The sequence below is a fragment of the Geminocystis herdmanii PCC 6308 genome (assembly GCF_000332235.1).
GTDB lineage: Bacteria > Cyanobacteriota > Cyanobacteriia > Cyanobacteriales > Cyanobacteriaceae > Geminocystis > Geminocystis herdmanii.
Genome location: NZ_CM001775.1, coordinates 2,559,222 through 2,789,907, shown reverse-complemented (window position 1 = coordinate 2,789,907; position 230,686 = coordinate 2,559,222). Strand labels below are relative to the sequence as shown.

The window sequence follows — 230,686 nt, the reverse complement described above, 5'->3', positions numbered from 1 at the left end:
ATGTTGACAATTTGAGCGACTTCTTCGGTGGTTTTGGGTAAGGTAACTAAAGCTGGGCGCTGACGATATTCCGTTAAACCATCACATTCGTAGGTTAAAAGTTCATCTTTGCGCTTGACTACGCCATTTTTACCTAATATTTCCTCTAATTCTTTAATGATAGGTTGCCATTTTTTACTCGTAGAATTTGAAAGCATCATACAATTTTGTTTAATAATAATTATGGGGATTTTTCTTGGAGTTGGATTGTGCCTAAAACAAGATATTTACTTTTGTTTGTAAATACTCATGGAAAATAGATTGTGAATTTTAAAATTAATTAAAATAACTTACATCTTTGTTGCCTCTTGCCTCTTGCCTTTTGCCTTTCAGAAAGTAAACATACAATTAATTTATCTGCTGACTTAGTGAGGGTTTTAACCCTTATTTTCTCAAAAATAGTCAATGTCTATTATTGATCATAGAATAGGTTAAGTACCAAAGCAAAAAATAGATTCTGTATTTTTAAATTAATTAAAAATTTATGCAGTTAACCAGTCAAGAAATTAGTTACTATCGAGATCAATTAGCAGAATGTGAACCTGCTATGATGGCATTAGATATAATTGAAGATGCTGAAGGAGATTTAGAAGATGGTGCAACCTCGATAGCACTTTCTATAGGACAAGCCATCGATCGAGTGGATTGGTTAGACGGTTGGGCGAAACGTTGTCGAGTAGCCATTTGTGAGGAAAGTTTGCGTTCAGATTTACAAGATAATTACATTGAAAATGCAGTGAATTATATCATCGAGAGAAAAATTTGTCCTCCGTTATTGGTAACTCCTGTTATTATTTATGTGATTAAACAAGGAATTGATGAATTTTGTATGCCCCTTTCCTATCTTAAATAATGGAAAAAGGAGAATTGATAATTGATAATGAAAAATAAATAAAAAACTCTCATTTATTACTCCTAACTCTTTTTTCAGACTAATACCTAATACCTAATATCTAATATCTCATTCCTGATTATGATGATTTTTCATGAGGAATTAAATCTCACTATTATTGACTATCAACCCATTTTAATTTTACCCAATACTTCTTTTCTGGATGTGGTAAAAAAAATGACTATGGGATATAAATATTTGATAGTAGTGGATAATTTAATCCCTTTGGGAGTTATTTCTGAACAAACTATTCTCAAAACAGTTACTTTTAATCTTAATACTTATTCTCTCCATGCAAAAGATTTTTGTGAGAGTTTCCCCTCTTATCAAGAAAAACAATTACCTGATATATTTTCGATCGCACAAAATATATATCAGCAAAAATCAATAATTTACGGATGTTTAAATGAACGTAATAAGTTAATAGGAATTATATCAGATCAGAGTCTTTGTCGTCACTTTTATACAGAATCTTTTTATCAAAGTATCTGTATCGCTGAAGTTATTGAACCGAATTTGACAGTAATTACCGAAAATATTAGTTTATTTTCTCTGATTAAAAAAATAAATATCCATCAACATCTACAAGGATTTATTTATCAAGAAGAATCCTTAATTAAAATTATTACCCTTAAAAATATTATTAAATATTTTCTTAATCCACATTGGAAAGAGAAAACCATAAAAGAATTAAAAACCGACGATTTACTAAGTAAAAAACAATCGGAAAAAATAACTTTCATAAGCAATCTATTAGAAACGCAAAATAATATCTTAATTAGTCATAATTTTTCTGATTCTATTATCAATTCCTGCTTAATCAATAATTATTCTGAAGAATATCAAAACCATGAAACTAAATGCTATTTAAAAATATACGATCGACTGAATATAGTCAATGCTCGTCATTTAATTAAAGTATTAACTCCTTCTTGGCAACAAGAATATTTAAGGCAACAACAAAAAGAATTAAACAGCATAAAAACCGCATTTAAAGTAGAAAAAAAACAAGTTGAGCAAGAAAAACTACTATCTCAACTTAGTCAACGCATTCGCAAATCTTTACATTTAGAAGAAATTTTAAACAGCACGGTTAATGAAGTAAGACAGTTTTTAGATTGCGATCGAGTTATCGTTTATCAATTATACCCTGACGGTGACGGAGTTATTATTGCGGAGTCTGTAGTTAATGGGGTAATGTCAATACTTGGTAGAGTAGTACAAGATCACTGTTTTGCCAAAGACTTTATTCAACCCTATCTTAACGGCAGAATCCAAGCAGTAGATAATGTTTTCGAGGCGAATCTTTCTCCTTGTCATCTGGATTTATTGTTAGGGATAGAAATACAAGCCAATTTAGTTGTACCTATTATATTCCATGATCGCTTATGGGGGTTACTTGCCGCCCAAAATTGTCGGCAACCCCGTCAGTGGTTAGAAGATGAATTGGAGTTACTGCAAAAGTTAGCCTCTCAAGTTGCGATCGCCATACAACAATCAGAATACGCTCAAAAAGCCTTACAAGTCGCTCAATATCAAACGGCTATCGCTACTTTAGGCAATACCGCTTTAGTGAGTAATGACTTAGAAACCTTAATGAATACTACCGTTGAAATAGTCAGTGAAACTCTAAAAACAGAATATTGCGATTTATTACAATTACAACCAAATCAAGCCTCTTTTGTGTTAAAAGCAGGAGTAGGTTGGACGAAAGAATGGATAGGATTTGCTCAAATTGGCTCGTCACCTCGTTGGATGCCGGGATACACTTTAAAAGCTATGCACCCGGTTGTAACAGAAGATTTAATGGTAGAAACTCGTTTTAGCCCTTCCCCCATTCTACACAATACGGGAATTATTAGCGCCGTTGCCGTTAATATTGGTGGCAAACAAGACTGTTTCGGCATTATGGGTATTTACAGTAAAACTCCCCGCAAATTTACCCCCGAAGAAATTAACTTTCTCCAAACCGTTGCTAACGTTTTAGCTACTGCCATCGATCGAACTCGATCACAGCGACAATTAGACTACTTTTTTAATCTCTCCCTTGATATGTTTTGTATTGCAGGAGTCGATGGTTCATTTAAACGGGTAAACTCAAGTTTTCTCACCACTTTAGGCTACAATTCAGAGGAGATGATCAATCAAAATATGCTATCCTTTGTTCATCCCAACGATGTAGAAATTACCAAACAAGAATTAGAAAAATTAAGTAATGGTTTTCCCTCCGTTAACTTTGAAAATCGCTGGTTAACTAATGATGGGCAATATAGATGGTTAGCATGGAAAAGTCTCCCCTACGAAGAAGGTATTATTTACGCCACCGCTAGAGATATAACCCTAGCCAAACAAGCGGAATCTCAACTGCGCACCCTCAACGAAGAATTAGAAACCAGAGTCAAAGATAGAACAGAAGAACTAGAACAAACTACCACCCAATTAAGAACATTTGTACAAACTGCTGGGACAATTTTAGTAGTACTTAATCAAGAATATCGCATTGTGGAATGGAACGAAGAAGCAGAAAAAGTTTTTGGTTGGCGTAGAGATTCCGTATTGGGAGAAGACTATTTCTTATTATTCATTCCTCCCCATGATAGAGAATCCTTTAAAGATCAACTTAACTTTACCTTACAACAAGGACAAATTCATCGTAACCTAGAGAATAAAATTTTAACCGCCGAAGGAAACGAAAGAACAATATTATGGAATGTTAACCGTTTTACTGATAATCATGGACAAGGAATTGGTATCATAGCTTGTGGACAAGACATCGAAGAAGTAAGACTTGCCCAACTTAGGTTAAAATTAAGTGAGCAACGTTTTCGTAGCATTTTTCATCAAGCCGCCGTCGGTATCCTTCAAGTTAGTCTCCCCGGCAAACTCGCTTTAGTCAATGATAAATTTAGTCAGTTAATGGGTTATTCCCGTGACGAATTAGTGGATATGGATTTTCATTCCCTGATTCATCCTGACGATGTTTCTCCTACCCTCACAGATTTATCGAGTTTATTAGTGGGAAATAATGCTACTTTTGAACGAGAAATTCGCTTGAGATGTTTTAATGGTGAGTTTTTATGGATTAATCTTACTATGTCTGTGGTGTGGGTGTCTGTCGATCCTTCTTACTTTATCGCTGTAATCAATGATATTAGCGATCGAAAACAAGCGGAAGAATCCCTACAGCAAAGCGAAGCTAGGTTAAATAGTGTTCTTAGTTCTTTACAGGATGTAGTTTGGTCAATGTCTTTACCTGACTTAAATTTGCGATATATTAATCCAGCCTGTCAAATCCTATATGGTTATTCTCCTGCCGATATATTAATGAATCGTGGTATTTTATTAGAGATGGTAGTACCAGAATATCGTCAATTAGTAGAAGATACATGGGCAGATATTATGGAAGACTATCATTTAGGAGTTTTGCAAAACGAATACGGCAAAAATTGGGAATTAGAATATAAAATTGAGTTATCCACGGGAGATACTCGTTGGATTCGAGAACGATCGCACATAGTGTATGATCAATATGCTAGAGCAATTAGTATTGATGGTATTTCCACCGATGTCACCGAAAGGCACGAAGCCGAAGAAAAACTGTTTAAATCCTTACAAGAAAAAGAAATTTTATTAAAAGAAGTCCATCATCGAGTCAAAAACAATCTTTATGTTATCTCAGGATTGCTTAACTTGCAATCTAGTTATATTGAAGACGAAACAGTAAAAAATCTTTTTGAAGATAGCCAAAATCGGATTCAAAGCATGGCAGTTATTCACGAATTATTATACCAATCCGATGACCTTTCCGAGATCAACTTTGCCGAATATATTAACCGTCTCGTGTCAAATCTTTTTCTATCCTACAATCACTATCATACAGGAATCCAACCCGTTACTCATCTTCAAGAATGTTATTTAAGCATTGAAACCGCTATTCCTGCGGGATTATTAATTAATGAATTAGTCACCAATGCCTTTAAACACGCTTTTCCCCAAAGAGAAGGAGAAGTTACCATAAATTTAATCACAAATGAAGAAGAATCGATAAAATTGGAAGTAATAGATAACGGTATCGGATTACCCCCTAATTTAGATTGGGAAAAAAATAACTCCCTTGGATTGCGTCTAGTCAGATTATTAAGTCAACAGTTAGACGCAGAAATCGAAGTCAATGCTAATAATGAGGGTACTTGTTTTATTATTACTTTTACACCCTGAAAAACAATTAAGAATTAAGAATTAAGAATTAAGAATTAAGAATTAAGAATGCAGAATCAAAAACTATTTCCTATTCCCTATTCACTATCAACTATTCACTAATAACATGGAAACCAAACAAGTCAAAATCTTAATAGTTGAAGACGAGTTAATCGCCGCCGAGAGTCTTTCCCTTGACTTAGAAAAACTTGGTTATCAGGTTTGTGGTGTGGTTAATTCTGGAGAAAAAGCCATTGAAAAGGTGAGTAAAACTAATCCAGATTTAATCTTAATGGATATTATGTTAAAGGGAAAAATGGATGGTATTACGGCTGCCCAAGTGATTTATAGTCAACATAAAACTCCCATAATTTATCTTAGTGCCTATGGAGATAATGAGACTCTTTCGAGGGCAAAGTCAACTCCTGTTTATGGTTATTTAGTCAAACCTTATAAGATAGTTGATGTTAGCACTACTATTGCAATGGCATGGGCAAAATATCAAGATGATTTACAAAAAGAAGCTGATTTGTGCGCCGAAAAAAAACTTAATCAGATAAAAACTCAAGCCTTAGCTACTGCTTCCCATGATTTACGCACTCCTTTAACTAATATTCTCGGTTATACTGAATTAATTCGAGATTATGGTGATCAAATTTCCCCTGATAAAAAAGAAAGATACTTTAATTTTATTAAATCTGCTGTATTCAAAATGACAGATTCCCTCGAAGATTTACTGTTGATAAGTAAAGCAGAGGAAGGAAAAATAACCCTTTATCCTCAAAATTTTAATCTGGTAGAATATCTCAGCATTATAGTTGATGAATATAATAATTTAACGGACGATCATGAGATAAAATTAAATAGTAATCAAGAAAATTATACAGTTTATTTAGATCAAAAAATACTCAATCATATTTTAAATAATCTCCTATCCAATGCTATTAAATATTCTCCTGAAGGGGGAAAAGTTACCTTAAATTTACTTTGTGAAAAACACCAATTTGTTTTAGAAATAGAAGACGAAGGTATCGGAATACCAGAAGATTATCAAGCAAAATTATTTACTTTATTTGAGAGAGGAAGTAATGTTGGAAGTATAAAAGGTAATGGTTTAGGACTTTCGATCGTCAAAAAAGCAGTAGAATTACATGGTGGAAAAATAGAAGTTAAAAGTCAAGAAAATGAAGGTACAAAATTTATCGTTACCATCCCCATTTCTTTACAATAAATAAGTTTGTAGTGATGGCTTTAGCCATTTATAAGGGTTAAAACCCTCACTACGAACATTGTTAATTATTTAAGATTATTTTCTCGTCTAAAGTTTTCGATCGAAGTTTTTAATTTTGGAGTAGAATCACCAGTAATTAGACTTAATTTATATTCCTGATTTTCGCTTAAAAATTGGGCATAACTAGACTGTAAATAAGGCTGAAATTGCTGATTATTATTCAAATTAACTTCAAAAAAAGCCAGAGTAAAGGGTACAGCTTGTTCAAACATCTTTTTTTTATAGAAAAATTTTTTTCGCATCATTTTGTAGTAATAGTGAAGCTATTAGTCTATTAAATATTGGAGATGTTTATTGTTCAAATCTTAAATCATTCTTTAAAAAATCACCTTTTCCGAATTTATCGGTTAGTTTTGTGTTATCTTTTATTTTCATCTTTTATAATTATTTTCAAACAGTATTCCATCTTTGCTGATGCTCAAATTAAGTTCTTCTGTGATTGTTGCGGTTAGTTTTTTTTTATTCGGTTGTAATTTTCTACCTTCTTCTGTTTCTGGCAGTGATGAAAATATTTCTTCAGAAACTATTCCTGTTAATACCATTAGCCAAGGTCAAAATTTGCCCATTAGTGCTAAATTACTGATTAATCAGGAAATTATTGAGTTAGAAGTTGCTCAAACTCCCCAACAACAACAGATTGGCTTAATGTATCGGGATTTTATTCCCCCTAATCGTGGAATGTTATTTCCTTTTAATCCTCCTCAAACTGTCAGTTTTTGGATGAAAAATGTTTCTATTCCTCTGGATATGATTTTTGTTTCTGAAGGAGTTATTAAACATATTGTTACCGCACCTCCCTGTAATGTTGATCCTTGTCCTTTATATAATTCAAATGTATCGATCGATCAAGTCATCGAATTAGCAGAAAATAGAACAAAGGAACTAGGAATTAAGGTAGGAGATAAAATTACGATCGAGTTTTTGGAGGGGAAAGAAAAATAAGTAAAAAAAATAGCAAAAATAAACCGAATAGTGTATAATACTTTACTTAATTAAAAGTTTATAGTGACTAAAATCACTGATAAAGCTGAATCGAGCAGTTTCGATCGCCAAGGGTGGAACTTCGTGATCGAGTTTAAGAGTCATTGATAATTTGTACCTATCTCAGTGGAAAATCGCAAGTAATCAATAATCTTTACCCTATCATTAACGTTAGTCAAAATAACCTCATCGATAAATAAAATCAACGCATATCTTTAGGGTTATTTGTTCGTAGAAAAACCCAACCTTAAAAAATTAGGTTTATCTGTATTTTATTTCATAAATCCAAGTACAGTATTTCCCTATTTATAGGTATTTTGTTAGCTAAAAAAAGATTTAACTTAATTATTTGTTAATTCTTAAAGTTAGTTAAAATTTAGGAATAATCTATAACAAATTGTGTGAGAAGTATAACTTTTATTTTTAAAGACTAGCTTTTAGCTATTCTAATTTTTTTTAATAATCATTTTTTTAATTCATTTATTCATCAACATATTTTTATATACTTATATGCCTACTATTACTTATCACCGTTTTGTTAAATTTCTCCAAGAAGAAATCAATTTATCCCAAGAATGTATTGCTATTGCTCAACGTAATGTTGATCATAATTTAGGTTTAATTCCCATGGTTTTATGGCAATATGGTTTAGTTACGATCGAACAATTAGATAAAATTTATGATTGGTTAGAAACTTCTTAAATAATGGAGAATGGAGAATGGAGAATGGAGAATTAAGAATTAAAAACTCCTTACTACTCTCCTCAAAGTAATTTTTTGACAACCCCTTAATTAAGGCACAAAAACTTGTAAAGCATGGGGAATAACTTTAAATTTAGCGGGGGTAATAGTAGTTATTTCGCCATCAGTATTAATGTTATAGGATTTTTTGGTATAAACTTCGATGGTTTTTCCCGCCAGACTTTTTACCCAGTCTAATTGATGATGTCTTCCTTGGGGTAAATGCCAAATTAAGGGAAAAATTTGCCACCAATGATTTAATTCTATGCTATATAAATCTAGTCTTTGATCATCAATAGCCGCATCATTGGCTATAGCCATTCCCCCACCATAATATCTACCATTACCGATGGCAATTTGTACAGTTTTGACAGAAAAACTCTCACCATCAACTTTAATCGTAGCTCGAAAAGGACGAGTAGCACCAATAACTTGTAAAGCGGTAATGCCATAGGCAAAAATTCCCCAACGGCGTTTTATCCCTCTTGATAACTTTTCCGTAATATCAACACTTAAACCCAGACTCGCCACATTAAAAAAATATTTTCCATTAACCCATCCTAGATCGATCGACTTCATTTTTCCAACCCCAATCACATCACAGGCTTCTTTCATCGTTAAAGGAAGATTGAGAGTTCGAGCCAAATCATTCGCCGTGCCTAATGGTAAAATACCCAAAGGTAAATTAGTCTCTACTAAACTATCTACCACTGCATTAAGAGTACCATCTCCCCCTCCGACAATGACGAAATCTATCTGATGTTGATATTCTCTTACCACCATTCCTAATTCGTCAGAGTTTTTAACGGGTTTGATGATTAATTCCATGTCATGGGCATAAAAATATTCTACCGCCAGAGGTAACGACTTTTCCCCTTTTCGGGAGTGACGATTAATCAATAATAATGCTCTTTTACCCATAAGTCTAAGATTTTAAGGAATGTACAATTAGAATGGAGAATTGATAGTTATTGCGAGGCACGAAGGAATCTCTGGGGAATTTCGTAAGAAATCAAATAATCTTTATTGCTATAATATTCTGAAATGCTGAAATTATTGTCAAGAATTAAAGACAATATTAAGATTATATACTTTTATCAGCAAATATCTTCTCCCAGAGGATAATAAAAAATAGACTTAAGTTTAAACATTATTATTATTGCTTTTTTAGAGTTCCCATTCTCCGAATATAGTTTAAAGATCGATCGTTACTAAAACTATCATTATTACCGTTAAATTTTTTTAATGATTAAAAGACAAGAAAATAATAGACGGTGTAATAAGTATTGTCAATACCTAATTTTTTTTCATCACAATAGCAGTAATTTTCTGTCCAGAATCAAGCTAAATATTTGTTACAATTTATCAAAGAAATAATTATGAATTTACAACTAAATTATTCCATTAACTCTCTCAAAGAAGAAGTACGTCAGTTGATTAAAAAAGGATTACTCGGTCGTCAGCAACCCATTTATACCATTTGTAATTTTATTCCTGCCAGAGAATGGCATAAAATAGAAATAGAATTAGAGTTGAATGGTTATCTATTAAGAGATCATCTTATTGATTTAATTCAGCCTGAAAGATGGGATAATAATTAAATATTAACGGCAATTAGTCCTAAATCAATATAGTTTTTGATCATTAATTTTTGTCCTTGTAAAACCGTACTAAAGGAATAAAAATGTTTAATCGTATGATCAGGGATTTTACCTGTTAATTCTAGCTTAAAAAAATTGACTCGCCGACTAGATAAACTATTATTTTTACAAATTTTAACAATAACTTTCTGTTCTTTTTTTGAGGAATAAATTACTTCCCCTCGTATAGAAAAATAATTAGGAGGTAACATATTTTCTGTATCATTAGGTACAAAAACACCTAAAACTTGTAAATGTAGTCGATCGAACTCAGGTACAATATGGGGATACACAACCCAATTTTGCACCTCATTCAAATCCACATGATTTTTCACCGCACTAATTGCCTTACCTAAAATTACTGTCTCAAAAGTAGCATTATCTACCGTAGTCATAATACCTTTGGTCAAGGTATTCTCTAAAGGTTCATATATACCTTGAATCACGCCGATGGCTCTATACTGTAAAGGATGTACAGGAATACCAATGGCACTTTTATCTAAACTATAATCATCATCAAACAAAATATTTTGCGTCACACCAAAGAATTATTACTATTTTATATTTTTATATCTTTAAAGTCTGTCAAGGATTCGATCGAGTCAACCATCAAAAGCATTTCCATTAACGGTATCTTGAATCAACCATACTTTTATGATAGATTATACCAAGAAATTCAATAAATAAATCATCTAGGTTTTACAATACTAATTAGTTGCCCAAAAATCATCTTTTGAGAATATATATTGATTCTTTCATCAAAAAACTTAAAAATGATCGATCGAGTAACGATTGGAATACATACTTAACCCTATAAATAAATCAGCTTTATGGCTACAATAGAAACTAGAACAGAACCAATGGTTCTCAATATGGGACCTCATCATCCCTCTATGCACGGGGTTTTGAGACTAATTGTCACCCTTGATGGTGAAGACGTAGTGGACTGCGAACCCGTCATCGGTTACTTACATCGAGGTATGGAAAAAATTGCCGAAAATCGTACCAACGTCATGTATGTACCCTATGTTAGTCGTTGGGATTATGCCGCAGGGATGTTTAATGAGGCAATTACCGTTAACGCGCCCGAAAAATTAGCCGATATTGAAGTACCGAAACGGGCGCAATATATACGGGTAATCATGCTAGAATTAAACCGCATCGCAAACCATTTACTATGGCTTGGTCCTTTTTTGGCGGATGTGGGCGCTCAAACTCCCTTTTTCTATATCTTCCGTGAAAGAGAGATGATTTATGATTTATGGGAATCCGCTTCGGGGATGCGCCTAATCAACAATAACTATTTCCGTATTGGAGGAGTCGCCGTTGATTTACCTTACGGTTGGGTGGACAAATGTGAAGATTTTTGCGATTATTTCTTACCAAAAGTTGATGAATATGAGAAACTCATCACCAATAACCCTATTTTTCGTAAGCGTATTGAAGGGATAGGTACTATCACCAGAGAACAAGCCATTAACTGGGGTTTATCCGGTCCTATGTTGCGCGGTTCGGGAGTAAAATGGGATTTGCGTAAAGTCGATCGTTATGAATGTTACGATGATTTTGATTGGGATGTGCAGTGGGAAACGGAAGGAGATTGTTTCGCCCGTTATATCATCCGAATTAGGGAGATGCGCGAATCGGTTAAAATCATTCGTCAGGCGTTAAAAGGTTTACCCGGTGGCGCTTATGAAAACTTAGAGGCGAAAAGACTTCAAGAGGGCAAAAAATCTGAATGGAATAACTTTGAGTATCAATACATCGCCAAAAAAGTTGCACCCACCTTCAAAATTCCAGAAGGGGAGCATTATGTGCGTCTTGAAAGTGGAAAAGGTGAATTAGGAGTATTTATTGTTGGTAATAATGATGTCTTCCCTTGGCGTTGGAAAATCCGCGCCCCTGATTTCAATAATTTACAAATCCTCCCCCATTTACTCAAAGGAGTAAAAGTTGCTGATATTATGGCAATTCTAGGTAGTATTGATGTCATTATGGGATCGGTCGATCGATAAATCAGTGAATAGTGAATAGTGAGGAGTTTTTAATTGTTAATAATTAATAATTAATTATTAATTCTCCATTCTCCATTCTCCATTCTCCATTCTCCATTCTCCATTCTCCATTCTCCATTCTCCATTCCTCATTCCTCATTATTAAATATGCAAACTATAGATAAACCTTTACCCACTCTCAATCTCTTTGATGGTACAATTCATCGTCGTAAAACTCGCCCTGTTAAAATAGGTAACATCACCATCGGTGGAAATAATCCCGTAGTGGTGCAATCCATGATTAATGAGGATACCCTCGATGTGTCGGCTTCCGTTGCGGGAATTCGCCGTTTACATGAAATTGGTTGCGAAATTGTTCGAGTCACTGTGCCTAGTTTAGCCCATGCTAAAGCTGTAGGGGAAATTAAGGCGCAGTTAATTAAAACCTATCAAGATGTACCGTTAGTGGCAGATGTCCATCATAATGGTATGAAAATTGCCCTTGAAGTGGCGAAACACGTTGATAAGGTGCGTATTAACCCCGGTTTATACGTCTTTGAAAAACCTAAGCTCGATCGAACTGACTATAGTGACAAAGAATTTGCCGAAATTGGTGATAAAATTAGAGAAACCCTCGAACCGTTAGTTATATCCTTAAGAGATCAAGGTAAAGCTATGCGTATCGGCGTTAATCATGGCTCTTTAGCAGAAAGAATGCTCTTTACTTATGGTGACACTCCCGAAGGTATGGTAGAATCGGCGATCGAATTTATCAAAATCTGTGAATCATTGGATTTTCGTAATCTTATTGTTTCTATGAAAGCCTCCAGAGTGCCTGTAATGTTGTCAGCTTATCGCTTAATGGTAAAACGCATGGACGAATTAGGCATGGATTACCCCTTACACTTAGGCGTTACCGAAGCAGGAGACGGCGAATATGGGCGTATCAAATCCACTGCGGGAATTGGCACATTACTAGCAGAAGGTATCGGCGACACTATCAGAGTATCTTTAACGGAAGCCCCCGAAAAAGAAATCCCCGTTTGTTATAGTATCCTTCAATCTCTAGGATTGCGTAAAACCATGGTGGAATATGTAGCTTGTCCTTCCTGTGGACGTACTTTATTTAACCTTGAAGAAGTTTTACACAAAGTCAGAGAAGCCACAAAACACCTCACAGGTTTAGATATAGCTGTAATGGGTTGTATTGTCAATGGACCGGGTGAAATGGCAGACGCTGATTATGGTTATGTTGGGAAGCAACCCGGCTTTATTTCCTTGTATCGTGGTAAGGAAGAAATCAAAAAAGTTCCAGAAACCGAAGGTGTTGAAGAATTAATCAACTTAATCAAAGCTGACGGTAGATGGGTTGAGCCATAAAAATATTTTATTGTAGATTCATAGTTTTTTTGATGGGGTTAGGTTTTAGGTTTTAGGTGTTAGGTTTTAGGTAAAAAAAATAACAAATCAAGGGTTAAAACCCTTACTACGAACAAATCCACAATCTTTTTTACCAGATGCCTAATAGAATAATTGATATATCTGTCGAGAAAAAGTTATTAAGAAAAAAATATATTCAACAACGATTAAGTATTTCTCCTCATCAATGGCGATCGAACAGTGATAAAATTTGTGACAATATCTTAAACAGTGAGATTTTTCGTCAAGCCAAAGTCGTTTTAAGTTATTTTAGCTTTAAACAAGAACCAGATTTAAGTCTTTTACATCAACACAGTAAGGTTATCTGGGGTTTTCCCCGTTGTGAAGGAAATAATTTAGTGTGGCATCAATGGCAATGGGGTGATAAGTTACAAACTGGAAATTACGGTATTCTTGAACCTTTAGCGGATTCTCCTTTAATTGATACTACCCTTGTGGATTTAATTTTAGTACCTTCGGTACTGCTCGATCGAACTGGTTATCGTTTAGGCTATGGTGGAGGATATTACGATCGAATGTTAGCATCTTCTTCATGGTACAATGTGCCAACTATGGGCATTGTTTTCGATTTTGCCTATATACCTCATTTACCTAGAGAATCTTGGGATAAACCTTTAAAATATATTTATACAGAGCATAGATTAGAAAAAATATCACCTATACCTAACTCCTAACCTAACCCTTCATCATTCTTTACATCCTAAACTGTCTCTGGTGGCAACTCCTGTCACAGAATTTACTCCTGTCGCCCTTTCACACATCAAATTTACTTGATAACGATCGAGTACTGCCCCCGAAAAATCTGCACCTTCTATGTTAGTATCATAAAATCGGGTACGAGTGGCTATAGCATCCACAAAAAGAGCATCTCGTAAGTCTGAAAAGTCAAAAGAAACACGATCGATCAAAGCGCCCGTAAAATTAACACCCCGTAAATCCGCATTGAGTAAAACTCCCTCCGTCATGATACTATTGCTCAAATTGGAATCACGGAAAGAGACATTACGCAGATTAGAAGCCGCAAAAATCGAGCCTGTCAAGTCTCGATGGGAAAAATCCTTCCCTTCTAATTCGGCATGGGTAAAATTCAAGATTTCTGCATTGACAGGTTGAGGAGTTAATAAGATTAAAGCAATACTTAAAATTAACAGTAAAAAGACACAAAATATACGCCAGATTATTGTCAAAAATCGAGTAGAAATCATGGTTTTTTTGATACTATTAGGATTGATAAGTGAGACAGAAATATTAACAATAAAACGGTAAAATGGGTTAATTAAATTAGTCATCATCAACTATTAATAATCTTTTAGATAAATGTTAATTGTAACCAGTATCACAGAATTAGAGAAAGAAAGAGCAAAAATTTTAGCTAATCTTAAGGTTGGTTTTGTTCCCACTATGGGAGCATTACATCTAGGGCATAAAAGTTTAATTAAACAGGCGATGAGAGAAAATGATTATGTGATAGTGAGTATTTTTGTTAATCCCCTACAATTTAGCAAAAATGAAGATTTAGATAAATATCCCCGACAATTAGCCGAAGACAAGACAATTTGCGAAAAATTAGGAGTTAATCTTTTATTTACTCCCTCTCCCCAAGAAATTGTTAATCAAGAAACTACCTTAGTTGTGCCTCCTGCTTCCATGATGTCGGTAATGTGTGGAAAATATCGAGAAGGACATTTTCAAGGAGTAGCAACCATTGTAACAAAATTATTTAACTTAGTTAAGCCTAATATCGCCTATTTTGGGCAAAAAGATGCACAACAGGTAGCAATTATTAGAAAAATGGTTAATGATCTGAATATTCCCGTTAAAATTCGCTCTTGTGCTATTATTCGAGAAGCATCAGGCTTGGCTTTAAGTTCTCGTAATCAGTATTTAACTTTAGAAGAAAAGCAAGAAGCGACTTTATTATTTAAGAGTTTAACTTTAGCAAAACAGGCTTTTTTAGATGGTGAAAAAAACACTAAAAATTTAATCAAAATTATCGAACATCAATTTAAAAATCATCCCCTTTTAACTTTACAATATGCCGAAATAGTCCATCGAAAAACTTTACAACCTTTGACAAAGATCACAGAGTCTGCTTTAATGTCGATCGCAGTATTTTGTGGTCAAACTCGCTTAATCGATAATCTAATTTTAACCGTGAAAAAACCAATTATAGCCATAGATGGACCAGCAGGAGCAGGAAAATCCACCGTTAGCCGTCGTGTAGCGCAGGAATTAGGGTTTATTTACCTTGACACGGGGGCAATGTATCGAGCAATTACTTGGCTAGTCATGAAAAATAATCTCAATATCGATGATGAGAAATTAGTTGAACAATTAGTCAACACCGCCTCGATCGAATTATTACCCAGTGATGACTTAAATATTCCCGTAACAGTGAAAGTGAATAACCAAGACGTAACCAAAGAAATTCGCACTTCTGCCGTTACAGCTAACGTATCCAAGGTTGCAGCTCAAAAAGCCGTTAGGGAAAAAATGGTAAGATTGCAACAAGAATACGGTAAACAAGGAGGAATTGTAGCGGAGGGGAGAGATATTGGCACGAATGTTTTTCCCGAAGCGGAATTTAAAATTTTCTTAACCGCTTCTCCTTTAGCAAGGGCAAAAAGGCGGTTAATTGACTTAGAAAATCAAGGAGAAAATAACATTAATTTACAACAATTAATTGCGGATATTGAACAAAGAGATTATCTTGATAGTACTCGTGATATTGCACCTTTAAAAAAAGCAGAAGATTCGATCGAGCTTATCACCGATAACCTCACGATAGAGGAAGTAATTAACAAGATAATAAGTTACTTAGGGTTTGCTGAATAACTCAGAAACCTATTAAAATCAATGGTTTAGATATAATACATTAAGGAAAAGTGCGCAGTTTTAAGGATTTTTATTCAAAAAATGAGCATTTTTTATATTATTTATAATAAAATACTTTTATAATAATATGTCTGTGCAAAACCTTAAAACCTTGATTTTTGTTAGTTATTCCCTTTTTCCTTTTCCCTCTTCCCTTTTCCCTACCCTCAGCAAAATACTATGAGGCAAACCCTACTTATGTTTTTGTTGTTGGAGAGTATATGTAAATGTGTCAGGCAGTCAGCTTATCTCTCATCTCCTCAAAAAATCAGAGGTGACAAAAAAGCGAAGTAACTCTAAGATAGAATGATCTCAGTTCACGAACAAATAGTCAATTATTATTGTTAAATATTTATGGTATTAACCAGAAAAAAAAATCTAAATATTGTTGATAAATTACCTTTTGGAGATGACATTAAACGTTATTGGGAACTTCTTTCTGTTTTAGTTCCTCAAAGTTTAAATGCTCGTTATCGAGGCTCTTTTTTAGGGGTATATTGGTCTTTATTAAATCCTTTAATTATGACTGGTTTATATACTGCTATTTTTGGTACAACATTTGCTACATATTTCGGTGGTTCGATCGTCAATTATATGTTAGCTGCTTTTACTGGTTTATTAATAATTAATTTTTATAATTCTTCCACCACTCAAGCCCTAAGTAGTGTAGTTGTAAATGGTGATTTACTAAACAAAATTAAGTTACCTGTTCCTGTTTTTCCTCTTTCGATGATTGCGGCAAATATTTTTCAATTTATGGTCGGTTCATTTCCGTTATTAGCGATCGTAACTTTAGTAAAAACCCATAATCCTTTAAATATTTTACTATTATTATTCCCTTTTATTGCCTTAGTTTTAGTGTGTACAGGAGTTGGTTTTTTCGTAAGTGCATTATTCGTATTTTTCCGAGATTTAGGCTACTTTTATGAGATAGCAACTTTTGTTGTCTGGATTACTAGCCCCGTATTTTATCCTGCGGAAATTATCCCGGCTAGAGTGCAACCGATTCTCTATCTTAATCCCTTAGTGCCTATTATTGAGAGTTTAAGAGAAATCAGTTTAAATGGTACTTTACCCGAATTAAGTCATTTGATGAGAGGCTTTTTAAGTGGCATAATTATTTTAACCATAGGATGGTTATTTTTTAAAAAAGTAGAATCATCTTTTATGGATTTACTCTAAAATTATTATTATTTTGTTGATTATATTTTACTTATATTTATTATTATAAAAATGACAATGAATCAAGAGGTTATTAGATTAGATAATGTATCTTTATGGCGTAGAACTCAAGAAGAATTTTCCTATGATTTGAAAAGAACGGTTATTTCTTTTTTACAAGGTAAATATACTAAACCAGCAAAAAAACAGATTTTAAAAGAACTTAATTTTGTAGTTTATCAAGGGGAAAAAATCGGAATTATCGGCTCAAATGGTGCTGGAAAATCGACTTTATTAAAGGTTATTTGTGGTATTTTAGAACCAACTAATGGCATGGTGAGAGTAAGGGGAAATATTGCACCATTAATTGAGTTGGGGGCGGGTTTTAACATGGAAATGTCGGTAAAAGATAATATTATTTTGTATGGGGTTTTATTGGGTTATTCCAAGGAAGAAATGAAGACTCGTACCCAAGAAATTCTCGAATTTGCAGAGTTAGAAGATTATGGAGAAATACCTGTTAAAGCACTATCTTCGGGGATGAAAGCGCGGTTAGGTTTTTCTGTAGCGACAGATGTTGAGCCTGATATTTTGATTCTTGATGAGGTTTTATCCGTAGGGGATGCCCGTTTTACGGTGAAATCTCGTCGCCGTATTGAAAATTTATGGGAGAACAGCAGTACTATTTTGTTTGTTTCTCACAGCTTGGAATATGTACAGGATTTGTGCGATCGAACTATTTGGCTAGATGGAGGTAGAATAGCTTATTATGGCGACACTAAAGAAGCGATTAAACTTTATTTAGACTCTGTCGGAGTAAAAGAGTATATTCGTCCTCCCTCAATGTAATTAGGCGTTACTGAAAAAGTATTTTGGTGAAGGTAGGAGATGAGGAGATTAGGAGTTAAAATTTATGAGTTTTTAATTCTCCATTCTCAATTTTCCATTCTCCATTCCCTATCATCGAATTAATTGTTCGATCGAATCTATAATATTAAGAGGATTAAAAGGCTTAGTCATATAACCATTCGCACCCAAATTGAAGGCTTTTTGACGGTGTAAATCATTATCCCGTGAGGTAAGAATGATAATCGGAAGGTGTTGCCAATTTTGCGATGCCCTTATCATTTGTAAGAACTTGTAACCGTCCACTCCCGGCATCTCCAAATCACAGATAGCAATATTAAATGAAAGGCTGGTAGTTTGTAGAGTATTCCATGCCTCTTTCCCATCACGACACTGGGTGACATTATAACCAACCTGACTTAAAACACGGTTTAAACTGCGTCTAACAGTAACAGAATCATCGATTACCATGACAGAGATTTTTTCTTTGGGGGTATTTATATTTATTTTCTGATTTTGTTTAGTTGTCAGGAGGGGAGTAAGATAATCAGGAATAAGAATTGGTACAAAATTACCATTCCCTAACACCGTGCCTCCACCAATATAGGGAGGAATAACAACAGTATCATCAAAACTTTTAGCAACGAGGGGTTTTTCTTCTACAATGGCATCTACTCTCATGATAATTTTTTCCCCTGCTATGTTTAATAATAAACCGATATAACCTTGGGATATATCCATAGAAACATTAACATTATAAGGCAAGATTTGACATAAGTTATAAACAGGAATTTTTTTCCCCTCCCATAGCATTTTATCATTGTCAATATTTTGATTAGATAAAGATATAATTTTTAAGACATTTTCTGAGGGGATAGCAATAATTTGTTGAGAGAATTTTACTAATAAAAGAGAGATAACATTTAATCCTAAAGGAATTTTTAGTTTAAATTTTGTACCCTTACCAAAATTAGTATTAACTTGAATTGTACCCCTTAACTTTTCAATTTCTGCTTTGACAATATCCATGCCCATTCCTCTCCCTGATAAGTCAGTTACTTGAGAATTTGTCGAAAATCCGGGCGAAAAAATTATCTTTAAAATTTCTTCTTGGGTTAAGTCATTTAAAGAGATATTACTAGGGAATAAACCTAAAGAGGAGGCTTTTTTATATATCTTATTTATATCGATACCTCCCCCATCATCTTCGATGGTTAAAATCACACTATTTCCTTCGATTTTAGCAGTTAATTTAATCGTTGCTGGTAATGTTTTACCTTGTTTTTCTCTTGTTTTAGTAGATTCTATACCATGATCAAAAGCATTTCTGATAAGATGATTAAAAGGTGTCCTCAAAATCTCAATAATATTTTGATCTATTAATATATCTTTTCCTTCAATAATTAATTGTACTGATTTTTGATAACTTTGACTAAGTTTTTCTAAGGGTTTAATAAAACTTCCCGCTAAACTAATAAACGGCACAAGACGCACTTTTCTTAATTCTTGATCTAAAATATTTAAAGACTTTTGCATCTCGATTAAGGTTTCCTGAAATTCTCGATTAACTAAGTTAAAATCTTCCCTTACTTCCTGCACTTGAATAATTAATTCTGTGAGATTTTGTAAAGCAATATGAACTTGATTATATTCATCAAATTCGAGAGAATCAAATTCTTTTGAGTTTTTTTTACTCTCTTGTGAGTTAATATTTAAGAGGTTAGTTTGAGTAATGGTTAATTGATCATACATTGATTCAATTTTTTCTTTGACTGGTGCTAAAGATTTTGTTTTTTTCTTGAGGTTTATTCCAGCTTGGGTTAATTGATTTTCATATAGTTTTAAACTCTCATAATTAGTTAAAAGTTGTCCAACTATATTGCTTAAGTTGGTAATTTTGTCAAGGGAAATTCTTATATTACGACTATTAGTAGAAGATGGTTTTATTTCTTGTGTCTCTACCTTAGAGGTATTTATTTTCTTAGCTTCTATTTTCTTCTTATCCCGATTTTCTTCGGGGATTTCTTTTTTAAAATAACTAGAAAAAACTGGTGTTTTATTCCCTTCTAAAAATTGTTTTTGATGACTTTCGATTTCTTCGATCGAGCTTCTGGTAAAATGTTCGATCGAGTCTTGATTATTTTGCTGTAAATTACGAATAACTGTCGTAAGTTGCACTAACCAATCACAGTTTAAAGCCTGACCTAATAACTGACATTCTTCGAGTAAAATATTGAGACTATTAGTAATATTATCATCAGTAGCTAAAGAGGGATTATCAAGAGTTTCTTTCACCCTATCAATACAAGCAGATAAATCTTGAGTTAAAGCCATAGTGATAAAACTATCATCAGCAAAACCAATATCAATGATTTCATCGTGAGGATTTAAGTTAGCTAAAAACTCATCTAAAATTCCCATTAACTCATCACTATTATCATCAGAAATTGAGCCAGTCTTTTCCAGATTAACTAAATTTTCTAAATCATCAATAGCTAAAGTTAATAACTGAAAAGTTGTCTCAAAATCGCTAATTCTATCCTGCTGTAAAGCCTCAAAAATATCCTCTACTTTATGGGCTAACTTACTAACTACGGGCATTTCTGCCATTCCAGCCCCTCCTTTAATAGAGTGGGCAGCCCTACCTAATTCTTTATATAAAAAAGTTATTTTATCAGATTTTTTACTTACTTGAAAAGACTGCTTTAAGTCATCAATACCCTTAGTTAAAGTTTCTAAATATTCGGGGGCATCTTCTTCTAAAAAACAGATTCTGGCTTCTTCAGCAATAGCGGCTAAACTGACGGCATCTAACATAATGAATAGTTGATAGTGAATAGTGAAAGAAAGAGGGGGAGGAGGGGGAAGAGGGGGGAAGAGGGGGGAGGAGGGGGGAGAGGGGGGAGGAGGGGAAGAGGGGGGAAGAGGGGGAGGAGGGGGAGAGGGGGAGGAGGGGAAGAGGGGAAGGAGTTAATTCCTATTGGTGATTTTTTGGTGGAGGGTGGGTTTAATATATTAAATCCCTACATTATTCTTAATTCTTAATTCTTAATTCTTAATTCTTAATTCTTAATTCCTTATTGGCTGACTTGGAAACGGGAGGCGGATTTCTGCATCTCCATGGCAACGGTTACTAATTCCTGCAATGACTGAGAAACAGTGTTAGATTCTTCGGCAATTTCTTTGGTGACAACGGCAACTTCTTCCATTTTTTTATTCACTTTCTGAGAGATTAATTTTTGATTGATAGTACTTTCTGAAATTGACTGTAAAAGTGTGTCTATTTCGTTACTAATTCCTGATAATTTTTGCAGGGTTTCTTTGGTATTTTGCACTAATTTAGTTCCTGCAACTACTTGAGTAGTGCTTTGCTCCATCATTGTCATCATATCTCCTGTTTCTTCTTGAATTGCCTCGACTAATTGCTCAATTTCTTGGGTAGAAAATGTAACTTGTTCTGCTAGTCTTCGTACCTCGTCAGCTACGACTCGGAAGCCTTGCCCGTTTTCTCCTGCGCGCGCGGCTTCGATGGAGGCGTTAAAGGCTAAAAGGTTGGTTTTTTCGGAGATTCCTGAGATAATATGGACGATTTTGGAGATTTCTTGGGAAGAATCGGCTAATCTTTTCGCTTTTTTGGCGGTATCGGCTACGGTATGGCGAATTTGATAAATGTTGTTAACAGTTTCGTTGATAATTCCTTCTCCTTCTTGGGCGGTAAAACGAGATTTACTGGCAATGACGGCAGCATTTTGCGCGGATTCGCTGATTTGTTCGATCGAACTGGTGATGTCTTGGACAGAAGCTGTGATAATCTGAATAGAGTTGTCTTGCTTGTAGGAATTTTGGGCAAGGTGATTAACGGATTCACGGTTACTGACGGCGGTTTGGTTGAGTTGGTTGGTGGAGATAACCACTTGTTTGACTAATCCTTCTAAACTTCTCATGGTAGCATTAAACGCATCGGCGATCGAACCTACCTCCCCAGATACCACTTCCGCTTGAATACTTAAATTCCCCTTACTGGCTTTTTCAATATCTAATAACAGATTAATTACATTTTCTTGGAGATTTTCCCGTTGTTGTCGTTGAATTTGGGCTTCTTTCTCCCTTTCTTGGGCAATTTCTTCCATTTCCTTAGTATAGGTATCAATTTGTATTGCCATTTCATTGAAAGTTTGAGCTAATTTTCCCACTTCATCTTGAGATGTAACTTTAGCTCGTACATTTCGATCGCCCTTACCAATTTTTTCGGCGGATATTTGCAATTTTTCGATAGGTTGAGTAAGAATTTTACTGAAATAACTAGCTAAAATTAAAGCGACAATAAGACTGAAAAAACCGACAATAATTTGATAAGTAAGACTGCGATTAAAAATTTGTTGTAAGGTAATTTCAGGAGTGCCTCGCACCAAAAAAGCAATATTTTCTCCTTCAAAATCTGGCAAAGGTTTAATCGCTATAGTATGCCATTGATTTTCTATCAACATTCTTCCTGTGATGATGTCATTATTACCTTTTTTTATTTCTTCTAAGATAGTGGTATCAGGTAAGGGAATATTAGTGATAAATTCTTCACTATTGACTGGTTGAAAAATAGAAGTAACCAGATGAAAAGTTTTATCTTTAAACATATAAATAGCCGTATAACCGCCTCCCATAGCCGAGAGAATATCTTGGAATAAAAGACTATTATCATTAACTAATTCTCCTGCCATTAATACCCCTATCATTTGTTGTGATTGAAAATCATTAACAGGAGTTAAACTCAAATTCATTAAGACATTTTCTCCCTCAACTTTTTCGGCAAAACTAGGATTTTCAGCAATGATTTCTTTTTGAGGAATAATCACATTAGTTTCTAATACTTCCCTTGACTTAATGACTCTACTAACTAAGTTTTCGAGAATAAAACTTTGTCCAAATCTGTCTTGATTAGCATTAACAATTATGCGTCCATTTAAGCCGACTAAGGTAGCGTATTCAATACCCCTTGCATCAATTTCATTTTTTAAAATTCCCCTAACTATATTTTTCAAATCAGGCTCAATTTTCCCCTCATTTTTATAACTATTTGCCGTTTCAACTATGCCAATATTATCGGCTTTGCCCCTAAATCCTGATGTAATATTTTCTAGGTTAGCATTATAGTCGATCGAGGTAATATTTAACTCAGAAATTGCTCTTTTTTCTAATTGAGTTTTACCTAAATTATTAGTAATAACTCGCCCGGCAATAACCACCCCAACCGTAGAAACTAGACTAGCAATTAACAAAGCAATAAACTGTTTATAAGCAATAGGTAAATCTTTAAATTGTTGCCATAAATTAATAGTTTGAATAAGGTTAAGTTTTACCTCATTTTGGCTTAACTCTTTCTCCTCTACTTCTTCCGATAGTAAATATTTTTTAGTAATTTCTTCAATGGCTTTATTCGCAGTATCGGTAAAAACTTTATCGGTATCTTGAGCAATAATAGATTGATAAACTTCGATGGCTTCATGGTAGAATTTTTCTTGTTCTAATGCCGTAGCTAAACTCAATTTTGCTGTCAAATCTTGAGGGTTAGCAGTGACATTATTTTGCAAAAATTTAATCTCATCGGAGAAATTAGAGTTAAGGATTTTTTGCTGTAATTGATTCATTGTAGTCATGGTTTTAGGTGTATAAATTAGGATATTAAAACAGACAGAAGGAGGGAGGGGAGAGAGGAAAGAGGGGGAAGAGGGGGAGATTGATAACAATAGCAACAGTATTTCTGAGTTCGATTGTGAAGTACCTAGCGAGTCACAACAGTATTTCTGAGTTCGATCGTGAAGTACCCAGCGAGTCACAGCAGTATTTCTGAGTTCGATCGTGAAGTACCTAGCGAGTCACAACAGTATTTCTGAGTTCGATCGTGCAGTACCTAGCGAGTCACAGCAGTATTTCTAATTTCGATTGTGAAGTACCTAGCGAGTCACAGCAGTATTTCTGAGTTCGATCGTGAAGTACCTAGCGAGTCACAGCAGTATTTCTGAGTTCGATTGTGAAGTACCTAGCGAGTCACAACTATAGTTTAAGATATGGTTTATTATATTAAGGAGGCAAATTATGGCAAAATAAAATCATCTTTATCAATCCTTTTTTATATGAGAGAATATAGTTTAGTAGAAGATATAAATAGTGAGGATTTCGATCGAGCTATGGTAATATATCGATCGAGCTTTCCTGAAAATGAGCGTTTACCAGAAGTAAAATTAGCAGAAAAAATCACTAATCAAGAGTTTAAATTATTGGTAAGTTATGAAGAATCGAAAGTAAGTTTTATGGCAATTTTATGCCCTTTAAAAGAAATAAACTTTAGCTTATTAGGATATATAGCAGTAGCAGAAAACTTGAGAGGTAAAGGCATAGGAGAAGACTTTTTAAAATATTTAGGAAAAGAGTTAAAAGAAAAAGATGAATTTTTGTTATTAGAAGTAGAAAATCCAGAGGTTGGAGACAATCGAGAAATTAAACAAAGACGAATCAACTTTTATCAACGATTGGGTGGACAAATTTTAGATAAAGTAAGATTTTTATTACCTAATTTATGGAATGAAATACCTCCTGAAATGGTATTAATGATTTATCCTTCCTATCATCAAAATTATGTAAAAGGAGAGTTAATTAAAAATTTAATTAACAGAGTTTATGAGCAATTTTATGAAGAATATAACCATCCGAATATCAAACTATTATGTCAAAATATTCCTGATATAGTTAACCTTATTTAATACTCCTTAATTACTTTTGCGTCCTTGTTTCTTTGCGTCTTTGCGCCTTTGCGTGATTTTTTCTTCAAGATTAAGCTAAAGGAAAATTAACTATTAAGACTATTTTGGATATTAGTTAAATTAAGAATAGGGATATTTTGACTATCAGGAATAATATCTTGATAATAATTAGAATTAATCGTTTTATCAGTGAGAGATTTATCAAAATCAGAAAAAGCCTTAATTTCTCCTAGTTTTTGTACGACTAAGCCTAAATTATTATGCCTAATTTTTGTCAGCAAAATAGTGAGGGTATTTAGAGACAAATTTGGTAAAGATTGATGAAATAAGAGATTAGATAATTCTAATATCCAAAGAAAATTACCTCGATGATTAGTTACTCCTAATAAACTATAATTAACTCCCGGAATCGGGCAAATATCGCTATAGTTAATATTCATCACCTCCTGCACTTGATTTAAAGGAATTGCGACTTTTTTTCTGTCAATTAACTCAACAATAAAGTAATCCATAATCTTAACTCAGTAAAGGAATATAAAGATAATAATGAAGGTAGATAATAGGGAATAGGGAATAGTCAAACTTTTGCCTTTTGCCTATCCTCATCAATAAATACAGCAATTTGCCTATAAATAACTTTTGACAGTATTGATTAAATCCGTAGGAGAATAAGGTTTAGTTAAATAAGCATTTCCTCCTTGTCTTAATGCCCAAAATTTGTCAAAATCTTCATCTTTAGTGGAGACAAAAATTATCGGCACAATTTTATAATTCATTGCTTTGCGAATATGACGACACACATCTAAACCACTCATATCTGGCATGACAATATCCATTAAGATTAAGTCTGGTTGCCCATTTTCTTCTAGCCACTGTAAGGCGGATTCGCCGTTATCCCTTAAGGTAACTTCTACTCCCATTGTTTGTAATAAGCCATTAACTAGCTTTTGTTGAGATTTTGAATCATCTACTACTAATATTTTTTTCATGGTTATTTTATGCCTCTTTTTGAATGTTGTCGTTGATGCTTTGGATTAATTCTTGGGGATTGAAGGGTTTACAAATATAACCAACGGCGCCAATCATTTTCGCTTTGACTCGATCGAGCACCCCGTCTCTACCTGTTAACATAAGAATAGGAATATCTTTGAGTAGCTCTGACTGACGCATCATATAAGCCAATTTATAACCGTCAATGTCGGGCATATTAATATCCATGAGAATCAAATCTGGTTTTTGACGAACAAACATACTCATTGCTTTGGCAGGTTCAGTAATACCTACAACTTCAAAACCTCCAGCGATTAAAGTCATTTTGACGATGCGTTGTATGGCTTGGCTATCATCGATACAGGCAATCAAGGGTTTTTCAATCGTGTCGGTGTTGTTATCTTCAGGAGGCTTAACGTTTATCAGATTTAAGTTTACTAAAGGTTGAAAAAGCATCCCTAAATCTAAAACGGTTTCTCCTGAATAAGCTCCGATTTCGTATAAGCTACAGTGATCATCTAAATAGGGTTTTAATTTTTCTAACCGTTGCCATTGAGGCAAATCATCGGCAAAATAAGAGGAAAGGGAATGCCAATCGATGTTATGAAAACGCACAAAAGGAGAACTAATGTTTCCCCTAATTTGCGCCCATCCCCGAATCTGACTTTTTTCCGACTCTACTAGGGATTTAGCGCTTTTGTTGAGAATAAGAGGATTTAATCCTACTATTTTCTCATATTTTACCCTCGCTCTTGGTAAAGCTAAACAACAAATTAGTGCCTCTTGAGTCAGATAAAATAAAATTTCTCTTACTTCATGGGAGTCTAAATGTTTATCTTGCCACTGTTTATAAATAAATTGATAATCGTCTTCTAATTCTTGAGGAATATAAAGGTTATATTGTTTAAAATTTTGAGATAAAAGATAGTTAAGTCTTTCTCTTTTTCTCGATATACTGGTGGCGAAATGAATTTTTCCTTTCCCTAAATATATTATCCATTGTATATCTCGATCGAGAGGATCTTGTACAATTAATTTACCTGATATTTTTTTTACTAATAAACCTTGTAAAACCTTATGAGGTATTGCAACTACTTGTTTATCAACATCAAGTACAGTATTTTTTGTCATGGTGATATTCATAATATTTATACATATTTAAAATAATAGTTACGGTAATCAATCAAAGATTAACCTTCTCTCAATGAGTCTCTTTTGCTCCCAGTTAATCTTTCTTTAACCTTGTCTTAATAAAATCTTAAATAACCAAGAATTTATCTATTTTAAACATAGCAAAATTATTATTTTTTAGTTCGATCGATGTATTCTTAAACACCATAAATAATAAAAATATATTTTGTTTTTGTAGTGATAATTAATATAATAATATTTTTATGATGTTCGATCGATCTCACCTGAGTGAACTATAAAATTATTGGTGCTGTAAAGGTTGCGGAAAGGGTATCGGAAAGGGTTAAAGAATTAACAAAAAATATATCCTAATTGATTTTTTTATCTTCAATTCTTTGATCGAATTATATAATCTTCTGAAAATTACACCTGCAACCTACAACCTGAAATCTGCTCTTATCAAACATTCTTGCATCGAACTTATGTAGTGTCGAGTAGTTCACGCTATTAAGTACTCATGCAAAATAGATTGTGAATTTTAAAATTAATTAAAATAACTTACATCTTTGTTGTCTCTTGCCTTTTGCCTTTTGCCTTTCATAAAGTAAACATACAATTAATTTTGCCTACTCACTTAGCTTTGAGATTGCTTGGTGATTAAGTTTACCGTTGAATTTGAAAGCCTTTTGCTTCTAACTGCTTATATAAACTATCAATCATCAATCGATCGAGAGTTACTGTCGTATCACCTTTAGGAGTATTTTTAGCAAGATAATCTAATCTTTTTTGCGCAAGTTCAGCAATTTTTGCCTTAATTTCCTCTCTTTTGAGCGTCATTTGATCTACAAATTTTCGTATTTCAGGAGCGCTTAAAGAACGTAAATTTTCAGGTAAAGTAGTTTTGTCCACCGTGTTTAAGTCCACATTATTTTCTGTAACGCCATCCACTAAATCCCAACTAGAATTACGATAATTACTTGTTGCTTTAGCTTCACTTCTCCTTAATCCAGCAGAAGGATTAGGGCTAGAAAAAGCATTCATATCTTGTGCTTGTTGCCGTTCTAAACTCACAATTCCTTGACTACCATAGGGGATATAAGTATCATTAAGTTCTTGATTTAATCGAGCAATTTCAGCATCATAAGGAGTAGGAATTACTACCACTTTTTCATCTTGATTCAAATTAAAAAAATTACCTTGCCCTTGATTTGCTCCCATTGCCCAAAGATTGCTTTCTATATTTTCCGCTTCTCCACAGTAAATAGTATTAACAATTATGCCTTTTTGACTAGCTAAATTAACGGCTTTTTTCCAATCCACAGTACCTTGATCAAAAGGTTCATTTCCTGCAATAAAAATAACTCGAAAATCTTGAGAATTATCACTCCATTTTAATTCATTAACTGCCGAATTAATTACCCATCCTGCGTATTCTTGCCCTCCATTAGTTTGAATACTAAATAAATTTTCTGATACTTGATCTAAATCTGTAGAAAGGTCATTTAACATTCTATTAAAGCCTTCGGCTGATGGTAAACTGTTATTGCCATAGTGATAAAGAGACACTTCAAAAACTGGAGTTTTACCATTTTTTGTGACTTTAGAAACTGCATTAATTACTGACCAAATTTGAGTACGAGTTTGTTCAATTAAACCATCCATACTATTACTAGAATCTAGTAAAATTGCTACTTGAATTTTTGGTTGATTATCAGTAACATTATTTCTAATTTGTGCAATATTTTCTGATGGTTTATCTATAATAATTTCGCTATTTTTAATATTAGCTTTGGCATAAATATTATTAGCTATTACAAAACTAAAATAAGCCCCTAATGTGATGAATAAAATATTAAATTTTTTCATGATTTCAATTCCTCTTAGAGAATTTTTGATAACTTAAAAATACAGGTATCTTGCCTGTTCTACGGTGATAAAATTATAGTAGGCTGGGTATTGCCCAACATTTATTGCCTAAAAACGATCGAATTTTCTCCTTCTATCACTCGACCGATGGAACTTGTTTCTATATTATAGTTATGAAAATGATCTTTGACTGTGGTAACGTCATCTTCTGACACAATTACCACAAAACCGACTCCCATATTAAAAGTATTCAACATCGCCTCTTGATCAACATTACCCGTTTTCGCTAACCATTGGAAAATCGGCGGAATAGTCCAACTATCTAATTTTAACTCGATCGAGCGGTTTTGAGGTAAACAACGGGGTAAATTTTCGGGAATGCCTCCCCCCGTGATGTGTGCCATTGCCTTAATTTCTAAACCCGATTGCAACGCCGATAACACGGGTTTGACATAAAGACGAGTGGGAGTTAAACAAATCTCCCCTAAAGTTTCTCCCCCCAATTCTTTGGGTTTATCGTGCCAACTAAAACCATTACTTTCAATAATTTTGCGCACCAGAGAAAAGCCATTACTATGAATACCACTACTAGAAAGTGCGATCGCCACATCTCCGATCTTAACTTTACTACCATCGAGAATTTTACTTTTTTCCACAATGCCCACACAAAAACCTGCTAAATCATACTCTCCTACCTGATAAAACCCCGGCATTTCTGCGGTTTCACCCCCTAACAATGCACAACCGCTTTCTTTACATCCTGAAACGATACCATTGATAACTTCTGCTAATTGATTGCTGTCTAATTTGCCTGTCGCTAAATAATCCAGAAAAAATAAAGGCTCGGCGCCACTGGTTAAAATATCATTTACACACATTGCCACTAAATCAACCCCTACAGTATCGTGACGATTTAATTCATGGGCAATCTTTAACTTAGTGCCGACTCCATCCGTACCTGAAATTAATACAGGCTGTTGATAACCTTCAGGAATTTCAAAACAACCACCAAAGCCACCTAATCCACCTAAAACCCCTTTTCTATAAGTACTTGCCACATTATCGGTGATTTTTTTGACAAACTCTCTACCTGCTTCAACGTCAACTCCTGCCTGTTTATAATCCATATTTTGATAAGTCTCTTTGATAATTTTTTACTATCGATCGAATTGTCTTTGATGAACTGATCAAATTTTCTTATAGGATTTTTTCCTGTAAAATTGATAGCTTCGTTACAAATCATATCATCTTTATCTGCTTTTTTCATCTCCTAAAATCCCTAGCTTACCCTTGTTTTGAGGGGAATAGATTTTTAGTCATTAATAGGTTTTTTCATCAATCTCTCCCCTGATAACCCTAGTATATAGTCAAAAATAGCTCGATCTAACCTTCCTTATTTTGTCGCAATTTCTTTTTTGTCAAAGATTTATTTTTTGGGGATTTTAACCCCCTTTAATTTTTCTGATTTTACAATTTATTAATACAAATATTCTATTTATTCATTAGTTTTTCAAAACATAAATAGTCACTTTACAAAATCATAAACTTATAATTATAACTTTAAATTTTAAAAATAACCACAAAAATAAGGAGATTAAATAATACACTTAATTTTCAATAAGAAATAATAATCCCACGATGAAAAATCCTATGTTAATTTAGTTTAAGCAAACAAGCAAAAATACTTATTTTATTAAATTTTACGAGGAGTAAAGACACCGAAACACCTAACATTAAAGGTTTTTTGTATTCAATTACTAGAAAAATTATGCGTAACAACACTTGGAAAAAGGCTGTCATTTCGGCTTTAACAACTATTTTAGGATTAGGAACTACTGGATTTTTCTTCGCCCCTAATGTCAAAGCTGATTCTCACCAAACTCAAGCTCAAACAGCATTATCATCAGTAAATAACGTCGTTGCCAAAAGTTTTACTGGTAACACACAACAATTTCTCACCGTCAAACTCTATCCCCATCAACACAAAAATAAAAGCGCCGTCACCCTACATTTTCAAAACCTTCCCTTACTAACATTTTTAGATAGTCCAGAACACAGTGCGATCGAACAAGCCACAAAATTAGCACAACGTCTTGATCAATTATCAACCCAAAACATTGACGCAAATACTATTAATGTGTCATGGAATTCTGAGACGAAAGACTACTCTCTCAAGTTCCAACAAGAAGAATTAATCCGTATCAATAATAATGTCATCTTACCCGATGCTACTAGAAACAAAACCCATGACGCTTTACAAGCAACTAATCGCCTTCGTCGCCTCATGGGCAATGCCGAACCTTTAACCCAAGTTCAAGGTAAACAAATTGTTCAAGCTGATAGCAGAATGGACAATTTAGCAGGGGCTGGAGTGAAAAGTCTCCGTAAAGCGGCTCGTGGTATCGCTTCTTGGTATGGACCGGGTTTTCATGGACGCAGAACCGCTAGTGGTGAACGATTTAACCAACACGCTTTAACTGCGGCTCACCGTAGTCTTCCCTTTGGTACAAGAGTTAAAGTTACTAATGTAAGAAATGGTCGTTCTGTAGTAGTTCGCATCAACGATCGAGGACCCCATGTGAGAGGACGTATTATCGACTTATCCGCCGGTGCTGCCCGTGCGATCGGTGTAAAAAGTAGTGGCGTTGCTACTATTTCCATGCAAGTACTTAATTAATGGAGAATTGAAAATTGAGAATGGAGAATTAAAAATTACTATTCACCATTCACTATTGATACAGATGCGAGATTCTAGTATAATTTTGCTGATCTACAAAGTCTGTATCTCTAGTTATGAAAAAAATTATTGAGGGGTTGCATCGGTTTCAGGCGGGTTATTTTGAGAGTCATCGAGATTTATTTGAACAACTCTCTCACGGGCAACACCCCCGTATCTTATTTATTACCTGTTCAGATTCTCGTATTGATCCTAATTTGATCACCCAAGCCAATGTCGGGGAATTATTTGTTATCCGTAACGCAGGAAATATTATCCCCCCCTTTGGGGCAACTAATGGCGGTGAAGGAGCTTCGATCGAATATGCCATTACAGCTTTAGATATAGAACAAGTGATCGTATGTGGACATTCCCATTGTGGGGCGATGAAAGGTTTATTAAAAATGTCGAAATTAGCGGATAAAATGCCCTTAGTCTATGAGTGGCTAAAACAAGCCGAGGCAACCCGTCGCTTAATTATCGATAACTATAGTCATCTGGAAGGGGAAGAATTATTACAAATTACCGTAGCGGAAAATGTTTTAACTCAATTAGAGAACTTAAATACTTATCCTATTGTGCGCAGTCGTTTGCATCAAGGAAGATTATCTCTCCATGGTTGGATTTATGGCATTGAAACAGGAGAAGTTTTAACCTACGATCCCAAAGTTCATGATTTTGTTAACTTGGAAAGTAGAACGGATAATTCTGAATATATTTATAATTTACACCCTAGTTGTTCTGTGGCTAAATCTATGTTTTACGGCATTCCTGATGAGAATGATGACAAAGTTCAACCATCTGAGCCTATACCACAAACTATTAATCCTAATTTACCTCGATCACGAAGTGGCGCTGCTCGATCGAACCGCCTTTCTCCAGAACAAGAGCAAAGAATTTATCGAGGTTCAACATAAGGTATAAAATAGGAATAAATAAGAAAAGCTCTAAAAATTATGGATTTAGACCAACAATTAATAAATTTGATCAATGAAGCTCCTGAATATGGAGTACCTGCCATTATTATGGAACAAGGTGTTATTCCCGTAATTAGTGCCTATGCTCATCAACTAGATTATAGTTCTTATTATTTAAGACAAAATTTGGAAGATAATTTAATTTTAACTATTCTCGGTTCAGATAAAAATCCTGACATAGAGAAAAAAGTTATCTATGCTTTTCCTACCGTAGAAGATGCCGCCGAATTTCCTGACAGTAAAGATAACGATGCTAACTTAGTGGCACAAGAAGTTCCTGTTAGTCAAATATTATTCCAAATGTTCACCATGAAAGGAGTTGATAGCGTTATTTTTGTGGAAAAACCAGAAAACTATCAACAAAGTAAAGAAATTTATTGTGAAAAGTTACAAACTGCCATTCAACAAACCTTAACTAATTTTATTAATGCTAATAGCTCTCAAATTGTTTGACACTTTAGAAAAGATTTTTTAGGGGTTTGTCAGGGTTGAATATTTAGTCAACCCTCTAGGGTTTTTTTAGGGATTTTTTAATCTTTCTTCCAATTCAGATTTATCTTCAATCACCTCAAATAAATTGCCCATATTAGTTAAATCAAACAACATTTTTACTTGATCATTTAAAGACATCAAGAAAAGTCTGCCACTAGCATTGCGAATCATTTTCAAAATTAAGACTAATGCACCTAAACCAGAACTATCCATAAAAGTTACTTTTTTTAAATCAATAAGAACAACATTGACACCCTGACTAATTAACTCACTAATTTGTTGACGAAACTGAGTTGATTTTGTGTTGTCAAAAATACCTTCAGGTCTAAGAACTTTTATTTTAGGTAACATAGTTTGATAAATTACTGAATTTGATCGATATTGTTTATTTTAACTCGATCGAGCTAAATCTTCACTAATTTTTAATTCCCGTAGTACTAACTCCTTGAATGAACTGTTTTTGTCCGATAATGAATAGAAGAATCACAGGAATAGTGGCAATCACCACCGCCGCCATGAGTAAAGACCAATTACTGGTAAACTGTTCTTGAAATGAAGCTAAAGATAGTTGTACTGTCGTTAACTGTGGATTATTAGTAAATACAAGGGGTTTAAATAAATCATTCCACTCGCCGATAAAAGTAAACAAAGACAGAGTAATTACCGCAGGTTTAGCTAAGGGAAAGAGGATATACCAAACTACTTGTAAACGATTTGCCCCATCTAACTCCCCTGCTTGTTCTAATTCAACAGGAATACTCATAAAATATTGACGCATTAAAAAGATACCAAATCCACTCGCCCCCGTTGGTAAAATTAACGCCCAATAAGTATTAATTAAATGTCCCCATTTTAAAACTAAAAAAATCGGAATTACTAATATTTGAAAGGGAATAACTAAAGTAGTTATTATTAATAATAAAACTAAATTTTTTCCCTTAAAATCTAATCTTGCTAGGGCATATCCTGCTAAAGTCGAGGTAATTATTTGTAAAATTGTGACGGCGATCGAAACCAAAGCAGAATTAGAAAAAGCCAATAAAAAATTACCTTGTTGCCATGCACTTTGATAATATTTTAAAGTAAAATTATGCTGTAAAGAATTATCAAAAAAAGATGTATAAATAACAATAAATAAAGGGGATAAAACCAGAATTAACCCGAAAAAAAGGATCAAAAAGCTGAATATTTTAAAAACAGAATTAGAATTGTTCATAAGTTAAAATTCGTTGATAATTTCAGGTTCATTTTGATAGTTTATCATGTGTTCTCTAATCAATTCTATTAACAACTGATTACATAATTGAGCTATTTCTGGATATTGATTAGCGATTGATTCTAAAGGAGTTATAATCGAGTTATCGTTAATATCGATTCCATTTTCTAACATTAGTTCAGTCTCTTGTTTAGCCGATTTGACTAAATTCTCTAGGTTAATTTTGGTGATAATAGTTTGATTCATATTATTTTAATAAACTTGATTGTGATTGCCAATATCAATAAAAATTGCCTTATTTTCTTCTGAAAAACTTACTTTTATCATTATTATTCTAAAGAATTTATTAATTAATTTATATCGAAATAAAACTTTAATTTACCTTCTTTTTCTCTTTTTTGACTAAGTAAATAATTTGTGTAAATTTCCTCTCTTTTTTCTTCTATTAAATAATGTTCAACCAATGATTTAATTTCCTCTTTTTCTTCTGTTGATAGTTTTGTCACCGATTCAACAATTTCACAAAAAGTCATCGATATAACTCCTTAATCATAAATCATAATTATTGTTATGATAGCGTAAACTATCTTTTTTCTCCTCTGTTTAAGTACCCGATTTTGAAAACCTATGAAGTTTAATTTAGAAAAAACCTTAAATAATCTCAATGTTTCTGCTGATTGGATAGGATTAAGACAAGTGACGGAATCCACTACTACTAATATGTTTCGAGATGGAAAACCTCAAAGTAATGGAAGAAAATATACTAATGGGGTGATGGTAGAAGTCATGGTGAATGGGCAATTAGGATATTGTGCTACGAATAGATTAGATCAAGAGAGTATTCAATTAGCCACAGAAATCGCTCAAAAACAGGCAAAAAGTGCTTCTGATTGGGGTATTTTTGCTTTTAATAGGGATATTCGCCCTCCTGCTCAGGGTAGCTATCGATCACTTCGTAGCACTGCTCGATCACTTTTCAGTGGCGCTGCGCGATCGAACTCAAAAAGTGATAACATCTTTAGTAGTAAGGAATTGAATGATTTATTAATTCAAACTTGCCATAGTTTAAAAGTCTCAGAAAAAATAGTCAAAGCTACTGCTGTCGCCCAAATTAGCGAGATTCAACATCATTTTGTCAGTAGTAATGGTGCAAATATTCAACAAGAATTTTCCCTCGTTTCCACCGATTACGAAGCTACAGCTCAATTCGGGAATATTGTGCAAAAACGCACAGATAACGGCATGATGGCGAGATGTTATCAAGGGGGTATGGAAATCTTAAACCCTGATTTGACGTTCGATCGAGCTAAACAAATTGGACAGGAAGCCGTAGAATTATTATATGCTCAGGAATGCCCTGATATGACCACTACTTTAGTTTTAGCACCTGATCAGATGATGCTACAAATCCATGAAAGCATCGGGCATCCTTTAGAAATCGATCGAATTTTGGGGGATGAGCGCAATTATGCAGGAAGTAGTTTTGTGAAATTGTCAGACTTCGGCACTTTAGCCTATGGCTCATCTTTAATGAATATCACCTTTGATCCCACTGTGCAAGGGGAATTAGCTAGTTATGGTTTTGATGATGCTGGATTGAAAGCCGAAAAAGAATACCTCATCAAAGACGGGATTTTATTGAGAGGATTAGGGAGTTTAGAAAGTCAAATTAGAGCAAATGTACTAGGAGTTGCTAATTTTCGATCGAGTTCATGGAATCGCCCTTCCATCGATCGCATGGCTAACTTAAACTTAGAATCGGGACATAGTAGCTTTAATGAGATTATAAGTTCGATCGAGCATGGTGTCTATATGCAGTCTAATCGATCGTGGTCGATCGACGACTACCGCAACAAATTTCAATTTGGTTGTGAATATGCTCGATTAATCGAGAATGGCAAACTAACAAAAACCTTACGCAACCCCAATTATCGAGGCGTAACCCAACATTTTTGGCATAATTTAGCCTTTGTGGGAGACGAAGCCACCAGAGAATGTTATGGTACTCCCTATTGTGGTAAAGGTGAACCTAACCAGTCTATCAGAGTTGGTCATGCTTCCCCCGTCTGTGCCTTCACCAATATTCAAGTTTTCGGCGGAGGTTAACCGAAGTCTAACATTATTTTCTCTTTTTCGTGATGATACCTAACTCAGTTCGATCGTGCAATTCAATTATTATACAGATTAGATCATTAAACTTCTTCAAAAAAGATATTTACTCTTGTTTGTCGTAAGGGTTTTAACCCTTATTTCATTTTTGCTTCTAAAGCATTTTTATTATTAATAGCAAGTTGATCATTAGGCTCTAATTCTATTACTTTATTATAATCAATAATCGCTTTTTCATACTGTTTTAAATTCTCATAAGCAACACCACGATTATTATAAGCATTTGCATAATTAGAGTCTAATTCAATAGCTTTGGTATAGTCTATAATAGCTTTTTCATGCTGTTTTAATTCTCCATAAGCAACACCACGATTATAATAAGCATTGGTATAATTGGAGTCTAATTCAATGATTTTTGTATAGTCTATAATAGCTTTTTCATACTCTTTTAATTGATAATAAGCAAAACCACGATGATAATAAGCATTGGTATAATTTGAGTCTAATTGAATAGCTTTATTATAGTCAATAATAGCTTTTTCATACTGTTTTAGTTCTTGATAAGCATTACCACGATTATAATAAGCATTGGTATGATTTGGATTTAATTCAATAGCTTTGGTATAGTCAATAATAGCTTTTTCATATTCTTTTAATTCTTGATAAGCATTACCACGATTATTATAAGCACCGATATAATTAGGATTTAATTCAATAGCCTTAGTATAGTCAATAATAGCTTTTTGATATTGTTTTAATTCCCGATAAGCATTACCACGATTATAATAAGCTATGGTATAATTAGAGTCTAATTTAATGATTTTTGTATAGTCAATAATAGCTTTTTCATACTCTTTTAATTCCCGATAAGCATTACCACGATTATAATAAGCTATGGTATAATTAGAATTTAATTCAATAGTTTTTGTATAGTTAATAATAGCTTTTTCATATTCTTTTAATTTATAGTAAATAACACCAAGACCATTATAAGATAATATATAATTTAAGTCTAATTGAATAGCGTTATTAAAGTCAATAATGGCTTTTTCATACTCTTTTAATTCAGAGTAAACAAGACCACGATTATGATAAGCATTGGTATAATTAGGAGCTACTTCAATAGCTTTATTATAGTCAAGAATGGCTTTTTCATATTGTTTTAATTCTCGATAAGCATTACCACGATTATAATAAGCATAAGTATGATTAGCATCTAATTCAATAGCTTTATCATAGTCAAGAATGGCTTTTTTATACTGTTTTAAATCAAAATAAGCATTACCTCGTCCATTATAAGCATTTGTATAATTAGCATCTAATTCAATAGTTTTTGTATAGTCAATAATGACTTTTTTATATTGTTTTAATTTATCGTAAGCAACTCCTCGATAATAATAAGCATTAGTATAACTAGGTTCTAATTCAATGACTTTTGTAAAATCAATAATAGCTTTTTCATACTCTTTTAATTTTCCATAATTATAACCACGATTATAATAACTAGACGCATCTTCATTGGATTTAATGGCAGTGTTTGACTGTAGATTATTAATTAAATTTTGAGCAATTAATCTTTGTTTTTCGTCTTTTTTGAGACAATTATTTACTATCTCTTGCCAATTTTTGGGAATAATGTTTAAATCAGGCTCGTGATTAATTACTTCCTGCATTAACGCTAAAGGAGTATCATTTTTAAAGGGCAATTCTCCCGTTAACACTTCATAAATGATAATGCCTAATGACCACATATCCCATGCCGAAGATATTTTTCCCTGATAGGCTTCTGGCGGTGCGTATCCCATCGAACCCATCAACGTAGTAGTTTCAGTGGAATTATTTTGCACACTTCTGACTAAACCAAAGTCGGAGATTTTCCATTTATCTCCTACCCTTAAAATATTTCCGGGTTTTAAATCTCGATGCACAATGACAGGTTTTTGACTGTGTAAATAATCTAATCCGTTGCTTATATCTAATACTAATTGTTTAACTTCTTCTTCCGATAATTTATCCTCTGTTAATTTATCTTCGAGACTATAATCTGCTTTTTCCATCAATAAATAAAGGAAATCAAGGTTATTTAATTGGCACTCTCCGCAGGTATAACAATCGAGTAAATTAGCTTGTTTTAAGGTAGTAGAAAAAATCAATTCATCTAACTGTTTATCAGGGTTATCAGTGATAATTAATTTAACTGCTAATTCCCGAATAAATCTATCTCTTACTACTTCATCGGCTAAATAAACTCCGCCAAATCCTCCTGTACCTAAGAGACTTTTTAGGTAATATTTATTGTCGATATTTTGCCCTTCTAAGATTTTGAATAAGAATTTATTATTCATTTTATCTATATAAAAATACTATTTAATGTGATATAAATTATTTTCTAATGGAGAATGTCTAACAATCTGATTCGGGGGCATCAACGTTAGTAAGAAGGGTTAACACGTCTTGCTGTAAAGCGTATATATTTGGTTCAGGTTCAAAACTCATGATAAATTTTCCATTGTGTGATAATTTCCTTTCTATTTAATTATCAGGGTGACTTTAGAAATTTATGCAAGATCGATCGAGCCATTAGATTAAGAATTATTAAGTCAAATTCTATAGTGTCATTGCGAGGCACGAAGCAATCTCAATAACCTTAATTTTTGGTATAAATGCGTAAGTCTTAAATTAGTAATAACTTTATTGACATTTAACCATCATGAAATTAAAAGATATTGTCAGTCAAATTCATATCCCACTAACAAAAATAACAGGTTACGCACTAAAGCTAAACCACCCTAGCGGTAGAGATAAAGCCTATATGTTTAAAAAGCATTTGGGATATACTCAAGATAATTATGCTTTTCTGATCGAGCAAATAGAAGAAATGGCATTAACCGCTAATGCGATCGAATGTCCATCGAATGAACACGGGAGAATCTTTCAAGTTGACTTACAGATATTCGGTAACTATGAAGGGCAAAAGGAAACCGTTAGAACAGGATGGATAGTAAAACCAGAAAGTAACATAGCTCAATTAACAACCTTATATATTATAGAAAGATGAATAAACCTGAATTATTAGACGTTATTGAATTATTAGTTGATATTCCTAAATTTAGTCTCAGAAAAGGTGAGCAAGGCACAATTATCGAAGACTATCAAGACGGTATTTTTGAAGTAGAATTTGCTAATAAAAAAGGTGAAGCTACTGCTATATGTTCTATTTCTCAAGATAAATTTATTGTGGTATGGAGTTCTAAAACTGAACAATGGTTAACTCCTATTCCTGTTTAATAGGGAGGAGGTTTAATTATCACTGTGACTTCAGGAATTTATGCAAGTTCGATCGAGCTATTATATTAAGAATTGTTAAGTATTAAAAAAAATAAGGGTTGAATATTATTCAACTCCTACAAATAAAAAATATTTTCTCCAGAAGTCTATTTAGTGACAATCGCCTCCACTTGAGCTTTCTGTTCACTTTTATAGACATTAGTAATCGCCCAGCGCAAAGGTTTTCCCTCTTGATTTAATCTTTCCTCGATGTCTTTTTTCAAAGTCAAAGGATGTTCTTTCAAATCAATTTCTGCCGTAATAAAATGAGTCGTCATAATAATTTCTTACAATAATTTAACATTCCATTGTACAGCACTTTATTTTTAAAGGAATAGATTATCATGGAAAAATCGTCAAATTTTTGAACTGATATGCCGTACGAAGAATTAAACTTTTCCAATACCAAACCCGTCTTATCATGGGCAAATCATGAGTTAGGTTTTGAAGAAACTCACATGGCAAAAAATGTAGCTTCTTTACCCTTTGTTTATAAACACGTTGCCCTGATGCCCGATGTACATTTAGGAAAAGGGGCGTTAGTTGGCTCAGTTATCGCTACAAAAGATGCTATAATTCCTGCCGCCGTCGGAGTTGATATTGGTTGTTTTACTGGGGATACCTTAATTCCTTTGGTTGATGGAAAATCTTATCCTATCGGAGAGTTAGCGAAAAAAGGTAGCTCTATTTTTGTCTATTCTTGTACACCAAGTGGAAAAATAGTGGCAACAGAAGCATTAGCTCGATTAACTCGTCATAAAGCACCTTTAGTTAAGGTAATTCTTGATAATGGCGAAGAAATTAAGTGTACTCCTGATCACTTATTTATGACTCGCAATGGTGAATATCAAGAAGCTCAAAATTTATTGCCTGAGACTTCTTTAATGCCTTTTTATTCTAAGCTCGATCGAGATGGTTATACTTTAATTCAACAAAATTATTCAGGCAGATGGCAAAAAGCCCATTGGATTATAGCTCGATCGAAGTTATTAGGGGAAGTACCTAAATTTAAAGATCAAAAAACCATTATTCATCATCAAAATTTTAACAAAAGTGATAATATGCCCCATAATTTAGTTTTTATGGGAGATAAAGATCATTCTAAATATCATCGCTCATTAGTCGAACAAAATAGCCATTGGCAATCGCCAGAATTTGAACAAAAAAGAATTGAAGCATTATCTGCTAAAGCGAAAACTCCTGAAGGTTATGAATATTATGCCGAAAGAGGCAAAAAAAATATTCTCAAATATATGACAGAATCTCCTGAGCATTTTAGAGAATCTGTCAAAGATAATGGAAAAAGAGGTAAAGAATATTTAATCAAATATAATCAGAGTGAAAAAGGTAAAGAAAAAAGTAAAGAAATTGCCAATCGACTTTATACCTGTGAAACCTGTGGCGAAGAAGTAAAAAGTCCGATCGGATTACATAATCATCGTAAAAGTAAACATGGTTATAATCATAAAGTCGTTGCCGTTATACCTTTAAATGAAACTCAAGATGTTTATTGTTTAAGTGTTCCCGAATATCATAATTTTGCCCTAAAAGCAGGGGTTTTTGTTCATAATTGCGGTATGTCTGCAATCAAATTGCCATTCAATGCCGATCAATTAGAAGGGAAGTTAAAAAAAATCCGTTTAGATATTGAGGCAAATATTCCCGTTGGTTTTAACGAAAACAAAGACGCAGAAACCAAAGTAACTAACTGGCAAGGTTGGCAAGGTTTCAAAGATTTACATTTAGGAGTGCAAAGGCTAGAAGGTAAAGCAATTAAGCAACTTGGCTCATTAGGAGGAGGTAATCACTTTATCGAATTGTGCTTAGATACGGAAAATCAGGTGTGGCTGATGTTACACTCAGGCTCTCGCCATATCGGAAATCAATTAGCAGACTGTCATATCAAAACAGGAAAACAATTAGCGAAATTAGCTAATATTAGATTACCTGATCCTGATTTAGCCTATTTTATCGCAGGAACGCCAGAATTTGAGGCTTATTGGCGAGATTTACAATGGGCGCAAAACTACGCGCGTTTTAATCGAGATGTGATGATGAGTCGTTTTAAAGCCATTGTGGAAAAACATTTAAACGGCGGTAAGACAACAAAACCCTTACTAACCGTAAATTGTCATCATAATTACGCCGAAAAAGAGCATCATTTTGGGGAGGATGTCTATGTCACCCGTAAAGGCGCGGTAAGGGCAACCCAAGAAGATTATGGTATCATACCCGGTTCAATGGGAGCAAAATCCTTTATTGTCAAGGGTAAGGGTAATCATGATAGTTTTTGTAGTTGTTCTCATGGTGCTGGTCGTACAATGTCTCGTAGTCAAGCTAAAAAACGCTTTGATGTCCATGATTTGGTGATGCAAACGGAGGGTATCGAATGCCGTAAGGATGCAGGTGTTATTGATGAAATCCCTAGTGCATATAAATCGATCGAGGAGGTAATGAATCAACAAACGGATTTAGTAGAAATAGTGGCAACCCTTAAACAGGTGGTTTGTGTCAAAGGTTAATGTAATATGTCTAAATCCTTGATTTTAATAGCTTTCTGAGTTATTCAGCAAACCCTATTTATCGCCCTAGCTTAAGCACTTCTTAACGCTATAATAGGATCTAATTTAGCCGCTTGTTGTGCAGGTACGACACCAAAAAATAAACCAATACCTCCTGAAACTCCCACCGCTAAAGTGATAGTTGTCATAGAAACGGTGGTAGGTAAAGGTGAAATAATGCCGATAGTGGTTAAAACTCCAACTCCTAACAGTGTACCAAATACTCCTCCCGTAGCTGAAATAATTATGGCTTCGATGAGAAATTGAGATAGTATATTGTTTTCTGTAGCACCGATCGCCTTCCTTAAACCAATTTCTTGAGTCCTTTCACTCACAGAGACTAACATAATATTCATAACACCAATACCGCCTACTAACAAAGAAATAGCTGCGATCGCACCCAACATCATAGTAAGTCCACTGGTGACAGTCCCGACAATACTTAAAATATCCTTTTGAGTTTCTACCCGAAAATCATCTTCTCCGACAATTTTGTGTCTTAAACGCAGTAAATTTTCAATCTGAAATCTGGCGGCAAATATATCTTGAGCATTTCTGGCAGAAATAGAGATAAAACTCAACTCTAAGCCATATTGGGAGGTTTTCCCCACAATTTGATTAGCCATTGTGGTTAGGGGGATATATAAAGTTTCGTCCTGATTTGTGCCTAGAAATGAGCCTTTTGACTCCATAATGCCGATTACTTCAAAAGAAACGTTTTTGATTCTTAAACGCTTTCCTATAGGGTTTTCGTTGGGGAAAAAGTCATCGACAATTTGTGAACCTAATACCACTACTTTATTATTACGTCTCAAATCTAAAGGAGTGATAAACCTTCCTTGAGAAACATCAAAACTACGCACCGTTAAAAATTCAGGAGTTGTGCCAATAATTGAGACATTATTATTTTTACTACCATAACTTACCAAAAGACGAGAGTTAATTTGAGGAGCAACTTCTGTTACTGTCGGCACTTGAGATGCGATGGCTTCTGCATCAGCTAACACTAGGGTATTCGGATTCTCAAAGGAAGTACGGCGAGATTCTCGGCTACCCGGTACAACAAATAACACATTCGCACCTAAAGACTCAAATTGCTCCTCTGCTAATTGTTGCGCAGCTTGACCGATTCCGATCATAGAAATAACGGAAGCGTTACCGATAATAATCCCTAACATGGTTAAGCTACTACGCATTTTATTTGCTAGTAGGGTAGTAATCGCCATTTTGATACTATCGGAAAATTTCATAATGAATAATGAATAAGGGAGACTTTTAATTGTTAATGGTTAATTCCTCTAATACTTCTAATACGATGAGTAGAAGAAAAACGACGAGGTTTTACTTTCTTCATTATTCTAGCGTTTGCCACTGCTTCCACTAAGCCAAAGGCAATAAAATTTGTTAGTAAAGATGATCTACCATAGCTAAGAAAAGGTAGAGGTATTCCTGTAATGGGTGCTAATCCCATTGTCATCCCAATATTAATTACCGTTTGAAAGGCAATCATGGCTAATACTCCCATAGCTAATAATGAACCAAAGTTGTCTCTCGATCGAAGTGCAATCATGACTAAACGCCAACAGATTAACCAATAAATGAGGATAATTACTATACCCCCGATAAAACCGAATTGATCAGCGATCGCACTATAGATGAAATCGGTATGTTGTTCTGGGACAAAATTAAGATGGGTTTGGGTAGCCTCAAGGAAACCATTGCCATACATTTTACCCGAACCAATGGCAATTCTCGACTGTATTAAATGATAACCTCCTCCGAGGGGATCTTTTTCAGGAGTAAGAAATAAAGTTAAGCGATCTTTTTGATAAGGTTTTAATAAATCCCATAAAATATCTCCCAATTTTCCCGCCATATAATTGACAAATAAAGTAACTAATGCCCAAATATGCTTAAAGTTATAGGGTAAAGTAAACCATGCAATCAAAATCATGGCAATCACAAAAATAAACCATATCGGCAACACAATATTAAATAAAAATGCTGATACGAGGGGAGATAAAATCAGTAAAATCCAACCTAAGTTTGCATTAGCCCAATATAGCATTGTTAAGGTAATTGCTCCAAAGACTAAACCAGTACCTAAATCGGGTTGAACCATAATCAATACCCAAGGCAAACCAACTGTAGCGACAACAGGTAACAAACGGGATATTTTCGAGGCATCTTGATAATGCAACAAAGCAGATAAGGAAATAATTAAGCCAACTTTGGCAAATTCTGAAGGTTGAAATTGAAACCCTAGTATATTAATCCAACTTTGCGCTCCATTGACGGTTTGTCCAAAAAAAATAACTGCCACTAAAAGCAGATTTGTAACGCCATAGATTAACCAGTGAAACTTTAGTAATAGTTCATAACGCCATTGAGATAACCCTAGTAAAACCAGACTACCAATGACAACCATGATTAATTGATTTTGCCAATCTGTGCCGTTTTTATAAATTTGAGTACTATAAATTATTAAACTACCAAAACTACTGATGCCAATAACTAAGGTAATGAGAAACCAATCGAGATTTTTTGTTTCATTCACTGGTGTTAAAGATTAATTGTGCATGATTGACCAATAATTTTAACATTCTTCTCCAAAATTATGAGTTGAACTATGTTCGATCGATCTATGATGTGAAAGACGTTGCTGAGGTAAAAATTAAGAAAATCGAATTTATATAAAAGTTAACAGGGAATCTCATTGCCGAAAATAAATACAATGATCATCAATTCTACAACAACGTCTAAAAAAGATTAAGCATTTTTGAATAATTGTTTCATTAAGTTATCTTTCACCATCATCTGACGAAATACCTCAATTAAATATTCTTGTGCTTGTTCTTGACTTAACTTTTTAACTTGATCTTTCAGAACTTCCAACTTAAATTGTTGTTCTAAACTGAGTTTAGTAGGTGTTTCCATTAGTTTGACTCCTCAATCAATTGATTAGATAATATTTAACCTAACATATGGATATTAAAACCGCAACTTTGTCAAGTTATCTGTCTAAATTGTTACTTTTTTTAACATTTGTTCTAAATTTTCGGTAAAGAGGAAAAAATGTACCTCTCAACAATAGTTTTAGACATCAAAAATTTAATTTTTCCTAGAAGCCCATAAAAATTAATTTAGCTCGATCGTTCCCATAATATGTAAATTTAAGTTAAGATTAGTGTTTTAATATTAAAATAATAATAAGCATTTATACTCATGACCACTCAAGTTAAAAACAAAAACTATAATTTAGAACAATTACAAAAAGCCTACCAAGCGGATCAACAACTCAAATATATGAGTTTAGAGGCAGAATTAGAGCTTCTCTTACATCAAATTCAAGTCAACAAATCTACGAATAATTAAGAATGGGGAATTAGGAATTAAAAATGATTAGAAAGGAGAAGAAACCATTGTTAACATTAGGCGTTAATATTGACCATGTAGCCACCATTCGTCAAGCAAGACGTACAGTCGAACCTGATCCCGTAGCGGCGGCTGTATTAGCTGAGTTAGGGGGTGCAGACGGCATTACAACTCATTTACGAGAAGATAGACGACATATTTGCGATCGAGATGTGCGTATTTTACGGGAAACTGTCCGTACTCATCTGAATTTAGAAATGGCAGCCACAGAAGAAATGATTTCGATCGCACTAGAGATAAAACCCGATTATGTTACCCTAGTACCAGAGAAAAGGGAAGAAGTGACAACGGAAGGCGGTATCGATATAGTAAAGAATCTCGACAAATTCACCGCCGTAGTGGATAAACTGCAATCGGCAGATATTCCCGTGAGTTGGTTTATTGATGCTGATGAAAGACAAATTGAGGCAGCAGCGAAAACTCAAGCTAAATTCATCGAATTACATACTGGTAAATATGCCGATGCAGTGAAAGAAGAAACTCGACAACAAGAGTTAATCGCTTTACAAAAAGGCACAAAACAGGCTTTAGAATTGGGCTTAAGGGTAAATGCAGGACACGGTTTAACCTATTGGAATGTTTATCCTGTGGCGTGTATTTCGGGTATGGAGGAGTTGAATATAGGTCATAGTATCATTAGTCGAGCCGTTTTAGTTGGTTTAGAACGAGCTGTCAGAGAAATGAAACAAGCCATGACAAATTAATGGAGAATGGAGAATGAGAAATAAAACCATTTTCAAAAATTTTCACTTTAATTAATATTAGGTTCGGTTCAATATTTGTGGTAAAATTTCACGCAAAGGCGCAAAGACGCAAAGATACAAGGACGCAAAGTTTTATCATAAGTGATTATCCGAACTTGATATAAGGTTGAATATTATGAAGGATACATTTCCCTCCGATAAGCTGACTTCAACTATTTGGGTAGCAAGACATGGACATAGATTTGACTTTGCTTACCCTCAATGGTTTAATACTGCTTTAAGACGTTATGATCCCCCTTTATCAGCATTGGGTAAAATTCAAGCTCAAAAGTTGGGTTTAGAATTGAAAAATGAGTCGATCGAACACATCATTGTATCACCTTTTTTGAGAACGATTCAAACTGGTCATATCATTGCAGAAATTTTGAATTTATCCATCAAATTAGAAGAAGGTTTAGGGGAATGGCATAATCCTGATTGGATGACAGAAAAACCTCTTATTCATCCCCCCGAAGAATTAAGATTATTTTACCCTTTGATTGATTGGGAATTTCGATCGAACTTAACCCCAATTTATCCTGAAACCGAAGTAATAGCCTTAGAAAGAATCAAAAAAATTACGAATATTTTAACAGCACAATTTAAAGGAAATTTATTATTAATAGGACATAGTATAACCGTGAAAGGAGTTGCGAAAGCCTTACTAAATTCCACCCTAGAAACGCCTATTAATTTTTGTTCTTACATAAAGATAGTAAAACCAGATTAGTAAAAATTTTAGAACATTATGATAAGATATAATAGTTACTTATTAAAATAAATTTTGTCCATATTTTAATATATAAATAATTAATGAGAATAAAAAATGACTTTAACTCAAATATTACCAGTAATTAACACTCTAAATAAACAAGAAAAAATTTATTTATTACAGACAATAATTAATCAATTAGCTGAAGAAGAAAATAGTTTATTTCGTGGGAATCAAGAATATCCTATTTATTCACCACTAGATACTTTTTCCGCAGGGGATACTTTATTAAAATTATTGGCAGAAAATAAAGATAATGAGTAACAGTCAAAGATTTTTTTATCAACAGGTTAATCAAACTATTGGAGAAGCTAGTTATCTTCCTTTTTTACCGATTACTTTAATTAATAATAATCAGACTTTACTCGCATCTGGTTTACTAGATACAGGCGCGACTGTTAATGTTTTACCCTATCATTTTGGAGAAAATTTAGGACTAGATTGGGACAGTCAAAAAATATCGATTAATTTAACAGGAAACTTGGCTAATTATGAAGCAAAAGCAGTTCTCTTAAAAGGACAAATCAATAATTTTCCCTCTGTTAAATTAGCTTTTGCGTGGACAAAAGCGGATAATATTTCTATTATTTTAGGACAAGTTAATTTTTTCTTAGAGTTTGATATTTGTTTTTATCGTTCTCAATTATTTTTTGATGTAAAAAAAAATTAAATTAACCTCTTTTAACTTGCTAATTTGTAATTCCTAATTTTTTATTCCTTCGATTAAAGCAGAATAATCCCCATCAGCAAAACCTTTTTTAATAGCAGAAAGTACGATCGAACTTATCCCATCTAAACCTTCTGTATTTAAGCCCAGATTTTGAGAGGAAGCCAAGAATAAATTAATATCTTTTTCGAGGTGTTTTGTGGGAAAATTAGGATTATCATAATTACGATCGAGCATCCGTGACAATTTTTTATCAAAAGTAGGAGCATATAAAGCACTACTACGCAAAATATCCATAAAAATATCGATATTCACCTCTTGTTGTTGTAAAAAGCTCAAACTAAGGGCAAAAGTAGCCGTTAACCCTGCTATCATCTGATTTAAAGCTAATTTCAACGCTGAAGCCTTGCCCACTTCCCCAATTAAGAGAGGATTCGGACTATAATTTTTTAACAACCCTTCCCATTTTGCAAACTGCGAGGAAGTCGCCCCCACCATCACTAATAATTCTCCTGTTTTCGCTTCGGGAATGCTTCCCAACACGGGCGCTTCTAAATATTCTCCCCCTCTGGTTTCCACTTCAACTAATAGTTTTTTACTCTCATCGGGTGCAATTGTACCCATTTGAATAATGGTTTTTCCCGTCAAATCTGCGTCAGAGGAGAAAATCACTTCTTGAATAGCACGAAAATCCGCTAACATCAATATCAAACAATCAGCAAACTCTAGGGCTTCTTGTATATTGGTAGTAACGGGAACACTTACCTCTTTTAAAGGTTCTAATTTTGCAGGAGTTCGATTATAGGCGATAACAGGAATATTCGCTTTTGCTAATCTTAAAGTCATGGGGTTTCCCATTAATCCCATACCCAAAACTGCTATTTTATTCATAGTTTTATTTATTGCCAATTTTAGTTAATTTATTATGTTTTTAAATCAAGTTAAAAATAATTATTGTGCCGATTATAAGTCATTAAAACAGATTAAAAAATCTAAACATATTTTTAGTTTATTTCTAGTAAATATGAGCTTAAATTTATTATTCACTAATCCTTTATTAGCTCAATCAATACCTTTAAAACCCATTGATAATTTACCTGTTAAAATAGTAGATGAACAATTATTTACTAAAGATAAACAAGCCTTAATTAGATCGATCGATCATAGTTTAAAATATCTCAATACAGATAAAGCAAAAACTGTTTATGCCAATTATCCCATACCTGAGTTTAGTCGTGAACGGGTAATCGCTTCTTTAAGACGTTTTCGTCAATTATTGGTTAATTCTACCAGTGCGCAACAGTTACAAAATGCCGTAGAAAAGGAATTTCGGTTTTACCGATCGATCGGTTATGATGGAGAAGGTACAGTATCTTTTACAGGTTATTTTCAGCCAATTTATAAAGCAAGTCGTCAAAAAACAGATATTTATCGCTATCCTCTCTATGTAAAGCCTTCTAACTTCGATTCTTGGCAAAATCCTCACCCTACTAGAAAAGAGATTGAAGGAAAAGACGGGTTAGGCAACAATAGTATTTTACGAGGAAATGAGTTAGTTTGGTTGAGCGATCGACTTCAAGCCTATCTCGTGCAGGTGCAAGGTTCGGCGCAATTACAGTTAACGGATGGTAAAATTATGACTATCGGTTATAATGGGGCAACGGATTATCCCTATGTCAGCTTAGGTAAAGAGTTAATCCAAGACGGCAAAATTCCTGCCGATGAAATGAGTCTTCCCCGTTTGATGTCCTATCTGGAAAACAACCCCGACGAGTTAAACATCTATTTACCCCGTAATAATCGCTTTATCTTCTTTAAAGAAACAGGAGGGCAACCCGCAACGGGTAGTTTAAATGTTCCTGTTACCGATGAACGCTCGATCGCTACAGATAAATCCCTCATGCCTCCGGGGGCGTTAGCATTGATTTATACTCGTATTCCCCAAGTTGATAATAACAACCAAATGATTACTCCCATCGTGAGCCGTTATGTGTTAGATCAAGATACAGGTAGTGCTATTAAAGGTGCTGGTAGAGTCGATATATTTTTTGGCACGGGAGACGTTGCTAAAGCCAAAGCAGGATTAGTGGATTGGACAGGAGATTTATACTATTTATTGTTAAAATAGCCTACATTGTATTTTATTAGTTCAATTCATTGAACGAAAACTGTTAGCTTCGTCAATTTATTGCGAAGTGGGTTAATGGCACAATTCCATTAATTTCCATTAATTAAAAGTTGTTTTTCAGGCTAAAATTAACAAAAACGTGTAATAAATTATATGTCTAATAGATACCTTTCAATGAATTGAACTCAATTTTTCTAAAAAATATCATGATTTTTAATAATAATTGATTTTTTGTAAAAAATGCCTATATTTCTTATCAATGTATATTTAGTCTTGTTATATCAAAATAATTATATAAAAAATTAATGAGTTTTAGACCTAGAAAACAGTTTGGACAACATTGGTTAAAAAATCAACAAGTCCTTGATCAAATTATTATATCAGCACAACTCAATAAGCTCGATCGAGTCTTAGAAATAGGACCGGGTTTAGGGGTGTTAACCGAGAGAATTTTTCCCTATGTGGACAAACTTTTAGCGGTAGAAATCGATCGAGATTTATGTAAAAAATTAGTGGCAAAATATGGCAAAATCGATAATTTTTTATTATTAGAAGGGGATTTTTTAGAGTTAAATTTACCAGAAATGTTACAAAGTTTTCCTAACTTTAATAACTTTAATAAAGTGGTTGCTAATATTCCTTATAATATCACAGGACCTATTATCGAAAAATTACTGGGTAGAATCAGTAAACCTGCAGAAAAACCCTTAGATTCGATCGTACTATTAGTTCAAAAAGAAGTGGGCGATCGACTTGTAGCAACTCCGAATAATAAAGTATATGGAGCATTAACCGTCAAAGTCCAGTATTTAGCAGATTGTGAAATCGTTTGCGATGTACCTGCAAGAGACTTTTATCCTAAGCCAAAAGTTGATTCAGTGGTAGTAAAAATAACCCCTAGAAATGTTGAAAATCCTGCCCATAATCCTAAGTTTTTAGACAGTTTAATTAAACAAGGATTTGCTAGTAGAAGAAAAATGTTAAAAAATAACTTAAAACCAGTTATTGAACCTGAAAAATTAACAGAAATTTTAACAGAATTAGGTATCAATGATCAAGCTAGAGCAGAAAATTTAAGCCTCAGAGAATGGATTAATTTAAGTAACCATTTAGATAAAGTTACCTCATAATTTTTGTGTGTAATTAAGATTATCGGGAGAGGGTTTTAACCCTCACTACAAACCAATAAACTCTTAATTCTTAATTCTTAATTCTTTTACAACTTTTCCTTGAGTAGTAAAAGAAATTCCTTGAGTACTAGCCGTACTAAGCATTATCGCTTCTGCGATCGGACTAAATACTTTTTTATCCGCTACCCATTCAATTAACAAATTAGCACCGATTCCCCCTCTAGTGTCGTTATCGGGGATAAAAAAATTAGTGGAGGCAAGGGGTTTTAAACTCACTGGAGAGGTTAAAAAATTTTCGATTAAATTACCTTCAGTATCATAATATTCGATCGACTTAATAATAATAGAATTTTCTAAATCAGTATTATGAAAAGTAACCGTTATGCCTAAATTATGCAAACGGCGTTGATTAGAATGATAAATATTAGAGTAAATTGGTAAGTAAATTAGTTGTCCTGTAACTGCCTTAAAATCTGAAGGTAGCTCGATCGATTCCGTATTAACAGGAATAATACTATTAGGTTCAACAATGGGAGAATTTGTTTGATTTGTCTCACAACCCAATAGAAAAAGACAGATTAAGAAGAAAGGGAAGAAATATTTTACAACCATTGATTTAACCTGAGTGAACCTTATGTAAAAGGACTTAGTTTTTTTATCTCTACCTTAAAACCATGAAAACGCTATAAATTTGAAAAGGTAAGGTATGATTTTAATTTAAACTCAAGTTCCTATAAAAAAATACCATGAAAAACCGTCAAATAAAACTATTTTTAAGTTTATTAATTAGTCTCAACTGGTTCACTGTCGGATGTACCCTTTTTGGCACAACAGAAGATACCACAAACACACCGAGCAATACTGAGAATAATGCCCCGACTGGTAGTGAAGGCTTAAAATTAGGCTCATTATTCCCTATTACTGGCGATTTATCTTCGATCGGACAGAATATGCCCATTGCCGCTCAATTAGCCGTGGATACCATCAACGCCTGTGGTGGAGTAAATGGACAACCCGTAACTTTAGTTAAAGAAGATGATCAAACCGATCCTGTCGCTGGTACTGCCGCCATGACTAAGTTAGCAGAAGTTGACAAAGTTTCTGGAGTAGTGGGTTCTTTCGCCAGTAGTGTTTCCACCGCCGCCTTAGATGTTGCCGTCAGAAATAACGTCATGATGATCTCTCCGGGTAGCACAAGCCCTATATTTACCGATCGAGCCAAAAAAGGAGAATTTAACGGATTTTGGGCGCGCACAGCCCCTCCCGACACCTATCAAGCCCAAGCCTTAGCCGCCTTAGCAGAAAAAGAAGGCTTTAAAAACGTTTCGACAGTAGTGATTAACAACGATTACGGAGTAGCCTTTGAGGAACAATTCGTTAACGCTTTTACCACCGCAGGAGGTACTATCATCAATAAAGATAAACCAGTGCGCCACGATCCCAAAGCTACAACCCTAGACAGTGAAGCTGGATTAGCTTTTGCCAATCAGCCCGATGCCGTGATGGCGGTATTATACGCAGAAACAGGAAGTTTACTCTTACAAGCAGCCTTTAAACAAGGCTTAATGAATAATACTACCGTTTTGTTGACTGATGGAGTATATTCGGAAGACTTTACCAAACAAGTAGGCAAAACCGCCGACGGTAATTCGATTATTGCAGGGGCATTGGGTACAGTACCGGGAGCGGAAGATGGTAAGGCATTAGAAGAATTTACCGCCCTATGGAAAGAAAAAACAGGAGATAAACCTGTTAGCGCCTTCGTACCTCACACATGGGATGCTACAGTATTGTTGATGTTAGCAGCTCAGGCATCAGGAGAGAATACAGGAGAAGGAATTAAAAATAAAGTTAGGGAAGTGGCAGGAGGAGACGGTACAGAAGTTACCGATGCTTGTCAGGCGATGGAGTTATTGCGTAAAGGAGAGAAAATCAATTATCAGGGTGCAAGTGGTAACGTGGACATTGATGAAAATGGTGACGTTGTGGGAGTTTATGATGTTTGGCGCGTCAAACAAGATGGTAGTTTAGAAGTCATTGATCAGGTTATGCCTCTTGTTAGTAATTAGGAATGAGGAGTTAGGGTGTTAATTGTTCATTGTTCATTATTAATTGTTAATTGTTAATTATTATGTTGATTGGCATTGTTTCCTTAAAAGGTGGCGTAGGAAAAACCACCACAGCAGTACATTTATCGACTTATTTACATACAGATAAACCGACTTTATTAATTGATGCCGATCGAAACCGATCTGCTTTATTATGGGCTAGAGAAGATCATCTTCCCTTTGTGGTGTCATCTCAGGCAGGGGCAACAGCATTTATTGCTAAACACCATCATATCGTAACAGATATGAAAGCAGGACCCGAAAATGAGGAGCTTTTGGAGTTAGCCAAGGGCAATGATTTAATTATCATTCCCACTACTCCTAATCATTTGGATTTGAATGCGACTATTCGAGCGGTGGAAATTTTCAGAGAGAATAATATTAATAATTATAAAATTCTCTTGACAAAAGTTGATTCAAGAACCACGAATAGCAAAACTGCAAAATTGTTTTTAGAGAAAGACAATTTGCCTGTATTTAAAACAGAAATTCCCTTATTAATTGCTTTTGAAAAAGCATCTCAAAATGGAAAAACTGTGAAAGATTATAATGATTCTCGTGCTAAACAAGCATGGAAAAAATATCAGGCTGTAGGCAAAGAAATTTTAAAATAATTGTAGGGTGGGCATTGCCCACCAAAATTTATTACTTGGTATGAGTTCAAAAATGCGATTATTATTAATAGTTCATTGTTACCGAGAAAAAGAATCCGAAATCAGGATAATTTCAGCTCGTAAAGCAACTAAAAAGGAAAGTCAACAGTATAGAAAATAAAATTATGAAACTAGAATATGATCTAACTAAAATGAAAAGTTGTCCTAATCCTTATGCAAAAAAACTGAAGCAACAAGTGAATTAACCTTTGGGAATTGAAGTAATAGAATATTTTGATAAAAAAGCAAAAGAAAAAGAAATTTCTTATGAAGAATTAATTAATTTATACCTTCAATATTGTGTAAATAACAAACGTGAATTATCATTTTAAAACAAGTTAAATAATCACAAAAAACAGGTTAAATAATTAGAACTTACCTATTGACAAATAATTCAAAAAGTATATGGCTAATTTTTAGTCTTTATTTATACACTTTATTGAGGTTTAACTGTGCCTTTAATTATCGCTTATACTTATACAGAACCAGTGATTGAAAAAGTCCCTGATGCTTTTTTTTGGGGTTGTGAAGTCGATCGAGTTTATCAGGATATAGGGGAGAAAAAAGAGTTAAAAAAATTATTCAAAGATTGTCATAAAACACCGCCTAATTATCTCTTAATTCGTAGTTTATCAGAGTTAGGAAATAGTTTAGGAGAAGTGACCCAATTAATTGCTAAAATCGAAGGTTTTAATATTGAAATCATCTCGATCGAAGAAAACTATAATAGCAGTAAATTTAGAATAATTAAAGATAGCAAAACAAGAGAATTATTCGTTAATATTTGTCAAGAAATAGAGCAAAAAATTCAACAGAGAAAGTTGAGAAAAGCCCATGGAAATAACCGTTTAAAAATCTTACCGCCCCCCGGAAAAGCACCCTTCGGATATATCAGAGGTAAAGATGGTTATATTGTGAATCGATCGACTATATTTATAGTCAGAGAGTTTTTCGATCGATTTTTATTATACGGTTCATTAGCGGATAGTGTGAGATATATTGAAGAAAAATTTAACAAAAAAATTGCCTTATCTACTGCCCATTATTGGTTAAAAAATCCCATTTATCGAGGAGATTTAGCCTATAAAAATCAAGAGATAATTCCTGATACCCATACCGCTATTATAACCAGAGAAGAATCAGCTCAGATCGATCGAATTTTAAAAAGTCATCGTTTAGTAAAACCTCGTAGTGCTTCCGCTAATTATGCCTTAGCAGGTTTAGTAAAATGTCAACAATGCTCATCATCTTTAAGAATTAGTCATATTAATAAGAAAAAATATCAAGATAAATATTTATACTTAATACCCAGTCAATGCCCTAGAGAAAATACTTGTAAAGCCCTTAAATATGACCTAATTTTTCAAGAAACTATTAACAAAATTTGTGAACAATTACCCTTATTAACACAAAATTTTCAAGCTCCAAATCCTCAAATTATAAAAAGAGAATTAGAAAAACAAATAGAAGAAAAAGAAAAAATATTATTACAAATAAAGCAATTAGTTAAAGAGAATATTTTAGATAAAGAAACAGGAAATATTAGAAACTATAAAATTTATCAAGAAATAGGTAAAATTAAGCAAAAAATAGCACAATTACCTCCCGATAACCTAACAAAAATTTCTACGGCTTTATCTAATCCTCAATTTTGGACAGATTTATCATCTGCTGAATGTCGTTTTTATCTCCGAGAATTTATCAAAACAATTAAAATTATTCCCATTAATGAACACAATAATAATTGGCAAATAATCCTAGACTTTATTTTCTCTTAGAAATGAAAATGATTCTTCTACAATAGTTATGACAAATTAATAATAAATAACGAATAAAACCTTTGATCTATAATAGTTTTAGTATTTTAAAAATGCAATTGTCATAAATTTATAATTGTATTTTACCTAACAACTCTCCTCATCTCAAGACTTTTTCAGCAAACCCTAATTACTTATTCCTGACTTTTCCTCACACCAAGAATGTTTAATTGAATAGATTTTTTGCCATTCCAGTCATTTTCATTGAGTTTATAGGCTATATCCACAGCAGGGGGTAAGGGATAATATTGATGCCAACGCCAAGCAATGCCTTTTAATTCTAAATTATTTTGCATAAATGTTAGTTGTAAATGTTCTCCTGTTTTGGTTAATTTTTGAGAAGATATTTGAACATTTATACTAGAAAAAATAGGCTCATTATTTTCAATGCCCCAAGGGTATAAACTATCTATTTCTTGTAATAATTTAAAGTTAATATCTTGAAAATTAATTTCCGCATCTATCTTAATTAAAGGCTTTAAATATTCGGGGATTAATGTTTGATGAGCAAATTCTCTTAATCGATCGTGAATTAAAGGCAAATTTTTGGTAGGAAAACTAAAACCTCCTGCCGCTTTATGTCCTCCATATTTCCCTAATAAATCATCACAATTTTGTAAAGCTAAAAACACGTTAAATTCTTCGATTCCTCTGGCTGAACCTCTTATTATATCTGGATTTTCTTCTTCATAAGTACCGATAAAAACAGGAACTCCATATCTTTCTACTAAATGAGAGGCGACTATTCCAATTACTCCATGATGCCAATTTTCTTTAATGACTAATAATACTCGATCTTCTTTCCAATTAATAGGAGTTTCTTCAATTAATTTTATTGCTTCTTGTTCAATATTATTCTGAATAAGTTTCCTTTGCTTATTATTTTGATCACACTGCATTGCTCTTGTGATAGCAATACCCTCATCATCAGTAGTTAACAAGTCTATAACAATTTGTGGATCACCAATACGTCCGATCGCATTAATTCTAGGACCAATTTTAAAGCCTATATCTTCAGCATTTAAGAGCTTTTTTTTACTTTCTATTTCTGCTAAATTACTAAGTTTTTTTATCCCTAAAATATCAGATTTTGGTAATAATTTTAAGCCTCTTTTCAACCAACGGCGATTAACTCCCGTTAAGGGTGCAAGATCGGCGATCGTACCTACGGTATATAATTCTAAAAGAGGTTTTGTCAAACCTTGTAATTTGTTCAAACTTTGGGCGAGGGTGACGGCTAAAACATAGGCAACGCCCACCCCTGCCAACCCATAATATGGGGAAGTTTTAGGTAATAATTTCGGGTTTAAAATAGCATCCGCCGGAGGTAAAATGGGCGGTAAATCATGATGATCTGTGATAATTACTTGTAACCCTAATTCCTTAGCGTGGGCAATGGCATCATAGGCAGAAATACCATTGTCAACAGTCAAAATTAGACTAACTCCCTCCTGTTTAAACTCCTCTACGATGCGCTTATTGATACCGTAGCCGTCTTTCATGCGACTAGGGATAGCATAATCAACATTCGCCCCTAAGTGCCGAAATGCTCTTAATAAAAGGGCTGTGCTAGTCATACCGTCAGCGTCATAGTCGCCACAAATAGCGATTTTTTGCTGAAGCTCGATCGAACTTTGAAGAATGGCAATACTTTTAGGTAAATCGGGAAATTCTGTTAGGGGGGAAGGCAAATCAATAATTTCGGGATTAACATAACCTTGTACCTCATCCAGATTAACCATGCCACGATTAATAATAATTTGAGCTACAACGGGAGATAACCCCAATTTTTCCACTAACTCCTTCGTCAAACTAGGATTTTGGGGATAAAATTTCCAACGCTGACTAGGTAATTTGTATTCTATCATATTTTTAAATGATTATTGTTCGATCGAAATGACAGTCAAGAGTTAGAGGTTATATCAATTTCGGACTTTTTAAGACTTATCAATAAATGGCTAAAACCATTACTAAAAACTTATTTTTATCCGTTTGTAGTAGGGGTTTTAACCCTTCTTTGATTAATTGTTAACAGTTAATTGCTTTTGCCCTTCGATAACTTTCATAGAAATAATTTTGTCATCGGCGGTGAGTTTATCTAAAACCTCTGCTCCTTCGGTAACATAACCAAATACAGCAAATCTTCCATCCATGAGGTTATAACCCGGAGGGGTGACTTCGGTATCGAATTTAAAGAAGAAAAATTGCGATGAACCACCGTTAGGATCACTTGTAGGACGAGCCAAAGCTACCGCTCCATAAGCGTTAAAGGGCAATACGGGTTGAGCTAAGTACATCCCTAAATCTTCTGTTGTTAAGCCGTAAATGGGTTCAGATTCTCCCTGTACTAATATTTCTAAAGGAATCCCTCTGTATTCTTTTGTATTTGGATCAATAAAACCCTCTTCCTCGCCAATGGGATCACCTGTTTGAAGTACATAAAAATCTTCAGCACGAGAGAAAGGTAAACCATCATAGAATTTACGATTAACTAAATCAACGAAGTTACCGCCAGTCACGGGGGCGCTATAACCATCCACCACAATCACCAAGTCACCTTGAGTAGTTTTTACTTCTACTTTAGCTCGTCCTAATAATTGAGGTAGGTTAGCATATTCTTCGGGTACAGTAAAAGGAAAACCCGTTACCATATCTTCTTCTAAGACAGTGATATTGTCTAAGATAGCACTTCTGAGAGCATAAATTTGTTCTCTATCTTCTCTTTCAACTAATTCTTGTATTTTAGAGACATCCTCGGCAATGGCTGTTACCAATTCTTTTGCTTTTGTTTGCAATGGTTCGGGTACACTGGCAATGAGATCATCTTGATGTAATTTTAGCACAAATCCAGCATTTTTAACTCTTTTTGTCACTAAAGCCCATCTTTTTGTTCTTAAATCTTTGCCTATTTTCTCAATATCCCCTTGAATTTCACGGATATATTTATTATCAATAGGTAGAGCATAGCGTAAAATGGCTTCAGGATCGGTTATAGCATCACCTTGAGCTAAGAAAGCATAGGCGTTTTGCATACCGTAAGGATTGAATACGATCGAAATGATAAAAATAGAGATGGTGGTAATAGCAAGTTTTACTATAGATTTCCACTTAGTAAGTTTCATGATTATATAATTTTTTTAAGAATCCTTCACATTCAATTATTTCACAAATTAGGCATATATAGCAGTCCTAAATGATTTGTGTAAAAAAATGGTGTTGAAAGGTTTTAGGTATTAGGAGTTTAGGTATTGGGTTTTATAAAGGTTTCATTGTTTTTTTTAACTACTTAATTAATTTACAATGGTTTAGGATTTCTATAGATTCATATTTGATTATTATCTTCCATTATTTGATTAGTTTAAAGTATAGTTTTAAACTTGAGAAACTTTCAGAAGTGAAGTTAAATTAGGTGCAAAAGATTCTAAATTAAAAGTATGAGGATTCACAAATTTTTTATGAACAAAATGACGATAATTTAAACAAAAATAATCCCATTCTGCCATTTGTACATTAAAAACTTTAATAAAAAACTTAGCTAACAAAATTGATAAAGGAATTTGAAAATAAACTTTTTTCTCGAAATAATTACTAATTTCTTTAATCGCTTGATTTACTTTTAAAGAAGGGTTAGCCAACACCAATTTTTTATCGAAACTTTCATCTAAATTAGTACCATTTTCGACTAAGTAACTGATAACCGTAGCAATATCTTTGCCATGAATAAAATGGAAACTACCATCGGCTTGAAACCAACGAATGAGGTTAATTAATTTAGGTAAATCTTTTAATCCTGCGGATAAATGAGAATAGGGTTTATCGTCGTCTCCACCAAAAACAAGGGTAGGATAAACAGTAATAATTCGATCGAACAATTTTAACTCCGATAGTTTATTATAACATTGATATTTTGTCCTAATATAATCAGTACCAATTTCTCCAGCTTGGGGTAAAAGTTGATTATTTTGGTTCAAAATACTAGCGGTAGAAAAGTAGATTATTTGTTGACAATTATCGGGATTTAAACTGTTAATTAAGTTAATATTTGCTTCCACATTTATTTGATAGGATTCTTCTTCTCCCCCCCAACAAGTAGCGGCTAAAATTGCGATATTCATGGTACTTAATAATTCTTGATAATCGAGAATTTTTACCAAATCTCCTTCAATGATATTGATACCCTGACGATAATTATAATCAAATTTTATTTTGCTAGGGTTTCTGACTAAAAAAAACAATTCATGCTCGGTATTTTTAATTAATGAATCAGCAATATAATGACCAATACAACCACCACCACCTGTAATAAAAATACGCATATTTTGAACTTTATTTATAAAAATTTATTTTAGGGTAAATTGTAATTATTTTAACTTATAAAAGTTTAATTTAGTGTATCATTTAATTCTTTGATACAAAGTTGAATTTTCTCTCTTAAATCAGGCAATTTTTCTGGATTATCTATAATATTCCAAACAGTTTCTAAATCGATCGACCAATAATATGGAGAAAAAAAAGGGGAGATTTAGGAGTTTTATTCATAAAGGAATTGCAGAGGATAAAATTGCTTCTTTAATAGTATGATGTAAAGCTGTTTCATGAACAATATCAACATCACAATTAAGCAATTCTTTTAATGATCTTCGTAAACGAATTATATCAAATAAATCCTGTTCAGGAGTAGGCACAATTAAAAAATCTATGTCACTATTTTCATCATTTTCATCTTTGATAATTGAACCGAATACTCTAATATTATGAGCATGATATTGCTGGGCTAATGCTATAATGCTCGATCGATATTCTCTCAGTTTTTCTAAGTTCATATAATTATAATTAATTCTTCCATTGATTTAACCATCTAATTTGATTGATAAATTCCTCTGAATTTTCTGTGGATAAAAACAAATCTAAGGCTTTAATTAAGCTACTTAAATTCCAACTACTTTGAGCCGCTAAAATAATGCCTTTATGGTTAGGATATTGTTGTGCTAAAACTAAAAAAATCACTAATATTAAAAGTAAATATACATCTACCTTTAGCGGAAGCACCTAATAATTGTTGTTTATCAGAGGCATCAAATGGCATCCAGTCAGTAGGGGTTCTAGTTACATCATGTCCTAGATTAACTAAGGCATTTTGTAAGGCTTTGAGAGAAGTATCGGCATCTAAATGAAGTCGTATTTTAGACATAAGCCAATTCTAATCCCCGTTCTGCGGAAATCATTTGATCAATTTCTGTTTTATTCGTGTGATAGAATTTTAAAGCCTCTTTGATTAATTCTTTGTTTAAATCGTATTCTTTCGCTATTTCACTAATTGATAATTCCCATTGATAATGGGCGATAATAATTGTTTGAATTCTTATAGATGTATTTTTTATTACTGGAAAAACTTTTCCACTAGCCCCTTTAAAATAGGCAATATTAGGAAATTTAGTATTGATTAAAGATTGGCTTAAAATTCCTATTTTTTCTGCAATTGCCCATAAAATAAATTGTTCGATCGATACACCTTGATTTATAGCGTATTTTTCTACTTCTTGCAACAAACTTTTAGGTAAAGTTAAAGATTTTTTGTCCATAAGTTTAAATCCACACATATAATGAATCCCCATCTATTATAATCGATAAAATTACTATTTTTTTTAGATATTTTGTGATTCTGAGACACAAGCAATCTCCATTTTCTTTAATTTTTAGAATTTAAGAAGGTTAAAACTCTTTCAGGATTGAATAATATTGGTGTTTTGGGTTGAATAGTATTCAACCCCTAGGAAGTTTTTAAAATATTCTATCAGTTACATTCTTTCTAAAACAGAAATACCTAATAAAGATAAGCCTTGTTTAAGCACTTTTGCGGTTAAATCTGCTAAGACTAAACGAGATAGTTTTACCTTTTCTTCGGCTTGTAAAATAGGACATTGATCATAAAATTGATTAAATTTTTGACTTAATTCAAACAAGTATAAACAAAGGCGATTAGGTAATAAATCTTTTTCTACTTCTTGCAGAATAAAGTCTAATTGTAAAAGATGTTTTGCTAACACTAATTCGCTATCTTCTGTGAGAATAATATTATCATCAGAAATTAAATTATTTAAGTCAATATTACCTTTTCTACTGATACCTTGTACCCGCACATAGGCATATAAAAGATAGGGTGCTGTATTGCCTTGAAGGGCTAACATTTTATCGAAACTAAATTTATAATCAGTAGTGCGATTTTGGCTTAAATCGGCATATTTTACGGCACTTAAACCGACTATTTTACTTACCTGATTAATGAAGTCTTCACTTTCATTTCTTCCCTCCGTTTCTAAACGATTTTCTAAGTCTTTTTTCGATCGAATTATCGCTTCATCTAACAAATCTTTTAAACGGATGGTTTCGCCCGATCGAGTTTTGATTTTTTTTCCATCTTCTGCTAAAACTAAACCAAAAGGTACATGAACTAAATCCACATTATCAGGAATAAAATTAGCTTTTTTTGCTACTTGAAAAACTTGGGTAAAATGATTAGATTGCCCTGCATCAGTCACATAAATTATGCGAGTTGCTTTATCTTGAGTTACTCGATATTTTAAACCCGCTAAGTCAGTAGTGGCATAGTTATAACCGCCGTCAGTTTTTTGGACAATTAAGGGTAAGGGGTTGCCTTCTTTATTCACAAAACCATCAAGAAATACACATTTTGCCCCTTGATCTTCTGTTAAAATATTGGCAGTTTCTAAGTCTTCAATTACTTGAGGTAAAAAGGGATTATAAAAAGATTCTCCTCTTTCCGTTAATTTAATGTCTAATAACCGATAAATAACTTCAAACTCTTTGCGAGATTGCTCACATAATAATGTCCATGCTTTGATACTTTCAGCATCTTTACTTTGCAGTTTAACTACTTCATTTCTAGCTGTTTCTTGAAATTCTACATCTCGATCGAACTTTAATTTTGCCTGTTTATATAAAGTAACTAAATCTCCTATCTCCACTGCATTAGCAGTAGTTAAAACTTCGGGTTTTTCTAACCGTAAATAAGCAATTAACATCCCGAATTGAGTACCCCAATCTCCCACATGATTTAGTCTTAAAACTTCATGTCCTCTAAACTCTAATATTCTGGCGATACTATCTCCTATAATAGTCGATCGAAGATGACCAACGTGCATTTCTTTGGCAATATTTGGGCTAGAAAAATCAACAATAGTAGTTTGAGGTTTATCGGTTTTCACAACTCCTAAACGCTCATCTTGATAAACTAAATTAATTTGTTGACTGATATATTTAGGTTTAATAGTAATGTTAATAAAACCTGCTCCAGCGATTTGTAAAGGTTCACAAAAATCCGCTATATTATCTATATTAATATTATCAATAATTGTTTGAGCGATCGATCTGGGGGGCTGTTTTAAAGTTTTCCCTAAGGATAAAGCAACGTTACATTGATAATCACCAAATTTTGCATTACTTGCAGGTACAATTAAAGGTTCAATAAAAGTGATATTTTTGCCAAAAGCCTGAGTTAAACCCGTAATAAAAATATTTCTAAGTTTTTCAATCATCAAAAAATAAAATTAATATATACAATAAATATAACGAAATATTTTATCATTAATGGGTAAGAAAACCTTAATTAGACCTGAGTAAATCATAAGAAAAACGAATTTATTTTAAAAATTGTTAATTGCTTCGGCAACGGCTTCCACATTTTCCAGGGATAATTCGGGATAAATGGGCAAACTCAATACTTCTTGGGCTAGTTTCATGGATATAGGATTAGGAATATATTGTCCTTGATACACTGGTAATTGATCTTGGGGAATGGGATAATAAATCATACTGCCAATACCTAAGTTTGCTAAGTATTCCTTCAATTCGTCTCTTTTTCCATTGGTAACTCTCAGGGTATATTGATGAAAAACGTGTCCTTTTGTGATCGTGGGTGTAATAATATTAGGATTATTTGCTAATAGTTGATTATAGGTTTGTGCAATATTTCTTCTCCCTTGATTCCATTGATCTATATACTTTAATTTGATGCGTAAAATACAGGCTTGTAAACTGTCTAAACGGGAGTTATAACCTAATAATTCGTTGTGATAATTTTTCTTTGCACCGTGAAGATGCAACATTTTCGCTAATTCGGCGATCGAATCATTATTGGTGACTATCATACCGCCATCCCCATAAGCACCTAAATTTTTGGTAGGATAAAAGGAATAAGCACCCACATCACCAATACCGCCGACATATTTTCCTGTTAAAGTTTCTCTTTGACAGTCATCACAGGCTTTATTACACTCTGCACAATCCCCATAATACACCGCTCCAAAAGCCTGAGCGCAGTCTTCAATTACTTTTAAGCCATATTCCTGTGCGATCGTCATTATCTGCGTCATCGGTGCAGGTAGTCCGTAAAGGTGAACTGGTATAATAGCCTTAGTTTTATCGGTTATCTTGTCTTTAATAGCGTCAGTGTCAATATTAAAGCTACAAGGATTAATATCAACAAAAATAGGTTTTGCACCCACTAAACTCACGGATTCGGCGGTGGCATAAAATGAAAAAGAGGTTGTGATAACTTCGTCTCCAGCCCCGATATTTAAAGCTCGTAAGGCAATAATTAGAGCATCTGTACCAGAATTGACGGCGATCGAATGTTTTACTCCCAAATACTGAGAAATTTCTTGTTCTAAAAGTTGAACTTCAGGACCTAATACAAATTGAGTTGATTCTAAAACACGATCGATAGCGGTGTCAATTTCTCCTTTTAGTTGTTGATATTGACGCTTTAAATCAAGAACAGGAATTTTCATTTCGAGGTTGCGATGAAGAAGTAACAAAGACTAACCTTTGAGTTTACACTATTTCTTCTCATTCTTATCAGGAATATTAGAAGAATCCGAAGGGGGAGGGGTTTGAGTTTTCTCTGCTTCTAAACCTTGTTTAATAATCTTCAAAACGTCTTGATAGCGTTGATTAGTTGGTTGTAATGCCACTAATTTTTCCGTTAAGGGTAGTGCCGTTGCCAAATTACCTAATTGTAGATTAACTTCCACTAATTTTTCTAAAGCAAAAACGTTATTAGGCTCTTTATCCAATACTAATTGATAACCCTGCATTTCTTTTTCTAACCTTGCCTCTGGCGACAATTCTTCTTGATTTTGGGTGTTAGCAGGAGGTGTGGCAGGTTGAGTCATCATTTTGATTACCCCCGCAATGGAAAACCAAACAAAAGCCCCCCCTGAGATAATAATAAAACCTTTCTTAAAAATGTCTTTTGTACTGAGTTTGGGTTTTGGACTTGTGTTTGTCATAAAAAAGAATTAAGAATTAAGAATTAAGAATTAAGAATTAAGAATTAAGAATTAAGAATGAAAAATTAAGAATTAAGAATGAAAAATTATTCACTACTTGTTACTTCTTACTCATTACTTTTTATTTACAAGGTTGTTTGTATTAACTCTATTTTATAGCCGTCGGGGTCTTCCACAAATGCAATTACTGTTGTACCATGTTTCATAGCGCCCGGTTCTCTAGTTACTTTACCACCTAATAATTTAATTCGATCGCAAGTAGCGTAAATATCATCAACTCCTAAAGCAATATGACCATAACCAGTACCAATATCATAACTATCAGTGTCCCAATTATGGGTTAATTCGATGACGGTGTTATCGGCTTCCTCTCCATAACCCACAAAAGCAAGGGTAAATTTTCCTGTAGGATAGTCTTTTTGACGTAAAAGTTTCATCTCTAAAACATTGCAATAAAAATCAAGGGATTTTTCAAGATTTCCCACCCGCACCATGGTGTGTAAGATACGCATAATAATTGATAATTAATAATTAATCGTAAGGTTTATTTATTAGATAAAAATTATGAATCAGGACAAAACACTTATTTTACATTATTTTCAGGCTCACTGTTATATTTCACTAAGGTTAACTCGGATAATTATGAAAATTGTTTAGGTTTTTTCGGTAAAATGTGGACAATAACCACTCAAAAGATTTATTCCTCAATGACTATCCTCGATGTTCAAAATTTACAAGTAGTTTTCACTGATGATGAAGGAAAGAGTTCGACCGCAGTAGATAAAATTTCTTTTTCCTTACAAAAAGGCGAAATTCTGGGCATTGTGGGAGAGTCAGGTTCAGGAAAATCGGTTACATCCCTTGCTATGATGGGTTTACTTCCTGCTACGGGAAAAATTATTCATGGTGAAATTAACTTTCAAGACAAAGAAGACTCACCGCCGATAAACCTTGTTACTCTTACCTCGAAACAAAAAAGAGATTATCGTGGTGGTAAGATTGCGATGATATTTCAAGAACCCATGAGTTCACTTAATCCTGTTTATAATATCGGTTTTCAGATCACCGAAGCAATACGTTTACATCAAAATATCTCTGAATCCGAGGCAAAACGAAAAGCGATCAACTTGTTACAAGAAGTAAGACTTTTACCTAGTGATAAGGATTTAACCCAAGAATTTTTACAACAAAATCAGGATAAAACCTCTACGGATAAAGATATTGCTATTTATCTTAACAACAAAAAACGATCGATCTTAAAACGCTTTCCCCATGAGATGAGTGGAGGACAACTACAAAGAGTAATGATCGCCATCGCTATTTCTTGTCAACCAAGCATCTTAATTGCGGATGAACCAACTACAGCTCTTGATGTAACTGTTCAAGCTACGATTTTGGAATTATTAAAGGAATTGTGTCGCAGTCGGCAAATGTCCTTAATTTTTATTACCCATGACTTAGCCGTAGTTGCGAATATTGCTGATAGTTTGGCGGTGATGTATCAAGGGAAAATTGTGGAATATGGCAACATCAGGGATATTTTATTTAACCCTCAACAAGCCTATACTCAAGGTTTACTTGCCTGTCGTCCTCGTTTAGAGGAAACTAGAACTTATCTTCCCACCGTTGCCGATTTTATGGGTAATAATCAAGAGACTCCTGCTTTTTCTGCCCCTAATCCCAGAGAAATTAAGCTAAATGAACCTTTATTGAGAGTAAATGAGTTAAAAGTCGGATTTGTCAAAAAAGGCGGTTTACCTTGGCAAAAAGAGTATTTTTGGGCAGTAGATGATGTTAGTTTTCAGTTGTTTGCTGGGGAAACTTTAGGCTTGGTGGGAGAGTCTGGTTGTGGTAAATCTACCCTTGCCCGAACTATTTTAAGGCTTATTCCCACCCACTCTGGTAAAATTGAATTTTTAAATCAAGATTTGACGGCTTTACCTCCCCGTAGTCAACGTTTAAGGCAGTTACGCAAAGAGTTACAAATTGTCTTTCAAAATCCCTATAATTCCCTTAATCCTCGTATCAGTATTGGTAATACGATCGCTGAACCAATGGTAATTCATGCCATGGGTGGTAATGGCACTAAACGCCGAGAAAGGGTAAGATACCTTTTAGATAGAGTCGGTTTAAATCCCAATTGGTTCGATCGATTTCCCCATGAATTATCGGGAGGACAACGTCAGAGAGTATGTATTGCAAGAGCTTTGGCTTTAAATCCGCAACTGATTATTTGTGATGAATCCGTATCTGCCTTAGATGTTTCTATTCAAGCCCAAGTGTTAAATCTTCTCAAAGAGTTACAACAAGAGTTTGGTTTAACCTATATTTTCATCTCCCATGATTTAAGTGTCGTTAAGTTTATGAGCGATCGAATTATGGTGATGAATCGAGGTAAAATCGAAGAAATGTCCACCGCTAAACAAATTATCGACAATCCCCAACGGGAATATACTCGCAAACTGATTGCTTCTATTCCCAAATTTCCCACTGCAGTATAAGGGTTAATGAAATTTTACCTCAGTTCGACAGAAGAAAAATGGTGAAGACGAGACAGGTGGACAAGTGGACAAGTGGACAGGAAGAAAAATTTTCAATATTTGTATATTTTTGAGAGAATTTTATTGATTCATAAGAAATATAATCCCTGTCTGCCTGTCTGCCTGTCTTCCAAGTCAGTTATCACCTTTGTGGGTCATCCTACGGATGTTTTTTTGTTGTCAAATTCAACGGGGGCATTCAACCGACATTAAAGGTAAAATATGGATCAATAAATAATCAAGAATCGTTTATTTTAAATTTTTTATGAATCTAACTCGTATTTTTGCCATCGCAACTAATGGTTTTCGGGAAGTAATTAGAGATCGTATTCTATATGTACTTGGTTTTTTTGTTCTCTTACTTGTCCTTGCTTCTCGTATTTTACCTCCCATTGCCGTCAGTGCTGACGAAAAAATTTTTTTAGATTTAGGTATTGGTGCTATAAGTTTATTAGGTGCGATCGTCGCAATTTTTGTTGGTACAGGATTAATTAACAAAGAAATCGAAAAAAGAACAGTCTTAATTTTAGTACCAAAACCCCTTACCAGTGCAGAATTTATCATCGGCAAACACCTAGGCTTATCAGGAGTTTTAATTGTCTTAGTCGCCACCATGACAGGGTTTTATTTTGCCTTGATGAGTCTATTGGGGATGAATTATCCTTTACAAAGTTTATTGATTGCCATTGGGTATATTCTCCTAGAATTAATGCTCTTAACCGCCATCGCTATGACTTTTGGCGTATTTACCAGTTCCATTTTAGCAACACTTCTAAGTTTTGGAGTGTATATTATGGGACATTTAAGTAGAGATTTGTTACAATTAGGTAAAATTACTGAGAATGCGGGGATAGAGAGAATAACAAAAACACTATTTTTAATTTTGCCAGACTTAGAAAGATTAAACTTAAAAAATGAAGCAGTTTATAATATTTTGCCCAATACAGGAGAATTGGTCAATAGCTTAATTTATGGCATTTTATATATAACTCTTTTGTTAACCATTACCATCACTATATTTTCCCGTCGTCAATTCTAAAAGTTTAATCAAAAAACTTTGAATACTATGGAAAACAATCCCATTATAGAAAAATTTAACCCCAGAGAAATTCATCATAATTTCCTAGATTTATTAGAAACTGCTGATAACATTGATAATTTTGCTCAATCATGTTATCAGTTACTTTCTAAATGGATGCGATTACATGGTTTTATCATCGGAATTTTTCAAGAAAATAATGAGACAATTGAAATTGTTTATCAAAATATTAATCAGACAAAAACACCAGAATATTTATCAATTATTGATGATTTAATTACCTCTAATAATGGTATTTTAGATGATAATTTTAATCCTTATGTTGCTCAAAACTTTAATAAATATAGTAATGTTAATCAAAACTTACAAGAAAATAATCTAAATTATTTATACTTACTCCCATTACATTTTAAGGGAAAATATTTAGGAAATTTATTGATAGATATTGATATATTTTTTATTCCAGAAGATGACATGAAAAAAGTTTTAATTATTCTGGGAAAATATCTTGCTATTTATCTTTATCAAAAACAATTAGAATTTCAAGAAAATGAGCTAAAAAAAAAGCAAGAAATATTAAATCAAAATAAGATTAATCAAAGTCAATATTTATCTCACATGAATCATGAATTACGAACCCCTATTTCTGCGGTAATTGGATTTTCTAAAATGTTACAACAACGATTGTACGGTGAATTAAATCCGAAACAAGCTCAATATATTGATGCAATTTATCAATCAGGAAAATATTTATTAGATTTAATTAGTGATTTATTAGACTTATCAAAAATAGAGGCAAAAAAAGAAAATTTATATATAGAAAAAGTATTCGTCAAGGAGTTGTGCGAATCAGCGATAGCCTTAATTAAAACCAAAGCAGAAGAAAGAAAATTAGATTTGATTTGCTCGATCGAACCTAACATAAAATATTGTTATATTGATGAGCGCCGTATCAAACAAGTGTTAGTAAATTTATTATCCAATGCAGTAAAATTTACTGAAAAAGGCTCAATTACCTTAGAAGTAAAACAAGATAAGAGTAATTTATTTTTTAGGGTTATTGATACAGGAATTGGTATCAAAAAAGAATCACAAACAAAATTATTTCAACCGTTTTCTCAATTAAATACCCATTTACATAAACAATGTAAAGGTACAGGATTAGGATTAGTTATTTCTCGTGAATTAGCGAGACTTCACGGCGGAGATATTACCCTAATTTCAGAGGAAAATCAAGGTAGTTGTTTTACCTTAAATATTCCAAAATTACCATAAATATTAGACAGATACTATATTTTAGCTAAAGACGTAAAATTTTACGTCTCTACAATAGTTTTAGGTATAAAAAATTTAATTTTTCCCATAAGTCTAGTAAAATTGAAAACAAATTGGTTTACTTTAATTTAAAAATTACAAAGAATGAATATTATATTAATTTTGTTTCTGATAACCGCTCTTAGTTTAACGGGGTGTCAACAGTTAGAAGCCAACACAGGAGGGGAAAACAACGGTACAACAACTCAAGAAACAGTACAAAATGACACTCCTCCCCCTATTGATCAAACATCAGAAATAGTCGAAAATACTGAGAGTCAAAAAAATAATGAAAATTTAATGAATTTACCACGTTTAGAAGGCAAAGCTACGGTTGTAATGAAAGTCAATGGGCAATCCATCACCATTGAAGTTGATGGCAATAATGCACCCATCACCGCAGGAAACTTTGTCGATTTAGTCAAAAAAGGTGTTTATAATGGCGTAGTTTTTCATCGTGTAGTTAAAGACCCTTCTCCATTTGTAGTACAAGGTGGCGATCCCCAAGGTAAAAATCCTAACTTCCCTGTTTCTGCTTTAGGTACGGGTAGTTACGTTGATCCTACCACCAACACTCCTCGTTATATCCCTTTAGAAATTCGCCCCCAATATGACGACACCAAAGAAAATGCGGTAGCGCCTCCCATCTCCTATAGTAAAACGATCAATGATACACCTCAATTAAAACATGATTATGGTGTAATTGCTATGGCTCGATCGCAAATGCCTGATTCTGCATCTTCTCAATTTTATTTTACCTTAGCTGATCTTCCTTTTCTTGATGGTGATTACGCTGTTTTTGGTAGAGTTATCGAAGGTATGGATATAGTAGAAACAATTAAACAGGGCGATCGCATTGAATCGGCGGAAGTTATTGCTGGTGCAGAAAACTTAAAATAATTTCAGTTTAGTAGGGTGGGCAATACCCACCAACCACCACAAATAGGGTTAAGGTGTTAATCAATAACTCACATTGAAATAAATTTCAATGCTAACAGCACAAGTCTGCTAAAGCGACTATTACACATCTCCAGAAAATATTTCGTAGGGGTTGAATACTACTAAACCCTTATTTTACCAATGTTTCCCAGAAGTTTATTGCAATTGAGAATTGAGAATTAACAAAGTTTAATCTCCCTATCTCCTTATCTCTCTATCTCCCTATCTCCCTATCTCCCTATCTCCCCTGATTGTTAATTGATGGTTAAAGTTGTCGTCACCGGTATTAGTATTGTTTCGAGTTTAGGAGATACAGAAGCTACTTGGCAGGGGGTAATAAATGGTGTCTCTGGCATTCAGTTTAGGCAACCTTTTGATTATTTTCCCCCTTTACCTCTTGCTTTAATTAACTCTCATCCCGCTTTTATGGGGGATGTCACTTCTATATTAATTCGAGATTTGCTCGATCGATCGAACCTTGAGCTACCCTTGACAGATACTGGTGTGGTAATGGGTTCGAGTCGTGGTTGTCAGGGGGATTGGGAAATATTTCTTTCCTCTGATAAACCTCATTTTTCACCTCCTTGGTTAGAGACTTTACCCTGTCAACCATCCTTGATAGTAGCTAATTATATTCAAAGTAGTTCGATCGTGCTTTCTCCTACCAATGCCTGTGCTACGGGGTTAGTTGCCATAGCGCAGGGGTACGAATTAATTAAACAACAACGCTGTGAAAGGGTGATTGTTGGTGCTGTGGAAACTCCCATTACCCCCCTAACCATGACGGGATTTAGGCAAATGAAAGCCTTGAGTCTTATAGGATGTGACCCATTTGGAAAAACAAGGGATGGCTTTGTGTTAGGGGAAGGAGGCGCAATGTTGATGTTAGAAACCGAAGCCTTAGCAAAAAGTCGTCAAGCTAAAATTTATGGAGAAATCTTGGCATGGGGTATGACTTGCGATGCTCAAGGAATGACAGCGCCTGAAAAAGAAGGTTATACTGCCATAAAATCGATCGAACAGTGTTTACAACGTAGCCAAACTAAACCTCAAGACATCGATTATATTCACGCCCACGGTACTGGTACAATCTTAAATGATCAACGGGAAGCTAAAATTATTGATCATTTATTCCCTCATAATCCCAAAGTTAGTTCCACTAAAGGAATTACAGGGCATACTTTAGGTGCTTCAGGTGCGATCGCCACCGCTTTAAGTTTATTTTCCTTAGACAGACAAACTCTGTTACCCAATACAAGGCTTTCTCCTTCAGAATTTGATTTGAATTTTTGTATTAAACCAGAGAAATACCCTGTAAAGAAAATACTTTGTTTTAGCTTCGGTTTCGGCGGACAAAATGCGGTAATTTGTATAGGAGAGAGGAGAAAAAAGTTAGCTTCTGCCGTAAGAAGCCCCACGCTTAGTTTTCGTTGAAAAAAAAAATTAAACAAGCGTGGGATGAATTACGGTCAAGATTTATGATATAATTTCATTAATCGGTGCTAGAGAGATGTAGCCGTAGTCGGCGAACTCCCCGTTGTAGAAAGGCTAGAGACTACCTATCAATCAATTGATAGCCCCAATGCTTCACTGTTCCTCTTGTAAGCATAAGCGTAAATGAACAAAGGCGGGTGAAAAACTAAACAGAATTACAAGACCTTCGGAACGAGGGATAAAGCCTATCGCCAGAGAATAAGACTTGTTACTTCTTGGAGTAACAAGCATTTCTTTGGGTAGGAAGTCAACACTGTAATTTTAATTCAGTGTCGGTAGTTCACCAGACACTAATTACTGACTCTCAAAATAAAAGTTCGATCGATCGAGAGATATAACGAGTTAAACTGACTCCATCAACACCTAATTCTGTCAAATCTTGAGAAGCTAAAATTCCTCCCTGTTGATGTAACCATCCTCCAGAAGCCACCACATCTTCTATAGAGTATTTGCTTAAATCCATTTGTGCCAGTAATCCTCCCAAAAAACCGCTCAATACATCTCCACTGCCTCCTCTAGCTAAAGCAGGAGTGCCTTCTTTGATAATCCAATTATATTTTCCCTGATGGCTTACCATCGTTTTAGCTCCTTTTAGTAAAATAGTACTATTAATTCTTTGGGAGGCTTCCTGTAATCCTTGTAATCGATTTTTATTTAAGTCAATATCAGGGAATAAACGTTTAAATTCTCCCTCATGGGGAGTTAAGATTGTGGGAAATTGACGTTGTGATAAAATTCGGAGGTTATCTTCTGTTAGATAGTTAAAACCATCAGCATCGATAATTAAGATACTAGGAGTAGCCAAAATTTCTTGAAAAGGAAAACAGGGTATTTTTTCTCGACTAATGCCCATTCCAAGCACGATCGAACTATACTTAGAAAAATCTATAGGAGGTAAAGAAGAAAAATCCATCACTCCCGTTGTCGTTTCTGGGGTAGCTATTACCAAAGCCGAAGGAATATTACCATTAATCAAAGGTTGCAAAAATTGAGGTACAATCATGGTTAACATCCCCACCCCACTGATATTAGCACCATAACCAGCTAATAAACCAGCACCGCCATAGGGTTTTGAGCCACATATTAATAAGACATTTCCTTGACGATATTTGTGAGTATTCACTGCACGAGGTAAGGGTAACACTTCTTTAACTTTTTCCCTCGTTATCACCCTTACCGCTGGAGATTGACTAATTACATCAGTAACAATATGATTAGGAATACCTATATCAATTTTTGTTAACTTTCCCGTATATTCCCACGCAGGAGACTGAAATAAACCTAACTTCCATAATCCCAAACATAAAGTCAGAGTAGCTTTGATGGCAACTCCTAAAACTTCCCCTGTATTGGTATGAATCCCAGAGGGAATGTCGATACTAACTATCGGTTTTTGCCATTGATTAACTAAAGTGACATCATCCGCTAAAGAGTGGCTAATGTGACGATTTAAGCCAAAACCAAACAGACAATCGATAATGACATGACAATTTTTTAATTCTTCAATGGTAGTGACAAAAGGCAAATTTAAAAACTTTGCATAGTGTAAATGTTGTTGTGTTAACTCCTTTGACTTGTCAGCTAGGGGAGTATATAACCAAACTTCGTAACCTTGTAGCCACAATTCCCTAGCAATAACTAAACCATCTCCTCCATTATGTCCACAACCGATGATAAATCCTACTTTTTTATATTGATTTTGAGGATATTCTTCAACAATTTTTTGAGTGGAGAATAAACCTGCTTTTTCCATCAAACTAGCTACGGGCATTTCTTGCGCAAACATTCGGTTTTCAATTTCCTGCATTTGTTTGGCAGTGACAACACAACACTCTTTATTTAACATATATTGATTTAGAAACAATTTATCACACTCAAAATAACAGAGTCTTAATCATTTTAATTTAACCTAACACCCTTACTGCTTTTTGTGTTTATTAAGAAAGTCAACAAATTTATTTTTTCTGATCTTTTCTACTCTAAAATAACATAGAAATAAAAATGTTCGATCGAACTAAAATAATAATAATAGACACGAGTGCAAAATAAAAAGTAAAATCTATTTTAGGGTGAAAAACATAAATTTCTTAACTTATTACTCATTACTCATTACTCAACTTCTGCAAGAAGTCTAATCGATAATCTCGATCGTCTGATCAAGAATAACTATACACCTGATCAACATCAATAAATTGTATAGCTAATTGAGATTATTTTAGAGTAACTGAAGAGTAAACTGAAAATCAGCAAAATTTTTTCGTTAAATTGTAGATGATGAAATTCATAGTTGATGACGAAAAGAGGATATACTTAAGTGAGAACATCAAGGGGAAACAATGAGTAGTTCAGGAGTACTAAAACAAAAACTGCAATCCCTCCAAGGAAAAAAGTTTACAGGCAGAATAGACATTAAAAATAGCAAAGGAAAAGAATGGCGATTGTATTTTTGTCTAAGTCGTTTAATTTGGGCGGATGGAGGTTATCATCCTTATAGAGCATGGGAAAGGTTATTAAATAAATATTGTCCTCATTTAGATCATCATTTTATTGATATTAATAAAGCTAAAAAATTTGAGTGTTGGAATTATTATTTAATGGTGTCTTTATTGCAAAGATTTTTAATTACAAAAGAACAGGCTTTATGTTTAATTAATGAGAGAATAAAACAAATATTATTTGATCTTTATCAAGCAGAAAATCAAGAAAAACTTAGTTATGATTTGGTGGTAGTAGAAGATAATTTTTCTGAGGAGTCAGGCTTAAAAGTATCGATTACATTATTAAAAATAGAAACAGTATTAACAGCCGTTGAGCCTCAGTGGCAACAATGGGAAAACTTTGGTTTAACTTCTTTTAGTCCCAATTATGCCCCAGTTATTAAAAATCCTCTTTTATTAAAACAAAAATTTAAAGGAAAAGAAAATACTTATAGCAAATTAGTATCTTTATTAAATGGAAAATTTCCCTTAATAGAATTAGCAGACAAATTAAATTTAACTATTATTAAACTAACTCTTTGGTTAAAACCTTATTTTGAACAGGGGCTAATTTCTTTAGTAGAAATAAAAGATCAATCTGTAGAAATCACTTTAATTGGAGTTACTAATCATGACTATAAAATAACTAAAACAACTCATCAACAATTGATACTTTGTGTGGACGATAGCCTCCAAGTTTGTCAAATTATGGAACATATTGTAACAGAAGCTGGTTATCAATATATCTCTATTCAAAACCCTTTAAAAGCCTTACCAGAAATTCTCAAAAGAAAGCCTGATTTAATTTTTTTAGACTTAATCATGCCTATTGTTAATGGTTATGAAATTTGTTCGCAAATTCGTCGAGTTTCTTCGTTAAAAGATACCCCAATTATTATTTTAACCAGTAATGATGGTATGATCGATCGAGTGAGAAGTAAACTGGTAGGGGCGAGTGGTTTTTTAGGAAAACCCATTGATCAAGAGAAAGTTTTAGCTAAAATAAAATCATGTTTTCGTGGGAAAAAATCCTCTAAATCAGGTGATTCTCCCCTGGAATTAAAAAGCGAAACTTCCTGATGATTATTCCAGATAGCTAATGGCACTAAAACATCGGTTTTTGTTCCTTCTTCGTTAGTCAAATATCTTATTTTATCTTTTAAGATGTTAATATTGTCAGTATCGATCGAATCAGGTTAGAATAGTAAAATTGTCCAATAATCAAAATATTATATAAAAATTCATGGCAGTACCTAAGAAGAAAACATCTAAATCGAAAAGAAATCAACGTCGAGCGCATTGGATTAAAAAAGCGGAATTACAAGCCCAAAGAGCATTAGCATTAGGTAAATCGGTATTAAGTGGTAAATCCAATAGTTTTGTTTACCCTACTGAGGAAGAAGAAACAGAAGAATAGTATTTCTTTGTGCCTTTGCGTCTTTGCGTGAGAAAAAAAGAAAGTAGGGTGTAACAACTCTACTACTATTTAATCTCCATCGAGCAAAGAAGTCAAATTATCCGATAATGAAGGAACAGGATCATAACCACCTTGATGAAAAGGATGACAACGGCAAACTCTGCGCACACTCAAACAACTACCCTTGATTGTACCATGACGCTCGATCGCCTCTAAAGCATATTGAGAACAAGTTGGTATAAACCGACAACTAGGAGGGAATAGAGGAGAAATGAAGCGACGATAAAAAGTAATGAGGAAAATTAGTAATTTTTTCATAGTATTCTTATTACCTAAAACCTAACACCTAAAACCTTGGGATTATTTTTTCAACCAACTAAACATAGCGCGTAAATCCTTACCCACTTCTTCGATAGTTTGTTCAGCTTCACGACGACGCATCGCAGTAAAACCGGGTTTACCAGCTTGATTTTCTAACACAAATTCTCTAGCAAATTGTCCAGATTGAATTTCCGTGAGGATTTTTTTCATTTCCGCACGGGTATCATCGGTAATAACTCTAGGTCCTCTGGTATAATCACCATATTCAGCCGTATTAGAGATACTATTGCGCATCTTAGCTAAACCGCCTTCTACAATTAAATCAACGATTAATTTAACTTCGTGGAGACATTCAAAATAAGCTAACTCAGGTTGATAACCAGCGGAAACTAAAGTATCAAAACCCGCTTTGATTAACTCAGATAAACCACCACATAATACAGCTTGTTCACCAAATAAATCCGTTTCGGTTTCTTCTCTGAAGCTAGTTTCCAGAATACCAGCACGAGTGCCACCAATACCTTTAGCATAAGCCATGGCTAAATTACGAGCATTACCAGTAGCATCTTGATAAACCGCAAATAAAGCAGGTACACCTTGTCCTTGTTCGTAAGTACGTCTAACTAAATGACCGGGTCCTTTTGGTGCTACCATTACCACATCAACATCTGCAGGGGGTACGATTTGCCCAAAATGAATGTTAAAACCATGAGCAAAAGATAATACTTTTCCTTTCGTCAAATAGGGTGCGATTTCTTTTTCGTAAACAGTACGTTGAACTTCGTCTGGTAATAAAATCATGATCCAGTCAGCAAGGGAGGAAGCCTCAGCCACGGTGTGAACTTTTAAACCGGCAGATTCTGCTTGGGGTTTAGATTTGCTACCTTCATAAAGTCCGACAATGACATTAACACCGCTTTCTTTTAAGTTTAAAGCATGGGCATGACCTTGAGAACCATAACCGATAATTGCAACAGTTTTATTAGTAAATAAATCTAAATTGGCATCATTATCATAATACATTTGAGCCATTATAAATTACCTCTGTATAAAATTTTAAATTTAGTGAGCAACCTTGTATTGTATCCTAAAATCAGTCTCAATCTTTAATCAATTTAAGACTTCGTCATTTTACCAAAAATCCAAAGTTGAGATTTTTCCCATTAGGATAAAATAAAAAAAATTAGATTAGAAAAATCGTGCGGTTAAAACAAGTAATTATTGCCTATAAAGCTGGGGATAGGGATAGTAAAGCATGGGCGGAAAGATGTGCTAAAGAGTTGGAAGCCCGTGATTGTAAGGTATTATTAGGTCCTAGTGGTTTTAAAGATAATCCTTATCCTGTATTTTTGGCTTCTGCTACTCAGTCGATCGATCTTGGTATTATATTAGGGGGAGACGGGACAATTTTAGCTGCAGCCCGTCATTTATCCCCAGAAAATATCCCCATTTTAGCGGTTAATGTGGGAGGACATTTAGGATTTTTAACTGAACCTTTTAGTCTTTTTCAGGATACAGAAAACCTGTGGTATCGTCTTGAAAATGATTTATATGCCGTAGAAAGGCGCATGATGTTGGAAGCGCAAATATGGGAGAGAAATAAAAATGATATTGAAGCAGTGAGCGATCGATTTTTTTGCTTAAATGAGATGTGTGTTAAACCTGCTTGTTTGGATAGAATGCCCACAGCTATCCTTGAAATGGAAGTGGATGGAGAAGTAGTAGATCAGTATCATGGTGATGGTTTAATCGTTTCTACTCCTACGGGTTCAACCTGTTATACTGCTTCTGCTAGTGGCCCGATTATACATCCGGGGATGAGTGCGATCGCTGTTACCCCCATATGTCCTTTGAGTTTATCTAGTCGCCCTTTATTATTACCTCCTCGATCGGTTGTAAGTATATGGACACTGGGAGATTACGAATTGAATAATAAACTATGGATGGATGGAGTATTAGCTACCTCTATTTGGCCCGGACAATGGGTAAGTATAAGTATGGCACAATGTCAAGCCCAATTTATTATTTTAAGGGAAGCACATTCATTTTATAAAACTTTACGAGAAAAATTACAATGGGCTGGAGCAAGAATTTATTGTGAAAATAATCACCGTAATTAAACCTCCGAATAGGGCAATTTTAGCTATCAATAAAAAAAGTCAATTTAACTTGAAAATAGATAATGAGATAATTTATTTTATCATCAAAAAATATTATCGATGAAGAAACTAAAGAATCTTTAACAGAACCAAAATTATCTATTGTAATTTCTACCCTTATGAGGTAAAATGTTTCTATATTTTAATTGAAACGAAGGAACAAAGAGCAAAAGGGAAAAAACCACAAAAAAGGTCAAAATATATCTTTGGAGAAGTCTATTTATGACAGGAAAAGAATTAAGAGAATTAATTTTCAATAAATGGGGATATTCCTATGATATTCAAGTGATCAATATTAAGGATAAAATCTATTTTCAGGTAATGTGGAAATATTTAGAACAAGCCTCCTTTCATTGGAATGAATCAGAGTATCTTCTACATTTAGACGAAATCGCCAACTATATCACCTCTTGGGGAGTCATTTCTCAGGTGGAAAATGGTATTCAAGAAGCCAAAAGTCGCCCACGCTTGGGTAAAGCCGTTAGTTTTTCCCTTGATTTGGGCGATCGAACTTCCGAATGGATTATATAAATTAATAAATAGCTAAAAAATTAACCGAGATAATGCACAGAAAAACATCATCCTTCGTTAATATTTAATACTTAACTTATATGAGTTTAGAAATAATTAATATAAAGAATTTAACCAAAAAAGAACTAGATCAAGTCTTAGAATTAGATCATCTTTGTTTTGGCGGTTTATGGAGTTTAGACGGTTATAAAAGAGAAATAGAAAGCCCTAATAGTTGTTTATTAGTTCTAACTATTGATATTAATAATACCGAAAAAGTGATTGGTTTAGGTTGTTTTTGGTCAATTCTTGAGGAGGCACATTTAACTATTTTAGCGATTCATCCAGATTTTCAAGGGCAAGGTTTTGGTAAATTATTATTAACTAAATTATTAAAAGAAGCGCAAAATAAATCTTTAGAAAGAGCGACTTTAGAAGTGGGAGAAAATAATATCAAAGCCTTGAGTTTATATGAAAAATTTGGTTTTAAAGAAGCAGGAAGACGCAAAAAATATTATAAAAGTACTGGAGAAGATGCCTTAATTTTATGGAAACAATTTGAAATTAAATAGTTTAGGTTCGATCGATTTATCTGAGAGTAAACAAACCAATCGTTTGTTTTATCGTCAAAACGAAAGAAAGAATGCTTTTTATAATATTTTAAATAACACTTGAAAGATTCTTAGACGAACTTGTGCCATAATTTTTTGACAAGATTTTTGTGTATTTGTGTTTACATATAACAAAACCTTGATTTTTAAGTATTTTTCCTATCTTCTACAGTAATCAACTATCACATAAGAAAAATTTTATTAACCTAAACGAAAATGAGTAATGTTGTCATTTACAAGATATGAAAGTAACTCTACAACAACTTGTGCGTTGCTTTTATGAGTGTTATTGCTGTCATCGGAAATTTTTTCTTGTATTGTTTCACCATAATCTGATATTGAATTTCGTTTTTTGTCCTCAATTTCTTTATAAAATTCTCCTGATAAAAGTTCACTTAATTCTTTGCCAATAAAATCTTTTTCTATAGTTGACAATGTAATCAAATCACTGAGTTCATCTTTGTCAAGAGAACTATCTGGAGGAAGTTCTCCATTAGTTTCTAATTTAGGGATAGTTGTAGTTGACATAATTTTTTTCATTAATTCTGCTCCAACACTAACTGTTCCAACTGGTTTTAATTTTTTATCATAAAAGTCAAAATCCATATTAATTCTCCTTTTCTATTTCTCTACTTTCAGATTCTAAATCACTGGGTTCAACATTTTCTCGATACCATATATCATGATCATTAAATATTTTTTTTGATTTATCCGATATAGGTCCACCTGAGATAACCCCCGAAACTCCTTTTTCAGCTATTTTTTTAGCTTTGCTTGGAGGTATAGCGGAAGAATATGCTTTAACTTCAATATAATCAGAATTTTCGGACATTACTTATTTCTCCTTGCTTGATTTTTATCAATAGTATCTCCGAGTAAATCCAAATATTTTTTTGAATCTTCCTTTGCTACTTTGATGTCTCCTCTTGAGTCATTCTCAGTAGTAGCTTCCACTTTTAAACCATTTTTTGCGCCTAATTTAACCGCATTATCAACCATATCCTCATGTTTGATGTATGAATCAATAGTTTTCCTTCCCGAACTTCTTGTATCTGTCATAATTCTCCTTTATTGAAGTAAAGAATAAGCCTGTTCTTGTTTTTCAAAAGACACTTTTGATGATTCAGAACTATTTAATTCGTCAATAAACTGTTGAAATTGAATTTCATTTCCAATTAAGCTATTTAAAAATAACTTTTGCATAACTAATATAATATCATAAGGAGTAAATTTTTTTTCTTTAGTAATACTTTCTATTAAATCATAATCAATTTGTAATTGACTACCAATTATTTTTTCAATGGGACTCAACAAATCCTCAAGTTGTATTCTATTTAAAATAGGATCAACTTTAATCTTTAAAGAAAATCTCCTTTTAATAGCTGAATCTAAATTTGAAAACATATTTGTTGTAGCGGCAATCACGGGAGTGTATTCAAAATCTATTTGTAATAATTCATCTAATTGTATCAAGAAGGTATTAACCCCTCGTCTAACCCCTGATGATTCATTACTCATAAAACGAGAAGATAACACAGAATCTATATCATCTAACTGTAAAAATACTTTTTTTCCACATTTTCCCTGTTCAATAATTTGCTCAAATAACTCTTTAATTGCTTTTGATGTTTCCCCTAACTCTTTATCAACCAAAAGGTCTAAACTTTCTCGATAATACTTAATACCATTTATTTCAAAATTATTAGCAACTTCTTTTAACAATGATGTTTTTCCCGTTCCGGGTGGACCATATAATAAAATGGTTGACATAAAATGAAGTGTTTTAGATTGTTCCTGCCAATCTTGTGACCAAACAAAATTACAAAAGGCTTCTAATATTTTTTTTTGCTCGTCTATACCAATGAGTTTATTTGACAAAAAATTGGGATTTTGCTGTTTTGGAGAAAAAATTTTGACCACAACTACCTCCTTGACTTAATTAATATAATACTAACATTTTTAATATCCTCAATAGTTAACGAAATTATAAACAATAATATATTTATTTTTACACAAAAAAAAGGTGGGCATTGCCCACCCATTTATTTATCTTGTAGGTTGGGTTGAAGAATGAAACCCAACACAATTTCAAGGATTAGTAATCGAAGTCACCGCCACCAGCAGGGGCTGCAGCTTTTTCTTTCTCAGGCTTGTCAACAATAATACATTCAGTAGTTAATACCATACCTGCGATCGAGGCTGCATTTTGAATAGCAGAGCGTGTTACTTTAGCAGGATCAACGATACCTGCGGCGAACATATCTACATACTCATTGTTAGAAGCATCATAACCAGTGTTAAAGTCTTTTTCTTTAACTCTTTCAGCTACTACTGCACCATTTTGACCTGCGTTTTCAGCAATACGTTTTAAGGGAGCAGTTAAAGCACGAGCTACGATTAAAGCACCAGTTAACTGTTCAGCAGTAAGGTTAGCAGTTGCCCAAGTTTCCAATTCAGGAGCTAAGTGAGCTAAGGTTGTACCGCCACCGGGTACGATACCTTCTTCTACTGCCGCTTTGGTAGCGTTGATGGCATCTTCTAAACGGAGCTTACGATCTTTCATTTCGGTTTCAGTAGCCGCACCTACTTTGATCACTGCAACACCACCGCTTAATTTAGCTAAACGCTCTTGTAATTTTTCTTTGTCGTAGGAAGAATCAGATTCTTCGATTTGACGGCGAATTTGATCACAACGGGTTTTAACTTCTTTTTCGTTGCCTTCGGCTACGATCGTAGTGGTATCTTTAGTAATAGTTAAACGACGAGCAGTACCTAATTGATCTACGGTAGTAGTATCTAATTTTAATCCTGCATCTTCACTAATTAACTGTCCACCAGTTAAAATAGCCAAGTCTTCTAACATTTGTTTACGACGATCGCCAAAACCGGGAGCTTTAACTGCCGCTACATTTAACACACCACGAAGACGATTAACAACTAAAGTTGCAAGAGCTTCTTTTTCAATGTCTTCAGCGATGATGATTAAAGGTTTACCTTGACGAGCAACTTGTTCTAAAACAGGTACTAAGTCTTGAACTAAGGTAATTTTTTTGTCAGTAATTAAGATGAAAGGATCTTCAAATACTGCCTCCATGCGCTCGGTATCAGTAACGAAGTAAGGAGAGATATAACCTTTATCGAAACGCATCCCTTCGGTGATTTCGAGTTCGGTTTCCATGGATTTACCTTCTTCGAGGGAGATAACGCCTTCTTGCCCTACTTTTTCCATGGCTTTGGCAATCATATCTCCTACTTCGCTATCATTTCCTGCGGAGATTGTACCTACTTGAGCGATGGCTTTACTGTCTTCTACTTTTTTGGAGTGAGCGGCAATTTTTTCGACTAAATGCTCGGTGGCTTTGTCAATACCACGTTTTAAAGCGATGGGATTCGCACCAGCCGCTACGTTGCGTAAACCTTCTTTAACGATCGCATGGGCTAATACCGTTGCGGTGGTTGTACCGTCACCTGCTACGTCATTGGTTTTAGAAGCGGCTTGACGAATTAAGGCTACTCCAGTATTTTCGATGTGATCTTCTAATTCGATCTCTTTAGCGATGGTAACACCGTCATTAACGATTTGAGGAGCTCCAAATTTTTTCTCCAATACAACATTACGTCCTTTTGGTCCTAAGGTAACTGCTACTGCTTCGGCTAATAAGTCTATACCTTTTTCAAGGGCGCGACGGGCTTCTTCGTTGTAAATAATAGATTTTGCCATAATTGATCAATTCTCTTGATTTTTTTGTATAATTTGTAATAATTTTTGGTACGATCGAACGGATTATTTGGGTTTCGTACCTCAACCCAACCTACTATGAAATTTACGGAGTTAGGAAACTACTGCAAGGATGTCTTTTTCGGAGAGTAAAACGTAGTCATCGCCACCTAATTTGATGTCTGTACCTGCATATTTGGAATAAAGTACTTTGTCGCCAACTTTTACTTCAACGGGAGTACGTTCTCCTTTATCGTTTACTTTTCCATCCCCAACGGTGACGACTTCTCCTACTTGGGGTTTCTCTTTGGCGTTGTCAGGTAAGTAGATTCCACCCGCAGTTTTTTCTTCTGCTTCACTTACTTTAACGAAAACTCGATCGCCTAAAGGCTTTACTGTTGATACATTAATGGTAATTGCTGCCATTGATGGTTTACTCCTTTTTTAGTTAACTATGGTTTTTCAGTGAGTCGTTTTATTTTTAGCGCTCTCACCTTACGAGTGCTAATTTAACCGAAAATTTATGACCATAGCAAGTACCTTGATTGTACGGGTTTCCGAACTATTAATGATTAGGGGTTGTCTCATCGTCTTCTGATGAGGAAAGGTGTTAGGTATTAGGTATTAGGTTAAAGAATTTATAAAAAACTTATGTTTATTGCTTTTCTTCTTTTTCTTTTACTCGATGCTAATTCCTTTCTCCCTTAAGAGTCTTTCCAACTTTTCAGCACGTTGACGTTCTTGTTCTAGTTGTAATTCTAATTGTTTACGTTCCACCTGTTGTGCTTTGATTAAATCCTCTACAACTAGAGGTGCAAGTAATTCATCAACGGATAAACTTAAATCAGGAAACTCCAAAGAGTTAATTGTTTCTCCCGATACAAAATCATTATATTCGTAACCATCTTCCCCTTCGGGATGGGTTAAAATTCTGATTCGTTGTTTATTCGCATCTATAATCCAATATTCTGGTATTTCAATCAAAGCATATTCGGCTCTTGTTAAAATATAGTCTTCTCGCCAATTTTCGCTAGATACTTCTACCACTAATCTCGGTGTCTCTTGTAAATCAAACACTCCCGAACCTTTGCGATCGCACACTTTTTCCCATAATTCCCTTGTGCTGATGATAACATCTGGGATACGAGAACTATCAATTCCTGTTCTCACTCCCACATCATTAATCGCCACTACATTAAGTTCCACAGAGGCAAAAAACACTTGAAATTGATATACTAAATAATTACAAATTCTCGTATGTAAACCTGTTGGTGTCGCCATTGGTATTAATTTCCCCCGATAAAGTTCATATTTAGTATCTGTGTTGTCTTCGTACTTTAAGTATTCTTCAAAAGTTAATCTTTTTATGGGGGAATCAAGGGGGAAAGAGTATCTTTGTTTGAAGCTCGATTGTGTCATAATTTTTAACCAGATTACTTTCTCTATATTCTATCTCAGGTAGCTATAAAATTAGCGGTGAAGACGATCGATAACTACAGCAAAAAATAATAAGAATTAATTGAAAATTTACTTAGTTTTCTCATAATTTTGATGGAATATTTTAATATTCAAAAAATAAATCTATAATTACTTTAAACGAAAAAATAACCGTTCGATCGAACAAAAAATCCAGTTATGATATTAGTAAACCCTTCACAAGTCAATAATGATGCTTACCAAAAAGAGAGCCGATCGAGTCTTACTTTATAATATAGATTGGCAACAATTTGAAAATATCCTCATAGATTTGGGACAAATCCGTTCTGCTAGGATTGCTTATGATTATGGAACTTTAGAAATTATGAGTCCTTTACCCGAACACGAGTACTTTAAAGAAAATATTGGTACAGCAATTCAAGACATTGCTGAAGTTTTAGAGAGAGATTATGAAAGTTTAGGCTCTACAACTTGGCGTAAACAGGCAAAAATGGCTGGGGTTGAACCTGACAACTGTTTTTATTTTCAGAATGAGCCTAAAATAAGAGGTAAATTAGATTATGATTTAAACCAAGACCCTCCTCCTGATCTTGCCTTAGAAATTGATCTTACCAGTAAATCTTTAAATCGTTTTCCTATTTATGCGCGTTTAGGGATACCTGAATTGTGGTGTTATGATGAAGAACAGTTGAATATTTATTTATTACAAGCCGATGAAACCTATGAAACATCAGGATCAAGTTTAGTTTTTCCAGATTTACCCGTGCAAGAAATACCAGATGTTATTAATCAATATCGTTTACAAGGAAGAAGAACAATTCGTCAAAAAATTAGGGAATGGGCAATGTCACACCGTCTATAAATCTATTATCGGGTTTGATGAGTCCTAGTTTATCGAGATAAATTATTCAAAATAAAAATAGTGAACTACTCATACTGAATTAAAATTACAGTGTTGGCTTCCTACCCAAAGAAACGCTTTTTAATCTTTGTAGATTATTGAGTCTTACTCTCTGGCGATAGGCTTTATCCCTCGTTCCGAAGGTAGTAATTCTATTTAGTTTTTCACCCGCCTTTGTTCATTTACGCTTATAGCTTATAAGAGGAACAGTGAAGCATTGGGGCTATCAATTTATTGATAGGTAGTCTCTAGCCTTTCTACAACGGGGAGTTCGCCGACTACGGCTACATCTCTCTAGCACCGATTAATCAAATTATATCATAAATCTTGACCGTAATTTATCCTACGCCGATTTTAATGTGTGTTCTTTTACCGAAAAATACGGACGTGGGGCTTCTTACTGCAGAAGCTAAAGATTGCCAACTCTGTTTATTTCTTGGGTTTTTTTGACGTAAGGGATTAACGGTTGTTTGAAATACTACTTTCATTTCGACACCGTTTTTATCTCGAATACCGTCACCTTTACTGTCTTTCTATCCTGCATTATCTAATAATTCCTTTGCTTTTTCCATGTTATATTCCATCAAAGGAGTATCGGAAACGTAGTTCGGCGGTGCAAGTAAAAAATTATTGGTGGGTTTCCCCGTTGTACAATAAAGTTGGGATACGATCGTATTTTTATCGATCGAGTTCATATTTGGTGTCTGTATTGTTTTATGCTGTTTAACTAGATTCGGTATTTCTCCTGTACCTGATTTTTATTAACAATTTTATGATTTACTCAGGTTTTAACATTTCTTAATGTTAAAATGGATTATTGTAAAAGTAAATCAGGACGATAACAACAATTGTGTTTGGTAATTTACCTTTTTCGGGACAAAGTGGAGATCAAATCGCCAGTAAGGCTATCACAACGGCGATCGCAGCCTTGTTTAAAAAAACAGGCAAATTACAAGCAAATCTCAGGGTTGAACCAGTGGCTAAACTTTTACAAGGAAGTGTGGATGGTTTCGACTTCATCGGTAATGGAATGTTAATGTATAATGGTTTGAGAATCGAAGCCATGGAATTATATCTCCAAGCTATTTCTATCGATTTTAGCTCCATTTTTAGTGGTAAAGTTAAATTAAGACAACCTACTCAAGCAACTTTGAGAATTGTGTTGACGGAGGAAGATTTAACTACTTCTTTTAATACTCCTTTTATTGTTGATAAATTACAAAAGTTACAATATCAAGAGCAATCACTACATTTTCAAAATACTCAAATTACTGTTAATGAAGATAAATCTTTGGGTATTAAAGCCGATATAAAAATTGGTATTAATTCAGAAATAGTTAGTATTAATATTATTGCTAATTTAGAAGTAGAAGGTAGAACCAAAATTCAATTTACGAATCCTCAATATCAAGGTAATAATGACAGTCAATTATTAGGGAAAGCGTTAATTGATCATGTTAATAACCTCTTAGATTTAGATAAATTTGTTTTAGATGGAACTCGTTTAAGGGTCGATCGAGCTAGAATTAAAGATAAAGAATTTGTCTTTTATGGCACGGCAGAAATTAGCCATTTTCCAGACAAAAAAGCCTAAAGAAAGTCGAATTGAAAATTTAACAATTTATGATATTATAGAATAGAAAAGAGAGTAAGAGCGGTAGTTGCAAATTAAACTTTTCCTGTGAAGTTTAGTTTGAGGAAAGTCCGGGCTCCCAAAAGATCAAACTTGCTGGGTAACGCCCAGTGCGCGTGAGCGTGAGGATAGTGCCACAGAAAAATACCGCCCGTTTTCGGGTAAGGGTGCAAAGGTGTCGGTAAGAGCGCACCAGCAGTATCGAGAGGTACTGGCTCGGTAAACCCCGGTGGGGAGCAAGGTCGGAGGAATTACGGTTGATCTTTTCCCGATTTCGTCTTCGGTGTACCGCTTGAGGTGATCAGTAATGTTCATCCTAGATAGATAACTACCCCTTTAGTTTACTAATAGTTTACCAAAGGAACAGAACCCGGCTTACTCCTTACTCTCTTTTTTTATCTTATCCTCTTAGTAGTGAGGGAGATAGAAAGAGTTAATCTAAAAAATCTGTAAGAATTTCGTCGGGTTCGTCTTCAATTTCTTCATGGGTCATGATAGAATGTCCTATACGATCGAGAGGACGAGGGATAACTTGAGTTTGCAGACTGGCAATGAGTTTCTCCATAATTTCAAAACGATGTTTGAGATTTTCAATATCATAGTCTTTACTTTCTAAGATGGTTAGTCGGGTAATTAAATCTTGATCTTGTTTTTCCAGTCGATCGAGCCTATTATTCTGTAGATTATCCCCTAAATATTGACCAATAATATCAGTAATTAAGTCTGTTAAAGGCTGTTTTTTGTCTTGGGCTAAACTTTCAATTTTTTCTAGCCATGGAGAAGGTAAATTTAAGGTGATATTTAAAGGTTTATTCATAACTATTGTTGTTTTAATTTTGGGATAATTGATGATTTCATGATAATAATTGATTGAAACTATAGAAAAAATTATTTTAATGCTTTTAAAATTAAGTATTTGTTCTATATAAAATCTTTACTTTTAAAAAGTAAATTCTAAAATTAATTGCTAATTAAACTTATATTTTTGCTGGTAAAACTACGATTTAATAAATTAAATTGTGATTGTAAATAATCTAAATTAGCAGGAATATTGCCATAACGCCATTGTACATAACTATTGGTAATTAAAATAATAATTTCTAGTTGTTCGATCGATAAAAACTCTCTTAAACTATGGGCATATTCAAGAGGAGTTTGAGCCGAATTTTTTGGATAATTTTTTTCTGCTAATAAGTCTAACATTTCTCGATATAATTTTTCGAGGGGATTGAGTTTAGCTAATTTTAAACGATACAATAATTTTTGAGCAAAATTCAACCCTAACCAACTAAGAAAAGCAAGGATAATTAAGCCTAAAAATCCCATTAAAATTCCGACAAAACTACCTGTTAAAAATTGCCATAATTTTCCTAACCAACTGGAGGCAAATAGGTTAGTAATGGTATTAAATATTTTGGTGAATAAAGCTGTGATAAAAGCGGTAATAGGAGAAGGCAACCAACTGGCAACCCACTTCCATAATTGCCCTAAAACTCCGAAGGTGTTGTCATCTTCAAAGGATGGTGGTATGATCTCATGACTGGGTAAAGGATCAAAATAATGCCATCCATAGTCAGGAAAATAGACTTCGCTTAAGGCGTGGGCATCGGTGTTATGTACAACATAGTAACCTGTAAAGGGGTTAAATTGTCCTGTGCCAAAACCGACAACTAAACGGGAGGGAATATCGATCGATCTTAACATCATGGTGTACACTGTAGCAAAATGATCAGGATAACCCCCGCCATTTTCTAAGAATGCTAAAGTTAAATCGTCATTATTATTGAGTAAAGGAAAATCGGTTTTAATCTCATAATTTTGTTTAATAGCTTGGGCTAAATATAAGGCTTTTTCATAGTTAGATTCTAATTTGTTAGGAGATTTTGCTAATAATTCTTCGGCTTTTTGTTTTAATGTGGCTTTAATTTTATCGGGGATAGTTAAATGATATTTTGTGATTAATTCGGGATAAGAATTTCCTGCTTGTTTTAAATCTGTTTGACTGCGATAGGGAACTCGTGATACTGTGGTGTAAGTTAAACCTTCAATTAACCCTGCAGGCGATCGTAAACTACCCTCAGCATCTAAAGCAAGTTGTTCTGTGGGAAAATAGATATATTGAGGATATTTGAGTACTGGGATAATATTAGGTAAATCAGAAACTACAGTATAAGTCTGAATAATTTTTCTCGTGTCACTTTTAAGAAAAGGTACATCTAAGTTAAATTGATAATTCCAAGGATTGCGTTTAATATCGATGGTTTGATTTTCCCTAGAAATTTCCCACCCTTGTCCAGTATAATGATCAAACGCTAAAACTCGCCAAAATCCGGGGGCTTGAGAGCGTATTCTCAAAACTATTTTTTTCTGTAAAATATTTGCACCGTGTAAATTTTGGTTAATGATAGTATTAAAACCATAGTAAGAATTATCACTACCACTACCTTGTCCGTTACCTTCTCCCATTAAGTTATCATTTACAGTACCATCTCGGTTATAACCGGGGTTAACAATACCTCTATCTTTCTCGCCCGGTGTAAAGTTTTGTTGTAATCCTTCAGGTGCTCTGACGGGGAAACTTTGTAATTTGTAACCCGGATAACGGGGCATAATGGCAAATAAAGATAAGCCCAATAAAAGAATAATTAAGACAAAACTAAAGAGTTTTTTGGGGGATAAAGGAGAGTTTTGCCACCGTAGTTGTTTTTTCTGAACATTTTTCTCTCTTTGAATTTGTTTATATTCTGTCTCCCATGTTTTTAAGCCCATTCTCGATCGATAATCAAGTACCATAGTAGGAATGGCAATGAGTAAAAATAGTAATAACCAAGGTGCAAAAGCTAAAGTTTGAGATAAAGTGGCGGCTACCCCAATTAAGATTACTCCGATAATCATAGAATAGCCTAAGTCTTTTCTTCTGGGTAAATCAAAGCTATGCAAAACCTGCAATTGTACTAAAAATTCTGCTAAGACTAAGCGATTATCAAAAATATTTTCCACTAGATTGCCTAAAAAAAACACTAAGGTTATGATCATGGCAATAGCTAAACCAAATTTAAGGCTAATATTGCGTAACTTTCTGCGTCTCCAACTAATAAACCCTCCAAGAATACTTAAAGGAATTGCCCAAACACTCATAGGAAATTCGCTTCTAGCGGCGACATCCGTGGCGATAATACCAACAATAACCATAGTTTGCACTAAGATGCGCAGGAGGATAGATTCTTCGGTTTTGGGGAGAGGGAAAGATTCTATGTGCTGGATAATGGCTTTAAAACTAGGGATTTGTGGTGAGTTTTCCATGAGTAATAACTAAGTTGCTATAGCTATTAATTATACATCAGTGATTTTTAATAAGTTAGTATTTTAAGGAAAATTTCGATCGAAAATCCATATTTGTGTCTTAAAAGTTCGATCGCCAAAGGCGGCGCTGCTTGATCGAACTCTATGATGTTTTAATCATCTTCTGGTTTTCAACTCTTGTATTTTACTTAATTTATTTTAAACTACTTCTACTTCTCGTCGTGATAAATCATTTGTTGAGATAAGGCTGATGATCGAACTATTGTAAAAGATAATTATATACCAATAAGTTATAATCAAAATTATTAACAAAACTCTATAATATGGACAATGCCCAAAAAAGTTAGAGAATTGAAAAAAATGTTAATCCAAGCAGGTTTTAAACAAGTGCCGGGCAAAGGTAGTCATACTAACTGGATACACGAAAATTATCTGGGCAAAATTACTGTATCAGGAAATGATGGTGCTGATGCCAAAATATATCAAGAAAAATTAATTAAACAAGCTATTTTAGAAGTTAAAAAAGAGACAAATAATGAGTAAATATAAATATAAAATGGTGATTGAATGGAGTAATGAAGATAACTGTTTTTTAGTCGGATTTCCTGATTTTATCGGGCAAAAATGGCGCACTCACGGTGATACTTATGCCGAAGCGGTAGCTAATGGTGAGGAAGCATTAGAGTCTTTAATTTTGGCTTATGAAGCTACTGGAGAATCATTACCTAATCCTAGTAGTATTAATTTAATTGAGGTTTAGAATTTTTTAATTAGCAGATTAATTCCCCTAAAACCTCATTAAAAAAGGGTAAGTTTCGCCCTACTAAATTAAACAATTTTTAATATTAAAGAATGATTTTGATAAGGATTAATTTTTAATATGCCTATCAGTTTTTTACTTGATTTTTTAAGCCATAATTAGGGTTTGCTGAATAAATCAGAAAGCTATTAAAATCAACAGTTTAGGCATAATACATTAATCAAAAAGTGTGCAGTTTTAAGGATTTTTATTCAAAAATTCAACACTTTTAACCTTATTTTTTTAAATACAACTATACTCATTCTATCTATTAACAGCATCAAAACCTTGATGTTTCAGTATTTCTCCTATCTCCTGTCTCCTAACTCCTATCTCCTACCTTCATCAAAAGACTTTTTCAGCAGACCCTAATTATTAATTTTTTTCCCATCTTTTAAAGCCCTTTTTGTTAAAGTTATATTTCTATTAGATACTTTCATCAATATAAGATTATGGCTCTTCTACATCCGATGGTGAGTATATCTAGTGCAGTTAATACATATTATACACCATATATTGTGAATTATTCCTTGAGATCGATCGAATAGGACAAAAATCAGGTTAAGATTTTATTATAGTTTCATATTGAAAAAAATTATTGTTAATTTACAATTAAGTTATGACTGTAAACTTGATAGAAAAAGAAAAATTAAATAAATCTCCTTTGGAAATGCACTATTTAGGAGATAAAGTATTGCGTCAACCTGCCAAAAGAGTGGCAAAAGTAGATGATAGTATTCGACAATTAGCGAAGGAAATGTTGCAAACCATGTATAGCGAAAACGGTATCGGTTTAGCCGCGCCTCAAATTGGTATTCATAAACAGATAATTGTCATTGATTGTCAACCAGATAATCCAGATACACCGCCGATGATTTTGATTAATCCTGAAATCAAAAAAATGAGTAGAGATTTATGTGTGATGGAAGAAGGATGTTTAAGTATTCCTAGTGTTTTTTTAGAGGTGACTCGTCCAAGATCGATCGAAGTGGTGTATAAAGATGAGTATGGGAAACAGCAAAAAATGAAAGCCATGGGGTTATTATCGAGAGTGATTCAACACGAAATGGATCATCTTAATGGAGTATTATTTGTCGATAGAGTAAAAAATAATTTTGCCTTAACCGAAGAATTAAACAAAAAAGGATTTTCTCTTTCTGCGGTGCAACCCATAAGCTAAGATAAAGGATTGCTACTCAACGTAAAATTTTTTGCGTCTTTCTTTGCGTCTTTGCGCCTTTGCGCCTTTGCGTGAGATAAAAAGATACTTTGTTTAAGCAGTATCAACATTTATTGTTAATCTATAATATTGAAAATATCAACTAAAAAAATATGAATAATCAAGGAAAAGGATTTGGTTTCGGCTTAGGCAAAATGAAAGAATTAGCTTCCGCCTTTCAAAAAGCTCAACAAATACAAGAAGATGCCAAAAAACTTCAAGAAGAATTAGAGGCGATGGAAATTGAAGCGCAAAGCGAAGACGGTTTTATCATCGTGAAGGTTACTGGAGATCAAAAACCCATTAGTATAGATATTAAACCAGAAGCCTTAGTGGGCAAAAGTGCGGAAGAATTATCAACTTTAGTTACCGCTGTTGTTAAAGATGCCTATCAACAATCTACGGATATTATGAGAGAAAGAATGGAATCTTTAACTGGTAATTTAGGCTTACCCGGAATGTAAAATTAGGAATCAGGAATGAGGAATTTTTGAGATATTGCTAAATTTGATTATGGAAAAAACTAAGTTACTTTTTGTTTGTCTAGGTAATATATGTCGATCGCCTTCAGCAGAAAACATCATGAATTATTTGATTGAAAAAGAAGGCTTAACAGAAAAATTTGAGTGTGATTCTGCTGGTACATCAAGATACCATATTGGAGCTTCTCCTGATCAAAGAATGCAGTTAGCCGCTAAAAAAAGAGGCATTGAATTAAAGGGAAAAGCTAGACAAATTGAAGATTTTGATCTGGAATACTATGATTTAATTTTGGCAATGGATAAATCTAATTATGCAGATATTTTAAGGCTCGATCGTGAAACGGCGCTGCGCGATCGCACTAGAAAATATAAAGACAAAATTAAATTAATGTGTGATTTTACCACAAAATTTAAAGATCAAGAAGTTCCTGATCCTTATTACGGTGGAGAATCAGGATTTGATTATGTCATTGACTTACTCTTAGATTCCTGTCAAGGATTATTAGAATACTGTGAAAAAAAGTAATAAACATAAAAGACTAGATTACTAGAAATCAATTTCTAGCTGATTAGCTTAAATTCTAGGAGACAGAAGATAGTAGTAAAAATTGATTTAAAATTAGCTAAATTGATTTAGTTAATAAACAGATACATAAATCATTGATTTTGTCAAGTTTTATGTTAGGATATATCTCGTCAACAGCTTCACTCATTTCAAGGCGTATTATGATATACCATCTATTATCGCAAAACCATGCAAAGAATTGACATTCATCCCACTCATACCCACGAAAAATTTAAACTCAGACGGGGAAATCCTTACCCTTTTGGAACAAGTTTTGTACCCGGAGGCGTTAACTTCTCCATTTTTTCCAGTCATGCCACCTCTTGCACCCTCGTGTTATTTGAAAAACACGCACCCCAACCTTTCGCAGAAATTCCCTTCCCTGGGGATTATCGATAAAATACCCTATCTTAAAGAGTTGGGGGTGACATCGATCGAACTCATGCCCGTGTTTGAATTTGACGAATTTGAAAATAGTCGCCCCAACCCCGAAACAGGAGAAACCCTTTATAACTATTGGGGATATAGCACCGTAGGCTTTTTTGCCCCCAAAGCAGGATACGCCGCCACAGGTAAATTCGGGATGCAGGTTGACGAATTGAAAAATCTTGTCAAAGAATTACATAAAAACGGCATTGAGATTATTTTAGACGTAGTTTTCAATCATACCGCCGAAGGTAATGAAAAAGGCCCTACGATTTCTTTTCGAGGTATCGACAACAAAACCTATTATATGCTCACTCCCGAAGGCTATTATTTCAACTTTAGTGGTTGCGGTAATACCCTTAATTGTAACAATCCCATCGTACGAGGTATCGTCTTAGATTGCCTTCGTTATTGGGCTTCAGAATACCACATAGACGGCTTTAGATTCGACTTAGCGTCCATCTTAGGGCGCGATCCTTGGGGGGCTCCCCTTGCCAATCCTCCCCTGTTAGAAACCCTTGCATTTGACCCTATTTTAGCCAAATGTAAGCTCATTGCTGAAGCGTGGGATGCTGGTGGCTTATACCAAGTTGGCTCATTTCCAGCCTATGGACGTTGGGGAGAATGGAATGGTAAATATAGAGATAGTGTGCGCAAATTCATCAAAGGAGACGGCACAATTGGAGATTTAGCCCAACGGTTACAAGGTTCGCCCGATTTGTATGCTGGTGCAGGTAGAGCGCCTGCCACTTCTATTAACTTTATTACCGCCCATGATGGTTTTACTTTAATGGATATGGTTTCTTATAACTATAAACATAACGATGCCAACGGGGAAAATAATAACGATGGTAGTAATGATAATGATAGTTGGAATTGTGGTTGGGAAGGGGCAACCGAGGACATTGGCATTAATGTCTTACGCCGTAAACAAATTAAGAATGCGATCGCCATCCTCATGGTATCTCAGGGTGTACCGATGATGCTCATGGGGGATGAAATGGGACGCACGAAACACGGCAATAATAACACCTATTGCCACGATAACGAGCTAAACTGGCTTAATTGGGATTTATTGAAGCAAAATAACGATTTATTCCAATTTACCAAAAATTGCATTAATTTTCGCAAAGCTCACCCCGTGTTAAGAAATACAGGGCATTTCCAAAACCTTGATTATGTCGGTAGTAACTACCCTGATATTAGTTGGCATGGAGTCAAGGCTTGGTATGCAGATTGGTCGCCTTTGAGTAAGACGAGCGCCTTTATGCTGTGTGGTAAACACGCTAAGGGTGGCACAGTTCAAGATAACTATATTTATGTTGCTATTAATGCCCATTGGGAAACCCTTTGGTTTGAGTTACCTCAACCTCCAGCACCCAGCAAATGGTACTTATCTGTGAATACTGGTATGCCTTCCCCTAATGATAGTTATACTGTGGGAGGTGAGCCTTTGTTAGATAATCAGCAAGGGATTTTAGTGGGCGATCGATCGACTATCATTCTAGTAGCAAAATAATGAGGAATTAAGAATTAAGAATGAAGAATGAAGAATTAAGAATTAAGAATTAAGAATTAAGAATTAGGAATATTGCAAATATTGAATTTAAACAATAATAACAGGAGTAAAAACAATGGCATTAGATATTAATTTAGTCATCGAAAATGACGTAGCAAAAATCATTTTAGCAGGAGAATTAGACGGTAGTAATGCGGGTGATTTTAAAACTAAAATTGAAGAAGCCGCCGCTTCCGAGCCTACAAAATTAGTATTGGTGATGAATGATTTAGAATTTATGTCTAGTGCTGGTTTAAGGGTATTAGTCTTTTCTAAACAAAAAATGGGCGCAGGGGTTGATGTTTATGTCGTTGGCGCCGATGAAATGATTATAGATACAATCAAAAAAACGGGACTTCATCACAGTTTAATTATTCAAGAAACCTACGAATAAGTGAATAGTTTATAGTGAATAGTGAATAATTAGGGTTAGAGGAGGGCAAATTCTTTCAAATTCTATGGAAATGCTATATTTGCTAATAATGCTTGATCTTAATAATGAGGTAAAAATATGGCAACAATAATTATCGAAAATGTTCCCGATGAATTAATCGCGCAGATTCAAGTACTTGCTGAACAAAACACTCAATCTATTAATGATAAATTGCTCTCTATTTTAAAACAAGCAATCGAAAAACCTCGAATTTCCATAAAATTTTTGAGTTCTCCTGAAATCGATCGTACTTGGGAAAACAAGTGCAAAAGCGTACCGCAATTACAAGATCAAATTGATAGTATTTCCCGTATTAATCCTCAAGATTATGGACTTCCTGACAGTACCGCATTAATCAGAGAGGATCGAGAAAGATGAGTAATTTTTTACGGTGTGTTATAGATGCTAATATTGGAATTAAACGATTTATTGATGATCCCCTTACCCCAAAAGTTAGACAACTTTTTGATACTCTGTACAACCCTCAAACAGAAATTTATATCCCTGATTTATTTTACATTGAAATAACTAATATATTTTGGAAGTACATTCGTGCTGGAATTTATTCAAACACTCAATTTCAATCCGATTTAGCGATCGTAAAAGCTTTTCCCTTAATCAATGTTTCTACATCAGAGTTAATGTCAGATGCTTTTCAAATTGCTTGTAATTACCAAATTTCAGCCTATGATGGAGCTTATGTAGCTCTTTCTGAAAAAGTTAAAGCTCCACTATTAACTTTAGATCGAAAGTTAGTTAATTCTTTAACCAATTCTACTTATCAAGTGTGTTTTTTTGCAGATTTTTCTCTGTTGCCTTTTTCCTAAATTAATAACAATAATTATTTATTATGCTTGAAAAAATGACGGTTTCGGCTACGTTAGATTCTCTCAAAACTATCACCGAATTTGTGGTAAATTCGGCAAAATCAGCTAATTTAGAAAAAAAAAAGATATATAAATTACGTCTTGCCATTGATGAATTAGCGACTAATATTATTAGTTATGGCTATGCAGAATCTAATGCTACTGGTGATATTATTTTAGAGTGTCAAATCACGGAAAATTCGATCGAATTTAAAATTATTGATTGTGGTATAGCATTTGATCCTAGAACTAAACTAGAATCAGAAGAAGAAACCATCGAGATTCCTTTAGAAGAAAGACAAATTGGCGGTTTAGGAATATTTTTGGCTTTTGATGGAGTCGATGAATTTGCTTACGAAAGACAAGGCGATCGAAATATTAATACTTTAACTATTTATCGGTAATGACTAATATTATTTATGTTCAAAACTTTTTTGAAAATATTAACAAAAACTATCTAAAAAACTATGCTGTTTTAACGGAGAATGAAGCTCTTACCTATGAAGAATTAGATCAAAAATCTAATCAATTAGCTCATTATTTACATAGTTTAAATATAGATAAAAATCAAGAAGTTATTGTCGGAGTTTGTTTAGAAAGAAAAGCTAATTTAATCATTTCTTTACTAGGTATTTTAAAGGCAGGATTTGCTTATGTGCCCCTTGATCCTAGCTATCCTAAAAATAGGTTAGAATTTATGATTAATGACTCTCAATTATCTGTAATTATTACCCAAGAATCTCTACAAAATAATTTACCTGATTATACAGGTATCATGGTTAATTTAGATAAAAATAAAGATACTATTAATCAAGGTTCGATCGAAAAAATAGAATTATTACTAGATGATAATAAACTAGCTTATATTATTTATACTTCTGGATCAACAGGCATCCCTAAAGGTGTGGAAATTCTCCATAAAAACACCGTTGCTTTTATTAATTGGGCAATAAATTTTTACTCTTTTTCACAACTAAAAGGGGTTTTAGCTTCCACTTCTATCTGTTTTGATTTATCGATATTTGAAATTTTTGCACCCTTGAGTGTTGGCGGTACAGTCATTTTAGTCGATAATATTTTACATCTTCCCGAATCTCCCCACGCCAAGCAAGTCACCCTCATTGATACTGTACCCAGTGCGATCGCATCTATATGTAAAATTAATGGTATTCCAAACTCCGTAACCACCGTAAACCTTGCAGGAGAAGCCTTATCGAATAATATTGTTCAACAAGTTTACTTGTTTAAACATATCCAACAGGTATTTAACTTATATGGACCTTCTGAGGATACCACTTTTTCCACCGTTGCGCTCATTCCCAGAGGCTATGACGATATTCCCCCCATTGGTAAGCCCATTTCTCAAACGGAAGTTTTTTTGTTAGATGATAAGTTGCAAATTGTCGGGGAAGGGCAATTGGGAGAAATATACTTAACAGGGGCAGGTATTGCGAGGGGTTATCGCAACCGTCAAGACTTAACCGCCGAAAGATTTTTAGTTAATCCTTTCAGTGATAACCTCAACTCAAAAATGTACAAAACGGGAGATATTGGGGTATATTTGCCTGATGGACAATTAAAATTTGTCGGTAGAAATGATCAATTAGTTAAAATTAGGGGTTTTCGTGTCGAATTAGGGGAAATTGAAGCTACTTTAGAGAAGCATCCTAATATTAATAAAGCCGTTGTTATTTTACATAAATTTAGTACAGAAGATCAACGATTAATTGCTTATATTACTTTAAAAATTCCTACGGAAAATGAACAAATCATTCCTGCTATTTTAGGATATTTAAAAACAAAATTACCTGTCCATGAAATTCCTTCTAAATTCATAATTTTAACCGAATTTCCTCAAACTTTAAATGGTAAGATCGATCGAAAATCTTTACCTTTACCTCCTCAAGAAAATCCCCGTAAAACCGCTTATATAGAGCCGACAAATCCCATAGAAATTAAGTTAGTTGATATTTGGCAAAATGTTTTTAGCGTTGATTATATAGGCATTAATGATGACTTTTTTGATTTAGGAGGAGATTCTTTAAAGGCAATTATAGTCATAGATGAAATTAATACTTATTTTAACTCAAATATTTCCATTGATCAATTTTTACAAAATACTACTATTCACTCTTTAGTTAAACATATTCCCTTTAAGAAATCCATTAACTTATCTAAAGATGAATTAAATTTAATTAAGTATGATTCGATTTTACCTTCAAATATTTTTCCTGAAAATAAATTGATTCATAATCAAAAGAATTGTAATGCTTTTTTGACGGGGGCAACAGGAGTATTAGGGGTATATTTATTATCGGAACTTTTAATTAATACTGATTATCAAATATATTGTTTAGTAAGAGGAAAAAATGAAAAAGATGGTTTAGATAGAATCAAAAATAAATTGATTAATAATAATCTTTGGCAGGAAAAATATCTCGATCGAATTATTCCTATTATCGGAGATTTAGCTGAAAGAAATTTAAGTTTATCTTCAGAAAAAATAGAGCAATTAGCCCAAGAAATAGACTTAATTTTTCATTGTGGTGCTTGGGTAAATATCGTTTATCCTTACGCTTCTTTAAGAAATGCCAATGTAAACGGCACAAAAGAAATAATTAAATTAGCCTGTAAAAATAAAACCAAACCTATTTTTTATATCTCCACAACGGATGTTTTTTCTTCAGAAAAAATTACCTTTATTAAAACCGATGAAATCCCCGATGGACATTTTTTATGTGGAGGTTATGCTAAAAGTAAATATGTAGCTGAAAGATTATTGTTACAAGCTCGATCGAGGGGAATTCCTGTTACAATTTTTCGCCCTAGTAATATCATTAATTTTAATCAACCTGCCTCATCTTTTAATGCTGAATTTATTCCCAGAATGTTAAAAGGTTGTCAGCAATTATCCGCTTTTCCTGACATGAAAGCCCTTGTTAATCTTATCCCAGTGGATTATATTAGTAAAACGATCGTCTATTTATCTCAACAAGAATTATCCTTAAATAATAGTTTTAATTTAGTTAATCCTTACCCCATAAAATGGGCTACTTTGTTACAATGGATTAAAAATAATCATCCAAATATCAAAATTATTTCTTATGAGAAATGGTATGAACAATTACAGTACACAGTTCGATCGAAAGTCGATAATGAATTGACACCCTTTTTAACATTACTTAAATCTGAAAATTTCTTACAACGATCGTTAGGTTCATTTGATTTTGAACAAGATAAAACCTTAGAAAATCTCTTTAATATCATTGCTTGTCCTTGCATAGAAAACCAACTATTAAAAACCTATTTTGAAGATTATTTTACCTAAATTTTATCTGATGACACATACAAATTTGATAAACAATTTTTTATATTGTCATTGCGAGGTAACGAAGCAATCTCATTCAAGAGTTTAGAGGTTTATGATAATTTGTTTCAAAAAGTCTAAAATCAAGGTTCGATCGAGCTGATGGTGAAACAGTTGATTTGTATAAGTTCGTAAACAGTCATAACAACTACTGCTACAATCACAGGATCTCATTAGTTCATAAGTTCTTGTTAGAATTTCGGGGAAATATTGGGCGATACGTTTACTATATCCTGCTCCTCCGGGTACATTATCATAGATGACAATTTCTGTTTCACCGTTTTCTAAAGGGCGAAATAAACCATCTAATTCGCTTCTCGGTACATCAATTATTTGAGCTGACCCTGCTAATAAAGCATAGGTGATCGATCGCCAGAAGTCAAGTCCAGTATGATTGTTTTCTGTTGTACCATCAGAGGTAATTTCCCCACCACTATTAAGGTGAATAACTTTGGTATATAGACTGGGAGGTTTTACTTTAGATGTAAAACGGATTTTGATTAAATCGCTTCTAAATTCATGCCCTAAATGGGTTTCTTCGTATCTTCCTTTACATTCATTTCCTGTAATGGGGTGAGTATGACTAATATCTTTTGATGTTTTTCTGCGACTTTTCGTGTCTTTTTCGGTGTTGGAAATTTGATCACTTAAATCTCTACCACAGAATTTACAGAGGGGAAAACCTTTATTTTTAATGCCTTTACCCTTATCTAAATGCCCTTGATTGGATAAAAAGAATTTTCCTCCTTGCACTATACTTAATTCAAACACGGGATATTTTTTCTCTGTATTATTTTCCGTTTCTTCGGGTATCAGGAAAACTTGAGAAGTGGGTTGTCGAGTCGGTTTACTGTAGGGAGTAACTTTCGGTGTCTCATTCCAATCCGTCACAAAGGCTTTTGGTATCTTATAAGGGCGCGATTGTTTCTCATTGGCACTTTTCGGTAATGCTTCACAGATAGGGCATCGATCATAATTTTCCTTAGTGGTATTCGTGACAAAATAGTTACAAGCAGAACAAACCCAATAGTAACGAATGGGTAATTTATCGGGGTTTAATACTCCTACACTAACATGAACTCGATCGTCCACCACAATTTCTTGTCCGGGCGCGTATTCTCCTAACGCTAAACGTCTATCCCTTTGCAGTCGGTGTTTTCCTTGTTTTTGCCAATATTCTCCACTATCAATAGTCATTAACTGTACAACATCAATAGGGAAACCATAAATCGGTAAAATACTAGCTTTGGCTAACTCCTCATGGAGAGAAGTTTTTTGGATTTTTTCTAATTCCTGTTCGATGCGATCGCGCTTTATTTCTAATGATTTTCTTTCTTTTCTATCTCTAGTCTGGGAAATAGATTCTTTTAGTTCTTCAAGAATGGATGTTAAACTATTCCAGTCGTTGAGCTTTTCCTGTTGAAATGTCTCTAAATCCTGTTTAAATCCTTCTCTAAATTGGTTTAATGATTTTTTACTACCTAGTAAATCTAACCATTTTTCGATCACAATTTCTGCTGACTTGGTAGATAACCATTCCATCAATTGAGACAGAATACAATCTTCAGTTATATCACTCATGGAATAAAAATCATCCGATAAACCGAAAAAGTTTCCTAGAGTAATCTTTTCTGCACCCTTATTTAATCTCATCCGCAAATATTCCGCTAACAATTCCGCTCGAATGTGGCGTTTTTGAATCTCATAGTTATCCGTGTCTAATTTGGGTACTAGATTTTTACCGTTAATTAATTTTATCGGTTTTTCAAAATAATATCGATCGTGGGGACGACGTTGCCCATACATTAAGGTTATGGCTACACCATCAGTGCGTCTTCCCGCCCTTCCTGCCCGTTGTTGATAGTTACTGACATGGGGAGGAAAATTGCGCATTACCACTGCTTGTAATTCCCCTATATCCACCCCCATTTCTAGGGTAGTCGAACAACTCAACAGATTGATTTTTCCTTGACGGAAACGGTTTTCTCGGTTAGCTAGTTCTTCTGTACCTAGTTGGGCGGTGTGTTCTTGCGATCGCAGTGGAAAGATTTGCCGTTGAGTGATGATATAGCGATAATGATCATCAGGCAAAGTTTGAGGATTTAATGATTTTAGTTTACCATCACATTTAGGGGCATGACAACGATCGATATTCACATTGGATTTATTAATTATCTTAGCTAATTGAGGAATAGAGAAAATTTGTTGACAGGAATTGCATTGATGCCAGTCTTGATTCGTTTTGTGGAGATTAAATAAATTCCAGTTAAGTTGTCTGCCGTCTTCGTATTTAACAAATATACCAACATTCAAGAGTCGATCGAATAACCATGTTAAATTTTCCCGTGAGGGATATTTTTCATTAAAAAAGTTATAGTAAAAAGATACTAATTGATTTTGTCGCTTCGTTGGTTCATTATCTTTATTCATTGTAGGTAAAAAAGACACGACATTTTTATCTTTTGTTTCTCTTTGTAACTTCACATAGAATTGAGATCGCCCCTTACCATCAAGACGAGAAGGCATACCTCCTTGAATGCCTCCTGTTTCGGGGAAGTAATTAGATGAACCTTGCAGATCGATCGCCCCGTATAGTCTTAAAATATTGGTTAAACCCGTGATAAAAATTTTGGCTTCGGCGTAATTATCATCACTATTTAAGTTAAATCTAGCGGTTAAATCCTCTAAAAACTCTCTATAATCATCAAAATCAAGATGGCAACTGAGTAAACCTAACGCCTCAAGGGAAAATCGTCTAGCGGATGGTAAAGCAAATTCTCGCAATAACAACTCTTTTGCTCTTTTCTCCGCTTTATCTTTACAATCTTTCGGATTAACAGGGGTTTCCTCATTGCTATCATTGGCAACATAGCTACGGTGATGATTTTCTGAAATTCTGTCAGGATGAGGGATAGAAATTTCTAAAAAATACTTTACTAGCTTATCCTTGACTTGGTTAACGGAAGCAATTCCATTGTTTTCCACTTCTTCAAAAGCCTTCCACACCAGTTGACGATAAAGAGTTTCGGTATGGGTGCGTTGAAAATCGGAGGCAAAAAAGGCGGCATCCTGTCTGCCATCGGAAAAAGTCAGTAATTTGCGTCGGGTATATTTTTCGGTGGTGTTTTCTTCGGCTAATAACTCAAACAAACTATCAATCATTACCTCTAAAGGTGCATCGGTATAGGAAATAAAGCGACTCAGGGGAGATTTTTCCCTTGGTTGGGCGTTACAAGCAGGGCATTTTTTGAGAAAACCTCCTTGACAATTCTTTGATTTAGGGGGAATATGCCAATGCAAAACCCATTCATTAGAAGATGATTGAGGAGGATTAGGAAAATTTTTCCCTAGCCAATTATTATCGCTTTTCTCTTTAGCAATAGTAAAACTACCGATGGAAATTTCCTCTTTTTCGGTGTCGGAGTCGTTTAAATCGTCTCCCTCATCGTTGGTGATACTATCTAATTCTCCTGATGTCAAAACATAAACGGAATTATTGTCTTCTATTGCCTCTAAAGAACGAGGTAAAATACTTAATTGATCTTTTTTGTCTAAATAGGTTAATCCGTAGGCTTGTCCACATTTACGACAACTGGATAATTCTATCACGGGTGAACCACATCGATCGCACTCTGTTTTACTATTCAAGTATAGTTTTCCGTAACCCTTGGGTTTATCGGGGTATTGAGGATGAAGGGAGGCTTCTGGGCATTCTGGATTAATACAGGCGTATAATCCTTCCATACTGCGAAAGAGTAAATGAAGTTTAATAGGTATGAGAGGTAATTCTTGGCTATCTTTTCGGGCTAAAGTGCCTAATTGCAGTAATTTAGATAAGGATGTTTATGGGTTGAAGGATTTTTCTGGGTTGAACACTGTTCAACCCCTACAGTTTGTTTTAAGATATGGGAAGGTACGATCGAACTTAATGCTTCTTGCCATGTATCAAGGGAATCGTTAAGAGAGGGTAATTCTAAGGAGGCTAAATGTTGATAAATTTCTGCTTCTGGTAATGGGTAAGGCTTTCCTAAACGCTCATCAATAGAGGTACGATCGCCATAAATAATATTGTCCTCAAATGACTCACTGAATAAGGAGTTGGCAAATTCTTTTATTTGTTGTTTGGATTCGGGTTTATTTTTATCTCCCAAAGTGGCGCTAGTGGCAATACCCCTCATTTTCCCTTCTTCTTGAATACCAACGGCAGATTTTAAACGTTTAATCAGCATTGATACTTCTGTACCTGTTGAACCCGTATAGCTGTGGGCTTCATCCACTACCAACAAAGAAAAATGGGGAGATGATTCAAAAATTTCCTGTCTTTCTTTAGGACGAATCAGCATATGTTCTAACATAGAATAGTTAGTCACGAGAATTTGAGGCGGTTTATCCCAAATTTCTTCCCGTGAAATGGCTTGAATACGGGTAACTTTTTCGATCGCACTTTTTACTAAATCTTCTTTTCTAGTGATTTTATGGGCATTGTCTTCGTCTCTAAACAAAGCTAATAACTCATCTCTGGGAGTGGCTTCTAACTCAATTTTAAGGGCTTCTAGTGCCTGTTTCTCTGATGTTTCTGTGCGACTGGTATAAAAACCAAAGCGGATAAGGTGATTTTCTGTGCTTTGTTGACAAAGTATTTGCCGTAATCTTTTCACTTGATCATTAACAAGGGCATTCATGGGATAAAGTATTAATGCTTGTACTCCTCCATGGGGATTTTTGAGGAGATAATCCATCATGGGAATTAAAAAACATTCGGTTTTTCCCGAACCTGTACCCGTTGCTACAACTATATTCTTATTGTCTTTAACAACGGTTTTAATAGCTAATTCTTGATGTTGGTAGAGGGTTCGATCGACGTTAAATAAATCTAGTATAGTAGGATGGAGGATATTTTCTGCGACTAATTCTCTTAGATTACTGCCTGTTTTATAGGGTTGTGAACCTTCAACGTAAGGATGTTGACTAATATTACCCCATTTTTCTAATAACTGTTGAAAACCATATCGTAAATGAACATCTCTTAAAGGATAAGCGGTGAGAAGATAACGAATTAAGTTTTCACGGGGTTGGGTAACGGCGGAAATGGGATCAAGATAGTGAGACATATACTCTATAAGGGAATATAAAGATACTGGTGAAGGTAGGCAAGAGGCAAGAGGCAAAAGAAAATGTAAGTTAAATACTTCTTTACTGATTTCCGAAATTCCTAAATGGCTAAAGCCATCACTACAAACTAATATTCAATATTTTCTCTCATATCTGTACTATGTTTTGTTAAGTTATGTGTCTAATTTATTATTAATTAAATTCCAAAAATCACGGGGATTAAAAATAGAAATATCTTGAATAGGATGCAAAATTAATAAATCACTATCCCCCGTAATAAGATGTGAAGCATTACCATTTAACGCTAATTCAATAAATTTATCATCTTTTTTATCTCGACAAAGATTAACTCTTTGTATAATCGAGACATGATGCCACGTTGTCTTAATGCGCTCAGAGAATCCTTCTATCTCTTCTGATTTAATATATTTGGCAAACTTTTTCCTATTTAAGACTGAGAATAATTCTGTTAAAGTATCTGTAGAATATAAAATAATTCCATTATCTTCTGCCCAATTTAACACTTGTGCAGGAATAGACTTACGGGCAAGAATTGAACTAATTAAAATATTGGTGTCTAAAACTAGACGCATTGAAGAATTAATCATCTTCTAATAATTCTTGTAATTTTTCTTCCGTTAAACCTCTATCTTCTGCTTTACGTCCAATATTTGCTCTAAATTCTTGAAATTCCCGAATATTGCTTCGAGTTATTCTTTGATAGTCTTCTATAGACAGAATAACTGCAACGTCACGATTTTTTTTCTGAATTACAATAGGTTCACGCTGTGCTTGATTTATGATTGTGCCAAAAGTTTGTTTGGCTTCTGTGGCAGAGACAAATTGCATAATTTAGTTTGAGTGTCAAATTTTGATAATTCTATTATAGACAAAATAGACAAATTAATTATCTAATTGGGAATATTTAAACAAAATTACATCCTAATCGCTTAAATATCTGTTCAATTAACGATCGATAAATATGATCAAAAATTCTGATATATTTACTGTTATCGGCAGGTTTGGATAGTCCATATACCAGTTTATAGTAAGAGTAGGGAATAAATACTTTTTGCAAGTTTAATTGAAATCCCTCTTTGGTTTCATCTAGGGGTATTTGTAATGGACAATTTGCCTGTTTATCTAAATAAAACATGGTTAAGGGGGCTTGTTCTTTGTCCGTTAAGTGGTAAAATTGGTTATCTTCATACCAATAATATTGATAGTCTTTTGCTTGTGTTAATTTTATTAGATTACTATTGGTTAACCGTTCAATAACCGTTATTTTCCATCTTTCTTCTTGGTATTTATATAGATGTCTCTGGCGTGACGGGTTATAAATCTTGATTTCCCCTTGAAGGGTATTATCTAATTTTTCTAGGGTATAAAGTTTCGGTTTTTGGGGGATTGGTAACTCATAAAGGGTATCTTGATAGGTTAAGAGTCTGATTCCGCAACTATTTAGTTTCTCTTTGATTTCTGTAAAATTTTTTCCTCTCGAATTAATCTCTGGAGTGGGGATAATTTCTCTTGTTTCTAACACTTGATGAACTAATTTTAAATAAGCTCGATCGCCCCTAAAATAAAGTATATCACAGTTGTTTTGATCTTCCACTAATACGCTGGGAGGCGCAACACAAAATTTTTTTCCTTTTGCTTTTAACACCTCTCCTTGTAATTGCAATTGGTTTAAATAATCTTCTATTTCTCCTCTGTTAATATTTTCATTAGGGGGTAAACTATGCTCTATTAAAGATACGATCGATCTTAATGTCAATACTCTTGGTAACTCTCGATTATTTAGTTGACGATGATTAGTTAAAATAGTTAAAATTTTCTCATTATTCATCTTCTTTTATGCCCCCATAATGTCAAATTTAATTTAATTCTTAAACGAGGATTTGTTTCTAATTCCGCTAAGATTTCCTGTAATATTGGTAAATATTTGTTATCTTCTAAGGTAATTAAAATTAATTCTTTAATGGTAGAATCATTATCTAATTTAAAAGAGTTTTGACTAAGATTTTTTGCCTTTATTTGTTGATTAAATTCTTGAAATAATATATCTCTTTTATTTTTATTAGCTATAGAAATAGAATAAGTTATAGGAGAAGATTCTTGTTTATTATTTCTTGACTTATCTCCCTTAAATTCATCGGCTATTGTATTTTCTTTATTAATTTCAATAAGTTTATGTAAAGTATCTCCTTGTCGTTTATAGCTTAAAAAATAATAATTATACTCAGGTAAAACATCCCTTAAAGTAGCTAGAGAAAAAGATACTTTTCCCGATGAATCTGCTTGTAAAATTTTTTCAATATTATCTATTCCATTATCTAAACAGAAAGTTATGATTTCTAACGTCCATAAATTATTAAGAGTAATTTGTTTAGTCCAAAATTCCTCAGCAGAGTCAACTTTTAAAGGCAATTCTGGAATAAATTTATTATCTATTTCTATGTCTAAGTATGAGGTGAATTTATCAGAAATTTCGATGGAAGATGATAACTTAAATTTAGGACTCCAAGAGTAATTATTTCCCTCAGTTTGGATATTAAGAGAATATTCTCCTTTACTATTTATCCATTCTCTTAAAGGTATTTCCTGCCATTGACTATTACTATTTAATTCGATTTTTTTGCTATAAAATTGATGATTTTTTAAGTTATTAACGGAAATGTCAACGGTTTCAGCATGAGAAAGAGGAGGATACCACAAAGAAGGAATCTCTAAGTAAATATCCTCTTTTTCTTTAAGTTTTATTCCCCTTAGTTGCGGTTTTGCGATGGTTTCCGTTTCTTCAGGGTTTGTCTGATACCAATGAATAGTTCGAGTTTCTTGTATCGTCTTAATTATAAGTTGACCTTTTTTACCCGTCAATGCCAACTGAATACCCTCCCAACCGCTAATACTCGAAGGGATACCATCTTCTATTAATTCTATTTCCTCAGAGTAGGACAAATCAACATCACTGGGGATAAAACAAATTATTTCTTCTTTGTTGAGGAGATTATCTAATAATGGTATTCTGTCTGCTGTCCAATAGTCAAACATCAGGAAAGGAAAATTCTTTTCGATACCGACACAACGCCAATGGCTTAAAATTTCTCCGTCATTAGTTATTAATTGCCAACACCATTCTTCTGCTATTTCCCTAATGGGAGTGGATAATTCGGGTATGGTTAAATTTCCTGTTTCTGGTATCACTCCTCGCCATCCCTGTTGTGGAATCGAAACTTCACTCCCTCTTAATTCTTCCCATGATGGTTGCCATAATTCCTGTGAGGGTAGCATTAACAGAATATCTCCTGAGTCTTCTATGTCGAGAAAAAGTTTAATCTCGTCGGTGACAACTTCTTTAACAGCTGGTTTGACGGTAATTAAGGGCGGATTTTCTCTAAATCGATGTTGTAGCTTGAGGGTAGAAACATATTCATAACCCTCCTCAGCTTCAATTAAACCTAATTGTTGTATCCCGTCTCTCACAATTTCTCTAAGGGTGTTTTCCACTGTCAGAGAGTGATTGATGGAAATGCGATGGCAAAATCCTTGCCAAAATCGATCACGAAGTGGCGCTGCGCGATCGTTGCGGTAATAATAAGCGTATTCGGATAAAGCAAAGGTAAAGGTATTAATCCAATTATTGTTAGTCCAATCTTTCCCTTTAAAATAGTTATCTAATGCTTCTCTGTTAATAGATTCAAAACCTTTCAAGTGAAATTCGATCGAATCTAACAGCATTTCAGAGAACTCTCTTGAAATGTTTATATTACCCAAATATCGTTCACCTTCGGGTTTATTTTTATCTAACCAACAAGGAAAAATATCCCTTAACCATAAAATAGAAAGATAGTCTCTGCGTTGTTTATAATCATCATCAGTAGAAGGTTTAATGACAGTTTCAACTTCAAAATCTTGCTCTTTTTTTTCTGTAATCTGTTTATCTAATTTCTGAATTAAAAACTCTAATGCTTGTTTTTTTGCCTCCAAACTAGATATTTCTTGATGCAAATTTTGTTTATTTTCTATATAAGTATCTATCTCTTTTTTGAGTTGTTCTTTATTTTCGTTAGAATCATTTATATCCCTTTTTATTTGTTCTCTATCTTCCAAATAAATATCGATTTCTCTGATTAGTTTTTCTTTATTTTCAATATCACTATTTATATCTGTTTCCAGTTGTTTTTTATTAGTGAAATCAATATCAATTTCTCTAATTAGTTGTTCTTTATTTTTAGTATAACTATCTATTTCTATTTCTAGTTGTTGTAAAATGACTTTTTTTTCTCGTATTTTTAGCAATAACTGCTCACTTTTTTCCTGATTATTATCAACAATTTTTGTTAATTCTTCTCCTTGTTTTGTCCTCTCATTAATATCTTGATTTATGTTTTCTAATTCTCTTATCTTTAATTCTATAGAACTATTAATTGCATCAATTTCTCTATGTTTAACGTCTAAAATAGCATTTTGATTAATAATCTCTGCTTCTAATATCTCTCTTTTTTTCTGCTCTTCATTGATGGCTAAGATAATTAATTTTAATTGATTTTTTAATTCATTTGCTTCGTTATTTAAGCTATTATTTTGAACCTTTAAAGAGTTATAAATATTTTCTAATTCACTAATCTTTTCATTTAATTTGGCAACTAAAATTTCTTGAGTATCTTTTGTTTGGGTTGTTTCTTGTATCTGTTGTTGTAAATTTAATAATATTCCTTCTTCTTCTTTAACTTTTGTTTGTAAATCATCTTTATTTTTCTCTAAGCTATAAATATCATTTTGCAAGTTTTTCCTCATAGCATCTAACTCGGCAAAATTATCACTTAAAACCTTGATTTCTGAATCAAGAATTTCTTTTTCTCTCGTTAAATCCTCAACTTGCCGTTTTAGGGTTTTGACTTCTTGTACGATCGAACTTCTTCCTAATATAAGATAGATTAAACGTGCCAAGACTGCACGAATAAAGGTAAGAATTTTTTTGGCGATTTTTTTCATATCAATAACTTAGACACCATAGAAGTTTTTTAGGGGCTATACTTTATTTTAATATGAAAGTAGTCCAGTCAATATTTTTCACTAAAGTTATGGCAAAATTTATTATAACCAATCCGAATATTGATAAATTGACCTAGTGTCCTATGAAACTCCGAGATTTTCTAAACTTCTAATATTTTAAGAGAATCAAGACACTGAAAGAGAAAAATTTGATAGAATTATATTTTCATCATTTTTAATAAATTTATTCAATAATCATAACTTTTTCATTATATTATTTACTGATTATATAGACATATTATGACTAGAGTTTTTACTGCTTATATTGAATTCGATCGAGAAACAAGTTTATAGCAATTATAATAATTACGAGGTACAAAACGCTCCCCCTAAATCCCCCAAGGGAGACTTGAGAATAATAAAATATTAGAACAATTTATAAAAATATGAACAAAAAAAACTTGAAGAATCCTAACTCTCAAAAATCAAAATCTAAACCGATTTTTTATGAGTCTTTAACCAGAAAAACTCTGATAAAAACTTTTATTTGGGTAGGAATAATTACTCTAATTTTTAATGGTTTAGGATTTCTATATTTAATAAGAAAAGTCAAAGAAAATACAATAAAAAATGTTCAAACTTATACTAATGTGGTGGTAAAAAAAGAAAGCGAAATCTTTTTACAAGCTGAAATTAATAACAATGCAATGAAAAAGATTTTAATAAGAGAATTAAATAATCCTACCTTTCAATATCGTGATAAATTTGATGATATTGTGGAAAAAAGAAATGATGGCACAATTCGCAATATTCTTCCTTTTAATTATGAATATGTACCCGGAGTTTTTCTAGGAAAAAATGTCATTATCAATGAAGAGATAAAAGAAAGAATTGTTGATTTTTTTGATATAGTCAAATCCTATGGTTTATCGTGGCAATTAAACTTCGTCAATACCTATATTCAAATTCCTGAAAATGGCATTGTAATTTATATGCCTAGTTATCCTTGGACGGAAAAAGCCGAGTCTGATAAAATTGTTACTACCGATGAGTCTTTTCAAATCACTACAAAGAAAAATAATCCTCAAAGAAAAACTGTTTGGACTAGCATTTATTATGATGCTACTCAAGATAATTGGATGGTTTCTAGTGTCACTCCCATTGATAATCCTCAAGGAGAACATATTGGTACTATTGGTCATGATATTCTCATTCAGGAATTACAAACCAGTACTTTACAAGAAAAAATTAATGGCACTGAAAATATTATATTCGATCGAAAGGGGAGATTTATTGTCCATCCTGATTTGATGAAAGAAATTAAGGAAAGTGACGGGAATATCAGCATCAATGATATGATCGACAAGAACATTCCCAGAGGTTACGATTGGGAAGTGTATTTGAAACTGATGAAATCCATTGATATTGACGGTCCTATTACGCCTTCTGTGGTAGTTCATAGTAAAAAAAATCAAGAGTATTACGTTGTCAGTCACATAGACGGACCCGATTGGTATTGGGTGACGATCGTACCTCAATCATGGCTAAATTCTCAAGTATTTATGATTGCTAGAAGCATGGTTGTAGTGGGGCTTTTATCTTTAACCGCCATTATTTTTATCATCTACTCCTTAATAAAAAAAGACATTGAAAAACCCCTCAAAGAATTAATGTCAGCCACAGAAATTGTGGCGGATGGAAACTTAGATTTTCAGATTGAAGTTAATCGCAAAGATGAGTTAGGGCATTTAGCATTTTTATTCAACTACATGGCTCAAAAATTACAAATGTCCTTTAATTCTTTAGCAAAAAATAATGAAGAATTAGAAAGTAGAGTCAAAAAACGCACTCAAGAATTAGAAAAAGCGAAGGAAATTGCCGAAGAAGCAAATCAGGCAAAAAGCTCTTTTTTGGCGAATATGAGTCACGAATTACGCACTCCTTTAAATGCCATTATTGGTTATGGAGAGTTATTGCAGGAAGAAGCCGAAGACATGGGGGAAGAAGAATTTGTGGAAGATTTGAAAAAAATACAGGGCGCTGGAAAACATTTATTAGGCTTAATCAATGACATTTTAGATATTTCTAAAATTGAAGCAGGAAAAATGGAACTGTACTTGGAACATTTTGAATTAAATAAAATAATTCAAGAAATTGTGATTACGATTCAACCCTTAATTGAGAAAAATAATAATACCCTTGAAGTTCATTATCCCGATGATTTAGGATTTATGACGGCGGATGTAACTAAAATTCGTCAAAATACCTTTAATTTGTTGAGTAATGCCAGTAAATTTACTCAAAATGGTACTATTACTATGACGATCGATCGATACCTTAAAGAAACTCAAGAATGGATTAGATTTGAGATCAAAGATACTGGTATTGGTATGAATCCGCAACAACAGGCTAAATTATTCAATGCCTTTTCTCAGGCAGATGCTTCTACTACCAGAAAATATGGTGGCACTGGTTTAGGCTTAACCATCACCAAAAAATTTACCGAAATGATGGGAGGTTACATTCTCCTTGACAGCGAAGAAGGAAAAGGAACTACATTTACGATTCATCTTCCCTCCGAAGTTAAAGACATCAAATCAGAAGTAACACAAGTTATGACCGAAAAGACTCAAGATAATTCCAACCTACAACAAACGAAAAAAATCCTCGTCATAGACGATGATATAAGTACCCATGATGTCATCTCTCGCTATTTAGCCAACGGCAATTTTGAGATTACTTCTACTACAGACCCTTCCGAAGCTCTACAGTTAGCTCGAAAAATTCAACCTAACGTCATTATTTTAGACGTGGTGATGCCTAAAATTGATGGTTGGTCTGTTTTGAGTGAACTAAAAGCAGACTCCGAATTATCCTCTATTCCAGTGATTATGGCAACTTTCTTGAGCGATCGAACGATGGGTTATACACTAGGTGCTACAGATTATTTGACCAAACCCTTAAATCAAAATCAACTCAAAACTATTTTAGATAAATATAACACCTTTTCTGAAAAAACCATCATGATCATCGACGATGATGAAACCACCCGTAAAATGATGAGACGATTATTAGAAAAAGAAGATTGGGAAGTAGTGGAAGCGCAAGACGGCGAAGACGGATTAAACAAAGTTAAAATCCATGCGCCTCAATTAATTCTCCTTGATTTAATGATGCCTAAAATAGATGGTTTTCAATTTGTCAATCTTTTAAGACAAAATCTTGAATGGGCAAAAATTCCCGTGATTATTATTACAGCAAAAGACTTGAGTGAACAAGAACGACAAAACTTAAATCATTATGCCCAAGATATTATCAAAAAAGGTGCGTACGATCGACAACGGCTACTCCAAGAAATCCATTCCTTAATCGAAAAAGCCACATCTTAACAATAAACAATTAAAGGTAAGTACTAATCCTAAATCAAAGGCTAGTTGATTTTTATTAGTAACATGATGCGAGAGACGACGATACTTAGGGATTGCCTCATAGTCTTTATCGATTAGGGAGATAGGAGTTAGGAGACAGGAGATAGGAGAAATACTGAAACATCAAGGTTTTGATGCTGTTAATAGATAGAATGAGTATAGTTGTATTTAAAAAAATAAGGTTAAAAGTGTTGAATTTTTGAATAAAAATCCTTAAAACTGCACACTTTTTGGTTAATGTATTATGCCTAAACTGTTGATTTTAATAGCTTTCTGAGTTATTCAGCAAACCCTACTCAATGAACCACAATCGTACTCAAATAAATGTATCAGTTTTTACTAAATATAAAGCCAAATCTTTCCATAATATGAAAGTCAAATTGCACATCAAACTTATTTAGACGGTAACAAAAAATGGTAAGTAGTACCTTATCTCAAATCAAGCAAAATAAAAAACAAAAACTATGGATAGAAATAGGAGTAACTATCGGGGTTGTTATTCTCTTGTCAATAATTTTACCCCTTATCCTCAGTCAATTTCGATTACAGTTACTGGGAAGAATTTTAGCTTTAGCCATCGTTGCGTTAGGAATTGATTTGATTTGGGGTTATACAGGATTACTCAGTTTAGGGCATGGCATTTTCTTCGCCTTGGGGGGTTATGCCTTTGCTATGCACCTCAAGTTACAATTACCAGAAGGGCAATTACCAGAGTTTTTCAACCTTTATGGGGTGACGGAATTACCTTTTTTTTGGAAACCTTTTTACTCTTTTCCCTTTACGGTTATCGCTGTCTTCGTTATTCCTGCTATCGTGGCAGGATTATTAGGTTACTTGGTTTTTCGTAACCGCATCAAAGGGGTATATTTTTCCATTCTGACTCAGGCAGCGTTGATTGTTTTTTATAACTTTTTTAATGGGCAACAAAAGTTAATTAATGGTACTAATGGACTCAAAACCGATACCGAGGAAATTTTTGGAGTTTTAGCGAGTTCACAAACAGCACAATCAGCATTTTATCAATTTACCATTGTTTTTCTTGTTTTGTCTTATCTTCTCTGTCGTTGGCTGACTAGCGGTAGATTTGGGCGTTTGTTAGTGGCGATTCGAGATGATGAAAATAGAGTAAGATTTTCCGGATATGATCCCACATGGTTTAAAGTTGTAGTTTTTGCTATCTCTGGAGCTATTGCAGGAGTGGCAGGGGCGTTATACACTATGCAAACGGCTATTATTACTCCTAGTATAATGGAAGTGGCATTTTCGATCGAGATGGTGATATGGGTAGCAGTAGGGGGGAGAGGAACACTTTTAGGAGCAATTATTGGTACGATATTAGTAAGATTTGGACAGAGTTTTCTCAGTGAAAAATTCCCTGATATATGGTTATTCTTTCAAGGGGCGCTATTTTTAATCGTGGTGACAATTTTGCCCAACGGGATTGTTGGTTGGTGGCAAAATTGGGCATGGCTAAAACTAAAATCTATCTTGGGGTTACAACCAGCTTTAATAACTTATCCCGCCGTTGAAGAAATAAAAGAAGAAAGCGAAATAGGTAGGTAATGGGTAATGGGTAATGAGTAATGGGTAATGGGTAATGAGTAAAAAAGATTTTAGGTGTTAATTCTCAATTCTCAATTCTCAATTTTCCATTAGTTAAACGTTGTGTTTAAGTAAATATTTAATGGTTTTAAGCAACTCCATAGTTTTGAAAGGCTTGATAATATAAGCGTCAGCACCTTGTTTTGTTGCCCAATGAATATCAAAATCTTCCCCTTTTGTCGAACAAATAATTACAGGCACTTTCTCTGTATTGGGGTTTGTTTTTATCCAGCGACACAATTCATAGCCATTCATTTCGGGCATAACTACGTCTGTAATGACGAGGTTAAACTTCTCTTTTTCCATAATTTTGATTGCTTCTACCCCATTAATGGCTTCTGTTACCTGAATATTAAACTGCTTTAGTGCTTCGCAGATCACTTCTCTGGGAGTATGATTATCATCAACAACTAAAATTCTAATCATGATTTGATTAACACTTGAAAGATTATAGGGAGTAGATAGACTGAATAATTATAGGGTAAATTAGTTATGGAATATTTGTCTAGCTTGTAATAGCCACACTGCCCATGCTAAATTGATTCAATTATAACATAAACCTGTACCATGCTGATTTATCGATTTTCCAAAAAGGTTTCCCAAAAAAAATAAGGGGTTTTTGTCATAAAAGCTAAAAATGTTGATATGTTTTCTTTTGATTTAACAAAAGTCTTGGGTAAACATTTTCTTCATCTACCAATTGTATCTTACAGGGGGTTGTTATTTCTCCAATAATTTGACATTCTTGGGGACATTTTTCGATTAACTGTTTCGCTATATCTGAATTGACACATAAGACTAATTCAAAATCTTCTCCGCCGTATAATAACCAATCTAAAGCGGTATCAAAGTTCGTTATTTCTAAGATAGCTGAGTCTAGGGGGATTTTTCTTAAATTGACGATCGCACCCACTTTACTTTTTTCACATATCTGTATAATAGCATCTGCTAAACCATCACTGCTATCCATACCCGTAATTGTTTTGTTAGACTTCATTTCAGAAAGGCTTTTAATGATGTCTAAACGAGGTTTAGGGTACTGGTGGGCAAAAATGACCTTTTCTCTGGTTTGTTGCCTGACATGACTATATTTTTCGGGATAGAGCAAGATTTCTAACCCCGCCCTTGATAATCCATGATTGCCTGTAATTACGATCGAGTCTCCCGGTTGGGCAGTATGACGATAGATAGCTTCACTTTCGGTTACTTCCCCTAATGCTGTAATGGCGATGGTGTTGACGATCGAACTTGTGACATCTCCTCCTATAATAGTACAGTTAAAGGAATTTAAACATTGTTGCATACCTTGATAAACGGCTTCTACCCAACTAACTTCGGTATCTTTTCTCAGGGATAAACCCACGGTGATGGCTTTGGGTGTGCCTCCCATAGCGGCTATATCGGAAAGATTTGCTGTTACTGCCCGATAACCGATGGCATGGGGAGGAGTTGTTTGATGACTAAAATGCACATTCTCCACTAAAATATCGGTGGTGACAACTAATTTTTTATCTTTGTTAATGTCTAAAATTGCACCATCATCACCATTTTTGGCTCGATCGCAATATTGGTATATGATAGTTAATAATTGATGCTCTCCTATATCTTTTATTTGCATATTGAGGAAAATTGAGAATTGAAAATTGAGAATTGAAAATTAATAAGCCATTCAAAATTATTCAGCTACTCTTAAATAGAATTAAATGACAGAAATTCCATCGAATCATCACATTATAAAGGAAAATAGTGTTGATATTTGGTTACTCAATATAGAAGATTTTATCTTGACAAACGATCGAGATTATTTAAGTATCTTATCGGAAGATGAACAAGAAAAGTATCATAATTTTAAGATTACTTTACAGCGCGATCGATTTTTAATTAACAGAGCAAATTTAAGACTTATTTTAGCTAAATATTTAAACATTAATCCTCAAGAAATTGTTTTTAACTATAGTGATAAAGGAAAACCTAGTCTTAATTTTAACATTCATCCTGACAAAATCTACTTTAATCTATCCCATAAAAATAATTATACTGTTTATGGTATTGGGCAATATAATTTAGGCATTGACTTAGAAAAAATTGATGATAAAGTCAAGATAGAAAACATCGCTAAACGTTTTTTTTGTCCTCAAGAATATGAACATTTAACCCTATTAAAAGAGGAAGATAAACCTGCTTATTTTTTTACATTGTGGACGATAAAAGAAGCCTATTTAAAATCGATCGGGCTAGGATTATCAGGGGGTTTAGATAGTATTTATATTGAAGATATAGGAGATAATCATAACTATCAAATCCTCAATAATCAAGGTAAAAAATTAGAGCATTGGATGAGCAAAACATGGAATATCCTAGATAATTATATTCTTAGTATTGCGGTGAATAAGTTAGAATATCAATCAAATCAATCTTTGGTTTTTAATTTTTTTACTATGGATAAATGAGATGATTAAACAAAATTTTAATAGCTTAATTTGGATAGTGATAACTTTGTTCTGGGGATGCACTTCTACCCCAATATTAAGTCAAGATAATAGTACTTTAACTAGAGGAATTGTTAAGGAATTAGTTAATGGCGATTTGATGTGTTATGTTACTTTAATCGATGAAAATGGAGATGAAAATATTATTGGTGCTAGTTTTGAAATTTGTGAACAACCTGAAAAATATTTGGATAAAAAAGTCAATTTAACCTATGAATTAGCTAATATTAATGATTGTGAAAGTAACGAACCTTGTGGTAAAACTCGTCAAGAATTAATTATTATCAAAATGGATTCGATCGAATAAGAGTTAATATGGCAGTATTGTTAACAAATCAAAAAATATCCTAATAGACATCTCCAAAAAATATTTTTTACCAGTTTGTAGTAAGGGTTTTAACCCTAATTTTAATAATTATTAGAGAAGTCTAATGCCCTAATTCTTATTAATATTTACTCCTAACTCCTTTCTCCTCTTAAATAACCCTTATATTAACGATATTGTGGTGGACAATAGGGATAGTTTTCACAAGAAAAAGTATTAATTAAATTAATCATTTGATAGAGACGACTAAATTTTCTCGGTTGTAAATATAAGCCTATTTGGGGTAAAGAAATATTTTCTTGTTTGAGTTTTTTTGGCGCAGGTATTAATTCAATTTTGCCCTTAATTAAGATGTCTTGAAATTCCAAATTTAATTGTTCAATTTGGTTAGTAGTTAAATCATAATTTAATTTTATGACAAATAAATCTTTCACATAACGACAAGAATGATATACTCGATAAAATTGTTGAATAATCTCACAAGCAGTGGCAATATTATCAGTAATAGTATAAATTTGGGTATCTTCGGGTTGAATATAACCACCTTCTAAAAGATGTTCACAAATATAGTTATGCCAACTATGCCAATAGTTTCCTTGGGGTTTATCCATTAAGACTAAGGGAATGGGAGGTTGTCGCCCTGTTTGACAGAGGGTAATCGTTTCAAAAGCCTCGTCTTGTGTACCAAACCCTCCGGGGAATAATACGATCGCATCACTCTCTTTTAAAAAGAATAATTTACGGGTAAAAAAGTACTTAAATCTAATCAATTTAGGATCATTTTTGATAAAAGAATTAGGACTTTGTTCAAAGGGTAATTTAACATTTAAACCAAAGGAATTATCAGGAGTTGCCCCTTCATTTCCTGCCGCCATAATTCCTCCTCCAGCGCCAGTTAAAACCATAAATCCAAAGGTAGTTATTTCATGGGCAAATGCCTTCGCTAATTCATATTCAGGGGATTCGATGGGCGTTCGAGCAGAGCCAAAAATAGTAACTTTACGAGAGTTTCGATAAGCATAAAAAACTCGAAATCCTTTTTCTAAATCCTTTAAAGTAGCACTTAAAATCTTCCACTCTAAGGAGTCTATTTCATCTTTTTTGACAATTTTTGCTAAAGTTTTTAAACTTCTTTTTAACCATTTATTACCACTATAATCAGGCAAACTTGATAATATATTTTCGAGATTCATAGCAGAATCTATAATGTTTTTCTGTTTCAATAAAGACATTTTTTCCCCATAAAAAAATCCCACGTCATCAAAATAATTAACGTGGGTAATGTGATTTTGTTAAGATTTCTTAAAGATGCTTTTCCAATGTATTAGAAAGAGTAGTTTTAGGTACTGCACCTACTACCATTTCTAATTTTTGTCCACCTTTAAAAACCATCAGGGTAGGAATACTACGAATTCCATACTGACTGGCAATTTGAGGATTTTCGTCAGTGTTTAGTTTGACAACTTTGACTTTACCTTCATATTGTTGAGCGATTTCTTCGACAACGGGTGCTACCATGCGACAAGGACCACACCAAGGAGCCCAAAAATCGACTAATACGGGTAATTCACTATCTAAAACTACTTCTTTAAAATCCGCTTCTTTTACTTCTGTCACTTCCGACATTTTGCTTTATTCCTTAACTAGATTATTTGCATTTAAAATACTATCAGATTTTACCATAGCAAATAATGGTGGTCTTGCTTTCGATTATTTCTATAAGTTTACAATTACAGTAAAAATATGGGTGTTAAATGCCATAATCCTTAATGTAGTTAAAATTAAACAAAAGAAATCCGTCTCTACCTTATCAGCAAAGACGGTTTATGGTGTGAGGAGTGAACGGAAACTATGTCTCCGCCATCTTTATTGTAACGTACTTTTGGCTATGACTAGCTTTCAATTTAGTTCTTTATTTATCCCCCTGAAACGCTCGATCGTTGTTAAGATAAATATTAAGTTTTGTAAAGTGTAAGAAAATGAGAACTCGATCGAACACAACCCTTAAAACATGGCACAAATTAACCCCTATTTGGCAAGGGGGGGAGGAATTAGTCAAAATAGGTTTACCCCATAGTCAACTTTCGCCCCCATGGCAGATACTATTATTAGGAGATGGTTCACCCACTAGACACCTGAGATTACTTACAAGTGAAACCATCGAAGTTGATGTAATTGATATGTCTTTGATCGGTGATGATTTAGATAACGCTCCCATGGGTATAGAAAAAATACCATCACCTCGATTAAGAAGACAGGTATGGTTAAAAACCGCCAGTGGACAAATTTTAGCCTATGCCACTTCTTGGTGGGAAGCGAGTCATGTTGACGAATATTTACAAAATCGTAGTTTGCCCATTTGGGAAAGTTTATCTCGATTACATACAGAATTATATAGAGATATTCAAGGAATTTATTATGGAGAGTCGGAGGCATTAGAGGAAGGATTTAAGGAAAAAGGCGCTTTTTGGGGGCGACATTACTTATTTTGGCACTCTGGGAAGCCTTTAACTCTGATTTATGAGGTTTTTTCTCCTTATCTATCGAAATATTTGGGATAAAGGGAGGTGTTAGGTAGGGGTTGTCTCATAGTCTTGATTCGGCAGTTAGGAGACAGAAGACAGGAGATAGGTTAAAGAATGAAAAATCAAGGTTTTGAGGCTTCGCATAATACCTCAAAAATATAGATATGTTACTAAAATAAGGTCAAAAGTGTCGAATTTTTGAATAAAAATCCTTAAAACTGAGCACTTTTTGGTTAATGTATTATGCCTAACCCCTTGATTTTAATAGCTTTCTGAGTTATTCAGCAAACCTTAATTAGAAGAGTAGGTAATGATTAATTGTTAATTGTTAATTATTAATTATTAATTAACCTAAAATTTCTAAGGTTTCTTTTAAGGAGGCTAAGGCGCTTAAAACATCTCTTTCCGATACAAAGCCTAAATGTCCCATACGGAAAATTTTACCAGTTAAATGATCTTGTCCACCTGCTAAAATAATGTCATATTTTTTGCGCATAGTCGATCGAATGGCTTCCGCATCATGTTTATCAGGGATAACCGCCGTAATCGCTAAAGCAGCGGCTTCGTCACTAGCGTATAAAGGTAAACCTAAAGCCTTAACTCCCTCACGACAGATTTTTGTTAAGCGTTTGTGTCTGTCAAAAATATTTTCTAAGCCTTCCTCTTTCATCATTTGCAAAGATGCTTGTAACGCATACATCAAATTAATGGCAGGGGTGAAAGGTGAGCTATTTTTACCGTTTGCTTTCTTGTAAGGTAATAAATCTAAGTAAAATTTAGGTAAATCAGAAGTTTTATGAGCTTCCCATGCCTTATCACTTACCGCAACAAAACCTAAGCCGGGGGGAATCATATAACCTTTTTGTGATCCAGAAGCTACCACATCTAAGCCCCATTCGTCAATAGGTACATTTACTGCCCCTAAACTGGTGACGGCATCCACAATAATGAGGGCTTCACCGTGGGCTTTAACGTGTTTGTTGATGGTTTCTAAGTCGTTTAAAACCCCTGTGGAAGTTTCAGAATGGGTAATAATGACGGCTTTGATTTTTTTCTCGGTATCGGCTTCTAATTTTTCCCTAAAATCTTCAGGGTTGAGTTGTTTACCCCATTCGGCGGTAATTTCTTCTACATCTAAACCGAAGGCACGACTTAAAATCCCCCATCTTTCCCCAAATTTACCATTGTTTCCGACTAAAACTCGATCGCCCTTACTCAAGAAGTTAATAATACCAGCTTCCATCGCTCCTGTACCCGAAGAGCATAAAGTGAGTACTTCATTTTTAGTTTGATGTAACCACTTCAAATTCTCATTTAATTCCCCAATAATATTGCTAAAATCACCGCTACGATGCCCGATGGGGTGTTTCGCCATCGCTAACAATACTCTTTCAGGTACAGGTGTAGGACCTGGAATCATCAACATTAATTTATCTTGCATATTTTTTTTATCCTTTTGATACAGTAAATAATTATCAGTTAATAGTGTATAGTTTTTTATTCCTCATTCCTAATTCCTCATTCCTCATTAACTGGCGATATATTCCTCAACGACTTCTTTGCGTTTGCGTAATTTAGTTAAGGCTTCTCTTTCGATTTGTCTAACTCTTTCACGGGAAATACTAAGAATTTCACCTATTTTTGAGAGGGTTAAGGGTTTACCATCATCTAAGCCATAGCGTAATCTAATTACATCTTGTTGTTGTTGAGTTAATTCTGACATCATGCGATTTAAGTCAAATTGAAGACATGAATAGTCAGTGTAATCATCGGGGGATTGTCCGGGGTCTTCTAATAATTCTCCTAATTCTGTATCGTTATTATCCCCTACTTTGAGGTCTAAGGAAAGAGGTTGACGAGCTTTACCTAAATATTCTCTTACTTGATCTGGTGTTAATTCTAGCGCTTCTGATAACTCGACGATCGTAGCGGGGCGCCCTTTTTCTTCGGAGAGTTTTCTTTGGGTTTGACGAATTTTATTTAATTTTTCTGTAATATGTAAGGGCAAACGAATAGCTCTACTTTTCTCAGCAATGGCTCTAGTAATGGCTTGACGTATCCACCAATAGGCATAGGTAGAGAAACGATAACCTTTGGTGGGATCAAATTTTTCGACACCTCTTTGCATTCCGATCGTACCTTCTTGAATTAAGTCTAACAGATCAAGGTTGCGCTTGAGATATTTTTTGGCGATCGAAACTACAAGACGTAAATTCGCCTCTACCATTTTGCGCTTAGCTTTTTCACCTTGACTGATTTTTATATCTAAATTTTTTTCGCTAATTTTTGCTGTGTCAGCCCATTCACTTTTAGAAGGCTCTCGATCGAGTTTTTTTTTCAAGGCTTCCCGTTTTTTTTCTAGGGCAACTAACTCTTGAATATGTTTAGCTAAAATAATTTCTTCCTCTTGAGAGAGCAGGGGAATCCTACCAATTTCTTTGAGGTAAACACGAATCGTATCAATATTTTTAGGTAAGGGTTGCATAATTGAATATAAATTTATCGCAGATTAGTTAATAATATATAGGGAACTAAAATTATACAGAATAATGTGTAAAGGTCAACAAATTTTTGCACTTTTATTCATAAAAATACTTTTGTTGCTGAAAATCAACCTTGTCTAACTCGGATTAGTTACGGCATAATAGGAAAGTTGACCTTTTATCATCATAGAGCATAGATTTAAGTTTTGTAAAACTTTTTTTTGACTCTGATGTCCATACCTGATTTAATGGAACTTCTGAGAAAAAGAATAAATGTCTTCTGTTATACCATTTTTTGGTTCGATCGTATCCTATCCAATCAACAATTCTCAGATATAATCGTAAAAAAGAGATTAAAATAATTTGAATGACTAAATCACATTTACAATTTGATAACTATTCCCCTGAACAAGAAATTAATTCATCTATCAATTACACCAGTAAAGAGTTAGCTTTAGTTATTGCTGATGCCGGAGACGATCGAAAAGCTGATAACATCATCCTCTTAAATGTCGAAAAAATGTCCTATTTAGCAGACTATTTTGTGATTATGACAGGTTTTTCCCAACCTCAATTACGAGCTATTTCTGTTTCGATCGAAGATAAAGTATATGAAAAGTTTAATCGTATTCCTGTAAGAATAGAAGGAAAAAACGAAGGAAATTGGGTTTTGCACGACTACGGTGATGTTATCGCTCATATTTTCTTACCCGAAGCCCGACAATTTTATGACTTAGAGGCTTTTTGGGGAGGAGCAGAAAAAACAGTTTTTAAGAATTAAGAATTAAGAATTAAGAATTAAAAATTAAGAATTAACAATTAAGAATTAACAATTAACACCCTAATATCCTATTACTCACCCTCACCATTTTGCTTAGATGTTTCCTAGCTTATGACTGAATCTACCACATTTTGTCCGGTTCCGATCGAACAACAACCCATTAACGAATATCAAGAGTTAGCACAATCATGGTTTTTTTCTTGGGTAAAACTACCAAAATGGCAATTTGCTCGTAAATTAACATGGGTAGCTAGTGCCAGTTTATTTGTTTGTGCTCCTATTTCCGCAGCGAGTTTTCCCCCCGAAGAAACTTTTTTGACTTTTTTTATCTGTAGTCTTTTAGGTGCATCTTTATTTGTGGGATTTATCTTGATTCGTTTATATTTGGGTTGGAAATATATCGCCGATCGACTCAAAAAAACTAAGATAGTATATGAGGAATCTAGTTGGTATGATGGACAAGTGTGGGAAAAACCCCTTGAATTTTATCGCCGTGATCAATTAATCTTTCAATATCAGGTACAACCATTACTGCAAAAATTAAAAAAGAGTCTTATTTCACTACTTATCATCATGGTTATCGGTATTTTAATTGTCTGGTTAATCAGTTAATAATTTCCATCGTCTTCTAACTAATGATAACTGCCATGTAATCCGTAGGGGATATGTTGTTTTAAATGCAAAGTTGCCACAGGTTGACTAATATCCTTACCATCGAATATAACTAAATCTGAACGATGATGACGAGAATCATAAATTAAATTTAATACCCAACCATCATCCTCAGAAACCCCATTCTCTTTAGGTATAAATACTGGCTCACCGACAAAACCTTTTGGAGCAAAAGAATATAATTGTTCTTCTTTGGTCACTAAATCTAGTTTCAATAGGGCTTGTAAAGGAGCGTTATTTGTGGGATGATCCGTTGCACCGATGAAGATATAACGGTAATCTCTGCCTACATTGTCAGGATGAATATAGGGAAATTCCACACAACGCTGATTAATTAATTCTTTAGTAACTTTTTTCGTGGCTAAATTTAGTTTAAATCGCCATAGTTGCCCCGGTGCAAGTTTATTAAAGTCAACTTCTTTATAACTGTTATCAGGATCAATTTGACTTAACTGAGCATAACACACAGAATCCACCACTATTTCTTGATTATTGATTTCAAAGGCATTGCTATGGTGAAAAATAAATCCTGCTTCGGTTTCGAGGGTAATTACTTTCTCATGGGGTGCATGACGAGGAATTAAAATAATTTTGGTGGGTTTACTGTTATCGAAATCAAGGCATTCTCCAGCGCCTTTAAAACCAAAAACGAAGGGTAAAGGATTATAGCTAGTAGGATTCTGAAAAAAGATGCAATAGTTAGGAGTAATCACAAAATCATGGATAAAGCAAAATCCGGGGGTTTTATGGCTATACTGTTGGATGATTTTCCCTAATTCGTCAAATTCATAGAGATTAATCGTACTGGAAACTCCTTCTTGTTTGATGCCAAAATTGACTAAAGATGGTTTACCATGATTAAATTGAGAGTGTCGATCGATCCTAGGGTGGGCGCTAAATACATCACCTTTTTGTAGAATGCCGTCTAAGTTATCTAAACCGATGGTTTCCAAATTATCTGGATTAAGACGATAAGGGTGTGCCGCTTCCCATAATGCCAACAACTTATCTCCCCAATAAATAACATTAGTATTAGCAATATTTTTAACTCTGATGTCAAATAAGTTAGCTAACCACCCCCCCGGTTTTTGACTACCAAAAACACCTCGATAGAGCATTTTACCCGCTTTTTGCTCTTCTAAATATTCTTTAGTTTTCACAAAACGATTACGGAAAAAGCAACTCCCATTATTGAAGCTGAAAGAGCAAATCATACCATCACCATCGAAAGGATGTTGTAAAGGTGTACCGTGAACGTCTAATAATCCGGGTCCATTGCGGTATAATGTGCCTGATAAGTCTGAAGGTATCTCCCCTTCGATGTCATCAATAACATAGTCTAATTCTTGATACTGGGATTCATAACCTTGTCGCCAGTCGGTTAAGGAGTATGATTGAGATGATTTTTCCAACTGTTGCATGGTAAATAATTAATTAAGAGTTCGTAGTAAGGGTTTTAACCCTTATGATGTTCATTATGGTCGATGTCTAATGTTCATTTAATTATCATAGCAGTTATATCAAATTTCTTTAAATACTCAGTGATCAGTATTCGTTAAATTATAGTTAGTAGTAAAGTTTTTAAGGCTTATTAATCAATGGCTAATTAGGGTTTGCTGAATAACTCAGAAAACTATTAAAATCAAAGGTTTAGACATAATACATTAGTGAAAAAGTGCGCCGTTTTGAGGATTTTTATTCAAAAATTCGACACTTTTGACCTATTTTTTTATACAACTATACTCATTCTATCTATCAACAGCATCAAAATCTTGATGTTTCAGTATTTCTCCTATCTCCTGTCTCCTGACTCCTTTCTCCTATCCTCATCAAAAGACTTTTTCAGCAACCCCTAATTAAATTACGCCATCTTGGGAGACAAAAGTTCGATCGAGCGGTAAGGGGGCAACGGGTTCAGATATGGTAAAATTACGATCTAAAATCCATTGTTTGAGGGTTTGGGCGACTTTATTACTCAAATACATACTAGCCACGGAAGCCACTCGCACAGTTTGACCTTCTATTTTAATCTTACCATGTTTCAACTGAGCATAGTTAACTAAACCAAAACTAGGGCGCACCCGTCGAGGAATGGAAAAATCGACTACAGGGGCGACAATATCTTCATCCTGTACGGCACAACGCTCGATGATTTTCTCGTTTAACACGGGGAAAGGAATGCCTACTCCTAACATTAAGGATGGTCCATAATTTTTGAAATAACAACCCCTTACCCATTCCTGAGACATTTTTTTTGCATCCCCAACTAAGGCTAAAGTTGATGCTGGTCCTATGGGTGTATCGTTCGGCAATCTTTTTTGTAATGGGAAATGTTGCGTTCCTTCCCAGACAATCATCCCCTGCGCTCCCCCCAAAAATATTTTACTACCAATGCCCACTACTTCTAAGTTGGGATCATTTAACAAGGGTGACATAGCACCAATACTACTGTAAACGGCGTTACCTAAACGGGGTAATAGTGGTCCTAAATAAGTATATAACTGTCGATCGCCCCCATTCACTCCCACGATGAAATTTTGGTATAAATTACGAGGATTATATAAGTAAAACTGATTTATTGTGTCGATGGAGATGGAGGATTCAAAGGAAGCACGAGGATAACAGTCCGTAACTTGTCCGATGGCTTTTACGGTGACAGATTTACCAGCAATGAGATTTTCAATGACATGAGAACCACCTTTTTCTGGTAAGGGTGAATTGTCGTGATCATGAATAGGATTATAGCTAGTATGGGCAGTCGCTCCTAGATAAAGATCAACCGCTCCAAATCCTGCGTAGGCGGGAACTCCATCTAGCCAACATTCCCTAATTTTCATGGGGGGATCAGTATGTCCTAAGTTCAAAATTGCCCCTGATGACTCCATCGGTTCAAATGTGCCAGTACAAATTACATCATATTTTTCATAAGTTTTTTTAATACCCAATTTTTTGACTTGGGTTTTTAATTCCTCGATCGTGCATACATTGGCTTTTCCGTCAAGAATTTTCTCGTTAATTTGTTCGATCGTGCGCATAAAATTAGGTAAATTTATAGAATTGTCGGAAAATATTGAATAGAGAAAGAACCTAAATATCTAATAATAATCAATTACCTTGTATTGAACTTACTCCAGAGATTTTCATTATACCATTAACAAAAACCTGAAAACTTCGAGATTTATTTTCCTTTAAAGATAAATAACAACCTATTTATGACTATATGTGCTGATTTTTTTCAAAAAATTGATTAATTGTTAATTGCTAATTATTAATTATTATAAAATACCGATAAAGTGTAAAGGACCATGTCCACTAATGATTTCCACCATCAAGCCTAAAAAGCCTAACATAGCCAGTCTTCCATTCCAAACTTCAGCGGCACTGGTTAAGCCCCATTCCCATTTTTCTTGGGGATACATCTTCATATTTTTCTTAGGATGGGTAACTTCATCAAAGCGTAAAGGATTTTTCTCTAAGGCTTGGGTAGTAAGATTGCTCAAAGCGTCGATAAACATGGGATGAGTATTCAAGGCAGGTACACGTTTAAAATTGGTAATACCCACTTCTTCGGCGACTTCCCTATATTCGAGATCAATTTCTTGTAATGTCTCTATATGTTCAGATACAAAGCTAATGGGTACAACTAACAAATCTTTGATATTTTGTTCCCCTAATTCGTGCAATGCGTCTTCGGTATAGGGTTTTAACCATTCTACAGGACCGACTTTACTTTGATAAGCCAAAGTGTGAGGATTCCCTGTATTCAGGGTTTTCATGATTAATTCGGTACATTCTTCAATTTCTATTTGATAAGGGTCTCCCGCTTCGGTAACATAGGTTTTAGGTACACCATGCGCACTGAAGAAGATATGTACTCCATCAGGGTTCGTAAATTGTTGTAATTCCTGTCGAATTAAGTCCGCCATAGCTTCTAAATATCCTTGATGATTATGCCATGAGGATATTAAAGTATATTCGACATTTTTGAGATCAGGGTCTGTTTTCCACATTTCCTCTAAGACTCGAAAACTTGAGCCACTGGTACTAATGGAAAATTGAGGATATAGGGGTAAGATAACTAATTTTTCAATGTTATCTTTTTTGATCTGCTCGATCGCTTCCTCCGTAAAAGGATGCCAATAGCGCATTCCCACATAAACTTGAATGTCGATACCTTGTGCTGATAAATTAGATTGTAAGGCTTGAGCTTGAGCTTCGGTTATCTGTAATAAAGGTGAGCCTCCGCCGATTTCTTTATAATTTGCTTCCGATTTTTTACTGCGAAGGGTTGAAATTAGCCAAGCAAGGGGCTTTTGTAACCAAGGAAACGGTAAACGGATGATTTCGGGATCTGAGAATAAATTATATAGGAAAGGACGTACATCCTCTAATTTTTCTGGACCACCTAAGTTTAATAATAATACGCCTGTACGACCCATGATATTAATATTTTAAATTTTAAATTTTCTTTACTAAGTGTAACAATATATTATTGCTAGTTTAAGTTTATTAGCAAAATTGACAATTTACCAAGATTAATCTGAAAAATCGGGAAACTTTCATGAGTTTTTTGTTTCAATTCGTAATAATTTGATGAAATTGTATTAATCGCTTCATTTTAAACTTACCATTTTAATTATAAAACTTTATTGCTAATTATTCTCAATATTTTTTTTTGAGAGATGTAAAGAAACTTTTTTGAAGAAAAAACGTCTAGGGAATAAAACAATTAGATAAAAATCATTCAGACTATGAAAAATCGATCGATCCTAATTTCCCTCAGTTTATTAACGGCATTATCTTTAAGTCATTATATTTTGCCTTCTCAAGCAGAGATGACAATGGAGTCAGATAAAAACACTATCACAGAAACTGTAGGGGATACGAGCGCTAATTCCTTAGATTGGAATGGTACTTATCAAGGTATGATTCCTTGTGCTAGTTGTGAGGGAATAAAAACGACTCTTACCCTCAATCAAGACCTTTCTTATGTAATGTCCACAGAATATGTTGGGAAAAGTGAAGAAGTATTGGAAGTCAAAGGTACTTTTAAATGGAATAACGCAGGAAATACGATCTCTTTAGATAGTGTTAAAGATGCCCCTAATCAGTTTCTTGTGGGTGAAAATATGCTTTTTCAACTGGATATGGAAGGTAATAGAATTACTGGAGATTTAGCAGATAAATATATACTTACGAAAGTTCAAGAAACAGAAGTTACCGAAAAATCAGAGGCAATAGAAGCAACAGAAGTAACTGATACTGCTGAACTAGAAAATAAAGAAGAAACAGAAAAACCTGATGTCATGGAAAATTCAGATGGGGATGAAGTCAGTTTGATAAATACTCGTTGGGAATTAACGGAGATTATGGGGAAACCAGTAACGAAAGGGGAAAATCAAAAAGAAGCAATGTTTATCATGTTTGATAGTGAAAATAAACGAGTCAATGGTTTTGGCGGTTGTAATAATTTTATGGGAGGTTTTGAGATGAAAGAAGGCAATGTGATTAGTTTTGCGCCATTGGCTTCTACAATGATGGCTTGTGAGAATATGGAAATGGAGGCTAATTTTATGCAGACTTTACAACAAGTTGATAATTTTGCCATGAAGGATAATGTTTTGAGTTTGAATAAAGCTAAAATGTCTCCGTTGTTAAAATTTTCTGCGGTGACAGATAAATAGGGGTTGTCTCATAGTCGAATGATGAAGACAGGAGATAGGAGACAGGATATAGGCGATTTATGGTGAAACCATTACCCCGCAAAGAAATAAATTTCATTGTTCATAGCACAACTCTACTAAAGTGAGTTAATTTCCTTTAAAAATATTCATTTTTTTAATAATTGATTTTTAATTTCTCATTTTTCTTTCCTATTTTCTAGTTTAAATAAGAATATCATTAAGGCAATAACGCTAATTTGAATTAATAAATTAGGGATATTATTCGAGATATTTTTACCAGCAATTATTTGGACAAAAAAGATAAAAGCTCCGATCGCACCTGATGCACCAAAACCAAAATAGATAAATTTTCTTAATCCTTTATAGGGTTTTTCGGCTTCGGCTTTTAGGTATTTATATTGCTCAGAATTTAGATTTTTTTTCGGTGGATTATTCATAATTTTTAAATGTTTAAATCAATTTTACTAATATCTCCTAACTTCTATTTCCTATTTTAAAGTGTTGTTTAATTAAATCCCATTTAGAAATATACCAATAGTCATAATGACCGATAATTAAGTTATTTTTTAATTTCAACTCACTTCTACCAGAAACTGAAACAAAAGGTTGCCAAGGTAAAGGGCTATTCCATGACATTGTCCAACGGGTATCTATTTGATTTTCTATTTCAGTAATTTCATGTAATTCTAAGTGCAAATTTTTAAACCATTTACTTAAAAAAGTAATCATTTTTTGATATTTTTGAATGCCATAAAAATTGTAAATAGGGTCTTTAAAATGGACGTTTTTAGCATAAATACTAAAGGTTTGATTTTGGGGAAATTGACGATAATCTTCGGTAATTATATCTAGTAAGTTCATATATAAGTGATTAAATTTTGATTGATTTATAATTATTTATTTTATCTTCTACCTGCTATTTTACACTCTCATTTAAAAAACTCTGAGGGAAACTTTAATTAACCATGAATTTCTTGTGTGTTGCTTTTTTCAATTTCTAAAAGAATTTTAGGTTTTAATTGTTCTAAATCTTCTTTTAATTTTTTCCTACTAATTACGGCTTCGTCATTGTGATTTATATTCAACATATTACTCACGGAAGCCCATTGTTTAAGGTTAGTTCTTTGTTTTAACATGACAGTAAATGATAATAAATCTTGAGATTTATGAGGATTTCCTAAGGCATAAAATAATAAGAAATATTTTTTAGAGTCACTTAATAGATTAACCATTTGTTGACCAATTTTTGTTTTTAAATCTAAGTAACAAGGCAACCAACGAGCGCCTTCTTCGGGGCTGTATAATACTGTTAACCATAAAATCATCGGATGGGGATAACTTTGAAATAAGAATTGATTATAACGAATATTATTTTTTCTTTCTTTAATATCTTTACTCTCTAACATTGTACAAACACTGGGATATACTTTGTGATCAAAAAGAAAAATACGAGGAAAAACTATTTTTTGTTGTGGTTTATTTTCTGGCCATTTACTATTCAATAAAAATGCTTCTAAGGGGAGTTTTTTATTATTAATAGATGTGGTATTTTGTGTATGAGATTCATGATTTATTTTTCGTGCGATCGCCTCTATTCTTTGGGTAATTTCTCCGACACTTTGAGGGCGATTATTAGGAGATTTTTCGAGACATTTAAGGATTAATTTTTCTAATTCTGGAGGAATTTTTAAGTCGGGGGGAAAACTAGCGGGCGTTAATTCGGTATGTGCTTTATACCATTCTGAAACAGAGTTGATTTCTATGTTCCAAGGATATTTTTTTGCTAGTATGAAATACATTACCATACCCAAACTATAAATATCTGATCTGTTATCCAAGTCTTGCCCTTGTATTTGTTCTGGAGAACAATATCTTGGTGTACCCATAAAGGCTTCAGTGTCACCTTTGTCATCGGTGATTAATTTTGCGATGCCAAAATCTAGTATTTTGAGGATTTGTTTTCCTGTCTCGTCTTCAATTAGGAATATATTACTAGGTTTTAAATCTCGGTGAATGACAGGACAAATTTCTCCTTCAAAAAAAATACCATTATGTGCTGTTTCCATTGCTCGACACATTTGAGAGGCAAAGTCTAAGAATTGTAATATAGAAACATTATGTATTTCAATGAAGTCATCAAGATTTTCCCCATTGAGGTATTCCATGACGTAGAAAGGTACTTTATTTTCATCTACGCCGTAGTCTGTGACTTTAACAATGTTGTCACTTCTTTCTGATAGTAAAGCGCTAACGGTGGCTTCTCTTTGAAATCGTTTAATCATTTTCATGTCGTCTAAAGCCTTCGACAAAATTTTGATGGCGACATTTTGCCTTTTAGATACGGTGTCTTCGGCACGATAGACTATGCCCATTGCTCCGTGACCAATTACTTCTTGTAGTTGGTAACGTTGTACTAATAAGTTTTCCCTAGATAAATCACCCTGACTCATAGTAATTTAGATGGTTTTGTTTTTCATTATAGAGTGTTCTTAGTTTTCCCTCATTTCTTTTTTTTGTATCATTTTTTTGAGTTCGATCGAAAATCGTGAGAAATTGTGACATTCTTGGTTATAATTTCTGAAGGATCGATCGAGAATAGTTGTTAATTCTCTATGTTCATGTTAGCTTCACTGATGTTGTCAGGTTTATTATGGAAAAAATTTATATTCCTCGATTGTTAAAAATGCCTGAGCAAAAAGAGGAAATAGCTTTAAATCATCAAATTTCAGGTTTGGATAGCCTTACTCCTGTGAGGGGTTTTTTTCAGGTTGCCCATCGGGGGAATTTTTTAGAGTTGCAGTTACAAGCTCATACTATTTTAACGTTAACCTGCGATCGATGTTTACAAAGTTTTAATCATCGTTTGGAGGTGGATACTTCGGAAATTATTTTATTGAAAGAAGAAGAACCTCTATTAAGTTATCCTTTAGAAAGAGAAATTATTAGCGAAGATTTATCGGAAACCTTACCTCCAGATGGTGAGTTGATTATGGATGAATGGATTTATGAGCAATTATCCTTAGCTATGCCGTTGCGCATTCTTTGTGGTAATGATTGTCAACCCCCAGCCATTGAGTCTCAACAACATAGTACCATTAAGGACGATCGTTGGTCTAGTTTAGTTAGTTTATTGAATCAGAATAATTAACAACAAGTAGTGAGTAAAAAGTAATTTGAAAATGTCCCCTAATCCCCCAATCCCCTATCTAATCCCCTACTTCAAAGGGTTGTTGAATCCAATAATCCGAAGGGGTGATACTGTGACAATAGTCGGCTTGAAATTGACTATGAAATTTTTGCCATATCACGGCGGTATCAACTTCCACTCCCCAAGTATTTTCTAACATTTCTTTTGTCTTTATCATAGTAACTCCTGTATCTAACAAATCATCCACTAACAAAACTTTTTGCACTGGGGGGATAATATAAGATAAGTTTCCTAATGATAACTTTCCTTGTTGATTATCTTGAGTATAACTTTGAGTCACAATCACAGACAAAGGCAATTTTAGCCTTCTCGAAAGATAATCCCCTAAATAAAATCCTCCCCTCGCAATGGCTATTATCTGAGAATAGGATTTTTGATGATGAATAATGTCGATAGCGACAATCTCACAATATTCTCTAAATTCCTGCCAAGAAAATTTTAGTTGTTTTTGGTTTTTGTCTATTTTTGTCATTATTTAAAAGTTTTATATATTGTGTTAACTTATCTTCAATCTATACCTTAATGAGTATGATCAAGGTTAAAATATTTATAGTTTGATGTCTATTATAGGAGGCACTAATGACTGTCACAGAAAAAGTTCGATCGAACTCAAAAATTAATTATTTAAAATATTTTTTTATCCTTCTATTATCATTAATTTTAGCTTATACAATTATTTTAATTATTTGTAAAATTGAGGTTAATATTTTATGGTTTCAAGAAGTTAATTATTTAAAAACTTTTTGGAAATTTTCTCTAACTAAAGTATTTTTATGGTTAGGAACTTTTATTATTTCTTTTTCTTTTTTATGGTTTAATTTATCGATCGCTCAAAAACAAAAACGACAACAAAATAATTTTATTAGTGCAGATAAAATACTTAAAAATAAAGAGTATGCTCAATCACCTGAGTTAAAATTAAAATATTTACTTCCCATTATTATTAGTTTTTCTCTGTTAATTAGTATTAGTATTATTTACTATACCAAAATTATTAGTAAGGTTTATTATGTCTCTTTAGATTTACCAAATTTAAAACCAACTATTCCGAAAACTTTTTTAATTAGCAATATTCAAGAGATAGTTAATAATGTTTTTAGTGAAGGTTTTCCATTAATTTTAATGGTTATTTTTATTACTTTATTAATCTTAAAAACAAGATTATGGTTAATCGTTATTGCTTTTTATTATAGTGGATTATTTGCTTTTATTTTAGCGGGTTACTGGGGAAAATTTTTACAATATTTTAATAGTATTCCTTTTAATGTTCAAGATCCAATTTTTAATAAAGATTTAAGTTTTTATATTTTTCAAATACCTTTTTTACAAATAATCGTCTCATTATTACAAGGTTTACTAATATATTCGATCGTCTCTGTAACTTTAACTTATTTACTATCAAATAAAAGTTTATCTGAGGGAAAATTTAAAGGTTTTTCGAGAGATCAATTAAAACATTTATACGGTTTAGCAGGATTATTAATGATCATTTTAGCAGTGATTCATTGGTTAAATCGTTATCTACTTTTACTCTCGGCTGATGGAGTAGTTTATGGTGCAGGTTATACCGATATAAATATTAGTTTGCCTAGGGAAACTCTTGCTAGTATTTATGCTTTACTTATGGCGATATGGTTATTTTATAAATCTTTCACCGGTTCAAGTAGCAAAAATAGATATAATTTAAAACAAACAAATAAAGGGTTAATCTCTCTTTCAACTTTCCCTTTTATTCTTTACGCAGTCTTATATTCTTTAGGACTTTTATTAGGGGTTTTAGTACAAAATATGATTGTACAACCGAACGAATTAGCTTTAGAAAAACCTTATATTATTCATAATATTGAAGAAACAAGAACCGCTTTTAATTTAGATAAAATTGAGGTTAAAACTTTTAATCCTGAAGGTAATTTAACCTTAGCAGATATTGAAAAAAATTACCTAACTATTAACAATATCCGTCTTTGGGATACTCGTCCTATTTTACAGGCAAATCGTCAATTACAACAAATTCGTCCTTATTATGTGTTTTATGATGCTGACATCGATCGATATAATATCACCACGGAAAAGAATCTCAATATCAATCAAAATAAACAAGTAATTATTGCTGCTAGAGAATTAGATGCGCAAATGTTACCATCCCAAGCGCAAACTTGGGTAAACCAACACTTAGTTTATACTCACGGCTACGGTTTTACCATGTCTCCTGTGAATCGAGTGGCAGATGGTGGCTTACCTTACTATTTTATTAAAGACATTGGCACAACGCAAGACCCCGGAGAGTTAAACACTTCCTCTCAAGGAGTAAGAAATAGTATTCCTATCTATCGCCCTCGTATTTATTTTGGTCAAGTTACAAATAACTATATCATGACTAACACAAAAGTACCTGAGTTTGATTTTCCTAGCGGAGAAGAAAATGTTTATCATACCTACGATGGAGAAGGAGGAATTTATCTTAATTCCTTTACCCGTAAATTTTTGTTTTCTGTGTATTTGCGAGATTGGCGGATGTTATTAACTAATAACTTTACTCCTGAAACGAGGGTTTTGTTTCGTCGTAATCTGCGAGATAGATTGAAAGCGATCGCACCTTTTTTGTATTACGATCGAGATGCTTATTTAATCGCCGCAAAAGGCAACAATGAAGACTCAAACCATTTATATTGGTTAATTGACGGTTATACAATTTCCGATTATTACCCCTATTCTGATGCAGGAGACAACAATTTTAACTATATTCGCAACTCAGTTAAAGTGTTAATCAACGCCGAAGATGGTGACGTTAACTTTTATATTAGCGATGAAGAAGACCCTATTATCAAAGTCTGGACAAAAATTTTTCCCGAATTGTTTAAACCTTTAAGTGCCATGCCTAGGGATATTAAACAACATATTCGCTATCCCATCGACTTTTTTAACACCCAATCCGAGAGATTGCTAACTTATCACGTTACCGATCCTCAAGTATTATACAACAGGGAAGATCAATGGCAAGTCCCCGAAGAAATTTACGGTAGTGAAATGCTTTCCATGCAACCCTATTATTTAATCATGAAATTGCCCATTGCTACCCAAGAGGAGTTTATCTTATTACATCCTTATACCCCGATTTCTCGCCCGAATTTGATTGCATGGTTAGCGGCTCGATCGGACGATGAAAACTATGGTAAGCTGTTATTGTATCAGTTTCCTAAGCAAAGATTAGTCTATGGTCCTGATCAAATAGAAGCATTGATCAATCAAGACCCTATTATATCAGGTCAAATCTCCTTATGGGATCGTCAAGGTTCAAAAGCCATACAAGGACATTTATTAGTGATACCCATAGAAGAATCCTTATTATATGTAGAGCCAGTATATCTCGAAGCGGATAAAAATAGTGTACCCACCTTAGCGAGAGTCATCGTGGTTTATGAGAATAAAATCGTCATGGCACAAACCCTAAAACAAGCCTTAGACAACATTTTCGGTGGACAAAAAATAGATGAATCTCCTATTATTCGTTTTCTGGAAAATTCTTCTATTAATTAGTACAATAAAATGTCAAAATATCGAACTCCTTTAACCATATCAACATTACAACCTAAGCTCGATCGAACCTTAAACCATTTCAACATTACTTTATACTTATATCGTGAAATTTAATCTAAAGTGAGACTTAGTTGTAATTTGGAATTATTAATTCTTTCCTTTGCTAAATTGCAGTATTCTTCGCTAATATCGATACCTATATAAAATCGATCGAATTGATAAGCAGACTTGCAAGTAGTACCACTGCCACACATAGGATCAAGCACAATATCGCTTTTATTTGTCCAAGATAGTATGTGATCTCTTGCTAAAGCACAAGGAAAAGGTGCAGGATGTCCTTTTGCTTCTTGATCTTCCGCTTTTTTACCTACTACATATTGCCAAATATTACCTTTTATTTTCTCTTTTTGCACTGGGTTAGCTAATTTTTCCCTTTTTTGTTCACCCTTAGAATAGTTTTTATAAGTCGTACCATTCAATTCTAATCCAGCGTGTAAACATTCTACCTTAATCGGATTATGAGTTTTAACTTCACCTTTGCTAAATACAAACATATATTCAAAGACATTATTATATCTTTTTCGATAAATTTGAGGGATAGGATTTTGTTTTTGAAAAATCATCGTATCATGGAGATTAAAACCAATTTCTTTAAAAAAAAGTGCCTGTTTAAAACTTGTTCCTGTTTCACTTTTATTAATAGTTGCATCGCCACAAACCCACACCAAAACACCGCCTTCTTTTGTTATTCTAAATAATTCTTGAGCAATTTTTTCAAAGGGAAAAATATAACCGTTATAACTCCTTAAATTATCATAGGGAGGAGAAGTTAAAGTCATATCAATGGAATTTGAATCAAAATTTTTCATTATTTCAACACAATTTCCTTGAATAATTTGGTTAAGATATTTGGTGATATTCATAATTTTATTGAATAGAAAATAAACCGTTTTCTTTAATGGATTCTATTGTTTTTATTCGACTATCAATTCTATTAATTTTAATTAATTCTTTGAGAGCTTCTTCATGACTCAATTTCATAATTTTTTCTCTTTCCGAAGCAAGAAAATATAATGCTTCCTCTTTTGCAATTTTAGTTGATTCTATCACCACTTGTTTTTCTAATTGCCATAATTCTTGAATTTTATCTGAAAAATTTAATATAGTTTTATTGACAGCTAACCAATAGTCCACAGCATTTTTAGATGGATTTAACGCTGGTATAACTTTAAAAATTTCTTCCAAAAGATTCTCAATCACTAACTTATTTTCTTTGAGAGAAAAATTTAATAAAAGCGTTAAGTGAGAATAAGTAAAAATACAAACATTTCGAGTAATTGCTTGTTGATAAATTTGACTGGAACGATTAGGTAATTGATAGATAGGACAAACAACCATAGCATAAGGTTTTCCTCTTTTCCAATTATCCATTGCTTGTATTTTAAAATCTTTCTGATTTTTAGCAGTTCGACTTAATCGAAAAGCCTTTGCATCAGCAATAAAATTAAAATTTTTACCGAATATTTCGACATCAGCACTATCACTTCTTTCTGCAAAAACTATACTTTTAAATCCCAGTGATTCATAAGTTAAAGATAACAGAATATCTGTATATTTTGAGTATAATTTTTCTTCTGTTGAGTCATGACTATAAGACTCTGGAATATGACCACAAAGTCTTAAATGAGCCATTAAATTATCGATTCCTTTTTCCTCTATTTCATGTTTTAATTCATCTTCTATATTTTTTGCCTCATCAGCAAAATTTCCTCTATAGTTTTTAATTTTATTTATCCCATTCTTTCTATTTTCAATAGCTTTTTGATCAATTATATTAATCATTTAATTTTACTTAATTATTAATTTTGTTGGTGGACAAGATTTATTCACCTTTTTATTTATAAGTAGTTTACTTCAAATCAACGATCGAACCCTCAACCACATAAACATTACGACCTAAGCACGATCGAACTTATTGCTATACTATTTTCAAATAATTCTGACTCAGCTAAATCGAGGTTATCATCCCAATAAATACCGTAACCATTTTCATCAACTTTTACTTGCTTAAAAAAATTATAATCAGTTAACTTGTCAAAAGGAGATAAATTAATTAACTTTGACACATTGTATAATTTCTGTTCTCCATTTTCAAATAAAATTTCTAATTTTAGAGAAGAAATAGCTTTAACTTTAATTACTTTTGGATATTTTTTCATGGCATATTAATTTATTCTAATGGAGGCAATTTTTTAAAATCTTGACTATTCCATATTTCTATTAAATCTTTTTGATACATTTTTGCCCACTCTAAAACCAAAGATTGTGCCTTTTTTGGTAAATCTCCTTCAATTATTTCTAAAGTATTAATATTAATCAAGGCATTATATTCACCATAAATAGCATGAAAATGAGGCGGATTATGATCCAAAAAGAACATTTTGATAATTATTCCATAAAATCTCGAAATAACTGGCATTTTCTTTTATGTTGTTGACTAATTAATTGATTCATTGATTATACCTTATCAAGCACGGTCACCTACGCTGTGCCTTAGGCATCGCACCCTTCCCCAAAAAACGATCGAACCTTTAACCACATCAACATTACTTTATAAGAACGATCGCACTCTCTTAACTATCTCAATAAAATTTAATACCTGACTGTTTTTCAATGGCTTTTAATGTGCCAATAGGAATTATTTTTCCTTGATGAATAGGTACAATAGCTGTTCTTTGCGTAATATAATTGAATAATTTTAGATGAGAAACCGTTTGCGAAATTTCAATAAAACCGTTCTTTTTTAGTTGCTTAATGATTTCTTTGGATGTTAAATGAGGAGATTTAGAAGAAATTTTTGATAGTTTTTTAAACTAAAATTTCGATACGATTATGAATATCAGTATTAGATGAAATTTCGGGTATTGGTTCTAAAAGTAATTGAATTGCATCTTTTAGGTTTTCGATAGCTTCTTCTTTGGTATCTCCACAGGAAGAAATATAGTTTAATTCAGGACAAGTAGCTGAATAAGATTGTGCTTCTTCATCCCATTCTAATATTGCTTTAACAATCATTATGATTTATCTTGATTATTTTGTCTCTATATTAACTTATTTTAGCGATCGAACCCTACATCCTCCTTCAACGATCGAACCCTTAACCATATCAACATTACTTCATCAGCTCGATCGAACCGTCAACCACATAAACATTACGACCTAAGCACGATCGAACTCATCTAAATTAGAACAATTAAGTAGTTATGGAAAGTATTTATAAATATCTTTGCGATGAAGAAATCTGGTGAAAATAATTGTATCTTCTTGTATCTCTAAACCTATTCTATAATCTCTGATTTTGATACGGTAGAAATTATTATATCCTGTTAGTTTTTTTACATTTTTAACTTGATTGAATAATTCTGCTTTTTTACATTCTAATATCACAGATTTTATTTGTTCAGACAGTTTTCTATCTTTGATTTTTTGTAAATCTTTAGCAAAAGCTGATTCAAATTTGACTTTCATCTCTAATTATTTTCTAACAATAAAAATATATCTTCTTCAGCAACAAAATCATTTTTTCTTCCTTCTTGAATAGCATTTTTTAAACCAATTTCTTCTATAACCTCTAAAAAAAGCTCATGAAAATCATCTTTTTTTGTTTCCATCAGTTCGATCAAAACTTCTTTTAATAATTCTTTGATTTTTGCTTCTGATAAATCTATCGTTTTGTTAATCATAATTAAAAATTATTGTTCTAAATATATATTAAATCTATTCAATTATACCTTATCAGGTACGATCGAACCTCCAACCACATCAATATCATTTTTTCTCTTTCCAATGAAACAGAATATAATAGGGAATTAGTTAGAGCCAATTGGTTAAATATTATTAATAATTAATAATGTACTATGAAAAATATTAAATTTATAGTTGAAAAGCATGATGATGGATATATTGCTTATCCTTTAGGTATTCAAGGGGTTGTAGTGGGAGAGGGAGAAACCAATGAAGAAGCCCTCAATGACGCTAAATCGGCTCTTAATTTTCATATCGAAACTTTTGGTATATCGGTTTTAGAGACAGAATCACCTGTTTTAGATGCTTCAATTGTGGAGGCAACTTTTTAGATGGCAAAGTTTCCCATCGACGCACCAAAAAGTAAAATTATTAAAACATTGGAAAAATTAGGTTTTAAGATTGTTAGAGAAAGAGAACATATTGCGATGATTAGGGAAAATGAAAATGGTACAACAACACCATTAACCCTACCCAATCACAAGAAAATTAAAGCATCGACACTCAGAAGTATTTGTAATCAGGCTAGTATTTCTAGGGAAGATTTTTTATCGTCTTATTACGAACAATAATGAGATAACAACGATCGAACCCTTAACCACATCAACATTATGTCAGAAGCACGATCGAACCTTTAGCTATATTTTATTTTAGTTGAATAACTAATTCTTTCCCTAAAATTTGGGCATATTTTTCTAAAATAGACATACTAATATCTTGTAAATCATTTTCTATTTGATTAATAATTAACTGACTTAAATTTAATTTTTGTGCTAATTCCTCTTGTGAAATTCCTGATTCTTCCCTAGTTTTCGCCAACATATAACCTAGTTTAAATTTTGCATATCCAGAATCAAATCCTTCTGCAAATTCTGGATCTGTTATTATTCTTTTATTAATATATTTATCTAAATCATTCATTAATTTTACTCCTTTTTAGATAATCTTTTTTTCTGTTTTCTGCTAGTTTAATTTCTTGAGATGGTGTTTTTTGGGTTTTCTTGATAAAACCATTAGTAAGAATAATTAAATTATTGTCTTGAAAAAATCCTAATAAACGAAAAATATTATTATCTAATTGTATTCTAATTTCCCAAATATTATCAGTATTTACTAACTTTTTAAAATACTTAATGGGTATCGATTCTAATTCCGTAACCAATTTTAACACCCAAATAACTTTTTGAGCTTGTTTTGCCGAAAGAGAATCCAAAAAATCTTCTATAGGACAATTCCCCGAAGATGTACGATAGAAAATTATTTGTCTCATAGTTGATAGAAAAGGTATTAAACTAAATTAATTTTACGGCAAAAAGTTCGATCGAACCTTCCCCCCACCAGACGCCCGAACCCTTCAACCACATCAACATTATGACCTAAGCACGATCGAACCTTCAACCATATCAATATTATTTCAGAAGCAAGATCGAACCCTCAACCATATCAACATTACTTCAAAAGAACGATCGAACCCTACACATTCCCCCTAGGATCACACTTTCTGCCACCTTATACAATACAAGCTCTGATCTTTGGTAATTAAGATTAAATTAAATAATTTTGGTCTAAAATTTGTTCTAAAGTATAAGGGCAAGTATCGGGAAATTTTACAGAATATTTAGTCTTTTGTTTAACAAATCTTAAAGCATCTTGATAAATTGACTCTAAGTTTTCTGTCAAATAATTACTTAAATTGGTTGTTAAATCCCGTTTAATTTGAGAACGAAAACCAATTACTTCTGTTTTCCAGTGATTAGAATTATCCTCAAATTCTATTGTCCAATATTGCAATAACAAAAGATGTCTAATAATTTGTTCTGTTAAACTTGCTACTTTTGATTTATCTCGACGTGCCAAACTTTCTAACTCCTCAATTAAATTTTCTAAATCTAACTCATTAAAACGTTTCTCCCGTAATAATTTTATTGTTTCTTCTAACCAGCAATGCTCATCAGTTTCATAAATGTTTTTTAAGTTTGTTGTTAATAATGTATTTACCATAAAATTATCAATGTGAATATACTTTATTCTATTATAAGCAAGGAGTTTTAAAAATCTCTGATTAATCTTACGACCTAAGAACGATCGAACCTTCAACCACATCAACATTACTAAGCAACCTCAGCTAAAAGTCTTACAGTCGGTATATCTGATTTAGTCGGTTGACGAAAATAACTCATAGGTAGCGTCACAACCGCTCTTGTATTTCCTAACAAATCAAAAAATTCTACACTGTAACCAGTTTCTAAACCACTAACATTATGTATATCTACCACTGTCCCAATATCACCTGCAAATAAACCATCTTCGACTATATCTTTTAATAAAATTACATCAGAATAAAGAGCAAAATTCATACTATTTAAAACCTCCAATTTTTATTCAGGAATCATCGTAATTAATCGAGGAATTTCTGTACCTTTGTCAATTTGCCATACACTTTTCATCAATAAGGGCTTGTGAATAGGAGTAAGTATTTCTGATATTATTTCGTATCTTATGCCATAGGATGTTTCTTTGATTATAGAAACTTCTGCATTGAGATGAAACTTGCGAATATCTGACTCTAATTGTTGCCAATTTTCAGGAGAATAACCATAATTAAGCAACATTTTTGCTTTTGAACCTCCCCTTTTGTGATTGATATTCAATAAATAATCTACTATTTTAGATTTTTCAATGATGGCGAGATCGAAATTAGGAATCTGCATTATACTTCACTCCCAATTATTTTCATTATTTTATTATATCTCATCAGCACGATCGAACCTTTAACTATCTCAATATTACTCCATAAGTACGATCGAACCCTTTAACCACATCAACATTACCTCATAAGCACGATCGAACCCTTTAACCACATCAACATTACCTCATAAGCACGATCGAACCCTTTAACCACATCAACATTACCTCATAAGCACGATCGAACCCTCAACCAATCAACATTACTCTATAAGTACGATCGAACCCTCAACCAATCAACATTACTTTATAAGCACGATCGAACCCTCAACCATACCAACATTACCTTATAAGCTCGATCGAACCCTCAACCAATCAACATTACTTTATAAGCACGATCAAACCTCCTTAACCAAATTAACCTTACATCATAAGCACGATCAAACCTCCAATCACATCAATATCATTTTTTCTCTTTCCAATGAAACAGAATATAATAGGGAATTAGTTAGAGCCAATTGGTTAAATATTATTAATAATTAATAATGTCCTATGAAAAATATTAAATTTATAGTTGAAAAGCATGATGATGGCTATATTGCTTATCCTTTAGGTATTCAAGGGGTTGTCGTGGGAGAGGGAGAAACCAGTGAAGAAGCGCTTAATGATGCTAAATCGGCTCTTAATTTTCATATCGAAACTTTTGGCATCTCTGTTTTAGAGACAGAATCGCCTATTTTAGATGCTTCAATTGTGGAGGCAAGTTTTTAGATGGCAAAGTTTCCCATTGACGCACCAAAAAGTAAAGTTATTAAAACATTGGAAAAATTAGGTTTTAAGATTGTTAGAGAAAGAGAACATATTGCCATGATTAGGAAAAATGAAAATGGTACAACAACACCATTAACCCTACCCAATCACAAAAAAATTAAAGCATCGACACTCAGAAGTATTTGTACTCAGGCGAATATTTCTAGGGAAGATTTTTTATCATTTTATTATGAATAAGAATGAAATAACTTTAGTATCCTCAGATCATAAGTACGATCGAACTCCCCCCACCAAACGATCGAACCTCCTCAACCAAATCAATATTACTTCATAAGTACGATCGAACTCCCCCCCAAAGACGATCGAACCCTCAACCAATCAACATTACTCGATAAGTACGATCGAACCCTTAACCACATAAACATTACTTTATAAGAACGATCGAACCTTTAACCATATCAACATTACCTCATAGAAACGATCGAACCCCTTAACCAATCAACATTACCTCATAGAAACGATCGAACCCTCAACCATATCAACATCAATTCATAAGAACGATCGAACTTACTAAGCAACTTGCTCTAAAAGTCTTACAGTAAGTATATCCGATTTAGTCGGTTGACGAAAATAACTCAACAGACTTCCGTTGATATACGTCCACTTGTTATACGTTTTGTCATATTAAAGTGCTTTCACCTGTAAGTAATCCAAGAACAATCTAATAGCACCTACTATTCCACCAACGGACAATAAGATGGTAGTACCAATAATTGCAAACATAAAAATAGCAAAAATTGGAAAAAATTGGAAAGTATTAGGCAAAAGGAAAGAGAATAGTCCGGCAAATATACCAACAGACAAGGCACCAATAGCATTAACGATTACGTTAAACAAAAGTGTACCCAGTGTCATAGTCTCTTTTAAACCATTTTTCAGACGTAACCCAAGAACCATATATTTGAAGAAGAAGTACCGACTTAAATAGAGTTCACTAATCTCACCTGGCCTTAGGAAAGTTGAAATATCTTGATATATATATATATATTACGAAAAGTTTTTCCTCCCATTCGCAGAATGGAAATCTCGTTGTATCTCCCCTTCAGGTCAACCACACCCTCACCAACCACTTCAAGTTCGCCCCGTAGTATTATCATAAATTGTTAAATATTTTTAAAAGTGGAATAAGTGGTCAAATTTTTATTAATATTTCTAATCATAATATTGATGATATTATCGTCCTATATATTAGACATATTTCTTAATAATTTTCGAGATAGATATATAGACTTCTCCAAAAATTATGATTTTAAAACGCTAGAATAAGCATTTAAGCCTCATTTTTACAAATTACTGGAGATGTCTAATTAACTTAATAATTTTTGGGCTAGTAGAAAGCTAAAAGTGGGTTGAAGAATGAAACCCAATACCAACCCAAATTAATCTTAGAGTTATCCATAAAAATAATGATCCATTTATAAGTCAATAATCGCTTTAGCAGATTTAAGCTATAAGCCTTGTCAATTTATTGCAAGGCGGTTAATGATATAAATTTACAAATCTTTAATTACGATTGGAGCATTTTTTGTTTGGTGTTCTCTTACTTCAAGTCAGCGATCGCACCCTTTGCCATATTCGCAATAGCCTGATCTGTAGCCTTGGGTAACTGATAGTAAGTACCTCCTGCTTGTTTTGCCAACTCCTTACCGAAGCCCGTAGAAACAAACTTCTTCTCCGTATCGATAACTAACAATTTCATGCCCATAGCACGGATTTTTGTCGCAATATCCAATAATTCCGCCTTAATATCGGGTTTTTCCCCTTCCTCAAGAGTTTCACCCAACGATCGAGCTAAAGGAATATTACCCCGTCCGTCTGTAATGGCTACAATTACCACCTGTCCAATATCCCCCGACATCTGCGCATTTACCCCCACATGAACCGCCTGAGTTAAGGCATGGGATAAAGGCGAACCACCACCGCAGGGCAGGGTTTCCAAACGGGTACGAGCTAAAGTAATGGAACGAGTAGGAGGTAATAATACGTCTGCCTGTTCACCTCGGAAGGGAATTAAGGCAACTTGATCTCGATTTTCGTAGGCTTCCGTTAATAACCGCATTACCGCACCCTTTGCCGACTGCATCCGATTAAGCGCCATCGATCCCGAAGCATCCACCACAAAGACGATTAAAGCCCCTGCTTTCCTTGCAAGGCGTTTTGACCTCAAATCTCCCTGTTCTACGATGACACGGCGATTAGGATTGCGTTCCCTGCGACTTTTTTGGTAGGGTGCAGCCGCCCTCAAAGTGGCATCAACGGCGATACGTCTTACTTTCCCCCTCGGTAACATGGGCTTAATATAGCGTCCTCGATCGTCACTGAAAATCATATTACGAGAGCCAGATTTACCCTGTCTTTGCATCTGTTGGGCAAAATACAACACACTGGGATCTAAAATCACCCCTTCAATATCAAAAACGAACTCCTCTGGAATTTGGGGAGTTTCATTCTGTTCTTGGTTGTCATCCTCTTTGTTATCTTCTTCGGTTTCCTCCTCGTTTTCTTCTTCCCCTTCTTCCTCCCCTTGATCTTGGGGTTGTGGTGGTGGGGGAGGAGGAGGAGGTTGCATTTGGTCATCAGGAGGCGTTTGCATGATGGTCGATCGAGGCACAATCACCAATTCCACGGCTTTGCGTAAATCATCGGCACTGACGTTATTGCGCCCTTCCAATGCCGCCGCCGCCATAGCGACTCTGACGGCAAAAATCTCGGCACGATGCCCTTCCACACCACCTCTGAGGGCTTCTTCCACAAGGTATTTAATTTGTTCGGGGGTGATTTTCACCTCTTTGAGCCATTCTCTAGCCAAGATAATCTCGGTTTTGAGAGCATCCATGTCTTCGTCATACTGTTCAAGGAATTTCACGGGCGAAGAGGCATAATCGATAACTTGATCCACCGCTTGGACTCTTTCATCTAACGCTAATACACCATCAGCACTAAGGGCGATGGCAATTCGATCGAGCAAATGTTCTCGTAATGCGCCTTCTTCGGGGTTATAGGTTGCAATGAGTAAAGGTTTGCATGGATGCGCAAAACTGATGCCCTCCCGTTCAATCTGATTTTTGCCCTCTGTCAAGACGGTTAAAAGTTGGTTGGCGATTTGATCATCTAACAAATTGATTTCATCGATATATAAAACCCCACGATGGGCTTGTGCCAATAGTCCGGGTTGAAATATGGGTTCACCTCTTTGCACGGATTGCTCCACATCCACCGAACCTAAAAGCCTGTCTTCGGTAACGCCTAAAGGTATTTGTACAAAAGGAGCTTTGATTACTTCCGTAGGGATTCGATCGGGTGCTGTATCTGCGTATTGTTGCCATGTATCCGTATCCCAATCTTCGGAGTTTTGAGGCTCACAATTAAAGCGATTATCTTTGATTACTTCGATCGGTGGTAATAGGGCATGAATCCCCCTAGCCATGACGGATTTAGCTGTTCCCCGTTTCCCTGCGATCGCCACTCCCCCAAGACGAGGATCAACGGCGGCGAGTAGTAAAGCTGTTTTAATGGCTTGTTGCCCGATAACGGCAGTTAAAGGAAAGTTAATATTTTTAGTAGTTAAGGTGGACATTAATATAGGAATTATGATAAATGCGATGTAAGCTATATTTTACCGTACATTGCTTATGCAATAATGATGTCAAGAGAAATTTAAAGTAAATCAGCTTGAATCAAACAAAATCAAATGATCGTTATTTTGTAACTAAATCCTCATGAGTTATATGTTTAATAACAGATATATTATTAATACTTTCTACTTGTTTAATAGCACTATTTAAAACTGTGAAAAATTGATCACCATCTCGATCATGAAACGGCACTACTCGATCGAACTCTAAATAAGTAATACCATTAGAAAATGATAAAGTCGCATCATCACATCCTGCCTCAAATAGTAAATCTTCTAAATTGTCAATTTGTTGACTAGATTCAGAAAGTATCAAAGTGAAATTATAAGTATTCATAAGATTTTTATGATAATTTTTAATGAGGACATTTATCTATTGTACGTTTAATATGCTTTGCATGATTAACAGCATTACGAGGAGTTGACCAAATTGAAACTTGACAGCCTTCTCTAGTTTTATAATGGCATTTTAGCCTCCCCCAAGCGTGAGCAGAATTTCCCGTTTCAACTAATTCCCAACCTTTAGCAATAGCATAATCAATAACTTTTTGTATTTCTTTATTTGGATGTTTTTTCATGCTACTTAACTAATCGTCTTTGAGAAAATATGCGATCGCCACTCCCCCAAGACGAGGATCAACGGCGGCGAGTAGTAAAGCTGTTTTAATGGCTTGTTGCCCGATAACGGCAGTTAAAGGAAAGTTAATATTTTTAGTAGTTAAGGTGGACATTAATATAGAAATTATGATAAATGCGATGTAAGCTATATTTTACCGTACATTGACAATCATCTTAGATATTTGTGGCCAATGCCCACCCTACAAAATATTTTTTATGTTATACGATCGGATGAATAAAATTTTTGACTTTTTAATCTAATAAAATTTTTGCTGATATGGACAAAAAAGCAATTATGGAAGGTATTGTTATCGCTGTAGTAGCTGGAGTTTTTACTCAGTTGACTTTAGCCTTAATCTTACCATTAGTACCTGAAAATGGTTTTATCGGTGTTAGTGCTGGATTTATTGCAATGACAAGTCGATTTTTTGTTAGACAATAAAAGTTAAATAAAAATTGTAGGGTGGGCATTGCCCACCAAAACCCCACAATGAATCTCAAATAATATGTCTGAATATCGCCGTTTTTACCGAGAAGGGAGTATTATATTTTTAACGATCGTCACTTATAATCGTCAACTAATTTTTAAGGATGAAAAGAATATTGACTTATTGCGGAAGGCAACTGCGATCGTCAAATCAGAGATGCCTTTTGATATATTAGGTGCTGTAATTTTACCAGATCATCTTCATTTTTTATGGCAATTACCGCCTAATAATGGCGATTTTTCTAAAAGAATCGGAAGATTAAAAGCACTATTCACGAAGTCTTTTAAACAGGAAAATAATGTTATTCAAGAGGTTTCTCGATCGAGAAAAAAGCATAGAGAAAGTAGTATTTGGCAAAGAAGATTTTGGGATCATCATATTAGAAATGAGGAAGATTTTGAACAACATTTAAACTATATTCACTATAATCCTGTTAAACATCATTTCGTTTCTTGTCCTCATTTTTGGCAATATTCTAGTTTTAATTTATGGGTAAAAAAAGGAGTTTATTCTTCTCAATGGGCTTGTATTTGTGATCAAAATAAAGCAAAAATTCCTGATTTTAGTTCTATTAATCATAATTTTGGAGAATGATTTTAAGATTTATTGCTGGTGATTGGTGGGCAATGCCCACCCTACTTTGTGACTTGTATTTAGCCATTATGAAGATCATAAATCTCGATAAACTTTACTGCGATGAGCAATTTTTATAATAAGAATAACTAATACATCATTTTCAAGGCGGTAAAGAATGCGATAATCATTAATTCTTATTCTTAATATTCCATTGCTGTTTTTTAATTGTTTAACATCAGATGGAAATGGATTAGATTTTAAAGATTCAAGACGATTAGCAATTTGTTTTTGAATATTAAAAGGTAATTTTGAAAGTTCTTTTTCGGCTTTCTTTAAAAACTCAATTTTATACTCTAACATTGATTTATAAGCCTAAATTATGCTTGACTTTTTCCCATGACACTCTTTCTTGATTTTCTGGATCTGATTCAGCTAAAATTGCATCCCGAAAGTCTATTAAATCTTCTAATTCTTCTGTTTTAACAATGGTTAATTGCCCTAGATTAATTTGTTCTAATAATTGATTAATAGATAAGTCTAATTGTTGAGAAATTTTAACCATTTCTGTTAAATTATTTTGAGATAAAGTGATAGGATTCATAGTTGTTAATTTGTTTTATTCTTTTGTTAATATAAAATCTATTTAGGTTTTGATTATTGTTAAAGCTAAAAATTTGACTATCGTTTTTGAGAAAATATGCGATCGTATCACTCCTTGATTTTAACAAAATTAGGAATTATTATAAATCTTTATCTTCTCATATTTTTGTGTGAAATAATAATCTGAAATTGAAAATAAACTTATGTATCAAATAAACAAAGAAACGGTTTTCATGGCTACCCGTGACGGAGTGAAATTAGCTAGTGACATTTATCGCCCTGTGACGGATAATCAACAATTTCCTGTGTTACTAATGCGCCAACCCTACGGAAAATCGATCGCTTCAACAGTGGTATATGCGCATCCAAAATGGTACGCTAAACAGGGTTATATCGTGGTGATTCAAGATGTGAGGGGAAGAGGAGAGTCGGAAGGAGAATTTTTGTTATTTGAAACGGAAATTGAAGACGGTTACGACACCCTTGAATGGGTTGCTAATCTTCAGGGAAGCACTGGTGAGGTGGGAATGTATGGTTTTTCTTATCAAGGCATGACTCAATTATATTGCGCCATTAGTCAACATCCAGCCTTAAAAACTATTTGCCCTGCTATGATTGCCTATGATTTATATACTGATTGGGCGTATGAAAATGATGCTTTTTGTTATCAATTAAATTTGGCATGGGCGATACAATTATCGGCGGAAACTGCACGATTAAAACAAGATTTGTCTGCTTATAAAATTCTCTATTTAGCTAGTCGTAATTTACCTATTTATGATTTACCTATTATTATCGAAGAAGCCTTAAGAAAATATTGTCCTAGTAATTTTTATTTTCAATGGTTAAAGCACGATCGAAATGATGAATATTGGCATAAATTATCCCCTAAAACCTATTTTAATGATGTTGATTTACCTATGCTTCATATTGGTGGTTGGTTTGATACTTATTTACGAGGTACTCTTAATTTATATGGAGAAATGAGTAAAAAAAGTGATTTTCAACAAAGTTTAATTATCGGTGCTTGGGCGCATCTTCCTTGGGGAAATACTCTGCTCGATCGATATTATACAACTAAAGCGAATAATAATATTAATGAGTTGCAAATAGCATGGTTTAATAAATATTTAAAAGGAGATGAAAGTAGTAATTTATTTTTTAAAAATGTTAAATTATTTCAAATAGGTAGTAATAAATGGATTAATAAGAAAAAGTTTAATAATAAAAACACTATAGAATTTTATTTAAACAGTACAGGATTAGCCAATATCAGAGATGATGATGGAAAATTAACTAATATTAATAAAGGAAATAATGAAGATATTATTATTCACGATTTTTGGCGATCGAGTCCAAGTCTAGGAGGACATAGTAGCATTTTAAGTGGTAGTCTTAATCGAGGAGAATTAGATAATCGCAGTGATATTGTTACTTATACAAGCGATTTTTTAAAAGAAGATTTAAAGATAATTGGAGATATAGAATTAGAAATTTATGCCGAAAGTGACGCAGAAAGTTTTGATTTATCTGCAACTTTATCTAATGTTTTTCAGGATGGAAAAGTGTATAATTTTAGTCAAGGATATATCAAAATTACCAATCATGATCCCGAAAAACCGATTAAGTTTAAATTGCAATCAACCTGCATAAAAATTAAGAAAAAGACAGCATTAAGACTTAGTGTTAGTCCTGCTAATTTTCCTGCTTATGCTGTTAATTATGGCAAAAATAAACTAATTAATTATAATTTTTATTTAGATGCCCAACCCGTTACTATTAGTATTTTATCAGGACAAAAAAAGCCCTCAAAATTAATTATTAATATTAGGTTGGGTTAAATAATTATCCTAGAGTTTCACGCTCATGTGGCAAAGATGCAAAGTTTTATTACTTTGTATTTTTATTTAGTGAAAGGAAAAAAGACGACAGGAAACCAACTACGGTGTAAAACTTTTTGGGTAAAACTAGGGATTGTCCAATCTAGTAAACCATATTCTCGATCGTCCGTCACCGCAATAGCGCTTATATCTTCTGTCAAAGCCACATCAAGGGTTTCTAAAATGGGATTACCGATTTTCACCATCACTTCCACTTCTAAGCCAAGGGATTGTAATTCCTCTTTGACTTCATTTAACTTTGTCTCCACTTCCTTAATTCTATTTTGTACTAGAATTTCCGATCGAGAAACATCGTCAATGACTGCTAGAATGATATATTTATGAGGAATAGTTGAGCATTTTCCTGTGACACAAGTTTTCAGTTGATTGATTAGATAACGAGCTTTGTCCACATCATAACAAGGTACTAACCAACAACGATTCAAATGACGACAACGTAAATCTAACTCCTCAGAAGTATAGACAGAAATCAGTTGAGGGCGCAAAATCATGATGGGAATGTTGATTTTTTCGATAACACTCATGGTTGTTGAACCAAAAATACGATCTTCAGTTATACCACGCAACGAAGTACCCAAAATTAAACATTCTGGTTGATATTTTTTAACTGCCTTAGAAATATTTTCGGTGACTAATCCCGATGTTATCTCTATATTCACCTTAACTCGATCGGACGGTTTTAAACTACTATTAAATTTTTCCGTCATTAAAGCGATTTTTTCATTATCTACCCTAGGCACTTGACCTTCATCCCACAAAGGCACATTATGTAAAAAGGTAATCTCCGTTAAACCACTATCTGCCAAAGCATCGACAAAAGAAACAAATCTTTGTAAACCGTCTTTATCATCGGTACAAATTAAACAAGATTCAAACATAATATTATCTTCAAATAATAACTTAATCCATTTTCAGATTAACATTTTAGTTAGATGCTATGAACAAATTGATGGTTAACGAATATTAATCATTAATATTATTCAATGCTATTGTTTTTAAGTATTTATTATAAGTTATTGATAAAATGAGTGATATCGTTACTATTCAAAATTTACAAAAGAGTTATGGTACAGTAAAAGCCCTGAAAAATATCTCATTTTCCATCAAAAACGGGGAAATATTCGGATTATTAGGACCAAATGGAGCTGGAAAAACTACTACTATCCGTTGCTTGACTACCCTCGCTCAAGCTGATTCTGGTAATATCATCATTGATGGAGTTTCTGCTATTACTCAACCTAAACAAGTACGGCAAAAATTGGGGTATGTAGCGCAAGAAGTTGCGATCGACAAAATTTTGACAGGTAGGGAATTGTTACAACTCCAAGCCTCCCTCTATCATTTACCCTCCTCTTTCTCCAAAAATAGAATCGAACAGTTATTGACAGTGTTAGGGTTACAAGAATATGGCGATCGACAGACAGGCACATATTCAGGGGGGATTCGCAAACGCCTTGATTTAGCCGCTGGTTTACTCCATCAACCCCAAGTGTTAGTATTAGATGAGCCTTCTGTCGGTTTAGACATCGAGAGTAGAATGATTGTGTGGGATTTCCTGCGTCAACTCAAACTTGCGGGTACAACAGTATTAATCACCAGTCATTACCTCGAAGAAATAGACGCACTGTGCGATCGATTGGCTATTATAGATCAAGGTGAAGTCATTGCCGAAGGTAGCCCCAGCAGTTTAAAAGATCGATTAGGAGGCGATCGTGTTACCCTGAAGATTAAAGAATTTACTACCCTAGAAGAAGCCCAAACGGCGAAAGAAAAATTATCTCAACTGCCTTTTGTCGAAAATATTATCATCAACGAAGTGCAAGGAAACTCCCTTAATTTAATTGTCACCCCCAATAGTAATCCCATTAGTCAAATAGAGCAAACCCTGACAGAAATTAACTTATCCATGTTTAGTATCAGTCAATCTCGCCCTAGTTTAGACGATGTTTATTTAGCCGCCACAGGAAAAACCCTCCTCGATGCGGAAATCGAAGCCTCCACCAAACGGGATTTAAAAGCCGAGAAAAAACAGGCAATGAAATAATTACAGTTTGCTGAAAAAGTATTTATCGATAGAGTGTTACCTCAGTTCGATGCAAGAATGTTTGATAAGGGCAGGTTTCAGGTTGCAGGTTGCAGGTGTAATTTTCAGAAGATTATATAATTCGATCAAAGAATTGAAGATAAAAAAATCAATTAGGATATATTTTTTGTCAATTCTTTAACCCTTTCCGATACCTGACACCTGACACCTTTACAGCACAAAAAATTTTATTGTTCACTCAGGTAATTAAGTACGTTAGTTCGATCGAAATTAAGCGTTCCAGAAAATTAATCCTGAGTTAAGATCGACAATAAGATAACTTCAATAGCATTTTTAAGATATGACAGAATCAATTCTCTATTCTTCTTATTCATCATCCTCTATAGCTTCTGTGCCTATTAGATGGATTAGGTGGTTAGTCTGGAAAATTGCCATAGCAACTTTAGTCTTAATGGCGATCGGAGCCGCTACAAGAGTAATGAATGCTGGGTTAGCTTGTCCCGACTGGCCTTTATGTTATGGTAAAGTCATCCCCACTCAAGAAATGAATTTACAAGTCTTTTTAGAGTGGTTTCATCGTCTTGATGCTTCTTTAATCGGTTTAAGCACGATCGTACTGGTAGTATTGTCGTGGTGGTATAGAACAAAATTACCGTCATGGTTGCCGTGGGGATGTACTTTTGCTTTAGGATTAATTATCTTTCAAGGAATTTTAGGCGCACTTACCGTTACCCAACTACTGAGATTTGATCTTGTTACCGCCCATTTAGCTACTGCTTTATTCTTTTTTGGTACGTTAATTGTTATCGGCAGTAACCTGAGTGAATATCAAGGCAATGATACCGTCGGTAATTTAACCCTCATTAGTTTTGTTGCTACAATCCTCGTTTATATTCAATGTTTGTTAGGGGGTTTAGTGGCTTCTCAATGGGCTTTACATCAATGTTTTGGGGGAAATCAACTCTGTTTTGTCATGAATAGTCACATTATTGGGGTTTTTCCAGCAACTATCAGTTGTTTGGTACTGATTTTTTTCTCATGGCGTACTCCAGCTTTAAGCGAAAAACTGAGAAATTTAACCCAATATATCGGTCTGATTCTCTTCAGTCAAATTTTACTCGGTGTAGCTACATTTTATCTACATTTACAAGTAGAACCTTTAACGATCGCCCATCATACCATGGGAGCAGTTCTTTTTGGCACTCTGATCACCTTTACTATTTTCGCTCGTAAAGATTCGATCGTATCTCCCATATTACCGCCAAAGTCTGCCTAACCAAAGCCGATAGAATTGAAAATTTACCAAAAATAGTGAATTGACAATGATTCACTCACTACCATTAACTATTAACTAACATCATGATCGGATCAAGTCTTTCTCGCAACGAAAATTTTGGACAAGTAATTCAAAGTTACTATTTATTAACCAAACCTCGCATTATTCCCTTACTCTTAATTACCACCGCCGCCTCGATGTTTATGGCAGGAGAAGGTCATGTTGACGCTTTCTTACTTATTGTAACCCTTTTAGGAGGCACTCTAGCCGCCGCCTCTGCTCAAACATTTAACTGTGTTTATGATCAAGATATTGATTATGACATGAAACGAACCCGAAGTCGTCCTATTCCATCAGGAAAAGTTCGATCGAGCCATGCCATTATTTTTGGTATCGTTTTAGGAATTATGTCTTTTTCTCTCCTTGCCATTTGGGTTAATCTACTTTCCGCATTATTAGCAATGATGGGCATTATCTTTTATATGCTGATTTACACCCACTGGCTAAAACGTCACACCACCCAAAATATCGTCATTGGCGGTGCTGCGGGAGCAATTCCGCCCCTTGTCGGTTGGGCAGCCGTTACAGGAGATTTAAGCTGGAGTGCTTGGGCTATTTTTACCTTAATATTTTTATGGACACCTCCCCATTTTTGGGCGTTAGCCTTAATGATTTCCGATGACTATGCCGAAGTAGGAGTACCCATGTTACCTGTAGTAGAAGGAACTCAAGAAACCGTAAAACAAATTTGGATTTATACTTTAATTACCGTAGTTTTTAGTTTAGTATTTATTTATCCATTACATAGTTTAGGACTAATTTATCTATTATTTGCCTTAATTTTAGGTAGTTTATTTACAGTTAAAGCATGGCGATTATACAAAAATCCTGAAGATAAACAGGTAGCTAAATCAATGTTTAAATACTCAATTCTCTATATGATGCTATTGTGTACGGGAATTGTGCTAGATAGCTTAACTCATAATCTATAAATTTTTTCTAAATTCAGGAGGGTTTTGAGTCATTTTCAAAATTTTCTCCCCTCTCCCTTATTCTCCCCAAGTATTCTCAATATATTTTTAACTTTTTGTAAAACTTTCCCCAATTTTCTCAAAAATAAGTTAATATATTAATACCTATGTACTAAAAGTTAAAGATTTCTGACATAGATATTAAATTACCATTATTATTAACAAAGTTAAATAAAATCAGCTTATGGCTACTGGTACAATGGCTCAAAACTCTGATAAATCTGATAAAGAAAAGGCGTTAAATGTCGTTTTAACTCAAATCGAACGCAATTTTGGTAAAGGCTCAATCATGCGTCTTGGGGATGCCTCCAAAATGAAAATAGAGACGATTTCTAGCGGTGCTTTAACTCTTGATCTTGCTCTGGGTGGTGGTTTACCTAAAGGACGTATTATTGAAATTTATGGACCAGAAAGTTCGGGTAAAACAACTCTAGCACTCCATGCTATCGCCGAAGTTCAAAAAGCTGGAGGTATTGCGGCTTTCGTAGATGCAGAACACGCTTTAGACCCTACTTACTCGGCGGCTTTAGGGGTGGATATTGATAATTTATTGGTAGCCCAACCTGATAACGGTGAATCTGCTTTAGAGATTGTAGATCAATTAGTACGCAGTTCGGCGGTGGATATTGTGGTGATTGACTCTGTAGCGGCTTTAGTACCCCGTGCCGAAATTGAGGGGGAAATGGGAGATATGCAGGTAGGTTTACAAGCTCGTTTGATGAGTAAAGCCTTAAGAAAAGTGGCAGGAAATATTGGTAAATCTGGCTCTACGGTTATTTTCTTAAATCAGTTACGACAAAAAATCGGTATTAGTTACGGTAGTCCTGAAGTAACAACTGGAGGTACTGCTTTAAAATTTTATGCTTCTGTGAGATTAGATATTCGTCGCATACAAACTTTGAAAAAGGGTACGGAAGGGGAATACGGTATTAGGGCAAAAGTGAAGGTGGCAAAAAATAAAGTTGCGCCTCCTTTTCGCATTGCGGAATTTGATATTATTTTTGGCTCTGGTATTTCTCAAATTGGTTGTTTGTTAGATTTGGCAGAAAAAACGAATACTGTTACTCGCAAGGGGGCATGGTATAGCTACAACGGTGATAATATTGCCCAAGGGCGTGATAATGCGGTGAAATATTTAGAGGAAAATCTGGAGATTGCTAATGAGATTGAACAAAAAGTTAAGGCTGAGTTAGAGATTAATAATGTCAGTTTTGAGACTGCTAGTGATGACTCTGATGATTTTAGCTCGATCGACGACTAAGTAATCACGGTGTTAGGAGTTAGGTGTAAAAATTGATTTTTCACTGTTTAACCTAACACCCTAATCACCTGAGTGAACCATAATAATGATGAAGATAAGAGGGGTAGCATGGGGAAGAAAATGCTTTAAAACCTTGATTAAATTTAGTAAATAAATCTAAAAAATCAATTTATGATAATTTTTAGTCAAATATTAATATTATTTTATCGATTTAGTCTAAATTTTATCTCGAACTGAGGTTAAAGAAAATTGTGCCTTTTTGCATACCATTTTCTACTCCTTCACTGGTGATGGTTAAGGATTGCAAGTTATCGAATAATGGTTTAAATCCTAATTCGGCAATTTTGACGATGGGAAATTTTTTCACAAGGTAAGGTTTTAAGGGTTGCCACTGGAGATATAAATAACCGTCATTTTCTGTGGGTAAAGCGCTAATGCTCGATCGAAACTCCTCAGATTCTAGTAAATTATTAGTAGGATTGCTTAAAATACCACTCAACACATTAACAGAATTAGTTAAAATTTCGTAGGATTCCTCTTGAGTATAGACTCCTTTTACTTGGGCTTCCAGACGAGAAAAATTATTATCAGAAGTGGTGACTAATTTTGTCCATGCAGTGATAGTCTTATCCTCTAAGGGTAATGTGCCAACACTTAACCCTCTTTCTTTGGCAAGGTTATCAAGTTTATCAGTTAAAGTATTAGCGTTGACGAATAACCAGTCTAAATCTTGGGTTTGTTTGTTAATGGAGAGAGATAAACCATATTCTCCCGTAACTTGAGGAAAAATATCTTCAGCAAAATCAATGGCTAAGGATTCTTCTAAAGGATGAATACCATTACTCAATAATTGGGGTAAGGGGTTATTGTTATTTAATCCAGTCTGAATGTCTTGCCAAAATCTTTGCAAATCAACTCCTGCCACCGTAAAAATACTGTTATCAGGAATATAGGCTAAGGTTTGGGGAGGTGTGGTTAACTTCGGCGATTGATTTTGTGCTTCTGACATACCAAATAGACGACTATGAGTCACTAATCCTTGAGGATTTAAGGCTAAAGATAGAGTTAAACTTTGGGGTTGCGGATTGCTGACTTCTCCTTGATTGGTTATCCATGCAGAAGTGGAGGGTAAATTAAAATAGGCGATGCTAACTTTTTCTTGGGGTAAGGATTCGATCGAACTCTGGTATGCTAAATCATGAGCTAAATTAAGATCGATCGCCTGAGCATTATTAAGCGCTTCTTTTAATACCTGTATATCATTGGCAAATAAAACAAAATCCCCAACCACTGCCGCCGCTACCTGTTTAATTTCTGTCTCTGCGGTTAAAGGTTGCTGATAAACTAACTTAACTCCTTTATACTCATCTAAAATCAATTGTGCACTATTGGAAACCGCTTGTTTTGTATAATAAGTCTGTAAAAATTCCCTTGCCAAATCCGCCGACTTGTTTTTGACGACTAATAAATATCCTGATTTAATGCCATTATCAGGATTGCGATCGTAATCCAAAGATGTCACCGCAAAAGTTATTTCCTCTCCCAACCAACTACTTAAATCGGCTTCGGAATCTACTTGAGCTTGAGTTAGTAATTTTGTTCTTAACTGTTCGATCGATCGTAAAACTCGTTTTTGTTCATCATTAGAAGGTAATAGATTCGCTATCACCCCCAACTTATCAGGATTGATCAGTAAAGATACCATTAAGGGCGATCGTTTGGGAACAAATACGATACCTTGAGGGTTATTTTTCACCCCTCCTTTATTGATATAGTTAGGATACTTTCCTGAGAATAAACCCACACTCAAGACAACCACAAGAATAGCCCCTAGGGAGATAATCACAATTTTTGATAAACTAGAACGAGATTTCATAACTAAGATTAAGAGCAATTACTTTAGTTACTATAACATTCCCTGACTTTTCGATCATCAGTTACCTGAGTGAACCATAAAATTTTCGGTGGTGTAAAGGTGTCAGGTGTCAGGTATCGGAAAGGGTTAAAGAATTGATAAAAAATATATCTTAATTGATTTTTTTGTTTTTCTTGTACTGAGCGAAGTCGAAGTAAATTTTTGAATTAAATAATATAATCTTCTGAAAATCAAACCTGTTACCTGTTACCTGTTACCTGCCTCAGTCGGATATTCTTGCATCGAACTGAGGTATAAGTTATACTCGAAGCAAAAAGACGAAGATTTTGATAGAATAAAACAAATCTTCACCTCTTAAACTATAGAGAATAATCTATACAATGATCAGTTTTTTTGTCCGTCAACGGTTTTCTTTGCGTCTATTTAAACTTTTATCTTTATTTCTTGCCTCTTACTTTAGTATCTTACTAATAAATACTATTCCTGTTCTTTCTCAAAATACTCCAGAAATTAGAGGGGTGTGGTTAACCACCAGTGATACTGATACACTACTCGATCGACCAAAAATGAAAGAAGCCATGGCTAATTTAGCGTCTATTCATTTTAATACCATCTATCCCGTAGTGTGGAATTCAGGTTATGCCCTTTATCCTAGCAAAGTGGCAAGAGAAGCAGGAATACAACCTTTTGTACACAAAGGTTTACAAGGACAAGAGCCATTAAAGGAATTGATACAAGAAGCCCATCGTCATAAAATGTTAGTCTTACCTTGGTTTGAGTTTGGTTTTATGGCGCCTCCTACCTCAGAATTAGCTTTAAAACACCCTAATTGGCTAACTCAAGCACGAGATGGCACAAAAACAACCTATAGTGCGGCAGGAGAAGTGGTTTGGCTTAATCCCTTCCATCCACAAGTACAAAAATTTATCACGGATTTAGTCATGGAAGTTGTTAACACCTATGACATCGACGGTATTCAATTTGATGATCATTTGTGTTTACCTGTCACCCTTGGTTATGATAATTATACTAAAAATCTTTACAAACAAGAAACAAAGCTCGATCCTCCTAATGATCATAACAATCCGGCATGGATGCGTTGGCGCGCCAATAAGCTAACAGAATTTGTGGCACAACTTAACCAAAAAATTAAGGCACAAAACCCCAATAAAATTCTGTCTATTTCTCCGAATCCTTACCAACCTGCCTATAATTCATTTTTACAAGATTGGTTAGATTGGGTAAGAAAAGACTTAATTGATGAGTTAATTATTCAAGTATATCGATCGGATTTTGCTGTTTTTCAAAGGGAAATTACTCGTCCAGAAATCAGGGAAGCAAGGCAAAAAATTCCTGTAGGAATAGCTATTTTAACAGGATTAACTAATCGTATAACCCCCATAGAATTTGTGAGAGAAAAAGCCTTAGCCGTTCGACGGGAAAAGTTAGGAATTGCTTTCTTTTTCTATGGTAGTATGTGGAATAAAACTCCTGAATTGAAAGTGGACAGAAAATCTAGTTTTCAATCTCTGTTTCCCTATCAATCCCAGCGTATTGCAAGGGTTAATCCCGTTAAACCCATTAATCCAGTTACTCCCGTTACCTCGACTAATCCGATTACTCCAATTAATCCCGTTACTCCTGTTACCTCTACTAATTCGGTTACTCCGAAACCTGTTACCTCTAATAATCCAATTAATCCCGTTACTCCTAGTAATCCCGTTACTCCTAGTAATTCCACTATTATAGATTCCAGTATCGATCCAACTAATGTAACAGGGGAAGTAATTCTCATCGATGAATTTTTAAAATTTACTCCATAAATTGTTCTAGGTCAAAACTGTCTCGATCGAATAAAATATATTCTTGAAAAGATTCGGGTGTGCAGCGTGCCTTCGGCATCGAACAACACCATTTTGTCATAGAATTTCATGGAGACTTGAAGATAGGAAAACTAAATATTTTCATTAAACATAACTCCTTCATAAATATCCGCAAATGATATATCAAAATCAATTTTTCCTAACTTTAATGTCTGATTTTCCCCTAAATACTCTTTAAATTTCCATTCATTTTCAGATTCTTTGATAAACTGTTCCACAGAAAAACTATACTGATCTATTAAAATATATTCTTGAAAAGATTCGATCGAACGATAGCTTTTAAATTTTTCTCCCTTATCATAATTTTGTGTTGAATTGGATAAAACTTCGATAATTACGAGGGGATTAGTTACGGTTGTTTTATTATCTCTTTCATATATGGTTCGATCCTTGATAATCATAATATCAGGGTAAGTATAACGTCTCTCAAGGGGGATAGAAAGACGCACATCATTGATATAAATATCGTAACTTTTTCCCCTGAAAGCAGATTTAAAATGAAAATACAAATTACCCGCTATTTTATTATGATTAGTTGTACCTCCTGTCATGGCAATAATCTCCCCGTCATGGTATTCGCTTTTATATTCGGCAGTTTCTTCTAACTCCAAATATTCATCTACTGAGTAGTAAGTTTTTTCAAGTTGAGCAATCATGATTTTTTTCTTATTGATAGCTATTACATCATTGTATGATTAACCTAAATCAATTATATTGTATTTTTTAAAGTCGCTTTAGCAGATACTTGAACTCGGTTATCGAGCGTAGTCGAGATACAGTGCATCGCTTTAGCTATTGATTTCTTGCAAGGCGGTTTATTGTTTGTTGAAAACCATTACCTTGCAAAGAAATACCAGACTCTAATTAGATGTAATCATAGATTGACAATATTGTTGAGCATATTCATTTAAACCTCCAGCATAATTATTAATTTTATCAAAGGCAAAATTGGCTACTTGGTGTTTGCCAATATTAACAACAGCGATACCTCCAGCTAAAATAATAGCCATAACAATCGGACCGCCTACTGCCGAAGTTACCACTGCGGTTGCGGCTGCTCCCGTAGCACTACTACCAAAAAATCCTGCCATAGAAGTTACAAGACCACCTATACCTAGTTGAGATACGGCTGAAGCCATACCTGCATATCCAGCTAATGGTCCAGCACCCACTGCTGAAGCGGAGGAAATAGCTTGAAAAACAGTAAAAGCTGTTACCGCTCCTTTTTCAATCAAAATCCAAGCTGTTTTATCTTCACCATTGGCATAGTTATTATAGGCGTTACAAAAATTTTCAGGTGTAAGTGATAAAAACTTTTCTGTTGCCTTTAACATAGAAACATTCGAGAGAACTTTTTTTGCAGCGATCGGAATATCAATACCCGAAACAAAGTTTTTAATCGCATCGGATTTTCCTGCTAAATTAATGTCTGATAATGAATTACGGAATTGACCTAATTGTGTACTCATATCTACAGATAATAGAGCCTGTTTAATAGAATTTGCGTGAGCTAATAAATCTTGATCAGAAATGGATTTTTTGAGTTGTTGTGCTTTTTCGCTTAGGTGAAGATTGGGAATATTATTTTTTAAATTTTCCCCTTTTTGTACAATATTTGTAGCGTAAAAATCTTGAAGTTCTTTACTACTTAATTCAAGATCAATATCGGCAATAACTTGTTTTAACTTTTGAGTTTGTTCTACAATATGTAAGTCAGGTACAGAATTTTTCAAATTTGTTGCCTTCTCTACCAAATTGATGTCGGAAACTTTATTTTTCAATCCTGTTGCTGTTTCAACAATATGTAAATCGGGGACAGAATTTTTCAAATTTCCTACTTTTTGAAGAACAGATGACTTAAAAACAGATTTACCTTCATTTTCAATATCTGTGATTTCTAAAACACCGTCTTTTGTATTGTTAAATGCCAGTTTATCAGTTTGAAAAGATGTATTTACTGAAGACAACGCAAAGGCAGAAGGAGTCCAATACATCGAATTTGATACGATGAAAAGAATCGTAGTAAGCAAGGTACAGATAACTTGTTTGATTATCATTAGTTACTTTGTTCTATTTTATTAGTATTTTTAATAAATTATCACATATTAACAGAAAAAACAATAATAATAGTTACATAATAGTCATGTTTTGATTACATTAAATTTGTTGGATGTTTATATTATTGACCAAAAGAAAAAGGCGGAAATTACTCATAGCACAAATGTACTTCAACTAGACAGGAATCAAATCTAAGTAGTTGATAAAAGGTTGAAAATCTCGATCGGAAAACAGGAGAGGAAGATTATTTTCTATGCAAAAAGTGGCAATAATTACATCATTAGTTTTTCTAATAGTAATGCCTTGTTTTCTTAAATATCTATAATTTTCTGCACTTTTTATGGCTAATTCAATACCTAATAAAGAATAAATAGTTAGAGAAGTTAATAAAGTTTTTGCTGTTTGATAATCTCGATCGTTTTTAAACCCTTGTAACACTTCAGTTAAGATAATATCTCCAATGGCTACGGGATGAGTTGCTAAATATAAATCTAATTTTCTCACCTCCTCTGTTTCACTACCATTAAAATAATCAATCCAGACGCTAGAATCGACTAAAATCATTAATCAAACCTCATTTCCTCAAGATTTCCCTCCCATTTTAATTTTCCTTTAAATTCTTTAATTTTTTCTTGTTGTTTAAGGTTAATTAAAGTTTTTAAACTTAATTCAATTACTTCTTTTTCGGTTTTTAAACCTGTTATTTTCATCGCATCATTAATTAATGTTTGTATTTCCATAATTCTTTATTAAATTATTTTTGATTAATGAATAAAAAAAAGGTGGGCATTGCCCACCCTACAATTATACGTCTAACTGTGTTAAATTTAATCTTGGTCCGTGTGTTTCGATAAATTCTCGACGTGGTGCAACTCGATCGCCCATTAATACAGTGAAAATATGATCAGCTTGGGCGGCATCTTCAATTTCTACTCGTTTCATCATACGGGTTTCAGGATTCATGGTTGTATCCCACAACTGTTGGGGCATCATCTCTCCCAATCCCTTAAATCGTTGAATATTGTAGTTAGCATTGGCAGGAAATTCAGCGATTTTTTGTTGTAACTCTCGATCGCTATAGCAATAGAAATGATTTTTACCTCTTTCTAATTTATATAACGGAGGACAAGCAATATAAATGTATCCTTCCTCTACTAATGCCCGTTGATAACGATAGAAGAATGTTAACAAAAGAGTACGGATGTGTGCACCATCCACATCAGCGTCAGTCATGATGACGATATGATGATAACGTAGTTGAGTAGGATCAAATTCATCCCCTCGAATACCTAAACCCAAAGCAGTAATTAAGGATTGAATCTCGTTATTTTTATAAATTTTTGCGTCATCGGTTTTTTCGATGTTCAAGATTTTACCACGCAAAGGCAAGATAGCTTGAAAACGTCGATCGCGCCCTTGTTTAGCACTACCACCTGCACTATCACCTTCTACAAGAAATATCTCTGATTCAGAAGGATCACGAGAGCTACAATCGGCTAATTTACCCGGTAGGGGTGAAGATTCTAACACCGATTTACGGCGCACTAATTCTCTGGCACGTCTGGCGGCATCGGCGGCTTTAAAGGCTTGAATTGCTTTGTCAATGACGCTATCGGCTACGGCAGGATTACGCTCTAAATAGTCGTTTAAAACTTCCCCTACTAAGGAATCCACAATACCTCTTACTTCGGAGTTACCTAATTTTGTCTTGGTTTGCCCTTCAAATTCAGGCTCTGGAACTTTCACAGAGATTACAGCCGTTAAGCCTTCTCTGACGTTTTCTCCCCCTAAGTTTGGCTCATTTTCCTTAATTTTATTTCTTTTACGCGCCACGTTATTAACGGTACGAGTTAAGACGGTTTTTAAACCTTCTAAGTGTGTACCCCCGTCAATGGTACGAATATTATTCGCAAAACCTAAAATAGTGTCGCTATAGGAGTCAATACACCACTGAAAAGCGACTTCTACTTGTACGCCGTTTTTCTCTCCTTCTACATAGATAATATCTTCGTGGAGGGCTTCTTTTTCCCTTGTCATGTAGGTGACATATTCTCTGATACCCCCTTCATAACAATAGGTTTCGATATGTTCGGGGGTAACACGTCGATCGCTGAAGGTAATTTTAACTCCTGCGTTGAGGTAAGCTAATTCTCTGAGTCGCCCTGAGAGGGTGTTATAATCAAATTCGGTAGTTTCGGTGAAAATTTGGTTATCAGGTAAAAAACTGATGGATGTACCTGTAGAATTATCAGGGTTAGGATTGGGTATCAATTCTGTAACGGCATTACCCCTTTCATAACGTTGGGTGAAAATCTTTTGTTGACGCTTTACTGTAACTTGTACCCATTCGGAGAGGGCGTTAACGACAGAAATCCCAACACCGTGTAAACCACCTGATACTTTATAACCACCGCCTCCGAATTTTCCTCCTGCGTGAAGCACTGTCATCACGGTTTCTAAGGCTGATTTGTTGGTGGTGGGGTGAATATCTGTAGGGATACCTCTACCATCATCGGTGACGGAGACTGAACCATCGGCGTTAAGTTCTATTTCAATATGACTACAGTGACCAGCTAAAGCCTCATCGATCGAATTATCAACTACTTCATAAACTAGATGGTGTAATCCTCTCGGTCCTGTAGTTCCGATGTACATACCCGGACGCTTTCTGACTGGTTCTAAGCCTTCCAGTACTTGAATTTGTTCTGCACCGTAGTTTGTAGTCTGAATTTCTGTACTCATATATTATATATAATTCCTCTGTTTAAGGCTTTTTTTTGGGTTTTTAGCCCTTAAATGATCTTTTTATCAAGAACGATCGTTCTTAACAGTTTAGCACGATTTAAACTATCTCTCAAGGAATTAGGAATTGGGAAGGAGAAATGAGGAGTTGTCTTACCAAATAGTATTAACAATTGATGCTGTAATTTTAGTATCACGGGTAACGAGAGGAAGATTCAGATATAACGCTGTAGCCGTTATAATTCTATCGGGCATTTCTGGCACTATCTGTCGATCGATTTCAGATAAAGACAAGGCTATATCTAAATCTATGGGTATAATTTTCCAATTACCAGAAGGCTCATTTAAGGCAATTAAAAGACGTTTCAATGCTAGTTGAGGAATTTTCTCCTTTTCCGTTAGATAAGTTATTTCGATGACTGTAATAGCACTAAAGTAAATGATATAGGCGGAATCGATTGCTTTCAAGGCGTTAACAGACAATTTTGGAGACTCCAACAAATACCAAATAACAGCATGAGTATCAAGTACTATAGAACTAATTCATCTAAATCCTCCGCAAAAGTACTCCACATTTCTTGTCTAATAGAAGTAATATCATCTTCCGTTACGGAAAAATCAAGATCAGCCCATAATCCCTTTAAAGTATAATTGGAAGGGGTTTGAGTCTCCTGTTGAAATCTTAAAAATTTGACAAAATCTAGCACTGTTTTTTGTTTGTCAACGGTTAAATCCTTTAAGTTATCTAGCACTGTTTCTTGTATATTCATTTTATCTTACTCTTAATGATTACTCAACTAATCTTTTTTGTTCTTTTAAATCTCTTTCCCCTAATATAACTATAATCTTGACTTACTCAAGAGTAAAGCTATGATGCAAAATCTAAGTTTTCGATCGATCATTGATTTTGTTATAACTAGAAAATATATCTAAATTTTAGTCATGGAAAATATTAATATAGATCGAGCTGAACAATTAAAGGCTAAATTACAGGAGGCAAGTTATGCCTATTATGTATTAGATAATCCTATTATGGAGGATACTATTTATGATCAACTTTATCGAGAATTGCAGGATTTAGAGAATGAATATCCTAATTTAATTACTGCGGATAGTCCAACCCAAAGAGTTGGGGATAAATTGGATAAACAATTTAATTCTGTTAAGCATAATATACCTCTTTATAGTTTAGAAAATGCTTTTAATTTTGAGGAGTTAAATAATTGGCAAAATCGTTGGCAAAGACAACTAGAAAATATCCCTAAATTTAACTATAATTGTGAGTTAAAAATAGATGGTTCAGCTATTGCTTTAACCTACAAAAATGGAATTTTTATTAGGGGTTTGACAAGGGGAGATGGTGTCACGGGGGAAGACATAACCCATAATTTACGCACAATTCGATCGATCCCTTTAAGATTAAATATGGATAATCCTCCTCCTATTTTAGAAGTGAGAGGAGAGGCTTTTTTACCCTTAGAAGAATTTAATCGTATCAACGAAGAAAGAGAGAAAAATCAAGAAAATTTATTCGCTAATCCTCGTAATGCAACGGCGGGAACTTTGAGACAATTAGATCCGAAAATTGTTAGTGAAAGAAAGTTACAATTTTTTGCTTATAATGTTTATTTTAATCCTGATAATAATTTATTAGATACCCAAGATCAAGCTCTCAAATTTTTACAACAAATTGGCTTTTTAGTCAATCCTAATTATCAAGTTTTTACAGATTTAAACCAAGTCAAACAATATCTTGATACATGGGAAATAAAGCGAAAAAAATTACCCTATATGACTGATGGAGTGGTGGTAAAAATCAATCAATTTACCTTACAAAATGAGTTAGGTTTTACGCAAAAATTTCCCCGTTGGGCGATTGCGGTTAAGTATCCTGCGGAGGAAATGACAACTACCGTAGAAAAAATTATTGTCAATGTGGGGCGCACTGGTGCTGTAACTCCTCTTGCAATTATGAAACCTGTGACTTTAGGAGGCACGATCGTGCAAAGAGCTACTTTACATAATCTCGATCGAGTGCGAGAATTAGATATTAGAGTGGGAGATACCGTGATTATTCGCAAAGCTGGGGAAATTATCCCCGAAGTAGTGGAAGTAATTAAAGACTTGCGCCCTACGGAGAGTCAACCTTACGAAATGCCTAGTCATTGCCCAGAATGTAATTCAATTTTAGTGCGCCCTGACAAAGAAGCCGTTACCCGTTGCGTTAATAGTTCTTGTCCTGCCATTTTGCGGGGTAGTTTGATTCATTGGGCAAGTCGAGATGCGATGGATATTCGAGGGTTAGGTGAAAAAGTTATTATCTCCCTTTTAGACTATAAATTGGTAAAATCGATCGCTGATTTATATAAATTACAAACCTTTGAAATAGCAGATTTAGAACGCATGGGAGAAAAATCTGCCCAAAAATTAATTACCGCTATTGAACATAGTAAAAAACAACCTTTTCATCGAGTTTTATATGGTTTAGGAATCCGTTATGTGGGTGCTAGTAATGCTCAAATATTAGTCAATAATTTACATAGTATTGATAACTTAATTAAAGCCAAAAAAGAAGATTTAGAACTTATTTATGGCATAGGAGAAGAAATTACTAATTCTATTTTAGAATGGTCAAGTATTTCTGAAAATATAACTTTAGTTGAAGAATTGAGAAGTTTAAATCTTAATTTACAACAAGAAAATAATCATAGTGACTCTAAGAAAAAATTATCCAATAAAACCTTTATTTTAACAGGAACATTGCCAACTTTAAAGAGAAATGATGCTAAAAAATTAATTGAATCCGCAGGAGGAAAAGTGTCGGGTAGTATTAGTAGCAAAATTAATTATGTAGTAGTGGGAGAAGATGCAGGTTCAAAGTTAGAAAAAGCCCTAAAATTAAACTTAAAAATTATCAATGAATCAGAATTACTTGAATTAATAAATTCTTGAGATTGCTTTTCACGGGGAAAGTGGACAAGGGGGGAAAACCGTACCTAAGCTATTCGAGGGTTTGCTGAATAACTCAGAAAGCTATTAAAATCAAGGGTTTAGGCATAATACATTAAGAAAAAAGTGCGCAATTTTAAGGATTTTTATTCAAAAATTCGACACTTTTGACCTTATTTTTAATAATATCTCTATATTTTTTTATATTATGCAAAGGCTCAAAACCTTGATTTTTCATTCTTTAACCTAATACCTAACACCTAATACCTATCCTCATCAAAAAACTTTTTCAGCAACCCCTACTTATTTTCATGATGTCCAAGTTTGTTCAAGTTTTTAGGAGCGGTGTTATAAATCTGTTAAAATGGTAGAAAAAATCCTTATTTTCTATGTCTAAGAATGACTAATTGTCTTGGACATATTTTATAAATTGATGTACAAAGAATCAAATTTAAAACATAGTCTTAACATCAAAAACAATTATTTATAGTTTATTTTAAGTATATTATGGCTGAATCTTATCTATTAGACAAATTAGCGTCCGTTGAGAGTACCTTTATGGAATTAACTCGCCGTTTGGGAGACCCAGATATTGCGACTAATCCCGATGAATTGCAAAAAGTGGCAAAAATGCGATCGTCCTTAGAAGATACGGTAATAGCTTATCAAGAGTGGCAAAAAGCCCAAGAAGATTTAAAGGGTGCAAGGGAAATCTATAAAGAGTCTAACGCAGACCCAGAAATGAAGGAGTTAGCTGGGTTAGAAATTGAGGAGTTAGACGCACAAATCAAGGATTTAGAAAAACAACTCAAACTATTACTATTACCTCGTGATCCTAATGATGACAAAAACATTATGTTGGAAATTCGAGCAGGTACAGGGGGAGATGAAGCTAGTATTTGGGCCGGGGATTTAGTGCGGATGTACTCTCGTTATGCCGAAACGGTGAATTGGAATGTGAAGTTGTTGAGTGAGTCTCCTGCGGAAATGGGGGGGTTTAAGGAAGCAATTTTGGAAATTACGGGGGATAGTGTTTATAGTAAACTGAAGTTTGAGGCAGGAGTTCATCGAGTTCAGCGTGTACCTTTAACGGAAGCGGGAGGACGAGTTCACACTTCTACGGCAACGGTGGCAATCATGCCTGAAGTGGATGAAGTGGAGGTTCATATTGATCCTAAAGACATTGAGATGACAACCGCTCGATCGGGGGGTGCAGGTGGGCAAAACGTGAACAAGGTAGAAACGGCGGTGGATTTGATGCACAAACCAACGGGAATTAGGGTTTTTTGTACGGAGGAACGATCGCAGTTAAAAAACCGTGAACGCGCTATGCAGATTTTACGAGCAAAACTCTATGACATCAAAATGAAGGAGCAACAAAGTGAAGTAACGGATTTACGCCGTTCTCAAGTGGGTACTGGCTCTCGATCGGAGAAAATTCGCACCTATAATTATAAAGATAATCGAGCTACGGATCATCGATTAGGAAGAAACTTTGATCTCAATACTGTCTTAGAAGGAAAAATAGAAGATGTGATACAGGCTTGTATAGGACAAGATCAACAGGAAAAACTAGAACAAATGGCTTCTTCTCCTACCACTGCTGATGCTTTAATCTAGTTCAAATCTTTCTTAGCAATGAGAGTTTATCAAGGGGTAAATTAATCCACCGCCTTCTAAACTCCATAATTCGATGTGATACAATCAATAGAAGTAGCCATTATATAAATTTTATGTCTAATACCATCACCTTAGATTATTCGATCGAATCATCGGCAATTAGAGCAGAAATTGCACAACTACAACCCCAATTAGTACACTGGAGACGCAGACTACATCAATATCCTGAGTTGGGTTTTCAAGAAATATTAACCGCCGATTTTATTGCCGAAAAACTCAGCGATTGGGGTATTGATTATCAAACCCAAGTTGCAAAAACAGGCATTGTTGCCACTATTCACAGTAACCATGAGGGGAAAGTTTTAGCCATTCGTGCCGATATGGATGCTTTACCCATTCAAGAGGAAAATCAGGTGGCTTACTGCTCCAAACATAAAGGTATTATGCACGGTTGCGGTCATGATGGACATACAGCGATCGCCCTCGGCATTGCCCACTATTTAGCCCACAATCGAGATAAATGGCAAGGAACAGTTAAAATTATTTTTCAACCTGCGGAGGAAGGACCAGGTGGTGCTAAACCGATGATTGAAGCAGGGGTGTTAACTAATCCTCGTGTGGACGCTATTATAGGACTACATTTGTGGAATAACTTACCCGTCGGTACGATCGGAGTTAGGGAGGGGGCATTAATGGCGGCGGTGGAGTGTTTTAAATGTACCTTATTTGGGAAGGGAGGACACGGTGCAATGCCCCATCAAACCGTTGATTCGGTGGTTTTAGGTGCACAAATTATTAATGGTTTACAGTCGATCGTATCTCGAAATATAAGTCCCATCGATTCTGCGGTGGTGACAGTAGGACAATTTCATGCTGGTACAGCCTTAAACGTCATTGCCGATACCGCTAAAATGAGTGGTACAGTGCGTTATTTTAACCCTAAACTAGAAAAATTAATCGGTGAGAGAATCGAGGCAATTATTAAAGGAATTTGTGAGAGTCACGGGGCAAAATATGAACTTGACTACTGGCAACTTTATCCCCCAGTGATCAACAATTCTCGTATTACTCAATTAGTTAAATCCGTAGCGTTAGAAGTAGTAGAAACCCCTTTAGGAGTTGTGCCTGAATGTCAGACTATGGGGGGGGAAGATATGTCATTCTTTTTACAAGAAATACCCGGTTGTTATTTCTTTTTAGGTTCTGCCAATGAAGGAAAAGGGTTAAACTATCCTCATCATCATCCTCGTTTTGATTTTGATGAAACTGTGTTGAGTTTGGGAGTAGAAATTTTTGCTCGTTGTATCGAAAAATTTGCAGATTTTACCATTTGAGTTTTTAATTGTCCATTCCTCATTCCTCATCCTTCATTATTTTCACGGCACAGGCTTTCAATTCGGGTTGCTTGGAAATGGGACAAGCCTCAGAATGAGTTAAACTGTTAGCTTCAGCGTTATCTGCCCACAAAAAACCCCAGTGCATGGGTACAAATACGGTTTTGGGAGAGATCGATCGTGTTATCTTAACCTTGAACTTACCCTCTCCCCGAATAGATTCAACCTTGACAAAATCGTTATCTTGTAAATTAAGCTGTTGTGCATCTTTAGGGTGAATTTCGATAAAAGGTTCAGGGTGCATTTTTACTATTTTATCAATTCTACCAGTTCTGGTCATAGTGTGCCAATGCCCATATAACCGCCCAACGGTTAACACAAAAGGATAATCAGGGTTAGGGGGTTCAGCTAATCCTCGACTATGGTAAGCTGAAAAGTTAGCTTTACCGTTATCAGTGTGAAATTTTAAATCCGTGTAAAGTCTTCTACCGTAACGATGCTCAGGATTACTCCCTTCAGGAAAAGGCCATTGTATCGCTCCATATTCTGCTAAAAGCTCATGACTTAATCCCGACACATCACAAGGGCGATTTTTAGTTAAACTGACAAATTCTCGATATACTTGGGAGGCATTTTCAAAGTTAAAATACTGCTCAAATCCTAGTCTTCTTCCGACTTCGGCAAAGATTTCCCAGTCTGGTTTTGCTTGTGTTTGTGCTGGATTGAATTGTGGACAATAAGTCACAACCCTTTCTGAGTTTGTCATTGTACCCGCTTTTTCGCTCCATTGCGCCCCAGGTAACAGTAAATGGGCATAATGGGATGTTTCTGTAGGATAGTAAGCCTCTTGATATACTGTGAAGGGAGATTTTAATAAGGCTTTTTTAGTACGCTCTAAATCTGGCATACTTACGACTGGATTTGTGGCAGCAATCCAAAATAAACCTACTTCTTCGGTTTCTAAACCTGTAATCATTTCCCATACTGTCTTACCCACTTTATCATCGATCGAACCGAGCGGTAAACCCCATAATTGTTCAACCTCTTGACGATGTTGCGGATTCAAAACACTGCGATAACCGGGTAGAAGTTGTGCTAAACCCCCTGCTTCTCTACCTCCCATAGCGTTGGGTTGCCCCGTTAAAGAAAAAGCACCACTGCCCTCTTTACCGATTTTACCTGTCATCAGATGCAAATTTATCAAGCCTCTTACCTTGGCTGTACCTTCGGAAGACTGATTTAAGCCCATTGACCACAAAGATAGCACTTTTTCTGATTCTGCCCAATAACGAGCGCAGGTTTCTAAATGTTCGATCGAAATCCCACATTTTTCAGCGACAATGTGAGGGGGATACTGTAAAATAACTTCTTTAAATTGAGTAAAATTGTTCGTATGATGATCAATAAAATCATGATCAAGAAGATTCCACTGTAAAAGTAAATAGGCGATACCGTTAAATAAATCAATATCCGTACCCGGATTTATCGCTAAATGAAGATCAGCTACTTCTGCTGTAGCAGTACCACGAGGATCGACTACTATTAACTTAACATGGTCATTTTTCTTATGATATGCCCGAAAACGGTTAAAAACGATGGGGTGACATTCTGCGGTATTCGTACCCACTAAAAAAGCGCAGTCTGTTAATTCTAAATCTTCGTAGGTACAAGGAGGCCCATCACTGCCAAAACTACCGATATAACCCGACACTGCTGAAGACATACATAAACGGGAATTAGCATCAAAATTATTTGTGCCTAAACAGCCCTTCATTAATTTTTGAGCAATATAATAGTCTTCTGTTTGAAACTGCCCTGAACCATAGATACAAATACCATCAACTCCCATAGTATCCCTTACGGTGTTGATTCGATCGACTATCAGAGTATAGGCTTCTTCCCATGAAATTTGTCGAAATTCCTGCTCTAATGTTTCTCGATAAAGGGGATATTCTAAGCGACTTTTGTGCATTGCTTCCGTTACCGTTGCCCCTTTGACACACACTTTACCTAAACTTGAAGGATGAGTTCGATCGCCCATTACCTTCCAAATCGGATTACCAAGGGAGTCACAATTAAGAGTTTTTCCTGACGAGGGGGGGGAAACTTCTAACCCACAACCAACGCCACAATAAGGGCAAACCGTAGTAACTTTTTTATTCATTATCGAGATATAAGGGATGCAAAATCAATGTATATTTTGTTTGATCACACTATATTCTCATGAGATTTGGTAATTAAAGGTATATTTATATACATATTTTCTCTAGTTAAGACTTTATTGCATTTTTATTATGTTAATTTTACATAAATATTTAGTTTTATGGGAAAACAATTAATTTTGAATATCTCACGCAAAGACGCAAAGGGGAAAATATCTTTTTTCGATAGATAATCAACGATACAAGAAGTTTGTAGTGATGGCTTTAGCCTTTAATTAATCAGGGTTAAAACCCTTACTACAAACAAAGTTAAATGAATACTATTACTCATTCTCTTAATTACTTGATTCGACTCAAGACATAATCGGTTAAATCCATCAAGGATTCTTTCGCAGGAGAGTTGGGTAAACACTGCAAATCTTCTAAGGCTAATTGACTATGTTGATAAGCTAATGCCCTCGCTTTTTCGATACCATGACTCTGATTAATTAAATCTAAAGCCTGTGGTAAATCTCCCTCCTCACTAAATTCTCTTTCTATCAAAATTTTTAAAGAAGGTTTTTCTTCCATAGCAAACAATACAGGCGCTGTTAAATTACCACTGGCTAAATCCGAAGCCGCAGGTTTTCCTAAAATCTCTGTGGTGGTGGTAAAATCGAGGATGTCATCTACAATCTGAAACGCTAACCCCAAATTACGCCCATAACTATAGATTTTGTTGGCAATTTCTTCTCCAGCATCGCTTAATATTACGGCGGCTTTGCCACTGTTGGCTATCAGAGACGCTGTTTTAAAATAACTTTTCTGTAAATATTTTTCTAAAGTAACATCTGTATCAAAACAACTTAATCCCTGCTGAATCTCTCCTTCGGCAAAATCTCTAATTACCTCAGATAATAATTTTACTACTTGCAGGTTATCTAAATTTGCTAAATACCATGATGATTGCGCAAACAGAAAGTCTCCTGCTAAGACGGCGATGCGATTACCAAATAAAGTGTTGACGGTGGGAACTTGTCTTCTTAATTCTGCATCATCCACTACATCATCATGGACTAAACTAGCAGTATGTATCATTTCTGTTATTTCTGCTAGTCTTCTATGGCGAGGGGTAATGTCTAATCCTTTCATGGTGGCACGGGATAATAATAGCACGATCGCAGGTCTAATTCTTTTGCCTCCTGCACTAAATAAATGTTCTGCTGCCGCTCCTAAAATAGGATGTTGTGCCTGTACTAAGCTAGTAAGATTATCTATGAGTATCGATAAATCGTTTTCTACTGGGTCAAATAGAGAGGTTGCAGTTGTCATTGATAAGTAGTTGTTTTTTATAAAAATAGTTTACGAAAGTTCACATATCTTATTATTATTTTAAGCTATGGATTCCCCTCCTGAGATCGTCTTCAAGTTTTTTTTCTTTTGAATCATAGTTAATATACCTTAAAACTGTCGATTTATTAGGTATTATGACTCAGAAAAAAAGTTTTTCCTGTTTCTAATTTTATGTTAATTTATGTTATTCTATAAGTGTGGTTAACAATCTCTGGCAAAGCAAAAAATTCAGAGTGTAAATATTTAACTGCATACTCTGTTTGTAAGTTTAAGAAATTAGTTTCTCATTCTAAGAGCAGAAGATTTAATATACTTAAATGTCCCTAAGTAATTCATAGTCGATAATTTTATGATTATAAAATGTCGGTGGTAATTTTTTGGGCATATTATTAAGTGAAATTGTATATTTTTTTAAAACTTGTCAGTAAAGAAAATATGCTTTTTCCCAAGCTGTAAATCGGTATATTTATATCATAACCAAAGAATTTTTTGGAAGGTTAATTGATGGTAGTTGATTAACAGATTAACTCACAATGATATTTTTGTTCATGGGTTCAATATTTAGATTGATATTTATTTAAAATATTAGATTTAATCTACTATTTTTTACAATTCAATTTTTCTATACAAAATATCATTAAACTTTTAAAAATTTTTGTTTTAATTTTGGTTATTATTTAGATATTCGATAAAGAATTGAGATTATTTGTTCTTTTTTTACAGTATTTTATTCAGCAATTATTTTTGATAATATAAGGTTTTTAGCCTTTATTTATCTTACTTATAAAGTTGTAAAAATTTTAAAGATGATAGTTATTTAATTATATCTTTATATTTATTAAGCTCGATCGATTTTAATCGTGTTGTACGATCGAATCAATTATTTTAGTTAATAACCCATTAATGGAGGATTTATTGCCATGTTAATTCCCTTTCTCGTTTTATTATATTTATTGATTGTTTATGTTTTGTTGATGGTGGTAGAAAAACGCAAAAAAATTCCTCGTAATTCTGCGGAAAATATCAAGTAAATTCGGCTTTCTTACTTCTCGTCGTGATAAATTATGTCTTAAAAAAGGTGTTAGGTATTAAAAGCAATTATTCAGACTAATAGTTTATTTGTTCTGCAAAATGGACTTACTGCCATTTTGATAAAAAAGCTAAAAGATAAGTAAAATCCTACTGTAGAACTTAGGTATAATCAATATAGTAATTACGTTTTCTGGCATCACCTAAATTATGACTTACGAGCCATTACATCACAAGTATCGACCTCAAACTTTTGCTCAATTAGCAGGGCAGGAGGCGATCGCACAAACCCTCATTAACGCCATCAAAAGTGAAAAAATAGTCCCAGCTTATCTATTTTGTGGTCCTCGTGGTACAGGCAAAACATCGAGCGCTCGAATTTTAGCTAAATCACTTAATTGTTTACAAAGCGATCGACCTACGGATGAACCTTGCGGAGTTTGTGAAGCCTGTAGAAGTATTACTAATGGCTCGGCTTTAGACGTGATTGAGATTGATGCGGCTAGTAATACGGGGGTTGATAATATTCGAGAAATCATCGAAAAAGCTCAATTTGCCCCGGTTCAGTGTCGTTATAAGGTGTATGTTATCGATGAGTGTCATATGCTCAGTACGGCGGCATTTAACGCCCTTTTAAAGACTTTGGAAGAGCCTCCTTCTAGGGTAATTTTTGTTTTGGCAACTACCGATCCTCAACGAGTATTACCGACAATTATTTCTCGCTGTCAAAGATTCGATTATCGCCGTATTCCCTTAGATGCGATGATTCTTCATTTGCGGGATATTGCCACGAAGGAAAATATTGATATTACTGTTGAAGCATTATCGATCGTAGCTCAATTATCTAACGGGGGAATGCGAGACGCGCAAAGTTTGTTAGATCAACTTAGTCTATTATCAGAAACTATAACTCCCCAAAAAGTCTGGGATTTGGTAGGGGCGGTTTCTGAACAGGATTTGTTGGAATTGATACAGGCGATCGCCACGGATAACCCCGAAAATGTGATTACTCAATGTCGAAAACTGCTCGATCGAGGTAGAGAACCTTTGATTGTGTTACAAAACTTAGCTAATTTTTACCTCAGCCTGTTAATTAGTAAGTCAGCACCCCATAGAAACGATTTAGTTGCCGTTACCGATGAAACTTGGTCAAAATTGATAGAAGAAGGGAAAACATGGGAATTAAGCCATATTTTGCAGGGGCAGAAAAAACTTAAAGATAGTGAAGTACAAATTAGAAACACCACTCAACCTCGCCTTTGGTTAGAAATTACCTTGCTTAATCTTTTACCTTCTGCTAATGTCAGTTCGATCGGACCTGCCACTTTAGTTAATTCATCAGGAAATACATCGATTCAAGTCATCAACACTCCAGCAGAAAAAATATCTACCAACACAAAAGTTGTTAATAAAGTTAATAATAATACTCAACAAAATTTTGAACAAAATACTCAACAAATCAATTTTAATGACTTTTCTGAAGTGAAAGAAAAAGTTGCCTTAGCTATTGAAAAAGTCACCACAAAATCTTTTATCAAACAAAGTTGTCAAATTATTAGTATTGAAGGGCAAATGGTAAAAATAGCAGTAGGTAGTAGATTTTTATTAGAAATAGGTAATCAACAAAAAAAAGATATTGAACTAGGATTTTCTAAGGTTTTTGGGAAAAAAATGTCTGTGGTTTTATTAGAAAATAAAGATATAAAATCAGAAAAATTTGAGCCTAAAAAAGAAGAAGAAACAAAAACTTCTATTTCTACTAAATCTGTTAATGATTATACTCCAAAAACTAATAATTCTCCATCTTCAAAACCAAAAGAAACAGTTATTTCTCATCGAGGAAATGGGGATCAAAATTCTCTAAATGCCGCAACAATTTTAGCTAAAAGTGTTAACGGTGAAATTGTTTCAGTTGAGCCGAAATCAACAGACATAAAACCTGAGATTAAAGTTGTCAATCGCCCTGAAATTCCCCAAGTTGATGATGATGATGATCTTCCATTTTAATCCTTTTACTAAAATTGATGTGAGGAAAGGAATAGCAAGTTACCGTTAAACATCTAAATTATAATTTTTAAGGGCTAATTTTTATGAATCAAATAGTCATATCAGAGTTACCTGAAACCATCCAAAACTTAGTTAACCAAGTCCAAATAACAGGGGATAGCCTAACTATTACAACTCAAGAGGGAAAACCACTAGCTGTTATTCAACCCATGATAAAGAAAAAAAGGGCAACCTTTGGGGCGATGAAACATAGAGGCTCGATATTAGGTGATATAGTTGAGCCAACATCTAATCTAGTTGCTTGGGATATTTTATTATGAAACTTTTATTAGATACTCATATTTGGCTTTGGTATCTTTTAGGGGATTCTCGTCTTTCTAATAATGTCATCGAAGCCCTAGAAGATGAAACAAATAAACTATACCTAAGTCCTGTTACTATTTGGGAAGCATTACTATTAGGAGAAAAACAAAGAGTAATACTAAAGCCTACCCCAGAACAATGGATTCGAGATAGTTTACAGGAATTAAATGTCATGGAAGCACCTTTATCCATTGATATAGCTATTTTAAGCCGAAAATTAGACCTTGTACATCAAGACCCAGCTGATCGCTTCATTGCAGCTACAGCCGTATATTATGATTTAATACTTGTCACGGTAGATCAAAATCTTACTAATGCTACTTGTTTAGAAACGATGAGTTAGGAGTTAATCAATAAATCGATGTCTATTAGACATCTCCAGAAAAGATTTTTTATTGGTTTGTAGTAAGGGTTTCAACCCTCATTTTTCTAATTATGGTCGAAGTCTATTGTATAAAGCCTCAAAACCTTGATTATGTATTCTTTAACCTCTCTTTTTTTAGAGAAACACAGTTTCATTCCTAATTACTAATTCCTGATTACTATTTTCCATTAAAATAAACTAGCATTTTATCTTTTGGGAAAATTCCCAGACAATAATTCATGATAAAAAAAATAGTCAAAGTTTTAAAGTATCTTGGAGTTTCTTTAATTTGTTTTGGGTTAATTGTTGCTTGTAATAGCAATCCATCAGAACAAGTTACTCCTACTACCACAGATAATAGAATTACGATCGGAACTACCCTGAAAGCTAGAACATTAGATCCAGCAGACAGCTATGAATTAGCAGGGTTAAATTTAATTTATAATTTGGGTGAAAGTCTTTATACTTATCAATTAGGCACAACGGAATTAGTGCCATTACTGGCAACAGAATTGCCAAAAATTAGCGATGATGGCTTAACCTATACTATCCCTTTGAGACAGGGAGTTAAGTTTCATGATGATGCACCCTTTAACGCCGAAGCGATGAAGTTTTCTTTAGATAGGTTTATGCAAAACGCAGGAAAACCCTCTTTTTTACTGAAAGATACTATCAAAGATGTCACCGCTACGGCAGAATATGAGTTAACTATCACTCTACAAAAACCCTTTGCGGCTTTTTCTGCTTTACTTGCCTTCCCCGGTGCTTGTGCTATTTCGCCTCAAAGTTATACTATAGGAGAAGGACAGTTTAAGCCCAATGAATTTATAGGTACAGGACGCTACAAGTTAACTGCGTTTAATAGTGATTCGGTGACATTGGAGGTATTTCCTGACTATTGGGGGGAAATACCCGTTAATGAGGGTATCGATTTACAAATTTATGCGGGTAATTCTGCTAACCTTTACAATAGCTTTTTGACGGGGGCGATAAAGGTAGCCTATCAAACTTTTGCACCGGAGCAAATAACTACTTTAGTGTCAGATGCTAACGCTGGAAAATTCCAAATGGTTCAAGGTTCTGGTACTGTGGTTAGTTATATGGTGTTGAATCGTAATCAAAAACCTTTAGATCAAGTTGAAGTACGACAAGCGATCGCACTTTTGCTCGATCGAAACTTAATCATCGAAAGAGTATTACAAGGACAATCCGAGCCTCTTTATAGTTTAATTCCCAGTGTTTTCGAGGTATCTCAACCAGTTTTCCAAACCACCTCCCCTGAAGCAAATATTACCCAAGCGAAAGAATTATTAACCAAAGCAGGTTTTTCTGCGACTAATCCCGCCGTGGTGGAAATTTGGTATCCTTCCGCATCTAAAACTCGTAGCGGTGTGGCGGCTACCTTAAAAGCGATCGCCGATCAACAATTAGAAGGTATAATTCAATTTATCCCCAATGCCGTAGAAAGTGCCACCGCTTTTAGTAACTTAGGTAAAGGTATTTATCCTAGTTTCCTTGGTGACTGGTACCCCGATTTTCTTGACGCTGATAACTATATTCAACCATTTTTACAATGCACCAACGGTAACGACACCCAAGGATGTATCGAAGGAGGAGCGCAAACTCAAGGCTCATTTTTCTATAGTACAAAAATGAATGAATTAATCGACAAACAACGGGAAGAAACTAACTCCGAAGCTCGTAAAACTGCCTTTGGGGAAATTCAAACTATTTTGAAAGAAGCAGTGCCTTATATACCTTTATGGCAAAATAAAGACTATGCTTTTGCTCAAAATGACATTACAGGAGTAACTATTAATCCTAGTCAGAATTTTCCTTTTTGGACTATCAAATTCAATTAAACCCCGTCCTCCTACGGGTTAGGATAGTTCAGTGCCACCTGTACTGGTCAATTGGTACGGGACACCGTGTCCTCTGGTGATTTCTACCACCAGCCCTCGTGTAAAACACTCATAAGAGTGCGGTCACAACGGAGTAGGTAACGAATCTGATTTACTCCGTTTCTTTCCATCTTTTAAGAGGAATACAGTCTATATTGAGTTGATCTAAAGTACGAGCAATGACAAAATCAACTAAATCTTCGATCGATCGAGGTTGATGATACCATGCAGGAATAGCAGGAACAATTTTTGCTCCTGCTTCCGCCAATTGTGTTAAATTTCGCAAGTGAATTAAACTAAAAGGAGTTTCACGGGGTACAACAACTAATGGTTTTCCTTCCTTGAGTTGTACATCTGCTGCCCTTTCTAGTAAATCTGAGCTTAATCCGTGACTTATTTTCGCCACCGTACTCATGCTACAGGGTATAACAACCATTCCTAATGTACGAAACGAGCCACTAGCAATACTTGCACCCACATCCCCCCAACGATGACAAATCAACTTTCCTTGAGTCGGTATTTGTAGGTACGATCGCCAAAATTTTTCTTGAGTCTCAGGCTCTTGAGGTACTTTGATACCATCTTCTTCTAACCATACCATATAACTAGCTTTGGAAGCTACCACATAAACGGTATATTCTGCTTCTAAAAGATATTTAAGAGTCCTCACAGCGTAAATCATTCCCGATGCGCCACTGATACCAACAATTATCGATTTATTCATTAAATAAACTTTTACAAGATGATTAACTGAGCAAAAAAAACAAAATTTAAAGAGGGATATAAGTAATCATATCAACATATTCATTTCCCTGACTAGCAGAGGCAATTAATACCAAATCATTAATAATTTCACCTATCTTACTCTGAGGACGAAAAACAAAAATACCGGGTAAATGATGCCCTTGTGTTAAATGTTCTTTCAAATGCAAAGGCATAGAAGCTCGGTTGTTAGTAACTAAAATAAAGTTATTTTTTTCACACCAAATTAATATTTCTGGATCTTTTGTTCCTTTTTTGGGAGTATTAGGATCTCCGATAGCGATAATCTCTATATTAGATAAATATAACTTTAATTGTTGTTTATATATAGGTGGTAAATTTTCATCAATTAAGTAATTAAATTTAAGCACTTATTTTCGTCTGATTTTTTAAATTTTTTAATCTAATTATATTAACCGTAGGATTTTTGTCCTGTTGTTTTGCTAAATTTTCAGAACTTTTTAACCAGTCAATCATATACTCAGTAATTTTAACTTTATTGTGTAAATAATACAAGATGGTACTATAAATATCTTCTAAAGAAACTTGAGTATATAAGTTACTGATTTCTTCTGCATTTTTTCGATTATAAATATATTCATAGAGTATTGTTTCAATACCAATTCTTGTTCCTTTTAAACGAATATCATTTTCGCTATAAATATCAAAAAAAGATTCTAGTAACATGGTTAATAAATTTTTTTCAACTTCCTTTTATTTTTAGACATCTCCAAAAATTTAATTTTCAGAGATGTCTATTTTTAATACCTCAAACCTAACACCCTAACACCTTATAATTGTTCGTGGAAAGTACGGTTAATTACATCTAACTGTTGCTCACGAGTTAGTTTAATAAAGTTAACAGCATAACCTGAAACACGAATGGTTAACTGGGGATATTGTTCAGGATGATCCATTGCATCTAATAAGGTTGCTCGATCGAACACGTTAATATTGATATGATGTCCTGTATCGTGGAAATAGCCGTCTAACATCCCTGCGAGGTTGTTAATTCTCGCTTCGGGGGTTTTACCTAAGGCATTAGGCACGATCGAAAATGTGTAGGAGATACCATCTTGAGCGTGTTCGTAGGGCAATTTTGCTACGGATTCCATAGAGGCGATCGCACCTTTGGTATCCCTTCCGTGCATAGGGTTTGCACCGGGGGCGAAAGGTTCACCTGCTTTACGTCCGTCAGGAGTACTACCAGTTTTTTTACCATAAACCACGTTAGAAGTAATGGTTAAAATGGATTGGGTAGGAGTGGCGTTACGATAGGTTTTGTGTTGACGGATTTCGTTCATGAATTTAGTTACTAATTCAACCGCAATACTATCCACTCGATCGTCATTATTACCGAATTTGGGGTAATCTCCTTCTACTTCGTAATCCACCGCTAAACCTGCTTCGTTACGAATCACTTTCACACGACTATATTTGATAGCGGATAAAGCATCAGCAACGACTGACAACCCTGCAATACCACAAGCCATTGTACGGTAAACATCTCGATCGTGCAACGCCATTTCGATGCGCTCATAGCTATATTTATCGTGCATATAGTGGATAACATTGAGGGTGTTAACGTATAATTTCGCTAACCATGCCATGAGTAAGTCAAATTTGGCGCTGATGTCCTCATACTCTAAATAATCTCCCGTAATAGGAGCGTAAGCAGGAGCAACTTGCACACCGCTATTTTCATCTTTACCGCCGTTGATGGTATAGAGTAGGGCTTTGGCTAAGTTAACCCGTGCGCCGAAAAACTGCATTTGTTTGCCAATTTTCATCACCGAGACACAACAAGCGATACCATAATCATCCCCATAATCAGGGCGCATTAAATCATCATTTTCGTACTGAATTGAGCTAGTATCGATCGAAACTTTAGCACAATAACGTTTAAAAGCAACAGGTAATCTTTCCGCCCATAATACTGTTAAGTTAGGTTCTGGAGCAGGTCCTAAGTTATATAATGTATGTAAGAAACGGAAACTATTTTTTGTTACCAAAGGACGACCATCTGATCCCATACCACCAATTACTTCTGTCACCCATACAGGATCAGCCGCAAAAAGTTGGTTATACTCAGGCGCTCGTAAAAAACGCACCATGCGCAACTTGATCACAAATTGATCAATTAACTCTTGAGCTTCCGATTCATTAATAGTACCGTTGTTTAAATCTCTTTCAAAGTAAACATCGAGGAAGTTTGAAATACGACCAAGAGACATTGCCGCCCCATTTTGTTCTTTCACCGCACCAAGATAAGCAAAATATGTCCATTGCACCGCTTCTTGAGCGTTAGTTGCTGGTTTACTGATGTCGAAGCCATAACTCAAAGCCATTGCTTTTAACTCATTTAAGGCTTGAGTTTGATCGGTGATTTCTTCCCGTAAACGAATTACATCCTCATCAATCACATCATTTTCGAGGGATAATAATTGATTTTGTTTATCCTTGACTAAAAAGTCAACACCGTATAAAGCCACTCGGCGATAATCACCAATAATACGTCCCCTACCATAAGCATCGGGTAAACCAGTAATAATACCAGATTTACGAGCTTTTCTCATGTCTGTGGTATAAGCTGAGAAAACGCCGTCATTGTGGGTTTTGCGGTATTTTGTGAAGATTTCTTCTGTTTGAGGATCAAGTTCGTAACCGTAGGATTTTAAAGACGTAGCGACTACTCGAATCCCTCCGTAGGGCATAATCGATCGTTTCAGAGGTTTATCGGTTTGTAAACCAACGATTTTCTCTAAATCTTGATTAATATAACCTGCGCCATAGGCGGTAATACTAGAGGGGATTTTGGTTTCAACGTCTAAAACTCCTTTTTCCCTTTCTTCCTTCATTAATAATTTAACTTCAGTCCATAAATTATTAGTGCAGGATGTGGCATCATTTAAAAAAGATTCGTCACCAGTATAAACGGTATAATTCCTTTGAATAAAATCTCTGACGTTAACTTCTGTTGTCCATTTTCCCAGTTTAAAGCCTTGCCAACCTTCATAAGGCGTGTGTTGTGTAGCGTTATGGGTGGATTTTTCCGATAGATGTACCATAAGTTATGATCTAGTATTTTGTTTTGGTGTACTAGAGCCTCCTTACTTTTCATTATAACCTATTCGATCGACATTAATGAGGAATGGGTAATGAGGAATGAATAATCAACATATGCTTGAGGTAGAGTGCATAGACTTAACTGTTATATAAAACTTACTCATAGTTACCTATGACGTTTACTTCTTGCTTCTACCAGTCAAGTCGGCTTGATACTGTCCACAAGCGTTGATTCGGGTGTAACCCACCCTACTTTTATTATTCTAATTAATTGATTAATCTTGAATAATAACTAATTTTTTATTTAATTTAATCTTTAAATTAAATAGTTTTAACAGTCTTGGTTATCGACTTCATTAAAAGCTAACATATTTTAAAAAAAATGTCAACCTTTATCCCGTGAGTAGGTATAAACAACTATAATAAACTATTAGTTAACAGTTAAAAGCTCTTTATTTTTCTTAAAAATTGATTAAAATAGAGTATCTTGAATATTTACTATGAAAATGACTAAGTTGAAAACTCCCCAAGCTATTACTAAAGTTAATGAGATTTTTAGTTTACAAGTCGCCCCTGCTAATATTATTAAGGGTGATAATTGCTTAATCAATAGTGGAAAATCGATCGAGCAATTTGGTAAACATCCGATTATTGTGGGGGGTAAAAACACTTTAAAATTGATCGAAACTTATCTTAATCCTATCTGTGAAGAATATAACCTCACCCCTAGTTATCAAAGTTATTCCCCTGATTGTGCGCAAACTTCCTTAAAACGTCTGGAAAATGCCGTGAAATCCCATAAAGGAGATTTTATCATCGGAGTTGGGGGAGGAAAAGCCCTCGACACTGCCAAATTATTGGCTCATAATTGTAATTTGCCTATTGTTACTATCCCTACTTCGGGGGCAACTTGTGCAGGTTGGACAGCATTAAGTAATATTTATTCAGAATCGGGCGCTTTTCAGTATGATGTGAGTCTTCGTCATTGTCCTAATTTACTTATCCTTGATTATAGTTTAGTGGCGACTGCTCCTGCTCATACTTTAATCGCTGGAATTGGAGATGCGATCGCAAAATGGTATGAAGCCTCCATCAGTAGCGGTGATTCTAGTTCCACTTTAACCATAGCGGCAGTACAACAAGCGAGAGTATTAAGAGATATTTTATTACAAAAATCGGAGAAAGCCTTAGCTAATCCCCTTAGTGAAGAATGGAAAGAAGTAGTTGACGCAACGGTATTATTAGCAGGAGTTAGCGGAGGTTTAGGCGGTGCAAATTGTCGCACAGTAGCCGCCCATGCTATCCATAACGCCTTAACTCATCTGGAGGAAGTGCATCATCAATTACATGGGGCAAAAGTCGCCTATGGTATTTTAGTACAACTGCGACTAGAAGAAATGGTGATGAATAATCAACTTGCTACTACTTCCAGACATCAATTGATTAAGTTTTATCGTAATATTGGTTTACCTTGTACCCTCGAAGATTTAGGACTTGATAAGATTACTTTAGCTCAACTTCGATCGACGGCGGAGTTAACTTGTCAACCATCCTCAGATATTCACCGCCTACCTTTTAAAGTAACCCCCGAACAATTATTAGGGGCAATGGTTTCAACTCTAATTTAGAGGTTGCTGAAAAAATATTTTGATGAGGGGAGGTGTTAGGTAATAGGTGTAACGATTTTAGGTTAAAGAGCAAAAAAAATCAAGGTTTTGAGACTTTGCATATACAAAAAAAAATAACTTTCATTCAGAAATTTGGAATTATTTTTCAACAAATTTCCCCAGTTTCAAAAAAAATGTGATATAATAAAGACTGTCTTTCCTATCTTCTTGTCTTCCAAGATCTTCCCCTTCCGGGGAAGGTCTCCCTCAATTAATTCTCAACATTCAATCGATAAATTAGGAAGAAAATAAACTACACATATTTAGGGTGCAATTAGTTCATCTGGGTCTAAAATAAAAACAGTTCTTTCTTGATCTTCTTCCGCAATAACTGTTACATGAGAGGCAATTTTTAAAGTATCCGCTCGGCGATAAGACGGGGGTAGCTCTCTAATATTCTCTAAAGATAGATCATATAGTTCAGGAGTACTTTTGACGAGAATACCAAAAGTTTCATTAGCACTGTTAACGGCTAAAAGTAAATATTTTTTGTCGTCAGAGTTCAAAATTTGAGGAAGATTAAACAATTTTTTATGTAAGTCGATTACTGTAATTTCTTCCTCTCCAATGTTGACTAATCCATAATGATTTAAACCACTACCAAAGATGGTGTTATAGTTAATAACTTTTTGTACAGTATCAATGTGTAAAGCAGCGTTGAGATTACCCACGGAAAATACTAACATTTTCACTTTTTGAGTATTAATTTTCGAGGATTCAGGGGATAAGTTAGCGATATTCATAGGAGAATGGGGGATTTTACTCTTTACCTTTCGATTTTACAATAAACTTTCCATAAAGCCTATTCTTGATTAAAATATTTTGCTTCTATTAGTCTTAAAGATAATAATATTTCAGCGAACATTCTTTGAAAGGCATAATACCAACCATGCCAACCATCAAGGATTCCACCTTTTAATATTAGGCAGTAAAAAAATACAATAAAAGGTGCTAAAATGATTTTTTTACGAATTTTATCTCCTAAACTTAATTGATTTACAGGAGTTTTTAATATTTTTTCTACTTCTAATATCATATAACGATCTTGCGCCCATAACCATCTACTTAATGATTTTCGATCGTCATGGTAAATATAACTTTTAATTTGACTAATTTTACCATCATTTTTTAATAATTGAGTATGTCCATCATCGATATAAATAGCTTTATTTTTACGAAATAAACATTGACGAGGCGGTAAAATTGTTTGATTTAAAGGTTTTCCAAATACACAATATTTAAAGGGGATAAAGTAACCATCTACTAAAGAATTTTGAGCTAAATGATTAATTTCAGCTAATAATTGTTCATTGATTATATAATCAGCGTCCATTGATAATATCCATTCAGAATTAATTTGATTTAAGCCATAATTCCATTGATTACTATGACTATCAAAAGTTCTTTGAAAAACTGTTACGTTTTCATAATTTTTCACAATTTCTAAGGTTTTATCTGTGCTAAAACTATCTATTATAATAACTTCTTTTGCCCATGTTAATTTACTTAAAGTTCGATCGATGTTAGGTTCTTCATTGTAGGTTAAAATTAAGGGTGTAATAGTAGTTAAATCCATAGTTTGTTTATTATTGATTAATAGATAATTAAATAATATAGTTGATAATTGTTATTAAATATTCTTAAAAAGAAAAAAGATCAGGTTGTTCTTTAAAAGTTCTCTTAGTAGAAGGTAACGATAAATCATCTGCTAATAAATCAATTCCGTTGATAATTTTAGAAAAATTTAATTCTTCAATTTGTAAGCTCAAAAAACATTGTTCTCGATAACTTTCTCTTTTTTGAAAACGCTCAATTGCTACTTTTAAAGGACGTATTACTTCGTAAGCCTTTTCCGCTTTTTCTAAAGCACTAGGGGGAATTTTTGCATCTAATCTCAGAATTGCTAAATCAATTAAATCCCTTGATTTTACACTATTATCCATAAATCGATCGGCATTAGCTAAAAGTTTAGATGTATAAATATCTTCGTTATTAAGACAAGGAATTAATGACCAAGAAAAGTATTGAGGCGAACCAATTTGAAAACGACTTTCTGCGATAATTTCCATTTTAATGAAAGAATTATCGATTTGAACTAATAAACGAATTCCATATTGATCCATTATTGATCTACCGATCGAAATGTTATCTAAATTAGAAAATAAGGCTTGATAACCCTTTTCAAAAATTAATGTTCTTAATTGTTTATAACCTGATAAATTAAGAGAACAAATAAAGTCAATATCATTACTTGTTCTATATTCTTGATGAGTAAAAGCGATTAAAGTTCCGCCTCCAAAATAAGCAAAATTATCTTCAAATACTTCTTGTTTTAATTGATTAATAATCGTCAATATTTTATTATGATGGTCAATATTAAAGATCATAATTCTGTTAATAACCATGAATGATATTTTTGAGCAATATAAATTAAAAAATCTAGTTCTTCTCCTTGTAAATTATTAAAAAGACTGCGATAATGCCATCCGCGCTCATAGCGACTCAACATTTCTTCTAAATTAAAATCATAAACATTTTTTTGTTGCCAACAAATTGCTTGTAAAAATGGTAATTTTTCTGGTATCTTAACGGGTTCGATCGACATAAATCTAAGTTTTATTTTAACTTATAAAATTAATTATATGATAAAGTTGACAAAAATTAAACCTAAAATTAATATTTTTTAAACAAATTTGATTATCTTCTTCTTTCATAATTTATTATTAAGGAAAAACTCCACTATCGAGACGTAAAAATTTATGCCTCTAACTCAAATATCCTTGATGTCTATTGGATAAACCGATGGTTTTATTCCTCAATTATCCTAATTTCTTCCTCTGTTAAGCCGTATAATTCATAGACTAATAAATCTACTTTTCTCTCTAGTTTTGATGTGTCATTATTGGGGTTTTCTGTCTTTAATTTTAATATGTCTGTTACTAATTTTTTAAAGAATTTTTCTTCTTTTTCTGTGATTTGTTTAACTGGTAATTCTTCTAAGTAAATTTTCTTCATTCTAAAGGCTTGAGTGCCTAAAACAGAAACGATTGTTTTTAAATAAAACCACATAAGACTAGAATTTAAGAGACTTAATAAGTAATAATTTCCACCGTTTAAAATCCAACAAGTATCTAAAGTATAATAGTGATTATTTTCATCCCAAGTAAAAGAACTTTTTGAAGAAAATTCGGGATACAATATTTTAGGTTTTTCAAAATCAGGAATATAGGCACAATTTCTTAAATTATAAGGAGTTTTTCCTTGATCACTTCTTTTGATTAATTTAGGGTAAAATTGATCGAGATGTTGTTTAATAGCAGGATAATCATTTACATTCAAAGCAGGAATTTTTTGATGATTAACTTCATAGCCATTGTGTAGATTAATCAACCATAAATCTTGAAAATTAGCATAATATTTGTGAATATCCCTTCCCCGCAAAAGAGGTTTAATAATTTCCGCCGATTTACCATCTTGATTAATTAAATCTTGTCTTGTTTTACCATCAATAATAAAAGCATCATTATAACCAGTTTTGATACCATAATTAATAGTAATATTCCAATCCTTTAAAGGTATTCCTTGAGACTCAATTTTTGCCTTAATTTTTAATACTTCTGGATTTTCAAAACTCCAACTATTGACGGTTAAATCACTTTGTAAAAAGTTAGTCTGAATTTCCGTTAAATAATTAGAAAAATCGTTAATTCTTACCGTCTCTTTTTTCACATCCGCATATATTAAACCAGCAGAAGCAACCTTATTTTTTACATAACCAAGAATAGCAGAATCTACGGTTGCCTCATCAAACACCGCTAAACCGCTAAAGTCGATAAAGTGAGTTAGGGTAGTATTTTCTAATAAAAAAGAGCGCATTTCTTGCCCATAATTTGCCCTAGTAAATTTATTAGAAATAATGAATTGAAAAATACCATCATAATGTAAGAGATTATAACCTAATTCTACAAAATAAGTTAATAAATCAGCTATAGAATTATAGATTTTATACCGTTGTTTTAGTAATGGTTTAAGGGGAGAAAATTCTTCTTGGCGAATATAGGGAGGATTGCCAATAATAACATCAAAACCGATAAAATTGCCCTCATTATCTAACACTTCGGGAAACTCAAAACGCCATTCAAAGGCATTATGATAAATGCGATTATGTTTTTTATCTTCAATTTCTAATTGATATTGATTAATTTGTTTTTCTAACTGCTTAATCTTCTTCTCTTTGACTTTTTTTTCCTTAACTGTTTCTTCAAATAAAGATTGTTGATTAACTAAATTATTTAATTCTCCTTGTAATTGTCGCAATTTTTTAGAACTTTCATCGTTACCTGTAATTTCATTACTAAGATTATTTTTAATTAACTCAATTAATTGAATAATTTTTTGTTTTTCTTGACGATTTTCAGGGCGATAATAATTTTTAACGGCTTCTTTATATTCCTCGATTTGACGCTTTATTTTGGCGGAGGAAAAACTATCATTAATATCAAAGCGACTGATTAAAGAATTACCACATTTAATATTAATATCAATGTTAGGTAAAGTTTGTAAAGTTTTGCCCTCACCCCTAACCCCTCTCCCATCTGGAGAAGGGAATTGATGAGATAACTTATTATTTTTTTCTCCCCCCTTGCTTTTAGGAGAGAAGGGTTGGGGAGGTGAGGTATAATAGGAATTTTTTAATAACTCAATCCATAATCGAAGACGACAAATTTTGACTGAATTAGTGTTAATATCCACCCCAAAAAGACAATTTTCGATGATGGTTTGTTTTTCAGAAAAAAGAGTTTCTTGAATGCGTTGGCTTTCTTGATTAAGGGGATTATAAGTAAATAATTGATTATTTTCATCGGTAATAATTAACTCGTCATTTTCTACGATAATATGATAATTTTTAAGGCGTTTTCCTTGTTTATCTTCTAATATTTCTAACTCACTTTTAATGGAGATAATCTCGTTTAAGGCGGAGACTAAAAAATGTCCTGAACCGACAGCCGGATCGCATATTTTGATATTATTAATGATATGATTGGCTTCTTTTGTGTCTTGAATTTTATTGTATAAATCGTTGATAGTTAGACAATTCCACTGTTTAATTTGATTAAATTTATGGATAATTGCACGGCGGATTGTTTCCCGACACATATACATTGTAATAAATCCGGGAGTAAAAAATGAGCCGTCTTGATAACCGTTAATTTTCTCAAAAATTAATCCTAATACGGAGGCGTTAATTAGTCTTTTATTATCTTCTTTAATTTCCCCTTCTCCTTCGCTACCAAAATCATAGGCTGTGAGAAAATTTAATAAATATTCGAGGGTGTTAATGTCTCCTGTTTCTTTTTTTCCTTGACTATTTTTTAAGATGGTATTGCCAAAATAACTAATATTTTTATTATGATGCAGAAGTGCGATCGCACCTATTTTTTGTTCTAAGGAAGTTAATTCAAATAAGGAACTATTAAGATAGGGAATATGGTAAAATTTTTCTTGTATGTTCGGAGTTCGATCGAATATTTGTTTAGCTAAAACCTGAAAAAAGAGGGTATCTAAATCATGAAAATCTTTAATAGTTTTGTTATTTAAAAAAGCATATTCAGAAGTGTCATTAACTTGATTATTTAAACTATGACGATTATAAGTAATTAATTGAGCTTCCAACAGTTTTAAGAATAAAATACGGTTAATCCATGTAATAACTAATTCTAAAGCAATATTAAATAATTGTTTTTCTTGTGTCTCTCCAAAAATATTGATATTATCAAGATTATCTAACTTATTATAAGTCTGTAATTGATTAATAGTATTTTCTAAAAGTGAACCTTCAAAACGCTGATTAATAGGTAATCTACGGATTAATTTTTTACTCCCTTCTTTGATTTCTGTTAAACCAATTATATGTAATAATTCACTATAAAAATCTTCATCTAAACTATTACTATCATTGGAAAAAGGTAACTTTAATAAGTGATAAGGAGATAAAAATTTATAGAGAATATTTAAAGATTTTAAATCTACATTTTGAAACTCTTTTAAATTAAGATAAACGGTATTTTCTTTTAAATATGTCTCAACTTTTCCTAGATAAACTTGAGCAATTTCTTTATAGAAAAAATCAGTATTTTTAGAAGTTAAACGATTTTCATTAAAATCATTAAACTGTTTAATTAAGGATTTATCTTGATAAAAAAACTTTTCAAATAATTCCGAAGGAAAAATAAACCATTCATAAATATTAGTAACAATTAAATGTTTTAACTCAAAATTTTGATGAGTAATTCTTTCTTGGAGATAGTAAAATAATAATTGTTGTAGTGATTTACTATTAAACTGTTCAAAATTGAGCATTTCTGTTTTATTAGTAGGCTTTTTTACCTCAACAATAATGCCAACTTTGCTGTTAATATCCTTACCATTATAGATAACTAAATCATCTTTTTCCTTAGTATTAATATAATGATTAGGGCGATAAAAACTATGATTAAGAAAGTTAATTAAATTATTTTTATGAAATTCCTCAGACTCATTAATTTGATGATTTGTGATGTTTAATAAATAATGTAAGTTATCTTGAAATTGCTCCACATCTGCTCGTAAAGATGGTAATTTTAAATATCCTTTATTGAGAGATTGCCGTAAATTGCTTAACATTGTTTTAAGATAAATTCATTACAACATATTATATACTAAAGTAAGCTCGATCGTACTCTAAAATAAAAAATCACCCTAAGAAGTTGTAAGAATACCTCAGTTCGATGCAAGAATGTTTGATAAGGGCAGGTTTCAGGTTGCAGGTTTCAGGTGTAATTTTCAGAAGATTATATAATTTGATCAAAGAATTGAAGATAAAAAAATCAATTAAGATATATTTTTTTTGTCAATTCTTTAACCTAATACCTAATACCTGACACCTTTACAGCACAAAAAATTTTATCTCGAAACACCTTAATACCCCAATCTAGCTTACTCCGGGGCGTGGCATAGGAAATATTTTTTGTTTGTTGAGGTGTCGTAACCAAAAACCGCCCCCTACTGCAAAAATCAGAGATACCCAACCTGTAAAAGATTGTAACAGTAAGAAGCCTCCGATCGAAAGCATTAAGCCAAACAATAAAAAGATAGAAGCGACTACTTTGAGACTATCTAATTTTAAGTTTTGTAACGGTGCGATTCCTGTGTCTTCCTGCTGTTTTCGCCAACCAATTCCTGCAGGGCGCACTTTCAGATAAAATTTGGTTAAGGTTTCTTCTGATTCTGGGGGAGTTAAATACATGGCACTAATCCAGATAATAGCGGTTAAACCTGAGATAATCATTAATCTTAAACCAAAATCCGCAGGAAAAAGATTGAGGTTAGGAATCACGCTAGTTAAACCGATTATAAAACCTGCTACCATTGCGGTTAATTCTGCTGTTGCGTTGATGCGCCACCAATACCATCGTAATATTAACACTAATCCGGGGCCTGTCCCAATCGCAATTACTAGACGAAATACAGTACTGACATCCTGAGCAAAAAAAGCGGCGATCGCACCTGTGACTGTTACTACTACGGAGGCAATTCTACCCACTAAAACTAATTGAGCTTGAGTGGCATTAGGGGCAAAAAAACGACGATATAAGTCATTGGTAAGGTAAGACGCACCCCAGTTAATAGAGGTGGAAACAGTACTCATAAAGGCGGCAATAAGGGAGGCTACCACTAATCCCAGCATGGCAGGAGGAAGGAAATCTAACATTAATTTAGGATAACCCAATTCTCGATCGTCCAAATCAGGATAAATGACAATAGCCACTAAAGCCACTAAAATCCAAGGCCAAGTGCGGATAATATAATGGAGGATATTGAAAAACCATGCCGCTTTTTCTGCTTCCGCTTCATCTTTAGCAGATACTAACCTTTGAATAAATTCCCCTCCTCCATCACTACGGCGAAAACTCCACCATTGCACTAATAAATAAGCAGAAAAAGTACTTAAACTAATACCAGCAACATCACTCCAACGCCAATTAAACAAGCCTTCTCCTCTGGTGAGAGGAATTACCGATAAAACATCAATATCTGTGGCTTTTTGCACTGCTGGGATTAATTCATGAATCCCACCGACATGATTAACAGCGACGATGGCAACCACAAACGCCCCAAATAAACCGAGAAAAAATTGGAAAAAGTCTGTTATTACCACTCCCCATAATCCTGAAAAACCAGAGTATATCAAAACAAAAATACTAACAGCGATGACACTCCATAACTTGCCACTTTCTCCCACATTAAAACCAAGACTTTCCCACAATTCCAAGGCAGAAACCACTTTCACCATAGCTAACATAGCGTAACCGATACCAATACAGTTAATGGGTACAGCAAATAAAAATCCCTTCGTAGCGCGGAGAATTGCTGCCATTTTGCCACTGTATCGTAATTCTGTTAGTTCTGCATCGGTGACAACTTCCGATCGTCGCCATAACCTAGCAAAAATATAGATTAAGACAACGTGAGAAATACCGAAACTCCACCATTCCCAGTTACCAGCGATGCCTCTAGTGGCTACCACACCGCAGATATATAAAGGGGTATCGATGGAAAAGGTAGTAGCCGCCATACTTGTACCTGCTAACCACCACGACAAACTACGCCCCGATACAAAAAAATCTTCCATACTTTTCGATGCTTTACCTGATAGATAAATACCGAGAGCCATGGTAATAATTAAATATAATAGAATAATAATCCAGTCGATCGTTTGCATAATTAATCAGATAAAGAATAATTTAGTCTTGAGGAAGATAGGTAATAGTATTTTGTGACATTATATTATGCCCTTGACAACTATATAAAAAATTTAATTATAAATTCTTATAATCCTTATTAAATTTTTTCTTCTTCTAAACCTAATAGTTGAACTTCATAAGAATTAAACATTTGATCATAACTAATCAGAGGATAATTTTCTATTATCGATTGAGCTATAATTATCCTATCAAAAGGATCTCGATGGTGAAAAGGTAATTTTGTTATTTGTTCAAAATGAGATAAATTAAAATTTAAAATCTTAAAATCATTTACCTTAATTTGTTCTTCAATAAACTCTCGAAAAGGTAAATCAAAAGTTAATTTTTTCAAACTATATTTTATGGCTATTTCCCAAATACTAGCTTCACTCAAATAAATTAAATTATCTCTTTCATTAATAATATTTTGTGTGGCTTCATTTAGTTTCTTGTTATTGGTAACATACCAAAGAAAAATATGTGTATCCATTAAGATATTCATTATAATTACATATAATCTTCAAAATCTGTTAAGGGTGCATCAAAATCATCAGCTATCCATACTTTTCCTTCTGCACTTCCGGGTTGACGAGGAGGTTTTTTGTCTAATTTTATCGGAGTTAACTTTATCACAGGTTCGTTATTTTCAGTAATAATAATTTCTTCTCCTTTAAGTACAATTTCTAATAATTCATTTAGTTGATTTTTTGCTTGTTTTAATTCAAGAGTCGTCATTTTTTTATTCTCCTAAATTCATCTAAATAATTTTTCTTGATTTTTGACTTTTACAATATTTTTTAACTCGATCGAGCCTCTTAATCTGTTAAACTAATCTTTCAACCCATACTTTCTAAAGTCATCCATCCTGGAATCCATAAATCTCTATCCTTTAATTGTTTCGCATTAATCCAAAATCTAACATTGTCGTCGCAGGAAGACTTCATTTCAGCAAACACCCATTTATCTTGATTTTTACGATTAATCACCTCAAAGTGTCGCCATCCCCATGTTTTTTGTGTTGCAGTCCATTTTGAACCTAATAAGTAGGGAAATTTTTGTTTATTAGCCATGACTAGGGGAACAATTTATGTTATTTTTCGATCGAATAGATACTTTATCATATCAAAGAACAATCAACAATTAACAACTAATATCACCTTAAATTATGAGCAAAAAAATTATATTAACTCTTTCCCTTAACATTCCCTTACTATTATTTTGTACTAACCACACTTATGCCCAAATTCTCCACCTATCCGACAACAAACCCTTATATTCCACAAATTCCTCAAGTATTTTACCAGAAACAAAACCCTATACATTAGGGGCAGGTGACATAATCAACATTAGTGTTTATGGTTTAGCAGATCAAGGTGGAGAAGTAAAAGTTTTAAATGATGGTACAATTTCTTTACCTCTTATTGGTACATTTACCATCACCAATAAAACAATCCAAGAAGTCCATCAACTGTTAACTAGAGAGTATTCTAAATACATTAAACGTCCTGTGGTGACAGTTACTCTTTTAGGACAAAGACCGCTACGATTAGCCATCGCTGGAGAAGTAAACACCCCCGGCAAATATACCTTGAGGATGGAAGAAAGAAAAAATCCCAAAGTGACTGACTTATTAGAAAAAGCAGGAGGTTTAACCGTATCTGCTAACGTCAGACAAATTCAACTGAGACGACAAGAAACCGACGGAGAAAGGATTTATACCCTTAACTTCTGGCAACTTTTGCAACAAGGAGATTTAAAACAAGACGTTGATTTACAAGACGGCGATGTTATCATCATTCCCAAACAAGAGGAAATCAATGCTAGGGAATATCGTCAATTAGCCGATGCTAACTTTGGCATTAAATACGAACAAGCACCTAATGTTACTATTGTAGGAGAAGTGAATCGTCCCGGGGCTTATACTATCCCCATCGATAAAGCACCTCCTCGACTTACGATCGCACTGCAAGAAAGCGGAGGTATTCGAGACATGGCAGACATTCGGGATATAACCGTAAATCGTATCACCAGAGACGGTGAAGAACTCAACATCAAAGTTAACCTATTGGCAATGTTAGAAACAGGAGATATAGGAAAAGATATTGTTTTACAAAATGGAGATACCATTATTGTACCTAAAGCCGAAGACTTATCAGCTTCCGAAGCAAAAACTATCGCCTCCGCAAACTTTTCCCCCCATGAAATTAGCGTTAATGTGGTAGGATCAGTAAAAAATCCGGGAGCATTGAAAATCCCCCCTAACACTTCCTTAAATAATGCCATTTTAGCTTCAGGAGGATTTGATGAAAGACGAGCGAACGATCGAGTCATTCAATTAGTCAGAATTAACCCTAACGGCACAGTAACAAAAAGAGATATAACCGTCAATCTATCTGCGCAAGTTAACGAAGAAACTAACCCTATTTTGAAAAACAACGACGTAATTATGATAGGGCGTAATGGTGTAGCAGAATTTAATGACACCGTAGGATCAATACTAGCACCTGTTGGGCGGATGATTCCTTTCCTTAATATATTTAGTATCTTTCAATAAGATAGATTATACGGGACTGACGGGACTCGAACCCGCGACCTTCCGCGTGACAGGCGGACGCTCTAACCAGCTGAGCTACAATCCCATTTGAATTAACTCACATATTCAATGATAACAAATCTTCAAAAAATTGTCAACCCAAAATCTCAAAATCCCTCAAAAATTGTCAATCTTCCCAGTCTGTAAGCATCATAGCAGGATCGATGAGGGTAATGTCAAAAGGATCATCAGGGGGTAAAGAGGGGAAAATATCCCGTTGACAATGTTGATATATGATTGAAATTTGCGGTCCAAAAACCACCTTATCACCATTTTTCAATTGCTGATTATTAACTTTTCTGCCGTTAACTAAAATACCGTTGGCACTAACATTATTATGACCATCTCCGTCTAAAATTTCATAGTAAGTATAACCTTGATCATCAAATTGTCTGATCATAGTGGCATGGTGACGAGAAACAAAAGGAGAATGAATACGAATGTCAGACTGTTGCGATCGACCTAGGGAGTACTTACTCTTTCTTAGGAGAATTTCACGTCTGCCTTTATCATCTTCGACTATCAGTATATGAGCTTTATGAGGTTGAGCTGGAGGTTGAGTCATTATTGACACTTAAGTAAATTCTTGAGACAATTATAAAATCTCTGTAAAGTTTAGGTATCTTCTTCTAGTTTACCCCAAAATGTCTTTAAGAATCAGGAATTAATTAGGGGTTGTTGAAAAAGTGTTTATCGATTAGGGTGTTAGGTATCAGGTAAAGATAAGGTAAAAAAGTTGAACAAAAATTGATTGTTTCTTACCAAAAATAGCCCGATTTAATGGTAGTTTGATTCATTTTACTATTATAATCTAATAAATATTCCAGTGCGATCGCTTCTTTTTCTCGTAAAAAATTTACCTCCATTTCTCCTATTTCTGTATCCGTAGAAAGTAATATCACTTGGTGCGATGCTGTGGGAAAATATCGATCGATCAAATTATAACGATGGGATGAATCTAAACGTCCTAAAGGAGTATCGATCGCTACAGGTAAGTTTTTCTCAGAAACCCTTGCTAAACCCCATAATAAAGCAATAGCTAAAAGTTGTTTTTCTCCTGCTGATAAACGATTTTTAGGTAATAATAAACCATTATTATCATAGATACTTAAAGCAAAACTTTCTGTAGAAATAACCACTTTTCCCACAAAATTTGACTTATGAAGTAAATAACGAAAACAGTTAGTAACTTCTGACTCTAATTTGTTTAATTTTCTCAGGGTTAACTTTTGTTGAAATATACTTAAAGTTTGCTTTACTTTGGGCATTAATTCAGCGAGATGTTTAGCCTGTTCATGTTTTATATTATCCTCTCCATAATGACTTAATTTTTTTCTCACATCATTAATTTTTTTTTCCACAGCCGTTAAAGTTTGCTTGATAATTCCACAATTACTTTTGATTTTTACTAAGGTTTTTTCTTCCCGTTTATATTCATTTTCTAATGTTTTATATTCCGCAGGAGAATTAACAATTAACATTTTTTGCTCAATAGAAATTAATTGTTTTTCTAATTGAGTTAATTTAATAATATTTTCTTTGACTTGATTTTGTTGAAAAGGTAGTAAATTATGGAGGATATTATTTAATTGCGGTAAAGTAGTTTCATCCGCATCTAAATAAATATTTTCTTCTTCTAACTGTTGACTTAAAAATAAAGTTTCTTGATTTAAAAAACTAGCAATTTTACTGTATTTATTTTCATCAATATCTAAAGTTTCCATAAAATTCAGTAACTTTTTATCCTTTTCCTGCCATAAACCTTGGGCATTTTTGATTTGAATTAACTTAGATTCTTTCTCTATTTGTAAGGTTAAATCTGTTAATAAATCAGAAATTAATCCTAATGGAGTAACTTGAGTTGCTAAATGAATTAAATTTTTATTAATATCTTCTATTTTTTGCTCTATAAACTCTTTTTCTGTCCTCAGTTTTTCTTTTTCATTAGCAATTTTTCCGCCTATCTCTCTCAGATTTTTTGAGGCTTCATTATAATTTTTTGTGGCTAATTTGACTTTTTTTTCTTCTTCAGCTAATTCCTGTAATAAAGTATCTTTTTCTTTTTCTAAATAAGCTAATTCTCCTTGAATATTCTCTAAGTTTTCTTCTTTTTCTTTGTTATTATCAATATCTTTTTGTTTCCGACTGATTAAAATATCTAAATCCGTGATTAATTGAGTCGCTAATTCTAAACCTAATAAAGATTTTATAGCTTTTTTCACATCATTGGTAGGCTCATCTTGTTCGGCTAATTCTTTAACTTGTTCACCATCAAATAAAAATAAATTAGAGATACCTAAGGGTAAAAAATTCTCTATATATTCTTCCCAATTTTCGGTTAAATTAATATCGGGAAATTCTCCTTCAATAATACCTAAGTTATCATTCCCTTCTCTAACATTTTGCTCCCAATAACGTACTATTTTTAATTCTGTCCATTGATCATTAATTATATGTTCAAAGGTTAATTCTATTCTGGTTTTTTCTCCTAAGTCAATTTTGTTATTTATACACTGAATTAAATAATCATTATAATTTATATTTTCTCTACTAGATCGTTTCCCATAAAGTGCTAATCTAATAGCATCCATTAAGGTTGTTTTTCCTCCACCATTCATTCCTCCTATTAGCACGATCGGACTTTTATTGTCAGGATTTTCAGGTACTAAATTAATAATATTTTTACCTTTATATGGTCCAAAATTTTCTAATATTAACTGTTTAAAAATAATCATTATTAAGCTATGATTTTTACATCGGTTAAATAATTTTACAGCAAAGAGATATTAATTATAGATTTTTTTTAAGAGTGTAATCCTAAGTCTTTATGATATTCTCTCACATTACAATTAGTCAATACCTCCAAAAATATAAAAAAAATAACACTATCTTTAACAAATGTTAAAAATTCCTGACATTAATAAAAACATTTAGTATAATTTTATACAGACAGTTTAGTAAAGGTGAGAAAAATGGATTGGACAACATGGGAACAAGAAGAAGCTAAAGTATATCAATCTGGTACACCCGTTCAATTTAAAAAAGATGGTGGGAAAATATATTATGTAGAAGAATATGATTTCATGCTTGTGCCTCCTATTTGGTTAGAAGACTATCCAAAGCCTTGCTATCCTGAAGAATTAAGAGTTTTATCGAATTTATTTTGTTTGTTGCCTCAAATGTGTCTGTTATCAGAAAAAATTTTACAAGTGGCTTAAAATGAAAATATAGCAATAAAATAATTGATTTACTATATCTTTTAAATATTTTAGTGATCATTTTGACCCAAAGGAATAATATCAAAATATTTTAACTATTATGGCGACTGCTATAATAGTCTAACCATCAATAATTTAATTATGTCTATATTAGAATTAAAATCTAGTTTTGTTAACCTTCAAGATCATATCGAATATCCCATAGAAGGTATTTTAAGTAAAGTTTTACTCAAAGATAAAAACTGTCAATATACCCTGTTTTGTTTAGCAAAAAATACAGAAATTTCTGAACATACATCCAGTCGCAATGCCACCATTAATGTCATGGAAGGGGATGGGATATTAACCTTAGAAGGAGAAAAAATTACTTTGACTAAAGGGGTATTTGTAATAATGCCAAGTCACGCCCTCCACGCCTTACAAGCTACGGATAATCTTTGTTTTTTGTTAACTCTTTCTGCTACGGATAATTAAGATTGATCTACCCAAGTTTTTTATATAAAACTATAATATATATATACTTTAAAGGACTTTTTCATTTTCAGTAAATCCTAATTAATTGTCTGAATTTGAGACAATTTAAAATCTTCCTCCGCGCATATCGAAAGAAAATCTGCCGTTACCTAAATACAAACTCTGAGGATTGTTACCTTCGGGATAAACAGTGACACCAAATTGATAAATTCCACCGTAAACAGGATTACGCGTTTTGATGGCTAATTTAAGTTTTTCTCCTGCTTGTACTGGTTGTAATAAGTTGACAATTATTGCGTTTTTTCCATCAGTATCTAAGGTAAAATTAGCTTCGATCGATCTTTCTTTTCCGTTGATAATAAAAGCCTGACTATCTTCAGGAAAAAAAGTAATAGTTTCCAAATTTGCTTGTTGATTTATAATAACTTTTGCAAGATTATTGTCGGCATTTTCAGGGATTTCTATCTCAAAAATATAAGTAGAAATTACATCAGACATTCTAAAGGTAGGAGTCGATCGAACTAGACGAGGGGAATATCTAAAAAAACTAATTTCTTCAGCTAAAATCTTTGTATTTAATAGGTTTTGTTGATATTTTAAAGTGATAATTTCATAAAAAAAGTAGGTTAATAAAATTAATAAAAACCTAAAAATTTTATCAGAAAAAATATGTTTAATCATTTAAAAAAATTATAAGAAAAATTCCTCATTCCTAATTATCTATTACCATTTAAGGAGGTTAAAACGCTCCATATCGATGGTGTCACGGTTACGATAAATAGCTAAGATAATAGCTAAACCCACGGCTGCTTCGGCGGCTGCAATAGTAATGACGAATACCGCAAATACTTGTCCTTTAATTTCACCCGGATCTAAATAGTTAGAAAATCCCATTAAATTAAGATTAACAGCATTAAGTAACAATTCGATCGACATTAAAACTCGCACAGCGTTACGACTGGTAATTAAACCATAGATTCCGATGCAGAATAAAGCGGCGGCTAAAATTAAAAAATATTGTAATTGTATTTCCATAATTTATTTCAATGTGAGTAATTGATTAAAACCTAAAACCTAAAACCTGAAACCTAAAACCTAATTTTCTTTGCCTGTAGAAATTAAATCTCTAGGTTTTTCGGGTAGAGTAAGGGATGTGGTGTAAATTTCTCTAGTTTGTTTCGCTTCGGGAATTAAATCTCTACGCGCCAAAATAATTGCGCCTACCATCGCCATTAACAATAAAACGGAAGCAACTTCAAAGGGTAAGAGAAAATCACTAAAGAAATGTTTACCCATTGCCACGATCGTATTTTCAACCACGGCGGGAGAGATACTGGATAATTGCCAAGGAGTAACTAAAGCCATTGTACTCAACAAAGCGAATAAACCAAGACAAACTAAACCAGTTGTCACTTGACGAATTAATCTTCCTTTTACTTGTTGGAAAATTTCAGTTTTGTTCACCAACATGATCGCAAACAAAATTAGTACGTTAACCGCACCTACATAAACTAAGATTTGGGCAGCGGCGACAAAATCCGCATTGAGAAGAATATATAAACCAGAAATACTCATAAAGACTCCCCCCAAAAGGAAAGCCGAGTAAACGATATTATCAAATAAAACCACACCTAAGGCTGTACCAATCATTAAAACAGAGAGGATGACGAAGGCGATAAACTGCACACTTTGGGAGATTTCCACGATTTTAATATACCTTGACTAAAATATTTAATTAACTATAGGATTATTACAAATTGTCTATAGATAAGAATAATCGATCGACCTTGTTATTTTCAACTAAGAATTTTTAACATATTATCAACGATCGATCGTTCATTATCCATTATTTTTGATGAGGTTCAATCACTCCTTTGGGTAAGTATCCTAATTCTCTTAAAGGTGTTACCATAGGGTCTTCTGTTACTTTAGTTGGTAATCTCCCCAAGGCGACATTATCATAGTTTAATTCATGTCGATCGTACGCTGCCAACTCATATTCTTCTGTCATCGATAAACAGTTAGTCGGACAATATTCTACGCAATTACCGCAAAAAATACAGACACCGAAATCGATACTATAGTGTTTTAATTCTTTCTTTTTAACAGCCTTGTTAAACGTCCAATCAACGACAGGTAAGTTAATCGGGCAAACTCTCACGCAGACTTCACAAGCGATACATTTATCAAATTCAAAATGAATTCTCCCCCTAAATCTTTCGGAGGGGATAAGTTTTTCATAGGGATATTGTACCGTTACAGGGCGACGACTCATGTGATCAAAAGTAACGGCAAATCCTTGCCCAATATACTTTGCCGCTTCTACGCTTCCTTTGGCGTAATCAGTTACTTGTTTGAGAAATTTAAACATAATCTGTTCAATAAGTGCCAATGAGATTCATTTTACCCTATGTGATTGTTTTCTGAATAGTTAATCATCAAATAGGACATATCGTTTTGTTATATCAAACTTTCGGATTTACTTATTACTCAACTCATGGTTAGTTTGTTGTAAATAGTACTCATTTAATGTTTCATCGTCAAGGATAATCTCTTTCGACTTTAAAATTCCTTCTAACATAATTCGATCGCCCACTTTTGGCATATCATTATTATTATTGGTCACAACCCAAATAGAACCTGTTTGATCTTTAACTTCTATACCCTTTCGATCGAGCAGAGGTATAATTTTTTCTACAGTGCCTTCAATCCTAAGAGTTTCTGTAGAATCTTGATTTTGAATCTCATTAATTTCGATAACTTGAGGAGAAGCTAACCCTAAATCGATTAAATAGGTACAACCTGTTATTCCCCAAAAAAAAAAGATAATGATAATAAATTGACAGATTTAAAGACTAACTTCATAAAAATTCATTCAAAAAACGATATTTTACCGATAAAATACAGGATACTAGAGGCAATAAAAAAAGCAATCTCAGGATTGAACTTATTTTTCAATTTATTTTTAGGACTTACGCACTAACTCTAAATGAACTGTGAGTATTACCCACCAATCACTATTTATAGTGTAAAAATGTCATAAAAATAATTGTTTTGCGAAACTTCTAATTTTAATTTTAATCATACTAACATGGTCGCTCAAATTTTAGACGGTAAAAGTTTAGCCAAAAAAGTACAATCTCGTTTACAAGTTGCCATCAAAGAGGCAATGACAAAAAAAAAACGTCCTCCCGGATTAGCGGTGTTAATGGTAGGAGATAATCCTGCTAGTGCAGTTTATGTCAGCAATAAAGAAAAATCTTGTACAAAAATCGGTATGGCTTCCTTTGGCAGACATTTTCCTGCTAACACCAGTCAAGAGGAGTTAACCGCCGTCATCGAAGAATTAAACCATGATCCTAATGTTGATGGTATTTTAGTACAATTACCCTTACCTGATCATTTTAACTCTGTTGCATTATTACATACGATCGCACCAGAAAAAGATGCTGATGGACTTCATCCCGTGAATTTAGGTAAATTAGTTAGAGGAGAAAAAGGTTTAAGAAGTTGTACTCCAGCAGGAGTGATGGAAATTTTGAGAGAATATAATATCCCCATAGCAGGAAAAAAAGCCGTAGTTGTCGGCAGAAGTATTTTAGTGGGTAAACCTTTAGCCTTAATGCTACTCGAAGAAAATGCTACCGTCACCATCGCCCATTCCAAAACCGCTAATTTAGCTCAAGTTTGTCAAGAAGCGGATATATTAATCGCTGCCGTAGGGAAACCCGAAATGATTACTGCTGACATGGTGAAACCCCATGCAGTCGTTATTGATGTTGGCATTAACCGTATAGAAACCTCTGACGGCAAAGGGCGTTTAGTGGGAGATGTTGCCTATAATGAAGTTAAAGAAATCGCTAGTTATATTACTCCTGTGCCGGGGGGAGTAGGTCCGATGACTGTCGCCATGTTATTACAAAACACCTATGAAAGTTATCTCTTGGAGAATAAAAAATAAGTTTGTAGTGATGGCTTTAGCCATTAATTAATCAGGGTTAAAACCCTTACTACAAACGAATATTTATACTTAATGAAAATGTATAATAGAAGAGATAATTGAGCTAAAAATAAGAGAAAAAAAACGAAGATACAAAGAATAGATTGAGTTAAAACTGAACGATCGAGCTTATGGTAAAATAAGAAAATAACAAAATAATTATGAAAAAGTTTTACATTTATGCGTGAAAATTTACCCGTTCTTTATATCTCTATTTTACTAGGTTTATTAGGGATTGTTGCCATTGTTTTATTAAGGCAAATTATTAAAACAAGAAAAATTGAATCCCGTTTTTCTAAACTCCAAAATAAGTTAAAAAATGAAAGAGGCACTCCCCAAGAATATTATGAATTAGCTAGTATTTATTTAGATAAAAAACTCTTTGTTCAAGCGGTACAATTACTACAAAGAGCCTTAAAAGCACAAAATATTGAACCCGAAAATAAGGCTTTAATTTATAATGCTTTAGGTTTTTCTTACTTTTCTCAAGAACAATATGATCTTGCTATCAAAAACTATAAAGAAGCAATTAAATTATACCCTGAATATACCATCGCCCTTAATAATTTAGGCAATGTTTACGAGAAAAAAATCTTAGTTTCTCCTGCCTTGGAATGTTATCAAAAAACTTTAGAATATGATCCTAAAAATACGATCGCACTCAAACGAGTTGAATCTTTAGAAAAACGTCTTGTCAAAAATTAACCATTAGAAATTAACAATTAACAATTAACAGTGGCTTATAATTCCTGATTCCCCATTCCTATTACCTATTACCTACTACCTATTACCCATTATCTAATTCCTATAAAACACCAAAATTAGTTAATCCAAGGATAACTCCCACCCCTAAAATATGTCCAAAACTAGTGGCGGCTAATACCGCAGGTAAGCCAAAACCACCAAAAAAAGTGGGGCTAGGTAATTGAGGATCAGCACTGGGATATTTTACGGTAAACTTAGCAAATGCGATCGCTATAATGTTACAGATAATCATGGTTAGTGCAACATTAGTATTCCATTCAACGGTAGCAGGAATACTAGCTAAGAAGGTATTGAGATATAGCATTAATTTTTTATCCTTAAATAAACGTATTTGAAAAATTTATTGTAAAAGATTAAGGAAAAAAAATCGCAATTTTGTTGCAATACTTTGCAATTTTGTAAATTTTTGTAAAAATTCAGAATAATTCAGAGTCCATACTCTACTTTTAACCTTTAAAACTAGGCATAGAACAAGACTTCTAATATGTACATTCAATAATTAAGTGTCGCTATTTCTCATATTATTGTCGGGGTCAAAAATCTCTATAAATTCCATTATACATGGGTTCGAGTCATTTTTATCTTCTTAATGAGTGAGATCACTTATTTCAACAGTTAAATGTCGTTTATTATTGTTTTTCAAGTTTTATCTGTCGCTTATTTTTAGATAGGCTTAATTGTCCTTTGGAAAATGATTTAATATATTAGTTGTCGTTTCTTAAAGTAAATGCTATTCTGTAAAAAGAGTTTAATAGTAAATTATTTTGGGTAATGGCATTATCGAAGCAACCAAAAGTATATCGGCTTCCCTCAGACGAACAGATTACGGATGAGGTGAAGTTAAGGATGGAAGTCGTTGAAAGTCTGATTGAACCCTGCGATCGCACCTTATATCGTGAAAGAAAACAACAAGCGGCTGAAAAGTTGGGGATATCAATTCGCTCCATCGAAAGATTGATGAAAAAATACCGAGAAGAAGGTTTTGTGGGCATAATCAAAACTAGGGCGGATAAAGGTACAATCCGTATTGATCAAGAGTGGTTTGATTTCATCTTAGATACCTACAAGAAAGGAAATCAAAATGGTAAACGCATTATTCGTCATCAAGTTTTTCTAAAAGTAAAAGGACGTGCTAAACAATTAGATTTAGAAAAAAAAGACTACCCCAGTCATCAAACTGTTTATCGAATTATAGATCAATATGTGGAAGAACAAAATAGGAAACGTAAAGCAAGAAGTCCAGGATATTCAGGTTCAAAGTTAACCCATATCACTCGTGATGGTAGGGAATTGGAAGTAGAGGGAAGTAATGATGTTTGGCAGTGCGATCATACTCGTCTCGATGTTCGCCTAGTTGACGAGTTTGGCGTGTTAGATCGTCCTTGGTTAACAATCATTATTGATTCATATTCTCGTTGTTTAATGGGATTTTATTTAGGCTTTGAAAGTCCTAGTTCGCAAATAGATGCTTTGGCATTACGCCATGCTATTTTACCTAAATTCTATAGTTCAGAATATGGTTTGCGAAATGAATGGACTGCCTATGGTACTCCCACTTATTTTTATACTGATGGTGGTAAAGATTTTCGCTCCATTCATCTAACAGAACAAATAGCGGTGGAATTAGGGTTTACTTGTTCTTTAAGAAGAAGACCTTCAGATGGTGGTATTGTGGAAAGATTTTTTCGTACCCTAAATGATAATGTTTTAAGAGAATTACCAGGCTATACAGGTGCTAATGTTCAGGAACGACCCGAAAATGTTGATCAAAATGCTTGTCTAAACTTAAAAGATTTAGAATTTATTTTGGTGAAATATATTGTAGATGAATATAATCAAAAACCAGATGGCAGGAGAAAAGACCAAGCTCGGATACAACTGTGGGAAAATGGTTTAGTAGTTGAGCCTGAACCCTATGAAGAAAGGGAACTGGACATTTGCCTGATGAAGCAAACCCGAAGGACTATTCAGAAGTTTGGCACGTTGCAGTTTGAGAATATAACCTATAAAAGTGAGCAACTAAGGGGAATGGCAGGAGAAATTGTATCTATTCGCTATGATCCTGAAGATATAACTACAATCTTAGTTTATGAACGCTTGAATGATGGAACCGAACAATTCCTCGATTATGCCCATGCTCAAGGATTAGAGGCGGAAAGGCTATCATTACGAGAACTAAAGGCAATTAATAAACATCTTAATCGAGAACAAGAAAATATTAATAATGATGCTGTACTTGAAGCGATGTTAGAGAGGGAAGTTCTCTTGGAAAATCTCACTAAAAACAATAGGCTCGAACGCCGCCAATTAGCCCATCAAAAGGTAAATCCTGCAAAATCTATAGCAGAAAAATTAACTATTCCTGAACCTGAGCCAATTGAGGATGATGAGGATTTGGAAGAAGAAATACCTTCCTATGAAGTCATATATATGGATGATCTTTTTGATGATGATTAATTTAGTTTATTGAGGATAAAAAATATGGCAAATGCAGAAACGATCGCACATCAGTTTGGTGATTTTCCTAATATCTCTCCTGAAATTCAAGCAGAAATTGATCGATTAAAGAAAGATCCATATATTGAATTTGAACAAGTCAAACAGTGTCATGGTTGGATGTATGAGTTGATTCTTTCTCGGATGACGGGTTTATTAGTAGGAGAATCTCGTTGTGGAAAAACAGTTACTTGTAAATCTTTTGCCGCCAGATACAATAAGTCAAAACAAGGGCAAAAGCAACGGATCAAGCCAGTGGTTTATATTCAAGTACCTGAAAAATGTGGCTCAAAAGATTTTTTTATCAAGATACTCAAGGCATTGAATAAACCCATCAAAGGAACAATATCAGATTTGAGGGAAAGGACTCTTGATGGTTTAGCGATTCATGGTTGCGAGATGTTAATTGTAGATGAAGCTAATCATTTAAAACAAGAAACTTTTGCTGATGTCAGACACGTTTACGATGAAGATGAGTTAAATATCTCAGTTTTATTAGTAGGTACAACCAGTCGTCTGGAAACTGTTGTCAAAAGGGATGAACAGGTTGCAAATCGTTTCCTAGAAGAATATGAACTCGATCGCCTCGATGATAAGGAGTTTAAAATGATCGTACAGGTTTGGGAAAAAAATGTGCTGGAATTACCAGAGCCGTCAAATTTAGCCACAGCAGAAAATTTGAAACTACTCAAAACTGCTACCCTTAAATTAATTGGACGTTTAGACATGATTCTACGGAAAGCCGCAATTCGTTCTCTTACCAGAGGAGAAACACACATTACTCCTGAGATTTTAAAACAAGTTATAGCTTCAACAAAATGGTCTCATGAAAGAAGAAGAAAATAAGTTTTGGTTGACTAAGGTTGAACCCTTTGAAGGAGAAAGTATTAGTCATTTTTTAGGTCGATTTCGTCGTGCGAGGGGAAATCGTTTCTCCGCACCAAGTGGATTGGGTGAAGTGGCAGGATTGGGGGCTATTTTGGCTCGATGGGAAAAGTTTTATTTTTCTCCCTTTCCTACGCCACAAGAATTAGAAAAATTAGCAACAGTCGTGATGTTGGATGTCGATCGCCTTCGGGAAATGTTTCCTTATCAGGGTATGGTGACGCAAATTAAACCGATTATGCTGTGTGGAATGTGTTATCAAGAAGTTCCCTATCATCGTTTACAATGGCAAGATAAGAATAAAAGAGGATGCGATTGCCATAAGGTGAAATTACTTTCTAAATGTCCTAACTGTGGAACTTCTTTTTCTGTTCCTTCTCTATGGAAAGATGGTAGATGCGATCGCTGTCATTTATCATTTATTAAGATGAGTAAAAAGCAAAAATAAATCCTGATTTGATTTACATTGTTTATTTTTGAGAAGATAACTTTTTTAAGCGTTTTTCTCGATCTTGCCAATCTGGTAAATAAGCTGACATATAGCATTTAAACAATTTACTGTGATTAGGTACGAGTAGATGGATTAATTCATGTACAATTACAAATTCTCCCAATTCTTGAGGTAAATCCATTAATTCTTTATTTAAAGTTAATCTACCTGTTGTAGAGATAGAAGCCCATTTATTTTTCATTTGACGCAGTTGAATCTCTTTTACTTCAACATTAATGCGATCACTCCATCTATAAACTGCTGTTTTGAAATGTTGGGCGTTTTTCCACGTTTTTTGTTTATCGGTTAAAACCATGATTAATTTTGATTTAAAAGGTTGAATAACTGATTAACGATATTAGTAACCTGATCTAAATCATCTATTTCTCTAAAGATAGAAAAAGTAACTTCTTGTCGTAATTCTCTTAATTCTCTTTCACTTTTCTTCCAGTTAGGATAATCAACAAAAGCCTGTTTAATCTCATGACTTACTTCTTCGGGGTTTTCTATTCCAGCATCCTTTAAGATTTTATAAACAAAATAGCTTAAATTATCAAAGCCTTGGGCGGATTGTTCCTTTTTCCTTTGTTCATTATTTTTGATTTCTTGAAATAATAAATCTAAAGTTTCTTGGGTGTCAACTTGTCTCGTTTCAAATCTTTCTTCGATCGCCTTTGCCCTTTGTGCCATAGCGATTAAAAAGGGATCATCCTTGTTTTCTTCTGCTATTTTTTCAATGCTTTTCACTAAGTTAATTACTTTGGTTGTGTTACCATTTTTTTTGTTTTTAATGGTTTCAATTGTCTCTGCATTAATTTCTATAAATTCATTTATAGATGCGATCGCCGTTGTCCCAATATTTTTTTGTACTATTTCATCAGTTTTACGTTTGACTTCTCGATCGAGATAAATTCTGCGAGTGTAAGCATTACGAACTACTAGATAAATGCCACAGAGGCTAGTATAATGGTCAATATAAGGGCGTAAAAAGGCATCAGGAGATATAACTTCATAAAGCATTTCTAACTCTTTATAGCCTTTAATAAATCCTTTGCGTTGTTCTTTTTCTCTGAAAAATTCAATCAAATTATCGACATCTTGATCGTTAAAGTTGTTTTTAATTAGGGGTAAGTAAATGGGAACTAATTGCTCAATTTTGATTTTGAATAAATTTTTAAGTAATTGTAAATCTTTAACAATAGCGTTAACTTCTTCACTATCAAAGGCTAATGCTTTTTCTAATTTATCAAAAATACCTACAAAATCTAACACAAAGCCATGAGGTTTAACCATCTCCTCTGTTTCGTTTTCATAAGGGCGATTAACACGGGCGATCGCTTGTAAGAGGGTATGATCTCGCATTGGTTTATCCAGATACATGGCATATAGTAATGGTGCGTCATAACCTGTTAATAGTTTTTCCGTCACTATTAAAATTTTCGGATATTCTCCAAAACGAGCGAAGTTTTTGCGGATTTGCTTCTCTGTTTTATCATCGAGATGGTAAGCCTTTAATTCTTCACTGTCATTATTATTACCTGTATAGACTACCGCCGAATATTCAGGGGTTAAATAACGATCTAAGGCTTCTTTATATTTAGCACAAGCAGGGCGATCGACTGCGACTAAAAAGGCTTTATATCCTAAAGGTTCGACATTGGTTGTATAATGTTCAGCAACATATTTTGCTACTTGATCAATTCTTTGATCTGCTTTGAGAAAATTCTTTAAATTAACTGCTCGATCTAAAATTTTATTGAGTTCACTTATATCGTTTATCCCTTCTGTTTCTACTAAATCAAGAAATTCTTGTTCCATTATTTCCGCAGGGACTAATAATTGATTAGGAGCGATGTTATAGTAAAGGGGTAGAGTTGTACCATCTTCGATACTTTCAGCGATCGAGTATTTATGTAAATAACCTTTCTCATCATCAACCCCAAAAACCTTGAAAGTACCTTTTCCTTGATTGGTTTTGTCAATGGGTGTACCAGTAAAGCCAATAATTGTGCTATTAGGCAAACCCGCCATTAAAAATGTGCCTAAATCTCCTCCTGTGGTGCGGTGTGCCTCATCTATCAAGATATAGATATTTTTCCTTGTGTTGATGTTAGGAGGCATTTCTCGGAATTTATGAATCATGGTGATAATAATACCTCTATAGTCGTTTTCGAGTAATTCCACGAGGGTTTTTATGCGATCGGCATGGCGAATATTGTTAACACCTAAGTTATACTTGGCGAGGGCATAATTTGAGTTTGGTGAAGGTAGGCAAAAGGCAAGTAGGCAAGAGGCAACTATACATTTTGCAACATCAGATTATAACCTTGATGAGTATATTCAGGTTGCGTAACATTTGATCTTCTAATTCGTTGCGATCGATCATTAAAATAATGGTAGGTTTTTCGCTATCTGGTGCTTTAAACAGCATTTCGGCGGTTTTAATCATGGTGAAGGTTTTTCCGCTTCCCTGAGTGTGCCACACTAAGCCCCTAAATTTAGTTTCATCGTGACAACGATTAATGACTTGTTCGATAGCTAAGGTTTGATGTTGTTTCAGAATATATTTTTGTAAGGTTTCGTCTTTTTCGGCAAAGATAATATAATTTTTCAGAAAATTTAAGATTACTTAGGGATGGCAAAAAGTCTTTACTTTATTTTCTAGTTGTCCGATTTCTTCATCTTTCCAGTTAAAAATATTGCGTCTGACGATATTCCAAGTTACTCCATAGGCGAAACCGATCGCTTCTGTGGCGGTAAACAACATTTGGGGAATAAATAATTCTGGGGTTTCTCGGTGATAACGTCTAATTTGGTCAATTCCTAATGCGATCGCCTCATTCTTATTAGCGTTTTTACATTCAATTACCAATACTGGAATACCATTAATCAAAAATACTACATCTTCTCTTGTGCCGTATTTACCGTTATGGATATAATATTCTTCTGTAACTTCATAAATATTATTTTCGGGGCGATCGTAATCCACTAAAATTAAATCTAGTTCTCTATTTTCAGCCTGATAAAAGTATTTCCCTTGATTTTGTAATAAGTTAAGAAAATCTCGATTACCGTAAATGTCGAGGGATAAGTTATTGAGGCGTTTAATTAAATCCCCTTTGGTTTCGTTGTAATGAGGATTAAATTCTTTGACTTTTTGGTACAAAGTATCATCAAAATATAATGATCCTTGTTGGGCTTTTTGTTGAATTTCAACGCCCTTTTGTTTTCCCAAACTTGGGGGTAAAGGGGTGTTAAAACCTCTTTTAGCTTCGGCTTCCTTACGAGGTACAAATCTCCAACCTATTTCTTGGGCATAGGTTAAGATGCGATCTTGGACGGTTTTATGTTCAGTTGGTTTAGGCATATTTGAGAGAAGAAAAAGATAATTTAGAGAAGAAAAAGATAATTTATTGTTTTGTGCGATAAGTTTGATGAGGATCGTTAGGACTATTGGGGTTAGTGTATTCTAGTAACTTGTCATCAATTAAAGGCTTAAGATATTGTTCTAATAAATATTTTCGCTTTCGTTTTAACAATTTTTCTAATTCACTAGATGAATAAGGCTTTATTCTGCACAACTCCAATATTAGGCTTTTCATTTCCTCTGGTTCGGTTCGTTTACCAATTTTATTTAATCTTTCTTCAAGTTTTTTTTTGCTTAGAGGCGGAAATAAATCAAGAGTTAACTGTCCCTGTTGACTTGTACTACTGTCTTGATAAGGTTTTTCTAACTGTCCTGATAAAGTGTCTTGATTGCCTGTATTGTCTTCCTGATAAGGTTTTTCTGACTGTCCTGATAAAGTGTCTTGATTATCTGTACTACTATCTTGATAAGGTTTTTCTAACTGTCCCGATAAAAATTCAGGCTTGATGGTGTAATAAGTGGCTATGCTTTTACCATTTTGATTAATTAAACCTAAATCCCTTAATTTTATTAATTGCTTACTTGCTTTATTTATATCAACATCATTAACATAACGATAAATTGAATTATTTATTTTACCTGTTTTTTTAATTACAACTAAAGCATTTGTTTCTTCTTTACTTAAGTTAAGATATTTAAATTGAGTTAACCAGTCAATATCTTCTTGCTCTAAAAAATGATGAGTAAATAAAGTAAGACAAAAAGAGTCTTTTTCTCTACTTGATTCAAATAAAGGAATAGTTAGATTTGCTTGTCGCATATTTTCTAACATAGTTCTAATACCAAATCCTTTAGTTTCGGCTATATTTAACTCATGGAGAGTTTCAGCTATTTTTTCATTACGAGTTTTTGAACTTGGTTGATCTAATTCGTCTATTGATTTTAAAGAATAACCAGCGTTACGAAGTTCTAAACGATCTGAATATCGAATAATCTGAATTGGGCTACGAATACGATAATCCCTGTGCATAACAGCGTTAACAATAGCTTCTCTAATAACCGCACTAGGAATTAAAGGAATATCTTGCCGATTTATCTGATCTTCAGGAAGATTAAAGGCTTTAGGTAAATCGTTTAAAACTAAAGCTGTTAGTCGGGGAATAGCCAATAATAAAGGCTGACGAATTTCAATCACACTTTGATAACGTTTATCTGGATTCTCTACCCATTCCTTTCCTTCAACTACAATATAATCAACACGCTGTAAAGGAAAATGCTTTCTTAAGGCTATTTCTTTGCCAAATAAAATTAATCCTGCTACAGTAGGGCAATATTCTCCTTTTTGATTGGGATGTTTGGTTATGGCATATAAAGAATCTAATAAATCACGATCGCTATAGTTAAGTTCACTAGCATTGGGGTTTACTTGTTTTCTAATACGGCGATAAGCATCAATAGCCTGTGACTCAAAATCATCCAAACTTGCATCTTTAACAGGAGTTTGGTCAAAAGTTTGATTACTTCTTTCTTGATAGAATAATTCTAAATCTCGTTCTGTGCATTTTTGATCCGTTGATCCGATCCTTCTAAATGCACCTTTAGGTAATCCTCTTTTAATAATATAAACAGGTTTTTCTGAGGGCTGAACTTCGGGAATAAAGGCAACGATAACGATTTTTCCTTCTCTAGTAACCGTTTCTATTTGAGGGCGAATAGGAATGTTAAAAACTTCTCGACATTGACAAGCTAAATCTCTTTGAATTTTATCAGGATCGGCTAAACCTTCAATCTCATAAATGTTATTTTGGCTATCTTCTGCTGATTTTATTCCTAATAATAAATAACCTCCACCTAAACCCGATTCATTGGAAAACGCACTAATAGTATCCAAAATACTTTTACCCATATCAGAGGCTTTTTTTGCTTCTATTTCTGTGCTTTCATCTTGGTTAATTAGAATTTCCCAAAGTTCATCAAAGGTTAGCATTTTTTCTCATCCCCCTTTTATTTCTTCAAACTTGGGGGTTAGAACGCTTAAATCTAATTCATCAACTCTTATTTTTGCAGTCATTAATTGATGTAATAATATTTTAAATAACTCTTGTAATTGTTCTTTTTTCATTAATATAAAATCAATTTTCTCTTGAGTTAAATCTAATACTTTGGCAATTTCTATTTGCTCCATTTTTTTTGGTAAACTAATAGGTAATTTTTTAAAGGAATTACGATCTAAAGTCGGAACAGATGCTCCTGTTTTAAAGCGAGAAAGATTTAAAAATTCTAAATAGTAAGCTGTAAATTTCTTATCATTCCCCTTGAAATCTTTTACAAATAAAGTTGTATTGTGAGCCCAAAAATCTGAATCATAATACTTTACACTACCAACTGAGCCACTTCTACCAACTGTTACACCTGAATCTTTAACATTTGCTATATTATGATAGCCGATAATACCACTAGAAGCAGCAACGGGAATATTACCGTTTTTAAAATTTGCTTTGGTTAAATCTTTTCCTCTTTGTAAAACGGTAAAATCTTCAAATTTCATCACCTCCCAACTTTCGGGAATAAGACCTATTTCAGTCATTTTTTGCGGTTCATTGTTTAATCCTTCCGTAAAGAGTTTTTGCATTAAGTTTTGTTTGAGTTCCGTTGTCAATGCGATCGCCCTTTCTTGTTCTTCGATCGCCTCTTGTATAAATGTTAATACACGGGCTATTTTTTTCTGTTCTTCTAGTGGGGGAAGAGGAATTTCCAAATTCTTAAGCTCACTATCTCTAATTGCGGGATAACTTGCCCCTCTTTGGATTTTTTCAACTTCTTTAAGAACAAAATCAGTTAATAGTTTAGACAAAAACCTCTGCACTGTGAAAAAAGTGGGTTAGTTTGACTATTAAGCAATAGTTATTCTTTCTGACCCTAGTAACTGTCCGCTTCTGAGGCTGCGATCTCTGAACCTTGCTCAGAGAAAGGAAATATTGATAGAAAATGATAATGCTATTTATATTCTATCGGTTAGGTACGCTCCCAGCAATAAGAAGTAAAGCAAAGAACAAGGTTATTTCTGAGCTTAGTCCTCTAATAAGGATGTGGATGACTACAGTGATGGTTACTGAATCACCTTCTTCACCGAAGGAATCTTACTTCACATTAATTTTGAACAACCTATCACACAGTTTAATTGTCTAGGAAGTTTGTTCAAACTTAGCTTAGACTGTTATTGCTATTTTGATTTGGGATTATAGAGTTTAAATACTCTCATTGATGTTTAGTCGATTGAAAGTGTACTAAGGGTCTTCCTCTTTTACTTTTCAGTGCCTTTTGAATACTTTTGTTTCTGTTGATTCAATTTAAACAGACACAGAAAACTCTTTTTACCATGCCAATTAGTTTCAATACTGTTCTTTTGAAAAATATCAAAACTTTATTTCATATCTACCTTTAGAAAATGATATGATTTAAGTGTGAGTAAGATTGAAAGGCGCACTTCGTTCGGGAAAGTAAGTGCAAACATTTATTTATTTTGATTCAATATATTGTTTCAGTTAGTGACAATTTAGGTCAACTAATCAGTTCAAACACACAAATGTGTTTTAATTGTACCAATTTTCAAATTAATGAACCACAAATTAAATTATAAATGTAGGGTGCTCAACGCCCACAATATCTGACTGTGGTTTACCCAATCGAAAAGTGCTGTAACAAAAATAAGATTAAAAACAAATTAATTTTTGCAAGAGCAACTGTAAAAACTACGACATTATTTTGTGAAACAGCGACAATAATGTGTGAACAACGGCACTTAATTATTGAATGTACAACAACAAAATCGGGATGACAGGATTTGAACCTGCGGCTTCTTCGTCCCGAACGAAGTGCGCTACCAAGCTGCGCTACATCCCGTTAATGCCATAACATTATAACCTATTTTCGACTTTTTGAGATAAAAAGTGATGAGGTGTTAATTCTCAATTCTCAATTCTCAATTCTCAATTCTCCATTCTCAATTCTCAATTCTCAATTCTCCATTCTCCATTCTCCATTCTCCATTTTATAAGATTGCATTCCTTTCTAATACTAACAAGTTTCTTAGTTGATCTGTGTCCAAATCGGTTAACCAGTCTTCTCCTGTGTTAATGGTTTGTTCTGCGAGTTGTTTTTTATTCTCTAAAATATCGTTAATTTTTTCTTCTAATGTTCCGCTACAAATAAATTTATGGACTTGTACATTTTGTTTTTGTCCGATGCGAAAAGCTCGATCGGTTGCTTGATTTTCTACGGCTGGATTCCACCATCGATCGAAATGAAATACATGATTTGCTTTAGTTAAATTTAAGCCTGTTCCTCCTGCTTTTAATGATAGTATAAAAATCGGTGGTCCTTGGGGATCATTTTGGAATCGATCGACCATTTCTTGACGTTTTTCGGTTTTGGTACTTCCCGACAAAAACAGTACTTCTACCCCTAGCTTTTGCTTTAAATAGGGCTGTAATAGATTTCCCCACTCTGCAAATTGAGTAAATATTAGACTTCGATCGCCCTCTGCTACTACTTCTTCTAACATCTCCTCTAACCGTAACAATTTACCCGATCGAGGGGAAAAATCCAACTTTTCTTCCTTTAATAAATGGGCGGGATGATTACAAACTTGTTTTAATTTCATCAATAAAGTTAACACTAATCCATGACGTTTAATGCCAGTATTTTCATTGATTTTTTCTAAAGATTCATCCACTAAATTTCGATATAATTGAGCTTGTTCACCTGATAAACCACAATAAACATTCATTTCCTGTTTTTCAGGTAAATCTTGAATAATAGTTTTGTCTGTTTTGAGACGGCGCAATATAAAAGGTTGCACGAGCGATCGTAATATTTGTAAAGAATGTTGATCACCATATTTCTCAATGGGGATGGTAAAACGCCGTTGGAAAAACTGTTGTGTACCCAAATAACCGGGGTTCAAAAACTCTAAAATTGACCATAATTCTGAGAGACGATTTTCTACAGGAGTACCCGTTAAAGCAATTCTAAATTCTGATTTTAATTCTCTTACAGCCTTACTTTGTTTAGCTTGAGGATTCTTAATATTTTGCGCTTCATCGAGAATAACTCCTTGCCATTCTACTTTATTGAAAGTGTCAAAATCTCTGTAAATAAGGGCATAACTGGTAATAATAACATCGTTTTTTTGTGCTTCTTTAATAAACTCTTTTTCTTTACTTCTTTGTTCTCCATGATGGATAATAACTTTTAAAGATGGTGCAAATTTTTTGATCTCTCTTTCCCAGTTATTTAGTACTGAAGTAGGGCAGGTAATAATGCTAGGTTTTGTTAAAGATTTTTCTTCTTTTAAGGTAAGTAAAAAAGCAATTAATTGAATGGTTTTACCTAGTCCCATATCATCGGCTAAACAAGCCCCTAAATTCCATTTTTCGAGGAAATATAACCAGCTAAAACCTGCTTTTTGATATTCCCTTAATGTACCTTCAAAGGTTTTTGGAGTGGGTAAAATATTAATTTTTTGATTATCATTAATACTGTTAATTAAATCAGCTAATGCACCACTACTTTCAAAGGCAACAACGGGTAATTTTGCGATCGTCTCTCCATTACCACTACTTAACCTTAAAGCATCTTCAACGGTTAAATTAATGTTATTTTCTGCTTGATTTAAAATGTCTTCGGCTGCTTTAACATCGGCAGGTTGTAAGGCTAACCACTGCCCATCAATTTCCACAAGGGGAGATTTTTGTGCCAACAAATTTTGAAATTCTTTTTTGGTTAAAGTTTTGTCTCCTACGGCTACTTTTAAGTTGTAATTTAAAAGGGTATTTAAGTTTAATCTTTCTCCTTTTTTAATGTTAACTTTTGCCTCAATTTTTACTCCTAAACGTTTTTCATCGACTCCACTATTTAAACCATCTGGTAAAATAACTCCTAAACCATTATCTTGTAATTGCCATGCCACGCTACGAATAAATTGATAGGCAGAAATGGCATTTAATTTACAAAAATTGGGCATTGATTCTGCTAAACTTTCTGCTATGGGTTCATAAAATCTACAAGCTAATCCTAAGCCTTTTAAGATAATTTCTTGAGGATTTTCAATGATTCGATCGTCAATGTGTAAATCAGGATGGGAGTTTTGCCAAATTTTTTCTGTGGGAATTAAAACATCAGGATTATCTATGGCTTGTAAGTAATAATTTAAACGCCAATTATCATAGTTATCGACTTGATTTGTGCCTGTTGGAGGTTGCAATTTAAAACAAATTCGGTATTGTTTTTTTACTAATTGAAAGTCTGAAGTAATTAAGTTATCTTGAATGGGTAATGTCCAGTTATCAAAAGCTGTTTTTAATCTTTTACTGTCTAAAGGAGTTAAATTAGAGATATGTTTTTCATTACTATTTAAAGATTCTAACCATGATTGAATAAAAACATCGTTATTATTATTAAGGGGAATATTACCTAATAATTTACGAATTTGAGCATCTAAAATTGTTTGTAAAAAATCTAAAATTAACTCTTGTTGGGGTATAATGGGATCGTCTTCTGATTCTACATAACATCGATTCATAGAGGGCATCGATCGAATAAAATGAGCTAGACGACTTTGATCAATATTACTATCTAATAAAGGTTGCCAAAAACTATTATTTTTTTCATCAATACCGGGTAAAAATTTACGGCGACAAATTAAGTCTAAACTCCAACGATAAATATGACTCCAAAATCTTAAATCACAACCAATATATTCGACTTTACTTAAAGGTAATTTCTCTAAAAAGTTTAATAATTGTTCAATATTAAGTTTAAATCCTCCTACTTCCCAAGGATATAAAATAACAGTACTTAATTTATTAGTAATGGTAACAAAATGCTCGTAAAGTAAGGGAATAACAGTTTTAGATTTAGGCTTTTTCTGAGAGGGAAATAGCACCATTTCCCATTGCCAAATTGTATCCAATCGATCGAGATATTCTTTACAAATATTATGATAATTATACTCTTTTAAGATTAAATATAAATCATTAGGTTTATCTACTAAAAAAGGATAAAGATATAAATATTCTGCTTCTAAATCATACTTTTCTTTTTCTAATTGTTTCCATGCTTCACTCCAAATAAAAAAATACTTTTCTTCATTTTTTACTAAAAAACTACCATGTAAAGTTGACATATTTTATCTACTAAAATTAATGATTTTAAAATATATTGAAAAAAGGATTAATAAATTAATTTAGATTTATAAAAGTATTTAATTTAGTTTTACCTAGTTATTTTGTTCTAACAATTCCCTAAAAGTAATGATTTAGGATTGCTATTATAGATTTTTTGATAATGTAAAAAAGACATTAGACTTCTTGCAGAAGTCGAGTAATGAGTAATAACTAATAAGTTAAGAAATTTATGTTTTCCACCCTAAAATAGATTTTACTTTTTATTTTGCACTCGTGTCTATTAATCATGATTTTGAATAAGATAAAATAAAAACTAGCAGATTCAACTCTAATTAACATCACTGATGATGATGAATTAAATTATTGTGATTACACTATTTTGTGGCATCAAAACTTAGATTTAATGATTTTTGCATCGCCACATTATCTTATCAACAATTAGTTTATCACCTTTAGAACCATTTAAAAATTAATTAGGCGTTGCTTCATAGTATTTTGATGAGGGGAGGCGATAGGTTTTAGGTTTTAGGTTTTAGGTTAAAGATCGAAAAATCAAGATTTTAAATTTTTGTATAGATAAAGTTATACAAAATTATTGTCTGTGAAAGTCGATCGAACTCTCTATTTTAATCAAGAAATTTGTTTAAATAAGTAAGCCATTTAATCGCTAAATTAATATCTGTAAAAGGTATATTTATTACCTCATTATCTGTTAAAATAAATTGTAAATTTCCCTCTCCATTATCAGGGACTCGATCGAGATCAATCACTTGATTTTTAACAGTTACATTCATTTTAGTGATATTATTTAAAGAAAAAGTGCTTTCATTAATTATGCCCTTATTACTCGGTTTTCCCCATGTAATTAAATCTCCTTTTTTTCCTAAAACCGCATAAATATCATACTTGGCATTGTCGAATTGTTGCGCCCAAAGTTGATAAGCCTCAACTTTTTGATACTCTTTTTTACCAGTCCATGCTAACCAAATAAAAACTATTAGCAAAGGCAACCATAATAAACCACGTTCCATGTTAAAATTGTCAACTAAAATTAAATAAGACTACCATAGAATAAAATTAAGCATATCAAAAATAGAGATCAACTGAGAATAATTATATGACATCTTATACAACTTCCTCCGCTAGAGCCGAAATGAATGAATTGAGAAGACTCAAAACTCTACTTCCCCCAGAGTTGCAAAGTTGGGTTATGATTGAAGCGTCCACAGAAGTTAATCCTCCTTTAATCCGTACGGAAGAATTAGGTAAAGATGAGATTGAGATTCAAATTGATTTGACAAAATGGGAAAATCTCGCTATTGATCAACGTAATTTGATGTTTTGGCATGAAGTAGCTCGTGTTCAGAATGATACTATTCCCAGAGAAGGTTGGGAAATGGCAGCGTTGGCGATTGGTTTGGGTGGTGCTGTAGGCGAGTTGTGGGTACAAGATGGTTTATTGTTATTGTTAGCTTTGGGTTTGTGTAGTATTTCTGGTTATCGTCTCTGGCAAAAAAACAATGGTGAGAAAAATCTGCGAGATGCCATCGAAGCTGACGAAAAAGCGATTATTATTGCTACTCGTTTTGGTTATTCTATGAAAAATGCTTATCAAAGTTTAGGTAGTGCATTTAAAACTCTTATTGAACAAACTCCGAATCGTAGTCAACGGAAAAAATATGAGGAGCGTTTACAAGCGTTACGCCGTAGTGCGGCTAAAGCGAAACAAAAACAAGATCAACCTATGGAAAATCAACCCTTGAAAACTCCTCCAGTTCGATCGAGAAGTAGTGCTAGAATGAAAAACATTTAATTAGGAGACAGGATTTAGTACATCTTTTAAAGATATTAATTATCATTCTGACTGAAAGGAAGAATCTCAAAATGTCAATCCCATCATGGCGACTACTATAGTTAAATTATCCTAATCTGATCAGATTTTTATTGTCAATGGCTTGGGGTTTTCCTTCATCATCAATCGCACCAAATAACTTAAAATATTGATTTACATGGGGTGGTAATTGGGGAAAATCAAAAGTCTTGTCTCCATGCGCTATGTCTGCCCATAAATTTTTTAATAGAGGTGCGTATTTTTGCGCTTCTGTCAAGGGTAAATTAAGGGGAGGGCAAGTTAACATTTTTATCATAAAGGGAAACGATCGATCTGCTGTCCACTGTTTAGAAAAATCGGCTAAATTTTCCATGTCTGGCAGTTGGGTGATATGATGGGATTCGATCGAAAGTTGATTATCCTTCAATTCTAAGATACGGTAAGGATGAGGATAGGTAATTAATGAACCAGTGGTAATTTCATAAATGCCCTTATAGGTAGAAATATCTTGAATGTGTAAATGTCCAGTAAAGATAAACTTAACTTGATATTTGTCCAAAATTTCCAACAGTCGAGAAGCATTATCTAACATATACCGACACCCCAACACATGGTTAGATTGATCAGGTAAATGCTCAATCACGTTATGATGAATCATCACAAAAACTAACTTATCCGTAAGTTGACTCAAGGTATCTTCTAACCAGATAAATTGATTTTCCGTTAAACAACCCAACTGCCTCCCTTCCTCCTCAAAATGATTAGAGTTTAACGCCACTAACTGCAATCCTTCCCCTAAGGCACAAGTATAGTCGAAACTCTCAGGGTTTTCATAGCCAAATTTTTGATAATAGTAAGGAAAATCTTGAAAGGCGATCGAACTTTTGTTACCCTTTAAACTAGGCACATCATGATTACCCGGTATCACATAAACAGGATAGGATAAAGTCTCTAGTTTTGCTTTTAACCATTGATGATTAACTATTTCTCCATCTTGAGTTAAATCTCCCGGCAATAACAAAAAATCCAGATTAAGGGTGTTTAAATGTTGTAAAACTACTTCTAAGGCTGGTATGCTGAATTGGGTTAAGTGAAAACGGTTAGCATTATTATCTATGGTTTCAGGTAAAGCTATATGTAAATCACTGGCGATGGCAAAACGTATATTCATAGTTCAAATCAACTAATAAACAAGGAGGGATAACCCATTGGCAAGAGTGAGAGTGCGTCAACACGTCAATCCATTAAGTAACAGGTATCAACAATCAATCTTTATCCCAGATTGGAGTCAAGTATATTCTAATCTATCTTTACCCTTTCATCTCGATTTAGGTTGTGCTAGGGGGCGTTTTTTATTACAAATGGCGCAGGAAAATCCCCAGAGAAATTATTTAGGGGTAGAAATTCGGGAGGCTTTAGTCACGGAAGCCAATGATATAAAAGACGAATATAATTTGACAAATCTTTATTATGTATTTGGTAATATCAATCATTCTTTAACAAATTTATTAGCTTCTTTACCCCCTAATAGTTTAGAATTAGTTACTATACAATTTCCTGATCCTTGGTTTAAGAAAAAGCATCAAAAAAGGAGAGTTGTGCAATCTGAAATAGTAGAAATTTTAGCTCAATTTCTATCTCCAAAAGGACAAGTATTTTTACAATCAGACATCAAAGAAGTAGCCCAAGAAATGCTCGATCGATTTCTCGAAAATCCTCATTTTTCTCCCTTAAAATCAGAAATTTGGATTAGTCAAAACCCTTTAGAAGTGATGACAGAAAGAGAAATCGCTACCATAAACAAAGGAGAACCGATTTATCGTACAATTTTAAAAGTTACTAATAAAGATAATAATTAACTGTCATTGCGAGGTACGAAGCAATCTCCAAGATACTTTCGCTTTACTACGTTTTACTCAGTATGACATTTTTCTCTAATTTTCTCTTTCAGAAATAGCTAAATTTAAGTTTAATAATTGCTCTAAAATATCCTCATTTTCATCGAAATTATAGGCTTTCATTACTAACTTATCTAACTGTTGATGAAGCTGATATAATTTACTATTAGACTCATGAAAAAAGACATTATATAACTGAGTAATTCCCCATTGTTTTTTATTCATTTGTTCTGTTCTATAATCGTGTAATTCCATCATTTTATCCCTTATTTGTTGCACAATTTTATTACTCCCCTCGCCCTTACTAAGAAAATTTGATCCCCCTAAATCCCCCTTACTAAAGGGGACTTTTTCCGTATTATTCTCCTCTTGATAAGGCTCTTTTTCTGTCTTATTCCCCCCTTTTAAATGCTCTTTTTCCATCTTATTCCCCCCTTGATAAGGGGGGTTAGGGGGGATCGGAAATGGGAATGTTTCAAAACAAGTAGTATTAGTATATCTTGTTCTATCTTCTAAAGTTGATGATTGAGCCTTAACCCAAATACGATGGATTTTTGAGGTTAAAATACCTAATATATAAAAATCATCGGAAGCAACAATACAGTTTAAATCACCTGCTAACCATTCAGTTTTAAAAGGAATAAATATCGCCCATTTAGACACTCTAGGCACAGCAAAACACATGGATAAATCTTTAATAGCCTTTCTTAAATTAGGGCGAGGTGCGAATAATTGCCACCAAATTTCTCTCGCTCTTTTTGCTCTATTATTCAACCTTTCAGGCTTAACATTTTCTTGAATATACTGAAAAGGTAACTTATAATCACTAGCAGATTCAAGACTTAAATCATTAAAATCAATAATCCATCTATCAGGTTTTCCATGAGGATTACTTGCTAAATTATTTCCCATAGAAAATAGTTTAATTACTTCTTTATTTTTACTATCTTTGGCGATAAATTCTTGAGCTTGTTTTTCAGTAATAATAAAGCCTTTTCCTACGGGTAAAACTCCTTGAAAACAGATATTTTGATTTATCTTTAATTTTTTAGCTTGAGTAACATCTATTTCCGAAGTGAGAGAGGAATTAATACTATTTACTGAATAATTATCTAAGATATAACTATTAGGAATAATTTTACACCAATTAACAATACTAACATGAACATTTGCCTCCCCTGACCATTCTTGAGTAGAAATTGCCTCGTGAATATAGCCCTTATTTTGCATAATATAATCGAGGGAGACTTTACGGCTTTTTCCCTGAGAAATAGAGTTAGTCGCTACTAATCCCGCCCTGCCATTTTCTGTTAAATTATCATGGGCAATTCTAAACCAATAACTACAAAAATCCACTGAATCTTTAACATCATTAAACTTACTAAATATTTTCTCTACATATTCATCGCTTAAATTTAATCTCATGTGTTTTCCTCCTAAAAAGGGGAGGATTTCCGATAATTGCATCGGCTTTTATCCAGTCACTAAATAAAGCATCTGTACAAATTATGTTATTATCTAAACTGTCTAAAGGTAACGCAGGTTCGGTTAAATTAAACTTGTCGATCGCAACTTTTCGGGCTATCATTAAAGTAACTTTTGCTAACTCTACTGCAAAGGGGTTTATATCCATACCATAAAACTGATTTGGAGTCACAAAACTCATATTAATTTGTTGATTGTTACCCTTAGTTTTATCCTTAATTTTGTCTAATAATAACTGTTCAATTCTCTTTAATTCTTGATAGGCAACGTAGAGAAAATTTCCACTACCACAAGCAGGATCGAATATTTTATATTCTTGTAATTGGAGTTGTAAATTAGTTAAATCTTTAACAGTATTTGCACTGTCTATTAAATCCTCCCAATATTTACTAATGGTAGGGCGCACAATTTTCATAATATCCGCTTCGGAGGTATAGTGCATTCCGTAGCTATGTCTCTCTTTGGCGTTGACTGTGCCTTCAAAAATATTTCCAAAGATGGCAGGGCGAATTTTACTCCAGTCTTGCTTGGCAACGGTTTCGAGGATTTCTAACTCTGGCTTGGTTAACTCAATGGCTTCCACTGTGGCAAATAAACCGCCGTTAAAGTATTCCACTCCTTGATATTTACCTGTAGGAGTGACTCCTTTGTTATTCATTTCACGGAATAAACCCCCTAAGACATCGTAACTGTTAGCGCCTTCTAAGCATTCTTCCACGCAACGGATAAAGAGACTATCGGGTAATAATCCCCTATCTTCGGCAAACATTGCCAAGACGCATTGGAGGATAAAGCGTTGGATTTTGAGGGTTTGATTTGCCCCTAAATCCCCAAGAGTGGGGACTTTTTCCGTTGTCACTCCCCCAGAATTGGGGGTAGGGGGGCGAAAATTAAGTCTTTGTTGCAGGATTTGGAATAATTCCCCTAGTCGTCTCCCTGCTTTTTCGGTAACGTCAACTTGATTGTTATTAAAGATGGGTTTACTTTCTACCCTTGCCATGAAGTTAAAGGCGGAGTAGCGTTTGCCTAAGTCTTCGATCGAAACTGTATCTACAGGTTCATCTAATTGTAAGTCAAAGTCAAAAATCCAAAATTCATCAAAGTTGCATAATATCACATAACGAGGACGATTTGGCACTAAGCTTGACCAATACTCGAAGGCTTGGGCATAATGTTTCGATAAGTCCTCCCCTCGCTTTTTCATCTCAATCAGTAGCTTAGGTTTCCAGACTAAATCAGCAAAACCAGTATTTTTCTTTTTGCTACCCTTTTTAATAGCTTCTTCGTATTTTGCCCCAGCTTCCAATGCACCATCATAACCGAAAGCCTGAAAAAATCTATCTAAGAATATCTGCGCTTCTTTCCTTTCTTGTCCAGTTATATGTTGTTGACAAAAGGTAATAAATTTTTCGAGGTTATCTTGATGGTTGTCTGTCATGGAAAGGGGTATAAAGTAGTTTGTATTGTATTAGGTTAACATAATTACCTATAAAAAAATAAAAATGTCATACTCAAAACAACTCCCCCTATTCTGGCTTTTAAGGGTTAAAAGTACCTGAAAAAACTTTCGTAGCAGGACCTGTCATGTATATATGATTGTCTTTATCTGACCATTCTATCTCTAAACATCCGCCGGGTAATTCCACAGTAGTAGTTCGATCGCACTTATTATTTAAGACTCCAGCCACCACAGTAGCACAAGCTCCCGTACCACAAGCGAGGGTGATTCCTGCACCTCTTTCCCAGACTCGCATTTTTACATAATTAGAATTGACTACTTCAATAAATTCTGTGTTGGTTTTTTGGGGAAAGACGCTATTATTTTCAAATAAAGTACCTATGGTGGTTAAATCAATGGAGGCAACATCATCCACAAAGACTAAACAATGAGGATTGCCCATACTGACACAACTAACAAAATATTCTTTACCATCCACTACCAAGGATTGATTAATCACCTTATCTTCTTTCTCTGCTAAAGTAGTGGGGATTTGTGAAGGTTTTAACTGAGGTTGCCCCATATCCACTCTAACTTGCCCGTTGCCTTGAATAGTAGGGCAAATTAAACCTGCTAAGGTGTTGATTTTGTAGGTTTTGCCGATGACTTCTTGTCCTTCTAATTCTGTGATAAACTGAGCAAAACAACGAATACCATTACCACACATTTCAGGCTCTGAGCCGTCACTGTTAAAGATTCTCATGGTATAATCAGTATCGTCTGTACCGGGTAAAACAAATATGACTCCATCGGCACCAATGCCAAAATTTCGATGGCACAATTTAACGGCTTCTTGGGGAGAAATCAAAGGTTCAGCCGTAGCTAAATTATCAATTAAAATAAAATCATTGCCTAAGCCATGATATTTGGTAAACTTCATCATAAAATCAGAATTAATAATAAATAATCAATATGACCGTATTTAATACAGGCTTTCCTAGTGTACGACAAATACAAACTTTTATCAAAAACAAAACTTCTGTAGAGATAGCTTTAAGTACAAGTCTAACCTTAGATGGTGTTATTTTATGGCAAGATCAAAATTGTATTTGTTTATCTAACAGTAGTAAAGAAAAATTTTTGATTCCCCACCATGCCATTGTTTATCTTAAAAGTCGCTAAGTAAGGCTATGGTTTAAATTTCTTTTTTCATTCTTTCTAAGGTTAAGTGCATTTGCTGAAACATTTGCTCAGGAGTTGTACCAAATTGACTTAATTGGGTTTTTAATTGTTCGATCGTCATTTTAGCCATAAAATCCTCTGATAATTCAAATCTTTTCATGAAGATACGATACCTTTCCATCATATCTTCCATTTTATCAATAAAAATTTTTTTGCCTTCTCGATCGAACTTGCCAAATTCACTACCTAATTGAGTCAGTGACTGATAATCTTCAAATAATTGCTTTGCTTCTTGTTGTACTACCTCAGAATCAAAAAATCCCATTTTTACCTCTTGATGTGCAATTCTATTCTTATTATATAAAATTAAGGTGACTGACGAGGTAGGGAAATTTCGACTTAATATCTCCTATCTCCTCTCTGTTTTGATTAATGTTTTTCGTGTAATCTAATCCCTAAAAAGAGATCATACATAAAACTCCAAAAGTTTTTACCCTTAAGTAAGTCTAAAGATTGATCACATCCTTTCTCATCTAATAAAGATTTGGTAGCATAATAGGCAGGTTCATATTTATACCAAGGAATAGAAGGCCATAAATGATGAATTAAGTGATAATTCTGTCCGAAAATTAGGAGATTTAAGACTTTACCCGGATATACTCTAGCATTTTTCCATCGATCGCGCTCTTTAAAAGGACGATGGGGCAAATAGTCAAAAAATAAACCTAATGCAATACCTACTACTAAAGCAGGTACAAACCAAAAATTCATCACATAACCGATAAAACCGTAGTGAATACCTAAAAAAACCACCGTAAAAAGAAAGGCTCGACTTAAAAACCACTCTAAAAGCTCATATTTACGCCATAATTTTCTCTTAAAGAAAAAAATCTCATGATAGAAAAACCTAGCGGCAATCATCCATAAAGGGCCTCCTGTGGACACAAAATGATCAGGATCGTTTTCTGGATCATTTACGTTTGCATGATGTTGTAAATGAACCCTGGTAAATACGGGGAAGGCAAAACCTAACATTAAGGCGCTACCATGACCGAGAATAGAGTTGATAATTCGATCGCTATGGGCGCTATTATGGGAAGCATCATGAATAACTGTTCCCGACATATGTAAAGCTAAGACATTGGCACAAAAACATACCCAATCCACCCATCCCCATAAAAAATAACCAATGGTGGAAAATGTAATTAATAAGATAGCAGTAATAAACATTAGCACGTTAGGATTAAAACCTCCCGGTGCTTTAAGATATTCTCTGGGTACTGATGTCAACACAGGTGAAACCGACTGCATTGTTGTTATAAGCTCCTTTTGCAAAATCTGAATCAATAATTTTTTTA

At 33.9% G+C, this 230,686-nt stretch carries 228 protein-coding genes, 2 tRNA genes, 1 other RNA gene and 2 pseudogenes (1 of these 233 running past the window's edge); 99 read left to right on the top strand and 134 right to left on the bottom strand.

What is annotated here, in order from left to right:
* Positions 1-197, bottom strand: partial view of a glycolate oxidase subunit GlcD gene (gene glcD / locus SYN6308_RS13890; RefSeq protein WP_017295058.1) — the start only. The gene continues 1,270 nt to the left of window position 1, outside the view; only the first 197 of its 1,467 coding nucleotides appear in the window; the start codon lies at positions 195-197; its stop codon lies beyond the left edge, outside the window.
* 326 nt (positions 198-523) lie between these two features.
* Between glcD and SYN6308_RS13885 the strand changes: the two genes are divergently transcribed.
* The 3 genes from SYN6308_RS13885 (at position 524) to SYN6308_RS13875 (ending at position 6,359) form a co-directional block, all read left to right on the top strand.
* Positions 524-892, top strand: a complete 369-nt coding sequence (locus SYN6308_RS13885; protein ID WP_017295057.1) for a hypothetical protein — start codon at positions 524-526, stop codon at positions 890-892.
* Positions 893-1,012: 120 nt separating this feature from the next.
* The gene (locus SYN6308_RS13880) at positions 1,013-5,149 is read left to right on the top strand and encodes a PAS domain S-box protein (RefSeq protein WP_144051442.1); all 4,137 of its coding nucleotides are present in this window, start codon (positions 1,013-1,015) and stop codon (positions 5,147-5,149) included.
* A gap of 106 nt (positions 5,150-5,255) precedes the next feature.
* A complete protein-coding gene (locus SYN6308_RS13875) occupies positions 5,256-6,359 on the top strand; it encodes a hybrid sensor histidine kinase/response regulator (protein WP_017295055.1) in 1,104 nt (367 codons plus the stop codon).
* 65 nt (positions 6,360-6,424) lie between these two features.
* On the opposite strand, the gene SYN6308_RS13870 is transcribed toward SYN6308_RS13875, so the two are convergent.
* The gene (locus tag SYN6308_RS13870; RefSeq protein WP_017295054.1) at positions 6,425-6,631 is read right to left on the bottom strand and encodes a hypothetical protein; all 207 of its coding nucleotides are present in this window, start codon (positions 6,629-6,631) and stop codon (positions 6,425-6,427) included.
* A 202-nt stretch (positions 6,632-6,833) separates the two neighbouring features.
* Between SYN6308_RS13870 and SYN6308_RS13860 the strand changes: the two genes are divergently transcribed.
* Positions 6,834-7,361 carry a DUF192 domain-containing protein gene (locus SYN6308_RS13860; protein WP_026102074.1) on the top strand — a complete coding sequence of 176 codons (528 nt, stop codon included), beginning with the start codon at positions 6,834-6,836 and terminating at the stop codon, positions 7,359-7,361.
* 549 nt (positions 7,362-7,910) lie between these two features.
* Entirely contained in the window at positions 7,911-8,102 is a 192-nt protein-coding gene (locus SYN6308_RS13855) for a DUF2949 domain-containing protein (protein ID WP_017295052.1), read from the top strand.
* Between the two features lie 90 nt (positions 8,103-8,192).
* On the opposite strand, the gene SYN6308_RS13850 is transcribed toward SYN6308_RS13855, so the two are convergent.
* A complete protein-coding gene (locus SYN6308_RS13850; protein WP_017295051.1) occupies positions 8,193-9,062 on the bottom strand; it encodes a lipid kinase in 870 nt (289 codons plus the stop codon).
* 458 nt (positions 9,063-9,520) lie between these two features.
* Between SYN6308_RS13850 and SYN6308_RS13845 the strand changes: the two genes are divergently transcribed.
* Positions 9,521-9,742: a DUF4327 family protein gene (locus SYN6308_RS13845; RefSeq protein WP_017295050.1), complete on the top strand. Its 222-nt coding sequence runs from the start codon at positions 9,521-9,523 to the stop codon at positions 9,740-9,742.
* On the opposite strand, the gene SYN6308_RS13840 is transcribed toward SYN6308_RS13845, so the two are convergent.
* The gene (locus SYN6308_RS13840; RefSeq protein ID WP_017295049.1) at positions 9,739-10,320 is read right to left on the bottom strand and encodes a hypothetical protein; all 582 of its coding nucleotides are present in this window, start codon (positions 10,318-10,320) and stop codon (positions 9,739-9,741) included. The two genes, SYN6308_RS13845 and SYN6308_RS13840, sit on opposite strands and share 4 nt — an antisense overlap.
* A 291-nt stretch (positions 10,321-10,611) precedes the next feature.
* Between SYN6308_RS13840 and SYN6308_RS13835 the strand changes: the two genes are divergently transcribed.
* The 3 genes from SYN6308_RS13835 to SYN6308_RS13820 all read left to right on the top strand — a co-directional run bounded on the left by SYN6308_RS13835 (position 10,612) and on the right by SYN6308_RS13820 (position 13,889).
* Positions 10,612-11,796: an NAD(P)H-quinone oxidoreductase subunit H gene (locus SYN6308_RS13835; RefSeq protein ID WP_017295048.1), complete on the top strand. Its 1,185-nt coding sequence runs from the start codon at positions 10,612-10,614 to the stop codon at positions 11,794-11,796.
* A gap of 147 nt (positions 11,797-11,943) precedes the next feature.
* Positions 11,944-13,155, top strand: coding sequence for a (E)-4-hydroxy-3-methylbut-2-enyl-diphosphate synthase (gene ispG / locus SYN6308_RS13825; RefSeq protein ID WP_017295046.1), 1,212 nt, complete (start codon positions 11,944-11,946; stop codon positions 13,153-13,155).
* 137 nt (positions 13,156-13,292) lie between these two features.
* Positions 13,293-13,889: a 5-formyltetrahydrofolate cyclo-ligase gene (locus SYN6308_RS13820; protein WP_017295045.1), complete on the top strand. Its 597-nt coding sequence runs from the start codon at positions 13,293-13,295 to the stop codon at positions 13,887-13,889.
* 12 nt (positions 13,890-13,901) lie between these two features.
* Here the strand turns inward: SYN6308_RS13820 and SYN6308_RS13815 are convergent, their stop codons facing one another.
* A complete protein-coding gene (locus SYN6308_RS13815) occupies positions 13,902-14,504 on the bottom strand; it encodes a pentapeptide repeat-containing protein (RefSeq protein ID WP_017295044.1) in 603 nt (200 codons plus the stop codon).
* A 28-nt stretch (positions 14,505-14,532) separates the two neighbouring features.
* Between SYN6308_RS13815 and SYN6308_RS13810 the strand changes: the two genes are divergently transcribed.
* The 3 genes from SYN6308_RS13810 to SYN6308_RS13800 all read left to right on the top strand — a co-directional run bounded on the left by SYN6308_RS13810 (position 14,533) and on the right by SYN6308_RS13800 (position 18,099).
* Entirely contained in the window at positions 14,533-16,050 is a 1,518-nt protein-coding gene (locus SYN6308_RS13810; RefSeq protein ID WP_017295043.1) for a bifunctional pantoate--beta-alanine ligase/(d)CMP kinase, read from the top strand.
* A gap of 393 nt (positions 16,051-16,443) precedes the next feature.
* On the top strand, positions 16,444-17,271 hold the full coding sequence (locus tag SYN6308_RS13805; RefSeq protein WP_017295042.1) for an ABC transporter permease: 828 nt from the start codon (positions 16,444-16,446) through the stop codon (positions 17,269-17,271).
* 57 nt (positions 17,272-17,328) lie between these two features.
* Positions 17,329-18,099 carry an ABC transporter ATP-binding protein gene (locus tag SYN6308_RS13800; RefSeq protein WP_017295041.1) on the top strand — a complete coding sequence of 257 codons (771 nt, stop codon included), beginning with the start codon at positions 17,329-17,331 and terminating at the stop codon, positions 18,097-18,099.
* 111 nt (positions 18,100-18,210) lie between these two features.
* Here SYN6308_RS13800 and SYN6308_RS13795 read toward each other — a convergent pair whose 3' ends face one another.
* Positions 18,211-20,913, bottom strand: a complete 2,703-nt coding sequence (locus tag SYN6308_RS13795) for a response regulator (RefSeq protein WP_017295040.1) — start codon at positions 20,911-20,913, stop codon at positions 18,211-18,213.
* Positions 20,914-21,173: 260 nt separating this feature from the next.
* The gene (locus SYN6308_RS13785) at positions 21,174-23,747 is read right to left on the bottom strand and encodes a methyl-accepting chemotaxis protein (RefSeq protein ID WP_237741218.1); all 2,574 of its coding nucleotides are present in this window, start codon (positions 23,745-23,747) and stop codon (positions 21,174-21,176) included.
* 411 nt (positions 23,748-24,158) lie between these two features.
* Between SYN6308_RS13785 and SYN6308_RS23455 the strand changes: the two genes are divergently transcribed.
* Positions 24,159-24,851: a GNAT family N-acetyltransferase gene (locus tag SYN6308_RS23455; RefSeq protein WP_144051441.1), complete on the top strand. Its 693-nt coding sequence runs from the start codon at positions 24,159-24,161 to the stop codon at positions 24,849-24,851.
* A gap of 86 nt (positions 24,852-24,937) precedes the next feature.
* Here the strand turns inward: SYN6308_RS23455 and SYN6308_RS22490 are convergent, their stop codons facing one another.
* The 5 genes from SYN6308_RS22490 to purM all read right to left on the bottom strand — a co-directional run bounded on the left by SYN6308_RS22490 (position 24,938) and on the right by purM (position 29,965).
* Positions 24,938-25,363, bottom strand: a complete 426-nt coding sequence (locus tag SYN6308_RS22490) for a chemotaxis protein CheW (protein ID WP_017295036.1) — start codon at positions 25,361-25,363, stop codon at positions 24,938-24,940.
* Positions 25,364-25,477: 114 nt separating this feature from the next.
* Positions 25,478-25,840 carry a response regulator gene (locus tag SYN6308_RS13770; protein WP_017295035.1) on the bottom strand — a complete coding sequence of 121 codons (363 nt, stop codon included), beginning with the start codon at positions 25,838-25,840 and terminating at the stop codon, positions 25,478-25,480.
* A 7-nt stretch (positions 25,841-25,847) separates the two neighbouring features.
* On the bottom strand, positions 25,848-26,972 hold the full coding sequence (locus SYN6308_RS13765) for a response regulator (RefSeq protein WP_237741217.1): 1,125 nt from the start codon (positions 26,970-26,972) through the stop codon (positions 25,848-25,850).
* A gap of 663 nt (positions 26,973-27,635) precedes the next feature.
* Positions 27,636-28,838 (bottom strand): VWA domain-containing protein, encoded by a 1,203-nt coding sequence (locus SYN6308_RS13760; RefSeq protein ID WP_017295033.1) that lies wholly within the window; start codon positions 28,836-28,838, stop codon positions 27,636-27,638.
* Positions 28,839-28,939: 101 nt separating this feature from the next.
* On the bottom strand, positions 28,940-29,965 hold the full coding sequence (gene purM, locus SYN6308_RS13755; protein WP_017295032.1) for a phosphoribosylformylglycinamidine cyclo-ligase: 1,026 nt from the start codon (positions 29,963-29,965) through the stop codon (positions 28,940-28,942).
* A gap of 641 nt (positions 29,966-30,606) precedes the next feature.
* On the opposite strand from purM, the gene SYN6308_RS13750 reads away from it, so the two are divergent.
* From SYN6308_RS13750 to SYN6308_RS13740, 3 genes are all read left to right on the top strand, one after another.
* Positions 30,607-31,515, top strand: coding sequence for a septal ring lytic transglycosylase RlpA family protein (locus SYN6308_RS13750; protein WP_017295031.1), 909 nt, complete (start codon positions 30,607-30,609; stop codon positions 31,513-31,515).
* Positions 31,516-31,631: 116 nt separating this feature from the next.
* Positions 31,632-32,471, top strand: a complete 840-nt coding sequence (locus SYN6308_RS13745) for a carbonic anhydrase (RefSeq protein ID WP_017295030.1) — start codon at positions 31,632-31,634, stop codon at positions 32,469-32,471.
* A 39-nt stretch (positions 32,472-32,510) separates the two neighbouring features.
* On the top strand, positions 32,511-32,984 hold the full coding sequence (locus tag SYN6308_RS13740) for a hypothetical protein (protein WP_017295029.1): 474 nt from the start codon (positions 32,511-32,513) through the stop codon (positions 32,982-32,984).
* A gap of 66 nt (positions 32,985-33,050) precedes the next feature.
* On the opposite strand, the gene SYN6308_RS13735 is transcribed toward SYN6308_RS13740, so the two are convergent.
* The 4 genes from SYN6308_RS13735 to SYN6308_RS13720 form a co-directional block, all read right to left on the bottom strand.
* Positions 33,051-33,374, bottom strand: coding sequence for an STAS domain-containing protein (locus SYN6308_RS13735; protein WP_017295028.1), 324 nt, complete (start codon positions 33,372-33,374; stop codon positions 33,051-33,053).
* Positions 33,375-33,438: 64 nt separating this feature from the next.
* Entirely contained in the window at positions 33,439-34,239 is an 801-nt protein-coding gene (locus SYN6308_RS13730; RefSeq protein ID WP_017295027.1) for a carbohydrate ABC transporter permease, read from the bottom strand.
* A gap of 3 nt (positions 34,240-34,242) precedes the next feature.
* Entirely contained in the window at positions 34,243-34,485 is a 243-nt protein-coding gene (locus tag SYN6308_RS13725) for a hypothetical protein (RefSeq protein ID WP_017295026.1), read from the bottom strand.
* A 104-nt stretch (positions 34,486-34,589) separates the two neighbouring features.
* The gene (locus SYN6308_RS13720) at positions 34,590-34,772 is read right to left on the bottom strand and encodes a hypothetical protein (RefSeq protein ID WP_017295025.1); all 183 of its coding nucleotides are present in this window, start codon (positions 34,770-34,772) and stop codon (positions 34,590-34,592) included.
* A 94-nt stretch (positions 34,773-34,866) separates the two neighbouring features.
* Between SYN6308_RS13720 and SYN6308_RS13715 the strand changes: the two genes are divergently transcribed.
* Positions 34,867-36,345: a TldD/PmbA family protein gene (locus tag SYN6308_RS13715; RefSeq protein ID WP_017295024.1), complete on the top strand. Its 1,479-nt coding sequence runs from the start codon at positions 34,867-34,869 to the stop codon at positions 36,343-36,345.
* 140 nt (positions 36,346-36,485) lie between these two features.
* Here SYN6308_RS13715 and SYN6308_RS23450 read toward each other — a convergent pair whose 3' ends face one another.
* On the bottom strand, positions 36,486-38,693 hold the full coding sequence (locus SYN6308_RS23450; RefSeq protein ID WP_017295023.1) for a serine/threonine-protein kinase: 2,208 nt from the start codon (positions 38,691-38,693) through the stop codon (positions 36,486-36,488).
* Positions 38,694-39,058: 365 nt separating this feature from the next.
* On the opposite strand from SYN6308_RS23450, the gene SYN6308_RS13705 reads away from it, so the two are divergent.
* Together SYN6308_RS13705 and SYN6308_RS13700 are read left to right on the top strand one after the other, a co-directional pair.
* On the top strand, positions 39,059-39,406 hold the full coding sequence (locus SYN6308_RS13705; RefSeq protein WP_017295022.1) for a DUF6883 domain-containing protein: 348 nt from the start codon (positions 39,059-39,061) through the stop codon (positions 39,404-39,406).
* Positions 39,403-39,636, top strand: a complete 234-nt coding sequence (locus SYN6308_RS13700; RefSeq protein ID WP_017295021.1) for a DUF4926 domain-containing protein — start codon at positions 39,403-39,405, stop codon at positions 39,634-39,636. Before SYN6308_RS13705 ends, SYN6308_RS13700 begins: the two co-directional genes overlap by 4 nt.
* Before the next feature lie 146 nt (positions 39,637-39,782).
* On the opposite strand, the gene SYN6308_RS25160 is transcribed toward SYN6308_RS13700, so the two are convergent.
* The gene (locus tag SYN6308_RS25160; protein WP_017295020.1) at positions 39,783-39,953 is read right to left on the bottom strand and encodes a hypothetical protein; all 171 of its coding nucleotides are present in this window, start codon (positions 39,951-39,953) and stop codon (positions 39,783-39,785) included.
* 96 nt (positions 39,954-40,049) lie between these two features.
* Between SYN6308_RS25160 and SYN6308_RS13690 the strand changes: the two genes are divergently transcribed.
* Positions 40,050-42,197 (top strand): RtcB family protein, encoded by a 2,148-nt coding sequence (locus SYN6308_RS13690; protein WP_017295019.1) that lies wholly within the window; start codon positions 40,050-40,052, stop codon positions 42,195-42,197.
* Between the two features lie 71 nt (positions 42,198-42,268).
* Here the strand turns inward: SYN6308_RS13690 and SYN6308_RS13685 are convergent, their stop codons facing one another.
* From SYN6308_RS13685 to SYN6308_RS13675, 3 genes are all read right to left on the bottom strand, one after another.
* Positions 42,269-43,486, bottom strand: coding sequence for an ABC transporter permease (locus tag SYN6308_RS13685; RefSeq protein ID WP_017295018.1), 1,218 nt, complete (start codon positions 43,484-43,486; stop codon positions 42,269-42,271).
* Between the two features lie 32 nt (positions 43,487-43,518).
* The gene (gene rodA, locus SYN6308_RS13680; protein ID WP_017295017.1) at positions 43,519-44,793 is read right to left on the bottom strand and encodes a rod shape-determining protein RodA; all 1,275 of its coding nucleotides are present in this window, start codon (positions 44,791-44,793) and stop codon (positions 43,519-43,521) included.
* A gap of 212 nt (positions 44,794-45,005) precedes the next feature.
* A complete protein-coding gene (locus tag SYN6308_RS13675) occupies positions 45,006-45,173 on the bottom strand; it encodes an NblA/ycf18 family protein (protein ID WP_017295016.1) in 168 nt (55 codons plus the stop codon).
* A 288-nt stretch (positions 45,174-45,461) separates the two neighbouring features.
* Between SYN6308_RS13675 and SYN6308_RS25155 the strand changes: the two genes are divergently transcribed.
* From SYN6308_RS25155 to SYN6308_RS13650, 5 genes are all read left to right on the top strand, one after another.
* Entirely contained in the window at positions 45,462-45,611 is a 150-nt protein-coding gene (locus tag SYN6308_RS25155) for a hypothetical protein (protein WP_017295015.1), read from the top strand.
* Positions 45,612-45,658: 47 nt separating this feature from the next.
* Positions 45,659-46,375: a pyridoxine 5'-phosphate synthase gene (locus SYN6308_RS13665; protein ID WP_026102072.1), complete on the top strand. Its 717-nt coding sequence runs from the start codon at positions 45,659-45,661 to the stop codon at positions 46,373-46,375.
* Positions 46,376-46,550: 175 nt separating this feature from the next.
* Positions 46,551-47,144, top strand: coding sequence for a histidine phosphatase family protein (locus SYN6308_RS22480; RefSeq protein WP_017295013.1), 594 nt, complete (start codon positions 46,551-46,553; stop codon positions 47,142-47,144).
* A gap of 96 nt (positions 47,145-47,240) precedes the next feature.
* Positions 47,241-47,450 (top strand): hypothetical protein, encoded by a 210-nt coding sequence (locus SYN6308_RS13655; RefSeq protein ID WP_017295012.1) that lies wholly within the window; start codon positions 47,241-47,243, stop codon positions 47,448-47,450.
* The gene (locus tag SYN6308_RS13650) at positions 47,443-47,856 is read left to right on the top strand and encodes an aspartyl protease family protein (protein ID WP_017295011.1); all 414 of its coding nucleotides are present in this window, start codon (positions 47,443-47,445) and stop codon (positions 47,854-47,856) included. Before SYN6308_RS13655 ends, SYN6308_RS13650 begins: the two co-directional genes overlap by 8 nt.
* 33 nt (positions 47,857-47,889) lie before the next feature.
* Here the strand turns inward: SYN6308_RS13650 and SYN6308_RS13645 are convergent, their stop codons facing one another.
* Positions 47,890-48,744, bottom strand: a complete 855-nt coding sequence (locus tag SYN6308_RS13645; protein ID WP_017295010.1) for an NAD(P)-dependent oxidoreductase — start codon at positions 48,742-48,744, stop codon at positions 47,890-47,892.
* Positions 48,745-48,877: 133 nt separating this feature from the next.
* Between SYN6308_RS13645 and mltA the strand changes: the two genes are divergently transcribed.
* Together mltA and rsmA are read left to right on the top strand one after the other, a co-directional pair.
* On the top strand, positions 48,878-49,981 hold the full coding sequence (gene mltA / locus SYN6308_RS13640; protein ID WP_040467273.1) for a murein transglycosylase A: 1,104 nt from the start codon (positions 48,878-48,880) through the stop codon (positions 49,979-49,981).
* Positions 49,982-50,286: 305 nt separating this feature from the next.
* Complete coding sequence (gene rsmA / locus SYN6308_RS13635) at positions 50,287-51,111, top strand: 16S rRNA (adenine(1518)-N(6)/adenine(1519)-N(6))-dimethyltransferase RsmA (RefSeq protein ID WP_017295008.1); 825 nt, start codon at positions 50,287-50,289, stop codon at positions 51,109-51,111.
* A gap of 63 nt (positions 51,112-51,174) precedes the next feature.
* On the opposite strand, the gene SYN6308_RS13630 is transcribed toward rsmA, so the two are convergent.
* Positions 51,175-51,723: a DUF3124 domain-containing protein gene (locus SYN6308_RS13630; RefSeq protein ID WP_026102070.1), complete on the bottom strand. Its 549-nt coding sequence runs from the start codon at positions 51,721-51,723 to the stop codon at positions 51,175-51,177.
* 134 nt (positions 51,724-51,857) lie between these two features.
* On the opposite strand from SYN6308_RS13630, the gene SYN6308_RS13625 reads away from it, so the two are divergent.
* From SYN6308_RS13625 to SYN6308_RS13615, 5 genes and pseudogenes are all read left to right on the top strand, one after another.
* Entirely contained in the window at positions 51,858-53,180 is a 1,323-nt protein-coding gene (locus SYN6308_RS13625) for an ABC transporter substrate-binding protein (protein WP_017295006.1), read from the top strand.
* 62 nt (positions 53,181-53,242) lie between these two features.
* Positions 53,243-53,833 carry a ParA family protein gene (locus tag SYN6308_RS13620; RefSeq protein ID WP_017295005.1) on the top strand — a complete coding sequence of 197 codons (591 nt, stop codon included), beginning with the start codon at positions 53,243-53,245 and terminating at the stop codon, positions 53,831-53,833.
* Between the two features lie 40 nt (positions 53,834-53,873).
* Complete coding sequence (locus SYN6308_RS23970) at positions 53,874-53,993, top strand: BrnT family toxin (protein ID WP_083879560.1); 120 nt, start codon at positions 53,874-53,876, stop codon at positions 53,991-53,993.
* Between the two features lie 4 nt (positions 53,994-53,997).
* A pseudogene (locus SYN6308_RS25565) lies at positions 53,998-54,204 on the top strand (antitoxin).
* A gap of 120 nt (positions 54,205-54,324) precedes the next feature.
* Entirely contained in the window at positions 54,325-55,650 is a 1,326-nt protein-coding gene (locus SYN6308_RS13615; protein ID WP_017295004.1) for a recombinase family protein, read from the top strand.
* Between the two features lie 173 nt (positions 55,651-55,823).
* Here the strand turns inward: SYN6308_RS13615 and recJ are convergent, their stop codons facing one another.
* From recJ to gloA, 11 genes are all read right to left on the bottom strand, one after another.
* Complete coding sequence (gene recJ, locus SYN6308_RS13610) at positions 55,824-57,554, bottom strand: single-stranded-DNA-specific exonuclease RecJ (protein WP_390091451.1); 1,731 nt, start codon at positions 57,552-57,554, stop codon at positions 55,824-55,826.
* 156 nt (positions 57,555-57,710) lie between these two features.
* On the bottom strand, positions 57,711-58,811 hold the full coding sequence (locus SYN6308_RS13605) for a peptidylprolyl isomerase (protein WP_017295002.1): 1,101 nt from the start codon (positions 58,809-58,811) through the stop codon (positions 57,711-57,713).
* A gap of 249 nt (positions 58,812-59,060) precedes the next feature.
* On the bottom strand, positions 59,061-60,005 hold the full coding sequence (locus tag SYN6308_RS13600; RefSeq protein ID WP_017295001.1) for an NAD-dependent epimerase/dehydratase family protein: 945 nt from the start codon (positions 60,003-60,005) through the stop codon (positions 59,061-59,063).
* Between the two features lie 219 nt (positions 60,006-60,224).
* Positions 60,225-60,512: a nucleotidyltransferase family protein gene (locus tag SYN6308_RS13595; protein WP_017295000.1), complete on the bottom strand. Its 288-nt coding sequence runs from the start codon at positions 60,510-60,512 to the stop codon at positions 60,225-60,227.
* Positions 60,513-60,522: 10 nt separating this feature from the next.
* Positions 60,523-60,696, bottom strand: coding sequence for a hypothetical protein (locus SYN6308_RS25560; protein WP_017294999.1), 174 nt, complete (start codon positions 60,694-60,696; stop codon positions 60,523-60,525).
* Positions 60,662-60,880: a DUF5615 family PIN-like protein gene (locus SYN6308_RS25555; RefSeq protein ID WP_017294998.1), complete on the bottom strand. Its 219-nt coding sequence runs from the start codon at positions 60,878-60,880 to the stop codon at positions 60,662-60,664. The genes SYN6308_RS25560 and SYN6308_RS25555 overlap by 35 nt, the downstream gene beginning before the upstream one ends.
* A complete protein-coding gene (locus SYN6308_RS13585) occupies positions 60,873-61,271 on the bottom strand; it encodes a DUF433 domain-containing protein (RefSeq protein WP_026102069.1) in 399 nt (132 codons plus the stop codon). The genes SYN6308_RS25555 and SYN6308_RS13585 overlap by 8 nt, the downstream gene beginning before the upstream one ends.
* A 216-nt stretch (positions 61,272-61,487) precedes the next feature.
* The gene (argS, locus tag SYN6308_RS13580) at positions 61,488-63,245 is read right to left on the bottom strand and encodes an arginine--tRNA ligase (protein WP_017294996.1); all 1,758 of its coding nucleotides are present in this window, start codon (positions 63,243-63,245) and stop codon (positions 61,488-61,490) included.
* A 108-nt stretch (positions 63,246-63,353) separates the two neighbouring features.
* On the bottom strand, positions 63,354-64,499 hold the full coding sequence (locus SYN6308_RS13575; protein ID WP_017294995.1) for a DegT/DnrJ/EryC1/StrS family aminotransferase: 1,146 nt from the start codon (positions 64,497-64,499) through the stop codon (positions 63,354-63,356).
* 48 nt (positions 64,500-64,547) lie between these two features.
* On the bottom strand, positions 64,548-65,000 hold the full coding sequence (locus SYN6308_RS23445) for a tetratricopeptide repeat protein (protein ID WP_017294994.1): 453 nt from the start codon (positions 64,998-65,000) through the stop codon (positions 64,548-64,550).
* A 125-nt stretch (positions 65,001-65,125) separates the two neighbouring features.
* Positions 65,126-65,512 (bottom strand): lactoylglutathione lyase, encoded by a 387-nt coding sequence (gene gloA / locus SYN6308_RS13565; RefSeq protein ID WP_017294993.1) that lies wholly within the window; start codon positions 65,510-65,512, stop codon positions 65,126-65,128.
* A 195-nt stretch (positions 65,513-65,707) separates the two neighbouring features.
* On the opposite strand from gloA, the gene SYN6308_RS13560 reads away from it, so the two are divergent.
* The 5 genes from SYN6308_RS13560 (at position 65,708) to SYN6308_RS13540 (ending at position 72,266) form a co-directional block, all read left to right on the top strand.
* Positions 65,708-67,501 carry an ABC transporter ATP-binding protein gene (locus SYN6308_RS13560; protein ID WP_017294992.1) on the top strand — a complete coding sequence of 598 codons (1,794 nt, stop codon included), beginning with the start codon at positions 65,708-65,710 and terminating at the stop codon, positions 67,499-67,501.
* 304 nt (positions 67,502-67,805) lie between these two features.
* On the top strand, positions 67,806-68,579 hold the full coding sequence (locus SYN6308_RS13555) for an ABC transporter permease (protein ID WP_017294991.1): 774 nt from the start codon (positions 67,806-67,808) through the stop codon (positions 68,577-68,579).
* A gap of 27 nt (positions 68,580-68,606) precedes the next feature.
* Positions 68,607-69,854 (top strand): sensor histidine kinase, encoded by a 1,248-nt coding sequence (locus tag SYN6308_RS13550; protein ID WP_017294990.1) that lies wholly within the window; start codon positions 68,607-68,609, stop codon positions 69,852-69,854.
* Between the two features lie 144 nt (positions 69,855-69,998).
* Positions 69,999-70,793, top strand: a complete 795-nt coding sequence (locus SYN6308_RS13545; RefSeq protein WP_017294989.1) for a peptidylprolyl isomerase — start codon at positions 69,999-70,001, stop codon at positions 70,791-70,793.
* Positions 70,794-71,093: 300 nt separating this feature from the next.
* Positions 71,094-72,266: a beta-ketoacyl-ACP synthase gene (locus SYN6308_RS13540; RefSeq protein ID WP_017294988.1), complete on the top strand. Its 1,173-nt coding sequence runs from the start codon at positions 71,094-71,096 to the stop codon at positions 72,264-72,266.
* A gap of 364 nt (positions 72,267-72,630) precedes the next feature.
* On the opposite strand, the gene SYN6308_RS13535 is transcribed toward SYN6308_RS13540, so the two are convergent.
* Positions 72,631-74,172: a bifunctional ADP-dependent NAD(P)H-hydrate dehydratase/NAD(P)H-hydrate epimerase gene (locus SYN6308_RS13535; RefSeq protein ID WP_017294987.1), complete on the bottom strand. Its 1,542-nt coding sequence runs from the start codon at positions 74,170-74,172 to the stop codon at positions 72,631-72,633.
* Positions 74,173-74,662: 490 nt separating this feature from the next.
* Here SYN6308_RS13535 and SYN6308_RS13530 point away from each other — a divergent pair, with 490 nt between their 5' ends.
* Positions 74,663-75,883: a response regulator gene (locus SYN6308_RS13530; protein WP_017294986.1), complete on the top strand. Its 1,221-nt coding sequence runs from the start codon at positions 74,663-74,665 to the stop codon at positions 75,881-75,883.
* 163 nt (positions 75,884-76,046) lie between these two features.
* Positions 76,047-76,220 (top strand): 50S ribosomal protein L32, encoded by a 174-nt coding sequence (rpmF, locus tag SYN6308_RS13525; RefSeq protein ID WP_017294985.1) that lies wholly within the window; start codon positions 76,047-76,049, stop codon positions 76,218-76,220.
* Positions 76,221-76,289: 69 nt separating this feature from the next.
* Here rpmF and yidD read toward each other — a convergent pair whose 3' ends face one another.
* Complete coding sequence (gene yidD / locus SYN6308_RS13520) at positions 76,290-76,538, bottom strand: membrane protein insertion efficiency factor YidD (RefSeq protein WP_017294984.1); 249 nt, start codon at positions 76,536-76,538, stop codon at positions 76,290-76,292.
* A 42-nt stretch (positions 76,539-76,580) separates the two neighbouring features.
* A complete protein-coding gene (ilvC, locus tag SYN6308_RS13515) occupies positions 76,581-77,573 on the bottom strand; it encodes a ketol-acid reductoisomerase (protein ID WP_017294983.1) in 993 nt (330 codons plus the stop codon).
* A gap of 167 nt (positions 77,574-77,740) precedes the next feature.
* Here ilvC and SYN6308_RS13510 point away from each other — a divergent pair, with 167 nt between their 5' ends.
* The 3 genes from SYN6308_RS13510 (at position 77,741) to rimI (ending at position 79,782) form a co-directional block, all read left to right on the top strand.
* The gene (locus SYN6308_RS13510; RefSeq protein ID WP_017294982.1) at positions 77,741-78,661 is read left to right on the top strand and encodes an NAD(+) kinase; all 921 of its coding nucleotides are present in this window, start codon (positions 77,741-77,743) and stop codon (positions 78,659-78,661) included.
* A gap of 261 nt (positions 78,662-78,922) precedes the next feature.
* Entirely contained in the window at positions 78,923-79,231 is a 309-nt protein-coding gene (locus SYN6308_RS13505; RefSeq protein WP_017294981.1) for a DUF3067 family protein, read from the top strand.
* Between the two features lie 80 nt (positions 79,232-79,311).
* Positions 79,312-79,782: a ribosomal protein S18-alanine N-acetyltransferase gene (gene rimI / locus SYN6308_RS13500; protein ID WP_017294980.1), complete on the top strand. Its 471-nt coding sequence runs from the start codon at positions 79,312-79,314 to the stop codon at positions 79,780-79,782.
* A 240-nt stretch (positions 79,783-80,022) separates the two neighbouring features.
* On the opposite strand, the gene SYN6308_RS13490 is transcribed toward rimI, so the two are convergent.
* The 7 genes from SYN6308_RS13490 to SYN6308_RS13460 all read right to left on the bottom strand — a co-directional run bounded on the left by SYN6308_RS13490 (position 80,023) and on the right by SYN6308_RS13460 (position 84,958).
* Positions 80,023-80,427, bottom strand: a complete 405-nt coding sequence (locus tag SYN6308_RS13490; RefSeq protein WP_017294978.1) for a hypothetical protein — start codon at positions 80,425-80,427, stop codon at positions 80,023-80,025.
* 1 nt (position 80,428) lies between these two features.
* Positions 80,429-80,653: a hypothetical protein gene (locus SYN6308_RS13485; RefSeq protein WP_017294977.1), complete on the bottom strand. Its 225-nt coding sequence runs from the start codon at positions 80,651-80,653 to the stop codon at positions 80,429-80,431.
* On the bottom strand, positions 80,653-80,880 hold the full coding sequence (locus tag SYN6308_RS13480; protein WP_017294976.1) for a hypothetical protein: 228 nt from the start codon (positions 80,878-80,880) through the stop codon (positions 80,653-80,655). The genes SYN6308_RS13485 and SYN6308_RS13480 overlap by 1 nt, the downstream gene beginning before the upstream one ends.
* A 9-nt stretch (positions 80,881-80,889) precedes the next feature.
* Entirely contained in the window at positions 80,890-81,741 is an 852-nt protein-coding gene (locus SYN6308_RS22465; RefSeq protein ID WP_017294975.1) for an ATP-binding protein, read from the bottom strand.
* A 175-nt stretch (positions 81,742-81,916) separates the two neighbouring features.
* A complete protein-coding gene (gene groL, locus SYN6308_RS13470) occupies positions 81,917-83,542 on the bottom strand; it encodes a chaperonin GroEL (RefSeq protein ID WP_017294974.1) in 1,626 nt (541 codons plus the stop codon).
* Positions 83,543-83,653: 111 nt separating this feature from the next.
* Entirely contained in the window at positions 83,654-83,965 is a 312-nt protein-coding gene (groES, locus tag SYN6308_RS13465) for a co-chaperone GroES (RefSeq protein WP_017294973.1), read from the bottom strand.
* 252 nt (positions 83,966-84,217) lie between these two features.
* Positions 84,218-84,958 (bottom strand): Uma2 family endonuclease, encoded by a 741-nt coding sequence (locus SYN6308_RS13460; protein WP_017294972.1) that lies wholly within the window; start codon positions 84,956-84,958, stop codon positions 84,218-84,220.
* Positions 84,959-85,208: 250 nt separating this feature from the next.
* On the opposite strand from SYN6308_RS13460, the gene SYN6308_RS13455 reads away from it, so the two are divergent.
* The gene (locus SYN6308_RS13455) at positions 85,209-85,838 is read left to right on the top strand and encodes a Uma2 family endonuclease (RefSeq protein ID WP_017294971.1); all 630 of its coding nucleotides are present in this window, start codon (positions 85,209-85,211) and stop codon (positions 85,836-85,838) included.
* Between the two features lie 377 nt (positions 85,839-86,215).
* On the opposite strand, the gene SYN6308_RS25150 is transcribed toward SYN6308_RS13455, so the two are convergent.
* Both SYN6308_RS25150 and SYN6308_RS25145 read right to left on the bottom strand, forming a co-directional pair.
* Entirely contained in the window at positions 86,216-86,365 is a 150-nt protein-coding gene (locus tag SYN6308_RS25150) for a hypothetical protein (protein WP_192816137.1), read from the bottom strand.
* Between the two features lie 45 nt (positions 86,366-86,410).
* Positions 86,411-86,572 carry a hypothetical protein gene (locus SYN6308_RS25145; RefSeq protein ID WP_017294970.1) on the bottom strand — a complete coding sequence of 54 codons (162 nt, stop codon included), beginning with the start codon at positions 86,570-86,572 and terminating at the stop codon, positions 86,411-86,413.
* 134 nt (positions 86,573-86,706) lie between these two features.
* Here SYN6308_RS25145 and SYN6308_RS13445 point away from each other — a divergent pair, with 134 nt between their 5' ends.
* The gene (locus SYN6308_RS13445) at positions 86,707-87,471 is read left to right on the top strand and encodes an LmeA family phospholipid-binding protein (RefSeq protein WP_202803909.1); all 765 of its coding nucleotides are present in this window, start codon (positions 86,707-86,709) and stop codon (positions 87,469-87,471) included.
* 50 nt (positions 87,472-87,521) lie between these two features.
* An RNA gene (gene rnpB, locus SYN6308_RS23645) (RNase P RNA component class A) lies at positions 87,522-87,904 on the top strand.
* A gap of 39 nt (positions 87,905-87,943) precedes the next feature.
* Here rnpB and SYN6308_RS13440 read toward each other — a convergent pair.
* Positions 87,944-88,327: a hypothetical protein gene (locus SYN6308_RS13440; RefSeq protein WP_017294968.1), complete on the bottom strand. Its 384-nt coding sequence runs from the start codon at positions 88,325-88,327 to the stop codon at positions 87,944-87,946.
* 143 nt (positions 88,328-88,470) lie between these two features.
* Positions 88,471-90,813 (bottom strand): transglutaminase TgpA family protein, encoded by a 2,343-nt coding sequence (locus tag SYN6308_RS13435; RefSeq protein WP_017294967.1) that lies wholly within the window; start codon positions 90,811-90,813, stop codon positions 88,471-88,473.
* Positions 90,814-91,143: 330 nt separating this feature from the next.
* Between SYN6308_RS13435 and SYN6308_RS13430 the strand changes: the two genes are divergently transcribed.
* From SYN6308_RS13430 to SYN6308_RS13380, 12 genes are all read left to right on the top strand, one after another.
* Entirely contained in the window at positions 91,144-91,356 is a 213-nt protein-coding gene (locus SYN6308_RS13430; RefSeq protein WP_017294966.1) for a type II toxin-antitoxin system HicA family toxin, read from the top strand.
* Entirely contained in the window at positions 91,349-91,573 is a 225-nt protein-coding gene (locus SYN6308_RS13425) for a type II toxin-antitoxin system HicB family antitoxin (RefSeq protein WP_017294965.1), read from the top strand. Before SYN6308_RS13430 ends, SYN6308_RS13425 begins: the two co-directional genes overlap by 8 nt.
* 658 nt (positions 91,574-92,231) lie before the next feature.
* A complete protein-coding gene (def, locus tag SYN6308_RS13420; RefSeq protein ID WP_017294964.1) occupies positions 92,232-92,792 on the top strand; it encodes a peptide deformylase in 561 nt (186 codons plus the stop codon).
* A 152-nt stretch (positions 92,793-92,944) separates the two neighbouring features.
* Positions 92,945-93,295, top strand: a complete 351-nt coding sequence (locus SYN6308_RS13415; protein ID WP_017294962.1) for a YbaB/EbfC family nucleoid-associated protein — start codon at positions 92,945-92,947, stop codon at positions 93,293-93,295.
* Between the two features lie 49 nt (positions 93,296-93,344).
* On the top strand, positions 93,345-93,839 hold the full coding sequence (locus tag SYN6308_RS13410; RefSeq protein WP_017294961.1) for a low molecular weight protein-tyrosine-phosphatase: 495 nt from the start codon (positions 93,345-93,347) through the stop codon (positions 93,837-93,839).
* A 228-nt stretch (positions 93,840-94,067) separates the two neighbouring features.
* On the top strand, positions 94,068-94,277 hold the full coding sequence (locus SYN6308_RS25315) for a hypothetical protein (protein ID WP_202803862.1): 210 nt from the start codon (positions 94,068-94,070) through the stop codon (positions 94,275-94,277).
* Positions 94,278-94,302: 25 nt separating this feature from the next.
* Entirely contained in the window at positions 94,303-95,823 is a 1,521-nt protein-coding gene (locus SYN6308_RS22460; RefSeq protein ID WP_202803861.1) for a glycogen debranching protein, read from the top strand.
* A gap of 115 nt (positions 95,824-95,938) precedes the next feature.
* Positions 95,939-96,256, top strand: coding sequence for an anti-sigma factor antagonist (locus SYN6308_RS13400; protein WP_017294960.1), 318 nt, complete (start codon positions 95,939-95,941; stop codon positions 96,254-96,256).
* Positions 96,257-96,373: 117 nt separating this feature from the next.
* Positions 96,374-96,673 carry a FitA-like ribbon-helix-helix domain-containing protein gene (locus tag SYN6308_RS13395; protein WP_017294959.1) on the top strand — a complete coding sequence of 100 codons (300 nt, stop codon included), beginning with the start codon at positions 96,374-96,376 and terminating at the stop codon, positions 96,671-96,673.
* The gene (locus SYN6308_RS13390) at positions 96,670-97,122 is read left to right on the top strand and encodes a type II toxin-antitoxin system VapC family toxin (protein ID WP_017294958.1); all 453 of its coding nucleotides are present in this window, start codon (positions 96,670-96,672) and stop codon (positions 97,120-97,122) included. Before SYN6308_RS13395 ends, SYN6308_RS13390 begins: the two co-directional genes overlap by 4 nt.
* A gap of 23 nt (positions 97,123-97,145) precedes the next feature.
* Positions 97,146-97,565 (top strand): ATP-binding protein, encoded by a 420-nt coding sequence (locus tag SYN6308_RS13385; protein WP_017294957.1) that lies wholly within the window; start codon positions 97,146-97,148, stop codon positions 97,563-97,565.
* A complete protein-coding gene (locus tag SYN6308_RS13380; protein ID WP_017294956.1) occupies positions 97,565-100,489 on the top strand; it encodes an amino acid adenylation domain-containing protein in 2,925 nt (974 codons plus the stop codon). Before SYN6308_RS13385 ends, SYN6308_RS13380 begins: the two co-directional genes overlap by 1 nt.
* An 84-nt stretch (positions 100,490-100,573) precedes the next feature.
* On the opposite strand, the gene SYN6308_RS22455 is transcribed toward SYN6308_RS13380, so the two are convergent.
* The 6 genes from SYN6308_RS22455 to SYN6308_RS13355 form a co-directional block, all read right to left on the bottom strand.
* The gene (locus SYN6308_RS22455; protein ID WP_052312605.1) at positions 100,574-104,272 is read right to left on the bottom strand and encodes a Zn-binding domain-containing protein; all 3,699 of its coding nucleotides are present in this window, start codon (positions 104,270-104,272) and stop codon (positions 100,574-100,576) included.
* A gap of 71 nt (positions 104,273-104,343) precedes the next feature.
* Positions 104,344-105,639, bottom strand: coding sequence for a DEAD/DEAH box helicase (locus SYN6308_RS23440; RefSeq protein ID WP_052312604.1), 1,296 nt, complete (start codon positions 105,637-105,639; stop codon positions 104,344-104,346).
* 174 nt (positions 105,640-105,813) lie between these two features.
* Positions 105,814-106,248 (bottom strand): putative toxin-antitoxin system toxin component, PIN family, encoded by a 435-nt coding sequence (locus tag SYN6308_RS13370; RefSeq protein WP_017294955.1) that lies wholly within the window; start codon positions 106,246-106,248, stop codon positions 105,814-105,816.
* Entirely contained in the window at positions 106,241-106,489 is a 249-nt protein-coding gene (locus tag SYN6308_RS13365; RefSeq protein WP_017294954.1) for a type II toxin-antitoxin system Phd/YefM family antitoxin, read from the bottom strand. Before SYN6308_RS13365 ends, SYN6308_RS13370 begins: the two co-directional genes overlap by 8 nt.
* A gap of 76 nt (positions 106,490-106,565) precedes the next feature.
* A complete protein-coding gene (locus tag SYN6308_RS13360) occupies positions 106,566-107,489 on the bottom strand; it encodes a hypothetical protein (protein WP_017294953.1) in 924 nt (307 codons plus the stop codon).
* Positions 107,486-110,638 carry a hypothetical protein gene (locus SYN6308_RS13355; protein ID WP_017294952.1) on the bottom strand — a complete coding sequence of 1,051 codons (3,153 nt, stop codon included), beginning with the start codon at positions 110,636-110,638 and terminating at the stop codon, positions 107,486-107,488. Before SYN6308_RS13355 ends, SYN6308_RS13360 begins: the two co-directional genes overlap by 4 nt.
* A 446-nt stretch (positions 110,639-111,084) precedes the next feature.
* Here SYN6308_RS13355 and SYN6308_RS13350 point away from each other — a divergent pair, with 446 nt between their 5' ends.
* Positions 111,085-114,027, top strand: coding sequence for a response regulator (locus SYN6308_RS13350; protein ID WP_017294951.1), 2,943 nt, complete (start codon positions 111,085-111,087; stop codon positions 114,025-114,027).
* Between the two features lie 453 nt (positions 114,028-114,480).
* The gene (urtC, locus tag SYN6308_RS13345) at positions 114,481-115,629 is read left to right on the top strand and encodes an urea ABC transporter permease subunit UrtC (protein WP_017294950.1); all 1,149 of its coding nucleotides are present in this window, start codon (positions 114,481-114,483) and stop codon (positions 115,627-115,629) included.
* Between the two features lie 93 nt (positions 115,630-115,722).
* On the opposite strand, the gene SYN6308_RS13340 is transcribed toward urtC, so the two are convergent.
* Together SYN6308_RS13340 and thiL are read right to left on the bottom strand one after the other, a co-directional pair.
* Positions 115,723-116,094, bottom strand: coding sequence for a response regulator (locus tag SYN6308_RS13340; protein ID WP_017294949.1), 372 nt, complete (start codon positions 116,092-116,094; stop codon positions 115,723-115,725).
* A 205-nt stretch (positions 116,095-116,299) separates the two neighbouring features.
* Positions 116,300-117,286: a thiamine-phosphate kinase gene (thiL, locus tag SYN6308_RS13335; RefSeq protein WP_017294948.1), complete on the bottom strand. Its 987-nt coding sequence runs from the start codon at positions 117,284-117,286 to the stop codon at positions 116,300-116,302.
* Between the two features lie 85 nt (positions 117,287-117,371).
* Between thiL and SYN6308_RS22450 the strand changes: the two genes are divergently transcribed.
* Both SYN6308_RS22450 and SYN6308_RS22445 read left to right on the top strand, forming a co-directional pair.
* Complete coding sequence (locus tag SYN6308_RS22450) at positions 117,372-118,118, top strand: 4'-phosphopantetheinyl transferase family protein (protein WP_017294947.1); 747 nt, start codon at positions 117,372-117,374, stop codon at positions 118,116-118,118.
* A 1-nt stretch (position 118,119) separates the two neighbouring features.
* Positions 118,120-118,464 (top strand): hypothetical protein, encoded by a 345-nt coding sequence (locus tag SYN6308_RS22445; RefSeq protein WP_017294946.1) that lies wholly within the window; start codon positions 118,120-118,122, stop codon positions 118,462-118,464.
* A 185-nt stretch (positions 118,465-118,649) separates the two neighbouring features.
* On the opposite strand, the gene SYN6308_RS13320 is transcribed toward SYN6308_RS22445, so the two are convergent.
* Together SYN6308_RS13320 and trxA are read right to left on the bottom strand one after the other, a co-directional pair.
* Positions 118,650-119,714, bottom strand: a complete 1,065-nt coding sequence (locus SYN6308_RS13320) for an LOG family protein (RefSeq protein ID WP_017294945.1) — start codon at positions 119,712-119,714, stop codon at positions 118,650-118,652.
* Between the two features lie 70 nt (positions 119,715-119,784).
* A complete protein-coding gene (gene trxA / locus SYN6308_RS13315; protein ID WP_017294944.1) occupies positions 119,785-120,108 on the bottom strand; it encodes a thioredoxin in 324 nt (107 codons plus the stop codon).
* Between the two features lie 353 nt (positions 120,109-120,461).
* Between trxA and SYN6308_RS13310 the strand changes: the two genes are divergently transcribed.
* Complete coding sequence (locus SYN6308_RS13310) at positions 120,462-121,043, top strand: chorismate lyase (RefSeq protein WP_017294943.1); 582 nt, start codon at positions 120,462-120,464, stop codon at positions 121,041-121,043.
* A 310-nt stretch (positions 121,044-121,353) separates the two neighbouring features.
* Here the strand turns inward: SYN6308_RS13310 and SYN6308_RS13305 are convergent, their stop codons facing one another.
* Both SYN6308_RS13305 and SYN6308_RS13300 read right to left on the bottom strand, forming a co-directional pair.
* Positions 121,354-122,448 (bottom strand): pyridoxal-phosphate-dependent aminotransferase family protein, encoded by a 1,095-nt coding sequence (locus SYN6308_RS13305; protein WP_017294942.1) that lies wholly within the window; start codon positions 122,446-122,448, stop codon positions 121,354-121,356.
* Positions 122,449-122,535: 87 nt separating this feature from the next.
* A complete protein-coding gene (locus tag SYN6308_RS13300) occupies positions 122,536-123,492 on the bottom strand; it encodes an RNA polymerase sigma factor, RpoD/SigA family (protein ID WP_017294941.1) in 957 nt (318 codons plus the stop codon).
* Between the two features lie 365 nt (positions 123,493-123,857).
* On the opposite strand from SYN6308_RS13300, the gene rsfS reads away from it, so the two are divergent.
* Positions 123,858-124,271, top strand: a complete 414-nt coding sequence (rsfS, locus tag SYN6308_RS13295) for a ribosome silencing factor (RefSeq protein ID WP_017294940.1) — start codon at positions 123,858-123,860, stop codon at positions 124,269-124,271.
* Positions 124,272-124,382: 111 nt separating this feature from the next.
* Entirely contained in the window at positions 124,383-124,883 is a 501-nt protein-coding gene (locus SYN6308_RS13290; RefSeq protein WP_017294939.1) for a CGLD27 family protein, read from the top strand.
* Positions 124,884-124,903: 20 nt separating this feature from the next.
* Here SYN6308_RS13290 and SYN6308_RS13285 read toward each other — a convergent pair whose 3' ends face one another.
* The 3 genes from SYN6308_RS13285 to hemH form a co-directional block, all read right to left on the bottom strand.
* Positions 124,904-126,364 carry a carotenoid oxygenase family protein gene (locus tag SYN6308_RS13285; protein WP_017294938.1) on the bottom strand — a complete coding sequence of 487 codons (1,461 nt, stop codon included), beginning with the start codon at positions 126,362-126,364 and terminating at the stop codon, positions 124,904-124,906.
* A 435-nt stretch (positions 126,365-126,799) separates the two neighbouring features.
* Positions 126,800-127,978, bottom strand: coding sequence for a homocysteine biosynthesis protein (locus tag SYN6308_RS13280; protein WP_017294937.1), 1,179 nt, complete (start codon positions 127,976-127,978; stop codon positions 126,800-126,802).
* A gap of 240 nt (positions 127,979-128,218) precedes the next feature.
* Positions 128,219-129,382, bottom strand: a complete 1,164-nt coding sequence (gene hemH / locus SYN6308_RS13275) for a ferrochelatase (RefSeq protein WP_017294936.1) — start codon at positions 129,380-129,382, stop codon at positions 128,219-128,221.
* Between the two features lie 312 nt (positions 129,383-129,694).
* Here hemH and SYN6308_RS25550 point away from each other — a divergent pair, with 312 nt between their 5' ends.
* Positions 129,695-130,627 (top strand): copper resistance protein NlpE N-terminal domain-containing protein, encoded by a 933-nt coding sequence (locus SYN6308_RS25550; RefSeq protein ID WP_017294935.1) that lies wholly within the window; start codon positions 129,695-129,697, stop codon positions 130,625-130,627.
* Positions 130,628-130,803: 176 nt separating this feature from the next.
* Here the strand turns inward: SYN6308_RS25550 and SYN6308_RS13265 are convergent, their stop codons facing one another.
* The 3 genes from SYN6308_RS13265 to SYN6308_RS13255 form a co-directional block, all read right to left on the bottom strand.
* Entirely contained in the window at positions 130,804-131,064 is a 261-nt protein-coding gene (locus SYN6308_RS13265) for a DUF3493 domain-containing protein (RefSeq protein WP_017294934.1), read from the bottom strand.
* A gap of 37 nt (positions 131,065-131,101) precedes the next feature.
* Entirely contained in the window at positions 131,102-131,488 is a 387-nt protein-coding gene (locus SYN6308_RS13260) for a DUF2358 domain-containing protein (protein ID WP_017294933.1), read from the bottom strand.
* Between the two features lie 98 nt (positions 131,489-131,586).
* A complete protein-coding gene (locus SYN6308_RS13255; protein ID WP_017294932.1) occupies positions 131,587-133,077 on the bottom strand; it encodes a serine/threonine-protein kinase in 1,491 nt (496 codons plus the stop codon).
* Positions 133,078-133,277: 200 nt separating this feature from the next.
* Here SYN6308_RS13255 and SYN6308_RS13250 point away from each other — a divergent pair, with 200 nt between their 5' ends.
* Positions 133,278-133,775 carry a YceD family protein gene (locus SYN6308_RS13250; protein WP_017294931.1) on the top strand — a complete coding sequence of 166 codons (498 nt, stop codon included), beginning with the start codon at positions 133,278-133,280 and terminating at the stop codon, positions 133,773-133,775.
* A gap of 58 nt (positions 133,776-133,833) precedes the next feature.
* On the opposite strand, the gene SYN6308_RS13245 is transcribed toward SYN6308_RS13250, so the two are convergent.
* A complete protein-coding gene (locus tag SYN6308_RS13245) occupies positions 133,834-134,307 on the bottom strand; it encodes a phosphoribosyltransferase (RefSeq protein WP_017294930.1) in 474 nt (157 codons plus the stop codon).
* A gap of 107 nt (positions 134,308-134,414) precedes the next feature.
* On the opposite strand from SYN6308_RS13245, the gene SYN6308_RS13240 reads away from it, so the two are divergent.
* Positions 134,415-137,372 (top strand): UPF0182 family protein, encoded by a 2,958-nt coding sequence (locus SYN6308_RS13240; RefSeq protein WP_017294929.1) that lies wholly within the window; start codon positions 134,415-134,417, stop codon positions 137,370-137,372.
* 110 nt (positions 137,373-137,482) lie between these two features.
* Here the strand turns inward: SYN6308_RS13240 and SYN6308_RS13235 are convergent, their stop codons facing one another.
* From SYN6308_RS13235 to SYN6308_RS13215, 6 genes are all read right to left on the bottom strand, one after another.
* Positions 137,483-138,295: a DNA-methyltransferase gene (locus SYN6308_RS13235; protein ID WP_017294928.1), complete on the bottom strand. Its 813-nt coding sequence runs from the start codon at positions 138,293-138,295 to the stop codon at positions 137,483-137,485.
* Between the two features lie 4 nt (positions 138,296-138,299).
* Positions 138,300-139,214 carry a HindIII family type II restriction endonuclease gene (locus SYN6308_RS13230; RefSeq protein WP_017294927.1) on the bottom strand — a complete coding sequence of 305 codons (915 nt, stop codon included), beginning with the start codon at positions 139,212-139,214 and terminating at the stop codon, positions 138,300-138,302.
* Positions 139,215-139,321: 107 nt separating this feature from the next.
* Positions 139,322-139,591 (bottom strand): DUF2442 domain-containing protein, encoded by a 270-nt coding sequence (locus SYN6308_RS13225; RefSeq protein WP_017294926.1) that lies wholly within the window; start codon positions 139,589-139,591, stop codon positions 139,322-139,324.
* 11 nt (positions 139,592-139,602) lie between these two features.
* Positions 139,603-139,851, bottom strand: a complete 249-nt coding sequence (locus SYN6308_RS13220) for a DUF4160 domain-containing protein (protein WP_026102063.1) — start codon at positions 139,849-139,851, stop codon at positions 139,603-139,605.
* A 163-nt stretch (positions 139,852-140,014) separates the two neighbouring features.
* Entirely contained in the window at positions 140,015-140,188 is a 174-nt protein-coding gene (locus tag SYN6308_RS23955) for a type II toxin-antitoxin system HicA family toxin (protein WP_272943063.1), read from the bottom strand.
* Positions 140,189-140,240: 52 nt separating this feature from the next.
* Complete coding sequence (locus SYN6308_RS13215; protein WP_017294924.1) at positions 140,241-140,447, bottom strand: type II toxin-antitoxin system HicB family antitoxin; 207 nt, start codon at positions 140,445-140,447, stop codon at positions 140,241-140,243.
* A 1-nt stretch (position 140,448) separates the two neighbouring features.
* On the opposite strand from SYN6308_RS13215, the gene SYN6308_RS24915 reads away from it, so the two are divergent.
* The gene (locus tag SYN6308_RS24915; RefSeq protein ID WP_158412756.1) at positions 140,449-140,595 is read left to right on the top strand and encodes a hypothetical protein; all 147 of its coding nucleotides are present in this window, start codon (positions 140,449-140,451) and stop codon (positions 140,593-140,595) included.
* Between the two features lie 38 nt (positions 140,596-140,633).
* Here the strand turns inward: SYN6308_RS24915 and SYN6308_RS13210 are convergent, their stop codons facing one another.
* Positions 140,634-140,900: a type II toxin-antitoxin system RelE family toxin gene (locus SYN6308_RS13210; RefSeq protein ID WP_017294923.1), complete on the bottom strand. Its 267-nt coding sequence runs from the start codon at positions 140,898-140,900 to the stop codon at positions 140,634-140,636.
* Positions 140,901-140,902: 2 nt separating this feature from the next.
* The gene (locus SYN6308_RS13205; protein ID WP_017294922.1) at positions 140,903-141,115 is read right to left on the bottom strand and encodes a hypothetical protein; all 213 of its coding nucleotides are present in this window, start codon (positions 141,113-141,115) and stop codon (positions 140,903-140,905) included.
* Between the two features lie 174 nt (positions 141,116-141,289).
* Between SYN6308_RS13205 and SYN6308_RS13200 the strand changes: the two genes are divergently transcribed.
* Positions 141,290-141,508 (top strand): type II toxin-antitoxin system HicB family antitoxin, encoded by a 219-nt coding sequence (locus tag SYN6308_RS13200; protein WP_017294921.1) that lies wholly within the window; start codon positions 141,290-141,292, stop codon positions 141,506-141,508.
* Positions 141,509-141,748: a type II toxin-antitoxin system HicA family toxin gene (locus SYN6308_RS13195; RefSeq protein WP_017294920.1), complete on the top strand. Its 240-nt coding sequence runs from the start codon at positions 141,509-141,511 to the stop codon at positions 141,746-141,748. It abuts the gene before it with no gap.
* 73 nt (positions 141,749-141,821) lie between these two features.
* On the opposite strand, the gene SYN6308_RS13190 is transcribed toward SYN6308_RS13195, so the two are convergent.
* The 5 genes from SYN6308_RS13190 to SYN6308_RS13170 form a co-directional block, all read right to left on the bottom strand.
* Positions 141,822-142,097 carry a helix-turn-helix domain-containing protein gene (locus tag SYN6308_RS13190; protein ID WP_017294919.1) on the bottom strand — a complete coding sequence of 92 codons (276 nt, stop codon included), beginning with the start codon at positions 142,095-142,097 and terminating at the stop codon, positions 141,822-141,824.
* A complete protein-coding gene (locus SYN6308_RS13185) occupies positions 142,090-142,446 on the bottom strand; it encodes a type II toxin-antitoxin system RelE/ParE family toxin (RefSeq protein ID WP_017294918.1) in 357 nt (118 codons plus the stop codon). Before SYN6308_RS13185 ends, SYN6308_RS13190 begins: the two co-directional genes overlap by 8 nt.
* Positions 142,447-142,721: 275 nt before the next feature.
* On the bottom strand, positions 142,722-143,177 hold the full coding sequence (locus SYN6308_RS13180; RefSeq protein WP_017294917.1) for a DUF29 domain-containing protein: 456 nt from the start codon (positions 143,175-143,177) through the stop codon (positions 142,722-142,724).
* 110 nt (positions 143,178-143,287) lie between these two features.
* On the bottom strand, positions 143,288-143,533 hold the full coding sequence (locus tag SYN6308_RS13175; RefSeq protein WP_015220813.1) for a DUF4926 domain-containing protein: 246 nt from the start codon (positions 143,531-143,533) through the stop codon (positions 143,288-143,290).
* 21 nt (positions 143,534-143,554) lie between these two features.
* Positions 143,555-143,887 carry a DUF6883 domain-containing protein gene (locus tag SYN6308_RS13170; RefSeq protein ID WP_017294916.1) on the bottom strand — a complete coding sequence of 111 codons (333 nt, stop codon included), beginning with the start codon at positions 143,885-143,887 and terminating at the stop codon, positions 143,555-143,557.
* A gap of 526 nt (positions 143,888-144,413) precedes the next feature.
* On the opposite strand from SYN6308_RS13170, the gene SYN6308_RS13165 reads away from it, so the two are divergent.
* On the top strand, positions 144,414-144,632 hold the full coding sequence (locus SYN6308_RS13165) for a type II toxin-antitoxin system HicB family antitoxin (RefSeq protein WP_017294915.1): 219 nt from the start codon (positions 144,414-144,416) through the stop codon (positions 144,630-144,632).
* On the top strand, positions 144,633-144,869 hold the full coding sequence (locus SYN6308_RS13160) for a type II toxin-antitoxin system HicA family toxin (protein WP_017294914.1): 237 nt from the start codon (positions 144,633-144,635) through the stop codon (positions 144,867-144,869).
* A gap of 447 nt (positions 144,870-145,316) precedes the next feature.
* On the opposite strand, the gene SYN6308_RS13155 is transcribed toward SYN6308_RS13160, so the two are convergent.
* From SYN6308_RS13155 to SYN6308_RS24910, 5 genes are all read right to left on the bottom strand, one after another.
* A complete protein-coding gene (locus SYN6308_RS13155; RefSeq protein WP_017294913.1) occupies positions 145,317-145,589 on the bottom strand; it encodes a hypothetical protein in 273 nt (90 codons plus the stop codon).
* A gap of 643 nt (positions 145,590-146,232) precedes the next feature.
* The gene (bchD, locus tag SYN6308_RS13150; protein WP_017294912.1) at positions 146,233-148,269 is read right to left on the bottom strand and encodes a magnesium chelatase ATPase subunit D; all 2,037 of its coding nucleotides are present in this window, start codon (positions 148,267-148,269) and stop codon (positions 146,233-146,235) included.
* Between the two features lie 121 nt (positions 148,270-148,390).
* Positions 148,391-148,663 carry a hypothetical protein gene (locus SYN6308_RS22440; RefSeq protein WP_017294911.1) on the bottom strand — a complete coding sequence of 91 codons (273 nt, stop codon included), beginning with the start codon at positions 148,661-148,663 and terminating at the stop codon, positions 148,391-148,393.
* Between the two features lie 19 nt (positions 148,664-148,682).
* Positions 148,683-148,904, bottom strand: a complete 222-nt coding sequence (locus SYN6308_RS13140; RefSeq protein WP_017294910.1) for a hypothetical protein — start codon at positions 148,902-148,904, stop codon at positions 148,683-148,685.
* Positions 148,905-148,913: 9 nt separating this feature from the next.
* Complete coding sequence (locus SYN6308_RS24910; RefSeq protein ID WP_017294909.1) at positions 148,914-149,057, bottom strand: hypothetical protein; 144 nt, start codon at positions 149,055-149,057, stop codon at positions 148,914-148,916.
* 164 nt (positions 149,058-149,221) lie between these two features.
* Here SYN6308_RS24910 and SYN6308_RS24905 point away from each other — a divergent pair, with 164 nt between their 5' ends.
* Positions 149,222-149,386, top strand: a complete 165-nt coding sequence (locus SYN6308_RS24905) for a hypothetical protein (protein WP_017294908.1) — start codon at positions 149,222-149,224, stop codon at positions 149,384-149,386.
* Positions 149,387-149,450: 64 nt separating this feature from the next.
* Entirely contained in the window at positions 149,451-150,026 is a 576-nt protein-coding gene (locus tag SYN6308_RS13125; protein ID WP_017294907.1) for an REP-associated tyrosine transposase, read from the top strand.
* 75 nt (positions 150,027-150,101) lie between these two features.
* On the opposite strand, the gene SYN6308_RS13120 is transcribed toward SYN6308_RS13125, so the two are convergent.
* Positions 150,102-150,368 carry a type II toxin-antitoxin system RelE family toxin gene (locus SYN6308_RS13120; RefSeq protein ID WP_017294906.1) on the bottom strand — a complete coding sequence of 89 codons (267 nt, stop codon included), beginning with the start codon at positions 150,366-150,368 and terminating at the stop codon, positions 150,102-150,104.
* A 4-nt stretch (positions 150,369-150,372) separates the two neighbouring features.
* Positions 150,373-150,609, bottom strand: a complete 237-nt coding sequence (locus tag SYN6308_RS13115) for a hypothetical protein (protein WP_017294905.1) — start codon at positions 150,607-150,609, stop codon at positions 150,373-150,375.
* A 202-nt stretch (positions 150,610-150,811) separates the two neighbouring features.
* Here SYN6308_RS13115 and SYN6308_RS13110 point away from each other — a divergent pair, with 202 nt between their 5' ends.
* Positions 150,812-152,449, top strand: coding sequence for a CocE/NonD family hydrolase (locus SYN6308_RS13110; RefSeq protein WP_026102061.1), 1,638 nt, complete (start codon positions 150,812-150,814; stop codon positions 152,447-152,449).
* A 62-nt stretch (positions 152,450-152,511) separates the two neighbouring features.
* Here SYN6308_RS13110 and SYN6308_RS13105 read toward each other — a convergent pair whose 3' ends face one another.
* Complete coding sequence (locus SYN6308_RS13105; protein ID WP_017294903.1) at positions 152,512-153,387, bottom strand: universal stress protein; 876 nt, start codon at positions 153,385-153,387, stop codon at positions 152,512-152,514.
* A gap of 146 nt (positions 153,388-153,533) precedes the next feature.
* On the opposite strand from SYN6308_RS13105, the gene SYN6308_RS13100 reads away from it, so the two are divergent.
* The 4 genes from SYN6308_RS13100 (at position 153,534) to recA (ending at position 158,121) form a co-directional block, all read left to right on the top strand.
* On the top strand, positions 153,534-154,553 hold the full coding sequence (locus SYN6308_RS13100) for a daunorubicin resistance protein DrrA family ABC transporter ATP-binding protein (protein WP_017294902.1): 1,020 nt from the start codon (positions 153,534-153,536) through the stop codon (positions 154,551-154,553).
* A 340-nt stretch (positions 154,554-154,893) separates the two neighbouring features.
* Positions 154,894-155,829 (top strand): COX15/CtaA family protein, encoded by a 936-nt coding sequence (locus SYN6308_RS13095; protein WP_017294901.1) that lies wholly within the window; start codon positions 154,894-154,896, stop codon positions 155,827-155,829.
* A gap of 83 nt (positions 155,830-155,912) precedes the next feature.
* A complete protein-coding gene (locus SYN6308_RS13090) occupies positions 155,913-156,821 on the top strand; it encodes a heme o synthase (RefSeq protein ID WP_017294900.1) in 909 nt (302 codons plus the stop codon).
* 238 nt (positions 156,822-157,059) lie between these two features.
* Positions 157,060-158,121 (top strand): recombinase RecA, encoded by a 1,062-nt coding sequence (recA, locus tag SYN6308_RS13085; protein ID WP_026102060.1) that lies wholly within the window; start codon positions 157,060-157,062, stop codon positions 158,119-158,121.
* Positions 158,122-158,344: 223 nt separating this feature from the next.
* On the opposite strand, the gene SYN6308_RS13080 is transcribed toward recA, so the two are convergent.
* A complete protein-coding gene (locus SYN6308_RS13080; RefSeq protein ID WP_017294898.1) occupies positions 158,345-159,997 on the bottom strand; it encodes a DUF3352 domain-containing protein in 1,653 nt (550 codons plus the stop codon).
* 380 nt (positions 159,998-160,377) lie between these two features.
* On the opposite strand from SYN6308_RS13080, the gene SYN6308_RS13075 reads away from it, so the two are divergent.
* On the top strand, positions 160,378-161,820 hold the full coding sequence (locus SYN6308_RS13075) for a family 10 glycosylhydrolase (RefSeq protein ID WP_017294897.1): 1,443 nt from the start codon (positions 160,378-160,380) through the stop codon (positions 161,818-161,820).
* Between the two features lie 131 nt (positions 161,821-161,951).
* Here the strand turns inward: SYN6308_RS13075 and SYN6308_RS13070 are convergent, their stop codons facing one another.
* The 7 genes from SYN6308_RS13070 to SYN6308_RS13040 form a co-directional block, all read right to left on the bottom strand.
* A complete protein-coding gene (locus SYN6308_RS13070; protein ID WP_017294896.1) occupies positions 161,952-162,536 on the bottom strand; it encodes a Uma2 family endonuclease in 585 nt (194 codons plus the stop codon).
* Positions 162,537-162,740: 204 nt separating this feature from the next.
* Positions 162,741-163,874 carry a hypothetical protein gene (locus SYN6308_RS13065; RefSeq protein WP_017294895.1) on the bottom strand — a complete coding sequence of 378 codons (1,134 nt, stop codon included), beginning with the start codon at positions 163,872-163,874 and terminating at the stop codon, positions 162,741-162,743.
* A 238-nt stretch (positions 163,875-164,112) separates the two neighbouring features.
* The gene (gene vapC / locus SYN6308_RS13060; protein ID WP_017294894.1) at positions 164,113-164,502 is read right to left on the bottom strand and encodes a type II toxin-antitoxin system VapC family toxin; all 390 of its coding nucleotides are present in this window, start codon (positions 164,500-164,502) and stop codon (positions 164,113-164,115) included.
* A complete protein-coding gene (locus tag SYN6308_RS13055) occupies positions 164,502-164,678 on the bottom strand; it encodes a type II toxin-antitoxin system VapB family antitoxin (protein ID WP_017294893.1) in 177 nt (58 codons plus the stop codon). Before SYN6308_RS13055 ends, vapC begins: the two co-directional genes overlap by 1 nt.
* Positions 164,679-164,742: 64 nt before the next feature.
* Entirely contained in the window at positions 164,743-166,680 is a 1,938-nt protein-coding gene (gene gyrB, locus SYN6308_RS13050; protein WP_017294892.1) for a DNA topoisomerase (ATP-hydrolyzing) subunit B, read from the bottom strand.
* 153 nt (positions 166,681-166,833) lie between these two features.
* On the bottom strand, positions 166,834-167,163 hold the full coding sequence (locus SYN6308_RS13045; RefSeq protein WP_237741216.1) for a type II toxin-antitoxin system VapC family toxin: 330 nt from the start codon (positions 167,161-167,163) through the stop codon (positions 166,834-166,836).
* 47 nt (positions 167,164-167,210) lie between these two features.
* On the bottom strand, positions 167,211-167,450 hold the full coding sequence (locus tag SYN6308_RS13040; protein ID WP_017294890.1) for a hypothetical protein: 240 nt from the start codon (positions 167,448-167,450) through the stop codon (positions 167,211-167,213).
* Between the two features lie 172 nt (positions 167,451-167,622).
* Here SYN6308_RS13040 and ligA point away from each other — a divergent pair, with 172 nt between their 5' ends.
* The 3 genes from ligA (at position 167,623) to SYN6308_RS13020 (ending at position 172,583) form a co-directional block, all read left to right on the top strand.
* Positions 167,623-169,632 carry an NAD-dependent DNA ligase LigA gene (gene ligA, locus SYN6308_RS13035; RefSeq protein ID WP_017294889.1) on the top strand — a complete coding sequence of 670 codons (2,010 nt, stop codon included), beginning with the start codon at positions 167,623-167,625 and terminating at the stop codon, positions 169,630-169,632.
* A 504-nt stretch (positions 169,633-170,136) separates the two neighbouring features.
* Entirely contained in the window at positions 170,137-171,249 is a 1,113-nt protein-coding gene (prfA, locus tag SYN6308_RS13025; protein ID WP_017294887.1) for a peptide chain release factor 1, read from the top strand.
* Positions 171,250-171,362: 113 nt separating this feature from the next.
* Positions 171,363-172,583 carry a M20 metallopeptidase family protein gene (locus tag SYN6308_RS13020; protein WP_017294886.1) on the top strand — a complete coding sequence of 407 codons (1,221 nt, stop codon included), beginning with the start codon at positions 171,363-171,365 and terminating at the stop codon, positions 172,581-172,583.
* Positions 172,584-172,602: 19 nt separating this feature from the next.
* Here SYN6308_RS13020 and SYN6308_RS22435 read toward each other — a convergent pair whose 3' ends face one another.
* Positions 172,603-174,747, bottom strand: a complete 2,145-nt coding sequence (locus SYN6308_RS22435; RefSeq protein ID WP_017294885.1) for a molybdopterin oxidoreductase family protein — start codon at positions 174,745-174,747, stop codon at positions 172,603-172,605.
* Positions 174,748-175,084: 337 nt separating this feature from the next.
* Positions 175,085-176,056 carry a solanesyl diphosphate synthase gene (gene sds / locus SYN6308_RS13010; RefSeq protein ID WP_017294884.1) on the bottom strand — a complete coding sequence of 324 codons (972 nt, stop codon included), beginning with the start codon at positions 176,054-176,056 and terminating at the stop codon, positions 175,085-175,087.
* A 1,260-nt stretch (positions 176,057-177,316) separates the two neighbouring features.
* On the opposite strand from sds, the gene SYN6308_RS13000 reads away from it, so the two are divergent.
* The 4 genes from SYN6308_RS13000 to SYN6308_RS12985 all read left to right on the top strand — a co-directional run bounded on the left by SYN6308_RS13000 (position 177,317) and on the right by SYN6308_RS12985 (position 181,702).
* The gene (locus tag SYN6308_RS13000; RefSeq protein WP_017294882.1) at positions 177,317-179,113 is read left to right on the top strand and encodes a DNA polymerase III subunit gamma/tau; all 1,797 of its coding nucleotides are present in this window, start codon (positions 177,317-177,319) and stop codon (positions 179,111-179,113) included.
* Between the two features lie 83 nt (positions 179,114-179,196).
* On the top strand, positions 179,197-179,433 hold the full coding sequence (locus tag SYN6308_RS12995; protein WP_017294881.1) for a hypothetical protein: 237 nt from the start codon (positions 179,197-179,199) through the stop codon (positions 179,431-179,433).
* Complete coding sequence (locus SYN6308_RS12990; RefSeq protein WP_017294880.1) at positions 179,430-179,819, top strand: type II toxin-antitoxin system VapC family toxin; 390 nt, start codon at positions 179,430-179,432, stop codon at positions 179,817-179,819. The genes SYN6308_RS12995 and SYN6308_RS12990 overlap by 4 nt, the downstream gene beginning before the upstream one ends.
* 260 nt (positions 179,820-180,079) lie before the next feature.
* On the top strand, positions 180,080-181,702 hold the full coding sequence (locus tag SYN6308_RS12985; RefSeq protein ID WP_017294879.1) for an ABC transporter substrate-binding protein: 1,623 nt from the start codon (positions 180,080-180,082) through the stop codon (positions 181,700-181,702).
* A 151-nt stretch (positions 181,703-181,853) separates the two neighbouring features.
* Here SYN6308_RS12985 and SYN6308_RS12980 read toward each other — a convergent pair whose 3' ends face one another.
* The 4 genes from SYN6308_RS12980 to pflB form a co-directional block, all read right to left on the bottom strand.
* Positions 181,854-182,465, bottom strand: a complete 612-nt coding sequence (locus SYN6308_RS12980; RefSeq protein WP_017294878.1) for a flavin prenyltransferase UbiX — start codon at positions 182,463-182,465, stop codon at positions 181,854-181,856.
* Between the two features lie 46 nt (positions 182,466-182,511).
* Positions 182,512-182,874: a DUF5615 family PIN-like protein gene (locus tag SYN6308_RS12975; RefSeq protein ID WP_017294877.1), complete on the bottom strand. Its 363-nt coding sequence runs from the start codon at positions 182,872-182,874 to the stop codon at positions 182,512-182,514.
* Positions 182,867-183,190, bottom strand: a complete 324-nt coding sequence (locus tag SYN6308_RS12970) for a DUF433 domain-containing protein (protein WP_017294876.1) — start codon at positions 183,188-183,190, stop codon at positions 182,867-182,869. The genes SYN6308_RS12975 and SYN6308_RS12970 overlap by 8 nt, the downstream gene beginning before the upstream one ends.
* Before the next feature lie 104 nt (positions 183,191-183,294).
* Entirely contained in the window at positions 183,295-185,571 is a 2,277-nt protein-coding gene (gene pflB, locus SYN6308_RS12965) for a formate C-acetyltransferase (protein ID WP_017294875.1), read from the bottom strand.
* A 498-nt stretch (positions 185,572-186,069) separates the two neighbouring features.
* On the opposite strand from pflB, the gene SYN6308_RS12960 reads away from it, so the two are divergent.
* Positions 186,070-187,197, top strand: a complete 1,128-nt coding sequence (locus SYN6308_RS12960; protein ID WP_017294874.1) for an iron-containing alcohol dehydrogenase family protein — start codon at positions 186,070-186,072, stop codon at positions 187,195-187,197.
* A 302-nt stretch (positions 187,198-187,499) separates the two neighbouring features.
* Here the strand turns inward: SYN6308_RS12960 and SYN6308_RS12955 are convergent, their stop codons facing one another.
* The 9 genes from SYN6308_RS12955 to SYN6308_RS12915 all read right to left on the bottom strand — a co-directional run bounded on the left by SYN6308_RS12955 (position 187,500) and on the right by SYN6308_RS12915 (position 197,089).
* Positions 187,500-187,979 (bottom strand): chemotaxis protein CheW, encoded by a 480-nt coding sequence (locus tag SYN6308_RS12955; protein ID WP_017294873.1) that lies wholly within the window; start codon positions 187,977-187,979, stop codon positions 187,500-187,502.
* A gap of 59 nt (positions 187,980-188,038) precedes the next feature.
* Positions 188,039-188,812, bottom strand: coding sequence for a glycosyltransferase family 2 protein (locus tag SYN6308_RS12950; protein ID WP_017294872.1), 774 nt, complete (start codon positions 188,810-188,812; stop codon positions 188,039-188,041).
* 64 nt (positions 188,813-188,876) lie between these two features.
* Positions 188,877-189,623: a nucleotidyl transferase AbiEii/AbiGii toxin family protein gene (locus SYN6308_RS12945; protein WP_017294871.1), complete on the bottom strand. Its 747-nt coding sequence runs from the start codon at positions 189,621-189,623 to the stop codon at positions 188,877-188,879.
* Complete coding sequence (locus SYN6308_RS12940; protein WP_017294870.1) at positions 189,620-189,841, bottom strand: hypothetical protein; 222 nt, start codon at positions 189,839-189,841, stop codon at positions 189,620-189,622. The genes SYN6308_RS12945 and SYN6308_RS12940 overlap by 4 nt, the downstream gene beginning before the upstream one ends.
* A gap of 203 nt (positions 189,842-190,044) precedes the next feature.
* Complete coding sequence (locus SYN6308_RS12935; RefSeq protein WP_017294869.1) at positions 190,045-193,899, bottom strand: type IIG restriction enzyme/methyltransferase; 3,855 nt, start codon at positions 193,897-193,899, stop codon at positions 190,045-190,047.
* 307 nt (positions 193,900-194,206) lie between these two features.
* Positions 194,207-195,997, bottom strand: a complete 1,791-nt coding sequence (locus SYN6308_RS12930; protein ID WP_017294868.1) for a sodium:solute symporter family protein — start codon at positions 195,995-195,997, stop codon at positions 194,207-194,209.
* A gap of 119 nt (positions 195,998-196,116) precedes the next feature.
* The gene (locus SYN6308_RS12925) at positions 196,117-196,509 is read right to left on the bottom strand and encodes a type II toxin-antitoxin system VapC family toxin (protein WP_237741215.1); all 393 of its coding nucleotides are present in this window, start codon (positions 196,507-196,509) and stop codon (positions 196,117-196,119) included.
* Positions 196,510-196,526: 17 nt separating this feature from the next.
* Complete coding sequence (locus tag SYN6308_RS12920; protein WP_017294866.1) at positions 196,527-196,754, bottom strand: type II toxin-antitoxin system Phd/YefM family antitoxin; 228 nt, start codon at positions 196,752-196,754, stop codon at positions 196,527-196,529.
* 101 nt (positions 196,755-196,855) lie between these two features.
* Positions 196,856-197,089: a TIGR02450 family Trp-rich protein gene (locus SYN6308_RS12915; protein ID WP_017294865.1), complete on the bottom strand. Its 234-nt coding sequence runs from the start codon at positions 197,087-197,089 to the stop codon at positions 196,856-196,858.
* A 95-nt stretch (positions 197,090-197,184) separates the two neighbouring features.
* Between SYN6308_RS12915 and SYN6308_RS12910 the strand changes: the two genes are divergently transcribed.
* Positions 197,185-198,573 carry an SLBB domain-containing protein gene (locus SYN6308_RS12910; RefSeq protein WP_017294864.1) on the top strand — a complete coding sequence of 463 codons (1,389 nt, stop codon included), beginning with the start codon at positions 197,185-197,187 and terminating at the stop codon, positions 198,571-198,573.
* Positions 198,574-198,584: 11 nt separating this feature from the next.
* Here SYN6308_RS12910 and SYN6308_RS12905 read toward each other — a convergent pair.
* From SYN6308_RS12905 to dndD, 3 genes are all read right to left on the bottom strand, one after another.
* Positions 198,585-198,658: transfer RNA gene (locus SYN6308_RS12905), tRNA-Asp, on the bottom strand.
* A gap of 81 nt (positions 198,659-198,739) precedes the next feature.
* Positions 198,740-199,177, bottom strand: a complete 438-nt coding sequence (locus tag SYN6308_RS12900; RefSeq protein ID WP_017294863.1) for an FHA domain-containing protein — start codon at positions 199,175-199,177, stop codon at positions 198,740-198,742.
* 193 nt (positions 199,178-199,370) lie between these two features.
* On the bottom strand, positions 199,371-201,347 hold the full coding sequence (gene dndD / locus SYN6308_RS12895) for a DNA sulfur modification protein DndD (RefSeq protein ID WP_017294862.1): 1,977 nt from the start codon (positions 201,345-201,347) through the stop codon (positions 199,371-199,373).
* 237 nt (positions 201,348-201,584) lie between these two features.
* Here dndD and SYN6308_RS12890 point away from each other — a divergent pair, with 237 nt between their 5' ends.
* Both SYN6308_RS12890 and SYN6308_RS12885 read left to right on the top strand, forming a co-directional pair.
* Positions 201,585-201,830, top strand: a complete 246-nt coding sequence (locus tag SYN6308_RS12890) for a hypothetical protein (protein WP_017294861.1) — start codon at positions 201,585-201,587, stop codon at positions 201,828-201,830.
* Between the two features lie 141 nt (positions 201,831-201,971).
* The gene (locus SYN6308_RS12885; protein ID WP_017294860.1) at positions 201,972-202,304 is read left to right on the top strand and encodes a cupin domain-containing protein; all 333 of its coding nucleotides are present in this window, start codon (positions 201,972-201,974) and stop codon (positions 202,302-202,304) included.
* Positions 202,305-202,409: 105 nt separating this feature from the next.
* Here SYN6308_RS12885 and SYN6308_RS12880 read toward each other — a convergent pair whose 3' ends face one another.
* From SYN6308_RS12880 to SYN6308_RS24900, 5 genes are all read right to left on the bottom strand, one after another.
* Positions 202,410-202,985: a DUF2808 domain-containing protein gene (locus SYN6308_RS12880; RefSeq protein WP_017294859.1), complete on the bottom strand. Its 576-nt coding sequence runs from the start codon at positions 202,983-202,985 to the stop codon at positions 202,410-202,412.
* A 42-nt stretch (positions 202,986-203,027) separates the two neighbouring features.
* Positions 203,028-203,333: an NADH-quinone oxidoreductase subunit NuoK gene (nuoK, locus tag SYN6308_RS12875; protein WP_202803908.1), complete on the bottom strand. Its 306-nt coding sequence runs from the start codon at positions 203,331-203,333 to the stop codon at positions 203,028-203,030.
* A 66-nt stretch (positions 203,334-203,399) separates the two neighbouring features.
* Positions 203,400-204,008 carry an NADH-quinone oxidoreductase subunit J gene (locus SYN6308_RS12870; protein ID WP_017294857.1) on the bottom strand — a complete coding sequence of 203 codons (609 nt, stop codon included), beginning with the start codon at positions 204,006-204,008 and terminating at the stop codon, positions 203,400-203,402.
* A gap of 142 nt (positions 204,009-204,150) precedes the next feature.
* Positions 204,151-204,675 (bottom strand): NAD(P)H-quinone oxidoreductase subunit I, encoded by a 525-nt coding sequence (gene ndhI / locus SYN6308_RS12865; protein WP_017294856.1) that lies wholly within the window; start codon positions 204,673-204,675, stop codon positions 204,151-204,153.
* A gap of 108 nt (positions 204,676-204,783) precedes the next feature.
* Positions 204,784-204,930: a hypothetical protein gene (locus SYN6308_RS24900; RefSeq protein WP_017294855.1), complete on the bottom strand. Its 147-nt coding sequence runs from the start codon at positions 204,928-204,930 to the stop codon at positions 204,784-204,786.
* 465 nt (positions 204,931-205,395) lie between these two features.
* Between SYN6308_RS24900 and folD the strand changes: the two genes are divergently transcribed.
* Both folD and SYN6308_RS12850 read left to right on the top strand, forming a co-directional pair.
* Positions 205,396-206,265 (top strand): bifunctional methylenetetrahydrofolate dehydrogenase/methenyltetrahydrofolate cyclohydrolase FolD, encoded by an 870-nt coding sequence (gene folD, locus SYN6308_RS12855; protein WP_017294854.1) that lies wholly within the window; start codon positions 205,396-205,398, stop codon positions 206,263-206,265.
* 219 nt (positions 206,266-206,484) lie between these two features.
* Positions 206,485-207,009, top strand: coding sequence for a tetratricopeptide repeat protein (locus tag SYN6308_RS12850; RefSeq protein WP_017294853.1), 525 nt, complete (start codon positions 206,485-206,487; stop codon positions 207,007-207,009).
* Between the two features lie 100 nt (positions 207,010-207,109).
* Here SYN6308_RS12850 and psaK read toward each other — a convergent pair whose 3' ends face one another.
* Positions 207,110-207,373: a photosystem I reaction center subunit PsaK gene (gene psaK / locus SYN6308_RS12845; protein WP_017294852.1), complete on the bottom strand. Its 264-nt coding sequence runs from the start codon at positions 207,371-207,373 to the stop codon at positions 207,110-207,112.
* Positions 207,374-207,840: 467 nt separating this feature from the next.
* Here psaK and SYN6308_RS12840 point away from each other — a divergent pair, with 467 nt between their 5' ends.
* From SYN6308_RS12840 to SYN6308_RS12830, 3 genes are read left to right on the top strand one after another with little or no spacing between them, the layout of a single operon-like run.
* Positions 207,841-209,526, top strand: a complete 1,686-nt coding sequence (locus SYN6308_RS12840) for a Mu transposase C-terminal domain-containing protein (protein WP_017294851.1) — start codon at positions 207,841-207,843, stop codon at positions 209,524-209,526.
* Between the two features lie 24 nt (positions 209,527-209,550).
* Positions 209,551-210,411, top strand: coding sequence for a TniB family NTP-binding protein (locus tag SYN6308_RS12835; protein ID WP_017294850.1), 861 nt, complete (start codon positions 209,551-209,553; stop codon positions 210,409-210,411).
* Entirely contained in the window at positions 210,392-210,898 is a 507-nt protein-coding gene (locus tag SYN6308_RS12830) for a hypothetical protein (RefSeq protein WP_017294849.1), read from the top strand. Before SYN6308_RS12835 ends, SYN6308_RS12830 begins: the two co-directional genes overlap by 20 nt.
* Before the next feature lie 22 nt (positions 210,899-210,920).
* Here SYN6308_RS12830 and SYN6308_RS12825 read toward each other — a convergent pair whose 3' ends face one another.
* The 9 genes from SYN6308_RS12825 to SYN6308_RS12795 all read right to left on the bottom strand — a co-directional run bounded on the left by SYN6308_RS12825 (position 210,921) and on the right by SYN6308_RS12795 (position 222,525).
* Positions 210,921-211,256, bottom strand: a complete 336-nt coding sequence (locus tag SYN6308_RS12825) for a M48 metallopeptidase family protein (protein ID WP_017294848.1) — start codon at positions 211,254-211,256, stop codon at positions 210,921-210,923.
* A 2-nt stretch (positions 211,257-211,258) separates the two neighbouring features.
* Positions 211,259-213,124 (bottom strand): type I restriction enzyme subunit R domain-containing protein, encoded by a 1,866-nt coding sequence (locus SYN6308_RS22430; RefSeq protein ID WP_390089745.1) that lies wholly within the window; start codon positions 213,122-213,124, stop codon positions 211,259-211,261.
* A gap of 130 nt (positions 213,125-213,254) precedes the next feature.
* A complete protein-coding gene (locus SYN6308_RS25790; RefSeq protein WP_390091447.1) occupies positions 213,255-213,464 on the bottom strand; it encodes a DEAD/DEAH box helicase family protein in 210 nt (69 codons plus the stop codon).
* Between the two features lie 105 nt (positions 213,465-213,569).
* Positions 213,570-214,307 carry a type I restriction endonuclease gene (locus SYN6308_RS22425; protein WP_040466874.1) on the bottom strand — a complete coding sequence of 246 codons (738 nt, stop codon included), beginning with the start codon at positions 214,305-214,307 and terminating at the stop codon, positions 213,570-213,572.
* Between the two features lie 43 nt (positions 214,308-214,350).
* On the bottom strand, positions 214,351-216,294 hold the full coding sequence (locus SYN6308_RS12815; RefSeq protein ID WP_017294847.1) for an ATP-binding protein: 1,944 nt from the start codon (positions 216,292-216,294) through the stop codon (positions 214,351-214,353).
* 6 nt (positions 216,295-216,300) lie between these two features.
* Positions 216,301-217,161, bottom strand: a complete 861-nt coding sequence (locus tag SYN6308_RS23435; RefSeq protein ID WP_017294846.1) for a restriction endonuclease subunit S — start codon at positions 217,159-217,161, stop codon at positions 216,301-216,303.
* 975 nt (positions 217,162-218,136) lie between these two features.
* Positions 218,137-218,210: transfer RNA gene (locus tag SYN6308_RS12805), tRNA-Pro, on the bottom strand.
* Positions 218,211-218,358: 148 nt separating this feature from the next.
* The gene (locus tag SYN6308_RS12800) at positions 218,359-221,493 is read right to left on the bottom strand and encodes a DEAD/DEAH box helicase (RefSeq protein WP_017294845.1); all 3,135 of its coding nucleotides are present in this window, start codon (positions 221,491-221,493) and stop codon (positions 218,359-218,361) included.
* Between the two features lie 627 nt (positions 221,494-222,120).
* On the bottom strand, positions 222,121-222,525 hold the full coding sequence (locus tag SYN6308_RS12795; protein WP_017294844.1) for a hypothetical protein: 405 nt from the start codon (positions 222,523-222,525) through the stop codon (positions 222,121-222,123).
* Positions 222,526-222,611: 86 nt separating this feature from the next.
* Between SYN6308_RS12795 and SYN6308_RS12790 the strand changes: the two genes are divergently transcribed.
* Positions 222,612-223,307, top strand: a complete 696-nt coding sequence (locus tag SYN6308_RS12790; protein WP_017294843.1) for a DUF3318 domain-containing protein — start codon at positions 222,612-222,614, stop codon at positions 223,305-223,307.
* Positions 223,308-223,413: 106 nt separating this feature from the next.
* Here SYN6308_RS12790 and SYN6308_RS12785 read toward each other — a convergent pair whose 3' ends face one another.
* Positions 223,414-224,496: a metallophosphoesterase family protein gene (locus SYN6308_RS12785; RefSeq protein WP_017294842.1), complete on the bottom strand. Its 1,083-nt coding sequence runs from the start codon at positions 224,494-224,496 to the stop codon at positions 223,414-223,416.
* A gap of 37 nt (positions 224,497-224,533) precedes the next feature.
* Here SYN6308_RS12785 and trmB point away from each other — a divergent pair, with 37 nt between their 5' ends.
* Positions 224,534-225,184, top strand: a complete 651-nt coding sequence (gene trmB / locus SYN6308_RS12780; protein WP_026102054.1) for a tRNA (guanosine(46)-N7)-methyltransferase TrmB — start codon at positions 224,534-224,536, stop codon at positions 225,182-225,184.
* Positions 225,185-225,259: 75 nt separating this feature from the next.
* Here trmB and SYN6308_RS26080 read toward each other — a convergent pair.
* Together SYN6308_RS26080 and dapF are read right to left on the bottom strand one after the other, a co-directional pair.
* Positions 225,260-228,146: pseudogene (locus SYN6308_RS26080) on the bottom strand (DNA methyltransferase).
* Between the two features lie 100 nt (positions 228,147-228,246).
* On the bottom strand, positions 228,247-229,086 hold the full coding sequence (dapF, locus tag SYN6308_RS12770) for a diaminopimelate epimerase (RefSeq protein ID WP_017294840.1): 840 nt from the start codon (positions 229,084-229,086) through the stop codon (positions 228,247-228,249).
* A gap of 32 nt (positions 229,087-229,118) precedes the next feature.
* On the opposite strand from dapF, the gene SYN6308_RS12765 reads away from it, so the two are divergent.
* On the top strand, positions 229,119-229,328 hold the full coding sequence (locus tag SYN6308_RS12765) for an Hfq-related RNA-binding protein (protein ID WP_017294839.1): 210 nt from the start codon (positions 229,119-229,121) through the stop codon (positions 229,326-229,328).
* A 13-nt stretch (positions 229,329-229,341) separates the two neighbouring features.
* Here the strand turns inward: SYN6308_RS12765 and SYN6308_RS12760 are convergent, their stop codons facing one another.
* Positions 229,342-229,653, bottom strand: a complete 312-nt coding sequence (locus SYN6308_RS12760) for a DUF1825 family protein (protein WP_017294838.1) — start codon at positions 229,651-229,653, stop codon at positions 229,342-229,344.
* 104 nt (positions 229,654-229,757) lie between these two features.
* Positions 229,758-230,639 (bottom strand): beta-carotene hydroxylase, encoded by an 882-nt coding sequence (gene crtR / locus SYN6308_RS12755; RefSeq protein ID WP_017294837.1) that lies wholly within the window; start codon positions 230,637-230,639, stop codon positions 229,758-229,760.
* Between the last annotated feature and the right edge of the window lie 47 nt (positions 230,640-230,686).

Coding starts and splice junctions, on each gene's coding strand:
- SYN6308_RS13805 (WP_017295042.1), top strand. CDS start 16,444: ATGGTATTAACCAGAAAAAAAAATCTAAATATTGTTGATAAATTACCT.
- SYN6308_RS13505 (WP_017294981.1), top strand. CDS start 78,923: ATGACAGGAAAAGAATTAAGAGAATTAATTTTCAATAAATGGGGATAT.
- SYN6308_RS13690 (WP_017295019.1), top strand. CDS start 40,050: ATGCCGTACGAAGAATTAAACTTTTCCAATACCAAACCCGTCTTATCA.
- SYN6308_RS24915 (WP_158412756.1), top strand. CDS start 140,449: ATGATTTATCTTGATTATTTTGTCTCTATATTAACTTATTTTAGCGAT.
- SYN6308_RS12890 (WP_017294861.1), top strand. CDS start 201,585: ATGGATTGGACAACATGGGAACAAGAAGAAGCTAAAGTATATCAATCT.
- SYN6308_RS13770 (WP_017295035.1), bottom strand. CDS start 25,840: ATGAAAAAAATATTAGTAGTAGATGATTCAAAATCTCAACAAAAGCTA.
- SYN6308_RS13040 (WP_017294890.1), bottom strand. CDS start 167,450: ATGAATATACAAGAAACAGTGCTAGATAACTTAAAGGATTTAACCGTT.
- SYN6308_RS13080 (WP_017294898.1), bottom strand. CDS start 159,997: ATGAAATCTCGTTCTAGTTTATCAAAAATTGTGATTATCTCCCTAGGG.
- purM (WP_017295032.1), bottom strand. CDS start 29,965: ATGGATTATAAACAGGCAGGAGTTGACGTTGAAGCAGGTAGAGAGTTT.
- SYN6308_RS13125 (WP_017294907.1), top strand. CDS start 149,451: ATGTCTGAATATCGCCGTTTTTACCGAGAAGGGAGTATTATATTTTTA.
- SYN6308_RS13880 (WP_144051442.1), top strand. CDS start 1,013: ATGATGATTTTTCATGAGGAATTAAATCTCACTATTATTGACTATCAA.
- SYN6308_RS13100 (WP_017294902.1), top strand. CDS start 153,534: ATGAGTGATATCGTTACTATTCAAAATTTACAAAAGAGTTATGGTACA.
- SYN6308_RS12885 (WP_017294860.1), top strand. CDS start 201,972: ATGTCTATATTAGAATTAAAATCTAGTTTTGTTAACCTTCAAGATCAT.
- SYN6308_RS12910 (WP_017294864.1), top strand. CDS start 197,185: ATGAGCAAAAAAATTATATTAACTCTTTCCCTTAACATTCCCTTACTA.
- SYN6308_RS13750 (WP_017295031.1), top strand. CDS start 30,607: ATGCGTAACAACACTTGGAAAAAGGCTGTCATTTCGGCTTTAACAACT.
- SYN6308_RS25160 (WP_017295020.1), bottom strand. CDS start 39,953: ATGACGACTCATTTTATTACGGCAGAAATTGATTTGAAAGAACATCCT.
- SYN6308_RS13650 (WP_017295011.1), top strand. CDS start 47,443: ATGAGTAACAGTCAAAGATTTTTTTATCAACAGGTTAATCAAACTATT.
- SYN6308_RS22440 (WP_017294911.1), bottom strand. CDS start 148,663: ATGAATACTTATAATTTCACTTTGATACTTTCTGAATCTAGTCAACAA.
- SYN6308_RS13410 (WP_017294961.1), top strand. CDS start 93,345: ATGGAAAAAACTAAGTTACTTTTTGTTTGTCTAGGTAATATATGTCGA.
- SYN6308_RS13305 (WP_017294942.1), bottom strand. CDS start 122,448: ATGCAAGATAAATTAATGTTGATGATTCCAGGTCCTACACCTGTACCT.
- vapC (WP_017294894.1), bottom strand. CDS start 164,502: ATGATTTTAGTCGATTCTAGCGTCTGGATTGATTATTTTAATGGTAGT.
- SYN6308_RS13760 (WP_017295033.1), bottom strand. CDS start 28,838: ATGAAAAAATTTAATATTTTATTCATCACATTAGGGGCTTATTTTAGT.
- sds (WP_017294884.1), bottom strand. CDS start 176,056: ATGACAACTGCAACCTCTCTATTTGACCCAGTAGAAAACGATTTATCG.
- SYN6308_RS13240 (WP_017294929.1), top strand. CDS start 134,415: ATGACTGTCACAGAAAAAGTTCGATCGAACTCAAAAATTAATTATTTA.
- SYN6308_RS13745 (WP_017295030.1), top strand. CDS start 31,632: ATGAAAAAAATTATTGAGGGGTTGCATCGGTTTCAGGCGGGTTATTTT.
- SYN6308_RS12880 (WP_017294859.1), bottom strand. CDS start 202,985: ATGATTAAACATATTTTTTCTGATAAAATTTTTAGGTTTTTATTAATT.
- SYN6308_RS13820 (WP_017295045.1), top strand. CDS start 13,293: ATGCCTAATAGAATAATTGATATATCTGTCGAGAAAAAGTTATTAAGA.
- SYN6308_RS12800 (WP_017294845.1), bottom strand. CDS start 221,493: ATGTCAACTTTACATGGTAGTTTTTTAGTAAAAAATGAAGAAAAGTAT.
- rpmF (WP_017294985.1), top strand. CDS start 76,047: ATGGCAGTACCTAAGAAGAAAACATCTAAATCGAAAAGAAATCAACGT.
- SYN6308_RS13560 (WP_017294992.1), top strand. CDS start 65,708: ATGACTATCCTCGATGTTCAAAATTTACAAGTAGTTTTCACTGATGAT.
- SYN6308_RS13115 (WP_017294905.1), bottom strand. CDS start 150,609: ATGAATCCTATCACTTTATCTCAAAATAATTTAACAGAAATGGTTAAA.
- SYN6308_RS12850 (WP_017294853.1), top strand. CDS start 206,485: ATGCGTGAAAATTTACCCGTTCTTTATATCTCTATTTTACTAGGTTTA.
- SYN6308_RS22450 (WP_017294947.1), top strand. CDS start 117,372: ATGACAGAAATTCCATCGAATCATCACATTATAAAGGAAAATAGTGTT.
- SYN6308_RS12980 (WP_017294878.1), bottom strand. CDS start 182,465: ATGAATAAATCGATAATTGTTGGTATCAGTGGCGCATCGGGAATGATT.
- SYN6308_RS13730 (WP_017295027.1), bottom strand. CDS start 34,239: ATGAACAATTCTAATTCTGTTTTTAAAATATTCAGCTTTTTGATCCTT.
- SYN6308_RS13765 (WP_237741217.1), bottom strand. CDS start 26,972: ATGACAAAAAATACTGTACTTGATGTTGATAAACAAGTAGTTGCAATA.
- SYN6308_RS12790 (WP_017294843.1), top strand. CDS start 222,612: ATGACATCTTATACAACTTCCTCCGCTAGAGCCGAAATGAATGAATTG.
- SYN6308_RS12955 (WP_017294873.1), bottom strand. CDS start 187,979: ATGAATATCGCTAACTTATCCCCTGAATCCTCGAAAATTAATACTCAA.
- SYN6308_RS25550 (WP_017294935.1), top strand. CDS start 129,695: ATGAAAAATCGATCGATCCTAATTTCCCTCAGTTTATTAACGGCATTA.
- SYN6308_RS13075 (WP_017294897.1), top strand. CDS start 160,378: ATGATCAGTTTTTTTGTCCGTCAACGGTTTTCTTTGCGTCTATTTAAA.
- SYN6308_RS23970 (WP_083879560.1), top strand. CDS start 53,874: ATGAGTTCAAAAATGCGATTATTATTAATAGTTCATTGTTACCGAGAA.
- SYN6308_RS12830 (WP_017294849.1), top strand. CDS start 210,392: ATGAAAGAAGAAGAAAATAAGTTTTGGTTGACTAAGGTTGAACCCTTT.
- SYN6308_RS13310 (WP_017294943.1), top strand. CDS start 120,462: ATGAGAACTCGATCGAACACAACCCTTAAAACATGGCACAAATTAACC.
- SYN6308_RS13725 (WP_017295026.1), bottom strand. CDS start 34,485: ATGAATCAAACTATTATCACCAAAATTAACCTAGAGAATTTAGTCAAA.
- SYN6308_RS13380 (WP_017294956.1), top strand. CDS start 97,565: ATGACTAATATTATTTATGTTCAAAACTTTTTTGAAAATATTAACAAA.
- SYN6308_RS25150 (WP_192816137.1), bottom strand. CDS start 86,365: ATGAAAGTAGTATTTCAAACAACCGTTAATCCCTTACGTCAAAAAAAC.
- yidD (WP_017294984.1), bottom strand. CDS start 76,538: ATGAAAAAATTACTAATTTTCCTCATTACTTTTTATCGTCGCTTCATT.
- SYN6308_RS13365 (WP_017294954.1), bottom strand. CDS start 106,489: ATGCAATTTGTCTCTGCCACAGAAGCCAAACAAACTTTTGGCACAATC.
- SYN6308_RS13715 (WP_017295024.1), top strand. CDS start 34,867: ATGAAGTTTAATTTAGAAAAAACCTTAAATAATCTCAATGTTTCTGCT.
- psaK (WP_017294852.1), bottom strand. CDS start 207,373: ATGCTATATCTCAATACCTTCTTAGCTAGTATTCCTGCTACCGTTGAA.
- SYN6308_RS13195 (WP_017294920.1), top strand. CDS start 141,509: ATGGCAAAGTTTCCCATCGACGCACCAAAAAGTAAAATTATTAAAACA.
- SYN6308_RS13815 (WP_017295044.1), bottom strand. CDS start 14,504: ATGACTAATTTAATTAACCCATTTTACCGTTTTATTGTTAATATTTCT.
- SYN6308_RS13595 (WP_017295000.1), bottom strand. CDS start 60,512: ATGAACTTAGAAAAACTGAGAGAATATCGATCGAGCATTATAGCATTA.
- SYN6308_RS13440 (WP_017294968.1), bottom strand. CDS start 88,327: ATGAATAAACCTTTAAATATCACCTTAAATTTACCTTCTCCATGGCTA.
- SYN6308_RS13110 (WP_026102061.1), top strand. CDS start 150,812: ATGTATCAAATAAACAAAGAAACGGTTTTCATGGCTACCCGTGACGGA.
- SYN6308_RS13070 (WP_017294896.1), bottom strand. CDS start 162,536: ATGATTGCTCAACTTGAAAAAACTTACTACTCAGTAGATGAATATTTG.
- SYN6308_RS13600 (WP_017295001.1), bottom strand. CDS start 60,005: ATGCGTATTTTTATTACAGGTGGTGGTGGTTGTATTGGTCATTATATT.
- mltA (WP_040467273.1), top strand. CDS start 48,878: ATGAGCTTAAATTTATTATTCACTAATCCTTTATTAGCTCAATCAATA.
- SYN6308_RS13350 (WP_017294951.1), top strand. CDS start 111,085: ATGAACAAAAAAAACTTGAAGAATCCTAACTCTCAAAAATCAAAATCT.
- SYN6308_RS13245 (WP_017294930.1), bottom strand. CDS start 134,307: ATGACAAAAATAGACAAAAACCAAAAACAACTAAAATTTTCTTGGCAG.
- SYN6308_RS13855 (WP_017295052.1), top strand. CDS start 7,911: ATGCCTACTATTACTTATCACCGTTTTGTTAAATTTCTCCAAGAAGAA.
- SYN6308_RS25555 (WP_017294998.1), bottom strand. CDS start 60,880: ATGTCTAAAATACGACTTCATTTAGATGCCGATACTTCTCTCAAAGCC.
- SYN6308_RS13160 (WP_017294914.1), top strand. CDS start 144,633: ATGGCAAAGTTTCCCATTGACGCACCAAAAAGTAAAGTTATTAAAACA.
- SYN6308_RS22455 (WP_052312605.1), bottom strand. CDS start 104,272: ATGGAAGGATTATACGCCTGTATTAATCCAGAATGCCCAGAAGCCTCC.
- SYN6308_RS13170 (WP_017294916.1), bottom strand. CDS start 143,887: ATGCAGATTCCTAATTTCGATCTCGCCATCATTGAAAAATCTAAAATA.
- rsfS (WP_017294940.1), top strand. CDS start 123,858: ATGACTAAATCACATTTACAATTTGATAACTATTCCCCTGAACAAGAA.
- SYN6308_RS13355 (WP_017294952.1), bottom strand. CDS start 110,638: ATGAAAAAAATCGCCAAAAAAATTCTTACCTTTATTCGTGCAGTCTTG.
- SYN6308_RS13285 (WP_017294938.1), bottom strand. CDS start 126,364: ATGCAACAGTTGGAAAAATCATCTCAATCATACTCCTTAACCGACTGG.
- SYN6308_RS13810 (WP_017295043.1), top strand. CDS start 14,533: ATGTTAATTGTAACCAGTATCACAGAATTAGAGAAAGAAAGAGCAAAA.
- SYN6308_RS25315 (WP_202803862.1), top strand. CDS start 94,068: ATGCAAAGAATTGACATTCATCCCACTCATACCCACGAAAAATTTAAA.
- SYN6308_RS13225 (WP_017294926.1), bottom strand. CDS start 139,591: ATGAAAAAATATCCAAAAGTAATTAAAGTTAAAGCTATTTCTTCTCTA.
- SYN6308_RS13545 (WP_017294989.1), top strand. CDS start 69,999: ATGAATATTATATTAATTTTGTTTCTGATAACCGCTCTTAGTTTAACG.
- thiL (WP_017294948.1), bottom strand. CDS start 117,286: ATGCAAATAAAAGATATAGGAGAGCATCAATTATTAACTATCATATAC.
- SYN6308_RS13020 (WP_017294886.1), top strand. CDS start 171,363: ATGTCTAATACCATCACCTTAGATTATTCGATCGAATCATCGGCAATT.
- SYN6308_RS22425 (WP_040466874.1), bottom strand. CDS start 214,307: ATGCCTAAACCAACTGAACATAAAACCGTCCAAGATCGCATCTTAACC.
- trxA (WP_017294944.1), bottom strand. CDS start 120,108: ATGTCGGAAGTGACAGAAGTAAAAGAAGCGGATTTTAAAGAAGTAGTT.
- SYN6308_RS12765 (WP_017294839.1), top strand. CDS start 229,119: ATGACCGTATTTAATACAGGCTTTCCTAGTGTACGACAAATACAAACT.
- SYN6308_RS13620 (WP_017295005.1), top strand. CDS start 53,243: ATGTTGATTGGCATTGTTTCCTTAAAAGGTGGCGTAGGAAAAACCACC.
- SYN6308_RS13265 (WP_017294934.1), bottom strand. CDS start 131,064: ATGAATAATCCACCGAAAAAAAATCTAAATTCTGAGCAATATAAATAC.
- gloA (WP_017294993.1), bottom strand. CDS start 65,512: ATGCGTATCTTACACACCATGGTGCGGGTGGGAAATCTTGAAAAATCC.
- SYN6308_RS23455 (WP_144051441.1), top strand. CDS start 24,159: ATGGTTTATTATATTAAGGAGGCAAATTATGGCAAAATAAAATCATCT.
- SYN6308_RS13090 (WP_017294900.1), top strand. CDS start 155,913: ATGATCGGATCAAGTCTTTCTCGCAACGAAAATTTTGGACAAGTAATT.
- SYN6308_RS22445 (WP_017294946.1), top strand. CDS start 118,120: ATGATTAAACAAAATTTTAATAGCTTAATTTGGATAGTGATAACTTTG.
- SYN6308_RS23440 (WP_052312604.1), bottom strand. CDS start 105,639: ATGTCTCACTATCTTGATCCCATTTCCGCCGTTACCCAACCCCGTGAA.
- SYN6308_RS13230 (WP_017294927.1), bottom strand. CDS start 139,214: ATGATTAATATAATTGATCAAAAAGCTATTGAAAATAGAAAGAATGGG.
- SYN6308_RS12990 (WP_017294880.1), top strand. CDS start 179,430: ATGAAACTTTTATTAGATACTCATATTTGGCTTTGGTATCTTTTAGGG.
- SYN6308_RS13250 (WP_017294931.1), top strand. CDS start 133,278: ATGGAAAAAATTTATATTCCTCGATTGTTAAAAATGCCTGAGCAAAAA.
- rimI (WP_017294980.1), top strand. CDS start 79,312: ATGAGTTTAGAAATAATTAATATAAAGAATTTAACCAAAAAAGAACTA.
- SYN6308_RS23445 (WP_017294994.1), bottom strand. CDS start 65,000: ATGACAAACACAAGTCCAAAACCCAAACTCAGTACAAAAGACATTTTT.
- SYN6308_RS13885 (WP_017295057.1), top strand. CDS start 524: ATGCAGTTAACCAGTCAAGAAATTAGTTACTATCGAGATCAATTAGCA.
- SYN6308_RS13235 (WP_017294928.1), bottom strand. CDS start 138,295: ATGAATATCACCAAATATCTTAACCAAATTATTCAAGGAAATTGTGTT.
- SYN6308_RS12950 (WP_017294872.1), bottom strand. CDS start 188,812: ATGGATTTAACTACTATTACACCCTTAATTTTAACCTACAATGAAGAA.
- crtR (WP_017294837.1), bottom strand. CDS start 230,639: ATGCAGTCGGTTTCACCTGTGTTGACATCAGTACCCAGAGAATATCTT.
- SYN6308_RS13175 (WP_015220813.1), bottom strand. CDS start 143,533: ATGAATTTTGCTCTTTATTCTGATGTAATTTTATTAAAAGATATAGTC.
- SYN6308_RS13200 (WP_017294921.1), top strand. CDS start 141,290: ATGAAAAATATTAAATTTATAGTTGAAAAGCATGATGATGGATATATT.
- SYN6308_RS13705 (WP_017295022.1), top strand. CDS start 39,059: ATGAAATTAAAAGATATTGTCAGTCAAATTCATATCCCACTAACAAAA.
- SYN6308_RS13795 (WP_017295040.1), bottom strand. CDS start 20,913: ATGTTAGATGCCGTCAGTTTAGCCGCTATTGCTGAAGAAGCCAGAATC.
- gyrB (WP_017294892.1), bottom strand. CDS start 166,680: ATGAGTACAGAAATTCAGACTACAAACTACGGTGCAGAACAAATTCAA.
- SYN6308_RS13735 (WP_017295028.1), bottom strand. CDS start 33,374: ATGTTACCTAAAATAAAAGTTCTTAGACCTGAAGGTATTTTTGACAAC.
- SYN6308_RS13155 (WP_017294913.1), bottom strand. CDS start 145,589: ATGGTTCTTGGGTTACGTCTGAAAAATGGTTTAAAAGAGACTATGACA.
- SYN6308_RS12995 (WP_017294881.1), top strand. CDS start 179,197: ATGAATCAAATAGTCATATCAGAGTTACCTGAAACCATCCAAAACTTA.
- SYN6308_RS13485 (WP_017294977.1), bottom strand. CDS start 80,653: ATGTCCGAAAATTCTGATTATATTGAAGTTAAAGCATATTCTTCCGCT.
- SYN6308_RS22435 (WP_017294885.1), bottom strand. CDS start 174,747: ATGAATAAAAAAGTTACTACGGTTTGCCCTTATTGTGGCGTTGGTTGT.
- SYN6308_RS13340 (WP_017294949.1), bottom strand. CDS start 116,094: ATGATTAGAATTTTAGTTGTTGATGATAATCATACTCCCAGAGAAGTG.
- SYN6308_RS22480 (WP_017295013.1), top strand. CDS start 46,551: ATGAAGGATACATTTCCCTCCGATAAGCTGACTTCAACTATTTGGGTA.
- SYN6308_RS13390 (WP_017294958.1), top strand. CDS start 96,670: ATGAGTAATTTTTTACGGTGTGTTATAGATGCTAATATTGGAATTAAA.
- SYN6308_RS13370 (WP_017294955.1), bottom strand. CDS start 106,248: ATGATTAATTCTTCAATGCGTCTAGTTTTAGACACCAATATTTTAATT.
- SYN6308_RS12930 (WP_017294868.1), bottom strand. CDS start 195,997: ATGCAAACGATCGACTGGATTATTATTCTATTATATTTAATTATTACC.
- SYN6308_RS13875 (WP_017295055.1), top strand. CDS start 5,256: ATGGAAACCAAACAAGTCAAAATCTTAATAGTTGAAGACGAGTTAATC.
- SYN6308_RS13490 (WP_017294978.1), bottom strand. CDS start 80,427: ATGGATTTTGACTTTTATGATAAAAAATTAAAACCAGTTGGAACAGTT.
- rsmA (WP_017295008.1), top strand. CDS start 50,287: ATGAGTTTTAGACCTAGAAAACAGTTTGGACAACATTGGTTAAAAAAT.
- SYN6308_RS13785 (WP_237741218.1), bottom strand. CDS start 23,747: ATGACTACAATGAATCAATTACAGCAAAAAATCCTTAACTCTAATTTC.
- SYN6308_RS12900 (WP_017294863.1), bottom strand. CDS start 199,177: ATGACTCAACCTCCAGCTCAACCTCATAAAGCTCATATACTGATAGTC.
- SYN6308_RS24905 (WP_017294908.1), top strand. CDS start 149,222: ATGGACAAAAAAGCAATTATGGAAGGTATTGTTATCGCTGTAGTAGCT.
- SYN6308_RS13535 (WP_017294987.1), bottom strand. CDS start 74,172: ATGTTAAATAAAGAGTGTTGTGTTGTCACTGCCAAACAAATGCAGGAA.
- SYN6308_RS23450 (WP_017295023.1), bottom strand. CDS start 38,693: ATGAATAATAAATTCTTATTCAAAATCTTAGAAGGGCAAAATATCGAC.
- SYN6308_RS12815 (WP_017294847.1), bottom strand. CDS start 216,294: ATGCTAACCTTTGATGAACTTTGGGAAATTCTAATTAACCAAGATGAA.
- groES (WP_017294973.1), bottom strand. CDS start 83,965: ATGGCAGCAATTACCATTAATGTATCAACAGTAAAGCCTTTAGGCGAT.
- SYN6308_RS24910 (WP_017294909.1), bottom strand. CDS start 149,057: ATGTCCACCTTAACTACTAAAAATATTAACTTTCCTTTAACTGCCGTT.
- SYN6308_RS25145 (WP_017294970.1), bottom strand. CDS start 86,572: ATGAACTCGATCGATAAAAATACGATCGTATCCCAACTTTATTGTACA.
- SYN6308_RS13095 (WP_017294901.1), top strand. CDS start 154,894: ATGACAGAATCAATTCTCTATTCTTCTTATTCATCATCCTCTATAGCT.
- SYN6308_RS13575 (WP_017294995.1), bottom strand. CDS start 64,499: ATGAAAATTCCTGTTCTTGATTTAAAGCGTCAATATCAACAACTAAAA.
- SYN6308_RS13415 (WP_017294962.1), top strand. CDS start 92,945: ATGAATAATCAAGGAAAAGGATTTGGTTTCGGCTTAGGCAAAATGAAA.
- SYN6308_RS13120 (WP_017294906.1), bottom strand. CDS start 150,368: ATGTTAGAGTATAAAATTGAGTTTTTAAAGAAAGCCGAAAAAGAACTT.
- SYN6308_RS13255 (WP_017294932.1), bottom strand. CDS start 133,077: ATGAGTCAGGGTGATTTATCTAGGGAAAACTTATTAGTACAACGTTAC.
- SYN6308_RS13685 (WP_017295018.1), bottom strand. CDS start 43,486: ATGAAATTTTCCGATAGTATCAAAATGGCGATTACTACCCTACTAGCA.
- ligA (WP_017294889.1), top strand. CDS start 167,623: ATGGAAAATATTAATATAGATCGAGCTGAACAATTAAAGGCTAAATTA.
- SYN6308_RS13185 (WP_017294918.1), bottom strand. CDS start 142,446: ATGAGACAAATAATTTTCTATCGTACATCTTCGGGGAATTGTCCTATA.
- SYN6308_RS13630 (WP_026102070.1), bottom strand. CDS start 51,723: ATGGTTGTAAAATATTTCTTCCCTTTCTTCTTAATCTGTCTTTTTCTA.
- urtC (WP_017294950.1), top strand. CDS start 114,481: ATGGTAAGTAGTACCTTATCTCAAATCAAGCAAAATAAAAAACAAAAA.
- SYN6308_RS13870 (WP_017295054.1), bottom strand. CDS start 6,631: ATGTTTGAACAAGCTGTACCCTTTACTCTGGCTTTTTTTGAAGTTAAT.
- SYN6308_RS13000 (WP_017294882.1), top strand. CDS start 177,317: ATGACTTACGAGCCATTACATCACAAGTATCGACCTCAAACTTTTGCT.
- SYN6308_RS13845 (WP_017295050.1), top strand. CDS start 9,521: ATGAATTTACAACTAAATTATTCCATTAACTCTCTCAAAGAAGAAGTA.
- SYN6308_RS12825 (WP_017294848.1), bottom strand. CDS start 211,256: ATGGTTTTAACCGATAAACAAAAAACGTGGAAAAACGCCCAACATTTC.
- SYN6308_RS13835 (WP_017295048.1), top strand. CDS start 10,612: ATGGCTACAATAGAAACTAGAACAGAACCAATGGTTCTCAATATGGGA.
- SYN6308_RS13400 (WP_017294960.1), top strand. CDS start 95,939: ATGGCATTAGATATTAATTTAGTCATCGAAAATGACGTAGCAAAAATC.
- bchD (WP_017294912.1), bottom strand. CDS start 148,269: ATGTCCACCTTAACTACTAAAAATATTAACTTTCCTTTAACTGCCGTT.
- SYN6308_RS12920 (WP_017294866.1), bottom strand. CDS start 196,754: ATGACGACTCTTGAATTAAAACAAGCAAAAAATCAACTAAATGAATTA.
- SYN6308_RS13720 (WP_017295025.1), bottom strand. CDS start 34,772: ATGACTTTTTGTGAAATTGTTGAATCGGTGACAAAACTATCAACAGAA.
- SYN6308_RS25155 (WP_017295015.1), top strand. CDS start 45,462: ATGACCACTCAAGTTAAAAACAAAAACTATAATTTAGAACAATTACAA.
- SYN6308_RS13645 (WP_017295010.1), bottom strand. CDS start 48,744: ATGAATAAAATAGCAGTTTTGGGTATGGGATTAATGGGAAACCCCATG.
- SYN6308_RS13215 (WP_017294924.1), bottom strand. CDS start 140,447: ATGATTGTTAAAGCAATATTAGAATGGGATGAAGAAGCACAATCTTAT.
- hemH (WP_017294936.1), bottom strand. CDS start 129,382: ATGGGTCGTACAGGCGTATTATTATTAAACTTAGGTGGTCCAGAAAAA.
- SYN6308_RS13105 (WP_017294903.1), bottom strand. CDS start 153,387: ATGTTTGAATCTTGTTTAATTTGTACCGATGATAAAGACGGTTTACAA.
- SYN6308_RS13385 (WP_017294957.1), top strand. CDS start 97,146: ATGCTTGAAAAAATGACGGTTTCGGCTACGTTAGATTCTCTCAAAACT.
- SYN6308_RS13850 (WP_017295051.1), bottom strand. CDS start 9,062: ATGGGTAAAAGAGCATTATTATTGATTAATCGTCACTCCCGAAAAGGG.
- SYN6308_RS13395 (WP_017294959.1), top strand. CDS start 96,374: ATGGCAACAATAATTATCGAAAATGTTCCCGATGAATTAATCGCGCAG.
- SYN6308_RS13860 (WP_026102074.1), top strand. CDS start 6,834: ATGCTCAAATTAAGTTCTTCTGTGATTGTTGCGGTTAGTTTTTTTTTA.
- SYN6308_RS13165 (WP_017294915.1), top strand. CDS start 144,414: ATGAAAAATATTAAATTTATAGTTGAAAAGCATGATGATGGCTATATT.
- SYN6308_RS13290 (WP_017294939.1), top strand. CDS start 124,383: ATGACTGAATCTACCACATTTTGTCCGGTTCCGATCGAACAACAACCC.
- recA (WP_026102060.1), top strand. CDS start 157,060: ATGGCTCAAAACTCTGATAAATCTGATAAAGAAAAGGCGTTAAATGTC.
- ndhI (WP_017294856.1), bottom strand. CDS start 204,675: ATGTTTAAATTTCTCAAACAAGTAACTGATTACGCCAAAGGAAGCGTA.
- SYN6308_RS12960 (WP_017294874.1), top strand. CDS start 186,070: ATGAAAATGACTAAGTTGAAAACTCCCCAAGCTATTACTAAAGTTAAT.
- SYN6308_RS13530 (WP_017294986.1), top strand. CDS start 74,663: ATGAGTAGTTCAGGAGTACTAAAACAAAAACTGCAATCCCTCCAAGGA.
- SYN6308_RS13190 (WP_017294919.1), bottom strand. CDS start 142,097: ATGAATGATTTAGATAAATATATTAATAAAAGAATAATAACAGATCCA.
- SYN6308_RS13480 (WP_017294976.1), bottom strand. CDS start 80,880: ATGACAGATACAAGAAGTTCGGGAAGGAAAACTATTGATTCATACATC.
- SYN6308_RS13435 (WP_017294967.1), bottom strand. CDS start 90,813: ATGGAAAACTCACCACAAATCCCTAGTTTTAAAGCCATTATCCAGCAC.
- SYN6308_RS12785 (WP_017294842.1), bottom strand. CDS start 224,496: ATGAATATACGTTTTGCCATCGCCAGTGATTTACATATAGCTTTACCT.
- dapF (WP_017294840.1), bottom strand. CDS start 229,086: ATGAAGTTTACCAAATATCATGGCTTAGGCAATGATTTTATTTTAATT.
- SYN6308_RS12840 (WP_017294851.1), top strand. CDS start 207,841: ATGGCATTATCGAAGCAACCAAAAGTATATCGGCTTCCCTCAGACGAA.
- folD (WP_017294854.1), top strand. CDS start 205,396: ATGGTCGCTCAAATTTTAGACGGTAAAAGTTTAGCCAAAAAAGTACAA.
- ispG (WP_017295046.1), top strand. CDS start 11,944: ATGCAAACTATAGATAAACCTTTACCCACTCTCAATCTCTTTGATGGT.
- groL (WP_017294974.1), bottom strand. CDS start 83,542: ATGGCAAAATCTATTATTTACAACGAAGAAGCCCGTCGCGCCCTTGAA.
- SYN6308_RS12915 (WP_017294865.1), bottom strand. CDS start 197,089: ATGGCTAATAAACAAAAATTTCCCTACTTATTAGGTTCAAAATGGACT.
- SYN6308_RS13425 (WP_017294965.1), top strand. CDS start 91,349: ATGAGTAAATATAAATATAAAATGGTGATTGAATGGAGTAATGAAGAT.
- SYN6308_RS12835 (WP_017294850.1), top strand. CDS start 209,551: ATGGCAAATGCAGAAACGATCGCACATCAGTTTGGTGATTTTCCTAAT.
- SYN6308_RS13455 (WP_017294971.1), top strand. CDS start 85,209: ATGCTTACCAAAAAGAGAGCCGATCGAGTCTTACTTTATAATATAGAT.
- SYN6308_RS12940 (WP_017294870.1), bottom strand. CDS start 189,841: ATGTCGATCGAACCCGTTAAGATACCAGAAAAATTACCATTTTTACAA.
- pflB (WP_017294875.1), bottom strand. CDS start 185,571: ATGGTACATCTATCGGAAAAATCCACCCATAACGCTACACAACACACG.
- SYN6308_RS13430 (WP_017294966.1), top strand. CDS start 91,144: ATGCCCAAAAAAGTTAGAGAATTGAAAAAAATGTTAATCCAAGCAGGT.
- SYN6308_RS13800 (WP_017295041.1), top strand. CDS start 17,329: ATGAATCAAGAGGTTATTAGATTAGATAATGTATCTTTATGGCGTAGA.
- SYN6308_RS13280 (WP_017294937.1), bottom strand. CDS start 127,978: ATGCGCACGATCGAACAAATTAACGAGAAAATTCTTGACGGAAAAGCC.
- SYN6308_RS12760 (WP_017294838.1), bottom strand. CDS start 229,653: ATGGGATTTTTTGATTCTGAGGTAGTACAACAAGAAGCAAAGCAATTA.
- SYN6308_RS13555 (WP_017294991.1), top strand. CDS start 67,806: ATGAATCTAACTCGTATTTTTGCCATCGCAACTAATGGTTTTCGGGAA.
- dndD (WP_017294862.1), bottom strand. CDS start 201,347: ATGATTATTTTTAAACAGTTAATATTAGAAAATTTTGGACCATATAAA.
- SYN6308_RS13300 (WP_017294941.1), bottom strand. CDS start 123,492: ATGCAACCCTTACCTAAAAATATTGATACGATTCGTGTTTACCTCAAA.
- SYN6308_RS13320 (WP_017294945.1), bottom strand. CDS start 119,714: ATGTCTTTATTGAAACAGAAAAACATTATAGATTCTGCTATGAATCTC.
- SYN6308_RS13740 (WP_017295029.1), top strand. CDS start 32,511: ATGGATTTAGACCAACAATTAATAAATTTGATCAATGAAGCTCCTGAA.
- SYN6308_RS13205 (WP_017294922.1), bottom strand. CDS start 141,115: ATGATTAACAAAACGATAGATTTATCAGAAGCAAAAATCAAAGAATTA.
- SYN6308_RS13055 (WP_017294893.1), bottom strand. CDS start 164,678: ATGGAAATACAAACATTAATTAATGATGCGATGAAAATAACAGGTTTA.
- SYN6308_RS22490 (WP_017295036.1), bottom strand. CDS start 25,363: ATGGATTACTTTATTGTTGAGTTAATTGACAGAAAAAAAGTCGCAATT.
- SYN6308_RS13585 (WP_026102069.1), bottom strand. CDS start 61,271: ATGGACAAAAAATCTTTAACTTTACCTAAAAGTTTGTTGCAAGAAGTA.
- SYN6308_RS12970 (WP_017294876.1), bottom strand. CDS start 183,190: ATGTTACTAGAATCTTTTTTTGATATTTATAGCGAAAATGATATTCGT.
- SYN6308_RS13360 (WP_017294953.1), bottom strand. CDS start 107,489: ATGAATAATGAGAAAATTTTAACTATTTTAACTAATCATCGTCAACTA.
- SYN6308_RS12945 (WP_017294871.1), bottom strand. CDS start 189,623: ATGATCTTTAATATTGACCATCATAATAAAATATTGACGATTATTAAT.
- ilvC (WP_017294983.1), bottom strand. CDS start 77,573: ATGGCTCAAATGTATTATGATAATGATGCCAATTTAGATTTATTTACT.
- SYN6308_RS13260 (WP_017294933.1), bottom strand. CDS start 131,488: ATGAACTTACTAGATATAATTACCGAAGATTATCGTCAATTTCCCCAA.
- SYN6308_RS13210 (WP_017294923.1), bottom strand. CDS start 140,900: ATGAAAGTCAAATTTGAATCAGCTTTTGCTAAAGATTTACAAAAAATC.
- SYN6308_RS13700 (WP_017295021.1), top strand. CDS start 39,403: ATGAATAAACCTGAATTATTAGACGTTATTGAATTATTAGTTGATATT.
- argS (WP_017294996.1), bottom strand. CDS start 63,245: ATGATTGAAAAACTTAGAAATATTTTTATTACGGGTTTAACTCAGGCT.
- SYN6308_RS13540 (WP_017294988.1), top strand. CDS start 71,094: ATGGTTAAAGTTGTCGTCACCGGTATTAGTATTGTTTCGAGTTTAGGA.
- SYN6308_RS13220 (WP_026102063.1), bottom strand. CDS start 139,851: ATGCCAGTTATTTCGAGATTTTATGGAATAATTATCAAAATGTTCTTT.
- prfA (WP_017294887.1), top strand. CDS start 170,137: ATGGCTGAATCTTATCTATTAGACAAATTAGCGTCCGTTGAGAGTACC.
- SYN6308_RS12795 (WP_017294844.1), bottom strand. CDS start 222,525: ATGGAACGTGGTTTATTATGGTTGCCTTTGCTAATAGTTTTTATTTGG.
- SYN6308_RS12925 (WP_237741215.1), bottom strand. CDS start 196,509: ATGGATACACATATTTTTCTTTGGTATGTTACCAATAACAAGAAACTA.
- SYN6308_RS13655 (WP_017295012.1), top strand. CDS start 47,241: ATGACTTTAACTCAAATATTACCAGTAATTAACACTCTAAATAAACAA.
- SYN6308_RS12935 (WP_017294869.1), bottom strand. CDS start 193,899: ATGTTAAGCAATTTACGGCAATCTCTCAATAAAGGATATTTAAAATTA.
- SYN6308_RS13065 (WP_017294895.1), bottom strand. CDS start 163,874: ATGTATTGGACTCCTTCTGCCTTTGCGTTGTCTTCAGTAAATACATCT.
- SYN6308_RS13625 (WP_017295006.1), top strand. CDS start 51,858: ATGAAAAACCGTCAAATAAAACTATTTTTAAGTTTATTAATTAGTCTC.
- SYN6308_RS13180 (WP_017294917.1), bottom strand. CDS start 143,177: ATGGTAAATACATTATTAACAACAAACTTAAAAAACATTTATGAAACT.
- SYN6308_RS13140 (WP_017294910.1), bottom strand. CDS start 148,904: ATGAAAAAACATCCAAATAAAGAAATACAAAAAGTTATTGATTATGCT.
- SYN6308_RS13675 (WP_017295016.1), bottom strand. CDS start 45,173: ATGGAAACACCTACTAAACTCAGTTTAGAACAACAATTTAAGTTGGAA.
- def (WP_017294964.1), top strand. CDS start 92,232: ATGACTGTAAACTTGATAGAAAAAGAAAAATTAAATAAATCTCCTTTG.
- SYN6308_RS13460 (WP_017294972.1), bottom strand. CDS start 84,958: ATGACACAATCGAGCTTCAAACAAAGATACTCTTTCCCCCTTGATTCC.
- SYN6308_RS13550 (WP_017294990.1), top strand. CDS start 68,607: ATGGAAAACAATCCCATTATAGAAAAATTTAACCCCAGAGAAATTCAT.
- SYN6308_RS12985 (WP_017294879.1), top strand. CDS start 180,080: ATGATAAAAAAAATAGTCAAAGTTTTAAAGTATCTTGGAGTTTCTTTA.
- SYN6308_RS13605 (WP_017295002.1), bottom strand. CDS start 58,811: ATGAAACTTACTAAGTGGAAATCTATAGTAAAACTTGCTATTACCACC.